183 protein-coding genes and 2 pseudogenes (2 of these 185 only partly in view) are annotated in these 230686 nt (G+C 69.9%); 98 read left to right on the top strand and 87 right to left on the bottom strand.

The features are described from left to right. The 3 genes in view from KALB_RS49505 to KALB_RS29065 are tightly spaced (each overlapping or abutting the next) and all read right to left on the bottom strand, a layout consistent with a single transcriptional unit that may run on beyond the window. Positions 1-327 carry the 5' end (the start) of a sensor domain-containing protein gene (locus KALB_RS49505; protein ID WP_025359203.1) on the bottom strand. 411 nt of this gene lie to the left of the window's left edge, so 327 of the gene's 738 nt are visible here — the first part of the coding sequence; the start codon lies at positions 325-327; the stop codon falls past the left edge of the window. Further along, complete coding sequence (locus KALB_RS29070; RefSeq protein WP_236650051.1) at positions 324-578, bottom strand: hypothetical protein; 255 nt, start codon at positions 576-578, stop codon at positions 324-326. Before KALB_RS29070 ends, KALB_RS49505 begins: the two co-directional genes overlap by 4 nt. Further along, positions 575-877 (bottom strand): ArsR/SmtB family transcription factor, encoded by a 303-nt coding sequence (locus KALB_RS29065; RefSeq protein WP_236650050.1) that lies wholly within the window; start codon positions 875-877, stop codon positions 575-577. The genes KALB_RS29070 and KALB_RS29065 overlap by 4 nt, the downstream gene beginning before the upstream one ends. 275 nt (positions 878-1152) lie before the next feature. Between KALB_RS29065 and KALB_RS29060 the strand changes: the two genes are divergently transcribed. Genes KALB_RS29060 through KALB_RS29035 form a run of 6 tightly spaced genes read left to right on the top strand, consistent with a single transcriptional unit; the run spans position 1153 to position 7037 of the window. Next, positions 1153-2109, top strand: coding sequence for a LysR family transcriptional regulator (locus KALB_RS29060; RefSeq protein ID WP_025359200.1), 957 nt, complete (start codon positions 1153-1155; stop codon positions 2107-2109). A gap of 41 nt (positions 2110-2150) precedes the next feature. Further along, the gene (locus tag KALB_RS29055) at positions 2151-3482 is read left to right on the top strand and encodes an amidase family protein (RefSeq protein ID WP_025359199.1); all 1332 of its coding nucleotides are present in this window, start codon (positions 2151-2153) and stop codon (positions 3480-3482) included. A gap of 19 nt (positions 3483-3501) precedes the next feature. Then, the gene (locus KALB_RS29050; protein WP_025359198.1) at positions 3502-4437 is read left to right on the top strand and encodes a TauD/TfdA family dioxygenase; all 936 of its coding nucleotides are present in this window, start codon (positions 3502-3504) and stop codon (positions 4435-4437) included. Between the two features lie 20 nt (positions 4438-4457). Next, positions 4458-5366, top strand: coding sequence for a tryptophan 2,3-dioxygenase (locus KALB_RS29045; protein ID WP_081789583.1), 909 nt, complete (start codon positions 4458-4460; stop codon positions 5364-5366). A gap of 3 nt (positions 5367-5369) precedes the next feature. After that, positions 5370-6200: an alpha/beta hydrolase gene (locus KALB_RS29040; RefSeq protein WP_042220901.1), complete on the top strand. Its 831-nt coding sequence runs from the start codon at positions 5370-5372 to the stop codon at positions 6198-6200. A gap of 9 nt (positions 6201-6209) precedes the next feature. Beyond that, on the top strand, positions 6210-7037 hold the full coding sequence (locus KALB_RS29035) for an FkbM family methyltransferase (protein ID WP_042220899.1): 828 nt from the start codon (positions 6210-6212) through the stop codon (positions 7035-7037). On the opposite strand, the gene KALB_RS29030 is transcribed toward KALB_RS29035, so the two are convergent. Then, a complete protein-coding gene (locus KALB_RS29030; protein WP_081789582.1) occupies positions 6959-7810 on the bottom strand; it encodes an AfsR/SARP family transcriptional regulator in 852 nt (283 codons plus the stop codon). The two genes, KALB_RS29035 and KALB_RS29030, sit on opposite strands and share 79 nt — an antisense overlap. Beyond that, entirely contained in the window at positions 7807-8565 is a 759-nt protein-coding gene (locus tag KALB_RS29025; RefSeq protein ID WP_025359195.1) for an AfsR/SARP family transcriptional regulator, read from the bottom strand. The genes KALB_RS29030 and KALB_RS29025 overlap by 4 nt, the downstream gene beginning before the upstream one ends. 377 nt (positions 8566-8942) lie before the next feature. Between KALB_RS29025 and KALB_RS29020 the strand changes: the two genes are divergently transcribed. The 6 genes from KALB_RS29020 to KALB_RS28995 are packed head-to-tail and all read left to right on the top strand — an operon-like array spanning position 8943 to position 24634. After that, positions 8943-20600, top strand: coding sequence for an amino acid adenylation domain-containing protein (locus KALB_RS29020; RefSeq protein ID WP_025359194.1), 11658 nt, complete (start codon positions 8943-8945; stop codon positions 20598-20600). Continuing rightward, on the top strand, positions 20597-21388 hold the full coding sequence (locus KALB_RS29015; RefSeq protein ID WP_030108598.1) for an ABC transporter permease: 792 nt from the start codon (positions 20597-20599) through the stop codon (positions 21386-21388). Before KALB_RS29020 ends, KALB_RS29015 begins: the two co-directional genes overlap by 4 nt. After that, on the top strand, positions 21385-22608 hold the full coding sequence (locus KALB_RS29010) for a cytochrome P450 (RefSeq protein ID WP_025359192.1): 1224 nt from the start codon (positions 21385-21387) through the stop codon (positions 22606-22608). Before KALB_RS29015 ends, KALB_RS29010 begins: the two co-directional genes overlap by 4 nt. Continuing rightward, entirely contained in the window at positions 22605-22811 is a 207-nt protein-coding gene (locus KALB_RS29005; protein ID WP_025359191.1) for an MbtH family protein, read from the top strand. Before KALB_RS29010 ends, KALB_RS29005 begins: the two co-directional genes overlap by 4 nt. Positions 22812-22816: 5 nt before the next feature. Beyond that, the gene (locus tag KALB_RS29000; RefSeq protein WP_025359190.1) at positions 22817-23755 is read left to right on the top strand and encodes an ATP-binding cassette domain-containing protein; all 939 of its coding nucleotides are present in this window, start codon (positions 22817-22819) and stop codon (positions 23753-23755) included. A gap of 3 nt (positions 23756-23758) precedes the next feature. Continuing rightward, the gene (locus KALB_RS28995) at positions 23759-24634 is read left to right on the top strand and encodes an ArsR/SmtB family transcription factor (protein WP_025359189.1); all 876 of its coding nucleotides are present in this window, start codon (positions 23759-23761) and stop codon (positions 24632-24634) included. Here KALB_RS28995 and KALB_RS28990 read toward each other — a convergent pair. The 4 genes from KALB_RS28990 to KALB_RS28975 all read right to left on the bottom strand — a co-directional run bounded on the left by KALB_RS28990 (position 24604) and on the right by KALB_RS28975 (position 29233). Continuing rightward, a complete protein-coding gene (locus KALB_RS28990; RefSeq protein WP_025359188.1) occupies positions 24604-25122 on the bottom strand; it encodes a flavin reductase family protein in 519 nt (172 codons plus the stop codon). The genes KALB_RS28995 and KALB_RS28990 overlap by 31 nt on opposite strands. Further along, positions 25122-26396, bottom strand: a complete 1275-nt coding sequence (locus KALB_RS28985; protein ID WP_025359187.1) for a cation:proton antiporter — start codon at positions 26394-26396, stop codon at positions 25122-25124. Before KALB_RS28985 ends, KALB_RS28990 begins: the two co-directional genes overlap by 1 nt. Positions 26397-26400: 4 nt before the next feature. Next, positions 26401-27993 carry a tryptophan halogenase family protein gene (locus KALB_RS28980; protein WP_025359186.1) on the bottom strand — a complete coding sequence of 531 codons (1593 nt, stop codon included), beginning with the start codon at positions 27991-27993 and terminating at the stop codon, positions 26401-26403. Positions 27994-28249: 256 nt separating this feature from the next. Next, positions 28250-29233 carry a Fe(II)-2OG oxygenase family protein gene (locus tag KALB_RS28975; protein ID WP_025359185.1) on the bottom strand — a complete coding sequence of 328 codons (984 nt, stop codon included), beginning with the start codon at positions 29231-29233 and terminating at the stop codon, positions 28250-28252. A gap of 257 nt (positions 29234-29490) precedes the next feature. Between KALB_RS28975 and KALB_RS28970 the strand changes: the two genes are divergently transcribed. The 14 genes from KALB_RS28970 (at position 29491) to KALB_RS28905 (ending at position 41841) form a co-directional block, all read left to right on the top strand. Continuing rightward, positions 29491-31683 (top strand): MMPL family transporter, encoded by a 2193-nt coding sequence (locus KALB_RS28970; RefSeq protein ID WP_035967626.1) that lies wholly within the window; start codon positions 29491-29493, stop codon positions 31681-31683. Between the two features lie 171 nt (positions 31684-31854). After that, positions 31855-32130, top strand: a complete 276-nt coding sequence (locus KALB_RS28965) for an acyl carrier protein (RefSeq protein ID WP_025359183.1) — start codon at positions 31855-31857, stop codon at positions 32128-32130. A 28-nt stretch (positions 32131-32158) separates the two neighbouring features. Then, positions 32159-33379, top strand: a complete 1221-nt coding sequence (locus KALB_RS28960) for a beta-ketoacyl-[acyl-carrier-protein] synthase family protein (RefSeq protein ID WP_025359182.1) — start codon at positions 32159-32161, stop codon at positions 33377-33379. Next, positions 33376-34167 (top strand): alpha/beta fold hydrolase, encoded by a 792-nt coding sequence (locus KALB_RS28955; RefSeq protein WP_042220897.1) that lies wholly within the window; start codon positions 33376-33378, stop codon positions 34165-34167. Before KALB_RS28960 ends, KALB_RS28955 begins: the two co-directional genes overlap by 4 nt. Then, the gene (locus KALB_RS28950) at positions 34164-35102 is read left to right on the top strand and encodes a thioesterase family protein (RefSeq protein ID WP_025359180.1); all 939 of its coding nucleotides are present in this window, start codon (positions 34164-34166) and stop codon (positions 35100-35102) included. Before KALB_RS28955 ends, KALB_RS28950 begins: the two co-directional genes overlap by 4 nt. Beyond that, complete coding sequence (locus KALB_RS28945) at positions 35099-36232, top strand: beta-ketoacyl synthase N-terminal-like domain-containing protein (RefSeq protein ID WP_025359179.1); 1134 nt, start codon at positions 35099-35101, stop codon at positions 36230-36232. Before KALB_RS28950 ends, KALB_RS28945 begins: the two co-directional genes overlap by 4 nt. Further along, a complete protein-coding gene (locus tag KALB_RS28940; RefSeq protein WP_042220895.1) occupies positions 36229-36591 on the top strand; it encodes a 3-hydroxyacyl-ACP dehydratase FabZ family protein in 363 nt (120 codons plus the stop codon). The genes KALB_RS28945 and KALB_RS28940 overlap by 4 nt, the downstream gene beginning before the upstream one ends. Beyond that, positions 36588-37064, top strand: coding sequence for a 3-hydroxyacyl-ACP dehydratase FabZ family protein (locus tag KALB_RS28935; protein ID WP_025359177.1), 477 nt, complete (start codon positions 36588-36590; stop codon positions 37062-37064). The genes KALB_RS28940 and KALB_RS28935 overlap by 4 nt, the downstream gene beginning before the upstream one ends. Then, complete coding sequence (fabG, locus tag KALB_RS28930; RefSeq protein ID WP_025359176.1) at positions 37061-37801, top strand: 3-oxoacyl-ACP reductase FabG; 741 nt, start codon at positions 37061-37063, stop codon at positions 37799-37801. Before KALB_RS28935 ends, fabG begins: the two co-directional genes overlap by 4 nt. Positions 37802-37827: 26 nt before the next feature. Continuing rightward, positions 37828-38535 (top strand): 2-hydroxychromene-2-carboxylate isomerase, encoded by a 708-nt coding sequence (locus KALB_RS28925; RefSeq protein WP_025359175.1) that lies wholly within the window; start codon positions 37828-37830, stop codon positions 38533-38535. Then, entirely contained in the window at positions 38532-39668 is a 1137-nt protein-coding gene (locus KALB_RS28920) for an acyl-CoA dehydrogenase family protein (protein ID WP_025359174.1), read from the top strand. The genes KALB_RS28925 and KALB_RS28920 overlap by 4 nt, the downstream gene beginning before the upstream one ends. A 1-nt stretch (position 39669) precedes the next feature. Next, positions 39670-40341: a class I SAM-dependent DNA methyltransferase gene (locus KALB_RS28915; protein WP_025359173.1), complete on the top strand. Its 672-nt coding sequence runs from the start codon at positions 39670-39672 to the stop codon at positions 40339-40341. Next, positions 40338-41012, top strand: coding sequence for a PhzF family phenazine biosynthesis protein (locus KALB_RS28910; RefSeq protein ID WP_025359172.1), 675 nt, complete (start codon positions 40338-40340; stop codon positions 41010-41012). Before KALB_RS28915 ends, KALB_RS28910 begins: the two co-directional genes overlap by 4 nt. A 160-nt stretch (positions 41013-41172) precedes the next feature. Next, complete coding sequence (locus KALB_RS28905) at positions 41173-41841, top strand: DJ-1/PfpI family protein (RefSeq protein ID WP_025359171.1); 669 nt, start codon at positions 41173-41175, stop codon at positions 41839-41841. Here KALB_RS28905 and KALB_RS28900 read toward each other — a convergent pair whose 3' ends face one another. Further along, on the bottom strand, positions 41842-42306 hold the full coding sequence (locus tag KALB_RS28900) for a MarR family winged helix-turn-helix transcriptional regulator (protein WP_025359170.1): 465 nt from the start codon (positions 42304-42306) through the stop codon (positions 41842-41844). Positions 42307-42353: 47 nt separating this feature from the next. Here KALB_RS28900 and KALB_RS28895 point away from each other — a divergent pair, with 47 nt between their 5' ends. Next, entirely contained in the window at positions 42354-43301 is a 948-nt protein-coding gene (locus tag KALB_RS28895) for an amidohydrolase family protein (RefSeq protein WP_025359169.1), read from the top strand. A gap of 133 nt (positions 43302-43434) precedes the next feature. On the opposite strand, the gene KALB_RS28890 is transcribed toward KALB_RS28895, so the two are convergent. The 7 genes from KALB_RS28890 to KALB_RS28860 all read right to left on the bottom strand — a co-directional run bounded on the left by KALB_RS28890 (position 43435) and on the right by KALB_RS28860 (position 50343). Then, positions 43435-44220: a phosphotransferase gene (locus tag KALB_RS28890; RefSeq protein WP_081789581.1), complete on the bottom strand. Its 786-nt coding sequence runs from the start codon at positions 44218-44220 to the stop codon at positions 43435-43437. Between the two features lie 85 nt (positions 44221-44305). Next, positions 44306-44683, bottom strand: coding sequence for an MmcQ/YjbR family DNA-binding protein (locus KALB_RS28885; RefSeq protein ID WP_025359167.1), 378 nt, complete (start codon positions 44681-44683; stop codon positions 44306-44308). 39 nt (positions 44684-44722) lie between these two features. Then, entirely contained in the window at positions 44723-46138 is a 1416-nt protein-coding gene (locus KALB_RS28880) for a sensor histidine kinase (protein WP_025359166.1), read from the bottom strand. Beyond that, complete coding sequence (locus KALB_RS28875; protein WP_025359165.1) at positions 46135-46824, bottom strand: response regulator transcription factor; 690 nt, start codon at positions 46822-46824, stop codon at positions 46135-46137. Before KALB_RS28875 ends, KALB_RS28880 begins: the two co-directional genes overlap by 4 nt. 57 nt (positions 46825-46881) lie before the next feature. After that, complete coding sequence (gene vanY-N / locus KALB_RS28870) at positions 46882-47421, bottom strand: D,D-peptidase/D,D-carboxypeptidase VanY-N (RefSeq protein WP_025359164.1); 540 nt, start codon at positions 47419-47421, stop codon at positions 46882-46884. 134 nt (positions 47422-47555) lie between these two features. Continuing rightward, positions 47556-48770, bottom strand: a complete 1215-nt coding sequence (locus KALB_RS28865) for a glycosyltransferase (RefSeq protein ID WP_025359163.1) — start codon at positions 48768-48770, stop codon at positions 47556-47558. A gap of 40 nt (positions 48771-48810) precedes the next feature. Continuing rightward, positions 48811-50343 carry an AMP-binding protein gene (locus KALB_RS28860; RefSeq protein WP_025359162.1) on the bottom strand — a complete coding sequence of 511 codons (1533 nt, stop codon included), beginning with the start codon at positions 50341-50343 and terminating at the stop codon, positions 48811-48813. A 92-nt stretch (positions 50344-50435) separates the two neighbouring features. Between KALB_RS28860 and KALB_RS28855 the strand changes: the two genes are divergently transcribed. Beyond that, positions 50436-51047, top strand: a complete 612-nt coding sequence (locus tag KALB_RS28855; RefSeq protein WP_025359161.1) for a TetR/AcrR family transcriptional regulator — start codon at positions 50436-50438, stop codon at positions 51045-51047. A 6-nt stretch (positions 51048-51053) separates the two neighbouring features. On the opposite strand, the gene KALB_RS28850 is transcribed toward KALB_RS28855, so the two are convergent. Beyond that, entirely contained in the window at positions 51054-51728 is a 675-nt protein-coding gene (locus KALB_RS28850) for a TetR/AcrR family transcriptional regulator (RefSeq protein ID WP_035968079.1), read from the bottom strand. Positions 51729-51845: 117 nt separating this feature from the next. Here KALB_RS28850 and KALB_RS28845 point away from each other — a divergent pair, with 117 nt between their 5' ends. After that, positions 51846-52751 carry an AurF N-oxygenase family protein gene (locus tag KALB_RS28845; protein WP_025359159.1) on the top strand — a complete coding sequence of 302 codons (906 nt, stop codon included), beginning with the start codon at positions 51846-51848 and terminating at the stop codon, positions 52749-52751. Positions 52752-52773: 22 nt separating this feature from the next. Beyond that, positions 52774-54429 carry an FAD-dependent oxidoreductase gene (locus tag KALB_RS28840; RefSeq protein WP_025359158.1) on the top strand — a complete coding sequence of 552 codons (1656 nt, stop codon included), beginning with the start codon at positions 52774-52776 and terminating at the stop codon, positions 54427-54429. A gap of 19 nt (positions 54430-54448) precedes the next feature. Here the strand turns inward: KALB_RS28840 and KALB_RS28835 are convergent, their stop codons facing one another. Then, complete coding sequence (locus tag KALB_RS28835; RefSeq protein WP_025359157.1) at positions 54449-55192, bottom strand: SDR family oxidoreductase; 744 nt, start codon at positions 55190-55192, stop codon at positions 54449-54451. Positions 55193-55334: 142 nt separating this feature from the next. Here KALB_RS28835 and KALB_RS28830 point away from each other — a divergent pair, with 142 nt between their 5' ends. After that, positions 55335-56186 (top strand): helix-turn-helix transcriptional regulator, encoded by an 852-nt coding sequence (locus tag KALB_RS28830; protein ID WP_025359156.1) that lies wholly within the window; start codon positions 55335-55337, stop codon positions 56184-56186. 141 nt (positions 56187-56327) lie between these two features. Here KALB_RS28830 and KALB_RS28825 read toward each other — a convergent pair whose 3' ends face one another. Then, positions 56328-56882: a TetR/AcrR family transcriptional regulator gene (locus KALB_RS28825; protein ID WP_201771836.1), complete on the bottom strand. Its 555-nt coding sequence runs from the start codon at positions 56880-56882 to the stop codon at positions 56328-56330. 134 nt (positions 56883-57016) lie between these two features. On the opposite strand from KALB_RS28825, the gene KALB_RS28820 reads away from it, so the two are divergent. Next, positions 57017-57754: an SDR family oxidoreductase gene (locus tag KALB_RS28820; RefSeq protein WP_025359154.1), complete on the top strand. Its 738-nt coding sequence runs from the start codon at positions 57017-57019 to the stop codon at positions 57752-57754. Positions 57755-57808: 54 nt separating this feature from the next. Here the strand turns inward: KALB_RS28820 and KALB_RS28815 are convergent, their stop codons facing one another. Continuing rightward, positions 57809-58342, bottom strand: a complete 534-nt coding sequence (locus KALB_RS28815; RefSeq protein WP_025359153.1) for an RICIN domain-containing protein — start codon at positions 58340-58342, stop codon at positions 57809-57811. A 112-nt stretch (positions 58343-58454) separates the two neighbouring features. Between KALB_RS28815 and KALB_RS28810 the strand changes: the two genes are divergently transcribed. Beyond that, positions 58455-59000: an AAA family ATPase gene (locus KALB_RS28810; RefSeq protein ID WP_025359152.1), complete on the top strand. Its 546-nt coding sequence runs from the start codon at positions 58455-58457 to the stop codon at positions 58998-59000. A gap of 326 nt (positions 59001-59326) precedes the next feature. On the opposite strand, the gene KALB_RS28805 is transcribed toward KALB_RS28810, so the two are convergent. Beyond that, on the bottom strand, positions 59327-59698 hold the full coding sequence (locus tag KALB_RS28805) for a hypothetical protein (RefSeq protein ID WP_025359151.1): 372 nt from the start codon (positions 59696-59698) through the stop codon (positions 59327-59329). A gap of 151 nt (positions 59699-59849) precedes the next feature. Next, entirely contained in the window at positions 59850-61052 is a 1203-nt protein-coding gene (locus KALB_RS28800; protein WP_025359150.1) for a helix-turn-helix domain-containing protein, read from the bottom strand. Positions 61053-61391: 339 nt separating this feature from the next. Here KALB_RS28800 and KALB_RS28795 point away from each other — a divergent pair, with 339 nt between their 5' ends. Together KALB_RS28795 and KALB_RS28790 are read left to right on the top strand one after the other, a co-directional pair. Continuing rightward, complete coding sequence (locus KALB_RS28795) at positions 61392-62105, top strand: ANTAR domain-containing protein (protein WP_051913273.1); 714 nt, start codon at positions 61392-61394, stop codon at positions 62103-62105. Positions 62106-62153: 48 nt separating this feature from the next. Beyond that, positions 62154-62885 (top strand): GAF and ANTAR domain-containing protein, encoded by a 732-nt coding sequence (locus KALB_RS28790; protein ID WP_025359148.1) that lies wholly within the window; start codon positions 62154-62156, stop codon positions 62883-62885. 47 nt (positions 62886-62932) lie between these two features. On the opposite strand, the gene KALB_RS28785 is transcribed toward KALB_RS28790, so the two are convergent. After that, positions 62933-63262: a hypothetical protein gene (locus KALB_RS28785; RefSeq protein ID WP_025359147.1), complete on the bottom strand. Its 330-nt coding sequence runs from the start codon at positions 63260-63262 to the stop codon at positions 62933-62935. Between the two features lie 280 nt (positions 63263-63542). Here KALB_RS28785 and KALB_RS28780 point away from each other — a divergent pair, with 280 nt between their 5' ends. Continuing rightward, complete coding sequence (locus KALB_RS28780) at positions 63543-64982, top strand: glycosyltransferase family protein (RefSeq protein ID WP_025359146.1); 1440 nt, start codon at positions 63543-63545, stop codon at positions 64980-64982. Between the two features lie 112 nt (positions 64983-65094). On the opposite strand, the gene KALB_RS28775 is transcribed toward KALB_RS28780, so the two are convergent. Next, positions 65095-65973 (bottom strand): NAD(+)/NADH kinase, encoded by an 879-nt coding sequence (locus tag KALB_RS28775; protein WP_025359145.1) that lies wholly within the window; start codon positions 65971-65973, stop codon positions 65095-65097. 161 nt (positions 65974-66134) lie between these two features. On the opposite strand from KALB_RS28775, the gene KALB_RS28770 reads away from it, so the two are divergent. After that, positions 66135-67961 carry a right-handed parallel beta-helix repeat-containing protein gene (locus KALB_RS28770; protein ID WP_025359144.1) on the top strand — a complete coding sequence of 609 codons (1827 nt, stop codon included), beginning with the start codon at positions 66135-66137 and terminating at the stop codon, positions 67959-67961. 26 nt (positions 67962-67987) lie between these two features. On the opposite strand, the gene KALB_RS28765 is transcribed toward KALB_RS28770, so the two are convergent. Both KALB_RS28765 and KALB_RS28760 read right to left on the bottom strand, forming a co-directional pair. Further along, on the bottom strand, positions 67988-70285 hold the full coding sequence (locus KALB_RS28765) for an ATP-binding cassette domain-containing protein (protein ID WP_042220882.1): 2298 nt from the start codon (positions 70283-70285) through the stop codon (positions 67988-67990). 37 nt (positions 70286-70322) lie between these two features. Continuing rightward, positions 70323-71225, bottom strand: coding sequence for a LysR family transcriptional regulator (locus KALB_RS28760; RefSeq protein ID WP_025359142.1), 903 nt, complete (start codon positions 71223-71225; stop codon positions 70323-70325). Positions 71226-71298: 73 nt separating this feature from the next. On the opposite strand from KALB_RS28760, the gene KALB_RS28755 reads away from it, so the two are divergent. The 7 genes from KALB_RS28755 to KALB_RS28725 all read left to right on the top strand — a co-directional run bounded on the left by KALB_RS28755 (position 71299) and on the right by KALB_RS28725 (position 77512). Beyond that, a complete protein-coding gene (locus KALB_RS28755; RefSeq protein ID WP_081789578.1) occupies positions 71299-72231 on the top strand; it encodes a DMT family transporter in 933 nt (310 codons plus the stop codon). A 39-nt stretch (positions 72232-72270) separates the two neighbouring features. Continuing rightward, on the top strand, positions 72271-73107 hold the full coding sequence (locus KALB_RS28750; protein ID WP_025359140.1) for a 3-methyl-L-tyrosine peroxygenase-related protein: 837 nt from the start codon (positions 72271-72273) through the stop codon (positions 73105-73107). Positions 73108-73112: 5 nt separating this feature from the next. Further along, complete coding sequence (locus KALB_RS28745; protein WP_030110766.1) at positions 73113-73424, top strand: hypothetical protein; 312 nt, start codon at positions 73113-73115, stop codon at positions 73422-73424. Then, the gene (locus KALB_RS28740; protein WP_025359138.1) at positions 73417-74904 is read left to right on the top strand and encodes a pyridoxal phosphate-dependent decarboxylase family protein; all 1488 of its coding nucleotides are present in this window, start codon (positions 73417-73419) and stop codon (positions 74902-74904) included. Before KALB_RS28745 ends, KALB_RS28740 begins: the two co-directional genes overlap by 8 nt. Further along, positions 74870-75901 (top strand): cupin domain-containing protein, encoded by a 1032-nt coding sequence (locus KALB_RS28735; protein WP_025359137.1) that lies wholly within the window; start codon positions 74870-74872, stop codon positions 75899-75901. Before KALB_RS28740 ends, KALB_RS28735 begins: the two co-directional genes overlap by 35 nt. Then, positions 75898-76599, top strand: a complete 702-nt coding sequence (locus KALB_RS28730; RefSeq protein WP_025359136.1) for a type 1 glutamine amidotransferase domain-containing protein — start codon at positions 75898-75900, stop codon at positions 76597-76599. Before KALB_RS28735 ends, KALB_RS28730 begins: the two co-directional genes overlap by 4 nt. A gap of 172 nt (positions 76600-76771) precedes the next feature. Next, entirely contained in the window at positions 76772-77512 is a 741-nt protein-coding gene (locus KALB_RS28725) for a glycoside hydrolase family 16 protein (RefSeq protein WP_025359135.1), read from the top strand. Positions 77513-77717: 205 nt separating this feature from the next. Here KALB_RS28725 and KALB_RS47010 read toward each other — a convergent pair whose 3' ends face one another. The 5 genes from KALB_RS47010 to KALB_RS28700 form a co-directional block, all read right to left on the bottom strand. Further along, entirely contained in the window at positions 77718-77987 is a 270-nt protein-coding gene (locus KALB_RS47010) for a hypothetical protein (RefSeq protein WP_148309705.1), read from the bottom strand. Positions 77988-78546: 559 nt separating this feature from the next. Next, complete coding sequence (locus tag KALB_RS28715) at positions 78547-79614, bottom strand: glycoside hydrolase family 19 protein (protein ID WP_025359133.1); 1068 nt, start codon at positions 79612-79614, stop codon at positions 78547-78549. Between the two features lie 143 nt (positions 79615-79757). After that, complete coding sequence (locus KALB_RS28710; protein WP_025359132.1) at positions 79758-80408, bottom strand: TetR/AcrR family transcriptional regulator; 651 nt, start codon at positions 80406-80408, stop codon at positions 79758-79760. A gap of 25 nt (positions 80409-80433) precedes the next feature. Then, positions 80434-80886: an ester cyclase gene (locus tag KALB_RS28705; RefSeq protein ID WP_025359131.1), complete on the bottom strand. Its 453-nt coding sequence runs from the start codon at positions 80884-80886 to the stop codon at positions 80434-80436. 124 nt (positions 80887-81010) lie between these two features. Continuing rightward, entirely contained in the window at positions 81011-81685 is a 675-nt protein-coding gene (locus tag KALB_RS28700) for a GntR family transcriptional regulator (protein ID WP_025359130.1), read from the bottom strand. A 68-nt stretch (positions 81686-81753) separates the two neighbouring features. On the opposite strand from KALB_RS28700, the gene KALB_RS28695 reads away from it, so the two are divergent. From KALB_RS28695 to KALB_RS28685, 3 genes are all read left to right on the top strand, one after another. Beyond that, positions 81754-82173 carry a VOC family protein gene (locus tag KALB_RS28695; protein WP_025359129.1) on the top strand — a complete coding sequence of 140 codons (420 nt, stop codon included), beginning with the start codon at positions 81754-81756 and terminating at the stop codon, positions 82171-82173. Beyond that, the gene (locus KALB_RS28690; protein WP_025359128.1) at positions 82170-82931 is read left to right on the top strand and encodes an SDR family NAD(P)-dependent oxidoreductase; all 762 of its coding nucleotides are present in this window, start codon (positions 82170-82172) and stop codon (positions 82929-82931) included. Before KALB_RS28695 ends, KALB_RS28690 begins: the two co-directional genes overlap by 4 nt. A gap of 326 nt (positions 82932-83257) precedes the next feature. Then, positions 83258-84298 carry an RICIN domain-containing protein gene (locus tag KALB_RS28685; protein ID WP_025359127.1) on the top strand — a complete coding sequence of 347 codons (1041 nt, stop codon included), beginning with the start codon at positions 83258-83260 and terminating at the stop codon, positions 84296-84298. Here KALB_RS28685 and mptB read toward each other — a convergent pair. Then, positions 84295-85791: a polyprenol phosphomannose-dependent alpha 1,6 mannosyltransferase MptB gene (gene mptB / locus KALB_RS28680; RefSeq protein ID WP_025359126.1), complete on the bottom strand. Its 1497-nt coding sequence runs from the start codon at positions 85789-85791 to the stop codon at positions 84295-84297. The genes KALB_RS28685 and mptB overlap by 4 nt on opposite strands. A 149-nt stretch (positions 85792-85940) precedes the next feature. On the opposite strand from mptB, the gene KALB_RS28675 reads away from it, so the two are divergent. From KALB_RS28675 to KALB_RS28640, 8 genes are all read left to right on the top strand, one after another. Beyond that, positions 85941-86447: a P-loop nucleotide/nucleoside kinase family protein gene (locus tag KALB_RS28675; RefSeq protein ID WP_025359125.1), complete on the top strand. Its 507-nt coding sequence runs from the start codon at positions 85941-85943 to the stop codon at positions 86445-86447. A 160-nt stretch (positions 86448-86607) separates the two neighbouring features. Beyond that, a complete protein-coding gene (locus KALB_RS28670) occupies positions 86608-88125 on the top strand; it encodes a sugar ABC transporter ATP-binding protein (RefSeq protein WP_025359124.1) in 1518 nt (505 codons plus the stop codon). Beyond that, complete coding sequence (locus KALB_RS28665) at positions 88122-89156, top strand: ABC transporter permease (RefSeq protein WP_025359123.1); 1035 nt, start codon at positions 88122-88124, stop codon at positions 89154-89156. The genes KALB_RS28670 and KALB_RS28665 overlap by 4 nt, the downstream gene beginning before the upstream one ends. Continuing rightward, positions 89149-90183 (top strand): ABC transporter permease, encoded by a 1035-nt coding sequence (locus tag KALB_RS28660; RefSeq protein WP_148309703.1) that lies wholly within the window; start codon positions 89149-89151, stop codon positions 90181-90183. Before KALB_RS28665 ends, KALB_RS28660 begins: the two co-directional genes overlap by 8 nt. 5 nt (positions 90184-90188) lie before the next feature. After that, a complete protein-coding gene (gene rhaS / locus KALB_RS28655) occupies positions 90189-91253 on the top strand; it encodes a rhamnose ABC transporter substrate-binding protein (protein ID WP_025359121.1) in 1065 nt (354 codons plus the stop codon). Between the two features lie 66 nt (positions 91254-91319). Beyond that, complete coding sequence (rhaI, locus tag KALB_RS28650) at positions 91320-92495, top strand: L-rhamnose isomerase (RefSeq protein WP_025359120.1); 1176 nt, start codon at positions 91320-91322, stop codon at positions 92493-92495. After that, a complete protein-coding gene (locus KALB_RS28645; protein WP_025359119.1) occupies positions 92492-94522 on the top strand; it encodes a bifunctional rhamnulose-1-phosphate aldolase/short-chain dehydrogenase in 2031 nt (676 codons plus the stop codon). Before rhaI ends, KALB_RS28645 begins: the two co-directional genes overlap by 4 nt. A gap of 122 nt (positions 94523-94644) precedes the next feature. Then, positions 94645-96105, top strand: a complete 1461-nt coding sequence (locus KALB_RS28640) for a rhamnulokinase (protein WP_201771835.1) — start codon at positions 94645-94647, stop codon at positions 96103-96105. A 102-nt stretch (positions 96106-96207) separates the two neighbouring features. Here KALB_RS28640 and KALB_RS28635 read toward each other — a convergent pair whose 3' ends face one another. From KALB_RS28635 to KALB_RS28615, 5 genes are read right to left on the bottom strand one after another with little or no spacing between them, the layout of a single operon-like run. After that, positions 96208-97779 carry an FAD-dependent monooxygenase gene (locus KALB_RS28635; protein WP_025359117.1) on the bottom strand — a complete coding sequence of 524 codons (1572 nt, stop codon included), beginning with the start codon at positions 97777-97779 and terminating at the stop codon, positions 96208-96210. A 15-nt stretch (positions 97780-97794) separates the two neighbouring features. Then, entirely contained in the window at positions 97795-98817 is a 1023-nt protein-coding gene (locus tag KALB_RS28630; RefSeq protein ID WP_236650049.1) for an acetylserotonin O-methyltransferase, read from the bottom strand. Further along, the gene (locus tag KALB_RS28625) at positions 98810-100042 is read right to left on the bottom strand and encodes a cytochrome P450 (protein ID WP_025359115.1); all 1233 of its coding nucleotides are present in this window, start codon (positions 100040-100042) and stop codon (positions 98810-98812) included. Before KALB_RS28625 ends, KALB_RS28630 begins: the two co-directional genes overlap by 8 nt. Positions 100043-100047: 5 nt before the next feature. Continuing rightward, the gene (locus KALB_RS28620) at positions 100048-103305 is read right to left on the bottom strand and encodes a ferritin-like domain-containing protein (RefSeq protein ID WP_025359114.1); all 3258 of its coding nucleotides are present in this window, start codon (positions 103303-103305) and stop codon (positions 100048-100050) included. Further along, entirely contained in the window at positions 103302-104846 is a 1545-nt protein-coding gene (locus KALB_RS28615; protein ID WP_081789576.1) for a flavin monoamine oxidase family protein, read from the bottom strand. Before KALB_RS28615 ends, KALB_RS28620 begins: the two co-directional genes overlap by 4 nt. A gap of 1035 nt (positions 104847-105881) precedes the next feature. Here KALB_RS28615 and ppdK point away from each other — a divergent pair. Next, a complete protein-coding gene (ppdK, locus tag KALB_RS28610; protein ID WP_025359112.1) occupies positions 105882-108566 on the top strand; it encodes a pyruvate, phosphate dikinase in 2685 nt (894 codons plus the stop codon). A gap of 246 nt (positions 108567-108812) precedes the next feature. Beyond that, entirely contained in the window at positions 108813-110777 is a 1965-nt protein-coding gene (locus KALB_RS28605; RefSeq protein WP_236650048.1) for a beta propeller repeat protein, read from the top strand. Positions 110778-111005: 228 nt separating this feature from the next. Here KALB_RS28605 and KALB_RS28600 read toward each other — a convergent pair whose 3' ends face one another. From KALB_RS28600 to KALB_RS28585, 4 genes are all read right to left on the bottom strand, one after another. Continuing rightward, positions 111006-111611 (bottom strand): hypothetical protein, encoded by a 606-nt coding sequence (locus KALB_RS28600; protein ID WP_148309702.1) that lies wholly within the window; start codon positions 111609-111611, stop codon positions 111006-111008. Further along, the gene (locus KALB_RS28595; RefSeq protein WP_025359109.1) at positions 111608-112120 is read right to left on the bottom strand and encodes a SigE family RNA polymerase sigma factor; all 513 of its coding nucleotides are present in this window, start codon (positions 112118-112120) and stop codon (positions 111608-111610) included. Before KALB_RS28595 ends, KALB_RS28600 begins: the two co-directional genes overlap by 4 nt. A gap of 105 nt (positions 112121-112225) precedes the next feature. After that, complete coding sequence (locus tag KALB_RS28590) at positions 112226-114760, bottom strand: FtsX-like permease family protein (protein WP_025359108.1); 2535 nt, start codon at positions 114758-114760, stop codon at positions 112226-112228. Then, entirely contained in the window at positions 114754-115518 is a 765-nt protein-coding gene (locus tag KALB_RS28585; protein ID WP_030111461.1) for an ABC transporter ATP-binding protein, read from the bottom strand. The genes KALB_RS28590 and KALB_RS28585 overlap by 7 nt, the downstream gene beginning before the upstream one ends. 131 nt (positions 115519-115649) lie before the next feature. Here KALB_RS28585 and KALB_RS28580 point away from each other — a divergent pair, with 131 nt between their 5' ends. Further along, positions 115650-116891 carry a sensor histidine kinase gene (locus KALB_RS28580; protein ID WP_025359106.1) on the top strand — a complete coding sequence of 414 codons (1242 nt, stop codon included), beginning with the start codon at positions 115650-115652 and terminating at the stop codon, positions 116889-116891. A gap of 10 nt (positions 116892-116901) precedes the next feature. Further along, positions 116902-117555 (top strand): response regulator transcription factor, encoded by a 654-nt coding sequence (locus tag KALB_RS28575; RefSeq protein WP_025359105.1) that lies wholly within the window; start codon positions 116902-116904, stop codon positions 117553-117555. Between the two features lie 37 nt (positions 117556-117592). Here KALB_RS28575 and KALB_RS28570 read toward each other — a convergent pair whose 3' ends face one another. From KALB_RS28570 to KALB_RS28525, 10 genes are all read right to left on the bottom strand, one after another. Next, positions 117593-119671 carry a tetratricopeptide repeat protein gene (locus tag KALB_RS28570; protein ID WP_025359104.1) on the bottom strand — a complete coding sequence of 693 codons (2079 nt, stop codon included), beginning with the start codon at positions 119669-119671 and terminating at the stop codon, positions 117593-117595. A gap of 383 nt (positions 119672-120054) precedes the next feature. Beyond that, positions 120055-120414 carry a hypothetical protein gene (locus tag KALB_RS47005; RefSeq protein WP_148309701.1) on the bottom strand — a complete coding sequence of 120 codons (360 nt, stop codon included), beginning with the start codon at positions 120412-120414 and terminating at the stop codon, positions 120055-120057. Positions 120415-120444: 30 nt separating this feature from the next. Then, on the bottom strand, positions 120445-121368 hold the full coding sequence (locus KALB_RS28565; protein WP_025359103.1) for a UbiA prenyltransferase family protein: 924 nt from the start codon (positions 121366-121368) through the stop codon (positions 120445-120447). Then, on the bottom strand, positions 121347-121967 hold the full coding sequence (locus KALB_RS28560) for a nitroreductase family protein (RefSeq protein WP_025359102.1): 621 nt from the start codon (positions 121965-121967) through the stop codon (positions 121347-121349). Before KALB_RS28560 ends, KALB_RS28565 begins: the two co-directional genes overlap by 22 nt. Further along, complete coding sequence (locus KALB_RS28555) at positions 121964-122965, bottom strand: ScbA/BarX family gamma-butyrolactone biosynthesis protein (protein WP_025359101.1); 1002 nt, start codon at positions 122963-122965, stop codon at positions 121964-121966. Before KALB_RS28555 ends, KALB_RS28560 begins: the two co-directional genes overlap by 4 nt. Positions 122966-122980: 15 nt before the next feature. After that, entirely contained in the window at positions 122981-123955 is a 975-nt protein-coding gene (locus KALB_RS28550) for a nucleoside-diphosphate kinase (RefSeq protein WP_025359100.1), read from the bottom strand. Continuing rightward, positions 123955-125037 (bottom strand): SDR family oxidoreductase, encoded by a 1083-nt coding sequence (locus KALB_RS28545; RefSeq protein WP_025359099.1) that lies wholly within the window; start codon positions 125035-125037, stop codon positions 123955-123957. Before KALB_RS28545 ends, KALB_RS28550 begins: the two co-directional genes overlap by 1 nt. Then, positions 125034-125294, bottom strand: a complete 261-nt coding sequence (locus tag KALB_RS28540) for an acyl carrier protein (RefSeq protein WP_025359098.1) — start codon at positions 125292-125294, stop codon at positions 125034-125036. The genes KALB_RS28545 and KALB_RS28540 overlap by 4 nt, the downstream gene beginning before the upstream one ends. 11 nt (positions 125295-125305) lie before the next feature. Continuing rightward, positions 125306-128611, bottom strand: coding sequence for an AMP-binding protein (locus KALB_RS48765; protein WP_201771833.1), 3306 nt, complete (start codon positions 128609-128611; stop codon positions 125306-125308). Beyond that, complete coding sequence (locus tag KALB_RS28525; protein WP_025359097.1) at positions 128608-131298, bottom strand: phosphoenolpyruvate synthase; 2691 nt, start codon at positions 131296-131298, stop codon at positions 128608-128610. The genes KALB_RS48765 and KALB_RS28525 overlap by 4 nt, the downstream gene beginning before the upstream one ends. Positions 131299-131489: 191 nt before the next feature. Here KALB_RS28525 and KALB_RS28520 point away from each other — a divergent pair, with 191 nt between their 5' ends. Genes KALB_RS28520 through KALB_RS28500 form a run of 6 tightly spaced genes read left to right on the top strand, consistent with a single transcriptional unit; the run spans position 131490 to position 139507 of the window. Beyond that, complete coding sequence (locus tag KALB_RS28520; RefSeq protein ID WP_025359096.1) at positions 131490-132764, top strand: glycosyltransferase; 1275 nt, start codon at positions 131490-131492, stop codon at positions 132762-132764. Next, positions 132761-133780: a cytochrome P450 family protein gene (locus KALB_RS28515; RefSeq protein ID WP_051912851.1), complete on the top strand. Its 1020-nt coding sequence runs from the start codon at positions 132761-132763 to the stop codon at positions 133778-133780. The genes KALB_RS28520 and KALB_RS28515 overlap by 4 nt, the downstream gene beginning before the upstream one ends. Then, complete coding sequence (locus tag KALB_RS45830) at positions 133771-134064, top strand: cytochrome P450 (RefSeq protein ID WP_051912850.1); 294 nt, start codon at positions 133771-133773, stop codon at positions 134062-134064. Before KALB_RS28515 ends, KALB_RS45830 begins: the two co-directional genes overlap by 10 nt. A 10-nt stretch (positions 134065-134074) precedes the next feature. Beyond that, entirely contained in the window at positions 134075-137089 is a 3015-nt protein-coding gene (locus tag KALB_RS28510) for a non-ribosomal peptide synthetase (protein WP_025359095.1), read from the top strand. Further along, on the top strand, positions 137076-138290 hold the full coding sequence (locus KALB_RS28505; RefSeq protein ID WP_025359094.1) for an amidohydrolase family protein: 1215 nt from the start codon (positions 137076-137078) through the stop codon (positions 138288-138290). The genes KALB_RS28510 and KALB_RS28505 overlap by 14 nt, the downstream gene beginning before the upstream one ends. A 2-nt stretch (positions 138291-138292) precedes the next feature. Then, positions 138293-139507, top strand: a complete 1215-nt coding sequence (locus tag KALB_RS28500) for a cytochrome P450 (protein ID WP_025359093.1) — start codon at positions 138293-138295, stop codon at positions 139505-139507. A 56-nt stretch (positions 139508-139563) separates the two neighbouring features. On the opposite strand, the gene KALB_RS48760 is transcribed toward KALB_RS28500, so the two are convergent. The 3 genes from KALB_RS48760 to KALB_RS28485 all read right to left on the bottom strand — a co-directional run bounded on the left by KALB_RS48760 (position 139564) and on the right by KALB_RS28485 (position 149067). After that, complete coding sequence (locus KALB_RS48760; protein ID WP_201771832.1) at positions 139564-141612, bottom strand: macrolide family glycosyltransferase; 2049 nt, start codon at positions 141610-141612, stop codon at positions 139564-139566. Positions 141613-141831: 219 nt separating this feature from the next. Beyond that, a complete protein-coding gene (locus KALB_RS44365) occupies positions 141832-147834 on the bottom strand; it encodes a non-ribosomal peptide synthetase (RefSeq protein ID WP_025359091.1) in 6003 nt (2000 codons plus the stop codon). Positions 147835-148107: 273 nt separating this feature from the next. Next, positions 148108-149067, bottom strand: a complete 960-nt coding sequence (locus KALB_RS28485) for an alpha/beta hydrolase family protein (RefSeq protein WP_025359090.1) — start codon at positions 149065-149067, stop codon at positions 148108-148110. 230 nt (positions 149068-149297) lie between these two features. Between KALB_RS28485 and KALB_RS28480 the strand changes: the two genes are divergently transcribed. From KALB_RS28480 to KALB_RS28460, 5 genes are all read left to right on the top strand, one after another. Further along, positions 149298-150425: a DUF418 domain-containing protein gene (locus KALB_RS28480; RefSeq protein WP_030107720.1), complete on the top strand. Its 1128-nt coding sequence runs from the start codon at positions 149298-149300 to the stop codon at positions 150423-150425. Positions 150426-150856: 431 nt separating this feature from the next. Next, the gene (locus KALB_RS28475) at positions 150857-152353 is read left to right on the top strand and encodes an HAL/PAL/TAL family ammonia-lyase (RefSeq protein ID WP_030107719.1); all 1497 of its coding nucleotides are present in this window, start codon (positions 150857-150859) and stop codon (positions 152351-152353) included. Then, positions 152350-153219 carry a 3-methyl-L-tyrosine peroxygenase-related protein gene (locus KALB_RS44360; RefSeq protein ID WP_025359087.1) on the top strand — a complete coding sequence of 290 codons (870 nt, stop codon included), beginning with the start codon at positions 152350-152352 and terminating at the stop codon, positions 153217-153219. Before KALB_RS28475 ends, KALB_RS44360 begins: the two co-directional genes overlap by 4 nt. Beyond that, positions 153192-153854 carry an O-methyltransferase gene (locus KALB_RS28465; protein ID WP_025359086.1) on the top strand — a complete coding sequence of 221 codons (663 nt, stop codon included), beginning with the start codon at positions 153192-153194 and terminating at the stop codon, positions 153852-153854. The genes KALB_RS44360 and KALB_RS28465 overlap by 28 nt, the downstream gene beginning before the upstream one ends. 99 nt (positions 153855-153953) lie before the next feature. After that, a complete protein-coding gene (locus KALB_RS28460) occupies positions 153954-155117 on the top strand; it encodes a cytochrome P450 (RefSeq protein ID WP_052360491.1) in 1164 nt (387 codons plus the stop codon). Here KALB_RS28460 and KALB_RS28455 read toward each other — a convergent pair. The 4 genes from KALB_RS28455 to KALB_RS28440 form a co-directional block, all read right to left on the bottom strand. Further along, positions 155104-156087, bottom strand: coding sequence for an aldo/keto reductase (locus tag KALB_RS28455; protein WP_025359084.1), 984 nt, complete (start codon positions 156085-156087; stop codon positions 155104-155106). The genes KALB_RS28460 and KALB_RS28455 overlap by 14 nt on opposite strands. A gap of 3 nt (positions 156088-156090) precedes the next feature. After that, entirely contained in the window at positions 156091-157614 is a 1524-nt protein-coding gene (locus tag KALB_RS28450; protein ID WP_081789574.1) for a class I adenylate-forming enzyme family protein, read from the bottom strand. Between the two features lie 285 nt (positions 157615-157899). Next, positions 157900-159555 (bottom strand): methyltransferase, encoded by a 1656-nt coding sequence (locus tag KALB_RS28445; protein WP_025359082.1) that lies wholly within the window; start codon positions 159553-159555, stop codon positions 157900-157902. 15 nt (positions 159556-159570) lie between these two features. After that, entirely contained in the window at positions 159571-160743 is a 1173-nt protein-coding gene (locus KALB_RS28440) for a 4-hydroxybenzoate 3-monooxygenase (protein ID WP_030107715.1), read from the bottom strand. A 648-nt stretch (positions 160744-161391) separates the two neighbouring features. Here KALB_RS28440 and KALB_RS48755 point away from each other — a divergent pair. Continuing rightward, a complete protein-coding gene (locus KALB_RS48755) occupies positions 161392-162372 on the top strand; it encodes a helix-turn-helix transcriptional regulator (protein ID WP_025359080.1) in 981 nt (326 codons plus the stop codon). A gap of 18 nt (positions 162373-162390) precedes the next feature. Next, the gene (locus tag KALB_RS28430; protein ID WP_025359079.1) at positions 162391-163353 is read left to right on the top strand and encodes a helix-turn-helix domain-containing protein; all 963 of its coding nucleotides are present in this window, start codon (positions 162391-162393) and stop codon (positions 163351-163353) included. Between the two features lie 420 nt (positions 163354-163773). Here the strand turns inward: KALB_RS28430 and KALB_RS28425 are convergent, their stop codons facing one another. Beyond that, positions 163774-166443 carry an AfsR/SARP family transcriptional regulator gene (locus tag KALB_RS28425; RefSeq protein WP_052360490.1) on the bottom strand — a complete coding sequence of 890 codons (2670 nt, stop codon included), beginning with the start codon at positions 166441-166443 and terminating at the stop codon, positions 163774-163776. A 625-nt stretch (positions 166444-167068) separates the two neighbouring features. Between KALB_RS28425 and KALB_RS28420 the strand changes: the two genes are divergently transcribed. From KALB_RS28420 to KALB_RS28405, 4 genes are all read left to right on the top strand, one after another. After that, entirely contained in the window at positions 167069-167596 is a 528-nt protein-coding gene (locus KALB_RS28420) for a YbaB/EbfC family nucleoid-associated protein (RefSeq protein WP_025359077.1), read from the top strand. A 2-nt stretch (positions 167597-167598) separates the two neighbouring features. Then, entirely contained in the window at positions 167599-170274 is a 2676-nt protein-coding gene (locus tag KALB_RS28415) for a WXG100 family type VII secretion target (RefSeq protein WP_030108005.1), read from the top strand. A gap of 131 nt (positions 170275-170405) precedes the next feature. Beyond that, on the top strand, positions 170406-171422 hold the full coding sequence (locus KALB_RS47810; protein WP_158510838.1) for a hypothetical protein: 1017 nt from the start codon (positions 170406-170408) through the stop codon (positions 171420-171422). 4 nt (positions 171423-171426) lie between these two features. Continuing rightward, on the top strand, positions 171427-172047 hold the full coding sequence (locus KALB_RS28405; protein WP_025359074.1) for a hypothetical protein: 621 nt from the start codon (positions 171427-171429) through the stop codon (positions 172045-172047). Positions 172048-172298: 251 nt separating this feature from the next. On the opposite strand, the gene KALB_RS28400 is transcribed toward KALB_RS28405, so the two are convergent. Further along, complete coding sequence (locus tag KALB_RS28400; protein ID WP_025359073.1) at positions 172299-172922, bottom strand: DUF4232 domain-containing protein; 624 nt, start codon at positions 172920-172922, stop codon at positions 172299-172301. Between the two features lie 310 nt (positions 172923-173232). Beyond that, a complete protein-coding gene (locus KALB_RS28395) occupies positions 173233-174135 on the bottom strand; it encodes a polysaccharide deacetylase family protein (RefSeq protein WP_025359072.1) in 903 nt (300 codons plus the stop codon). A gap of 555 nt (positions 174136-174690) precedes the next feature. Between KALB_RS28395 and KALB_RS28390 the strand changes: the two genes are divergently transcribed. Beyond that, complete coding sequence (locus tag KALB_RS28390; protein ID WP_025359071.1) at positions 174691-175116, top strand: hypothetical protein; 426 nt, start codon at positions 174691-174693, stop codon at positions 175114-175116. A gap of 3 nt (positions 175117-175119) precedes the next feature. Beyond that, positions 175120-175455, top strand: a complete 336-nt coding sequence (locus KALB_RS28385) for a winged helix-turn-helix domain-containing protein (RefSeq protein WP_025359070.1) — start codon at positions 175120-175122, stop codon at positions 175453-175455. 376 nt (positions 175456-175831) lie between these two features. On the opposite strand, the gene cynS is transcribed toward KALB_RS28385, so the two are convergent. Both cynS and KALB_RS28375 read right to left on the bottom strand, forming a co-directional pair. Further along, entirely contained in the window at positions 175832-176116 is a 285-nt protein-coding gene (gene cynS, locus KALB_RS28380; RefSeq protein ID WP_025359069.1) for a cyanase, read from the bottom strand. Between the two features lie 223 nt (positions 176117-176339). Beyond that, positions 176340-177899 carry an MFS transporter gene (locus KALB_RS28375; protein ID WP_081789572.1) on the bottom strand — a complete coding sequence of 520 codons (1560 nt, stop codon included), beginning with the start codon at positions 177897-177899 and terminating at the stop codon, positions 176340-176342. 475 nt (positions 177900-178374) lie between these two features. On the opposite strand from KALB_RS28375, the gene KALB_RS28370 reads away from it, so the two are divergent. Both KALB_RS28370 and KALB_RS28365 read left to right on the top strand, forming a co-directional pair. Further along, positions 178375-180003 (top strand): purple acid phosphatase family protein, encoded by a 1629-nt coding sequence (locus KALB_RS28370; protein ID WP_025359067.1) that lies wholly within the window; start codon positions 178375-178377, stop codon positions 180001-180003. Between the two features lie 87 nt (positions 180004-180090). After that, the gene (locus KALB_RS28365) at positions 180091-181644 is read left to right on the top strand and encodes a purple acid phosphatase family protein (protein WP_025359066.1); all 1554 of its coding nucleotides are present in this window, start codon (positions 180091-180093) and stop codon (positions 181642-181644) included. 400 nt (positions 181645-182044) lie between these two features. On the opposite strand, the pseudogene KALB_RS28360 reads toward KALB_RS28365, so the two are convergent. Next, positions 182045-182883: pseudogene (locus KALB_RS28360) on the bottom strand (IS5 family transposase). 130 nt (positions 182884-183013) lie between these two features. Here KALB_RS28360 and KALB_RS28355 point away from each other — a divergent pair. Next, positions 183014-183217: a LapA family protein gene (locus KALB_RS28355; protein WP_025359065.1), complete on the top strand. Its 204-nt coding sequence runs from the start codon at positions 183014-183016 to the stop codon at positions 183215-183217. A gap of 6 nt (positions 183218-183223) precedes the next feature. Here KALB_RS28355 and KALB_RS28350 read toward each other — a convergent pair whose 3' ends face one another. Further along, entirely contained in the window at positions 183224-184234 is a 1011-nt protein-coding gene (locus KALB_RS28350; protein WP_025359064.1) for an aldo/keto reductase, read from the bottom strand. A gap of 159 nt (positions 184235-184393) precedes the next feature. Continuing rightward, positions 184394-185437, bottom strand: a complete 1044-nt coding sequence (locus KALB_RS28345; RefSeq protein WP_025357638.1) for an IS630 family transposase — start codon at positions 185435-185437, stop codon at positions 184394-184396. A gap of 267 nt (positions 185438-185704) precedes the next feature. Between KALB_RS28345 and KALB_RS28340 the strand changes: the two genes are divergently transcribed. Beyond that, a complete protein-coding gene (locus tag KALB_RS28340; RefSeq protein ID WP_025355155.1) occupies positions 185705-186577 on the top strand; it encodes an IS5 family transposase in 873 nt (290 codons plus the stop codon). 295 nt (positions 186578-186872) lie between these two features. Here KALB_RS28340 and KALB_RS28335 read toward each other — a convergent pair whose 3' ends face one another. Then, complete coding sequence (locus KALB_RS28335; RefSeq protein ID WP_236650047.1) at positions 186873-188816, bottom strand: S9 family peptidase; 1944 nt, start codon at positions 188814-188816, stop codon at positions 186873-186875. A gap of 520 nt (positions 188817-189336) precedes the next feature. On the opposite strand from KALB_RS28335, the gene KALB_RS28330 reads away from it, so the two are divergent. After that, on the top strand, positions 189337-189852 hold the full coding sequence (locus KALB_RS28330; RefSeq protein ID WP_148309698.1) for a hypothetical protein: 516 nt from the start codon (positions 189337-189339) through the stop codon (positions 189850-189852). Positions 189853-189978: 126 nt separating this feature from the next. Here the strand turns inward: KALB_RS28330 and KALB_RS28325 are convergent, their stop codons facing one another. Then, positions 189979-190659 (bottom strand): nitroreductase, encoded by a 681-nt coding sequence (locus KALB_RS28325; protein ID WP_025359061.1) that lies wholly within the window; start codon positions 190657-190659, stop codon positions 189979-189981. A gap of 108 nt (positions 190660-190767) precedes the next feature. On the opposite strand from KALB_RS28325, the gene KALB_RS28320 reads away from it, so the two are divergent. Then, on the top strand, positions 190768-191355 hold the full coding sequence (locus KALB_RS28320; RefSeq protein WP_025359060.1) for a TetR/AcrR family transcriptional regulator: 588 nt from the start codon (positions 190768-190770) through the stop codon (positions 191353-191355). 20 nt (positions 191356-191375) lie between these two features. Here the strand turns inward: KALB_RS28320 and KALB_RS28315 are convergent, their stop codons facing one another. The 9 genes from KALB_RS28315 to KALB_RS28275 all read right to left on the bottom strand — a co-directional run bounded on the left by KALB_RS28315 (position 191376) and on the right by KALB_RS28275 (position 202622). Continuing rightward, positions 191376-192488 (bottom strand): inositol-3-phosphate synthase, encoded by a 1113-nt coding sequence (locus tag KALB_RS28315; protein ID WP_042220867.1) that lies wholly within the window; start codon positions 192486-192488, stop codon positions 191376-191378. After that, positions 192485-194410 carry an ABC transporter ATP-binding protein gene (locus tag KALB_RS28310; RefSeq protein WP_025359058.1) on the bottom strand — a complete coding sequence of 642 codons (1926 nt, stop codon included), beginning with the start codon at positions 194408-194410 and terminating at the stop codon, positions 192485-192487. The genes KALB_RS28315 and KALB_RS28310 overlap by 4 nt, the downstream gene beginning before the upstream one ends. Beyond that, positions 194407-196539 carry a phosphotransferase gene (locus KALB_RS44350; RefSeq protein ID WP_025359057.1) on the bottom strand — a complete coding sequence of 711 codons (2133 nt, stop codon included), beginning with the start codon at positions 196537-196539 and terminating at the stop codon, positions 194407-194409. Before KALB_RS44350 ends, KALB_RS28310 begins: the two co-directional genes overlap by 4 nt. A 1-nt stretch (position 196540) precedes the next feature. Beyond that, complete coding sequence (locus KALB_RS28300) at positions 196541-197371, bottom strand: ATP-grasp domain-containing protein (protein ID WP_063750756.1); 831 nt, start codon at positions 197369-197371, stop codon at positions 196541-196543. A 438-nt stretch (positions 197372-197809) separates the two neighbouring features. Next, positions 197810-198385 (bottom strand): hypothetical protein, encoded by a 576-nt coding sequence (locus tag KALB_RS28295; RefSeq protein WP_025359055.1) that lies wholly within the window; start codon positions 198383-198385, stop codon positions 197810-197812. A gap of 15 nt (positions 198386-198400) precedes the next feature. Continuing rightward, on the bottom strand, positions 198401-199357 hold the full coding sequence (locus KALB_RS28290) for a tetratricopeptide repeat protein (protein WP_025359054.1): 957 nt from the start codon (positions 199355-199357) through the stop codon (positions 198401-198403). A gap of 194 nt (positions 199358-199551) precedes the next feature. After that, complete coding sequence (gene glf, locus KALB_RS28285; protein WP_025359053.1) at positions 199552-200745, bottom strand: UDP-galactopyranose mutase; 1194 nt, start codon at positions 200743-200745, stop codon at positions 199552-199554. Positions 200746-200877: 132 nt separating this feature from the next. Then, complete coding sequence (locus KALB_RS28280; protein ID WP_025359052.1) at positions 200878-201480, bottom strand: response regulator transcription factor; 603 nt, start codon at positions 201478-201480, stop codon at positions 200878-200880. Beyond that, positions 201477-202622: a sensor histidine kinase gene (locus tag KALB_RS28275; RefSeq protein ID WP_025359051.1), complete on the bottom strand. Its 1146-nt coding sequence runs from the start codon at positions 202620-202622 to the stop codon at positions 201477-201479. Before KALB_RS28275 ends, KALB_RS28280 begins: the two co-directional genes overlap by 4 nt. A gap of 158 nt (positions 202623-202780) precedes the next feature. Between KALB_RS28275 and KALB_RS28270 the strand changes: the two genes are divergently transcribed. The 7 genes from KALB_RS28270 (at position 202781) to KALB_RS50110 (ending at position 210893) form a co-directional block, all read left to right on the top strand. Next, complete coding sequence (locus tag KALB_RS28270; RefSeq protein ID WP_025359050.1) at positions 202781-203665, top strand: ABC transporter ATP-binding protein; 885 nt, start codon at positions 202781-202783, stop codon at positions 203663-203665. A 25-nt stretch (positions 203666-203690) separates the two neighbouring features. After that, on the top strand, positions 203691-204410 hold the full coding sequence (locus tag KALB_RS28265) for an ABC transporter permease (protein WP_025359049.1): 720 nt from the start codon (positions 203691-203693) through the stop codon (positions 204408-204410). 86 nt (positions 204411-204496) lie between these two features. Then, positions 204497-205957: an alpha/beta hydrolase gene (locus tag KALB_RS28260; protein ID WP_025359048.1), complete on the top strand. Its 1461-nt coding sequence runs from the start codon at positions 204497-204499 to the stop codon at positions 205955-205957. 807 nt (positions 205958-206764) lie between these two features. Further along, positions 206765-207694, top strand: a complete 930-nt coding sequence (locus tag KALB_RS28255) for an amidohydrolase family protein (protein ID WP_025359047.1) — start codon at positions 206765-206767, stop codon at positions 207692-207694. A 17-nt stretch (positions 207695-207711) separates the two neighbouring features. Beyond that, positions 207712-208926 carry an MFS transporter gene (locus KALB_RS28250; RefSeq protein WP_148309697.1) on the top strand — a complete coding sequence of 405 codons (1215 nt, stop codon included), beginning with the start codon at positions 207712-207714 and terminating at the stop codon, positions 208924-208926. A 16-nt stretch (positions 208927-208942) separates the two neighbouring features. Further along, positions 208943-209578, top strand: a complete 636-nt coding sequence (locus KALB_RS28245; RefSeq protein ID WP_042220863.1) for an HAD family hydrolase — start codon at positions 208943-208945, stop codon at positions 209576-209578. Positions 209579-209771: 193 nt separating this feature from the next. After that, positions 209772-210893, top strand: a complete 1122-nt coding sequence (locus KALB_RS50110) for a GyrI-like domain-containing protein (protein ID WP_338033821.1) — start codon at positions 209772-209774, stop codon at positions 210891-210893. A 63-nt stretch (positions 210894-210956) separates the two neighbouring features. On the opposite strand, the gene KALB_RS28235 is transcribed toward KALB_RS50110, so the two are convergent. Beyond that, positions 210957-211409 (bottom strand): winged helix-turn-helix transcriptional regulator, encoded by a 453-nt coding sequence (locus tag KALB_RS28235; RefSeq protein WP_025359043.1) that lies wholly within the window; start codon positions 211407-211409, stop codon positions 210957-210959. Positions 211410-211500: 91 nt separating this feature from the next. On the opposite strand from KALB_RS28235, the gene KALB_RS28230 reads away from it, so the two are divergent. Both KALB_RS28230 and KALB_RS28225 read left to right on the top strand, forming a co-directional pair. Further along, positions 211501-212094, top strand: coding sequence for a dihydrofolate reductase family protein (locus KALB_RS28230; protein WP_025359042.1), 594 nt, complete (start codon positions 211501-211503; stop codon positions 212092-212094). Then, on the top strand, positions 212091-212543 hold the full coding sequence (locus KALB_RS28225; protein WP_476703247.1) for a PPOX class F420-dependent oxidoreductase: 453 nt from the start codon (positions 212091-212093) through the stop codon (positions 212541-212543). The genes KALB_RS28230 and KALB_RS28225 overlap by 4 nt, the downstream gene beginning before the upstream one ends. A gap of 49 nt (positions 212544-212592) precedes the next feature. On the opposite strand, the gene KALB_RS28220 is transcribed toward KALB_RS28225, so the two are convergent. Continuing rightward, on the bottom strand, positions 212593-213477 hold the full coding sequence (locus KALB_RS28220; protein WP_025359040.1) for an RNA polymerase sigma-70 factor: 885 nt from the start codon (positions 213475-213477) through the stop codon (positions 212593-212595). A 442-nt stretch (positions 213478-213919) separates the two neighbouring features. Here KALB_RS28220 and KALB_RS28215 point away from each other — a divergent pair, with 442 nt between their 5' ends. Further along, the gene (locus KALB_RS28215; RefSeq protein ID WP_025359039.1) at positions 213920-214660 is read left to right on the top strand and encodes an SDR family oxidoreductase; all 741 of its coding nucleotides are present in this window, start codon (positions 213920-213922) and stop codon (positions 214658-214660) included. An 878-nt stretch (positions 214661-215538) separates the two neighbouring features. Here the strand turns inward: KALB_RS28215 and KALB_RS28210 are convergent. Then, a pseudogene (locus tag KALB_RS28210) lies at positions 215539-215742 on the bottom strand (transposase); the annotation flags it as partial. A 267-nt stretch (positions 215743-216009) separates the two neighbouring features. On the opposite strand from KALB_RS28210, the gene KALB_RS28205 reads away from it, so the two are divergent. Then, the gene (locus tag KALB_RS28205; protein WP_025359038.1) at positions 216010-218814 is read left to right on the top strand and encodes an NACHT domain-containing protein; all 2805 of its coding nucleotides are present in this window, start codon (positions 216010-216012) and stop codon (positions 218812-218814) included. On the opposite strand, the gene KALB_RS28200 is transcribed toward KALB_RS28205, so the two are convergent. The 3 genes from KALB_RS28200 to KALB_RS44345 are packed head-to-tail and all read right to left on the bottom strand — an operon-like array spanning position 218811 to position 221826. Then, positions 218811-219893, bottom strand: a complete 1083-nt coding sequence (locus KALB_RS28200; RefSeq protein WP_035967414.1) for a M20/M25/M40 family metallo-hydrolase — start codon at positions 219891-219893, stop codon at positions 218811-218813. The two genes, KALB_RS28205 and KALB_RS28200, sit on opposite strands and share 4 nt — an antisense overlap. Before the next feature lie 50 nt (positions 219894-219943). Continuing rightward, positions 219944-221050, bottom strand: a complete 1107-nt coding sequence (menC, locus tag KALB_RS28195) for an o-succinylbenzoate synthase (RefSeq protein ID WP_025359036.1) — start codon at positions 221048-221050, stop codon at positions 219944-219946. Continuing rightward, entirely contained in the window at positions 221047-221826 is a 780-nt protein-coding gene (locus KALB_RS44345) for a GNAT family N-acetyltransferase (RefSeq protein ID WP_025359035.1), read from the bottom strand. The genes menC and KALB_RS44345 overlap by 4 nt, the downstream gene beginning before the upstream one ends. A gap of 385 nt (positions 221827-222211) precedes the next feature. Here KALB_RS44345 and KALB_RS28185 point away from each other — a divergent pair, with 385 nt between their 5' ends. Next, the gene (locus KALB_RS28185) at positions 222212-223705 is read left to right on the top strand and encodes an APC family permease (protein ID WP_081789566.1); all 1494 of its coding nucleotides are present in this window, start codon (positions 222212-222214) and stop codon (positions 223703-223705) included. A 5-nt stretch (positions 223706-223710) separates the two neighbouring features. Next, positions 223711-225300 carry a serine hydrolase domain-containing protein gene (locus tag KALB_RS44340; protein WP_158510837.1) on the top strand — a complete coding sequence of 530 codons (1590 nt, stop codon included), beginning with the start codon at positions 223711-223713 and terminating at the stop codon, positions 225298-225300. A 9-nt stretch (positions 225301-225309) separates the two neighbouring features. Here KALB_RS44340 and KALB_RS28175 read toward each other — a convergent pair whose 3' ends face one another. Further along, entirely contained in the window at positions 225310-226944 is a 1635-nt protein-coding gene (locus KALB_RS28175; protein ID WP_030108037.1) for a PucR family transcriptional regulator, read from the bottom strand. 205 nt (positions 226945-227149) lie between these two features. On the opposite strand from KALB_RS28175, the gene KALB_RS28170 reads away from it, so the two are divergent. Continuing rightward, the gene (locus KALB_RS28170; protein WP_025359031.1) at positions 227150-228637 is read left to right on the top strand and encodes an alpha/beta hydrolase; all 1488 of its coding nucleotides are present in this window, start codon (positions 227150-227152) and stop codon (positions 228635-228637) included. Positions 228638-228828: 191 nt separating this feature from the next. On the opposite strand, the gene KALB_RS28165 is transcribed toward KALB_RS28170, so the two are convergent. Together KALB_RS28165 and KALB_RS28160 are read right to left on the bottom strand one after the other, a co-directional pair. Beyond that, complete coding sequence (locus KALB_RS28165; protein ID WP_420811808.1) at positions 228829-230034, bottom strand: ABC transporter permease; 1206 nt, start codon at positions 230032-230034, stop codon at positions 228829-228831. Next, positions 230031-230686, bottom strand: the 3' portion of a protein-coding gene (locus KALB_RS28160) for an ABC transporter ATP-binding protein (RefSeq protein WP_025359029.1). 28 nt of this gene lie beyond the right edge of the window; only the last 656 of its 684 coding nucleotides appear in the window; its start codon lies beyond the right edge, outside the window; the stop codon is at positions 230031-230033. The genes KALB_RS28165 and KALB_RS28160 overlap by 4 nt, the downstream gene beginning before the upstream one ends.

Here is a 230686-nt window from a genome sequence, read left to right as displayed (position 1 = left end):
CACGGCGGGATCGGTCCACCGGGCCTTGATCATGGCGAGCAGGCCGTGTTCGGGGGAGGGCAGGTAGGAGCTGTCGATGCGCTGGCCGAACAGCCGGGTGCGGTGGCGTTCGACCTCGGCACAGCCGCGCACGACGAGGGCGGCGCCGATGAGCAGGGGCACGCCGAGCGAAAGCAGGCTCAGGGCCCAGCAGACGAGCACGACGGTGGCGACAACGGCGAACAGCGCGGTGTCGAGCACGAGGTAGCTCAGCAGGTAACCGCAGGCAATCCACGGGGCGGCCGAGAACGGCAGCGTCAGCGGACTGCGGCGGTGCCGCAGGATCACCCGACGCTCCGCAGCAGCGATTCGACAGCGCTGAGCCGGGCGTTCACCTCGCTGAGTTCGGCGCGCAGGGCCTGCTGGTTGGCCACGGCCTCCTCGGCCAGCTTGCGGTAGCTGGCCATGGCGACGGCGTCGGCCCGGTGCCGCTGCAACCGGAAGTAGGCGACCAGGCTGGCCGAGATCCCGCCAATGACGATCAGCACGACGGCGATGGTGATGATGGCCCCGGTCATCGGGAGGTCGATCTCCTTCATGTTCTCGTCTGCTTCCCACCAGCCACGCCATCCTCGTCCTCGCGCAGCGCCCCGAGCACGACATCGAGGTTGATCACGAGTTCGAATGGCATGAGTTCGAAGTACTTCATCGCTTTGCCGTCCGGCGAGAGTTCGAGCGTACCGGTGACCAGACCGGCTTTCTCCAGGCGCCCCAGGTGCATGTACAGCAGTGGCCGGGACAGTTCCAGCCGACGGGCCAGCTCGCTGACGTGCACACGCCCCTCGGCCAGCTCGCCGATGATCCGCAGTCGCTGGGTGTGGCCCACCGCCGCGAGCAACTCCAGCAGTTCCTCGCTGGTCAGAGGATCTCCCTCGGTTCGCGGGTCCTGAAGGTTTGAATTTACATATGAAAGACTGAGGCGGTCAAGCGGGCACGCCCCAGTTTCACCAGGTCCGCCGGAATGTTCCGGCCGAGCTGGTAGCCTCGTTCACACCTTCGTAGTTGAGGGCGCAACAGATCTGTGCATGCGATGCAGCAGGGGGGCTGGGATCATGCGATTCACAGACGTGTCCAGAACCGGTCGGAAACGGCACTGCGTGCCGGGCTGCTGACATGCAGTTGGAGATCAGGCACGCCAGGGTGGTGGTGACCCTCGCCGAGGCCGGAAGCATCTCCAAGGCGGCGGCCCGGCTGAAGCTGCCACAGCCGAGCCTGACGGCGCAGTTGCGGCGGATCGAGCAGGTGACCGGGGGAGAGCTGTTCATTCGCTCCAGCACGGGCATCACCCCGACCAGGCTGGGCAGGCGGCTGGTGCCCATGTTGGCGGAACTGGTGGCCAAGGCGGACGCGGTGCTGGCCGAGGCCACCTCCGAGGCGGCGACGCTGCGCTTCGGCGTGGCCGAGTGGACGCCGACCACGCTGCCCGCGGCGGTGCAGGGCAGCATGCCCGGCCGCGAGGTCCGCACGGTGACGCTGACCAGCGCGGCGGCACTGGCCGAGGTCATCGGCGGGCAGCTCGACCTGGTGCTGGTGTCCGGACCGGCGGAGGTGCCCGCACTGGGCATGGACGCGGGGCTGGCCACGGAGGTCGTGGTGACCGAGCCGATCTGGGTTGCGGTGCCCCAGGAATCACCGGTGAGCGGCCAGAGCCGGGCGCACTACGCTGAGTTGACCGAACTGCCCTGGGTACGGCACGTGCCGGAGCACTGGGTGCACGAGGTCGAGCGCTGGCTGACCGCGGGCGGCGGGTTCGAACCCGAGGTGCTGCACGAGGTGGCGGGGCACGCCGAGGCGATGATCTGGGTGCGGGACGCGGGAACGGCCACGCTGGTCACGCCCAGCGGCTGGAGCCGCGGCGCCGGGCTGGTGACAATCGACGAGCCGCTGCACAGCGAGTTGAAGCTGGTCTGGCGGCCAGGTGCGGTAGAGGAGGAGACCGTGCGCACGCTGACCGCGGCGCTGCGGAGCTACTACGCGGACTACGCGAGGACGGTGCCGGGGCTGGTGTCCTGGGCGCGGGAACATCCCGGTGAGTTCCCGCAACTGGAGGGATTCGCCGAGCCGGGCTGAGGTGTCAGCGTGCTGTCAGCGCCCCGGGGGACGCTGGCGGCATGGAGAGCGCCGACCTGACCGACCGCTGCCTGGCGCGCATCGCCGAGCTCGACCCGGCGGTCAACGCGGTGCTCGCGGTGGACCCGACCGCGCGGGCCCAGGCCGAGGCCGCGGACCGGCGTCGTGCCGCCGGGCGGCGGTTGAGTCCGCTGGACGGCATCCCGGTGCTGGTCAAGGACAACATCGACACCGAGGGGCTGGGCGGCAGCTGTGGTTCCCGCCTGCTGACGGCCCCGCCGGTGCGCGATGCCGGGGTGGTGCGGGCGCTGCGCGCGGCAGGCGCCGTGCTGCTGGGCAAGACGAACCTGTCGGAGTGGGCGAACTTCCGCGCCGCCGTGGTCACCGAGGGCTGGTCCGGGGCGGGCGGTCAGACCCGCAACCCGCACGTGCTGTCCCACAGTCCGTGGGGGTCCTCCTCCGGGTCGGCCGCCGCCGTGGCCGCGGGCATGGCCCCGCTGGCGCTGGGCACCGAGACCGACGGCTCGATCGTCGGTCCCGCGGGCGCCTGCGGGGTGGTCGGGTGCAAGCCGGAGCCAGGTCTGTTGCCGGGAAACGGGATCTGCCCGGTCTCCCCGGCGCAGGACAGCGTCGGGGTGTTCGCCGCGCACGTGCGGGACGCGCTGTCGGCAGTGGCTGTGCTCAGCGGCGGGCAGTGGCCGCCTGCCGAGCCGGGCCCGATCAGGTTCGGCTGCTGGCACCCGTCCGGTATGCCGGAGGAATCCGTCGAGCTCGTCGCGTCGGCGGCCGACCGGTTGCGGGCCGCGGGCAACGAGGTCGTGCCGGTGCGGCTGGAGCTGCCCAGGTCGTTGCGGGCCGACGGGTTGCGCGCGCTGTTCGCGGAGTTCCGGCCCGCGCTGGAGGACTACCTCGCGCGGCGGCCGGGCAACCCGGGCACCCTGCGCGAGCTGATCAGGTTCAACCGCACCGATCCCGTGGAGCTCGCGCTGTTCGAGCAGGACCTGTTCGAGCAGTGCGCGGACATTGACGAGCGCGAGCGACTGGCCGCGGTGCGGGCCGGGGTCCTGGCACGGGCCGCCGCGCGGCAGGTGATCGACACCGTGCTGCGCGAGCACGGTGTGGACGCGGTGCTCGCGCCGTCCAACCCGCCCGCCTGGCCGATCGACCACGAGGTGGGCGATCCGTTCCCCAGTTCGAGTTCGACCCCCGCGGCGCTGGCCGGGTACCCGGTCGTCTCGGTGCCGGTCGGCTGCCACGGCGACCTGCCGGTGGGCATGTCGGTGTTCGGCCCGGCCACGCTGGCCGGGTTGCTGCCCGCCGCACTCGCCGCGGCGGCGGTCGGCGTGCTGCCCGCGCCGCGTTTCCTGCCCTGACCACGCCAAGGAGCGCACCATGCAGTTGGAGAAGGCCACCGAGGGCGGCACCACCGCGATCATCGTCCACATCGGACCCGAGGAGGACCCCGCCGAGGCGCGCGCCCAGGCGGAGGACCTGCTGCCGGTGCACGGAGCCGTGCTGCTGCGCGGCCTGGGCATCAGCGACCCGGACTCGTTCCACGAGGCGGTGCGCGGTTTCGGCAGCCCGACCATCGACAGCTACCGCGGCGGCAACACCCCGCGCAGCACCGTGTCCGAGGGGGTGTTCACCTCCACGGAGTACCCGGCGCGCTACGAGATCACCCTGCACAACGAGCTGTCCTACGCCCACCAGTGGCCGTCCCGGCTGTTCTTCTGCTGCCTGGTGGCCGCCGAGACCGGTGGCGCCACCCCGGTCTGCGACGGCCGTGCGCTGCTGGCCGATCTCGACCCGGCGGTGCGCGAGCGCTTCGAGTCCCGGCAGGTGGCCTACCACCAGCACCTGCACGGCGGGCATGGGCTGGGCAAGTCCTGGCAACAGACCTTCGAGACGCGGTCGCGTGCGCGGGCCGAGGAGTACCTCACTGCGGCGGGCGCCCGGTTCGCCTGGACGACCGAGGGCGGGCTGCGGGTGACGCAGGTCCGCGCGGCCGTGCGGCAGCACCCCGCCACCGGCGAGCCGGTGTGGTTCAACCAGGCCACCCAGTGGCATCCGTCCAACCTGCCTTACGACGAGGCCGACCTGCTGCTGTCCGTTGTGGACAGTGAGCTCGACCTGCCGCATTCGGCGAGCTACGGGGACGGCGGGGCGATCGGCGCGGACGACCTGGCGCAGGTGCGCCGGGCGGAGCGGCGCAACAAGCTGTCGGTGCCCTGGCGGCCCGGCGACCTGATGATGATCGACAACATGCTGGTGCTGCACGGGCGTGAGCCGTTCACCGGCAGCCGCAAGGTGATCGTGTCGATGACCTGAGACCTGAGGAGCACCGGGACATGCGCGAATCCGAAGGAGCCAACGTGGGTGGCCGTGCCTACCGGCCCCTGTCCGAGCGGGAGCGGAGGGAGCGGGCCGAGCGCACCGGCGGCGAGCCCGAGTTCGACTTCGGCGCCAGCGCCGAGAGCACCCCCTACATCGACTACCACCACGTGGACGTCCTGCTGAGCTTGCAGCACCCGCGCACCCAGGAGCCCGCGGAGCTGTCGTTCTACATCTGCGGGCAGGTCCAGGAGTTGCTGTTCAAGCTGCTGTTCACCGAGGTGAACCTGGCCAGGGACCTGCTGTTCGCGCGGCGGCTGGACCCGGCGCTGGCCGTTCTGCGCCGCACCGAGCGGACCCTGCGCGTGCTGGTCACCACCTGGGAGCCGCTGAGCACGATCACCGTGTCGGAGTTCCACAACTTCCGCGACGAGCTGGGCGAGGCCTCCGGGTTCCAGTCCTACATGTACCGGCAGCTGGAGTTCGCGCTGGGCAACAAGTCCCCGCGCATGGCCGAGGCGCACCGCGGGGTGGACTGGGTCTACAAGCAGGTGGACGCGGCCCTGCGGGCGCCGAGCCTGTACGACGCGGCGCTGAGCTACCTGCACTCGCAGGGGGTGGAGCTGCCCGCCGGGTGCTTCACCCGCGACCCCGCCGAGCCCGCACCGCACGACCCCGCCGTGCAGGCCGCCTGGGCGCGGGTCTACCGCGAGCCCGAGCGGCACCACGGTCCGTACCTGCTCGCGGAGGCCCTGTCGGACCTGAACTACCAGTACGCCCGGTGGCGCAGCACGCACCTGCTGACCGTCGAGCGGGTGATCGGCGGCAGACCCGGCAGCGGGGGCACCGACGGGGTCGGCTGGCTGCGGCGCATCGCCGAGCACCGGTTCTTCCCCGAGCTGTCCGCCGCCCGCTGCACGGGCTGAGCCGTGGCGGTGTACCGGGGGTTCGACCAGGCCACCCTGGACCGCGAGTACTCGCCCAGCTCGCGGGTGGCGGACATGGGCGTGTACCTGCGCGAGTACGCCAGCGCCAGCCTGGCCGCCAGGCGGGCGCTGGCCTTCCGGGAGTACCGGTACGGCCCGCTGGACTGCGAGCGGCTGGACTTCTTCCCCGCCGGGCGCGCGCGGGCGCCGTTGGTGGTGTTCGTGCACGGCGGCTACTGGCAGGAGCTGGACAAGTCGGATTCCTCTTTCCCCGCAACGGGTTTCCTGTCCGCTGGCGCCGCGTTCGCCGCGATCGGGTACGGCCTGGCGCCCGCGTTCTCGCTGCCGGAGATCGTCGACCAGGTCCGCAGGGCGCTGCGCTGGCTGCTGGCGCACGCCGGGGAACTGGGCGTGGACCGGATCCACCTCGTGGGCCACTGCGCCGGGGCACAACTGGTGCTGGCGGCACTGCTGGCCGACGAGGCCCTGGCCGCGGTCTCGGGCGTCACGGCGCTGAGCGGGGTCTACGACCTGGAGCCCGTGCGGCTGAGCTACGTCAACGGCCCGCTGGGGCTCGACCGGCGGACGGCCGCCGAGCTGAGCCCGATCCGGCAGTTGTGCCGACCCCTGCCGCCGCTGCTGGTGGCCGTGGGCGGCATCGAGACCGCGGAGTTCGCGCGCCAGCACGAGGAGTTCGTGCTGGCTGCCCGGCGCTGGGCCCCGGTGCGGGACCTCGTGCTGCCCGCCCGCAACCACTTCGACATCCCGTTCGACCTGGCCGATCCGGCGAGCCCGCTGGGCGCCGCGCAGTCGCGCGCGCTGGGTCTGCAGTGAGGAGCACCGATGACCATCGACCCCGCGCGGATCGAGGGGATCAACCGGCACGAGACGGAGTTCCTCTACGAGGAGATCTTCCGCAGGCGGACCTACCTGCCCGAGGGGCTGAGCCTGCCGCCGGGCGCGGTGGTGTTCGACGTGGGCGCGAACATCGGCGTGTACTCGCTGTTCGTGCACACAGTCAGCCCCGGTGCGCGGGTCTACGCCTTCGAGCCGCTGCCCCCGGTCTTCGCCAAGCTGGCGGCCAACCTGGCCCGGCACGGGGTGGACGGCACGGCGCTGCCGCACGGTCTGTCCGATGTGGATGGTGAGTGCGAGTTCACCTACTACCCGGGCTACACCACCATGTCCGCCCGCGCCGACTACGCGGACACGGTGGCGGAGAAGGAGTTCGTCAAGCAGCAGGTGCTCGTCGACGGGGCGCCGGAGGTCCGCGAGTACGTGGACGAACTGCTCGACGTGCGCTTCCGCGAGACCGCGCACCGGTGCCGCCTGCGCAGGCTCTCCTCGGTGCTCGACGAACTCGACGTGCCCCGCATCGACATGCTCAAGATCGACGTGCAGCGCGCCGAACTGGACGTGCTGCGCGGCATCGAGGACCGGCACTGGCCGCTGGTCGGCCAGGTGGTGCTGGAGGTGCACGACCAGCCCGGCACCGCCACGGAGGGCAGGGTGGCCCTGGTCGGCGGACTGCTCGCCGACCAGGGCCTGACCGTGACCGTGCAGCAGGAGGACCGGCTCACCGGCACCGACCGCTACACGCTGTTCGCCGTGCGCACCACGGATCGGCCCGGGGGCCAGTCCAGCTCCGGGGCCCCGGTGAGGATGGCGTGATGCACCCGGCGCAGCAGCTCGCCGGGGTGCACGCCGAACTCGTCGGCCAGCGTGCGGCGGCCCTCGTCGAACAGGGCCAGCGCGTCGGCCTGCCGGTCACTGCGGTAGAGCGCGGTCATCAGCTGTGCCCGCAACCGGTCCCGCAGCGGGTGCTCGGCGACCAGCCCGGCCAACTCCGGCAACAACTCGGCGTGCCCGCCCAGGGCCAGGTCCGCCTCGATCCGCCGTTCCAGCACCGAGATCCTGGCCTCCTCCAGGCCCGGTGCCGCCGAGCTGACCAGGCGCTCGGAGACCCCGGCCAGCGCGGGACCGTGCCACCGGTCCAGCGCTGAGCGCAGTTTCCTGCTCGCCTGTTCGTACCGGCCCAGCGCGAGCGCGGACCGGCCCAGTTCGGCGTCGGACTCGAACCGCGCCAGGTCCAGGTTGCCCTGGCCGATGTGCAGCACGTAGCCGGGGGAACGGCGCTCGATGACCGCCCCGCGCCCCAGTGCCTTGCGCAACCGGGACACGTAGGTGCAGATCTGCGCGTGCGAGGTGGCCGGCGGGTCCTGTCCCCACAGCAGGTCGCTGAGCTGGCTGTCGGACACCAACCGCTGCCCGGACAGCAGCAGCGCCGCCAGGACCGTACGCGGTTTCGACCCGTCCACCGGCAACTCGCGCAGTCCGTCGCTGACCCCGACCGGGCCGAGCACCCGGTAGTCCAGCCCGTCGGCCGGGCGCAGCGTGCCGCGCCTGCGCGCGTCCCCGGCACGCCCCGCGATTCTCCGGATCATCCGAGCACCTTGTCCTGGACCAGAATCGCCTGGTACAGGTTCCGCATTCCGCGACCCGGTTCCAGCCCCATTTCCGTCGCCAGCCGCCTGCGGGCGTGATGGAATACGTCGAGTGCCTCCTCCTGTCGTCCGTTGCGGTAGAGCGCGAGCATCAATTGCTCGCTGAACCGCTCCCGTTCCGGGTATTCCGCGGCCAGTTCGTTGAGTTCCGACACCACGCCCCTGCCGTCACCCACGGCCAGTTTCGCGGTGATCAGGTCCTCCCGTGCGCCCAGCCGCCGCTCCTCCAGCCGGGTGGCCGCCAGCCGGCACCGCATGCCGTCGCCGACATCGGGCAGCGCCGGCCCGCGCCACAGCCGCAGCGCCCGGTCCAGCAGCGCCATCGCCCGCCTCGGGTCCTGCGCCAGGCAGGCCGAGCCGCGCGCTGCCAGGTCGGTGAACTCGTGCGCGTCCACCCACTCGGTGGGCAGGTCCAGCAGGTAGCCCCCGCTGACCGTGCGCACCACCTCGTCGCCCCGGCAGCCGGTGACCGACTCCAGCAGCTTGCGCAGCCGGGTGACCGTGGCCTGCAACGCGTTGCGCGCGTTGCCCATCTGCTTGTCCGCCCACAACTCGTCGACCAGCCGCTCGGCCGACAGCGGAACCCCCGGTGCGAGGGCCAACATCGCCAGCACGGTGCGCCCCTTCACCGAGGCCACGTCGAACCTCTTCGCACCGTGCGCGATGACGACCGAACCGAGAACCAGTATCCGCATCCGCGACAACCCCCCTCTGAGTCGTCGGGGGACGGCCTCACACGCGCGAGGACCAGACCAACTCGCCTGTTCCGAGATAAGCCACCCCCCAGGTACAACCGAACACCCGGTGTAGTGCCCCCATGTCCACCGGAACCGGAAGAATTCAGACCGAATGAAAACTTCCTGCACGCATCCTAGACAGGGCGATTCGGTGGGGGAAATACCACGAGAGGTGTACGCACATACCGCCGTGGTATGCCGCCAGAAAGGTGACCCGCACTCGAAGTGTACCGGAATGCCTGGTTCCGCGCACCGCCCGTTCGCGGTGTCAGGACCGTGTCAGCGGGCCCGGACAGGATTGTCCGCAGCGGCTACGACGCTTCCGGGAGACAGTCATGACTACAGTTCGGGCGGCCAGCCTTCCGCTTTCCTCCGCGCAGAAGGACATCTGGTTCGACGAGAAGGTCAGCGGGGGCGGTGCCAGCTACAACATCGCCTGCTACTGGGACATCCGCGGCCCGCTGGACGTGGCGGTGCTGCGCGCCGCGCTCGCGCTGCTGGTGGACGAGGCGGAGTGCCTGCGCGCCCGGTTCGTCGAGGAGGTCGGGCAGCCCCGGCAGCTCGTCGAGCCGCTGATCGAGGTCCCGCTGCGCGAGGTCGACCTGGCGCAGTGCCCCGACCCGCTGGCCGCCGCGCTGGGCTGGATCGACGAGGACCTCGCGCGGCCGTTCACCGCCGAGGAGTTCCCGCTGTTCCGCATGGCCCTGCTGCGGCTGGCCCCGGACCGGGTGCTGTTCAGCATCTGCAACCACCACCTGATCTCCGACGGCTTCAGCTACCCGGTGTACTGGAACCGGCTCACCGCGCTCTACACGGCGTTGCGCGAGGGCACCTCCGTAGCCGAGGGCAGGCTCGCCTCGCTGAGCAGCCTGCTGGAGGCGGAGGCGGGCTACGCCGACTCGGCCCGCGCGGACAAGGACGCGCAGTACTGGCTCACCCGCTTCCCCGAGGAGCCGGAACTGCTCAGCCTGGCGGCCCGCGAGGCCGAGCCGGGGCCGGGCTTCTGGCGTGCCGAGCGGGAACTCGGCGAGCAGGTGCTGCGGCAGCTGCACGAGGTGTCCTGGCAGGCGCGGGTGAACTGGCAGAGCACGGTCACCGCCGCCGCGGCCGTCTACACAGGACGGTTGGCGGGCGGTGGAACCGAGGTGCTGCTGTCGATGCCGGTGCACGCCAGGGTCGGTGCCGCCATGCTCGGGATCCCCGGGATGATCAACAACTGCCTGCCGGTGGCCGTGCCGCTGAGCCAGGCGATGACCCGGCCGCGGCTGTTGCGCTCGGCGGCCGGCGAGTTGTCCCGCGCGCTCAAGCACCAGCGGTACCGGATGAGCCGGATCCGCGCCGGCATGGGGCTGCGCAGCGACGACCGCAGGCCGTTCGGGCCGTTCGTCAACTTCCTGCCGCACGTGACCCGACTGTCCATAGGGGACTGTGAGGTCACCACGCACACCCCGTCCACCGGGCTGATCGACGACTTCGAGATCGCCTTCGTGGACTCCGAGGAGGGGCTGCGCCTGATCGTCAGCGGCAACAGCGGGCGCTACACCGAGGGTGAGGTCTACGGGCACCTGAACCGGTTCGCCGGGTTCCTCGCGCGGTTCGTCGCGGCCGAGGCGGACCTGCCCGTGGGCCGGATCGGCCTGCTGGAGGCCCCCGAGCGCGCGGCCCTGCTCGCCGTGGGCGTCGGACCCGAGCGCCCGCTGGACGAGGAGGGCGTGGTCGAACGGTTCGTGGCGCACGCCCTGCGCGGGCCGAACGCCCTGGCGCTGACCGAGAACGGGAGTTCGACCAGCTACGGCACGCTCGCGCGGCGGGCCAGCGCCCTGTCCCGGCGGCTGGACCAGGACGGGCTGACCGCCGTGCTCGCCCCACGTGGCAGCGGGTTCGTCACCGGCGTGCTGGCCGCGCTGTGGCGTGGCGGCGCGTACGTGCCGCTGGACGCGACCATGCCGGTGGCCAGGATCGCCAGGACGCTGGCCGACAGCGGGGCCGGGGTGCTGCTCGTGGACGCCTCGCAGCGCGCCCTGGCGGCCGAGGTGCTCGCCACGGCTGGAGTGCCCACACGACTCGTTGTCATGGACGGGGTCGAGGACCCGTTGGACGGGCTCGCCCCGGTGTCCGGGGACCCCGCCGCGCTGGCCTACATCCTGTTCACCTCCGGCTCCACCGGTACGCCCAAGGGCGCGCTGGTGCACCGCGGCGGGCTGCTCAACCACCTGCTGGCGATGATCGAGGAACTGGACCTGTCCGCGGCCACCACGCTGGTGCACAACGCCCCGGTGACCTTCGACATCTCGGTCTGGCAGATGCTCACCCCGCTGCTGGTTGGCGGGCGGGTGCTGGTCGCCGACCGGGACACCGCCGCCGACCCCGGGCTGCTGTTCGGCTTGCTGGCGGCCGAGTCCGCCACGGTGCTGCAACTGGTGCCCTCCCTGCTGCGCGCCTCGCTGGACGCCTGGGACCTCGGCGCCGCGCAGCCGGACCTGGCCTCGCTGCGCCAGGTCGTGGTCACCGGGGAGGCGCTGCCCGCGCAACTGTGCGCCAGGTGGTTCGACCGCTTCCCGGCGGCCCCGCTGGTCAACGCCTACGGCCCCGCCGAGTGCGCCGACGACGTGACCCTGGCCAAGCTCACCTCGGCCGAGGGCTTCGCCGGGCCCGGTGCCCCGCTGGGCGAGCCGATCCGCAACCTCGCCGTGCACCTGCTCGACGACGCCATGGAGCCGGTGCTCGGCGGGGCCGTTGGCGAGATCTACGTCAGCGGGGCCGGGGTCGGCCACGGCTACCTCGGCGACCCGGTGAAGACCGCCGCCACCTTCGTGGCCGACCCGTTCGGCCCGCCGGGGACCCGCATGTACCGCACGGGCGACCTCGCGGTGCGGCGGCCCGGCAACGTGCTGGAGTTCGTGCAGCGCCGCGACCACCAGGTGAAGATCCGCGGCCACCGGGTCGAACCGGGTGAGGTCGAGGCGGCACTGCGCGCCCTGCCCTCGGTGGCCGACGCGGTGGTGGTCGCCGGTGCCGACGGCAACGGGGGCACCAGGTTGCTGGGCTATTTCGTGCCGCGGGCGGGCGGCACCGCCGAGCAGGTCCGCGGGGCGCTGAGCGCGGTGCTGCCCGGCTACCTGGTGCCCGCGGTGCTCACCCCGCTGGCGGCCCTGCCGCTGAACACCGCGGGCAAGGTCGACCGGCGCGCGCTGCCCGAGCCGGTGTCGCGCCCGGTCGCGGCCCGCACCCAGGTGCCGACCGAGGAGATCCTGTGCGCGGTCTTCGCCGAGGTGCTGAACCTGCCCTCGGTCGGGGCCGGTGCGGACTTCTTCGCCGCTGGCGGGGACAGCGTGGGCGCGATCCAGGTGGTCAGCCGCGCGCGGGCGGCCGGTCTGCTGCTGACCCCGCGCGAGGTCTTCCTGCACAAGACCCCGGCGGCACTGGCCGCGGCGGCCAGCCCGGTGGACTCGGCGCGGGCCCCGGTGCTGGCCGACGGGGTCGGCGAGGTGGACCTGACCCCGGCGGTGCACCAGTTGCGCGAGGACACCCGGGGGCTGGCCGGTCCGGTGGCCGCCTACAGCCAGCACGTGGTGTTCGAGGTGCCGGACGGGTTGGACGCCACTGGCCTGGTCACCGCGCTGGCCGGTGCCCTGGACCACCACGACGTGCTGCGGACCCGGTTGCTCGTGCCGGTGGAGAACGTGTGGCAGCTGGAGATCACCCCGCCCGGCACGGTGGACGCGGCCCAGTTGGTGCGCACCGAGGAGCTGACCGGTGCCGTGGACGAGGTGCTCGACCAGGCAAGGCGGCGGCTGGACCCCGAGCGGGGCGTCACCGTGCAGGCGGTGCTGCTCGACGGGCTCGGGCAGCGTCCGAACCGGCTGCTGCTGGTGCTGCACCACCTGGTCGTCGACGGGGTGTCCTGGCGCATCCTGTTGCCCGAACTGATGAACGCCTGGCAGGGCAGGGCGAGCTGGTCGCCGCGGGGCACCTCGGTGCGCCGGTGGGCGCGGCGGCTCACCGAGCAGGCCGCCTCGGCCCGCCTGGTCGCGGACCTGCCGCGCTGGCTGGACCAGCTGCGCGGGCAGGACCCGGCGCTGGGCAGTCGCGGGCTGGACCCCGAGCGGGACACGACCGCCACCGCGCGCGGCCTGCGCACGGAGCTGAGCCCGGAGCTGACCGAGCAGTTGCTCACCGGAGTGCCCGCGGCCTTCCACGCGGAGGTCGAGCAGGTGCTGGTGGCCGGGCTCGCGCTGGCGGTCGCGCAGTGGCGGCGCGCCAACCGGACCGCCAGCGGCGAGCTGCTGCTGGAACTGGAGGGGCACGGCCGCGACCAGTTCGGCGAGGAGCTGGACCTGTCCGGCACGGTGGGCTGGTTCACCAGCGTCTACCCGGTGCGGGTGGACGTGGGCGAACTCGGGCCGCACCAGGCGGGTGCCGCGGTCAAGCGGGTCAAGGAACAGCTGCGCGCGCTGCCCGCCGACCGCGCCGGGTTCGGCGTGCTGCGCTACCTCAACCCGCAGACCCAGCAGGCGCTCGCGCGGTTCCCCGTGCCACAGGTGGGTTTCAACTACCTGGGTCGGTTCGGCGAACAGGGCGACACCGGCGGCCTGGGCACGGCGCCGGACATGCCGCTGCGGCACGTGGTGGAGCTCGACGCCGTCGCGGTCGACCGCGCAGAGGGGCCGGTGCTGGTGGCGAACTGGCTCTGGGCGGGCGAACTGCTCACCGAGTCGGAGGCCACTGACCTGGCCGCCGCGTGGACCAGCGCGCTGGCCGCGATCGTGCGCGCCGCCGAGACCGCGGGCGGCCACACGCCCTCGGACTTCCCGCTGGTGACGCTGGAGCAGTCGGAGATCGAGGAGTACGAGCGCGACGCCGACCTGGCGGACGTGCTGCCGCTGACCCCGTTGCAGAAGGGGCTGCTGTTCCAGACCCAGTTCGACCAGCAGGGCGTGGACGCGGACACCGTGCAGGTCACCCTGGACTGCCAGGGGCCGCTGGACGTGGCCGCGCTCCAGGCGGCGGCCACCGCCCTGCTGCGCCGCCACCCCGGGCTGCGGGCCTGTTTCCGCTACCGCAGCTCCGGCGAGGCCGTGCAACTGGTCCGCACCGAGGCCGAGATCGAGATCGCCGAGGTGGACCTGAGCGGGCGGCCCGAGCAGTTGTCCGCGCTGACCGACGAGGAGTGGACCCGGCGCTTCGAGGTCACGACCGCCCCGCTGGTCCGTTTCACCGTGGTGCGCCTGGGCGGGGAGCGGTTCCGCCTGCTGGTGACCGCGCACCACATCCTCGCCGACGGCTGGTCCCTGTCGGCGGTGTTCGCCCGCGAGCTGCTCACCCTGTGGGGCAACGGGGCCGACACCTCCGCCCTGCCCGCGCTGGTGCCGCACCGGGGCTACCTGGCGTGGCTGGCCGAGCAGGACGAGCAGGCGGCCCGCGCGGCCTGGCAGGAGGAACTGGCCGGGATCGAGGAGCCGACCCGGCTGGGTCCCGACGACCGGCAGCGGATCTCCGCGCTGCCCGCGACCCTGGTGCGCAGGCTGCCCGAGCCGCTGTTCGCCGAGCTGACCGCCTGGGCCCGGGCCCGCGGCCTGACGCTCAACACGGTGTTGCAGGGCTGCTGGGCGGTGCTGCTGGGTAGGCTCACCGGCCGCGAGGACGTGGTGTTCGGCGCGGTCAACTCGGGGCGTCCCGCGGAACTGCCCGGCGCGGAGTCGATGGTGGGCGTGTTCATGCACACCCTGCCGGTCCGGGTACGGCTGGACCCGGCCCGCGGTTTCGGCGAGCTGCTGGCCGATCTCCAGCGGCGCCAGGCGGAACTGGCCGCGCACCAGCACCTGGGGCTGGGCGAGGTGCAGGCCCTGGCCGGGCTGGGCGAGCTGTTCGACACCGTGGTGACCTACCACAACTACCCGATGGACGAGCCCTCCGCGCTGAGCGGGATCGTGCCCGGCACACGGGTGCTGGACTACCAGTCCCGGGTGATCACCGACTTCCCGTTCGCGCTGGCCGCGTTCCCCGTCGACGGCCTGCGCCTGGAGGCGGAGTACCGCCCCGACGTGTTCGGCCCGGAGCAGATCTCCACGCTGCTCGACCGGTTCGAGCTGGTGCTGACCAGGGTGCTCGCCGCGCCCGACGCGCCGGTGGGGCGGCTGGACGTGCTCGGTGCCGCGGAGCGCGAGCTGATCCTCGGCACCTGGGCGGGCTCGATCCGGCAGCACCCGGACACGGTGGTCGGCGCGCGGTTCGAGGACTGGGTGCGCCGCGGCCCGGACGTGGTCGCGGCCGTGGACGCCGCGGGGGAGCACAGCTACCGGGACCTCAACGCGAGGGTGAACCGCTTGGCGCGCCTGCTGATCGGGCGCGGTGTCGGCCCGGAGCGCGTGGTGGGCCTGGCCCTGCCGCGCTCGGCGGACACGATCGTCGCGGCCATGGCCGTGCTCAAGGCCGGCGGCGCCTACCTGCCCGTGGACCCCGGCTATCCGGCCGAGCGCATCGCCCACATGGTGCGCGACGCCGCCCCGGTGCTCGTGCTGACCACCCGCGAGGTGGCCGCCTCGTTGCCCGAGCTGCCCTCGCCGACCCTCGCGCTGGATGATCAGTCCACAGTGGACTCACTGGCGGGGTTGCCGGCACAGGACGTGACGGCGGCCGAGCGGCTCGGTCCGCTGCTGCCCGCGCACGCCGCGTACGTGATCTACACCTCCGGCTCCACCGGCACGCCCCGGGGTGTTGTCGTTGACCACGGCGGTTTCCTGGCCATGATCGACAGCCTGGCCGAGTGCTTCGGCGTCACCCCGGGCACCCGCGTGCTCCAGTTCGCCTCGTACAGCTTCGACTTCTCCGTCTGGGAGATGGGCGTCGCCCTGCTGCGCGGCGGCACCGCCGTGGTCGCCGACCAGCGGCACCGCTCCGGCGGGCGGCCGCTGGCCGAGCTGATCGCCGAGCAGCGGGTGGACCTGGCCGGGCTGCCGCCCGCCGTGGTCGCCGCCTTCGACCAGGACCTCCGGCTGCCCGAGGGCATGTCCCTGGTGGTGGCCGGGGAGGCGTGCCCGCCCGAGGTGGCCCGCCGCTGGTCGGCGCGGCACCGCATGTTCAACGGCTACGGCCCCACCGAGACCGTGGTCGGCGCGACCGTCAGCGCCCCGTTGACCGGGCAGGGTCGCCCACCCATCGGGCCGCCCACCTCCGCGCACCGGGTCTACGTGCTGGACCGCACCCTGCTGCCGGTGCCCGAAGGCGTGGTCGGCGAGCTGTACGTCAACGGCTGGCTCGCCCGCTGCTACCTGGGGCGGCCGGACACGACGGCGGCCCGCTTCGTGGCCGACCCGTTCGCGCCCGGTGAGCGCATGTACCGCACCGGCGACCTGGTCCGCTGGCTGCCCGGCGGGGACCTGGACTACGTGGGCCGCAGCGACGACCAGGTGCAGCTGCGCGGGTTCCGGATCGAGCCCGCGGAGATCGAGGCCGCGCTGGAACGGCACCCCGGTGTGCTGCGGGCCGTGGTGGTGCTGCGCGAGGACGGGGCCGAGGCCGGTCTGGTGGCCTACGTGGTCACCGCCGAGGGCGTGCGCACCGAGCAGGTGCGCGAGCACCTCGCCGGGACCCTGCCCGCGCACATGGTGCCCGCGGCCTTCGTCCGGCTCGACGAGCTGCCGCTGACCCCGCAGGGCAAGGTGGACCGCGCGGCCCTGCCCGCGCCCGGCAGGGCGACCGCGGGGCGCGGCCCGCGCACCCCCGTGGAGGAGATCCTGTGCGGGATCTTCGCCGAGGTGCTCGGCCTGCCCTCGGTGGGCGTGGACGAGGACTTCTTCGACTCCGGCGGGCACTCGCTGCTGGCCACCCGCGCGGTCAGCCGGATCCGCTCCGCGCTGGCCGTGGACCTGCCCATCCGCGCGCTGTTCGAGGCCCGCACGGTCGCCGAGCTGGCCGGGCGCGTCGGCCTCGGCGGTGGCACCCGCCGCCCGCCGCTCAAGCCGGTGCCGCGCACCGAACGCGGTGGCGACCGCACGGCCCCGCTCTCGGCGGGCCAGCGGCGGCTGTGGTTCCTCAACCGCCTCGACGGGGACAAGGGCGCCTACAACGTGCCGCTGGCACTGCGCATGACCGGCCGGTTGGACACCGACGCGTTGCAGGCGGCGCTGCGGGACCTGGTGGCACGGCACGAGGTGCTGCGCTCGATCTTCCCCGACGAGGACGGGGACCCGTACCAGCGCGTGCTCGCCGAGTCCGCGGGCCACCCGCTGTTGCAGGTGACCAGGATCGGTGAGGCCGCGCTGGCCGCCGCGATGACGGCGGAGGGCAGGCGCGGGTTCGACCTCGCCGCGGCCCCGCCGCTGCGGGTCGGGTTGTTCGCGCTGGCCGAGGGCGAGCACGTGCTGCTGCTGGTGCTGCACCACATCGTGTTCGACGGCTGGTCCATCGCCCCGCTGACCCGCGACCTGCTGACCGCCTACGAGGCCCGCGCACAGGGTCGGCGTCCACAGTGGACTCCGCTGCCCGTGCAGTACGCGGACTACGCGGTGTGGCAACGGGAACTGCTCGGCAGCCCCGATCAGGAGGACAGTCTGCACCGCGAGCAGCTGGCGCACTGGACCAGCACGCTGGCCGGTCTGCCCCAGGAGGTCACCCTGCCCAGGGACTTCGACCGGCCCGAGGTGAGCAGCCGACTGGGCGGGCAGCTCACCTTCACCCTGGGCGCGGAGGTCCACCGCGGGCTCACCGAGCTGGCCACCCGCACCGGGGCGAGCCTGTTCATGGTGGTGCAGGCCGCCGTGGCCGCCGTGCTGACCAGTCTCGGCGTGGGCACCGACATCCCGTTGGGCAGCCCCGTCGCCGGTCGCACCGACTCCGCGCTGGACGAGCTGGTCGGCTTCTTCGTCAACACCGTGGTGCTGCGCACCGACACCAGCGGGGACCCCGGCTTCACCGAGTTGGTCCGCCGGGTGCGCGACACCAACCTGGCCGCCTACGGCCACCAGGACCTGCCGTTCGAGGAGGTCGTGGAGGCGCTCAACCCGGTGCGTTCGCTGTCCACCCAGCCGTTGTTCCAGGTGATGGTCGCGCTCACCGAGGGCCCTTCCGCCCCCGCCACGGCCGCGGACCTGGCCGTGCGGGCGGAGTTCGTGGCCGCGGAGACCACCAAGTTCGACGTCACCGTGGAGCTGATGGCGCCCGCCGGTGAGTCCGAGCTGAGCGGGCTGGTCAGCTACAGCCTCGACCTGTACAGCCCGGCCACCGTCGAGGAGTTCGTGAACCGGCTGCGGCGGTTCCTGCTCGCGGTGGTGCGCGAGCCCGAGCAGCGCATCGGCCAGATCGACCTGCTCACCCCGCGGGAGCGCGAGGACGTGCTGGTCACCTGGAACGACACCGCACACGCCGTGCCGGAGGCCACCCTGGTCGAGCTGTTCGAGGCACAGGTCGCGCGGACCCCGGACCGGGACGCGGTGCGCGCGGGCAGCACCGTGCTGTCCTACCGCGAGCTCAACGAGTGGGCCAACCGGCTCGCCCGGCTGCTCGTGGCCCGTGGTGCCGGTCCGGAACGGGTCGTGGCCGTGGCACTGGACCGCTCGTGGGAGCTGGTCGTCGCCCTGCTCGCGGTGCTCAAGTCCGGTGCTGCCTACCTGCCGGTCGAGCCCGATCACCCGGCGGACCGCCTGCGCGAGATGTTCGCCGGTGCGGACCCGGTGTGCCTGCTCAGCGACGCCGACATCGCCCCGCGCATGCCCGAGCTGGCGCGGCGGGTGCTGTTCGGCGAGCCGGTGCCCGAGGACGGGCGGGACCTCACCGACGCCGAGCGCACCAGCCCGCTGTGCCGGTCCAACGCGGCCTACGTGATCTACACCTCGGGGTCGACCGGCCGCCCCAAGGGCACGGTCGTGGAGCACCGGTCGGTGGTCAACTACCTGAGCTGGGCGGTGCACGAGCTGCCCTCGCTGGCGCACAGCGCGCTGCTGCACTCCCCGGTCTCCTTCGACCTCACCGTGACCGCGCTGTACGGTCCACTGCTGTCCGGCGGCTGCGTGCAGGTGGGCGAGCTGGCCGAGGGTGCGCTGCCCGCTGAGCTGGAGGTGGCCTTCGGCAAGGCCACGCCGAGCCACCTGGCGCTGCTCAACCTGTTGCCACGGCAGTACTCCCCGCGCGCCGAGCTGATGCTGGGCGGCGAGGCGCTGCCCGCTGACCAGCTCGCGGCCTGGCGGCAGGCCAATCCCGGCGCGCGCGTGATCAACGAGTACGGCCCCACCGAGACCACCGTGGGCTGCACCGCCCTGGCCATCGAGCCGGGTGCGGTCCTGCCCGAAGGCGTGATCTCGATCGGCCGTCCACTGTGGAACACGCGGATCCACGTGCTGGACGCGCGACTGCGGCCGGTCCCGCCCGGGGTGGTCGGCGGGCTGTACGTGGCCGGGGCCAACCTGGCGCGCGGCTACGCCGGTCAGCCCGGGCGCACGGCGGAGCGGTTCGTGGCCAACCCGTTCGGCGGCCCGGGCAGCCGGATGTACTGGACCGGTGACCTGGCCCGCTGGGAGCCCGACGGCACGCTGAGCTTCGCGGGGCGGGCCGACGAGCAGGTCAAGATCCGCGGCTACCGGATCGAGCCCGGCGAGGTGGCGGCCGTGCTGGCCAAGCACCCGGAGGTGGGCCAGGTCGCCGTGGTGGCCAGGGAGGACCGTCCCGGTGACCGCCAGCTGGTCGGCTACGTGGTGCCCGCCGACGGCCGCGCGCCCGACCTGGCCGCGCTGGCGGCCTTCGCCGCGGCCGGGCTGCCGGAGTACATGGTGCCCGCGGCCTTCCTCGTGCTGGACGCGCTTCCGTTGACGCCCAACGGGAAGCTGGACCGTCGCGCGCTGCCCGCTCCGCGGTTGCGGGTGGGCGAGGCGGGTGCGCCCTCGGGCTCGGTCGTGGAGCGCACGCTGTGCGAGATCATGGCCGAGGCCGTCAACCTGCCCGCGATCGGCGCCGAGGACAACTTCTTCGACGCCGGTGGCGACAGCGTGCGGGTGGTGCGGGTGGTCAGCAAGGCGCGCAAGGCCGGGCTGAAGATCACCATCGCCGACCTGTTCGCGCACCAGAGCGCCCGCGCGCTGACGGCCATGATCGAGCAGCGGGACGCACCGGCCGCGCCCGCCAGCGGCTCGGCCGCGACGGCCATGGCCGAGGCGCTGTCCGAGCAGGGCGGGGTGGACGCGGACGACCCGTTCGCCACCGTGCTGGCGATGCGCGCCGCCGGCTCGCGGGCCCCGTTGTTCTGCGTGCACAGCGGTGTGGGCTTCGCCCTGCCGTACCTGGGACTGGCCAAGCACCTGGGCCCGGACCAGCCGCTGTACGGGGTGCAGGATCCGATGATCACCGAGCTCGCCCCGCAGCCGGGCACGCTGGCCGAGGTGGCCGCCGACTACGTGCGGCGGATCAGGCGGGTCCGCCCGGTGGGGCCGTACCACCTGCTGGGCTGGTCCTTCGGCGGGCTGGTGGCCCAGGAGATGGCGGCACAGCTGGCGGCGGCGGGGGAGGAGGTCGGCGTGCTGGCCAACCTGGACGCCTACCCCAGGCTGGGGGCGGATCCCCGGGAGGACGAGCAGGCCATGTTCGGCTGGCTGCTGGAGCTCATCGGGCACGAGCGCGGCGAGTTCGGCGGGGCCGAGGTGAGCGCGCAGGACCTGCTCGCGGCGCTGCGCGCGGACAACAACCCCATGGCGGCGCTCGGTCCCGAGCGGATCGCCGCGATGATCGAGTCGATGCGCGGGCACGACCGCCTGGTGCGCGAGGCCCGACCGTCCCACTTCGGCGGGCGCATGCTGCTGTTCGCCGCGACCGGCGGGGTCGGCGAGGAGGAGCTTGAGTCCAAAGTGGACCGCTGGTGGGATCACGTCGAGGACCTGGAGGTCTACCGGGTCACCGCCGCGCACGACGACCTGATGAGCGCCGAACCCCTTGCCCAGGTGGGGGTCGTGCTCGCGGCGCAGCTCGACCGCGCGCACCGCAGGGCCAACCGGGGCGGGCGGCGGTGACCGCGCTCGTGGTGGGCGCGGCCTGGGTGGAGGTGCTGGCCATCGCGGGCAGGCGGCTGCGCCAGCTGCGCAGGGCCCCGGCCAGGCTGATCGGCATCACGGTGAACCCGCTGATCTCCATGGTGGTGCTGGGCTACCTGTTCCGCGAGGCCATCGCGGTGCCCGGGGCGGGCAGCTACCAGGAGTACCTGTTCGCCGGGGCCGTGGTGCAGGTCGGCCTGGCCGGGATCGGCCCCACCGCGCTGGCGGTGGCCACCGACCTGCGTGGCGGGCTGGTGGACCGGCTGCGGTCGATGCCGGTCAGCCGGGCCGCGGTCCCGTTCGGGCACACCGCGGCGGACCTGCTGGCGAGCCTGGTCTCGCTGGCCGTGGTGCTGGCGGTCGGCCTGCTGCTGGGCTGGCGCCCCCATGGCGGCCCGCTGGCCACCCTGGCCGGGTTCGGGCTCGCCGTGCTGTTCGCCCACCTGTCGCTGTGGGTGGGCGTGCTGATCGGCACCCGGCTGCGCAACGTGGAGTCGATCAGCTCACTGACCCAGTTCCTGGTGGTGGTGCTGCCCTTCCTGTCCACGGCCTTCCTGTCCGCGGCCAGCTTCCCGGCGGCGATCCGCCCGCTGGCCGAGTGGAACCCGATCAGCGCGGTGATGTCCTGCCTGCGCGTGCTGTGGGGCAACGACAAGTCCGCCTCGACCCCGGCCTGGCTGGTGGCCGTGGTGCTGGCCCTGCTCACCGCGCTGGTGGTCGGGTTGTGCGTACGGCGGTTCACCCTGCGAGGAGGAGACAAGCCATGACCGGCACCGTGCCCACCGAGCTGGTGGGCTGCGACCTGACCGATCCCCAGACCTACCTCGGCACCGACGTCACGGCCCTGTGGCGGGCGTTCCGGCGGCACAGCCCGGTGCACCGGCACCCGCCCAGTGGCGGCCTGCCCGGCTTCTGGGCGGTGACCCGCTACGCCGACGTGCTCGCGGTCTACCGCGACGACGAGCGGTTCACCTCCGAGCGCGGCAACGTGCTGAGCACCCTGTTGCAGGGCGAGGACTCCGCGGCGGGCAAGATGCTCGCGGTCACCGACGGGCATCGGCACCGGGAGATCCGCAAGCTGATGCTCAGGTCGTTCTCCCCGCGTGTGCTGGCCCGCCACCGCGAGTCCGTGCGTGCCAGGACCGCCGCGCTGCTGGCGGCGGCGGTGCGCGAGGAGCGGTTCGACTTCGCCACGCGGGTCGCCGACCACATCCCGATCAACACCATGGGCGACCTGATGGACGTGCCCGAGGCCGACCGGGCGAAGTTGGTCGAGTGGAACACCGAGACCCTGGGCAGCAGGCACGCCGACGGCACCCAGCTGGACGAGGTGCTGGCCCGCAACGAGATCCTGCTCTACTTCTCCGAGCTGGCCGAGCACCGCCGCCGCCACCCCGGCGAGGACGTGATCAGCGCGCTGGCCAACGGATCGGTGGACGGCGAGCCGCTCAGCGACGAGGAGGTCGTGCTCAACTGCTACAGCCTGATCCTGGGCGGGGACGAGTCCAGCAGGCTGTCCGCCACCGGCGCGGTGGTCGCGCTGGCCGAGCACCCCGAGCAGTGGCGCGCGCTCAAGGACGGGTCGGTGGGGCTGGCCGAGGCCAGTGAGGAGGTGCTGCGCTGGACCACCCCGGCCATGCACTTCGGGCGGCGCGCCCGCACCGAGGTCCAGGTCGGCGACCAGCTGATCACCGCGGGGGACATCGTCACCCTGTGGAACAGCTCGGCGAACTTCGACGAGGAGGTCTTTGCCGAGCCCGAGCGGTTCGACCTGGCCCGTACCCCGAACAAGCACCTGACCTTCGGCTACGGCCCGCACTTCTGCCTGGGCGCCTACCTGGGCCGCGCCCACGTGGAGGCCGTGCTGGAGGCCCTGCGCGAGCAGGTCGCCGAGCTCGCGCTGGCCGGGCCCGGCCACCAGATCCGCTCCAACTTCGTCTACGGCTACCTGAACCTGCCCGTCAGCTTCCGAGGAGAAAAGCGATGAGCAATCCCTTCGACGACCAGGACGGCACCTTCCTGGTGCTGGTCAACGAGGAGTTCCAGCACAGCCTGTGGCCCGCCTTCGCCGAGGTGCCCGCGGGCTGGACCGTGGCCCTTGGCGAGAGCAGCCGCGCGGAGGCCCTGTCCTACGTGGAGCGGCACTGGACCGACCTGCGCCCGCGCAGCCTGGTCGAACGGGCCGGCTGAGCGGGATGGACCTGGCGATCGAGGCGGTGGGCCTGCGCAAGACCTACCGGGACACCGAGGCGCTGGCCGGGGTGGACCTGGCGGTGCGGGCAGGCACCGTGCTCGGCCTGCTCGGCCCCAACGGCGCGGGCAAGACCACCGTGGTCCGCACGCTCACCACCCTGTCGCGGCCCGACGGCGGCACCGCCTCGGTCGCCGGGTTCGACGTACTGCGCCAGCCCACCGAGGTGCGCAGGCGCATCGGACTGGCCGGGCAGTACGTGGCGCTGGACGAGTTGCTGACCGGTACGGAGAACCTCGTGCTGCTGGGCAGGTTGCTGCACCTGGGCAGGCGCGGGGCACGGCGGCGGGCCGCACAGCTGCTGGACCGGTTCGGGCTGGCCGAGGCCGCCGACCGCCCGGTCGGCGGCTACTCCGGTGGGATGCGGCGCAGGCTGGACATCGCCGCCTGCCTGCTCGGTGAGCCCTCGGTGCTGTTCCTGGACGAGCCGACCACCGGGCTGGACCCGGCGAGCAGGCACGCGCTGTGGGCCACCGTGCGGGAGATGGTCGCCGCCGGGGTGACCGTGCTGCTGACCACGCAGTACCTGGAGGAGGCCGACCAACTCGCCGACCAGGTCGTGGTGATCGACGGCGGCCGGGTGATCGCCGAGGGCTCACCGGAGCAGCTCAAGCGCAAGGTCGGCGCGCAGTGGCTGGAGGTCGTCCTGGCCGATCCCGCCGCCCTGCCCATCGCCCGCGCCGCACTGGAGCCGGTGGCCGCCGAGATCACCGAGGCGGGGGCCTGCGTGCTGTCGGTGCGCCCGAGGGAGGGCATGGACGGGGTCGCCGACGCGGCGCTGGCCCTGCGCGGCGCGGGCGTGCGGCTGACCGGGTTCGCCGTGCGCGCACCCACCCTGGACGACGTCTTCTTCGACCTCGTCGGGCAGCGGACCGCGGGGTAGCCGGTGGTCCGGATCCACTTCACCGCCGAGGACCTCGGCCGGATCACGCTGCGGGTCACCCTCGGCCCGCTGGCGCAGTCGGTGCTGGCACTGGGCGCGCTGGGCAGGTCGGGGGTGGCGCCGCACGGCCCGTGGCGCAGCAGGGTCACCGCCCAGCTGCGCGGGCAGCCCGCGTTGGCGGGCCTGCTCACCGCCGGTCCGGTGGACGGTTTGTCGGTACTGCTTGAGGATCCCGCCCGGAGCGCGGCGCTGCTTGGCCTGTGGCGGGTGGCCGTCGCGCCCTACTGGGACCGCATGGCCGGTCAGCTCACCGCCGAGTGCGCGGTGCGCGGGCGGGCCGCGATGTCCGAGGGGGTCCCGGCGCTGCTGTCCACCCTGCACACCAGGATCGAGTGGTCCGCGCCCGTGCTCGAACTGCCCGGCCAGGACCTGACCGTGCGGCTGCGCGGTCGCGGGCTCGTGCTGTGCCCCTCGCTGTTCCCGCTGCCCAGCGGCGGGCTGTTCCTGGACGGGGACCGCCCCGCCCTGCTGTTCGCCGCCCCGCCCGACCGGGCCACCGCGGAGTGGATCTTCGGTGCCGCGGCGGAGGGGCCGGGGGCACTGGGCTCGCTGGTCGGCCACACCAGGGCCGCCGTGCTGCGCGAGCTGACCGCCACCCGCAGTACCGGGGAACTCGCCGAGCGGCTGGGCATCTCCCCGGCGGGGGCCAGCCAGCACACCACCGTGCTGCGGCACAGCGGGCTGATCGCCACCCGCCGGGTGCGCAACCGCGTGCTGCACTCGCTCACCCCGCTCGGACAGGCCCTGCTGCGCGGGCGCAGTTGGACGACCGCGCCCGCGCACCGGGCTCACACCGCGTCCGCCGACCAGCCCCGGTAGGACCGCCTGCCGTACAGCAGCGGGCCGGGGCCGTGCCGGGTCGCGGTCGCGCGGACCTCGCCGAAGACGATCAGGTGGCTGCCCACGTCCTCGGTCCGTACGACCCGGCAGTCGGCGATCGCGTGGGCCTGCCGCACCAGGTGCGGTCCGGCGGCGCCCTCGGGCAGTTCCCAGTCCACCAGCTCGAACCGGTCCGCGGCCCCGGAGGCGAACAGCTCCGCGGTGCGCCTGGCCCGCTCGTGCAGCAGGTTCACGGTGAACGCCCCCTGCCGCAGCACCTCGGCCAGCGTGGGGCTCTGCGCGCGCAGGCACACCAGCAGGGTGGGCGGGTCCAGGCTGAGGCTGCACAGGGAGGTGCAGGTCATGCCCCTCGGCTCACCCAGCTCCCCGAGCGTGGTCACCACCGCGACCCCGGTCGGGAACTCCGCCATCAGCGAGCGGAACCCGTTGGGGTCCACCGTCTTGCTCAGCGAGGTCGACTCGGTCATCACACGCCTTCCTCCTGTCGGACGGCGATCGGCCGCCCGCGTGCCTGCACCCGGTCGAGCAAGGTCAGCAGCGGACCGGTCATCCCGGTGCTCACCAGCGCCATCACCACCAGCGCGAGGAACAGCGGCGGGGTCAGCAGGTGCGCCTGCAACCCGACCTGGAGCACGATCAGCTCGGTCAGGCCGCGGGTGTTCACCAGCACGCCGACGCGCAGGCCGTCCCAGTGCGTGCACCCGCCCAGCCGCGCGCCGAGGTGACCGCCCGCCACCTTGGCCGCCACGCCCAGCAGCACGGTCAGCGCGACCAGTGCCCAGGGCGCCGTCGTGAACGCCTTGCTCACCACGGTGATCCCGGTGAGCACGAAGAAGACCGGCACCAGCACCCGGCCGATCCGCGACACCGAGGACACGGCCCTGGCCCAGTGCGGCTCGGCGCTGGCGGGTGTGCTGAGCCCGGCCAGCACCGCGCCGACCACCGCCGTGAGGCCGAAGCTCTCCGTGGTGAAGGCGAACGCGAGTGCGACCGCGCCCAGCAGCACCGCCACCGCCACCGGCCGCCTCGCGCACAGGGCCGAGACGGCCCCGGTGCGCAGCACACGCCGCAGCAGCAGGGCCGCGAGCGCGGCGCCGCCGAGCACCGCCAGTGCGCGCAGGAACCCAGCTGTGGAGCCGGATCCGAGCGCGACGGCGAGCGCGAGCAGCAGCCAGCAGGCCGCGTCGATGGCGATCGAGGAGGACAGGGCGAGCCTGCCCACCGCGGTGCCGTCGATGCCCCGATCGGTCAGGATCCTGGCCAGCACCGGCACGGCCGTGATCGCCAGCGTGACCGCGACCATCAGCACGAAGGCCCCCGTTGGCGCCGTGCCCAGCAGCACGGGGTCGCCGGTGCCCAGTACGAGCAGGGCCAGCAGCCCGCCCGCGGCCAGCGCGGGCAGGAAGGCCCCGGCCGTCACCCAGCCGATCGCCCCGGCGCGGGGCCGGTCCGAGCCCAGTCGCAGTTCGCGCGCCAGCCCGAACAGGAACAGCGCCAGCCCGGCCTGGGTGAGCAGGCCCAGGTCCTCGAGCACCCGCTGGGGCAGCACCTGGGCGAAGGCCCCGGGCCCGAGCAGCGCGAGCAGTGCGGGCCCGGCGGCCAGCCCGGCGAGGATCTCGCCGATGACCTCCGGCTGGCGGGCCCGCCTGGCCCCGAACCGTCCGATGAGGACGATCGGGACCACGGCGGCGAGCACCGCCAGCGCGTGGCCGGTGCGCAGCAGCACCTCGGTCACGGTCATCGGTCTACTTCCCGTGCAGCTGGCGCAGGTAGTCGTAGGTGGAGGGCAGGGTGGCCAGCAACCGCTCCTGCTCGCGCCTGATCTCGGCGAAGACCGAGTCCACCGACTCGCTCGCCTCCTGCCGGTAGGCCAGCGAGGGCAGTGGGTGCTCGGGCAGGAAGTCCATGCCCGCGAACATGCAGTAGTAGTTGGCGTTGCTCCAGAAGTTGCGGAACTCCGCCTCGAAGTTGCCGTAGTAGCCGGACTCGTCGGTGGCGGGCAGGCTCACCGGCAGGCCCGCCCTGTAGGTGGCCACCTTCTGCCGGTAGGCCGGGGCCAGCTCCAGTTCCTTGCAGGCCCGCCAGTACGGGGTGTCCTCGCGCGGGGCGAAGCTGAAGTGCCCCTGGATGAAGTCCCTGGTGTCGTCGAACATCGTCTCGATCTCGTGGTTGAACTGCTCGGTGAGCACCGGCTCGAACCGCTTGTCCGGGAAGTGCTTCACCAGGTGGTGCAGTGCCGCGTAGACGAAGTAGATGCCGGTGGACTCCAGCGGTTCCAGGAAGCAGGAGGCCAGCCCGATGCTCACGCAGTTCTTCACCCAGGCCCTGCGGTTGCGGCCCACCCGGAACCGCACGTGGTTGAGCGGCTGGGTCTCCGGGTCCAGCCCCCACATCCGGCAGAACTCCTCGGTGGCCTCGTCCTGGGTGCTGAACCGGCTGGAGTAGACGTAGCCGGTGCCGAACCGGCCCAGCATGGGGATCTTCCAGGTCCAGCCCGAGGACATGGCGATGGCCGAGGTGAACGGCTCCACCCCGTTCGCGGCGTCGTCGTGCGGCACGGCGGTGGCCACGGCGCGGTCGTTGAGCAGGTGGTCGCCCATGTCCAGGAAGGGCTCGCGCAGCAACTGGTTGATCAGCAGCCCGCGGAAGCCGGAGCAGTCGATGAACAGGTCGCCCTCGATGGTGCGGCCGTCCTCGGTGTGCAGCCTGGTGATGTGCCCGCGCTGGTCCACCTCCGCGGAGGTCATCGTGCCCTGCAGGTGCACCGCGCCCTGCTTCTCGGTGGCGAACCTGCGCAGGAAGTCGGCCACCAGGTGGGCGTCGAAGTGCCAGGCGTAGCTCGCCCAGCGCGTGCCGTCGCTGTGCCTTGGCGAGAGCTTGGCGTCGAACACCGGCGGCTGCCGGTAGCAGGCGTAGTCGAAGGGCACGTCGGTCTGCCCCGCCAGCTTGCGCTGCACCCAGTACTGGGACAGCGGCAGCCCGGCGTGGTCGGGCAGCAGCCCGAAGAGGTGGTCGAAGTGGTCGCGCCCGCCCTCGTGCGGCCGGGGCTCGGCCTGGCCGGGGCCGGGGGTGCGCCAGTTGACGAAGCGGATGCCCATCTTGAAGCTGGCGTTGCACTCCCGCATCCACTCCTCCTCGGGGATGCCGAGGAAGTCGAAGAACACCTTGTGCAGGTTCGGGATGGTGGCCTCGCCGACGCCGATCTTCGGGATCGCGGGCGCCTCCAGCACGGTGATCCTGGCGGAGGGCCCCAGCGCGCGGCCCAGGTAGGCGGCGGCCATCCAGCCCGCCGTCCCACCGCCGAGCACCACGACGTCATTGATGCGGTGGTCGTTCATCAGCACACTCCAGATCGGTGATTGTTTACCCGGAAACGGGCACACCGGTTCTCGGCGACACGGCACGAGAACGGGGCGGTGACAATTCGAGTCGCTGTCGACGGTACCCGCGGTGGCGGTATGGATTCAACGCGTGCACGGTATGTTCGCCGGGCTCGCGGCCAGGGTTTATATATTTCTGCTCTACTTCCTCGATGCCCGCACAAAGAAGCGCGACCGTGGTCACGGTCGCGCTCGGGGCAGGGCTGGTCCGGGTTCAGCGCACGAGCACCGGCCCGTCGCCCGGCCGGTGGTCCCGGGAACGGCGCAGGTCGCGCAGCGAGAAGCTGCGCTGCAACCAGCGGTCCCGGCCGTCGTAGCGCGGGGTGAACGCGGTCCTGCCGTGCAGGGCCACGTGGTTGTCCACGATCGCCAGGTCGCCGGGGGCCGGGTAGTAGGTGTCGGCCGTGTTCGACAGCGCGGCGTGCAGCTCCAGCAGCGCCTCGCCCGCGGACTCGGTCAGCGGCCGGGTCGCGGCGAAGTCGACCACGATGTCAGGGTCCTCGGGGTCCCCGCCGAGCACGGCGTGCGCGGGGGCGTCCTGGCCCGAGCCGAAGGAGGGCGGCGGGGAGGTGACGAACTCCGCGCGGTGCAGTGCCCGCAGGCAGGAGGCCGACAGCTGGGGCCTGGCGCGGCGGATGCAGGCCACCCGCAGGCCCGCCACCCGCTCGTGGTCGGCGCGCAGGCACAGCAGCAGCACGTAGTCCGGGCGGTGCCGATGGAACGCGTTCTCGTTGTGCAGGGAGAGCAGCACCGAGCCCTCGTTGCCCTGGAAGTTCTCGTTGCCGGGCACCGGGACCACGTCCTGTACCAGCGCGCCCGACTTCTCGGCCAGGAAGGCCGCCGGGTCGCCAAGCCCGCAGGCGAACATGGTCAGCAGCGCGGCGGGCACCGTGGGCGCCAGCTGCACCGAGCCGCTGGCCGAGGGCGTGTCCGGCAGCAGGGACTCGTCCACCGGCAGCCCACGCACCAGCAGTGCGCCCTCGGCCCCGGAATCGCGCCGGAATCGCGCGAGTCGTCTGCGGGCGGCGGCCGGGAGGTCCTGCCAGCCCGCGCTCGCCGCCTCCGTCCACTCGGGTGAGTTCAGCCCGTTCCGGCCCGAGGGGAGCAGTTTTCGTGCTACTTCTCCGACGGTATTCCGTTCTGCCTCGGACAGGACGAGAATGGGCGTGGAAAAGCCGATGTCATCGGTGATGGACACGGTGTCTCCTGGATGACCGGGATGAAGAGCTGGCTTTCGAGGGTAGTTTCGCGCGACCGCGTGCCGCCAGGAGATTAAGCCGGGGACGAAAGACCCAGGCCGGTCGGCCGGTCGCGGGATGTCAGTTGACAGCTCGACCAGGCACCTGTCAGTCTCGTCTTACACGTGAAGCGCCCCGCGGCGGGCGCTCGGGGGACGGGCGGCCGGCGCGGGGATCCGCCGGGGACGCGCCCGAGGGGTGAGAAGGGGTGGGGTACGTGCAGAACAAGTCAGTCACGGTGCGCGCGGCGAGGTGGAGCGCGCGCCACCCGTGGACCGCGATCATCGGCTGGGTGGTCTTCGTCGCGCTGTGCCTGGTCGCGGGCAGCGCGATCGGCAGCCACGCGGCGACCAACCGGGACTTCGGCGTCGGCGAGGCCGGTCGCATGGAGGCGATGGCCGAGGACAACGGGCTGACCCTGGCCGCCGTCGAACAGATCCTGATCACCGCACCGAGCGGATCACTGGACCGGGCCCAGGCACAGGCCGTGGCCGCCGAGATCAGCCAGCGCATGGGTGCCCTGCCCGCGGTGGCCTCGGTGGACCCGCCGGTGGTTTCCGCCGATGGCTCCGCGATCTCCGTGCCGGTCACCATGAAGGGCGACGCCCGCGAGGCCGCCAGCCACGTGGACACCCTGCTCAGGCAGACCGCCGAGGTGCAGAAGGCCCACCCTGGCCTGCGCGTGGAGGAGACCGGCCGCGGCTCCACTGGCAAGGGGCTCAACGAGCAGCGCGCCAGCGACCTGGCCCTGTCGGAGAAGATCACGCTGCCCATCACGCTGGTGATCCTGTTGCTGGTGTTCGGTTCCCTGCTCACCGCGGGCGTACCGGTGCTGCTGGCCATCACCGCCATCGCCGGCACCATGGGCCTGTACTCGATCGCCTCGCACGTCTTCCCGGACGCCGGTGTGGCCAACCAGGTCATCCTGCTGCTGGGCATGGCGGTGGGCGTGGACTACGCGCTGTTCTACGTCAAGCGGGTCCGCGAGGAGCGGGAGCGCGCGGGCGGGCAGATCAGCTCCCAGGCGGCGGTCGAGCTGGCCGCGGCCACCTCGGGTCGGGTCGTGGTGATGTCCGGGCTCGCCGTGATCGCCTCCACCGCCTGCCTGTTCCTGGCCGACGACGTGATCTTCTCCTCGCTGGCGGCTGGCACGATCATCGTGGTGCTGGTCGCCATGATCAGCTCGCTGACCGTGCTGCCCGCCCTGCTCACCAAGCTGGGCAAGCGCATGGACTCGCAGCTGCCCTTCCTGCGCCGCAAGCGCTCCGCGGGTGGCGGCCGGCGCTGGAACGCGCTGCTGCGCCCCGCGATGACGCACCCGGTCGCCACCCTGGTGATCGCCACCCTGGCCATGCTGCTGCTGGCGCTGCCCGGGCTGGGCATGAAGCTGGGCACGCCCGGTGAGGACACCTACTCCCGCGAGATCCCGGCGTTGCAGGTGGCCGACCGGCTCGACGCGGCCTTCCCGGCCCAGAAGGTCACCAACACGATCGGCCTGCACTCCACCGAGCTCGACGGCCAGCAGATCCGCGCCGCGTTGCAGGGCCTGGTCCGCACCACCTCGACCGACCCGTTGTTCGCGGGCAACACCGCACCGCGCATCCGCATCGCCAGCGACGGCCACACCGGGACCCTCGACCTGGGCACCCCGTTCACGGCCAGCACCCGGCAGGCCAGCGACGCACTGCACGTGCTGCGCCAGCGCTACGTGCCGCAGGCCTTCGGCGCGCTGCCCGGCGCGCGGTACGCGGTCTCCGGTGACGTGGCCCGCGACCAGGACTACACCCAGCACCAGAACGAGCAGCTGCCCTGGGTGCTGCTGGTCGTCCTGCTGGTCACCTTCCTGGTCACCGCCTTCGTGTTCCGCTCAGTGGTGATCGCCTTCTTCGGCACCCTGCTGACCATGCTGTCCACCGCGGGCGCCCTGGGCGGGCTGGTGCTGCTGTTCCAGAGCTCCTTCTCCACCGCACTGTTCGGCGCCGACTCCGCGGGCTTCATCGGGTCCCGGGTCCCGCTGTTCCTGATCGTGATCCTGTTCGGACTGTCCATGGACTACCAGATCTTCGTGGTCAGCCGGATCCGCGAGGCGGTGCTGCGCGGGGTGCCCACCCGCCGCGCGGTGGCCGAGGGCATCGCCAGTTCGGCCAGCGTGGTCACCGGCGCCGCGGTCGTGATGGTCTCGGTGTTCGCCAGCTTCACCTTCCTGCACCTGCTTGAGGTCAAGCAGACCGGCTACGCGCTGGTGCTGGGTGTGCTGCTGGACGCGGTGGTGGTGCGCATCCTCATCCTGCCCGCGCTGCTGGCCCTGCTGGGCCGCGCCAGCTGGTGGCCCTCCCGCGCCGCGCGCAGGGCGGCCACCGCGCCTGCGCCCGCCGAGACCACCGCCAGGCTGAGCCAGCCGATCCGGTAGTGCACAACCGATCGGCTCTCCAGCGCGATGTCCCGGGATCCCCCTTCTCCGGGACATCGCGCGCCGCCGTCGCCCCCTATGGGAAAAATATAGGAGCCCGTATAGGTCCCGGTGCGAGTCTCCTCCCGCGGGCCACCGGACCGGCCCGCCAATCACGCGGGAGAGACGAACATGACCACTGCGAATGCCAACGCGTCCACCGGTGTCGGCGACGAGCTGCGGGCCAAGGTGAAGGAGATCGTCTGCGAGATCCTGGAGATCGACTCCGAGGAGATGACCGGGGAGAGCCTGTTCAAGGAGGACCACGGCGCTGACTCGATGGGTGCCATCGAGATCCTGTCCTCCCTGGAGCGCACCCTCGGCGTGGACATCGACCAGAGCGAGCTCGCCCGCATGGTCAACCTCGACGGGGTCATCGCCGTCGTCGCCGAGGCCATGGCCGCCTGAGCCGACACCGAGCAGGGGGGAGGACCGCATGGACAGCGCGCGCGAGCCGAGGCGGGTGGTCGTCACCGGACTCGGTGTGGTGACCAGCATCGGCACCGGGGTCGGGGAGTTCCTGACCGGGCTGAGATCGGGCCGCAGCGGGGTCAAGCCGATCACCTCGTTCGAGACGGCGGGCTACGCGCACGCCAACGGGTGCGAGATCACCGACTTCGATCCGGCGCGGCGGCTGCACGAGGCCGGTGCGGAGGAACTGGGCCGTGCGGGCCAGTTCTCGGCGGCGGCGGCGCGCATGGCCGTGGCCGACGGGGCGATGCCCGTGCGGGCGCTGCGGGAGGAGCGCGTGCTGGTCTCCGTGGGGACCACCGACGGCGAGTCCCGCGACCTGGACCGGCTGGCGATCCTGGACTACCAGGACGGGCCCGCCCACCTGGCGCGGCGCTCGCCAGCGGGCAGGCTGTCCAGTGCCATCGTGCGCGAGCTCGGACTGTCCGATGTGGAGGCCGTGACCATCCCGACCGCCTGCGCCGCGGGCAACTACGCCATCGGGCACGGCATGGACGCCATCCGCGCCGGTGACGTGGACGTGGCCCTGTGCGGCGGGGTGGACGCCCTGTGCCGCAAGACCTACGCCGGGTTCTACCGGCTCGGCGCGATGGCGCCGGAGGTCTGCCAGCCCTTCGACCGGGACCGCAAGGGCATCCTGGTCGGCGAGGGCGCGGGCATCCTGCTGATGGAGAGTCTGGAGCACGCCCTGGCACGAGGGGCGCGCATCTACGCCGAACTGCTCGGCTACGGGCTGACCTGCGACGCGCTCAGCCCGGTCGCACCGGACCAGGACAGCCTGGCCCGCTGCATGCGGCTGGCCCACGAGAACGCCGGGGTGAAGCCGACCGACATCGACTTCATCTCCGCGCACGGCACCGGTACCAAGGCCAACGACATGACCGAGGTGGCGGCCATCCGGCAGGCGTTCACCGACGCGCCGCCGCCCACGGTGTCCATCAAGGGCATGCTGGGCCACGCCATGGGTGCCGCGAGCGCGCTGGGTGCCGCCGCCTGCGCGCTGGCGATCACGGAGGGCTTCATCCCGCCGACGATCAACCACCGGGAGACCGACCCCGAGTGCCAGGTGGACTGCGTGCCCAACCAGGCGCGGCCCGCCGAGGTCAGGGTGGTGCAGAACAACGCGCTGGCCTTCGGCGGCAACAACGCGGTGCTGATCCTGGGACGGTACGGGACCGCGGCATGACGGCCTTCCCAGTGCTCCGCAGGAAGTCCACATCTGACAGTCCTGTTCGGACATTGCTGCTGCACGGCCTCGGCTGCACGAACGCGATGTGGGACGAGTTCGTGGTGCACGCGGACGGGCGGCTGGAGCTGTGGGACGTCACCCTGCCCTGGCACGGGGTGGACGACCCGCGGTGGAGCCACGGCGAGGACCAGGCCACGGCGCTGGCCGAGGTGCTCGCCGGGTTCGACGCGGTCCTCGCGCACTCCTACACCGCGGGGCTGCTGCTGGAGGTCTTCGCCGAGGGACTGTCGCCAGCCGTGCCCTCGGTGCTGACCAACGCCTTCTACCGGGCCGGTGCCGAGCAGTTCGACTGGTCCACGATCACCTACTACCTCAACGACTTCCACCTGATCTTCGCGGAGGCGCTGCGCTGGGGCCCCGCCGCCCGGCTGACCGAGCAGCAGCGGTCCAAGCTCGCGCTGCGGTTGCGCGACCAGATCGGCCCGCACGGCTGGGTGCGCTTCTTCGCGACCTACCTTCGTTCGTCCACACTGGACCTGAGCGAGGTCCGCGCCCCGCAGCTGGTGCTGTCCGCCGCGTGCGACATCGCCGCCCGCGCCGAGGACGGCCGCGCGCTGGCCCAGGCCCTGCCCGAGGGCCGGTTCGCCGAGCTCGCCGACTGCGGGCACTTCCCGATGCTGGAGCGGCCCGAGCGGTTCGCCCGCCTGGTGTCGGACTTCCTCAGCGACGCGGCCGGTTCCTGGTCGCCGCACACCACCGACGTTGCCTGTCTGGAGTTGACGTGAATCCTGTCGTCACCACCGCGCCCGCCCCCGCAGTCACGCGGGTGGAGCTGCGGCCCCGCTACGAGGGCTCGAACATCTGCACCTGGATCGGGTTCAAGCACGTCAACTACCTCGTGGAGGAGGCGGTGCTGGACCACCTGCGTCAGCGCGGCCTGCCCGCGGGCCGGTTGTACGAGCGCCACGGCATCTGCGTGGACCTCAGCTCGATCGACACCCGGATGTGGACCGCCTACCACATCGACGACCTGGCCGTGGCCACCGTGCGCCAGCTGGAATCCGAGGACCACCGGCTGCGTTTCCTGGTCGAGATGACCGCCGAGCGGGAGACCTCGGTGAAGACGGTGACCGCGCGCGTGGCGGTGACCCTGCGGCAGGACCCGCGTGGCTTCCCCGCGGAGCCCGCCCCGGTCGAGGTGGCCGCGAACCTGGTGCCCAGGCTCGGGCCCTCGGCGGAGCCGACCCTGCCAGCGGGCGCCGACCCGGTCGCCCAGCTCACCAAGGGGCACAACGCCTTCGCGTGGAGCTGGCGCATCCCCTACCCGTACTGCCACTTCACCGAGCGCCTGCAGATGTCGGGCTACCTGCGGCTGATGGAGGAGGCGGTGGACCTGTTCCTGGCCGACCGCGGGGTGTCCATCCACACCCTGCTCTCGGAGCAGAACTGGATCCCGGTGGTGCCCAGCTCCTCGGTGGAGATGCTGGCGGAGGTGGGCATGGAGGAGGAGCTGATCACCGTGTTCACCGTGGAGACGGTGTTCAAGCGGCTCACCTACACCGCCCGCATGGACTGCTACGTGCGGCGCGATGGCGTGCTGGTGAAGACCGCGACCGGGCGGATCACCCACGGCTACGCGGTGATCGAGAACCGGCGCGACTGGCGCCAGGTGGACTTCGACGACCGCCTGCTGACCGCGTTGCGGGGGAACCAGCGGTGAGCGCGCCGACCGCGATCGCCACCGGCGAACTGGTGCTGTCGGCCTGGTCGGCGGTCTCGCCCTTCGGGGTGGGCCGCGAGCCCTTCCGCGAGGGCCTGCGCTCGGGCCGCTCCGGCATAGCCGCGCTGGACGCCGAGGCCTTTCCCGGCCCGTACACCACCGCCGGGCTGGTGCCGGACTTCAGCGCCGCGAAGTACCTGGGCCGCAAGGGAACCCGGTTGATGGACCGGCTCACCGCGCTGGCCGTCACCGCCGTGGGCGGCCTGGTCGAGCAGTGCCGGGACGACCTGTCCGCGGCCCCGGAGCGGGCCGGGCTGGTGCTGGGTACCGGCTGGGCCAGTGTGCAGAGCATCATGGACACCACCAGGGACTCGGTCAACGGGGAGAAGCCCTACCACGTGGACCCGGCCAAGTTCCCGAACACGGTGATGAACAAGGCGGCCGGGCAGAGCGCGATCTGGCACACCATCAAGGGCCCCAACACCACCATCTCCGGGGACTGGCTGACCGGGCTGCTCGCGCTGAGCTACGCGACCCGGCTCTACCGGGGCGGGCACTGCGATCTCGTGCTGTGCGGGGCGGTGGAGGAGTACTCCACGCAGCGGGCCTGGCTGGACTGGCACAGCGGCGAGGCCGGTGGGGACGGGTCAGCGGCCCTGGGCGAGGGCGGGGCCTTCGTCCTGCTGGAGTCCGCGGAGTCCGCGCGCCGGTCCGGACGTGGCCCGCTGGTGCGGCTGGCGGGCACGGGGTTCCGCTCCTGCCAGGACGGTGCCGGGGTCCGGGACACGCTGGAGACCTGCGTGCGCGGCACCCTGCGGCGCGCGGGCGTCAGCCCCGAGCAGGTCAGGTTGATCGCGCCCGCCGACCTGCCCGGCCCGGCCGGTGTGGCCGAGGACGAGGCGCTGACCGCGGTCTTCGGCGCCGACAACGCCTCGTGCCGCCGCATCCACTGCCGTGCGCAGCTCGGCGACACCACCGCTGCGGCAACGGTCTTCCAGCTGGCGGCCGCGCTGGCCGAGGTGGAACGGGGAGCGGTGCACGACACGGGCGAGTACGCGCTGGTGACCGGGATCGGCCGGGACGGCATGGTGGGCTGTGCGCTGCTCGGCGGCTGCGGGGACCCGGCATGAGGGGCTGGCCGGTGCGCGTCACCGAGGACGCGGGCGATCGCATCAGGTCGGTGGTCGAGATCGCGGCGAACGACCCGGTGTTCGAGGGCCACTACCCGGGTTTCCCCATCCTGCCCGGGCTCTACCTGGTGCAGTACGTGGACTCCACCGTGCGCGCCGTGCGCTGTGTGCCGGGCCTGCGCATGGTCGCGGTGGAGCGGGTCCGCTTCCTGCGACCGGTCCGGCCCGGGGACGCGGTGTCGGTCGAGATCGGCGTGCGGGACGAGGAAGCGGACGGGTTCCGTTGCAGCGCAACGGTGTCCACTGGAACCGAGGCGGTCTGTGAGATGCGGCTGCGCTACCGGCAGGAGGCGGCATGACCGGGGTGGACCGGATCAAGGCGCTCATCCCGCACCGGTACCCGATCCTGCTGGTGGACCGGGTGTCCGAAGTGGACCCAGGGCGGACCTTGGTGGCGCACAAGGCGGTCACGGTGGCCGAGCCGTGCTACGCGCACCTGCCCGAGGACGCGCCCGCACAGGCCTACGCCTACCCGGTGAGCCTGCTGCTGGAGTCCTGGGCGCAGTCGGCCGTGATCCTCGCCTGCTGGCTCAAGCCCAACCCGGACGTGTTGGCGGGCAAGGTGGAGCTGGCCGCGGGCCTGCGCGGTGCCGAGCTGCTGGCCCCGGTGTACCCGGGTGTGGTGCTGGAGCACCGGGTGCAGGTGCTGCGCGAGGTGGACGAGGCGGCCGTGGTCGCGGGCAGCACCCTGGTGGACGGCGAGACCGTGCTGCGGGTCGCCCAGTTCACGGTGGCGCTGCGCGACTCCTCGGTGCTGGGGGTGGGGGTGTGACCGCGCGGCCGGTGGCGCTGGTGACCGGCGGTTCCCGCGGGATCGGCCGCGCCGTGGTGACCCGGCTCGCCGAGGACGGCTACGACCTCGCCTTCTGCTACCGGTCCAACGCCGAGGCGGCGGCACTGGTGGCCAAGCTGGCCGCCGACGCCGGTGCGGCGGTGTTCTGCGAGCAGGTCGACGTCGCCGAACACGGCGCGGCCAAGAAGTTCGTGCGTGCCGCCGAACGCGAGCTCGGCCCGATCCGGGCAGTGGTGGCCAACGCGGGCCTCGTGCGGGACAACCCGTTGGTGCTGCTGGGACAGCAGGACTGGCAGGACGTGCTGCGGGTGAACCTGGACGGGGTCTACAACATCTGCTCGGCCGCGGTGTTCGGCATGGTCAAGCGGCGCGCGGGCACGGTGATCACCATGTCCTCGGTCGCCGGGGTGCACGGCCACGCCACCCAGACCAACTACTCCGCGGCCAAGGCCGGGGTCATCGGTTTCACCAAGGCCCTGGCCAAGGAGGTCGGCCCGTACGGGATCCGGGCCAACGTGGTGTCGCCCGGCTTCATCGAGACGGACATGACCGCCGCGCTGTCCCAGGAACGGACCGAGGGGCTGGCCGCGAGCATCCCGCTGCGCCGGTTCGGCGGCCCCGGCGAGGTGGCCGACCTGGTGTCCTTCCTGGTCTCCGACCGGGCCTCCTACATCACCGGGCAGGTGCTCGGGGTCGACGGCGGCCTCGTGCTCTGAGCCGCACCACGAAAGCGAGGTACGCCATGGCCAAGCCCAGAACACCGAGGTTCTACTTCTCCCTGCGCAGCCCGTACTCCTGGCTGGCCTACCGGGACCTGCTGGCCAGGCACCCGGACCTGGTGCCGCTGCTGGACTGGCGGCCCTACTACGAACCCGACGAGCACAGCACCCGGCTGATCACCGAGCTCGGCGGGGACCTGCCCTACACCGACATGTCCCGGGCCAAGCACCTGTACATCCTCCAGGACGTGGGCAGGCTCGCGGCCGAGCGTGGGCTGGAGCTGAGCTGGCCCGTGGACAAGCAGCCGGTCTGGGAGGTCCCGCACCTGGGTTACCTCCACGCGCACCGGCACGGCCTGGGCGCGCGGTACGTCGACCTGGTCTACCGGGCCCGGTGGGAGCAGGGCCGCGACATCTGCTCGCGGGAGACCATCGGCGAGATCGGCGCCGAACTCGGCCTGGACCCCGCGGCGATCGCCGCCGCCAGCGAGGACGAGCAACTGCGGGCCGAAGGCGCCGCGGTGATGGTGCAGGCGGGCCGGGACGGCGCCTTCGGCGTGCCGTTCTTCGTGCACGGCTTCACCCGGTTCTGGGGCGTGGACCGGCTGGACGCCTTCGCCGCGCACGTGCGGTCGGCGGCGGCACCGGCCCAGCGGCTGCCCGAGCCGGTGGCCGGTGCGGTCGGGCTGGGCCGCTCGCCCGACGACGGGCACGCCGGGGGCTGCGGGTGAGCGAGGACCTGGGCCTGCCCGAACTGCGCGAGCTCGCCAAGTCGTTCTGGGCCAAGGAGGTCACCCCGCACCAGCCCCGCTGGCGGTCCGCCCACCAGGTGGACCGCGAGCTGTGGACCACCGCGGGCGGTGCGGGCCTGCTCTGCGTGGGCGTGCCCGAGCCGTACGGCGGCGGCGGGGGGGCCTTCGCGCACGAGGTGGTGCTGGCCGAGGAGCAGGCCAGGGCCGGTGACACCTCGTGGGGCCGCACCGCGCACGACATCGTGGCGCGGTACCTGCTGCTGCACGGCACCGAGCGGCAGAAGACCCGCTGGCTGCCCAGGATGGCCGCGGGCGAACTGGTCGGCGCGCTCGCGATCACCGAGCCGGACGCGGGCTCCGACGTGCAGGCGATCACCACCAGGGCGCGGCGCGTCGCGGGCGGCTACCTGCTGCACGGGGCGAAGACCTTCGTCACCAACGGGATCCACTCCGGGCTGGTGCTCGTGCTGGCCAAGGTCGCCGACCCGGAGCGGCGCACGCCGCCGCTGTCGCTGTTCGTGCTGGAGACCGCCGGGCTGCCCGGCCTGCACCGGGGGCCCGCGCTGGAGAAGATCGGCCTGCACGGCCAGGACACCGCCGAGCTGTTCCTGGACGGGGTCGAACTCACCGCGGAGCACCTGCTCGGCGAGGTGGAGGGGCGCGGGCTCGCCCAGTTGCTGCCGCTGATCTCCCGCGAGCGCCTGCTCATCGCGGTGACCTCGGTGGCCGTGATGGAGACCGCGCTGGCCGAGACGGTGCGCTACTGCAAGCAGCGCCGCGCCTTCTCCCGGCCGCTGATGCGCTTCCAGAACACCCAGTTCGTGCTCGCCGGGGCGGCGGCCCAGGTCGCCGCGAGCCGGGCGCTGCTGGACTCGACAGTGGCCGCGGAACTGGTCCGGGGCGCTAGCATGGCGGAGGTCGCACTGGCGAAGCTGTGGTGCACCGAACGGTTGGGCGAGGTGCTCGACAGCTGCCTGCAACTGTTCGGCGGCTACGGCTATATGAGCGAGTATCCGGTCGCACGAGCCTGGGCGGACGCCAGGGTCGCGCGGATCTTCGGCGGTACCAACGAAATCATGCGCGAGATCGTCGCGGCCTCACTGGGGGAGTGAGATGGTCAGATGGTTCGCCCCGAGCGGCTCGGGTTGGTCCCCGAGGCTGTTCGAGCTGTACTTCACCCGTTTCCGGTCTGGCGTGGGCTTCCGCCAACAGGAGCAGCGCGCCGTGCTCGACGCGCTGGAACCCCGCCTGGCGCCCGGCCAGCGCGTGCTCGAACTGGGCAGCGGGACCGGGCACTACACGCTGGCCCTGCACGAGCGGGGCGCCCGCGTGCACGCCCGCGACGCCTCGCCCGCCATGGTCGACTACCTGGTGCGGCGGGTCGCGCGGGAGGCCCCCGCCGGGATCGACGCCGGGTTCGGCCGGTTCCCCGACGACCTGCGCGTGCGGGGCACCTTCGACGGGGTGCTCACCGTGGGCATGGTCAACTACGTGCAGGACCTGCCCGCCGCCTTCACCGCGCTGGCCGCCCTGCTTGTCCCGGGCGGCTGGCTCGTGTTCAACGTGCCCCGTGCCGACCGGTCCGGTCGGCGCTACGCCCGCCTCGAACTGCTCACCCGCAGGCGTGCCCACCTGCGGGCCCCCGGCGAGGTCGAACACGCGGTGACCGCGGCGGGCCTGCGGCTGGCGCACGGCCCGGTGGATGCGGGCATCACTTCGGTGTACCGCTGCGAGGCGCCGTTGCGGCATCGGCCGTCAACTGATCGGCGTAATCTGCGGGTGTGACGGATCTTCACGTGCTTCGGGTGTTCTGCGGTCCGGATGGCCGGTACGGCAACCCGCTCGGTGTTGTGCTGGACGGCGCGACCGTTCGGGGTGAGCGGGCCCGGCAGGACCTGGCCGCGCGGCTCGGCTTCAGCGAGACCGTCTTCGTCGACGACGCCGCGGAGGGCCTGGTCGACATCTACACGCCCAGCGTGCGGCTGCTCTTCGCCGGGCACCCCCTCGTCGGCTGCTCCTGGCTGCTGGGACAGGTGGGCGCCGCGCCCACCGTGTTCCGGCCACCGGCAGGCCCGGTGCCGACCTGGCAGGACGGCGAGTTCACCTGGATCGCGGGCCGACCGGAGTGGGCTGCGGGACGGCGCACCGAGCGGCACGGGTCGGTGCGGGCGGTCGAGGCGCTGCCCAGCCCGCCCGCGGGACAGGGCTGGCTGTACGCCTGGGCCTGGGCGGACGAGGGCGCCGGCCGGGTGCGGGCCAGGGCGTTCCCGCGCAGGGGCGACGCGATCGTGGAGGACGAGGCCACCGGTGCGGCGGCGATCGTGCTCACCTCGGAACTGGGCCGGGCACTGGACATCCGGCAGGGTGCCGGATCGCAGATCCTGACCGAGGTGCGTCCCGAGGGCACGATCGGGGTCGGCGGCCGGGTCGTCCTGGCGGAGGTCCGCGCCCTGTGACCCGGGGCGCCAGAACTGTTGCCAGGAGTCACATCCCGGCGTCGCCCCATTGCGCCGACTTGGCGAGAACCTGGCGCTGAGTGGCAATCCGGCCAGTTCCGGCCTCGGTGCACCGTGACTAGCGTCGTGCGCACCGAAACCGAGGAGGACTGAGCCGGTGATGCTTGCGCAGATCGTGTTGTTCGACGGGTTCGACCCACTGGACGCCCTGGCCCCGTACGAGGTGCTCAGCGCCGGTGGCATGTTCACCGGTGGGGCGGTCGAGGTCGAACTCGTCTCGGCCGAGGGCGCGCGCCAGGTGCCCAGCGGGCTGGGGTCGCTGTCCCTGGCCGCCACGGCCCGGCTGGAGCCGCGGCGCGCGGACCTGGTCCTCGTGCCGGGCGCGGTGGGGCGCCTGCCCGATGGTGAGGAGCCCACCGAGGACAGCATCCCCGCCATCCTCGGCCGTACCCTCGGCACCGAATTGCCCTTGCTGCTCAAGCAATCCCTGGACCGCCCGGGGCTGACCGTGGCCACGGTGTGCGGCGGCTCGATGGTGCTGGCGATGGCCGGGCTGATCGAAGGCCGCCCCGCGACGAGCCACCACCTGGGCCTGGACCTGTTGGCGGCCAGCGGGGTGCGGGCGATCGACGCCCGCGTGGTGGACGACGGGGACCTGGTGACCGCCTCCAGCGTGACCTCCGGCCTGGACCTGGGGCTCTACCTGCTGGAGCGCGAGCTGGGGCCCCGGGTCGCGCACGCCGTGGAGCGGTTGTTCGCCCACGAACGACGGGGAACCGTGTGGCGCGACACCGGTGCCGAGACGAAGGTGGGAGCGTTGGCGCGCTGATCACAGGTCGTCGACCAACTCGGTGAGCCTGCCCATCAGGGTCACGATCATCGTGCGCTGCTCGGGGTCGAGTTCGCGGAACGCGCGCAACTGCCGCTCACGCAGGCGGGCTCGGTGCGCGTCGAGCAACTCGGCCCCGAGCGCCGTCAGGGTCACCTCGACCCGGCGCTGGTTGTCCGGCGCCCGGACGCGGTCGACGATCCCGTCGCGCTCCAGCTGTTGCAGCATGCGGGTTGCGGTGGGCGTGGCCACCCCGGCCTGCTCGGCCAGCTCGCCAACGCCCAGTGAACTCCCGTCGGCGATCGCCTCCAGCAGCTGGATCTGGGACAGCGACAGCGCGGGCCTGCCGTGCCCGGCCAGTCGTCCCCGGGACCGCCGCACCGCGACGAGCAGGTCGGCGACCGCCTCGGTGAAGGCGAGGAAGCCCGGGTCCTCGACGGTGGGCTGGACACGACTCGCGCTCATGGGGTAATGGTAGCAACACAACAGTTAGCAAGCTAAGTGAGGTTGCCATGGGCGGTCGCATCGACACCCACCACCACGTCGTGCCCCCGGCGTACCGGGACTGGCTGCGGTCCCAGGGGCTCACCGCGGGCGGCATGCCCGTCCCGAACTGGAGCGCGGCGGCCGACATCGCCCTCCAGGACAGCCAGGGCATCGGCACCGCGATCCTGTCGGTGTCCACCCCGGGCACCCACCTCGGTTCGGACGAGCAGGCCCGCGACTGGGCCCGTGCGGTCAACGAGTTCACCGCCGAGCAGGTCAAGGACCGCCCCGACCGGTTCGGGCACTTCGCCACCCTGCCGCTGCCCGACGTGGACGGCGCGCTGGCCGAGACCGCCCGCGCCTTCGACGAGCTGGGCGCCGACGGGATCGTGCTGCTGAGCAACCACCGCGGCACCTACCTGGGCGAGCCCGCGTTCGAGCCGCTCATGGCCGAGCTGGACAGGCGGTCGGCGGTCGTGTTCGTGCACCCGGGCATCCCGCCCTACCAGCCGGTGCCCGGAGTTCCCTTCTACGCGGCGGACTTCCTGCTCGACAGCGTGCGCGCGGCGATGAGCCTGGTGCTCAGCGGCACCGTGCGCCGCTACCCCGGGATCAGGTTCATCCTCTCCCACGGCGGCGGGTTCCTGCCCTACGCGGCGGACCGCATCGCCGTCACCCTGGAGCACCACCAACGAGTCCAGGGCGCCGACCCGGTCCTCGACCACGCCGCCGTCCTGGCCCAGTTGCGCGAGTTCCACTTCGACACGGCGCTGGCCGCCAACCACGCGACCCTGGCCAACCTGCTCGCCTTCGCCGACCCCGGCCGGATCACCTTCGGCAGCGACTGGCCCTACGCGCCCGAGGCCGGGGTCCGGCACGTCACCGCCGAGTTCGACAGCGCGCCGCTGGACCCCGTGCAGCGTGCGGCGATCAACCGGGACAACGCCCTGAACCTGTTCCCGCGGTTGGCCTGAGCGACGGGGCGTGCCGTGGTGGCCGGAGAAGGCAGCGGGAGAGCCAAGTTCAGCGAGCGTTGCCGCAAGGCATTCATGTCCTGACGTACTCCACCCCTTGAAGGGGAACGGTGCGGGCTGCGGCCGTGAGCGGTCATCGAAGCGCGTCTGTCAGGTACACCTTGTGGTGTGCGATATGCGCCGCATCGGCCTGGTAGAGCTGGTCATGCCCAGCGGCGATGTGCTGGGCGAAGGCGGCGTTCCCGGCGTCGGCCTGCTCGTGCATGTGGCAGACGAGGTGCTCGAGACGGGTCCTCGCCGTGTCGGCAATCACTTCTCGACCAGCTTCGCAAAGCCGGTAGGCGTCGGCCAGGAGCCGAAGTCGCCGGGCCTGCTCTGCGATGGGCAGGTGGAAGTCGTCATTGTCGGGACCGGTGAGTGGAACGAACCGGTATGCGGCATAGGCCAGATCCCAGACGCGGGGCCCGGGATGGGCGGTGTCGAAGTCGATGAACGCGAAGAGCCTGCCATCGCGGAAGACGCAGTTGTAGGGGGCGATGTCGCCATGGCAGATCACTTCGGCCGGTCCTCGTGCGGGCATGTACCAAGCGGTGTCCGGCGGTGGGGTGAAGTCAACGGTGGCGTCGTGGAGGTTTCGCAGGAGCGTCCCGACGGCGAGGAGTGTGCTGTCGGTACGAACGTAGTGGGGAAGCGGGTAGTGCCCGGCCTGGCCGGGGATGAAGTCGAGGATCTCGCGGCCGTCGGGGTCCAGGCCGTGGGCGCGCGGAGCCTGGGTGAAACCGCGCTGGTGGAGGTGATCGAGCAAGGAGTGGATCGCCGGGGTCCACGGACCTGATGGGCGTCGCACTGTCGCTCCCACACGAACGATCCGGTTGACGCCTCCGCCCACCAGTTCTTCTTCCTGCGGATCATCAGCCACGGGTGTGCAAGCTATCGGGGCAGGCCATGGCCGACCACTGGTTTTCAGGGAGACCGCCGAGTCGGCGATGCGGCTGCGTGTCCCCTCAGGCCGCGGAGGTGGGGGAGTGCGGGTTCTGCTGTGCCCAGTCGGGCACGGCCTCGACCAGGTCCTCCGGGGCGGACAGCCGCCAGGCCTCGAAGACCAGTTCGGACAACTCCTCCGCCTCGATGCCCTCCAGGTAGACGACCACCCAGCCGAAACCGCCCGCGGTGAACTGCTCCTCGAAGACCTCGGGCCGCTCGGACACCAGCGCCTGCTGTTCGGTGAGGGTCTGCTTCAGGCCGACGGTCTGCGTCCTGGGCCAGTAGTAGCCGAACCGTTTGCCCCGCACGCTGAAGGAGCTGAACTGCCCGCCCTCCGAGCGCTGCACCTCGACGAGCGCGTCCACGATCCGGAAGAACTCGTCACTGCGCACGGACATCGGGGCTCCCAGGAGGTCAGGACGCCCAGTATAGGAGTCTCACCGGTCCGGCTCACCGCGCGGGAGCACGAGCACGAACACGGCGCCGGGGGAGTTGCTGACCTCGATCCGGCCACCGTGCAGTACGGCGTTCTCGCGCGCGATGGCCAGTCCCAGTCCGCTGCCCGGGGTGTGCCCGCGGGCGCGGTCGCCCCGGGTGAACCGGTCGAAGACGAACGGCGCCAGGTCGGGCCGCAGCCCCGGCCCGGAATCGGCCACGGCCACCCGCACCTCCGCACTGCTGGCGCCGTCGACGCCCACGGAGATCGGCATCGCGCCGTGGTGCACCGCGTTGCTCACCAGGTTGCGCACGATGGTGTGCAGCCGACGCGGATCGCCGTGCACGGTGACGTCCCCGACCGACCGGACCTGGATGCCCGCCTCGGGCGCGCTCAGCCCGACGGCGTCGGCGACCAGTGCCGCCAGGTCCACGGTCTCCGGCCGGAAGTCCGCGACCCCCGCGTCGAACCTGGACATCTCCAGCAGGTCGTCGACCAGCGTGCTCAGCCGCCGCACCTGGGTCCCCAGCAGCTCCGCCGAACGTGAGCGGTCCTCTGCGTCCGTGCTGTGCAGGCTGTCGGTCGCCGCGAGCATGGTGGCCAGCGGTGTGCGCAGGTCGTGTGCGACATCGGCCACGAAGCGCTGTTGCTGCTGCTCCTTGGCGCGCAACTGCTCCATCGACTCGCCGAGGCGCTGCGCCATCGCGTTGAACGAACCGGCCAGGTCGGCGAGCTCGTCCTTGCCCCGCACCGGAAGCCGGGTGTCCAGCGCGCCCGCGCCGAGTTCCCTGGCCGCTGCCGCCGCGGTGCGCACCCGGCGCTGGATCTGCCGTGCGGCGAGCACGCCCAGGCCCGTGCCCACCAGGATCACCAGCCCCGCGACCGCGGCCAGTTGCAGTTGCAGCACGAGCAGTTCCCGGTCCATGACCTTGGTGCTGTAGTACTCGGCCACCAGCAGGTCGGGCTCGACCTCACCGAGCACGACCACCTGCTGGCCCGCGCCGTAGGTCACCGGGGTCCGGGGATCGCGCCTGACCTGCTCCACCGCCGACACCGGTGGCCGGGCACCGGAGAACCCCGGGCTGGCCGCGCTCAGCGAGTACACGTCGTTCTGGACGGTGGCGACGGGCCCGTTGAGGGGCTTGAGGTTCACGATCGCCCAGGACAACCCGATCCGCCCGGTCATGTACTTGGCGACCTGGTCGACCTTGGGCGCACCCGAGTTCGACTGCACCAGGAACTGGTGCGCCTGCTGCGCGTCGGCGCCGAACCCCGCCCGCGCCGACTCGACGAACCGCTCCCTGGTGGCGCCGGACTGCAACTGGTAGGCGACCAGCGCCGTGGCCACGGTGGCGATCAGCGTGACCGCCACGGCGGTGAGCGTGATGCTCGTGCGCAGCCCCGGCTGCCACCTCACGGCTTGACCAGGCGGTAGCCGAGCCCCCGCGCGGTGCGCAGCAAGGTCGGGTTGCCCGGATCGGGCTCGATCTTGGCGCGCAGCCGGGACACGGCGGCGTCCACCAGCCGCGAGTCCCCGGCGTAGCCGTAGTCCCACACCGACCTCAGCAGGGTCTGCCTGCTCAGCACCTGCCCCGCGTGCTCGGCGAACTCCACCAGCAGGCGCAGTTCGGTCGAGGTCAGGTGCAACTCGCTGCCGCCCCTGGTCACCACCATGGCGGCGCTGTCGACCCGCAGGTCCCCGAAGGTGTGCACGCTCGACTGCGGGGCCCGCACCGGAGTGGCCCGCCGCAGGACCGTCTTGACGCGGGCGTCCAGCACCCTCGGCTCCGCGGGCTTGACCACGTAGTCGTCGGCACCGCACTCCAGCCCGACGACGATGTCCACCGCGTCTCCGCGCGCCGTCAGCAGGATCACCGGGACCGTGTCGCGGGCCCGGATGCGGCGGCACACCTCGAAGCCGTCGATCCCCGGCAGCATGACGTCCAGCAGCACCAGGTCGGCGGGCGTGCGCCGGTCGTACAGGCAGGCCAGGGCCTGTTCCCCGGTCGCGGCCACGTCCACCTCGTGGCCCAGTCCGCGCAGGGCGCGGGAGAGCGCCTCGGCCAGCACGGCGTCGTCCTCGACGAGCAGCAGCCTGGGCATCGCGGAGGACTCCTCGCTGGTGGCTTGCACGACTGGGCTCCGACGGTATACCACCGGCTACACCGAATGGCCGACGGTGACGGCGCCCGGGTGCGGCAACCGCGCCGGGGCCCGGCCACCGGCCTCCGGCCGGTGTTCGAAGTGCCACCACTCGTTGTCGTAGATCCGGTAGAGGTCGTGGCGCCACCCGTTGGCCTCCAGCCACCGCGCGCCCTCGGCGGGCCGCACGTCCATCGCGGTCCCCATGACGTGGCTGGACTCCTCGGCGGGCAGCACCTGCCGCCGCGCCGCCTGCACGGAGCCCGATCGCCGGACCTGCTCGCTGAACAGCCGGTGCTGCTCGGCCGCGTCGCGGTGGCCGGAGGTCAGACCGATCAGCTGGCCGTCCCGCCAGAACGCCTCGGTGCGGGCCGCCGCGAACGCCGCGCGCGCCGGCCCGGTGAGCCCGGTGAGGTCCTCGGCGGGGAACCGCAGGCCCAGCGCCCACTGGCAGGCCAGGTGGCGGCCGCGGCCGGGGGAGTGCGCGTAGGCCACCGGCAGCAGCAGCACGGCGAGCAGCTGCGTGGTGGTCTGCAGGAGGAGGTCACGAGTGGTCATGGGTCGACCATCGCGGAGGACTGTGCCGCACTGTCGGCAGCTCGATGACGGGACCTCGACGAAGTGTGACAGTTCCGCACGCCGTGGTTCGGCGGTGCCTCCCGGTCCGGCTGGGAGGCACCGCCCGACGAGCCCTAGCTGGCCGTCACCAGCGTCGCGCCGTCCACGAGTGCTTGCAGGTCCTCGACGAACTGCTCGAGGGGAGGCAGGGCGAGGACGTGGGCCCGGGCCTGGCGTGCGCGCCGGGTGTAGCCGGGCTGGCCGAGGATCTGACCGGCCAGCTGGGCGACCCGCTCCGGGCTGGGCTCGGTGGTCATCTCACCCAGCCCCAGCTCCGTGACGCGAGCGCCGTCGTGGGGCTGGTCGCCGAAGCCGGGGATCACCAGCATCGGCGTGGCCGAGCGCAGCGCCTCGCGGACGCTGTTGTAGCCGCCGTGGGTGATGAACAGGTCCGCCACCTCCAGCACCAGCGGCTGGGGCGCGTGCTCCACTACGTGCACGTGTGCGGGCGGCGGGGTGGCCGGGGTGGGCAGGCCACCGGTGGAGACCAGGGCGACGCAGTCCAGTTCGGACACCGCGGCGATGATCGAGGCCAGGGACCGCACCGGGTCGGTGGTCATCGGCATCGGGATCGAGTCCGACTCGCGCGCGACGACCATCGGCAGCGCCGTGCCCAGGGAGGCGTAGACGAACGGGGACTGCCCGGACAGCTCCGCGATCCACTCGGGCAGCCGCTCGCCCGCGCGGGTGAGCACGGGTTGCCGGTAGCGGCGCACCAGCCCGGTGTCGTGCGCGGCGAAGTCGAAGGCCGCGGGCACGTAGTCGGCGCGGCCGTGGCGGTAGATCGCCTCAGCGGGCAGCGGCTCGGCGTGACCCAGCGCGGCCCAGTGCCCGTTGAGGCCCTCGATCGCGAGCGCGGGGTCCAACAGGTTGGACGCCCCGCCGCACAGGCTGACGTGCGGGATGCCCAGGTGCTCGCCCGCCAGCACGGCGCCGAACTCGGCGTCGTCGCGCACGATCACGTCCGGCCGGACGGTCTCCGCCAGCGCGATGACCGTCCGCGCCGCTTCGAGCACGAACGGGGCCGAGGTGATCCAGCTGATCTGGGTGGTGGTGTCGGTGCTGGCGGCGAGTTCGCGCATCTTCGCGGCGCGCTCGGGGTCGCGCAGCATGTTCTCGAAGCCGGGCAGTACCGCGTGCACCTCGGCGCCGAGGCTGTCGAGCAGGGGCGCGAGCTCCGGCGGCGCGGCGATGGTGACCTGGTGGCCCGCCTCGATCAGCGGGCGCAGTGCGATGGTCAGGGAACGGGTGTGTGAGGCGTTCCCGGTGACGGTGGCCAGGACGTGCATGTCTTGTGCTCCCAGTGCGGAGTGTCGGGGTGAGCGGTGCTCAGTGGCGGGCGCGCAGGACCTTCTTGTCCGGCTTGCCCGCGTCCGTCAGCGGGATCCGGTCGAGGAACTCCACGTGGTGCGGGGTGTAGAGGGCGCCCAGCTGGCTCGCCACGTGTTCGCGGACCTCCTGCTCGGTCAGAGTGTGGCCAGGGCGCGGCACCACGGCGGCGTGGACCAGCTCGGCCGCGTCCTCGGCGCGCACGCCGTACACGGCGGCCTCGGCGATGCCGGGGTGGCCCAGCAGCGCCTCCTCGACCTCGACGGGGTAGACGTGCCCGCCGACCACGATGATCATGTCCTTGAGGCGGCTGGTCAGCCGCAGGTAGCCCTGCTCGTCGAGGTGGCCGACATCGCCCGTGTGCACCCACCCGTCCCGCCACACCTGCGCGGTCAGCTCCGGGTTGCGCCAGTACCCGGCGCTGGTCATGGCCGAGCGGACACAGATCTCACCGGTCTGGCCCACGGGCAGGTCGTTGCCCTGCTCGTCGCGGATGGCGACCTCGACCCCGGGAATGGGCCGCCCCACGGAGTCGAGCAGTTCGGGGCGCTGGTGGTCGGCCTCGGTCAGCATGCTGATCCCGCCCGCCTCGCTCTGGCCGTAGATCTGGAACAGGATCGGCCCGAACCGGTCGAGGGCCTGGCCGATGCGGGTGGGCGAGGCGGCGCAGCCGAAGTAGAGGAACCGCCGCAGGCTGGAGGTGTCGGTGCTCGCCGAGGCCGGGTCGTCCAGGACCCGGTACAGCAGCGGGGGCAGCAGGAACAGGTCGGTCACCCGGTGGCGCTCGATGTCGGCGAGCACCTGGGCCGGGGCGAAGCGCTCGTGCAGCACGATCGTGCCCCCGGCGGCGAACACCCCGTCGGCCAGGTTGCCCGCGCCGTGCGCCAGGGTGGTGCTGATGAGGTACACCACGTCCGCGCCCTGCGCGGTGGCCTGGTGCTCCAGCATGGCCCGGTAGCCGCCCGAGGGCATCAGGATGCCCTTGGGGTGGCCGGTGGTGCCGCCGGTGTGGCGCACGCTCCAGGTGTCGCCGGGCGCGACCGGGTGCGGCGGCACCGGGGAACTGTCGGCAGCCGCCGCGAGGGCGAGCAGGTCGCTGCCCGTGCTCGCGGGCCCGAGCGTGAGCAGGGCCTTGACGGGCACCTCCGCCACGATCTCGGCGGCGCGGGCGGCGAGCCTGTTGTCCGCGACCAGGATGTCGGTGTCCACATCGGACACGATCGCGGACTGGACCTCGACCGCGAGCCCCTCGTAGAGGTACACGATCCGGGCGCCGAGCAGGTTGGCCGCGTAGCGGGTGGCCAGGATCTCCGGCCGGTTGGCCGACAGCAGGGCCACCGTGGAGCCGCTGCGGATTCCGTGGTCGGACAGGGTGTGCGCGATGCGGTGGACGAGCTCGCCGAACTCGCCGTGGCTGATCGTCGAGCCGTCCTCGAGGTGGAAGGCGATGTGGTCGGAGTCGCGGGACAGTCCGCGCAGGATGGTCTCGACGTAGTTGGCCGAGCCGGTGGCCCCGGCCGTGCTTGAAGTCATTGCTTGATCCCCAGGTCATTTTGTCTACACGTGCAGACAAGTTGACTTTAGCAACTATGTGAAGCCAAGTCTACGAGCGTAGAATGGGGTTCGTGGGCGACGATGATCACACACCCCGGTCCTGGCGGGACGCCGCCGCGACCCGGCTCAAGCTGCTGATCGCCGCGCGCACGCTGTTCCTCCAGCACGGCAAGGACGCGGTGGGCCTGCGGGCCATCGCGGCACAGGCCGGGGTGGACGTGATGCTGATCCGCCGCTACTTCGGGGGCAAGCAGCAGCTGTTCGACGAGGCCACCGCGTTCGGCGACCACCTCGCGGGCCAGTGGCAGCGGGACCTGCCCGAGATCGTCGACTGGCTGCTGCGGGTGACCACCACCGACGACCTCGAGCGGCACCCGACCCTGTTCGCCCTGCTGCGCTCCAGCGGCGACCCGGCGGTGACCGAGCGGGTCAACCAGCGCGTGGACGAGGTCGTCACCCGGCCGCTGGCCGCTCGCATCGAGCTGCCCGACGCCGAGCTGCGCGCGGACCTGGTCTGCGCGATGGTCATCGGTCTCGGCGTGATGCGCACCGTGCTGGGCAAGGACCCGTTGTGCGGTGCCACCGCCGAGGAATTGCGCGAGCCGCTGACCGAGGTGCTGACGACCCTCACCGGCGGCGCGCCCGCGCAGTGCCGGTGCGCCTGCTCGCCCGGCGGGGCGTGAGCGGGCTCAGCGCGCGGGCGGCAGCGGCTGGTTCGGGTCGAGGGTGATGCCCTCGGCGCGCAGGGAGTGGTCGAGCATTCCCCAGATCCACTTCGACAGGTGGCCCACGAGCGCCTCCTGGGACAGTGAGCCCGGCTCGTGCAGCCAGCGGCGGGTGGCCGACTCCACGAAGCCCACGAGCCCGAACGCGAGCGGGTCCACGGTGGCCGTGTCCATCTCGAACACCCTGAAGTAGGCGCCGAGCAGGGCGCTGAGCTGGATCGCGATGGTCGCCTTGATGTCGGCGACCACGTCGTGCTGCCCGTCCGGGCTCAGCACGGCCCGCTGGGTGACGTACTCCAGCAGGTTGGTGTGCTCGGCCATCCAGCGGACCAGCGTGTGGACGATCTGCTCGATCATGTGCAGGGGCGAGCCGCTCGCGTTGGTGATCTGCGGGGTCAGCTCGGCGGTGATCATTTTGGCGGCACGCTGGGCGATCGCCTGGTGCAGGTCCTCCGCGGCCCGGAAGTGCCGGTACAGCTGGGGTCGCGCGACCCCGGCCCGCGCGGCTATCTGCTCGGTGGACACCGAGGGCCCGTGTTCGGCGATCGCCGCGATCGCCGCATCCACGAACTCCGACTGTCTCTTGGCGCGCTGGCCCGCCCATCGGGCCGCGCGCCGGTCGGTGACGTTGTTGGACACGGACACCACCCTTCCACGGTCCTGGACTGTGGCCGTGGACACGCTCCACAGGTAACTGCTACGCTCATGTACCTGTTACTCGAAATTACAGTAACTGACGGGTCGGGAGGTCAGGTCGTGACCACAGTGCGGAACCGCTCACTCACCAGCGCCGACGAGGACGTCTCCCAGCGACTGCTGGAGTCCGCGGCCCTGCTGTCCTACGACCCGGCCGTGGAGGTGGACTGGGACGCACCGCTGCCCGCGGACCTGTACGGGCTCAACCCGGAGTGGAGCACGCTGTACGGCACGGCGCTGTGGGCGGAGATGACCCAGCAGCAGCGGGTCACGCTCACCAGGCACGAGGTGTGCTCGATCATGAGCACCGGGATCTGGTTCGAGATGATCCTGCAGCAGATGATCCTGCGCGACCAGTACGTGAAGAACCCGGCGAGGGCCGAGTTCCAGTTCGCGCTCACCGAGATCGCCGACGAGTGCAGGCACTCCATCATGTTCGCGCGGGCCTGCGAGAAGATGGGCGTGCGCTCCTATGTGCCCGACCGGATGTCGGTCGAACTCGGCCGCCTGTTCAAGACCGTGGCCAACGCCGAGGTCGCCTACGGCGGCATCCTGGTGGCTGAAGAGGTCCTCGACGTGATGCAGCGGGACTGGATGCGCGGCGAGGACGTGCTGCCGATCGTGCGGACCACCAGCAAGATCCACGTGCTGGAGGAGTCGCGGCACATGAAGTTCGCCCGCCAGGAGATCCGCGAGCGGATGGACGGGGTGAGCGCCGCGCGCAGGCGCACCAGCAGCGTGATCATCGCCGTGGTGGCCTACGTGATCCTCAAGAACATGGTGAACAAGGGCGTCTACGCCGCGGCGGGGCTGGACGCCGAACGCGCCCAGCGCGAGGCCCGGCACAACGAGCACTACAAGTCCATGCTGCGCTCCAGCTGTGCCCACCTGATGGACTTCCTCGGGCGGTCCGGGCTGCTGACCGCACCCGCGGCAGCGGTGTACAAGCGCATCAACATGCTCTGAGCAGCGAGGAACGACAGCGACCATGCCGTTCGCGATCACCCAGACCTGTTGCAACGACGCGTCCTGCGTGTCGGTGTGCCCGGTCAACTGCATCCACCCGACTCCGGACGAGCCGGGCTTCGGCAGCACGGAGATGCTCTACATCGATCCGCGGACCTGCATCGACTGCGGCGCCTGCGCCGACGCGTGCCCGGCCGACGCGATCTTCCCGGTGGACCGGCTCGCCGGGCCGGACGCGGTCTACGCCACGCTCAACGAGCAGTACTACGAGGACAACCCCAGCGACAACGCCTGGGGCGAACCGCACTTCCCCCGCTCGCTGCCGCCGGAGGCCGGTGCGCTGCGCATCGCGATCGTCGGCACCGGGCCCGCCGCCTCGTACACCGCGCAGTCGCTGCTGCGGCTCACCGGCGCCGAGGTGACCATGATCGACCGGATGCCGGTCCCCGGCGGCCTGATCCGGTTCGGCGTCGCACCCGACCACGTGTCCACGAAGAAGGTCGGCGACAGCTTCGCCGCGCTGTACCAGCACCCCCGGCTGCGCCTGCACATGAACCTCGAGGTCGGCCGGGACGTGACCCACGCCGAGTTGGCCGCGCACCACCACGCGGTGATCTACGCGGTGGGCGCGGCCAACGACCGCGCGCTGGGCGTGCCGGGCGAGGACAAGCCGGGCAGCACCTCGGCCACGGAGTTCGTCGGCTGGTACAACTCCCACCCCGAGGTGCCCGCCGACGCGGTGGACCTGTCCGCGAGCCGGGTCGTGATCATCGGTCAGGGCAACGTGGCGCTGGACGTGGCGCGCATCCTCGTCTCGGACCCCGAGGACCTCGCGGGCACCGACATCGCCGACCACGCCCTGTCCGCGCTGCGCCGCAGCGCCGTGCGCGAGGTCGTGCTGATCGGACGCCGCGGTCCCGAGCAGGCCGCCTACACCCAGCCGGAATTCCGCGCCCTGTGCGAAATTCCCGGTGTGCGGGTGCTCGTCGAGGAGCACCCGGCCGTTCGACAGGCGATCACCGCGGCCGCACCCGGTTCCAAGGCCGCGCTGCTGGCCGATCTGCCCGTCGAGCCGGTGGACTGGTCGGTGCCGCCGCCGCAGGGCCGTCGCATCGTGCTGCGCTACTTCTCCCCGCCGGTGGAACTGGGCGGCGAGGACCGGGTCGAGTCGGTGGTGGTCCGGGACGGCGACGGGACGCGCGAGATCCCGGCGCGGTCGGTGATCCGGGCCGTCGGCTACCGCAGCGCGCCCATCGCGGACCTGCCCTTCGACGCCGCGACCGCGACCGTGCCGCACGACCGCGGCCGCGTGGTCGATCCGGAAACCCGGCAGCCACTGGCCGGGACCTACGTGGTGGGCTGGATCAAGCGCGGCCCCACCGGTGGGATCGGCGCCAACCGGACCTGTGCCGCCGAGACCGTGGACAGCGTGCTGGACGACGGTGCCGCCCGCCTCCTGCCCACCCCGACCGGCACGCTCCGCGAGTTCGCGCGGCTCGTGCGCAGGCGCAAGCCCGAGGTCCTGGGCCGTCGCGAGATGCTGGTGATCGACCAGGCGGAGCGCCGGCGCGGCCTGGAGTCGGGCCGCCCCAGGGTCAAGTTCCCGACCGTGCCCGAGCTGCTGAAGGCGGGACGGCGCGGCGTGATCCGGTTGGCGCTGACCCCGAGGCGGCACTGACCACAGTGGACGGTCACGATCAGTACTGGGCGAGCTGGGCCAGCACCTGGTCGTAGGTGCCGTTGGCCTCGGCGAAGCGCAGGAACCTGACGTTGTCCACGAGGACCTGCCCGGCCTCCGGCTGGGTGTCCAGAATGGACATGACCTCGGTGAGGAACTCCGCCAGCGGCATGGCCCGGTCGTCGTCCTGCTGGCCCATCAACGCGGTGCGCACGGCGGGCGGCACGAGTTCGATGACCTGGATCGAGGTGTCGGCCAACTGGACGCGCAGGCTCTCGGTGTACGAGTGCAGCGCGGCCTTGGTGGCGCTGTAGGTCGGCGTCACGGGCAGCGGCACGAAGGCCAGCCCCGAGGTGACGTTCACGATGGCGGCCTCCCGCTGGCGGGCGAGCAGCGGGATGAACGCGGCCGACATGCGGATCGGGCCGAGCAGGTTGGTGGTGACGGTCGCCTCGGCGACCGGCAGGGCGTCCGGGCCGAGCAGGTCCTCGGCCAGCATGATGCCCGCGTTGTTGACGAGTACGTTGAGCTTGGGGTGCGTGCGGGACAGCGTTTCCTGGGCATTCGTGATCGAGGTGGGATCGGCCACGTCCAGCACCAGGGTGTCGATGCCCTCGTGCTCGGCGGCGATCTGGTCGAGCAGTTCCTCGCGGCGGCCCGCCACGACCACCTTGTTGCCCGCCTGGTGCAGGCGCAGCGCCAGGCCGAGCCCGATCCCCGAGGTGCCGCCGGTGACCAGGATCGTGTTCCGCGTGGTCCTCATGCCTGTTCTCCTCCTTGCTGGGTGCCTGCCACCACTGCACCGCGGACCTCGGGGCACAACAACGGCCGGCTCAGCCACGGATCGGCGATCCCAGGACCAGCACTGCCTTGCTCCCCGCGGCGCCGACCGCGACAGTGGGCGAATGGACCGGGCAGGGCTGGCGGACTTCCTGCGCAAGCGCAGGGAGACACTGCAACCAGAGGACGTGGGGTTGCCGCGTGGCGCCCGCCGCCGCACCGCGGGACTGCGGCGCGAGGAGGTGGCGGCGCTGGCCGGGATGTCCACGGACTACTACAGCCGCATCGAGCGCCAGCGCGGCCCGCAGCCCTCCGAGCAGATGCTCGCCGCGATCGCCAGGGGCCTGCACCTGACCTTCGAGGAGCGCGACCACCTGTTCCTGCTCGGCGGGCACAGCGCACCTCGCCGCAGTGGGGGCGGCGAGCACGTCAGCCCCGGCATGATGCGGGTGCTCGACCGGCTGGCGGACACCCCGGCTCAGGTCATGTCCGGGCTCGGCGAGACCCTGGTGCAGACCCCGCTCGCGGTCGCGCTGCTCGGTGCGGAGACGAACTACACCGGTTTCGCCCGCACCGTGGTCTACCGGTGGTTCACCGATCCTGGCGCGCGGCGGCTCTACCCCGAGCAGGACCACCAACTGCGTGGCCGCGCGTTCACCGCGCAACTGCGCGCGGCGGTCACCCGTGACGGCGCGGGCTCGCGTGCCGCCGCGATCGCCGAGGACCTGCTGGCGTGCAGCCCGGAGTTCGCGCTGGTGTGGAACGAGCACGAGGTCGGCGTCCGGCTCACCGACCAGCGCAAGCGGTTCAACCACCCGGAACTGGGCTTGCTGGAACTGCACTGCCAGGTGCTGCTCGACCCGGACCAGTCCCAGTCACTGCTCGTCTACACGGCGGTTCCCGGCACCGAGAGCCACGAGAAGCTGGGGCTGCTGCGGGTCATCGGCTCGCAACGCTTCACGCCGGGAACCGGCTGAGTGGCCCGCCGCCCAGGGGGGAGAGAGGCGGCGGGCCGATTCTGGTGTACCCCGGAGACCGGGGCCCAAACACGCGGTGCAGATCACGCGGACACGGACGGCCTTGGACGAAGCAGTCGGCTGCCAGCGGGCCGCTGCGGATCAGGAACCCGAGTGCTGGTGCTGTGGTCGCAGCCCGTCCATGACCAGGGTGAGCAGGTGGCGGGACCGCGCGTCCCAGTCCTCGTCGGCCTCGGCGCGCCACAGGAACGAGACCAGCAACAGGAGCTCTTCGGCGTCGACGTCGGTACGCATCTCGCCTGCCTGCTTGCAGGACTCCAGCAGGAGCGTGATCACGGCGATCACCGGGCCGTAGTGCTCGCTCGCGAGGTCGGCTCGGGTGGCGGCCTGAAGGGCGTCAGCCAGGCCGTGCTTGATACGGCCGTACAGGGCGAGCCGGTGCAACCAGTGGCGCAGCGCCTCGAACGGCGGGTGCTGGTCGAGCAGTGCGGGCGCGGCGTCGATCAGCTCGCCGAGGTCGTGGCGGTAGACGGCGAGCAACAGCGCCTCCCGGTTCGGGAAGTGCCGGTAGAGCGTGCCCTGCCCGACCCCGGCCGCCTTCGCGATGGACTGCAGCGAAGCGGCGCTCGAGGCCCTCAGCGCGGTGCGCGCCACTTCCAGGATCCGTGTCCGATTCTGCTCGGCATCGGAACGCATCGGCGATCGTGCCATCTTCTCCCGCCCGTCCTGACCTGATCACCGTAGCACCGGATTGCTAAGCGGACATGTGTCCGTTACTGTCGAGCGAAGCGGACAGGTGTCCGTTTACTTCGCTGAGAGGACCAGCCACCATGTCGGGAATCCAGGACAAGGTCGTTGCCATCACCGGCGCCAGCAGCGGGATCGGGGAGGCGACGGCGGTCCTGCTCGCCCAGCGCGGCGCGAAACTCGTGCTGGGCGCGCGCAGGAAGGACCGGCTGGACGCGCTCGCGGCCAGGCTCGGCGGGGCGGGGGCCGAGGTCGCCTGTGCCGAGACGGATGTGCGGCGGCGCGAGGACCTGGCGAACCTCGTCCGGCTCGCCCGCGAGCGGTTCGGCCGCCTCGACGTGCTGGTCGGCAACGCGGGTGTCGGGCCGATCTCGCCGCTGGACGACCTGCGCGTCGAGGACTGGGACGCGATGGTGGACGTCAACCTCAAGGGAGTCCTATACGGGATCGCCGCAGCCCTGCCGGTGTTCCGCGAGCAGGGCTGCGGGCAGTTCGTCCACACGGCCTCCACCGCCGCGTACAGGACCGTGCCGAGCCAGACCGTGTACTCGGCCACGAAGGCCGCCGTGCGCACGATCTCCGAAGGACTGCGTCAGGAAGCTGGGGACTCGCTGCGAGTTTCGCTCGTCTCGCCCGGGTTCACGCGGACCGACTTCGCCGAGGACGCGCCCAACCCCGAGGTGCGGGCGCGGATCACCGCCACGAAGGAGGCGATCGCCATCCCACCGGAGGCCATCGCCCGCGCGATCGCGTTCGCGATCGAGCAGCCCGCCGAGGTCGACGTGAACGAGATCGTCGTCCGTCCCACCGCCCAGGGCTGAGCGGCGCGGATCCCCGCGCCGCCGAGCCTGCGGGGATCCGCGCGACGCTGTTGATCAGGAGATCATGCCGGTCAGCACCACGGGGGTGCCGTTGTCCTCGCCGCCGTCCAGCGTGTCGAGGCGCCGGCCGCTTTCGGGCCCGAAGTAGCCGTTGCGGAAGAACGTGTCGCCCTGGTGGTTGTCGCGGTACCACAACTGCTCGGGATTGCCCGTGCAGTCCCACAACTGGACCTTGCCGCCTGGCTCGTTGATCTCCTCCAGCGCCGCGTCCAGGCATCGTCCGCTGCGCACGTTGTGGATCACGTAGCCGCCCGGCGTGGTCTCCAGCGTCCAGTTCTGCTCGTCACCGCCGCCACCGCAGTCCCACAACTGCACCTTGGTGCCGTTCTGGTCGATCGAGCCGAGGTCCGCGTCTAGGCACTTGTCGGTGCCCTTCAGCTGGATCTTGCCGTTGGCCAGGACGTACCAGATGGCCAGGACATGATTGGTCGGGGCGGCCGAGGCCGGTGCGGTGGTGACCGTGGCGAGGCACAGCACGGCGGCACCGGCCGCGGCGGCGAGTCTGGTCGAAGTACTGCGAAGTCCCATGTTTCCCCCATAGCTGTGACGACTTTTCCGCGACCGTATCACCGTTCGCGGCCAGCGGGCGCGCGGCGATATCGGATCGCGCGGGCCGGCCGGGAACTGCCAGGCTGCCGCCATGGATCACGCTGAGGCGTTGCTCATCGGCGGGCGGGCCGGGGTCGGCAAGACGACGGTGGCCTGGGAAGTGTCGGCGCGCCTGCGGGCCGCCGAGGTCGCGCACGCGATCATCGAGGGCGACTTCATGGGCCAGGTACACCCGGCGCCCCCAGCGGACCCGGACCGCTCGGAGATCACCGAGCGCAATCTGACCGCCGTCTGGACGAACTTCGCCCGACTCGGCCACCGCCGCCTGATCTACACCAACACCGCGAGCGTGCTGCCCGAGACGACCGGCATGTTCAGGCGTGCCATGGGAGAAGGTGTCCGGCTCACCCGCGTCCTGCTCACCGCATCCGACAGCACCGCTGGCGAACGCCTGACACACAGGGAACTCGGCTCGGAATTGGCGCAGGAGATCGAGCGCAGCGCCCACAAGGCACGGCTGCTGGACGAGCGCGTACCTGCCGACACCGTGCGGGTGGTGACCGACGGGCGATCTGTCCAGGACATCGCCCGCGAGGTGGTGGCCGCGACCAACTGGACTGGTCGGCTCCCCGGCTGACCGGTCGTGGGCTCGCCTGACCGCGAGATCCTCGAACAGTGAATGCCGGTGGAGGCGCGGCGGGACTCGTGTCTCCCGGGCGCCTCCACCGTCTGCCGAGTGTTGTCTCCCCGACACCGCCGCTCATGCGATCGCGACGGCAGGCACCCGGCTGAGCACAGTGCCTCCTCGCGGAGGTCGGCCCCACCGCGGGGAGGCACTGTCGCGCTGGACATGTTCGTCCTCAGCACGGGTCCGGTGCTAGCCGCCGGTCCGGTGCTCGGGTGGCGCCGCCGATCGGACGCCCCGCCCGGGCACCTGGTTGGACCAGCGCCGGTGTGCGGGCTTCAGCGCCGTCGCCGCTGCCGTGTGGTCAGCAGGATGCACCGCGCGCACGGCATTCCCTGTGCCAGCTCCAGTACGTCAACCTCGTCCGGGGCCGCCGTGAACCCGCAGCAGGCGACCACCGTGCCGTACCGGTCGACCACGGCCAGGTGCGTGACGTAGTCCCAACTGCCCAGCGGTCGCGTGTCCCGCATCCGCTGGGTACCCAGCAAAGCGTGCTTGATCCGCACCAGCAGCAGCGGCTGGTCCTCCTCGTGCAACCTCGGCAGGCTGGCCAGGGCCAGTGCGGCTATGGCGTCCTCGGGTGGCGGCGCGATCGGGTCCGGCTCGCGCGTGATCTCGACGGTGCGACTGGCGATGGTGTTGTCGTTCATGGTTTTCCTGTCCCCGGGTCAGGCCACGCGACCCGTTGGGTCCGTGACAGCCGCGGCGTCTGCGGTGCGCGGCGAAGGCGTCACCGTAGGAAGTCGCGGCGCTGTGCGGGTACCACGTTCTGTGGCACTACCCGCACGGGCGAGGACCGGGTTAGGCCAGAACGCCCATCTGCGCGGCCACCGCGGCCAGCGAGCCCGACACCCGCCGCTGCCGCTCGACCAGCTCCGCGGCGATCATGCGGGGCAAACTCTGATGCGACAACCACTCCGGCGCCATCGCGATCATGGCGCGCAGCGTGCCCACCGCGGCCTCGTCCATGCCCAGCCGCGTCTCGCACAGCGCCCGGTCCGTGAGCGCCCTGGCCCGGGTGGTCAGCGTCAGCGGGGCCTCACTCGGCAGTTGGCGGGTCAGCTGGAGACCCCGCTCGTACTGCTCCTGCACCACGTGGCAGTCGGCGGCCAGCATCAGCACCTTCGCCGGGCCGAACGTGGTCTGGTGGTCCGATCGCTCGCAGCCCACCCGGTCGGCCTGTTCGCCCGCAACGGCCAGCAGCTCGTCGGTCTGGGCGGACCGCCCCGCTCGCGCGGTCGCCGTGGCGGCGGCGACCACCAGCAGCCCGTAGGCCGAGATCTGCGACAGGGAACTGGACCCGGTCGGCTCCAGGCCGCTCGCGGTCCGCAGCGCGACCCGGCTGGCGTCCTCGTAGCGCCCGCCGACCAGCAGCTGCCACGACACCGAGGACCGCAGCACGGCGGCGAGCAATTCGTCGCCACCGTCCTCGGCGACCCGGATCGCCTCACGGACAGCGAACCACGCCGCGTCGGGGTGTGCGAGGTGGATCAGGGTGTCGCCCGCGACCTGAAGGCCCCGCGCCAGCGCCTCGGCCGCGGTGGGGCGCTGCGCGGCCGGGACCGCGCGCACGGTCGCGCGCAACTGGGGCAGCACGGTCGGCAGCAGCGCGGCCAGCAGGCTGAAGCGCCCGGACCAGTAGGCGCCCCACAGGTAGGTCACGGTGCGCTTCGCCTCCGCCAGGACCATCGGCGCGGTCAGCTCACTGCCGTCGTCGACCAGGTCGTCGACGGTGGTCAGCGCGGCCCTGATGGCCTGCACGCCCCCGGCCTCGGCGTGGGCGGAGGGCAGGGCGGCGGGCTTGTCCAGCAACCACGCCACGGTCACGTCCAGTGCGGCCGCCACCTTCTGCAAGGTGGCGATGCGGGCCGCGCCCCGGTCCTGCTCCAGTTTGCGGATCACCCCGAGGGACAGCTCGGCGCGGTGGGCGAGCTGCTGCTGGCTCATCCCCGCGCGGCGTCGGCGCTGCCTGATCCGTTCGCCCAGGCTCGTCGATAGGTCCACCGGTCACTCCGTCCAGTTCGTTGCCGGTTCCGTGATCGTCAGGATGCGGCACACCGGTACAACAAACCGTGGCGATCTGTGCCGGTGGCCGGTCCTGTGCTGCGGGAACTGGCGAACGGGACGGAGTAACGATTGCGAATTACCCGGAAGCGGTACGCGAACAATCGAGGCGTCCAGCGGGGTGCCCGCCACGGCGCGGGTGGAGCTCGCCCCGAGGACGGCGGCGGCCAGCGCGGCGGGTTCGTCTGCGCCGCTGTCGCGGCTGCGCGATGATGGTCCCCGGCGGGTGATGACACCGGTCGGTGATCGTTTTCGGTCGAGCGCGGAGGTTAGTTGGCGGTGGACGGGCAGCGCCGTGCCTGGCTGTGGCAGCGTGTCGCTGACGGCGCGGACCACCGCAGCTCCGCAGGTTGGGCCGGTGTGGTGTGCGAGGTCGCGGTGGACGAGATCGACGTGGACGCCGTGGCGATCTCGGTCCGGTCCGGCGCGCGGGTGCAGGAGCTGGTCACGGTCAGTGAAGTGTGGGCGCAGGAGTTGGAGGAGTTGCAGTACACCCTCGGTGAGGGCCCTGGTGTCGAGGCGTTCACCACCGGCGGACCGGTGCTCGTCGCCGAGGTGCACACCGCGCGGGGACGGTGGCCCGGCTTCGCGGACGCGGCCGGTGCGCACGGCCTTGCGGCGGCGTTCTCGTTCCCGCTGCAGAGCGGCGCGATCCGGCTGGGCGTGCTCACCCTCTACCGCGGGCGCGCCGGACCGCTCGCGACCGGGGGGCTCATGGATGCCGCGGTGCTGGCGGAGTTGGCCACCGCCGCGCTGCTGGCCGATGCCACGGGCAGCAAGCGGGAACGGGCCCAGTGGATCCGTGAGGACAGCAGTGGCCACTACGACGCGTTCAACGTGGCCACCGGGATGCTCGCCGCACAGTTGCGGATCAGCATCGAGGAGGCCTCCCTGCGGCTGCGCGCCCATGCGTTCAGCCACAACCGATCGCTGCTGGAGGTCGCGCAGGAAGTGCTGCGCCGCCACCTGTCCTCCGACTTGTTCCGGGAGTAAGCGATCTCTGTTCTGCGTGTGCCGCGAGCACGGCCTTATGCTGACCCGGTGACGTTCGCGCCGGAAGTGTTCAGCGACACCGTCGCCGCAATCACCGCGCGCCTCGCCGCCCGGCACGACGGGCTGAGCGTGGTCAACGCGGTCATCGCGGCGTGCCAGACCTTGTTGACGCCAGCCGTGTCGGGGGTCCTGATCGCCGACCCCCGGGGCGGACTGACCCTGCTCGACGCGTCCGATGAGCGGATGCCTGTCGTCGAGCTGCTGCGGAGTCAGGCCGTCCAGGGCCCGTGCCTGGACTGCACCATGGGCAAGACGGTGATCAGCAGCACCGACCTCGAGGCTGATGGCACGCGGTGGCCACAGTTCGCCCGCGCCGCCTCCGCCGAAGGATTCCGCTCGGTGTACGCGTTCCCACTGCGGTTGGACGGCCGGGCCGTCGGCGGCGTCACCCTGCTGTTCACCCGGTGCGGGGAGTTGGCCGAGTGGCAGGTGCGCCTGGGACAGTCACTGGCCGACCTGGCGATGCTGGGCCTGACTCAGGAACGCGATCCGCGCAGAGTGGAGCGCCTGGCCGAGTTGACCCTCACCGCGGTCAACGACCGGGCGCACATCGCACAGGCCGTCGGCGTGCTCGCCGGGACGCTCGGACTGGAACCGGAGTCCGCTCGGGCCAGGATGTCCGAGTGCAGCTCACGTACCGGCCGCCCGCTGCGCGAACTCGCGCAAGCCATCACCGACGGATCCCTTGCCCCCACAGCGTTGGACGTCGAGAAGGCCTGACCTGCCGCACGTCAGTCCACAGTGGAGTATGCACCCGCGGGCCGCGTTCACGCCTTGCGGCCCACTGCCTCGGCCAGCTCGGACTTGGTCATCTTCGAGCGCCCCCTGATGTTGCGCTGCCTGGCCTCGTTGTACAGCTGGTCACGGGTGGGCCCGCCGGTGCCCTTGCCCGATCGCAGGCCCCCTCGCCGCTGCGGGGACATGTCCTGTGTGGAGGTCCTGCTCGCGGTGGCCGCCTCCCCGGACTGGGCGCGGTTCTTGTTGACCGTGCGTGCCGCTATTTCCTTGGCTCTGGCGGTGCTCGCGCCGCGCTGTTCGGCCGAGTCCTTGACGTGTTCGTACTGACGTTCGCGTTTCTTGCTCCACGCCTGGGGCATCACCGACTCCTGTCGTTCGCGGGAGCACGGGGTACCCCGGGACGACCGGTTCAACCGGCCGTCCCGGAGGTGAACAGGTCGTGTGGTGCCGCCGTTCGGGTGACTTCGACGCCGGAAAACTGGCCGTCTGCCTCTTGACAGGACGTCCGGAAATCGCGGTGAGTCGTTGCTGTTGCGCACGCACTTCTCCCTTGTTAACCTCGAATTGTCGGTTCGGTTCGTATATTCATTCGTTGACGTCGGGGTTTTCGGTGCGCGTTGTTCTGGGGAGCGGGTGGCGATGAAACTGGGGGTTGTCTCCGGTGACGGTTTACCCGTCAGCGGGCTGCTGACGGTCTTCCGCAACGTCGTGGACATCGGGGTCCGGCGCGGGCTGGTGGACACGCCCGTCGCCGCGGACCTGGGGTATTCCTGGCGTCCGGACAAAGGGGCGTTCTACCCCGACGGGGCGCCGGTGGCGGGCTACCCGGACTGGCTGTGGGTGTCGACCGCCCCGCCCGCGGGGGCCGATCCGGAGCGGCTCCGCCCGCTGTGGCGGGAGGTCCGCGACCAGGTGGCCGACCCGTCCCGGCTGGATGGCGGGGAACTGCAAGCCCTGCGCGGGCGCATCGAGGAACTCGCCGAGGTCTACCGCGAGCACTTCAGGACCTGGCTGGACGACCACGAGATCGACTGGGTCGTCGCGATCAACATGACGCTGTCGGACGCCGTGCCGGTCACTGCCGGGTTGCAGGCCGCTGTGCGCGAGCGTTTCGGTGACGGCGGACGCCCGGGCGGCGTGCTGTTCTGGGACCACGACCTGTTCGGATCGTGCGCCATTTTCGAGAACGGGCTCCGCATCTATCCCGAAGTGCCCAACGAGTTGATTCCAGTGCCGCAGAAAAACGCTTACACGGAATGGGCGGTCGTGTCCTCGGAACTGGCTGCCGAGGCGTTGCGCTATCCCACGGACGCGAAGCCGAGCGTGGTGCCGAACGTCCTGCCAGCGGGCGTGCGGGAACCGCTGGGCGAACGGCACCGGGAATTCGCCCGGCACTGGCGGCTGGACCTGTCGCGGCCGGTCGTGCTGTGCCCGGTGCGGGTGTTCCGGGTCAAGGGCGTGGACCTGTCGCTGGAACTGCTGGCGGCGACCAGGCGGGAATGCGCGCGGCTGGGCAGGCCGCTGCCGTACCTGCTGGTGTTCGGCAGCCTGGACGAGGACCCGGACTACGCCGCCGAGATCACCGACCTGGTCGCGCGGCTCGACCTCGCCGAGGACGTGCGCTTCCTGGACGGCGTGCCGCTCGGCAGCTACCAGGACGCGCGGGGGACGTGGGTGCTGGACGAGGTGGACCTGTTGCGGCTGGCCGCCGCGACCGAGGGCATGGTGTTCTTCACGCCGAGCACTCCGGACGTGGAGACCATCGGCCTGGGGCCCGCGCTGGCCTCCCTGGCGCACCTGCCGTGCGCGACCACGTACTACACCGCGTTCGAGCAGGTGTACGGCATGGACTACCGCGTGCTGCGCGCGGGCAGGTCGGCATCGGACATGCGGGCAGCCGGTGCCCAGGTGGCGCGTGTCCTGCACGACCGGCAGGCCCGGTACGAGGCGGGCGGCAACGGCGCGAACGTCGAACTGCTGAGCAGCCTGTTCCCGGAGCAGCCCTGGCTGGAACTGCTGCGGAACCTGCACGCCACGCTCACCCGGGGTGCGGCCCCGACTGACGGTGGCAGCCGGTGAGCCGGACGAACTCGGCGTCTCCCACGCGCCACCCCAGCACGTGGACGGCGCCGTGCCGAGCTTTTCCCGGTCTGCCACAATCCGTCCACAGTGGACTTGACGGTGCGCCGGCTCAACCTCCGGCGCAGTCGGGCCAACTCACCGGGATCTCCGCGGAATCGGTCAGGCGCAGCTTGCGGCGGGCGCGCTGGTAGAAGGTGGTCCTGCCCAGGCGCACGACGCGTGCGGCGTTCGGGCGGGCCCGCAGCTCGATGTGCTCTCCTGGCCCGACATGGCCCGCGACCTCACCGTCGACCTCGACGGCCAGCCGTCCACTGGAAGGCAGGACGTCCAGGGCCACGGTGTCCCGCACGGACAGCACCACGCCTCGGCTGTACGCGGAGTGCGGCGCGGCAGGGGTCACCAGCAGCGCCTCGACCGCCGGGCTGGTGATCGGTCCACCCGCGGAGAAGCTGTACGCGGTCGAACCGGTCGGGGTGGCGACGATGACCGCGTCCGCCGCGTAGCTGACGAAGGGCTGGCCCGCGACGCGCACCGCGACCACCGCGCTGCCGTGCCCCGGCACCCGCACGACGGCCACCTCGTTGAACGCGGTGACAGACCGGTCGCCAAGGGTGGCGTCGACGGCCAGCCGGGGCTCGATGCTGAACTCGTGGTCGTCGATCGCCGAGAGGGCGCCGGGGAGGTCGGGCACGTCCACCTCGGCGAGAAAGCCGAGCTTGCCCAGGTTCACGCCGAGCACCGGGGCGCGCTGCCCGTCGGTCAGCCGCATCGCGCGCAACATGGTTCCGTCCCCGCCGAGGCTGACCACCAGGTCGGCCCCGCGGCCGAGCTCCGCGGGGGTCACCGGGACCGCCGCGCAGTCCAGCCGCTCGATCTCCTCGGCGATGCCGAGTATCTCGATACCCCGGTTCGCCGCCCAGCCGAGCACCGCGGCGACCGCGGTCGCGGAGTCGCGCTGTGGGTGCAGCACCAGGCCGACCGAGCGCATGTCAGCGGGTCCTCGCGGCAACTGGTTCCGTGACCGTCATGGGCTGAGTCTGCACGTGTCGGGCCGCCTCGGCGACCGCTGTCCGGGCCGCCGCGTCCGTACCCGCCACCGGCCGTCCAGCCAGATTCGCGATCGGGAAAGTAGCAGATTCCCGCTTCCGGTTGCTGTCCAATACCGAGGTGATAAACCTGCTCGCAGTCGGCGCGGTCGGCGACGGCACCACCGACAACGCCGCCGCCATCCAGGCGGCCGTGAACACCGCCCCCGTCGGCGCCGTGCTCTACGCCCCTGCGGGGACCTATCTGCTCCGGGCCGGGATCAAGTGGAAGACCGGCGTGTCCCTGGTCGGCGACGGTGCGGGCAAGACCGTGTTCAAGCCCACCAACTCCGGTCCGCTGGCCTCCGGATTCTCCTGCTTCTACAACTACACCGACGGCTCGATCTGGAACACGCTGGACGACATCACGTTCGCGGACTTCGAGATCGACGGCTCCGGCATCACCACCACCTCCTACGACGTGGGCTCCAAGGGCATCAACATCCTGTACATGCGCAGGGCGCGGTTCCTGCGGCTGTACGTGCACGACACCCTGGCCTCGGGCATCGGTTGCGACCAGCTGCTCGAATCGATGATCGACGGGTGTGTGGTCGACCGCGCGGGCAGACAGAACTCCGGCAGCCAGATCGGTGGCGCCGGGTTCGGTATCGGTACCGGGGCGTTCCAGGACATGCAACTGTCCCTCACCAACTGCGTCGCCCGCGACTGCGGTACCCACGGCATCTTCTTCGAGCACCAGTTCTCCGGCACGCCGACCCTGTCCCGCGGCATCAGGGTCGCCAACTGCTACGTCTCGGGCAACCAGTACGGCATCAGCGACTGGGGCGTGGAGGGCCTGGTCGTGTCCGGCTGCCACATGATCGCCAACCGCAGGCACGGCTACTGCGTCTCCGGCGAGGGGGTCGCCAGGATCGCCGGGCACAGCGGCATCGTCACCGGCTGCGTCCTCGACAACAACGTGCTCGACGGCATCTTGATCGGCGACAACGCCACCGGGCGGTACTCGATCCGCGGCAACCGGATCAGCAACAACGGTCGGCACGGCGTGCACCTGGTCAACCTCGCCCAGGCCGGCACCCTCGCCGCGCTCGAACACGCGATCAGCGAGAACGACATCTGGCTCAACGCCCTGGACGGCGTGCGCATCGACGCGCCGCTGACCGATGGGCACGTGTTCCAGAACCGGATCCGCAGCAACGGCGTCCAGTCCGGTGGTGGCGACTCGGGCACCAGCACCGGCATCACGGCCACCACGCTGACCGATTCCACGAAGAGCTGGCTGCTCGATGCGCACAAGGGCAAGACGGTCACGGTCGGCGCGGTCACGGCGACCGTCATCGGTAACGCCGCGACCGTGCTCACCCTCGCGCCCGCGCGCAGCGGATCGGCGTGGTCCGGCAGCACGCCGCCAGCGGGCGCGGCCTACACCCTGCCCGCCGCCGCCTCCCGCAGATGCGGCATCCAGATCACCGCGGCCACCAGCCACCTGCTGGTGCGGTGGAACCGGATCCACGACAACCTGAACAACAACGGCTCGTACGGGTTCGCGCGCCGCCAGCAGTACGCGTTGTCCACCACCAGCACGGGTTCGCTGTCGGCCTGCCAGATCGAGGGCAACGACGTGCTCGGCAACCTGACCGGCACGTTCCTGTTCGACACCGCACCGACTGGCGGCTACTACGTGCGCTGGAACTCGAACTACAACCCGCGCGGCATCGTCACCCCGCCGCCCCTGCCCGCCTCCGGAGTTGCTCAGGCCAACACCTTCGGCGCTGACGCAACGGTGTTCGTGACCGGCGGCGCCGTGACCTCGATCGCGATCAACGGCACCGTGGTCGGCCTCACCAGCGGCGCGATTCCGCTGGGGCCCAACGCATCCATCACGATCACGTACAGCTCGGTGCCCGCATGGCAGTGGTATGTCGGCTGAGAGTTCCCCGGCCAGGCGGTGATGTGCTACGACCTGAGTGCGTCTCGCAGGTGCCTTCCGGTTGGCGTGTCGGCACCGGCGAGCTCGTGGGGTGTTCCCGTGAACAGGATCCGTCCTCCCTGGTCCCCGGCGCCGGGGCCGAGATCCACGATCCAGTCCGCGTTGGCGACGACGTGCAGGGAGTGCTCGACCACGATGATGGTTCGACCGCTGTCGATGAGCTCGTCGACGAGGCCGTTGAGCGGGATGATGTCGTTGATGTGCAAGCCTGCTGTCGGCTCGTCGATGACAAGGTCGCTGTTGGTGTCGTCGATGTGCCTGGCGAGCTTGAGCCGCTGGCGTTCCCCGCCGGACAGCGTGTCCAGCGGCCTGCCGCAGGACAGGTGGCCCAGTCCGAGCGCTGTCAGGCGCGCGCTCAACCGGGCGACGGTCGGGTGCGACACGAACTCGGCAAGGCCGGACAACGGTGTGCGCAGCACGTCGAGCACGGTGCGGCCGTGCAGCGTGGGCCGAAGTGCCTCCGGCCGGAATCCTGTTGCCCCGCAATGCTCACAGGGTGTGTCGACGTCCTCGAGGAAGGCGAGGTCCGTGCGGCGGACACCGGTTCCCCGGCAGTGCGGGCACCCGCCCGCCGAGCGGGGGTTGAACAGTTTTGCTGACTGGCCGCTGACCTCGGCGAAGGCCTGCTGGACGTGGTCGGCGATCGACAGCCAGGTCCCGACGGTGGAACGCGAGGTCGCGAGGATGTGAGTCTGGTCGATCAGCGTGAAGCGGGGGTACTGGTCCAGGATCTCCTGAGCCAGCGTGGACTTGCCCGAACCGGCCACTCCCGTGATCACCGTGAGCACCTCGGTGGGGATGTCCAGGTCGATGTTCTTGAGCGTGTGCCGTGACAGGCCGCGCAGGGCGAGCCAACCGGTGGGCCTTCGGGGTTCCGCCTTCAGGCGAACGCCGTTGCGCAGTGCTCGCGCGGTGATCGTGTCGGCCTTGCGCAGCCGCTCCACGGGCCCCTGGAAGACGACTTGCCCGCCCTCCTCGCCCGCACCCGGGCCGAGGTCGATGACGTGGTCCGCGGCGTTGATCACGGCGGTGTGGTGATCGACGACCAGCACGGTGTTGCCGTGACCGCGCAGGCGGCGCAGGACCTCGATCAGCGAGGCGACATCGCCGGGGTGCAGCCCGTCGGTGGGTTCGTCGAGGACGTAGGTCAGGTCGGTGAGGCTGGAGCCCAGGTGCCGCACGAGCTTGAGGCGCTGGGATTCCCCGCCGGACAGCGTGGGCGTGCTGCGATAGCAGTGCAGGTGCCCCAGCCCCAGGGTGATCATCGACTCCAGGCGCAACCGCAGCTGTTCCACCAGCGGTTGGGCCCAGGGGTGCGTGATGGCGGCGCAGAAGTCGAGCACACCGCTCGCGTCGCGATGTCCGAGTTCGACGATGGAAACACCGTGGACCAGGCTCGCGCGTGCCGCCGCGTTGAGCCTGCTTCCCCCGCACGCCTGGCACGGGCGCTGCGCGGTGACCTCGCGGAGCGCCTGCCGGACGGCGGGGCCGGGCTTGGCCTCACGTTCCACCAGGAGCCGCCGGATGCGCGGCACCATGGCCTGGTAGCGGGCGCTCTTGGGAAACCGGGGGAGCGGGTTGGGCGGTCGCTGGGTCTGGCCGTGCAGCAGGAACTGCACGAGTTCTTCCGGCCACTCGCGCAGCGGCAGGTCGTTGTCGAAGAAGCCGGAGTAGACGTAGCGCTTCCAGATCCAGGTGTCGACCGCGAAGCTGGGGAAGACCATCGCACCCTCGTTGAGGCTGCGGTCGCGGTCGATCATCGCCTCGCCGTCGATGTCGGTGACCTCGCCGAGACCGGCGCAGTCCTCGCACATCCCCGAGGGGTCGTTGAACGAGTAGGCGGGGGAGTACCCGGCCGAGGGCTCACCGAGCCGGGAGTACAGCATGCGCAGCATCGTCCACACCTCGGTGGCGGTGCCGACCGTGGAGCGGGAGTTGCTGCCGAGAGGTCGTTGGTCGACCACGATCACGGTGGTGAGCCCGCTCAGCGAGGTGGCCTCGGGCTGCCGGTCGTGTGGCAGTTTGGTGCGCACGAACGCCGGCATCGTGGCGTAGAGCTGCCTGCGGGACTCCGCGGCGAGCGTGGCGAACGCGAGCGAGGACTTGCCCGAGCCGGAGACCCCGGTGACGGCGACGAGGCGGCGCTTGGGTATGTCGACGTCGACGTCCTTGAGGTTGTGCGTGCGCACCCCGCGCAGCCTGATCAACTCGTGGCTTGCGGAGAGGTCCTCGGGCTGCACGTCTCGATCTTGGGGCGCGGCCATGGCCTCATGGTAGGCAACGCGTCCCGGTGGCGCGCGCTCAGCCCGCTCGGCACGCCTGGCCGAGGTCGGACACGAACTCGTTGACGTGCAGGGGAAGTGGCCCTGTCCGTACGACCACGTCGACCGAGCGGGTCAGCACGGGATCGGTGTCGACCACCCGGACCCCGTTGAGGCACTTGGGCAGCGAGAGCTCGGGGATGCACGCGAAGGCGAGTCCCGCCGCGACGAGGTCGATCTGGGTGGTGTGGTCGGCGACGGTGTACGCCACCTCCAGTTCCACGCCCGCGTGCCGCGCGAACTGGCACAGGGCCGTGTGCGCGTCGGACCCCGGAGGGCAGCACGTCCAGGCCTGGCCGCCGAGTTCGCGGAAGGCGACCTTGTCGCGTTCGGCGAGGACGTGTCCCTCGGGCACGACCAGGCGCGCGCGTTCGGTGAGCAGGCGGGTCGGCTGGACACCGCGGGGCATCGGCGACGGGTGGTTGTGCCACGACTCGGCGATGACCACGTCCAGGTCGTGTTCGTGCAGCCTGCGCAGGTGGTCGACGGCCTCGCCGTCCCGCAGTTGGACGCGCACCTTCGGGTGGCGGCACGTGAACTCGTGCAGCGGTGCGAGCAGTAGGCCGCGGATCGCCGAGGAGATGGCCCCGATCCTGATGGTGCCACGCAGTTCCCGCTCGTGCTCGGCGAGGTCGTGTTCGGCCTGCTGCACGATGGCGGCCAGCGCGCGTGCGTGCTCGGCGAGGACCACGCCCTCGTGGGTCAGCCGGATGCCCCGGCCAACGCGCGCCACCAGCGAGGCGCCCACCTCGGCCTCCAGGCGGTGCAGGTGCTGGGACACCGCGGGGCCCGTCATGTGCAGCGCGCGGGCGGCGGCGGTGACCGAGCCCGTGTGCGCGACGGCGTTGAAGACCCGCAGCCGATCCCAGGTCCAGTTGTTCATGAACCTCTGCTTACCAGTATTCGAAACGAACGCATAATGGACCTCCTGTCACGCGGGGCTGGATACTCCATCCGTGGCAGCAGATGTGCGTCCGACACAATCGGCCCAGCAGGAACACGACACCCTCCCGTGGGGCCCGGCGCTGCTCGTTCTCGGTGGGGCGGGCTGTCTGTCCACATCGGCGGTACTGGTCAAGGTGGCCGCCGTCGATCCGGCCACCTCCGCATTTCTGCGATGTGCCATCGCCGTGCTGGTGCTGGCTCCGCTGGCGTGGCGGGAATCCCGCCGCCGGGGCGCGCTGTCGGCTCGGGGAGTTGTCGTCGCCGTGGTGGCCGGAGCCGCGCTCGGGGCCGACTACGTCATGTGGACCAGGAGCATCTTCGACGTCGGGGCCGGTGTGTCCACCGTGCTGATCAACGTCCAGGTGGTCGTGCTGCCCCTGTTGGCGTGGATCGTGGAAAGGGAGGTGCCCTCGCGCCGGTTCGCGCTGGCCTGCCCCGCCATGCTGGTGGGCATCGTGCTCGTCAGCGGGGCGCTGGAGAAGCACGCGGACACCTCGAACGCCGTCCGCGGCACGCTCTTCGGCGTCCTGGCGGGCACCGCCTACGGCGTTTACCTCTACCTGACCCGGCGTCAGGGCAGGAGGGAGCCGGGGCGGACGGTCACCCCGCTGGCCTGGGCGACGGCATCGGCGGCCGTCACGGCGGCGGTGTTGTCCCCGTTGAGCACTGGTGTTCACCTGGAGTCCCTCTCCTGGACCTCATGGCTGGCCATGATTGGACTGGCGGTGCTGGGGCAGGTGTTCGCCTGGATGCTGATCAATTCGGGATCACCGCGCCTGCCCTCGAACCAGACGGCCGCGCTGCTGCTCACACAACCAGTCGTGACCGTCATTCTGAGTGCGATTCTGTTGGCAGAGGTTCCCTCCCTGTGGCAAATCGCGGGGATGGTTCTCGCTCTCCTGGCTGTCGGCATCGCCAATCGAGTGTGGTCGTACAAGACATAGTAGTGGTGTCACAACCGAACAGAAGCCACGTATGGGGGTGTGGCATTGTTTGCGGGTAACGGCAACCAAGAGCTGGTACGTGCGATTTCGTTACGGGATGACGGCCGAGCGCCGGTCAGAGACGCTGAATCCGCCGGGACTCCCGACTACGACAACTACTTTCGGATCGACCGCGGGGGCACCGACGAGTCGACCTGGTGGGCAGGGGCGCACAGTGTCATCAGGCAGGTCGTCGAGGACCTCGCCATCACCGACCTGACCGCCGAACAGCGCGCCGAACTGTTGTCCGGGATCAACCGCCTCCTGCTGGCGAGCGCGCTGGCACCCGCCGAGACGGGAGCCGCGATCCCCTCGCCGCGTTCGCCCATGAGCCAGCAGCAGGTGGCCGCACGCCGGTGGAAACTCGGCCACCACCTGTTCCACCACGTGCTGTCCCTGATGAACTCGCGCATCGACGCGATCTCCGCCGCACTGCACGGGGAGGACTGGACCGGCATCAAGGTCATGCTCGACGAGCTCACGGTGCTCTACGACGCGGCCACCGCGACGATGCACTACGCGTCGAACTTCCCACCGGACGCCTACGAGAACACCGTGCGCCCGTCGATGGAACCGCCGTGGATGCCGCCCGGCTTCTCCGGTGTGTTCAACCAGGAGCACGCGGTGCTGCTGCGCAGGCTCGGTGATCTCAAACCACGGCTGCGCGGCACCCGGGCCACCGAGCGCATGCCCGAACCCGTGGCGCGATCGGCCAGGGCCCTGTGGAAATCGCAGTCGCGCAATCGCCGCGAGCACAAGCTGATCTGCGAGAAGTTCGTGCCGGGCGGGGAATCCCTGTTGCAACAACACTTCGACGAGACCTCCGGAGAGGATTGATCACCATGTCGCTGACCGCCATCGAGCACTGGTACCTGACGCCCGAGGCCGCCGAGAAGGCGTTCGAGGTGATGCAGGAGATGGACGACATCCTGGAGGGCAACGCCCACAACAGCGCGGGCTGGGACGGCCACGCGCGCTTCTTCCAGAGCCACGAGGACCCCACACACGTCATCATGTACTACTCGTGGAGGAGCAAGGCCGAACACGAGCTGCTGCTGGAGTCGGAGACCGCGCTGCTCAAGGACTTCCTCGCCAAGTACTGCACCCGCGACCGCGAGGTCGAGTACGCGACAGAGTTGCCCGTCGATGTCTGAGCGCGACCGCGGCGACTGGACGCCACAGGAACTGGTCTCCGGGGGCCAGGCCCTCCTGCGGCGCCTGGCCGAGCACTTCGGTTCCCTCGACGCGCAGGCGGTACGACCGTCCGATGTGGACGTGGACCGGATCAGCGAGCCCTTCCTCGGGGCACTGCCGGAGCGGGGCCTCGCGTTCGAGGAACTGCTCACGAGGACCTGGGAGCACGTGGTTCCGGGCCTGACCCAGTGGAACCACCCCCGCCACCACGCCTACTTCAGCAACAGCTCCAGTGCCCCCGCGATGCTCGCGGAGCTGTTCACCGCGGCGTTCAACGTCAACGTCATGGTCTGGGAGTCGGCCCCCTCCGCCGCGGCCGTGGAGCGGCAGACCCTTGCCTGGCTGGCGGAACTCTGCGGCCTCGACTGGCCCGAGGGTGACGCCGTGCTCGTCGACGGCGCCTCCCTGGCGACGTTCTACGCGCTGTGCGCCGCCCGCGAGCGCGCGGGACAGCACGCCTGGCGCGAACACGGTGCGTCCGGGGGCCCGAGGGCGAGGATCTACTGCTCGGACCAGACGCACAGCTCCATCGGCAAGGCCGCGATCGCGCTCGGCGTCGGGCTGGACAACGTAGTCCAGATCCCCGCGCCGGAGGGCGTGCTGCCGCCGACGGAGCTGCGCGAGGCGATCCGGCGGGACCGTGACAGGGGATTGTTCCCGCTGGCGGTCGTGGCCAATCTCGGCACCACCAACGTCGCCGCGATCGACCCCGTCGAGCAGATCGCCGAGGTGTGCCGCGCCGAGGCCGTGTGGCTGCACGTGGACGCGGCCTTCGGCGGGTTCTGGCGGATCGTTCCCGAACTGGACGAGGTGCTGCCCGCGATCAACGGGGCCGACTCGGTCGTGGCGAACCCGCACAAGGTGCTGTACTGCCCCATGGAGGTCAGCGCGCTGTTCTCCAGGCACCCGCGCGGCCTGATGGACACCTTCTCCCTCGTACCGGAATACCTGCGCACCCCGACCGAGGACGACCGGCTCGACCACATGAACTACTCGTTGCAGCTCGGCAGGCAGTTCCGCGCGCTCAAGGTGTGGTGGGTGTTGCAGTCCTTCGGTCGCCGCGGGCTCCGGCAGCGGCTTGACCACACTGTGTCCCTTGCCGGGCAACTGGTCGCCAACATCGAGCGGAGCGAGCACTGGCGCCTGGCACACCGGTCACCGCTGCCGCTCGTGGTGATCACCTATCACGACCCGAGCCGCACCCCGGAGCAGTGCGACCGCATCGCCGAGGCCGTGCACCGGCACGTCAACGACACGGGGGCCTGCGCGATCTCGCACACCCGGTACCAGGGCCGCTACGCGCTGCGGATGTCGATCGGCAACATCCACACCGACAGCCGCCACATCGCCGCGCTGTGGGACGCCGTGGTGCGGGCCGAGGAACTCGTCGTCGAAGGAGTTGGTCATGGAGCCCGTGACACTGTCGCCCACAGTGGTTGACACCGGCGACTACCACCGCCGAGCCGCCGCGGCCGGGGTCGTCGGGCGGTGGTCGACCGCCAACGAGAACCTGCCGTGGAAACCGGAACCGCGGTCGGTCGCCCACCACTGGAGTTACGGCACACTGCGGCCGCTGGCCGTGGAGGCCACGCGCTTCGTGCGCGGTGAGAACGGTGCCCTGCGCGTGCTGACCCTGCTCAACCCCGGGCACCCCGACCACGAGGCCGCAGCGGGAAACCTGTACTCGGGCCTACAGGTCCTCGTGCCCGGTGAGGACATGCACAGCCACCGTCACTCGCCGACCGCCATCCGGTTCGTGCACGAGAGCGAGGGCGGGTGGACGGCCGTGGACGGTGAGAAGAACTACCTCGATGCCGGTGACGTCGTGCTCACCCCGGCGATGCTGTGGCACGAGCACGGCAACGACGGCACCGACGAGGTGGTGTGGCAGGACTGCACCGACGACCCGCTCGTCACCGTGCTCGCGGCCAACCACTTCGAGCTCTTTCCCACCAGGAGCCACCTGGCCGGGGCGCACGACACCGGTGCGGCAGGCGTGCTGCGACCCTCGCACGGCACCCACCCCGCGGGCGCGCTGCACTACCCGTGGGCGAAGACGCGAGCACAGCTCGCACGTGCCGACGTGGCCACACGCGGATGGGCCGAGTTGCGGCTGACCGACGTCACCGGCCGCCATGACGTCAGCCGCACCACCGCGGCTCGGTTCCTGGCCGTGGCGCCCCATGCCCGCACGCCCTCGCACCAGCACACCGGGGCGGTCGTGCTGATCGTCGCCAAGGGAAGCCCCACCGTGCACGTCGAGGACGTGGCACACGCGGCAGCGCAGGGTGACACCGTCGCCGTGCCCTCCTGGTCCCGCTGGCGGATCGACAACCCGGCCGAAGAGGACTGCGTGCTGTTCGCCTACGACGAGACCCCGCTGCTGCGCAACACAGGCCTGTACCGCAACGCCGCACAGGAAGAGGCATCCCCGTGACCACCATCGCGATCCTGCTCGCCTCCGCCGACTCGCTCACGCTCAACGATGGCGAGACCTACTCGTGCGGCTACTGGGCCGAGGAACTCGTCGGCCCGTGGCGCCTGTTCACCGAACAGGGCGCGACGGTCCTCGTCACCACACCCGAAGGCCGCAAGGCCACAGCAGAACCCGCCAGCCTCGTACCGGAAACCGCCTCGCTGAGCCAGCAGGACTGCGATGACATAAGGAGTTTCCTCGACGAGCACGCAACCGAGTTGGACGCTCCAGTTGCCGCGAGCCAGCTGGATCTCTCCGCTGTGGCTGGGATCTACGTTCCGGGCGGGTACGCGCCCTTGGCGCAGCTGCACGACCACCCCGAGGTCGGCACGCTCGTCACGGCGGCACGGGAACGGAGTGTGCCCATCGCCACCGTGTGCCACGGCGCCGCGGCCTTGTTGGCGTGCCGCACGGCTACGTCGCCGTGGCCCTACGCGGGGCAGACGATCACGAGCTTCTCCGACGCCGAGGAGAAGACCGCTGGGATGCTGGGCAAGCTGACGTGGACCCTCGAACAGGCCCTGCGCGAAGCGGGAGCACACCACCAGAGCGCGGAGCCGTGGAGCGAGAACCTCACTGAGGCCCCAGGGCTGATCACCGGGCAGAACCCGGCCTCCTGCATCGGGGTTGCCAAGGCGCTGCTGCGACAGGTCCGATAGCACCAGCTCGCTGCCCGACCGTCCTGGATCACCGGGGTCCATCGGGCCGATCACCGCGAGCGGCCTTCCGAGGTCCGCGCCGCACGAGGACAATTCTGGTCAGAACCAGGAGTCCGCCTGCCGCCAGAAGTGGATTCGCATCCCGTGCAACGAGGCGAGGAGGAGTAAGGACATGCGGATCAACCTCCGATCTGCCGGATCCCGGCTGGTAGCACTCGCGTGCTCGGCGCTGACCGCGTGCGTGGCGGTGGGGCTGGGCGCTGCTCCGGCACACGCCAGCTCGTGGGGCGCGCCGCAGGCCGTCACGGCCTGGAACGTGGTCAACGGCAGGTGGACGGCCAACAACGAACTGGAGACCTACACGCCGGACTGTGTCTGGTACGAGGGGTCCACGCTGATCATCAAGACCTACAACGCGGGCAACGGCAACTACTACTCCGGCCGGGTCGAATCCAGGGACCTGTACGGCTACGGCACCTACAGCTTCACCGCCTCCATGCCCAGCGGGCGCGGCCTGCTCTCGGCCGTGTGGGGCGCCTTCCTGAGCCCGTGGCTGCCGGAGATGGACGCGGCCGAGATCGTGGGCTCCGATCCCAACACCGTGTACCAGACCTTTCACGACTGGAACAACGCCCAGACCCAGTGGAACCGCACCAATCCGGGGGGCTGGGCCAACAACGTCCACAACTACTCGTTCACCTGGTGGCCCGACCACATCGACTTCTCCGTGGACGGGTCCTTCACCGGCACCAAGTGGTACACGATCGGCACCGGGGCGAAGTTCCACTTCATCGTGAACACCGCCGTGGGCGGCGACTGGCCGGGCAACCCCGACTCCTCGACCTGGGCCACCGCCGACGGGGCCAGGTACCTGAAGGTCTCCGCGATCACCTACACCCCGTACTACCCCTGACGGACGGTCCGCACTGAGCTGCCGGGCAGCGCCCCAGGCACTGCCCGGCAGCATCTTCAGAGCGGACCGGGCTTCGACCGGGGCCAGGGACGATTCTGGACGCCCGCGAGGTGCTGACCGCGCTTGCAGCGAGCATGGGATCGCGATCGGCACCGCCCGGCCCGATGGCACTGTCGCCGAGGGGACCGCACCTCGGGACACCGCACTAGCTCACGGTGATGGTCCTGGAATCGGTGACCGGGGGTTGCGGGGACACTCCGACCTGGGTGAGTGTCACGAACACGTCGGCGGTGTCGCCGCGGGCGAAGGAGCCCGTGATCGCGGGAACCCGCACGATGTCCTCGTGGGTGACGTCGTCACAGCGCACCTGCCTGTTCACGGTGCCGACGCCCAGACGCGTGCGGTCGATGACCGTGATGTTGAGGGTGCCCGTGTTGTCCGCGCTGCACGCCGTGACGACATACGCGGCTACCACCTCGGAGCTGATGAAGGTGAGTTGATTGAGGTGGGCGACGGGGGAACTGGCTTGGGCGGAGCTGGCGTGGGCGGAGCTGGCGTGGGCGAGTGGGACGGTCGGACCCAGGAGTCCGGCTGCGACGAGGGTCGGCGCGCCGAGGCAGACCGCGAGTCGGGTTCGTGTCGGCCGTGATCGGTTCATTAGGTGTACCTCTTGCTGACAGAAGTGGATCGACTGTCGAAACTTGTTCCGCTGGTTTTGGTGTCGAAATTCTCGGATGCGGCACAGGTTTGCCGCCAGGCTCGCCTCGGCAGGTCGAGTAGAGGCCACAATTTTTGCGCCAGCCGACACGAGTGGCAATAGTCCGTTTGGGTAACCGCGTTCAATGAGAAACAAGTCCGTGACAGATAAACGCACTGCTGTGTACTCAAAATCGTGGCAGGTACATGTCATTGACGGTTTCGTGCCGTGCGATTGAGTGGGGGCCGTCACCACCGCCGGTACCCGGGTGTGGGTCTGGCCATGTGCGCAACGGGGGCGGCGACCGGTGTGGTCGCCGCCCCCGTTGCGTGTGGGTTCAGCAGTACAGGTTGTTGCCGGGGGCCACGCCCAGCACCGAGGTGATCTGCTGGTAGGCGTTGACCCGGCTCTGCACCTGGCCGGGGTTGCCGCCGTTGCACTCCAGGCTGCCGTTGATGCTGCGGATCGTCTCACCGAAGCCCGCGCCGTTGACCATCGCGTTGTGCGGGGTCATCGTGCCGGGACCGTTCTGGGTGTTCCAGTACCAGAGGCCGGTCTTCCAGGCCACGGCCGCGTCGTTCTGCACCAGGTTCGGGTTGTTGAGCAGGTCGATGCCCAGTGCGTCGCCCGCGGCCTTGTAGTTGAAGTTCCAGCTCAGTTGGATCGGGCCGCGGCCGTAGTACGCGGCCTGTCCCGCCGGGCAGCCGTAGGGCTGGTTGTAGTCGCAGTAGTGCGGGTAGTTCGCGGTGTTCTGCTCCACGATGTAGACCAGGCCGCCGGTCTCGTGGCTGACGTTGGCCAGGAACGCCGCCGCCTCCTGCTTCTTGACCGTGTCGCTGCCGGTGTTGGCGAATCCCGGGTACGCGCTCAGCGCGGCGACCAGACCGCTGTAGGTGTAGAAGGAGTTGCGGCCGGGGAAGATCTGGTTGAACTGGGCCTCGCTGACCACGAACCCGCCCCCGCCAGGCGGGTTGGGGTTGCCGCCGTCGCAGGTGTAGGGCGACCAGTACCAGGTGCTGATCGTCGGGTCGTAGCCCGGGTTGTCGTGGGTGGCCTGGTAGTAGTTGCCGTTGGTGTAGCGCACGATCGCGCCGGTGCTGTAGTTCTGGCCCGCCACCCAGTCGGGGTAGTTGCAACCGCTGCCGGGCTGGGGCGGGGTCGAGCCGCCGCAGGCACCCTGGTCGGCCCAGACCTGGGCGCTGCCCGGTGCCTCGTTCTGGGTCCACCACTTCGCCGACCAGTTGTGCCCGGCGTAGGAGGCGGCGGTGCCGCCGACGTAGACCGCGCCCGAACTCCACGGCGCGGCGCAGGTGGCCGCGCTGGCCTGGGCGGACGGGATGATCACGGCGATGGTGCTCGCGGCGAGCAGGGTGAGCGCGCCGGCGAGGAGTCGTCGTAGGGACACGAGATCACTCCTTTTGTGCTACAGGGGTGCACAAGCCAGGGACGTCGCGGTACCCGGCGGGAGTGGCGGCTGCGCTGGGCCCATCCTCGTGGCTGGGGCCAGTCAACCCGATTGGTCTATACCAGTCAAGGGTGTGAACGGGGCTAGTTGCGCGCGCCCCGGGGGAGTTCCGGGTGGCCGAGGCGGCTGAGGAGCAGGTGCTCGATCTCCGCGCGGCACGCGTCGAGATCGATGTCCTCGTGGAGCATCGACTCGAGCGCGACCCCACGCAGCATGGCGACGATCACGGTCGCCAGGCCGTGCGCGTCGACGGAGGCCGGGAACTCCCCGGTGGCCACGCTGTGTTCGACGCCCTTCGCGACCTCGTCGCGGAACAGGCGGTCGGCGGACACCATGGCCGGGCGCACGTCAGGCGAGGCCGTGGCCACCGCGTCGGCCCACAGTACGAGGCGCGCCCGGTGCAGGGGCGGGAGCGCGGCGGCGATCGTGAAGTACGTGTGGACCAGTCCGCGCAGTTGGTCCATGGCCGATTCGGAGCGGGTCTGCGCCAGGACCGCCTCCCGGAACCGCTCGGTCACGGTGTCGACCAGCCGTTGCATCAGCGCGGCCTTGGAACCGAAGTGGTGGGTCGCCAAACCGCGGCTGTACCCCGCCCGTTCACCGATGTTCGCCAGCGTCACCCGGGACGGGCCGATCTCGCCGATCAGCTCGGCCGCCGCCTCCAGTAGGCGCCGCTCGGCATCGGTTCGCCGATCCTGCTGGGACCGGCGGGAGACGGCCTCGTCCCGGCTCATGAACGCTCCTCCACCGGTGGGTTGATCACTTGATCCCGAAGGCCTTGGCGAGCAGTTCCGCGTGCCCGGTCTGGTTCACCAGGCTGGCGGTGTCGAAGTAGATGCGCTCGTTGGTGATGCGGTCGCCTTCGAAGAAGAACACGGCGATGACCGGGACCCGGAACGCCCTGCCGGTCGGCGGCATGCCGTAGAGCTCGCCGAGGTTGGTGCCCAGCAGGTCGAACTCCGCGATGATCGTCTCGTCGGCGACGTGCAGCCGGACGTTGTCGTGGCGCTGGTCGGGGAACGCCCGCCGGGTGCTGGTGTAGTAGCCCATCACCTCCTCGTCCCCGTCGAAGACCTCGCCGGTGGGCATGATCTCGTAGCGGGGGTGCCCGTTGAACGTGGTCAGGGTGTCGTCGAACCGGTGGGCCACCTCCGTCTCGAAGTGCTCCTCGATGATCTTGAGGCGGCGTTGGCGCAGGTCCTCGTCAATCATGGCCGTCTCCTCCTGGGTACGCGCTCGTGCTCGGGGCGGGGAGTGGCGGCACCCGCTAACTTGCTAGTTGGCCAACAAGTTAGTTGGAGGGGCGGGTGCTGTCAAAGTGGCGGTCGCGTTGGTGTCAGGACGGAAGGTGGGCGAGCAGGCTGCGGCGTGCGGAGTCGACGTGTTCCTCGGCCCGCTGGGCGAGCACCTCGCGCGGGCCGGAGCGCAGGAGCGCCACCAGTTCGCGGTGTTCGTCGACCACCCGGGCGCTGTAGTGCTCGTACCCCAGGGCGACACGGCGGAGTTGGAACAGGTAGAGCTGCGACCGCACGGCGTGCCACGCGCTGGTCAGCCGACGGTTGCCCGCGATGTCGTAGATCTTGTCGTGGAAGGCGATGTCGAGGGCGAGCAGCTGTGGCCCCGAACTCTGCCCGGCGAGCTCCGAGGACATCGCGTCGACCAGCGCGTCGAGCTCACCGAGCTCGTGGGTGCTCGCGTTGGCCCGTGCGGTGGTGCTGGCCAGCCGGTCAAGGGCTGCGCGCAGGCCGTAGACCTCCTCGACGTCCTCCGCCGTGACCTCGATGACCGTGGTGCCGCGGTGCCACGCGCTGTGTATCAGGCCCTCGCGTTCCAGCAGGGCCAAGCCCTCGCGCACCGATCCCCGGCTGACGCCCAGCGAGGCCGCGAGGTCGACCTCGCGCAGCGCTGATCCGGGCGGGAAGTGCCCGGCGAAGATCGCCTCACGGACCAGGGTGGCGGCCTCGTGCGCGAGACCGCGCCGGGGCGCCTTGGGTAGCGGTGCACCAGTCATGTCCTAATGTTGACATTCGGACATGGCCTGCACAAGATGGCAGGACCCCACCCCGAAGGAGCCACCTGATGGCCGTCCGCCCTGCTGTCCACCTGGCCATTCCCGTCGACGACCTGTCCGCCGCCCGCCGCTTCTACGGCGGTGTCCTCGGCCTTGACGAGGGTCGCTCGACGGATCACTGGATCGACTGGAACCTGCACGGTCATCAACTGGTGACCCACCTGGCCGCCGATCGGGGCAGTCGGCAGCTCAGCGAGGTCGACGGGCACCCCGTGCCGATCCCGCACTTCGGGCTGCTGCTGCCGGTCGAGCAGTTCCACGCGCTCGCCGACCGGCTGCGCGCGGCGGGAACCGACTTCGTCCTGCCGCCCTACCGCCGCTACCCCGGCCAGCCAGCGGAGCAGTGGACGATGTTCTTCCACGACCCGGCCGGAAACGCGCTGGAGTTCAAGGCATTCCTGGACCAATCACAGGTGTTCGCGCGATGAGGCGGGTACTGGTCACCGGCGGTTCCCGCGGCATCGGCCGCGCGGTCGCGCTGGCGTTCGCCGAGCGTGGCGACCGCGTGGCAGTGCACTGTGCCACCAACCGCGTCGATGCGGAGAACACCGTGGATCAACTGCCCGGTGCCGGGCACACCGTGCTCGTGGGCGATCTCGGTGATCCCGAGGTTCCCCAGCGGATCGTCGAGGATGCCGTGACCGCGCTGGGCGGGGTCGACGTCTTGATCAACAATGCGGCCGTCGCGCCGACCCCCGACAACGAGCACCGGGTAGCCGTGGTCGACCAGCCCGAGTGGCAGCGGGTCTGGCGCCGCATGGTCGAGGTGAACCTGCTCGGCGCGGTGAACCTCACCTACGGCGTCGCGCGTCACCTGATCGGCCGCGGCGCAGGGGGCAGCATCATCAACATCGGCTCTCGCGGTGCGTTCCGCGGCGAGCCCGAGTTCCCCGCCTACGGGGCCAGCAAAGCCGCTCTGCACGCCTTCGGGCAGTCGATGGCGCTCGCGCTCGCCCCGCACGGGATCTCAGTGGCTTCGGTGGCGCCGGGCTTCATCGGCACCGAGCGCCAGGCCGCCAAACTCGCCGGGCCCAGCGGTGCGGCCCTGCGCGGCCAGAGCCCCTTCGGTCGTGTCGGCACCGCGGAGGAGGTGGCCTCCGCCGTGCTCTACCTGGCCTCACCCGAGGCCCAGTGGGCATCCGGCGCCGTGCTCGACCTCAACGGCGCCTCCCATCTCCGGACCTGAGGCCGAGGTTCCCGCCGCACCTCGAAACGTAATTGACGACAATCGTGAACTGGCCCAAGCTCGAACGGAATCGTGGACTCGGCACGTCGATGCGATTTCATCCGGATTTCATCGGCCCCTGCCAGGCTCTGAACCGTGGCACGACGACCACTGGGGGCTGGGCGCTTCGTCATCAGGAGCTGAGGGGTTCGACGCTGAACGGAGTCGCCGACTGGGGCCAACTGCCGTCCGGTCGTCGGTCGCGCACACGTGACCTATTCACACGATGCGAGAGGATCGCACCTGTGGCAACCACACCAGCGAGACACCCTGTGTCCTCGCGGAGAATGCTCGCCACCGCACTCGCGGTGTTCGGCATGGTCTTCGGAGTCATGGCGTCGCCCGCAAGTGCCGCACCCGCGCCGAACACCGCGGCCGGCGTGCTGGACCAGGTCACGTTGACCTCGGTCAGCAACGGCCGCGGCCTGGACGTGCAGAACGGCAACCCCGGTGACGGCTCGATCATCGTCACCAACTCGGCGCCCGGCCACGACCAGTCCTGGCGGATCAACTCCGGGGCGTCCAACTCCTCGTTCACCATCGTCAACAACACCACCAACAAGTGCATCACGGCGGGCCTTCCACTGCGGCAGCAGCCCTGTGACGGCCGCGCCGGCGAGAAGTGGTACTTCCAGCCGGTCGCCGGCTCCGCGCAGAAGGCGTTCATGATCCGGCAGGAGAGCGGTGACGCCTGCCTGGACGTGGTGCTCAACGCCCAGTACGACGACGCGTGGACCCAGACCTACAGCTGCAACGGCTCGGCGGCCCAGCAGTGGACCCTCCCGTCCGGCGCCTACACGGCGGCGTGGAACATGGCCGTGGACCACGCGGCGGCCCGGTGCGCGAAGGACACCTCGACCTGCTCGTGGAGCAAGGCGGTGCAGGCTCCGGCGGCGCCGCTGCCGAAGGTGTGCGTCTCGCCGGTCTGGTACAACGGCACTTCCGCGCCGGTGCCGTGGACGTTCACCCTGAACACGCACACCGGTTGGTCGAGCACGATCGGTTTCACCCTCTCATCCACGCTCAGCGGCGGTGCCGAACCGGCACTGCAGGCCACGGTCGCCACCACGATCACCGGCTCGGTCACCATGGACATCAGCAAGGACCTGGGCAACAGCCTGACCGTGACGGTGCCGACCAAGGAGTACGGCTGGGTGGCGTTGGCAGAGCTGGCGACCAAGGTCACCGGTAACTGGACGTTCGACGCACAGGGCTTCGCGTGGACCGCCGACGACACGATCACCGTGCCGCTGCGCAACGACGCCAGCGGCGGCGCCAGCATCTACGTCGCGCAGACCAGCCCGAAGTTCACCTCCTGCGACTCCTAGCCGAGTTCCTGATCGTGGTGAGGCATGGCCCCTGGTCGGGATTTTCCGATCAGGGGCACCGCCACGTTGTCCGGGGCCGTTCGTGCCCCGGTCCTCCGCAGCAGGAGAAGCGCCACTCCTGTCAGGACGATCCCGACCGCGTAAGCGGTGACGAGCTGACCAATCCGGTTGGCGAAGTTGCCCGCCGATGGCGGTACGAGGACGGCGAAGATCGTGACGAGCGCGGCGAGCCCGCTCAGCGCACGTCCCGGCGGCAGGCTCGCGGCCAGGGGAATCACCGCCCACAGCAGGTACCACGGCTGCACGACCGGACCGAGCAGGACGACCAGGCCCAGCATCATGCCCAGGGACGCGACCTGGTCGATTCGTCCGCGCAACTGCCTGTGCAGCACGAACGCGATCCCGCACACCATCAGGACGTAGCCGACGAACCTGCCAACACCGATCGCGGTCTGGGTGATCTGCGCACCGAAGACCGCGCCGACCCCACCGGCCAGGAACCCGACCCAGTTCGTGGGGGCCATCCAGCTGTTGACCTGTCCCGGTGTGCCCAGTGCCTGCGACCAGCCGAACCCGAGGCCGGTGAGCAGTGAGATCAGGGTGGACACTCCAGCGAAGACGAGAACCATGCTCGCAGCAGCGAGAAGGAGGTCACTGACCCTGCCGCCACGACGGCGCGCGAGTGCGGTCCCCACCGCGGCCAGTGCGACCAGTGCGGGCAGTTTCACCTGTGTCCCCAAGGCGATGAGCACGACACCGAGTAGGAGGGGCCGCCACTTGATCTGTTGCTCGATCGCCTCGACGGTGATGGCGGTACCGGCAAGCAGGAGGCCCATCATCAGGGAATCGTTGTGGACACCGGCCACGAAGTGACCAAGCACCAGCGGATTGAGCACGCCGAGCCAGAGCGCGGTGCGCCGCGGAACCCCGGCGGCGGTGGCGAGCCTGGGAGTTGCCCACAGCACAAGGAGTAGCCCCAGGACCTCCACGAGGCGGTGCAGGATGATGCCCTGCACGATGTCGCCTGCCGATGCCTGGGCGATCAGCCGCTCGATCGCACCGAACAGTGGGCCGTAGGGCGACGGGGTGTCGCGCCAGTAGACCCCCACCCGTTCAACGATCTCAGAACTCGCACCGAGTCCACTTGCGGGACCGACCAGGTACGGGTCGAGGCCTCGTGCGGCGATCTCCCCCTGTGCCAGGTAACTGAACACGTCATTGCTGAACAGCGGCGGAGCGACCACCAGCGGGGTGCACCAGAGCAGCAGTGTCCACCGCAGCCAGCGACCGTTCGGCGGGGTCCGGCTCGTCAGGACGACGCGGCCGAGCAGTGCCCACGACAGCACCAGCAGTCCGGCCCCGGTGACTGAGGCGGCAAGTGGCAGTGTTGTCGCGTCGGGCATCGAGCGCGCCACGGCCAGACCGGCCCAGGAAGCTCCGGTGAGCAGGAGGGCAGCGCCGAATCCGCTCCAGCGAAGCAGATCGCCCGGCACAAGTGGTCCCGGCCTGCTTCCGTTGGCCTTTCCCGACACGGCGAGGGACGCGAGCGGATTTCGATCCCTCGCCGAAGGCGGCATCTGTTCTCCGACCGACGAAGTGGGCAGTCCAACTTGCGAGACGACGAGCCTATAGGGTCTGCTGGATGAGCGATCCCAAGCCCGTCGTGTGGCTGCTCACCGGGTTGCCTGGTTCGGGGAAGACCACCTTCGCGAAGGCGTTGGAGGCTGCTGGCGGCGTGGTCCGCTTGTCCGTGGACGAGGAGATGACGGCCCGGCACGGGCGGCTCGGCAAGGACCACGCCGAACATGAGCATCTCGCGCTCCAGGCACCAGTGATCCAGGAGGTTCGGCGTCGGCTCGTCGAGCTTGTGCGGGAAGGCCATTCAGTCGTGCTGGATCACGGGCTCGGCACTCGGGCGAGCAGGGATGACTACAAGCAGCTGGTCACTGAGCACGGCGCGGAGTGGCGGCTGGTCCATTTCCAGGTCGCGCACAGCGAGCTGCTGCGGCGCCTGGCGCAGCGCAACACCCAAGCTGAGTACGGGGTGATCTCGCCCGAGACGCTCGCCTGGATCGCCGAGAACTCCGAACCTCCCACAGGCGAGGGCGAGGAGCCACCGAGTGGTCGGCAGCCGCGGCGACGTCCTTGATCCCCGGCGCGCGGGACCCGGCCTCGCCCGCCGTTCTCGTGGTCATCGGGCCTCCTGGCTGAAACGTATCAAACTCAGTGGCCCCTGTCGTTGACTTTGCTTCCAGATGCGGGCTAGCGTCACGGCGCCAGGCTTGAAACCTTTCAATCCGGAGGTCGCGATGATGCGGCAGAACCCGGGTCCCGCGCCCCTGCTGGAGGTGCGGGACGTCTCGAAGTCCTTCGGTGCGGTCGCGGCGGTCGCCGGGGTGTCCTTCCCGCTGTACGCGGGAGAGGCCCACGCCTTGGTCGGCGAGAACGGCGCGGGCAAGTCGACCATCGTGAAGATGCTCGCCGGGGTGCACCGCCCGGACACCGGCACGCTCGTGCTGGACGGCGCGCCCGTGGACTTCGGCAGCCCGGCCGAAGCCAGGGCCGCGGGCATCGCGGTGATCTACCAGGAACCCACGCTCTTCCCGGACCTCTCGGTCGCGGAGAACATCGTGATGGGCCGCCACCCGAGGGGCAGGCTCGGCATGATCGACCGCGCGGCCGTCCGGGCCGAGGCCGAAGGGCTGTTCTCCCGGCTGGGCGTGCGGATCGACATCGAGCGGCCGGCGCGTGGGCTGTCCATCGCGGACCAGCAGATCGTGGAGATCGCCAAGGCCCTCGGCGCGGACGCCCGGCTGCTGATCATGGACGAGCCGACCGCGGCGCTGAGCCTGGTCGAGGTCGAGCGCCTGTTCACCGTGGCCGGGACGCTGCGTGAGGAGGGCGCGGCGATCATGTTCATCTCGCACCGCTTCGAGGAGATCACCGCGCTCTGCCAACGCGTGACGGTCATGCGCGACGGCAGGCACGTCTCCACGGACCCGATCGACGACCTGACGGTCGAGGAGATGGTCCGCCGAATGGTCGGCCGTGACCTGGACGCCCTGTTTCCCAAACAGGAGGTCGAGCCCGGTGCGGTCGTGCTCGAGGTCGAGGGCTTGGCCAGGCAGGGCGTGTTCCGGGACATCTCGTTCTCGGTCCGGGCGGGCGAGATCGTCGCCCTCGCCGGACTGGTCGGATCCGGGCGTTCCGAGGTGGTGCAAGCAGTGTTCGGAGTGGACGAACGAGACGCGGGATCCGTGCGCCTGAACGGGAAACGCCTGCGCGCCGGTTCGCCGAAAGCCGCGATGGCCGCCGGGATGGCGCTCGTGCCGGAAGACCGGCGCCAGCAGGGCCTGCTGATGGACCTGTCGATCGAGCGGAACGTGAACCTGCCCCGCTCCGGCGCGTTGGCCAGGCTCGGATTCCTGTTCGGCGGGGGAGAACGGCGTGAGGCCCGGCGCTGGACCGAGCGGCTGCGCACCAGGTACGGCCGCCTGACCGACGCGGTCGGCACGCTCTCCGGCGGCAACCAGCAGAAGGTCGTGCTGGCCAAGTGGCTGGCCACCGACCCGCGGGTGTTGATCGTGGACGAGCCGACCCGGGGTATCGACGTGGGCACGAAGGCGGAGGTGCACCGGCTGATGTCGGCACTGGCCGCCGAAGGGGTCGCGGTGCTGATGGTCTCCTCGGAGCTGCCCGAGGTGCTGGGCATGGCCGACCGGGTCCTGGTCGTGCGGGAAGGCCGGATCGTCGCGGAGATCCCACGCGCCGAGGCCACCGAGGACTCGGTCATGTTCGCCGCCATGGGGCAGGAGGCCGCCGCGTGAACGCGACCAAAGCGGCCACACCGCGTCGGCGGATGGCCGCGCCCCAGGCCATCTTCAGCACGGTGTTCAAGGCCCGCGAGTCGGGCATCGTGCTCGCGCTCATCCTGTTGATCGCGTTCACCGCGACCCGGAACTCACGATTCCTGTCGGCGCAGAGCATCCGGGACATCCTGCTGGGCACCGCGATCCTGGCCGTGCTCGCGGTCGGGCAGGCGATCGTGATGATCACCCGCAACATCGACCTGTCCGTCGGCTCGGTGCTCGGGCTCTCGGCGTTCGCGGTCGGTTCGCTGCTGCGGGACAACCAGGGCGTGCCGGTGATCGTGGCCCTGCTGGCGGGCCTGGTCCTCGGCGGTGCCTGCGGTGTCCTCAACGGGGTCCTGGTCCGCTTCGGCCAGGTGCCCGCGCTCGTGGTCACGCTCGGCACGCTGTACGCGTTGCGTGGCGTGAACTACCTGTGGGCCGGTGGTCAGCAGATCAACGCGGACAGGCTGCCCGGGTCCTTCCTGGACTTCGGCAACCAGGCGATCCTGGGCGTGCCGTGGCTGGTGCTGATCGGACTGGTCGTGCTGGTCGTGGCCACCATCGTGCTGCGCGGTTACCGGGCGGGCCGGGAGCTGTACGCGATGGGCTCCAGCCCGCAGGCGGCGGAACTGGCCGGCATCAAGGTCAGCCGCAACACCATCGCCGCGTTCCTGGTCAGCGGCGCGCTCGCGGGGCTGGCCGGAGTGTTGTTCGCCGCCAGGTTCGGCACGATCGACGCGGCCGCGGGAACCGGGTACGAACTCAACGTCGTCGCCGCGGCCGTGGTCGGGGGAGTCGCGGTGTTCGGCGGCAGCGGAACGGTGTGGGGAGCGGGCCTGGGGGCCCTGCTGCTGACCGTCATCGGCAGCTGCCTTGCGGTGCTCGACATCAACCAGTTCTGGCAACAGGCCATTGTCGGCGCACTGATCCTGCTGGCCATCGGCGCCGACCGGCTGGTCGCCTCCCGGGTCGCCAGGGCACTGCGGAAGAGGGATTCCCATGTCTGAGGCCGCACTGTCCGAACCGGCACTGACGCGCGGCCGGGCGTCCTGGGCGCAACGCCTGGCGAGTTGGGACACCGCGGTCATCGTGCTGGCCGTCCTGGCCCTGCTGATCGCCTCCGGCGCCGTGCACAACTTCGGCACCAGCCGCAACTTCACGTTCCTGCTGCTGGACCTGCTGCCGGTGGCGCTGGTCGCGCTGCCGATGACCTTCGTCATCGTGACCGGCGAGATCGATCTGTCGGTGGCCAGCACGCTCGGCCTGACCTCGGCGGTGATGGGTCTGCTCTGGGACAGCGGCCTGAGCATTGAGACGATCATGCCGCTGTGTGTCGTGCTCGGCGCGGTTCTCGGTGCTCTCAACGGATTCTTCGTCACCGTGCTGAGACTGCCCTCGCTGGCGGTCACGATCGGCACGATGGCGCTCTACCGCGGCCTGGCGCTCGTCGTGCTCGGCGACCAGGCCGTCGCGGGCTTCCCGCGGTCCTACACCTCCTGGGTCACCGGCACCGTCGGTGGCGGGGTCGTCCCCAACCTGCTGATCCCGCTTGTGGTGCTGGCATTGGCTTTTGGCCTCGTCCTGCACGCGACACCGGTGGGCCGCAAGGTGTACGCGGTAGGGGCGAGCGAACAGGCGGCGCGGTTCGCGGGCATCCGGGTGCGGCAGCTGAAGTTCTGGCTGTACGTGGTCAGCGGCGCGGTCGCCGGCCTGGCTGGCGTGCTGTGGACGCTGCGCTACTCCAGTGCCCGCGCCGACAACGGCTTCGGGATCGAGCTCGCGGTCGTCGCCGCGGTGCTGCTCGGGGGTGTGTCCATCTTCGGTGGCAAGGGGACCCTGCCCGGCGTGCTCGCCGGTGCGGTCCTGCTGGCCACGGTGCAGAACGCACTGCGCCTGCAGGACGTGTCGAGCGAGGCGCTCAACATCGTCACCGGCGCGCTGCTGATCATCTCGGTTCTCCTGCCCAACCTCGTGACCTCGGCCAGGGCCGCCGTGCGCCGACGGCGGGCAATGATCCAGGAGGGTAAAGGGTGACGACAATGACCAGTCGACTCCTCGCCGGTGTTCTCGTGGCCGGGCTGGTGGGCAGCCTCGCGGCATGTGGTGGCACCACCAAGGACTCCGCGGGCGCGAACTCCGGCGGCACGCAGTCCACGGCCACCGCCGACCCGAACGCGGCCGCCAAGCAGGGCGTGAAGATGGCGTTCCTGCCCAAGCAGCTCAACAACCCCTACAGCGACATCGAGGTCAGCGGCGGCAAGACCGCGCTGGCGGAGCTGAAGGGCGAGTACAAGCTGGTCGGCCCGAACGACGCCAGCGCGTCCTCGCAGGTCAGCTACATCAACACGCTGATCCAGCAGCAACAGGACGTGATCGGCATCGCGGCCAACGACTCGAACGCGGTGTGCCCCTCGCTCAACCAGGCCCGCGGCGCCGGGGTCAAGGTCGTCGCGTTCGACTCCGACGCGGCCAAGGACTGCCGGGACGTGTTCGTCAACCAGGCCAGCACGCAGGGCATCGGCGACAAGCTGGTGGAGCTGGCCTCGAAGCTGGCCGGTGGCTCCGGTGAGGTCGCGATCCTGTCCGCGACGCCGAACGCCACCAACCAGAACGCCTGGATCGAGGTGGTCAGGGCCGACCTGGCCAAGCCGGAGCACGCGGGCCTCAAGCTGGTCAAGATCGCGTACGGCAACGACGAGGACCAGAAGTCCTTCCAGGAGGCCCAGGGGCTGTTGCAGTCGTACCCGAACCTGAAGGTGATCATCTCTCCGACCACCGTGGGCATCGCTGCGGCCGCGCGCTACCTCTCCTCCTCCAGCTACAAGGGCAAGGTCGCGCTGACCGGCCTGGGCACGCCGAACCAGCTGCGGGAGTACGTCAAGAACGGCACCGTGACCGAGTTCGCGCTGTGGAAACCGGCCGACGTCGGCTACCTGGCCGCCTACGCGGGGGTCGCGCTGGCCTCCGGCCAGATCACTGGCGCCCAGGGCCAGAAGTTCAAGGCCGGCAGGCTCGGCGAGTACACCATCGGCGCGAACGGTGAGATCGTGCTCGGCCCGCCGACCGTGTTCGACTCCGCGAACATCGACAACTTCACGTTCTAGTGAGCAGGTACTGCTTGTGTCGCCAGGTCAAGCCGGGGCGGATGGCCGGGCCCTCCGCGGAAGGATGTGATCGACTTGCCTGACCTCGCCCAGGTGAAGGCAGCACTGCGGGCGCAGCGGATCGAGACTCCCTCGTGGGGCTACGCCAACTCCGGTACCCGGTTCAAGGTGTTCCCCCAGGCCGGGGTGCCGCGCAGCCCGGAGGAGAAGATCGCGGACGCCGCGACCGTGCACCGGTTCACCGGCGCCGCCCCGAGCGTCGCGTTGCACATCCCTTGGGACAAGGTCGAGGACTACGGCGCGCTCGCTCGGTACGCTCGCGGCCTCGGGGTGGCGATCGGTGCGATCAACACCAACGTGTTCCAGGACAACGACTACAGGCTCGGGTCGGTCACCAACCCGGATCCGGTGATCCGCCGCAAGGCCACCGACCACCTCCTCGAAGCGATCTCGATCATGGACCTGACCGGGTCGCGGGACCTGAAGCTGTGGTTCTCCGACGGGATCAACTACCCCGGCCAGGACGACATCCGCGACCGGCAGGACCGGCTGGCGGCCGCGCTGCGGCAGACCTACGACCGACTCGGCGAGGACCAGCGGATCCTGTTGGAGTACAAGCTGTTCGAGCCCGCGTTCTACGTCACCGACCTGCCCGACTGGGGCACGTCCTACGCGCACTGCGTGGAACTGGGTGAGAGGGCGACGGTGTGCATCGACACCGGGCACCACGCCCAGGGCACCAACATCGAGTTCATCGTGGCGTTCCTGTTGCGGCAGAACAAACTGGGCGCGTTCGACTTCAACTCCCGGTTCTACGCCGACGACGACCTCATGGTGGGCGCGGCCGACCCGTTCCAGCTGTTCCGGATCATGAACGAGATCGTCCGGGCGGACGCGCTGGACCCGGCGTACGGCATCAACTTCATGCTCGACCAGTGCCACAACATCGAGGCCAAGATCCCGGCGATCATTCGGTCGGTGATGAACGTGCAGGAGGCCACGGCCAAGGCCCTGCTGGTCGACCGGGACGCACTGCGCGAGGCCCAGCAGGAGGGCAAGGTCCTGGAGGCCAACGCGGTGCTGATGGACGCCTACAACACCGATGTGCGGCCGTTGCTGGCCGAACTGCGTGCGGAGGACGGCCTCGACCCGGACCCGATCGCGGCCTACCACCGCAGCGGATACCAGCAGCAGATCGAAGCCGAGCGGGCCGAGGGCCGGCAGGCGGGGTGGGGAGCATGAGCATTCCGGCTGAACTCGTCGCACGGAGCAACGCGCTGGGCGCTGATCCGCGCAACACCAACTACGCCGGCGGCAACACCTCGGCCAAGGGGACCGCGGTGGACCCCGTGACCGCGGAGCCGACGGAACTGTTGTGGGTGAAGGGGTCTGGCGGGGACCTGGGCACGCTGACCGAGTCCGGCCTGGCGGTGCTGCGGCTGGACCGGCTGCGTGCCCTCGTCGAGGTCTACCCGGGCGTGGACCGCGAGGACGAGATGGTCGCGGCGTTCGACTACTGCCTGCACGGCCGGGGCGGAGCGGCGCCGTCGATCGACACCGCGATGCACGGCCTGGTCGACGCAGCGCACGTCGACCACCTGCACCCGGACTCGGGGATCGCGTTGGCCACGGCTGCCGACGGCCGGAGGCTGACTGAGCAGTGCTTCGGCGACAGGGTCGCGTGGGTCGACTGGCGGCGGCCAGGTTTCCAGCTGGGCCTGGACATCGCGGCGGTCAGGAGGGCCAACCCGCGGGCGATCGGCGTGATCCTGGGTGGGCACGGGATCACCGCTTGGGGTGACACGTCCGAGGAATGTCGGCGCAACTCCCTGGAGATCATCCGCAGTGCGGAGGAGTTCCTGGCGCAAAGAGGTTCCGCTGAGCCGTTCGGCGCGGTCGTTCCCGGGTTCCAGGCGTTGCCCGAGGTGGAGCGGCACGCGCGCGCTGCCGTGCTGGCGCCGGTCATCCGTGGTCTGGCATCGACGGATCAGCGACAGGTTGGGCACTACGACGACTCCGGTGTCGTGCTGGAGTTCCTGTCCCGCGAGAAGCTGAAGCTCCTGGCCGCGCTGGGTACGTCCTGCCCGGACCACTTCCTGCGCACCAAGGTCCGGCCGCTCGTGGTCGACCTGCCCGCGTCCGCGCCCATCGAAGAGGTCGTCGCCCGGCTGAAGGAGCTGCACTCGGCCTACCGCACGGACTACGCGGCCTACTACCAGCGGCACGCCACGCCCGACAGCCCGGCCATGCGCGGCGCGGACCCGGCCATCGTACTCGTGCCGGGCGTGGGCATGTTCTCGTTCGGCAAGGACAAGCAGACTGCTCGGGTCGCGGGCGAGTTCTACGTCAACGCCATCAACGTCATGCGCGGCGCCGAAGCGGTGTCGACCTACGCTCCGATCCCGGAAAGCGAGAAGTTCCGGATCGAGTACTGGTCCCTGGAAGAGGCCAAACTCCAGCGGATGCCCAAGGCCAAGCCGCTGGCGGGCCGGATCGCGCTGGTGACTGGCGCCGGTTCGGGCATCGGCAGGGCCATCGCCGAACGCCTCGCGGCCGAAGGCGCCTGCGTGGCCGTCGCCGACCTCAACGCCGACACCGCGGCCGAGGTCGCCAAGGGCATCGGCACGACGGACAAGGCCATCTCGGTGATCGCCGACGTCACCGATGCCGCCGCCGTCCAGGCCGCTGTGGACGCGACCGTACTGGCGTTCGGCGGTATCGACCTGGTGGTGAACAACGCCGGGTTGTCGATCTCCAAGCCGCTGCTGGAGACCAGTGAGGAGGACTGGGACGTGCAGCACAACGTCATGGCCAAGGGCTCCTTCCTGGTGTCCCAGGCGGCGGCCAGGGCCATGGTGGCGCAAGGGATCGGCGGCGACATCGTCTACGTTTCGTCGAAGAACTCGGTGTTCGCCGGGCCCAACAACCTCGCCTACGGCGCCGCCAAGGCCGACCAGGCCCACCAGGTCCGGCTGCTGGCCGCCGAACTCGGCGCGCACGGTATCCGCGTCAACGGGGTCAACCCGGACGGCGTCGTGCGCGGCTCGGGGATCTTCGCGGGTGGCTGGGGCGCGCAGCGCGCTGCCGTGTACGGCGTGCCCGAGGAGAAGCTGGGCGAGTTCTACGCCCAGCGCACGATCCTCAAGCGTGAGGTGCTGCCCGAGCACGTCGCCGCGGCGGTGTTCGCACTGACCGGCGGCGATCTGACCCACACGACCGGTCTGCACGTGCCCGTGGACGCGGGTGTCGCAGCCGCTTTCCTTCGCTGACGCAGGAGAGAGAGCATGATCGACACCCCGGAGCCTGGTCTGGAGGGGATCACCCCGCGCAGGGCCCGCATCGGCCTGGTCGCCGACCTGCTCGGGCTGGAGCTAGAGGTGGTGCGGCTCTGATGCGGCTGGCAGCGGTCGATCTTGGTGCTTCCAGCGGGCGCGTCATCGTCGGGTCCGTGGGCCCCGGGCAGTTGGAGATCGAGGAGGTGCGGCGGTTCGCCAACGGTGCCGTCCGGATCGGGCACCGCAACGGTTCCACCCTGCACTGGGACGTCCTGGGGATCTACCGGGAGACCTTGACGGGCTTGCGGGCCGTGGGGGACCTGGACGGGATCGGGATCGACTCGTGGGCGGTGGACTACGGGCTGCTCGACGCCCACGGCGCGCTGCTGGGCAATCCGGTGCACTACCGGGACTCCCGCACGGACGGCGTGCTGGAGAGCCTGATCCGGAGGGTGCCAGCGCGGAAGCTGTTCGACATCACCGGGTTGCAGCAACTCCCGTTCAACACCCTGTACCAGCTGATCTCCGACCGGGAGCGGCTGGACTCGGCCGAGACCATGCTGATGATCCCGGACCTGCTGGCGTACTGGCTGACCGGTCGGATCGGCGCCGAACGCACCAACGCCTCCACGACCCAGCTCTACGACGTGCGCGCTCAGGCCTGGGCGATCGGGCTGGCCGAACAGGTCGGCATCCCGGTCCGGTTGTTGCCACCGCTGCGGGATCCAGGGGAGCGCATCGGCACGCTGCTCCCCGACCTCGCCGCTGAGCTGGGCATGCCGGAGGTTCCTGTGGTGGCCGTGGGTTCGCACGACACCGCATCCGCCGTCGTTGCCGTGCCTGCCGAGTCGGGTGCGAACTTCGCGTACATCTCCTCGGGCACGTGGTCGCTCGTCGGGCTCGAGCTGGACGCGCCCGAGCTCAGTGATGCCGCGATGGCTGCCAACTTCACCAACGAGACCGGGGTCGACGGCACGATCCGCTTCCTGCGCAACGTGATGGGTCTGTGGGTGCTGACCGAGACCCTCCGGACCTGGGATGCGCGAGGCCACCACGTCGACCTGGCCGAGGTTCTCACGGCTGCCGCCGAGGTTCAGCCCTTGCGCGCGGTCGTGGACATCGATGCGCCCGCTTTCCTACCGCCCGGGGACATGCCCGCGCGCATCAGGGCCGCGTGCGAGCAGACAGGACAGCGCCCACCGGAAAGCGCCGCCGAGACGGTTCGATGCGTTGTGGACAGCCTGGCGTTGGCCTACCGGCGGACTGTTCGGCAGGCTGCTGAACTGGCGGGCAAGACCGTGGACTTCGTCCACCTCGTCGGAGGCGGCACACGCAACCAGCTGCTGTGCCAGTTGACCGCCGACGCTTGTGGCGTGCCGGTGCTGGCGGGGCCTGTCGAGGCGGCTGCCCTGGGGAACGTGCTGGTCCAGGCACGGACACTGGGCGCGGATCTGCCCGACCTCGCCGCGATGCGAGCGTTGGTTCGGCAGACCCAGCCGTTGCGGACCTACCAGCCGTCGGGCACGGACGACTGGGCCGCTGCGGAAGCACGGCTGGCACCGGGACGTGTCGGATGAGGGCGCGGTACCGCATAGCCCAGCGAGGACGTGTGCACTGCGTCCGCTGGGCCGTCAAGTAAGCGACGGCCCAGCGGCGCAATTTGGGCGGTGGCCACGGCCTCAGGGCGAGAGGAACCTGGCGAGGTAGGTGCGGAGGGCCTCGACGCGGTCGATCGGGGCGGACAGCCCGACATACCCGTCCGGCCGAATCAGCTTGAGATCGTGCACGCGACCCAGGTGCCGGGTGGGATCCCGATCTGCCGCGAGGACGGGCAGGACGTCGATGGGAGCCGGGGAGTGCGCGCAGTCCTGCCGAAGCCGGTGCAGGGTGCCGGCGTCGGCTCGGGCAGCGGCCACCAGCAGCGTCCAGCGGTCGTACCCGAGGAGCTGGTGCAGGCGAACAGGTGGCCCACCGGCAGCGGGGATGACGAGGACGTCCGGCATCCGATCGCCGGCCTGCGGCCCGCGACCGGGCAGGAGCGGCAGTTGCCACGACAGCGGGCTCCCACGGTGGTTCCTGCCGAAGTCGCTCATCAGCCACTCCACCCGCCGCTGGCAGCCCGGCCACGGCAGCGCGGCCTTCAGCAGGGCGGTTCGCACCCGGTGTAGCGGCTCCGGCAGGAGCGTCTCCATGATGTTGAGCCTCATGTCGCGGATCACCCCCTGAGCGAGTGCTCGCTGCTCGGTGTCGTAGGAGTCCAGCAGGATCTCGGCCGCCTGACCGCAGTGCACCGCGGCGAGTTTCCAGGCGAGGTTGTGGGCGCCGAGCATGCCCACGTTCATCCCGTGCCCGCCGATGGGCGCCCAGGCGTGCGCGGCGTCGCCAGCCAGCAGCACCCGGCCGTGCCGGAACGCGGCGGCGAGGCGGTCGGAGAAGCGCCCTCTGCTCAGCCAGACCGGTTCCACCACGGTGAGCCGCAGCTCCGGGATGTCCGCGGTGGCCGCCACCAGGTCACGCAACTCCGTCAGCGTGGGCGGTTCCGTGTGCGCTGGTTCCGGGTCGTCGCGGACGCAGAAGATGCGGTACCCGGGACCCGGCGTGGGGAAGGCGATCACCGTGCACCGCCCGGCGAGGAAGATGTAGCCGTGGCCCGGCCGGTCGGACAGGGGCCAGGACGGCACGACATTGCCCTGGATCACCTGAAGGTTGGCGCGACGCTTGCCCTCGAAGGGGATGCCGAGCCACTCGCGGACCGCACTGCGGTTGCCGTCGCAGGCGACCACCCACGGCGCGGTGGCCACCTGGCTGCTGCCATCGGGCAGCCGCAACGTCACCTCGACGTGGTCCGCGTCCTGGCGCATCCCCGTCGCCTCGGTCCGCCACTCGACGTTCACCTCGCGCTCTGCCAGCTCCTCGGCGAGCAACCGCTCGATGTCGTTCTGCTCGATGGTCATCGCGCACGGGTAGTCCGAGTCGAACCGCCCGGTCACGAAGGAACCCAGGTGACGCCCGTCGCCGTAGAACTCCGCGCCGCGCATCTGGTAGGAATGCCGCCGGATCGTCTCGCCGACGCCCAGCGCGCCGAGCGCCTCGCCAGCCCGGGGAAAGATCACATCGGCCCGAGGTTCCCGGTTGGTGCCCGGCGCCCTGTCCACGATCCGCACCCGCACGGACAGGCGCCGCAGGGCGTTCGCGAGAGTCAGGCCCACCGGCCCCGCACCGATCACGAGCACGTCAGCGGCGTGTTCCATGTTCGACCTCCCTGCTCAGACGGGAACGACCTCGAGCACGTTCAGCGCTGACTCGGTATCGAGGACACGGGTCAACCGCAGTCCAGCCTCGGCGAGGAGAGTGACGTACTCGTCCTTTGTGCGTTCGCGTCCCCCGTAGACGAAAAGCACGGCGAGATCGACGAACTTGCTCGGGTGGGGCGTGTCCCCGCTGGGCACCACCCAGTCGACGAGCAGGAGCCGACTCCGCGTGTCCAGTGCCCGGCGGCAGTTGCGCAGGATGGTCAGGACCTGCTCGTCGGGCCAGTTGTGCAGGATCCCCTTCAGCAGGTAGACGTCACCGCCTGCGGGGACCGACCAGAGGAAGTCGCCGCCGAGGAAGGTGCAGCGCTCGGCCAGTCCGTTGGCGGCCAGCAGTTCGTTGGCCGCGTCGGCGAGATGCGGCTGGTCGTAGACCACGCCGGTGGTTGCGGGGTTGGCGTGCAGGATCGCGCTGAGGAAGGCACCGTTTCCGCCACCGACATCGACGATCTGGCGCGCTGCGGAGAGGTCGCAGGAACCGGCCAGTGCCTGGCCCATCACACGGCTGTGCTCGCCCATCGCGGCGTTGAAGATCGCACCGTGCTCGGGATGGGTCCGCAGGTGGTCGAACAGCGACTCGCCGAAGACCTGTGGAACGGTCGCGCTGCCCGTTCGCAGGCTGTACCCGGCCTCGGCGTAGACCCCGTTGAACAGCGCCTGGAAGAGCACCCATGACCGCAACGACTGCGAGTGGTCCGCCCGCAGTCGGTCGCCGACCGGTGTCAGTGCGAACCGGGCCGGTTCGACCTCGGTGAACACGCCGACACCGGCGAGCGCCCGCAGCAGCCGGTACAGGGCGTCAGGGTGAGTCGAGGTCGCGCCCGCGAGATCCTTGGTGTCGCGTGGCCCGTCACCGAGCAGGTCCGCGACCCCGATCTCGGCGGCGAGCTGGAGGGCTCGGGCCGGGCCGAACCCCTCGGACAGCCGCAGGAGCTGGAAGGCGTGGTCGGTGCGCTGCTGCTGGTCGATGTCATGCATCAGATCCCCCTGCACAGGTGGTGAGCGTGAGTCGTTCCGGGCCGTGGAAGACCACGTCCGGGGCGAACTGGACCGGTTCGTCGGTCAGGTGGAGCCCGGGAAGCTGCCGGAACAGCTCGTTGAGTCCGATCTCGGTCTCCGCCCGTGCCAGCGCGGAGCCCAGACAGTGGTGGATGCCGATGCCGAAGCCGCAGTGCCGGTTCGGCCGCCGGTCCAGCCGCACGACATCGGGATCGGGACAGAGCAGCGGATCGCGGTTCGCCGAGCCGAGTACGAGCACCAGCTTCTCGCCCCGGTGGATGGACCGTCCACGCAGCACCTGGTCGCGCTGGGCCCAGCGGGTCACCATCTGTACCGGGGGGTCGTAGCGGATGAGTTCGTCCACCGCGACAGGCATGAGTTCGGGGTTGGCGCGCAGCTCCCCGAGTACCTCCGGCGTCCTCAGCAGCGCGAGCACCGACTTGCTGATGAGGTTCGTTGTCGTCTCGTGGCCGGCGGTGAGCAGGTGTACGCAGGTGGCGATGAGTTCGTCATCGGTCAGTGACCCGCCCCGATCCTTGGCCCGCACCAACAAGGCGATCAGATCCTCGCGAGGTTCGCGCCGGCGCCGCTGTACTTCCCGCCGGAAGTAGTCGGAGAGTTCGCAGGCTGCCGTCTCCGCCTCGGCGTAGTTACCGGACCGCCCCGAACTGGCCTGCTGGAGCGACATGGCCTGCTTCCGGAGCCAGATGCGATCCTGCCGGGGCACCCCCAGCAGTTCGCAGATGACGAGGATCGGCAGGGGAGCCGCGAAGTCCGCGACCAGGTCGACCGTCGGGCTGCTCGCCATGGCGGTGACGAGTTCTCGTGCGATCGCCGCCACGCGTGGTCGCAGTGTGGTCACGACCTGGGGCGAGAACTCTCTGGTGAGCAGGGAACGCAGGCGGGTGTGGCGTGGTGGATCCAGGAAGACCAGCCAGTTCGAGACGATCCTGCGCAGGGCGGCGCATTCCGTTGGCACGACCGAGGAGAACTGGGTGTCGCCGCGCCCGAAGCACCGGTTGGACAGCACGCTCGTGACGTCGTCGTAGCGGAAGGCGAACCAGGTGTTGGTTCCGCTGGCGTTCGCCGGACCGAGGTGGACCGGATCGGTTTCGCGATAGTGACGGTAAATCGGGTAGGGGTTGGCGAGGTCCTCGGCCGACCAGCCTCTCAGGTCGAACCGTCGCGGAGCCTGTCTGGTCATGGCGCTCATGTGCCGCTCGTTTCGGAGGTGTGGAAGAAGCTGGTCAGGTAGTCGAGGGTTTCCGCCACGCTGGCGGGGACGATCTCGCACTTGTGGGCGGCCAGCGCGAGGTGCCGGAAGCGCAGTGCGATGGCCCGCCGCGCCACGTCCGGCCGGGACAGGTGCCCGGGCGGGGACTCCAGCTCGAACGATGGCCCGGCGGTCGCTCCCGGTCGCCCGGAGGGCAGGGTCGCCAGCAACTCGCCCAGCGGTCGCATGACCCCGGCCATGACGTCGATGGCCCTGTTCATCAGTGCCGAGCGCCGCAGGCTGGCATCCGGCTGCTGGCCGAAGTGCTGGACCATCAGCTGGAGCGCCATGAAGTAGGACCGGTCGAACAGTCGCACGACCTGTGCCGCCGAGGGGTCGACGACCAGTTGCCGCACCGGGTTTCCCTCCTGCAGGGTGGGGTTGCGCAGCATCGGGTAGGCCGGCCACGGTGTGCGTCGGCCACCCCAGCCCGTGACCTGTTCGGTCACGAGGAGTTCGGCCATGTGCTGGAAGGTGTCGAAGTGGGACCTCTCGGTGGGATCGGGATTGGCCGGGGTGAGCACGTTTCCCTCGCCCTGTTCGGTGATGACGTCGATGGCGAACAGGGCACTGGCGAGGTCGTCGACCTCGAGTTGGTAGTCGGGGTGGACCGTGTTGATCGACTCCCGGAGGAAGAGGTGGTGTTCCCCTCCGCCGCGCCCCTTGCGCACCATGAACAGGTCCGGGACGCGGTGCAGGCCGTCGCGGATGTCCGCGTACAGCTCGCTCAGTGAGCCGTAGCGGTTGTCCGTGCTGGTTCCTGGCCGCGTGAGGGCACTGTGCTCGACTGTGTCGACGAGCCGGTCCGGTTGCTCGATGGCGATGAACCGCTGGACACTGCTGAGGCTGAGGGGTTCCAGCGACAGGTCGAGTGGAATGGCCAGTTGGTGGTTGATGGTGCCGAAATCGACGAGCGGAACGTGGAACGGTTCCCCGATCGCCATGATGATGTTGTTGACGGCCAGGAAGTGGATCATTTCCTCGCGTGCCACGGCCAGCAGGCTGCCTCGTATTCCGCCGTCCTGTGTTTCGCCGCCGTCACCACAGGCCAACCGCGCCTGGTGGATCGACCACTGGCCGCGGCGCACGTACTCGGCCGCGGCACCGTGCGTGGGCACCGAGAACGCCGCGTACAGGTACTGCAACATCACGGCGAGCTCGATCGTCGCGGCATCGCGCAACGCGAGCAGGAGCCCGCCGCGGGTGGTGATCCGCCCAGTGGCCGACCGGGTCGCCGGAACGAACGCGGGCACGCTGCTCACTGCGTTCTGGGCGTGCAGGAATCGCAGTAGCAGGCGCGCCTTCGGCTCGGAGAGGTCCCGTGTGGACGGCATGTAGTAGGTCTTCGTCTTGTTGCGCGGGTCGCACATCTGCCAGATCAGGTCGCGGTAGGTGCGCACCATGAACTGGTCGGCCAGACTGAACACCTCGGCCCTCATGAAGGGGTACAGGAGTTCGTAGTAGGCGAAGACCTCCCGGTACACCAGGTCGAAGGTGACGTCCTCCTGGGCGATCTCGTCCAGTCGCCAGTCGTCCGGGAGCACGCGCACCGACAGCGCCCCCGCACCGGCCCAGTAGCCGAGCAGGTCGTCGTTGTCGTAGCTGGCCGCGGCGGAGCCTGGCTGGGTCCGGTCACACGGCAGGTCCTCGCGGTGCGCGGAGAGCAGGACACGGGCGGTGCCCGCCCGTGCGCCACGCATGCTGAACCAGCCGCGGCCCGCCTCGTCGGTGCGCAGGGTGCAGGTACCGGACCAGTCTCCGGGATCACCCAGTCGCCCGGCCCGCAGGCGTACGATCTCGACGTCCTCTGGTCGTGCCTGGGGTGATTGGGCCACCTCGTCCCGTGGAAGCGCCCGGGGATTGAAGAACTGCCGCACGTGGACCCCTTCGACGGCGTGCGGGCGGCCGCGCACGAAGGACCGGACGGGCACTTCGATGTCGTGCTCGGAGTCCTCGCCGTGTCGAGGGTGTTCCAGGATGAGGCAGGCGTCGTCGACCTGGAGGTTGATCTCCCGCTCCCGGAGCAGCATCATGCGGGCGCCGGTGAAGTCGGTGCCCATCAGGCACAGGGCCTGCTCATCGGCCGCCGAGGGACTCTGAACGGGAACCGTCACGATGCCACTGGTCAGGCTGGCGCCGCGGAGATAGGTCGCGGCGGGCACGTGTGCGACGAGCTGGTCGGTGTCGACGGTGCGCAGCTCCAGGTCGCCCAGATCCAGCAGCGGGCCAGGTTTGCCGCTACCTGCGCGACCTGTCACTGGTATCGCATTGATCATGTTGAGCGTGACCTGGTCGGGCGTGACCTCGACGGTGAGGGTGTGCAGGCCCGGCCGTTGCGGCAGGAGCAGGCGTCCCGCCGGATAGGTGCGTGCCTCGTGCGCCCGCCAGGGAGCGATCGTGCCGCGCAGCTGCCAGCAGCTGGGTGCGTCGGGCGCGCGCGGTGGGGACATGTTGCTGAGTCCGAACTGGACCACCAGGCCGTCCGCCGCACCGGAGTCGAGCAGGGCTCGCATTCGGGTGACCGTCGGCGAGACCGAGGCCTCCTCCAGCCAGGTGAGCCCGGCGCCCGAGGGCACGACGAACTGGTAGAGGGTGGACAGCCTCAGCAGCGGTGCCAGGTGGTGGTCGCCGACCTCCAGGACGTGGTTGAAGTTGTGCCACCGCGGCGGTTGCAGCCCGGTCACCTCCCCGGCGAGCAGGTAGCCCACGTCGTGGGAGCGGCCCGCACGGCCCACGCAGAACCGGCCGACCATCAGGGCGGTGGTCCAGTTCGAGGAGGGATCGACATCGAACACCCTGGCCCGGTTGACCGTGGTGGCCAGGTACGGGTTGTAGTGCCCCCACATGTCGACGCTGCGCCCGACCACCGGGTCCGTGAGGTCGACGGTGTTCTCCTCGACCTCGCCGCTGACGATCTTCGCGTCGATCGAGAAGTGCCCGTTACCGCCGAAGCACCAGCCCCTGGCGGCAGTGAACACGCGGTGCTGGGACGCCTGGCCGGACGCGTCGAAGTGCGGGCCGAGCAGGTCCAGGTACTCGTGGTACTCCCCAGCCGGGCGGTGCACGGGGAACGGTCCGTCCTTGGTCAGTGCGGTGTTGGTGGCCAGGTCGACCAGGCCGTTGCGTGCCCCGGTCGGCAGTTGGGTCGTCGCCGTGCCCGCGAAGTGCAGGCGCGGCAGGTCGAACACGCTCATCGGCACGCCGCCTTCGCGCCGGCGACACCGCTCAACTGCTTCGTCCGGGACTCGTGGAGTTGGATCTCGTGCACGGCGTTGACCGCCGATTCGATCGCCCCCTCGAGCCACGCCGTGGTCGAGGAACAGTGCTCTCCGGCGAAGAACAGGCGGTGCTCGGGGCAGGCCGCCAGGCGGCGTTCCTCCTCGCAGGCCGCAGTGTCCTTCCCCCAGCGCACGCAGGCGGCACCCTCACTCCACCAGCGCCGTCCCCAGGTCAGGCTCACCGCGTCGAGGATCATGCCGGGGCGCAGCACCTCCGGGTGCATCTTGCTCAGTTCCTGGAGAACAACGGCGTGCCGGACGGCCGCCGGCAGGTGGCCGAGCGCGTCGGCATCGGCGCCGATGGTGTAGCTGGCCAGCAACGCCGCACCACTGTCGGGGGCACCCTCGACGGCGGGGTAGTAGGTCTGCCGGAGGCGTCCGCCGCAGAACGAGGCACCCCCGGTGATCCCGTCGCGTTCCCAGAAGGGCTCCCGGCAGAGAAACGCGATCTTCGTCGCCGACCAGTACTGCGCTTCGCGGATCACGGCCATCTTGGCTTCGCTGAGGCCGTTGAGCCACAGCCTGCGCAGCACGGAGAACGGGATGGTGCACAGCACGTAGTCGCAGCGCCGGGCGCGCACGTGATCGCCGTACCGGATGTCCACCGCCACGTGGTCCTCGCGGGCGTCCAGGCCGACCACTTCCTGGCCGCAGGTGATGGGGCCCTGTATCCGCTCGGCGAGTCGTCGGACGATCTGGTCCATCCCGCCCTCGAGCCGGACGAGTTCGGAACTCGTCTCGCTGAGCACGTCGTCCAGGAAACGGGTGAGGCGTCCGTCGCGGCCGGAGCGGACCTCGGGGTGCAGCGCGAAGAAAGCATGCAGGTCTACCTGGTCCCTCGCGCTGCCCCGGAGAAACGGGGCCAGATCGAACCGGTTGACCAGGTCGAGCAGTTCGATGCTGAAGTCGTCGCGAAGGTCCGCGCGGAAGTCGGCTGGCGCGATGGCGTTGCCGATCGCGGTCAGCCAGGCACCGAACAGAACGGCCTCGTCACTGTACTTCCGGGCGGGCAGGGTCTGGCGGAAATCGGCGACGAGGACCTTCGCGGCCTCGTGGACGCGGAGGTGGCCCGCACTGGTGGCACAGTAGGAGGTTGCCTCGGAAAACAGCGTCCTGAAGTCTCGTATCTTGTCTGCCAGTCCGAGTTCGTTGATGTAGTGCATGGTGCGCCGGTGCTTGACCGGAATACGCATGGCTCCGAGTTCGACGAGTGGGGCGCCGGGACCGCAGTGAAAGCGGTGGGTGTGGATCCGGCCACCGATCTGGCTACTTCCCTCGAGAATCTCGACGAGATGTCCACGCCGTTCCAGTTCGTAGGCTGCCACCAGGCCGGCCAGACCGGCACCGAGAATGGTGATCCTCTTGGCGCCTCCTGCCTCGGTGGCCCTCGCCGGCCCCAGCGGGCCGACGGGCGGCTGCGGGGCTCTCGAACAGTCCTCGGCGTATGTGTTCCGCATTGCGATATACCCCCACAATACAACTGCGTTGACAAACGAATGGTCAGTGTGTGCATCAGAAATTCCTCCCCCAGAGGTGTGCAACACAGTGACGTCCCGGTGTGGCGGCGAGCGTGGCCAGAAGCGGTGGGCATTCCAAGTCCGAAAAGCGCTTACCGCTTCGGTGGCAGCCAGGAACCCGGGGATGGGTGAGACGTGCCTGGAAAGAATCAGGTCAACTTCGGATCATTCGTTTCGCCCCCTCTGTTCGCTTCGGCGCAGGTCGCGCTCAAAGTAGCGAAAGCTGGAATGATGAATAGGCAATTACCCTAACTATGCTGCTGGGGAAGTTCAAGTTCAACCGGTGGCGTCTTGGCGTCGCTGTCGTTTTTCGGGCATCTCGCCATGGTGGTGATTTTTGCTAACCCCAAGTCGGGCCTGTGTCAAGCTCGCTCGGTCGTCGATCGTCCTGGAGGGGCGCCTCGGGGGCCTATTTCGGGCTAGCTGCGCTGTTCCTTCAGAGGGGTTTGTGCCTCGTTCGGTTGCACTGCAATCGTGCATTTACGACTTGGCGACGAGAATCGGGCACCGCGCGTGGTGCGGGGTGCCCTTGGAGACGGCGCTGGTTGTGGTGGGACAGATACCACCTTGGCACCGTGCACGGCTGCCGTGCGGCTTCAGTAGTGCCACACCAGGCGAACCGGGGTGTTTTCGACACTGCCATTCCAACGTCGCGCATCGAAAGATCGAAACTTTTGTCCTCTACGGACTGCGCGGACTCACGGTGACTGGCGCAGTTGGCCGAGGCCGGTGCTGTCGACCGGCTCAAGGCATACGACCGCTTGCTGCCGGTCGCATTCGGCGGCGGACTCACCGGGAATGCGGCTGTGTTCGTGGTGCCCGACTTCGGGTACTCGGCCGGGGGTAGCTGTATCGAAACCTGAACCGATGCGGTCGGGTTCACGGTGTCATCGAGGTCACCGAGTGATTGCGGGGGTGGTCCGGCCACTCGACACTGAATGACCTGCCTGGCGCCTACGCAGAGGAGACCTCAGGATGCCCAAGTTCGTCTATGCCTTCGCGGAAGCCAACAAGGACATGAAGGACCTGTTGGGGGGCAAGGGAGCGAATCTGGGGGAGATGACCAGGCTGGGCCTGCCGGTGCCGCCTGGCTTCACGATCACTACTGAGGCGTGCCTGGCCTACCTGGCGACCGGGCGTGAGCCTGACGGGCTGGCCGAGGAGGTGTCCGAGCAGCTGGCCAAGCTGGAACAGGCGATGGGCAAACGGCTCGGCGACACCGAGGACCCGTTGCTGGTGTCGGTGCGCAGCGGGGCCAAGCACTCCATGCCCGGCATGATGGAGACGGTCCTCAACGTCGGTCTCAACGACGAGTCGGTGCACGGCCTGGCCGTACAGGCCGGTGACGAGCGGTTCGCCTACGACTCCTACCGCAGGCTGATCCAGATGTTCGGCAAGACCGTGCTGGGCGTCGACGGCGAGCACTTCGAGGACGTGCTGGAGGCGGCCAAACAGTCCAAGGGCGTCACCAGCGACCTCGACCTGGACGCCAAGGACCTGCGTGAACTCGTACAGGTCTACAAGGACATCGTCGTGGAGCACGCCGGGCAGCCGTTTCCACAGGACCCGCGCGAACAGATGGAGTTGGCGACGCGGGCGGTGTTCGACTCGTGGAACACCCCGCGCGCGGTCATCTACCGCCGCCAGGAACGAATCCCGTCGAATCTGGGAACGGCGGTGAACATCGTCGCGATGGTCTTCGGCAACCTGGGGATGGATTCCGGCACTGGCGTCGCGTTCACCCGAGACCCGGCCAGTGGTGCGCAGGGCATCTACGGCGACTACCTCCAGAACGCGCAGGGCGAGGACGTGGTGGCCGGCATTCGCAACACGGTGCCGCTGCGTGAGCTGGAACGGATCGACAAGCGTTCCTACAACGAGTTGTTGCATATCATGCAAACACTGGAGGAGCACTACCGCGATCTGTGCGACATCGAGTTCACCATTGAGCGCGGCAAGCTGTGGATGCTACAGACCAGGGTCGGTAAGCGCACGGCGGCCGCGGCCTTCCGTATCGCGACCCAGCTGGTGGACCAGGGCCTGATCGACATGACCGAGGCGATGTCTCGGGTCAATGGCGCGCAGTTGGCGCAACTGATGTTCCCGCGTTTCGACGAGAAGGCGGAGCGCCACAAGATCGCCCAGGGGATGAACGCCTCACCCGGCGCGGCCGTGGGCAAGGTCGTGTTCGACTCCTACACCGCCGTCAAGTGGTCCCGTTCCGGTGAGCAGGTGATCCTGGTCCGCCGCGAGACCAACCCGGACGACCTGAACGGAATGATCGCCGCCGCGGGCATTCTGACCAGCCGTGGCGGCAAGACCTCGCACGCGGCGGTGGTCGCCCGCGGCATGGGCAAGACCTGCGTCTGCGGGGCGGAGACCCTCGACGTGGACACCAAGCAGCGCGTGCTGCACGCCCCGCACGGCATCGAGGTGCACGAGGGCGACGTGATCTCCGTCGACGGCGGCACCGGCGAGGTGTTCCTCGGCGAGGTGCCCGTGGTCGACTCGCCGATCGTCCGCTACTTCGAGGGCGAGCTGGATCCCGCGGACGAGGAGGCCGACGACCTGGTCAAGGCCGTTGACCGGATCATGCGGCACGCCGACGGCGTGCGCCGGATGGCCATCCGCACCAACGCGGACACGCCGGAGGACGCGGCGCGGGCACGTCGGTTCGGGGCGCAGGGCATCGGCCTGTGCCGCACTGAGCACATGTTCCTCGGTGAACGCCGCGCGCTTGTCGAACAGCTCATCCTCGCCGACACCGACCAGGCGCGCGAACGGCAGCTGGCCGAGCTGCTTCCGTTGCAGCGCGCGGATTTCATCCAGCTGCTCCGGGAGATGGACGGGCTGCCGGTGACGATTCGGCTGCTCGACCCGCCGCTGCACGAGTTCCTGCCCGACATCACTGAGCTGTCGGTGCGGGTGGCGGTCGCCGAGGCGCGTGGCGAGCAGCGCGAGGGCGATCTGCGGCTGTTGCAGGCCGTGCACCGGCTGCACGAGCAGAACCCGATGCTGGGCCTGCGCGGCGTGCGCCTCGGTGTGGTCATCCCCGGCCTGTTCCAGATGCAGGCCCGCGCGATCCTGGAGGCCGCGGCGGAGCACACGAAGACGGGTGGCGTGCCGCGGGTGGAGATCATGGTGCCGCTGGTGGCGAACGTGCAGGAGTTCGAGACCGTCAAGCAGGACATCATCCAGGTGGCGCGGGAGGTTCGGGCCGCGGAGTCGGTGCACCTGGAGTTCCTGATCGGCACGATGATCGAGTTGCCGCGCGCCGCGCTGACCGCGGACCAGATCGCGGAGGCCGCCGAGTTCTTCTCCTTCGGTACCAACGATCTCACCCAGACCACGTGGGGCTTCTCCCGTGACGACGTGGAGGCCGCGTTCTTCTCGGCGTACCTGGAGAAGGGCATCTTCGGGGTCAGCCCGTTCGAGTCGCTGGACCGGGAGGGCGTCGGCGAGCTCGTGCGGATCGCCGTGGGCAAGGGGCGCTCGCAGCGGCCGGGGCTGAAGCTGGGCGTCTGCGGCGAGCACGGCGGTGACGCCGACAGCGTGCACTTCTTCAACGCGGTCGGCCTGGACTACGTGTCCTGCTCGCCGTTCCGCGTGCCGGTGGCGCGGCTGGAAGCTGGGCGCGCGACCTCAGCCGGGCGGAAGTAGGGGTTCCCGCGGTAGCTGGGATCGGGCCGGCGGCAACAGGCCGCCGGCCCGGCCGTGCCGGTTCGGCGAAGCGGGAAGAGTGACCATGATCACTCGTTTCCCGGCTGGACACGCGGTCTTTGTGCGACCTTGAATTTGCTTCGTCAAGCGCTGTCCTTTGAGCCGCCGCCGCGTCATGAGGGAGAGTGCATGAGGCTGAGAACGTCCAGAACGCGGTTAGTGGTACTGGGACTGCTCGCGTCGTTGATGATCGGAGGCGCATCACAGGCGTACGCCGCCGAGGGGCCGGTCGGTGGCGAGGACGCCGTGCTCGACGCGACCGGGACGCCGGCCGGTGGCTGGGCGGCCGTCGGGCCCAACAGCGTCGGCGGGCTGCTCGGCGTGTCCACCTCGCCGACCAAGCTCGCGTTGATGCAGCCGGCGCCGCCCGCACTGTGGGTGTCCGATGATCGGGGGCGCAACTGGGAGGCGCGCCGCACGCTGCCAGAAGAGGTTGACGGGGGCACGGCGACCGGCTTCTTCGTCAACCCCGCCAACCCGGACCGGATGCTGGTCTCGGTCAACAGCCGGGTGCCCGGTTCGATGACCGACTGGATCGGCCGCCTGCTGAGCACCCGGGACCGGGGCCGCAGCTGGCAGGTCGTACGGGAGTGGCAACCCGGCGGGGCTTTCCAGTTCGTGGCCGACCGCACCGGCCGCACGCTCGCCGTGCTCGGGCTGGACGCGCTCAGCATGAGCACCGACGGCGGCGCGACCTGGCGCGACATCCAGCGGGAGTGGCCGCGCGGCCAGTTCGCGCTGCCGATGGGAGCGCACCGGTTGGCACTGGTGGGCGATGACGTCCTCACCACGACGGTCTCGCCCGAGTTCGCGCTGTGGGCGGTGCGCGGCGCGACCGGTGCCACGCCGCGCTCCGAGCGGGTCTACCAGCCCCAGGACGGCGAGTTGGGGGAGCTGGCCGTCAACGGCCGCCAGCTCGTGGTGACCGTCGGCGATCAGCTGCGCGGCTCGTTCGACGGCGGCCGCAGCTGGCAGCTGCTGCGCACCGACCCGGACGGCAAGCCCCTGCGGGGCCTGACCGTCGTTGGCGGCCGGCTGTACGCGGGCACCTACGACAACCTGGACGTCAGCGCCGACGAGGGGCGCAGCTGGTCGCGGAGCCTGGTTCCGGCGGCGGGCGAGGGCACGAGCGACATCGCTGAGCTGCCAGGGGAGAACGGCGGTCCGGCCACCACCCTGGTCTCCGCCGTCTACCGGGGCGTCTACGCGATCGACGGCGGGAACGGCTACCGGTCGCTCGGCGTGCCTGGCGAGACGATCGCCAGCCTGACCACGGCTGGCGGCAACCGGGGGCAGCAGCTGCTGGCCGCCGGGGTGCAGGACGTCTTCCGCGCCGCGCTGCCACGCGAGCAGGTCACGCCGCGCACCCGGATCTGGGAGCGGCAGACCACGACCAGCCTCCAGGAGAGCCCGGCATTGTCGGTGTCGCCGAAGCGGTCGGAGGTCGTGTGGAAGGCCGCGCGCAACGGGTTCTCCACCGATGTCTCGCGGAGCGCGGACGCGGGCGGGAACTGGCAGCTGGTGGGCGTGCACCTGCCTGGCACCCCGTGGACGGTGCTGGCGCATCCTGCCGACCCTGACCGGATTCTCGTACCGGCCTTCACCGAGAACGGCGAGGCACTCCACCTGAGCACGGATTCGGGGCGGACCTGGCGGACGGTGCCGCTGCCGGTGGGCCTGTCCACGCTGGCTGGCGATCCGCGCGACCCGTTGCGGGTGTGGGGCGGCAACTCGAGCGGGGGCCTGTGGCGCTCCGAGGACGGTGGCCTGACCTGGAAGCAGGTCGCTGAGGACCCCGTCAGCGCGATCGCCGTGGACCCCAGGCATCCGGAGCGGATCGTCGTCGGCGGCGCTGGACTGTTGCGCAGCACGGATGGCGGGCGCACGTTCACCCGGGTGCGCGATGGTGCCGGTCCGCAGGAGGTGCGGCAGGTGCTCGTGAACCCGCGTGACTCGCGGGTCTGGTACGCGGCCAGGAGCACCGGCGACGGCGTCGGGGTGCTGCGGAGCATCGACGCGGGCCGGACCTGGTCGCCGCTGCCCGGCCGGATCGCGGACAGCAGGGTGCTGTCGCTGGCGATCAGCGAGGACGGCCAGTGGCTGTTCGCGGGCACGCTCCAGTCCGGCGTGTACCGCCTGCGGCTGCGGTAGTCCGTCAGGAAATCCCGGCGTGCCCCCGAACTCGGTGGAGTTCGGGGGCACGCCGCTGCCTCCCGACGACCGTTCTAGTGGCTCGCCGGCGACCACCCAGCCACGCCCGCCGACGCGGGCCGTGTCGTGAAAGTGCCGTTCAGGACACTGGATGTCTCGAACGGCACTTTCATGACACCGCAGCCTCGGCCCGGACCGGATACCAGGTCAACGATGCGCGACGCGCCACTAGATCTTCGCCACCGCCATGCCCAGGTTCGCGCAGGTCTGCTCGTCGCCCGGGAACACGCCGACGCTGCCCTCCTCGGCGTCGACGGCGTGGGAGTTCAGCACGCAGGCCACCAGTGCGGGCGCGGAGCGCTGCTGCTGGCCGCTGCTGGCGGGGAACCAGTCGTAGTAGTTCTTCTCCCACGCCTGGCGGCAGATGTTCATGATGTGACCGGTCACCTCGCCCCTGCCGTCGATGTGCCCGTTGATTCCCACGGCGACGTGCTGGTTGGTGGCATCGGTGGGAATCGTGATGTCGGCGGTCCGGTAGCAGTAGGCCATTGTCTTCTGCGAGGGGGCCGCGGTGCTGATCACCGGCTTCGGGACGGTGGTCGAGGTTCCCGGGCTGGCCGGGGTGACCTGCGCGGGTGAGGTGTCGTGGCCGTTCACGACCACCACGCCCCCGGCGACGAGGGCGACCGCGGCCATGGTGGTGGCCAGCGGGATGATCTGGCGACGACGCCGAAGCGCGCGTCGCCCCTGCGCCTCGACCGCCTCGAGGTCGACCGTCATGGGGGGCTCGTCCTCGCCAAGGGCCTGCCGCAGCAGCGACTTCTCCGACATCATCGCCCATCTCCCTGCGTGCCGAGCTGTGCGAACCTCGCGGATTCGGGAAGGAAGGAACGCAGCGTGGTCAGGCCACGGGTGGTCTGCGACTTCACCGTGCCCTCGCTGATCCTCAACGCGGACGCGGTCTGCGCCACGGTGAGATCGCAGTAGAATCGCAGCGCCAGGACCGCCCGTTGACGCGGTGGCACCTTGCTCAAGGCCTCCCGCACGTCCACGTGGTCGTCCACGGGAACACCACCGGCAGGGGCGTCCGGGGGTTCGGAGAGCACCTCCGCCCGTCGATGCGCGCGGCGCGACTCGTCGATGGCCACCCGCACGATGACCTTTCTGGCATAGGCGTCGAGGCCTTCGGGGTCGATGCGGTGCCAGTGCCGGTACAGGCGAAGCAGGCTCATCTGGAGGATGTCGTCGGCGTGCGTCCAATCGCCGCAGATCAGGAACGCGATACGCCGCCAGTCCCGAGCCCGCCGTCGCACTGTTGGCGTGAACGCCTCACGGTCAGCCACTGGCGCCCCTTTCTGTCACGCCTGTCCATACGGGCGCGCCCCTGGCGAAGGTTGCATCCTCCGCTGCGAGATCGTGCGCTGTCCCGGTGCGGACAGTGCGAGCCGCTATTCCTTGATGCCGATCGCCTCCACCGGACGCAGCCGCAGCGCGATCCGCGCGGGTACCTCGGTCGCCAGCAAGGCCATCACCGCGACCACGCCGACCAGCCCGCCGTAGAGCTCGGGTGGCGCGTACGGCATGGGCGAGCCGGTCAGCCCGAGGCTGATCGGGATCAGCGTGGCGGCGGCGACCGCGGTGCCCAGCACCACCGAGGAGACCACCACGAGCGCGCTCTCCCACCTGGTTGTGCGCAGGATCTGGCCACGAGTGGCGCCGACCAGCCGCAGCAGCGCGAACTCCCGGGTCCGCGCGCTGGTCGCCATCACCAGTGTGTTCACCACGGCGATCCCGGTGTAGAGCAGGATCATGCCGACCACCAGCAGGTTGAGCCACGCGTTGGCGCGTAGCTGGTCGGTGCTGGCGGCCCGCACCGCGGCCCCGTCGGCCACCGACAGCGCGGGGAACCGCTGCGTGAGCACACCCAACGCGGACCGGTCCGCGCGTACCAACACCTGGTCGTCGCGTTCGCGAGTGGTGTGGCCGGCCACCAGCGTCCGGTCCAGCACCGCCTTGCCCAGTCCCAGTTCCCGGTCGAAGGTGCACACCAGCCGCAGTTGCACCGGGCTGCCGTCGCCCAGGCGCAACCGGACCTGATCGCCGACGTGGACTCCCATGTCCTCGGCGGTCTGCCGGGACAGCGCGATGTCCTTGCCCCGCACCTGGCTCAGGCTGCCCTGCTGCTGGCCAAGGTCCAGGGTCCGGCCCGGGTCGCCGGGGCTGATCGCGATCGCACTGACCACCTCGGCGCCGACCTCCTCGCCGAACCGCCATTCCCGGATCACCTCGGTCTGCCGCAGCGCCGTGGCCGATGAGACGCCGGGTACCTTGCCGATCTCGCCGACCACCGAGGTCGGCACACCCTCCGGCGCGGTGAGCACGTAGTCGGCGGTGATGCTGGCCTTCGCGTTCTGCTCGGTCGCGTGCAACTGCGTGGTCTGCACGAACACCGCCACGCAGCCGAAGCCGATCGCCAACACCAGCGGCGTGATCGATCCGGCCAGTCGGATCGCGTTGGTCACGCTGTTCGCGCTGGCCAGATAGCCGCCGACGCGGAACCGGCGCATCACCGGAGCGCTCACCAGACCGACCAGCTTGGCCACGACCGGACCGAGTACGGCGACCGCGACGATCAGCAGCAACACCACTCCGCTGGCGGCCCCGGCGCTCGCGGTGCCACGAAGCGAACTGGACACCACGAGCAGTGCGGCGCTGGCGGCCAGCAGCACCAACCCGGTGATCAGCCGGCCCCTGCCGATCAGCGTGCGCTGTACGGCAGCCTCACCCAGCGCCTCGGTGGGCCGCGTCCTGGCCGCCCGGCGAGCCGCGCTCAGACCAGCCACCACGGCGGCGAGCACGAGCGAGGCCACCACGGCCAAGGCCGGCAACGGACCGGTGATCAGCCGAACCTCCGGGGACACGAGGTGGCTGTCGACGAACACCGTCAACAGCCACTGCGCGACCGGGAACCCGGGCAGGCAGCCCAGAACCGAGGCGAGCAGGCCCAGTACGAGCGCCTCACCACCCACCATCCGGCGCAACTGCTGAGGGGTCGTGCCGATCGCTCGCAGCAAAGCCATCTCGCGCTGCCGTTGCTGCACCGACAGGGCTAGCGTGCTGGACACCACGAACAGCGCCACCATCAGCGCGATGCCGCCGAACGAGGCCGACAACCCGATCAACGCCACCAGCGAGTTGCCATCGGAGAGGAACTCCACAGCACCCCGGTCGGTACCGGTGCGCGTGACGATTCCGCGCTCGGGCAACGCCTGGGAGATCCGGTCGGCCAACGAGTCCGGCGCGGTCCCTGGCTCGGCGATCACCCCGAAGGCGTCCACCCGCCCACCGGTACCGGCCAACTCGGTGGCCCGCTGCGGCGTGAAGAACAGCGCGGACTGCTTGGCCAGCTCCCCGCCGACCGGCTCGACAATCCCGGTCACCCGGTACGCCACCGGATCCGCGTTGACCTGCAAGGCAATCCGGTCACCCGCGTGCACGCCCGCACGATCGGCCAGGCTGGCGTCCAGCACCACCTCGTCGGCCTGCTGCGGGGCGTGGCCGGCGCGCAGCGTGAACGGAGTCAGCCGCGCGCTGTCCCAGCCGTGACCCAGCACCGGTGGACCGGCCATGGGCGCGGGCATGGTGACCGGGAACGACACGTCGGGTACGACCGTGCGCACGCCAGGCACGGCGCCGATCCGGCCGGCCAGCCCGGCGTCCAGCCGAACCCGCTCCCGCAGTTGCCTGGTGGGCGGATCCGGCCTGCTGGGCTGGCTCGCCAGCCGTTGCGGGACGTAGGACTGGGCACCGGCGACCACCACGTCCGCCGACCGGTACCGCTCGGCGGGCACTCCGCCCGCGATGCCGGTCTGCAGCAGCACGCCGCACGCGGTGATCAACGTGGCGGCCACCAGCAGCGTGCCGAAGGCCGCGACGAACGCGCCCTTGCGTGCCCGCAGCGTCTTCAACGCCAGGATCAGCATCGCGCGGCCCGCCGATCGTCCAGGTGCGTCATCCGCGCCGCCACCTCGGCCGGGGTCGGCCGGTCGAGGTGGCCGACCAGTTGGCCGTCGGCCAGGAACAGCACCCGGTCGGCGTGCGCGGCGGCGACGGGATCGTGCGTCACCATGATCACGGTCTGCCGGTGCTGGTCGACGACTGCTCGCAGCAGCGCCAGCACCTCCGCGCCGGTCCTGGTGTCGAGCGCGCCGGTGGGCTCGTCGCCGAAGACGACGTCGGGACGGGTCACCAGGGCCCTCGCGATGGCCACCCGCTGCTGCTGGCCACCGGAGAGCTCGCCCGGCCGGTGGTGCAGCCGGTCGGCCAGCCCGACCTCGGCCACGACCTGGTCGAACCAGGCCCGGTCCGCGCGCGTGCCCGCCAGCCTCGGCGGCAGCAGGATGTTGTCCCGCACACTCAGCGACCCGATCAGGTTGAACGCCTGGAACACGAACCCGATCCGCTGCCTGCGCAGCTCGGTGAGCCTGCGTTCGCCCAGGGTCGCGAGATCGACCTCGCCGAGCATGACCGATCCGGAGCCGGGCCGGTCCAGCCCGGCGGCGCAGTGCAGGAAGGTGCTCTTTCCGGAGCCGGACGGTCCCATTACGGCGGTGAATGTTCCCGCAGGGAAGACGTACGACACGTTGCGCAACGCGTGCACCGCGTTGTCGCCCTTCCCGTACGTCTTGCTGACCTGAGCCAAGCGAATCACGCGAATCTCCCGAGGTTTCTCAATTGCCATCGGAAGATTAGGGTGAAATCGGCCCGGGGACATTGAGGGTGCCCTTTGTTTCGGGGGTGGGGCTACCCCCACCCCGGCCGGGCCTGCTGGCCTGATGGCATCGGGGCGCACGACCGGGGATGCTTGGCGCCATGTTGCTCCAGGCGCGCCGTGACCTCGTCTACCTGCTGCCGACACTGGCCATCTCGCTGGCAAGCTTCACCGTGTTGATCGCGTGCGTGATGACCAGTGTGCCGCTGGCCATCGTGTGGGTCGGGGTGCCGCTGCTCGCCGTGGCGCTGGGCCTGGCCAAGTGGTTCGCCGATGTGGAACGGCGCAGGGTGCGCGTGCTGACCGGGCTGGACCTGCCGCCCGTCTACTACCGTCCCACCGGGGGCGGCACCTTGCCCAGCCTGTTGGTCATGCTGCGGGATCCGCAGCGCTGGCGTGATCTCGCGCACGGAATGCTGGTCATGCCGCTTTCCATGATCACCTGGATCCTGGCCATATTCTGGGCCGCGATCGGGCTGACCGGCACGCTGTATCCGCTCTACGGCTGGGCCATGCCCCGGTATCCGGGCAGTATCGGCGTCAATGATCTGATCGGTTTCCACGGATATCCCGCCGCGGCAGTGGCGAACCTCCTGATTGGAATCGTGTTCCTGGCCACCGGCATTCCTGTGTGGCGGGGGTTGGCAGGCGTCCACGCGGCGTTCGCCCGGGTCCTGTTGACCAACGAGAAGGCCGCGCTACGGGCCAGGGCCGAGCACCTGTCCGCCAGCCGTACCGCCGCGGTGCAGGCCGAGGCGCAGACGCTGCGCCGGGTGGAGCGGGACATCCACGACGGGCCGCAGCAGCGACTGGTCCGGTTGACCATGGATCTGGAGTCGGTGCGCAGGCGGCTGGACGACAACCCCGACGCGGCGCGCGGCCTGGTGGACGAGGCGCTGACCCAAAGCCGCGAAGCCCTGTCCGAGCTGCGCGCGGTGTCCAGGGGCATCGCGCCGCCGATCCTGGCCGACCGCGGCCTCGGCCCCGCGCTGGCCGCGGCCGCGGCCCGATGCCCGGTCGACACCACGGTGGAGTGCGAACTGCCCGAGGGCCGGCGGCTGCCCGAGGCGGTGGAGAACGCGGCCTACTTCGTGGTGAGCGAGGCGTTGACCAACGTGGCCAAGCACGCCGGCGCCAGCAGGTGTGCGGTGACGGTGACGGGGGAGGCCAGCACGCTGTGGCTGCGCGTGACCGATGACGGTGTTGGCGGTGCTCACCTGGGCAAGGGACACGGCTTGGCCGGGTTGGTGGACCGGCTCGCCGCGGTGGACGGCCGGCTGGACGTGCACAGCCCGACCGGCGGTCCGACGGTGCTGACCGCCGAGATCCCCGTCAACCAGTAGCATCCGGTGCGTGCGTGTGGTACTTGCCGAGGATTCGATGTTGTTGCGCGAGGGCCTGGTGCGGCTGCTCGACGAGGCCGGTGCCACCGTGGTGGAGGCGGTTGAGGACGGGGAGCAACTGGTCCGCGCTGTGGTCGAGCACCGGCCGGACGTGGCGGTCACCGACGTGCGGATGCCGCCGTCGTTCCGCGACGAGGGGCTGCGCGCGGCGATCGAGGCGCGGCAGCGGGTGCCGGGCACGGCGGTGCTGGTGCTGTCCCAGTACGTGGAGGAGTCCTACGCCTCCGATCTGCTGGCCGAGGCGGGCAATCCGGCCTCCGGTGGGGTCGGCTACCTGCTCAAGGACCGGATCTCCAAGCTGGAGGAGCTGTCCGACGCCCTGCACCGGGTGGCAGCGGGCGGCACGGTGCTCGACCCCGAGGTGGTCGCCGGGCTGTTCGCGCGTCGCCGGCGCGATCCGCTCGACGGGCTGACGCCGAGGGAGCGGGAGGTGCTGGGCACCATGGCCGAGGGCCGCACCAACGGCGCGATCAGCAAGCGGCTGGTGATCAGCGAGGGGGCCGTGGAGAAGCACATCTCCTCGATCTTCGCCAAGCTGAACCTGCCGCCGTCCGAGGACGACCACCGCCGCGTGCTCGCCGTCGTCGCCTGGCTCAAGTCCTGATCGCCAGCCAAGAGGCCGGCTCGCGCCGCCTGACCGGTCATGCCTGCTGGCTCCGCTCGCGCGCGGTCGCCAGGGTCTCCGCGGCGGTGGCGGTCGCCGGGTGCCCGGTGCCGAGCACCCGTTCGCAGTCGGCGAGCACCGCCTCGTGCAGGGCCATCGCGCGGTCCCATTCCCCGACCGAACCACAGGCCACCGCGAGGTTGGTGCGCGACACGATCGTGTCCGGGTGCTCGGCGCCCAGCACCCGCGTGCGGTCGGCGACCAGCAGCTCCAGTTCGTCCAGCGCGCTGGCCCACCCGTGGATCTGCGCCTTGGCGCAGACCAGGTTGTTGCGCGCCAGGAGGGTGAAGTGGTGGTCGGGCCCGAGCAGGCGTGTGCAGTCGGCGAGCACCTGCTCGTACATCCCGAGGGCCTGGTCCAGTCGGCCCGCCGACTCGTAGGCGTAGGCCAGCGCGTTGCGGGAGCCCACCGTGTCCACGTCGTCGGGGCCCAGGACGCGTTCGCAGTCGGCGAGGGTGCTCTCCAGCAACGGGATCGCCCGGTCGAGGTCGCCCAGTGCCTCGTAGACAGCGGCCAGGTTGTTGCGGGAGGTCAGGGTGTCGCGGTGGTCGGGGCCCAGCACCCGCTCGCGGTCGGCCAGCACGTCGGCGAAGATCTCGGCTGCGCGTGCCCCCTCCCCGTTCGCCTCCAGCAGGAACGCCAGGTTGCTCCGGCAGGTCAGGGTGTCGGGGTGGTCGTGCCCCAACAGCCGCTCGGTGGCCGCCAGCGCGCGGCGCGCGTACCGCTCCGGCAGGTCCGGCCTGCCCTGGAAGCCCAGGAACGCCGAGGTGTGGTTGAGCAGGTTCGCGGTGGTGAGGGTGTCCTCGGCGGCCTCGGTGCGGTCGGCCAGCGCCTGGATGTGCGGTAGCAGTGGCTGGAGCACCGGCACCGCTGACGGTGCCCTGGGGTCGGTGGCCTGCACGGTCTCGGACAACAGGCGGGTGGCCTGCTCGCGGGCGGCGTGTATGTCCGCGTGACCGCGGTGGGGGTCGGCCGGGTCCGGGGTGCGGGTCACCGCCTGCACCAGCCGGTGCACGCTCACCGCGGTTCCGGTGGCAGTGATCATGCTGTACGCGTGCAGCCGCCCGACCGCCCGCCGCACGGTGAGGTCCTCGTCCATGCCGTCCAGCAGCGGCCGCGGTACGAGTTCCGGCGCCATCCACGCCAGCACCCGCAGGACCTCCACCGCCAGGGGAGTGCTGGCCAGCCGGTCCATGCTCACCCGCCAGACCCGTGCCATGGTCGGCTCCACCCAGTCCACCGTCGCCTCCTGGTACACGGCGGCCGGTTGCCGGGTCAGCAGGTCCAGGTAGTCCGTCGCGCTGGTCATGGTCTCGGCGAGGTAGGCACCGGCCTGCCTGACAGCCAGTGGCAGGCAGCCCAGTTCGCCGCACAGCGCCCGTGCCCCGGGCAGGTCGGCACTCGGACCGGCTGTGCTGGTCAACAGGTCCACGGCGTCGTCGTGGCCGAGCACGTCCAGGGGCAGCGCGGCCACGCCCTGCCAACCGGTCGCGCGGCGGCTGGTGAGCAGCACCCGCCCGGCGGCGATTCCGCCCAGCACAAGCTCGACATCGCCCCGGTCGTTGACGTTGTCCAGCAACAGCAACCACTTGTCGTGCGTGCTCAGCCACCGCAGCGCCTGGCCGGGCAGCACCTGGTGCGGGAGCGTGGCCAGCTGCGGCTGCAACCTGACCGCGAGCTCCGCCAGGCCCGCGGTGATCTCCGCGGCGCTGTCGGCGGCGATCCACCACACGACCTGGTAGTCCACCAGGTGCTCGCGTGCGTAGTGCGCGGCCAGGGTGCTCTTGCCGACACCGCCCAGGCCGTGCACCACGGCCACGGTCACTGGCCCGCTCCCGCGATCGGTCAGTACCGCGTGCAGCCGGTCCACGTCCTCGTCGCGACCGACGAACAGCGCTGGGGACTCCGGCAGGTTGACCAGGCCCACCGGGGCGTCGACCTGCTCCATCGGCGTGATCGTGGGCGGGAGGTGCTGGTGCTGCTCGTTGTGCGTCTGGTCGCCGATGGACACGATGCCGCTGTTGTTCCCGCCGACCTCGACTTCCGCACCCGTCATGCCCTCGGCACCATCCCTCACCCGCCATCAGCGCGACCGTCGTCCGGTGGTACATCGCTGACGGCGCCGCGGCGTAACCACCCCCGCGCGACAAGTTGACCTCGGTCGGGCAGCTGGTACGCATCGCCGTCCACTTGAGACGACCGTGTGAAGGTCCACGACCTGGCTGGTACTCACACCTGGGGCATGACCTGACGCCCACGCTCGGCCGAATGGCCTAACACCAAAGTTGTCAGCGCGGGCCACCTTAGTTGTCGAGCGGTGTGCGGTTTGACCGTCGACACCTAGCGTCGTCCTCGAACGAGCAGCCACAGTGTCGTGGGCCCTGCGTGCCGGAGGCATTCTCGTGCCAGCGGGCGCTTGGGGTGAGCGAGGTAGGGGCTTCACACATGAGAATCTCCAAGGAACAGCGTCGGCAGATCGAGGATCGGATTCGTGCCGCCATCGACACGTTGTTGGCCGGTGACCTGCCCCCTGGGGGCAAGTGCGACGTCAGCACGCTGGCCACGCTGGCCGGGGTCGGTCGAGGTGCGCTGTACACCACCTATCTGCACCTCAAGGAGGAGTTCGAGCACAGGCGTGTCGCGGAGGGAATTGTTCGCGGCGACCCGACGGAGATGCGCATCGCGAGCCTCGAAGCGCAGTTGACGAGCCTGCGCGAGCTGATGGTGGAGCGGGACAACGAGGTGGTCGCGCTCAAGGAGTTCCGCTCCCGTGCGGTGGCAAGGATGATCGCCATGCACGAGAAGATCGTGCGGCTCCAGCGCGGCGGGCTACCCGACCGTCGCTGCCTGCGCGATCAGGCTGGTGCACAGGACCACCACGAAGCCCACTGCGGTGCCCTTGGGCCAGTTCAGCCGACCAGGGCGCTTTCCCCAGTAGCCCCACGCCCCGGCCAGTGGGAACACCGCGGCAAGGCAGGGCAGCAGCGCCTCGAGGAGCGCGCCGCCATCGCGCAGCCGCGGCACGACCAGCGCGAGGTCCAGCCCGATCGCGACGAGCGCGAGCAGCAGGGTCCACACCCCGCTTCCGTGCACACCGAGCACCTGCGGGTACAGGCGTTCTGACTGCTCACCCTGCCGGGTTTTCCGTGCGAGTTCGAAGTGGACGAACACGCAGGCGTACAACACCAACATCCAGGCCAGGTCACCGTTGAGGCGGATGGCACCTGTGCCGGACAAGGACAGGCACAGGTAGGTGTTGAGCAGTGCCTGGATGGGCAGTGCGGCGACCAGGTTGAGCAGGATGTCCTCGCGTACCAAGGGGAACACGGTCTCCGCGGCCCACAGGAACAGTCCGTACGCCAGCACGACCAGCACGGCGCCCGCCGGGAGCGGGGACACCACGGCGTTGAGCGCCAGCAACACGACGGCGATCACCGCCATGGCCGCCCGCAGCTCCCGTGCGGTGATCGCGCCGGTGACCAGCGGTCGGTCCGGGTTGTGCAGCACGTCGTAGTCGAAGTCCTTCTGCTCGTCCAGCATGCGCATGAACAGCAGTGCCAACACGACGGTCACCACGCGCACCAGGGTCGCCAACGAGGGCGACCACGCGCCGGAGCCGGCCAGCAGCACGGCCATGCCCTCGAAGGAGACAGTCCACAGTAGACCGTAGGTCAGGTGGGTCCCAGGGGGGAACATCACCACGACGAATCGGGCCAGCCTGCTCATCGAGTTCACCAACAATCCCACCGCCACGTGTTGCGGGCGACCACCTCGGCCACCGGGTTGCGAGGTGCCCGCGAGGGCGGCACGGCCAGGTGGCCGACGACGACCAGCGCCACCTGGGTCACGCGCTCGAACGGGATGCCCAGCAGTTGGGCCACTTCGCGTTCGTAGGCCAGGTGCACCGTGGTCATGGCGGTGCCCAGTCCCCGACTCCGGGCGGCCAGCATGAAGCCCCACAGGGCCGGGTACACCGAGCCGTAGAAGCTGGACAGCTTCGCGGGCGGCGCGTCCGCGGCCACCCGCCCCAGCTGGCAGGCCAGCAGCAGAACAGGGGCCTGGTGCAGCCGGTCGGCCAACGCGCTGGCCGACCGGCCCATGGGTCCCTCCGCCGCCCCGCTGCGCGCCAGGTACTCGCGTGAGGCCAGCCGGTAGTACCCGGCGACCTCCGCCTTCACGGCGGGGTCGTCGAGCACCAGGAACCGCCAGTCCTGGCGGTTGGCGCCGTTCGGCGCGTGGCAGGCGAGTTCGAGGCACTGCTCGATCAGCTCGACATCCACCGGCCGGTCGAAGTCGAGGCCGCGCCGCACGGTGCGGGTCGTGGTCAGCACCTGGTCCAGGTACTCGTTCACCGGGAAGCGACCAGCGCCATCGGCGTGATCTCCGAACCAGTGCCGTCGGCGGTGTCGGGAACGCGCACGAGGCCCACCTCGGCCTCCAGCACAGTGCGACCGGCCTGGACCACCCGCACCGGTACCCGCACCCCGTCCTGGTCGCCGTCCTGCGGCTCGGGCAGGTCGGTGACGCAGTGCGTGGGCAGGTCGAACTCGGCGAACTCGCGGAACCGTGCCGACAGCCGGTCCAGCCGCCAGCCCGGGCCCAGCGAGGCCAACGCGAGCTGGCGGCACGCCTCCACCTCCAGCATGCCGGGCAGGTGGTCGAGCGGGTGGTCGAACAGGCTGGGGTGGGTGGTGTCGGCGATCAGCGCCGCGCGATGCCCGCCCCGATCGTCCCGCACTGGCCGGGAGATCACCACGTTCAGCGGCACCCGGCGGTTGACCAGTTCCGCCGGGGCCCGTCGCGCCGCCGGGCACGCGGTGGGCCTCGCGCCGAGCCCAAGATCCTCCCTCGACCTGGTGCGCAGCGCGTCGTGCTCCCGCGCGGTGATCCAGGAGGCGCTGAGCTCGCACTCGACGGCGACACGGCCGTCGATCACCACCTGGTAGCCCACCCGCATCCCGGTCAGCGCCCGGTCGCGGTTGCGGAACTGCCGCTGCACGCGCACGTGCAGCACCGCCTCGGTGGGCGTCTCGCCGATGGCCAGCAGGTCGGAGTCGACCACCCGCACGGCCACGTCGCGCAGGATGAAGTTGCGGTCCAGCGGCACGTCGTGGAACAGGTGCACGACCACGTAGGTCGACTGGCGGCACGCCTCCAGGAAGAACATCGGGTCGTAGCGCCCGGTGGTGTGCAACGCATCGCCGTACATGCCGTGGTGGCGCGGCACCTGCACCCCGATCCGGTACTCGCCCTCAGCCGCCGCCACGGCGCCGGTCACGAACACCTCGGCGACCGCGACCCGGTGCACAAGGGCCTTGTCCATGGTGCGGGAGAAGTCCATCTTCGTCATCGTCCGTCCTTCCGGTCAGTGCCCGGCCACGATCGGGAGCCAGTCCGCCGCCGTCACCGCGGCGATCACCGGCTGGTAGGTCCTGTCCTTCATCGGGAACACGCTCGCCCCCACGACGGTGACGTCCCAGGGGTCCAGCGCCAGCTCGTGCCGCCACGCCGCCGACAGCAGCTCGCGCAGCCCCTCCTCGCCCTGCGCGGCCAACGCGTCGACCAGGTCGGCGCGGGCCGCCTCGTGCAGTCCGCCGCCGCGCGCCAGCCGCTGGGCCTCGGCCCGCAACCGGGTCGCGGCGGGCTCGAACCTCAGATCACGAGCAGGCGCCGCTGCGTACAGCTCACCGGCCAGCGCACGGGCATGCTGGCCACCGTCCTCGCCGCGCAGCGCCCGCCGGAACACCTCGCCCCTGGCCGCGTAGTCCATGTGCACGCCGAGTTCCCTGACGACGTCGGCCGGTTCGTCGGCGGTGTGCACCAGGTTGAGCAGGAACGAGAACCTGCCCAGCTCGTAGCGCAGTTGCCCGGGTTGGCGGCGGTCGGGGTCGGTCGGCCCCTTCAGCTCGGTCAACAGAGTGGACACCGGCAGCGCCGAACCACCGTCCTTGCGGATCACCAGCAGCAGGGAGGACACGGTGGCGGTGAACAGATCGGCGATCCTGCGCCGGTGAGCCGTGGCCAGGTTCCACTGGAAGTACCACAGCGAGCGCACCACCGCCGGGGTCAGCGCCACCTTGCGCGCCGCGACCACGGTGAACCCGCTGCGCTCCAGCCAGTCCACTGTGGTCAGTAGCTGTCGCGCCGCGACGGCGTCCGGCTTGAGCAGCAGCAGCCCGTGCCGGAACGCGAAGTCCGCCGGGTCGGGGGTCAGCTCGGCCAGCTGCGCCCACGACTCCTGGAAGAACGTGTCGGCGCCGAACAACTCGCGCTTGCGTTCGTTGCGGCTCAACGATTCCAGCAGTAGCGGCCCGTACCGGCCGCGAAGCTCCTCGTGCATCAGTTCCCCCTGTTCCGCAGTTCCGCCAGGACCTGGTCCACCCCCGGCAGCGAGGCGCCGAGGTAGCCAGCCCGCAGCGCGTACTCCAGCAGCCTGCGCAGGAAGGCCTGCCCGGTCGCGGGCGGCTTCACCGGCATGAACCGCTCGGTTTCGGTGCGGTCGAAGGTGATCCGCCTGCGGAAGTAGCTCTCGTAGAGCTGGACCACCTTGTCGTAGTAGGCGCGCTCACCCTCGGGCAGCCGTTGCGGGTCGAACGCCGAGGGCACGACGAACCTGGGCACGTGGAAGGAGGGGAACTCGGCGAGCACGTCGGAGAAATCGCGCAGGCTCAGGCCACCGCCCACGGCGTGGAAGGTGCGGCCCTCCGCCTCGGTGAACCGATCGACCGTCTGTGCGACCACGTCCGCGACGTGGTCCACGGGCACCAGGTCCAGCATGGCGTCGAAGTGGCCGGGCACCGAGCGCACCCTGCCCTGGGTGGTCAGCTTGAGCACCACGTAGATGTTCTTGAAGTCGCGCACCACCCCGGTTCGCGCCGCACCGACGACGATGCTCGGGCGCACCACGGCCACCGGGAGCCCGTCGGCGCCCGCCTTGCGCACAAGCGTCTCCGCGCGCAGCTTGCTCTCCTCGTAGTGGTTGCCCATCCGTTGGCCGAGGTCCAGCTCGCTCGCGGCGATGGTGCCCGACCGCTCACCGCAGACGTAGGCGGTGCCCACGTGCACCAGGGGAGTGGACCGCTCGCGCGCCAGCTCGATGACGTGCTGGGTGCCCGCCACGTTCACCTGCTGGTACAGCTGTTCGGTGCGGCCGAAGTCGGTGATCGCCGCGCAGTGCACGATCCGGTCCACGCCACCGGCAAGATTCGTCCACTCAGGACGGTCCAGCCCGAGGTCGGGTCGGGTGACGTCGCCCTTGATCAGGCGCAGCCTGCCCTCGGGCGCGTGCAGCGGACGGCCGTTGTTGCCGATCAGGTTCTCGACACGGTGCACAAGTGCGACCACCTCGTGCCCAGCGGACAGCAGCCGGGCCACCACCTCGGAACCGACCAGTCCGGAGGCTCCAGTCACCAGCACGGTCATCGCGTCTCCCCGAGCAGCGCGGCCACCAGGTCGACGACGTCCCCGACCGTGGTCACCGTGGCCAGTTGGCTCTCCTCCAGCGCGGCCAGCCCGAAGTGCCGCTCCAGTGCGATGGACAGCTCGATCAGGCGGACCGAGTCGTAGGCGAGATCGGCGACCAGCCGGGTGTCCTCGGCCAACTCGTCGGCGGCCGTCGGGCTCGGCGCCATCGCGGCGACCACGGCGTGCACCTCGGCACGGCAGTCGGTGTTGATCATTTCGGCCCCCTTCAGGCCACGTGCGGCTGACGGCCGCCACTGCTCAACAGGTCACGTGCCTCGTCGATGGGCAGGTCCGCGTCCAGGTAGGCGCCCAGCCGCAGCCAGTCGTAGCCGATCGCCAGCGTCTGCTCCCACGCCTGGACGGAGTCGAAGGAGGACGGGAACACCAGCGAGCCGGTTGCCGTGCGAGTCAGCTCGACCAGGCGCTCCAGTTCGGCGAGCACCTGTCGCGCCCGCTGCGCGCTGTCCAGCACCGAGGTGTCGATCGCCGCGGCCAGCGCGCGGATCGGCTCGACCTCCTCGGGCAGCAGCCGCAGCCCGCGCACCACCTCGGAGTCCGGCGGTAGCGGGTTGACCCCGTACGCGCTGAGCAGACCCCGCGCGCAGACCAGCACCACCCGGTGCGCCGAGAGCTGGGCGACCCGCCATTGGCCGCGGGCGACCGCGCCGGACAGGTCCTCGATCACGTTCTCGATCAGCACGTTGGACCACATCAGGTTCATCGCGGCGGCGCCGAACCTGTTCGCGGGCAAGGGAACCAGCTCCACCGCGCGCTCGTCGGCGACCTCGGCGCCCTGTAGGCGTACCGAGGGACGCACCCGGCTGGGCGGCGGGCTGATCGGCCCGGCGGGCGCGCCGAGCGGCAACGCGGGACAGACCGTGCCGCCACCACGCCACGCCAGCCGGATCAGGCCCAGCCGCAGGAAGTCGGCCACCAGCTCACCGGGCTCGTCCACCCCGTGGGCGGCGGCGAGGGTGTCCGGCAGCGTGCGACCGAACACGATCGACCGCCACAGCCGCCCGGCGGCCGAGCCCAACGCGAACACGTCCCGCTTGTCCCGCACCACGTGCACGCGGTCACCGGTCTGCCAGGTGGTGACCCCGGCGACCCGTTCGACGCTGAGCTGACCGACCCCGCCGGTGCAGCCGGAGACGCCGAGGTCGGCGACCAGCCGCACGCAGTCGTCCAGGTACCGCTGGCCACTGCCCGCACTGGCCAGCGCCCAGTACCGGGCCGCCACCTGCTCGTCACCGATCCGCTCCAACTGCATGGACAGCCACTTGGGCTCCAGGTAGGTCTCACCCCGGCCCGCCGCCCACGCCTTGACCGCCTGGACCAGCGCCGACCGCGCCCACGCCGCGGCCTCCTCGTGCTGCCCGAGCGCGCCGAGCGCGACGGCCTGCCGTGCCGACTGCCGCGCGTAGTGCGACCACCAGCGGGTCATCACACCGGCGAACTCCGCGGCAGGCAACATCTCCTTCACCCTGGCCACCAGCTCATCGCCGCGCAGCACGTGGCTGCCGAGCAGGCGCTGGCACCGGTTGAGCAGGTCCTCGTGTAGCGCCGAGACCCTGCGCCCCGCCTTGGCGCGCAGCTGCGCGAACTGGGCCGCGATCTGGCCGGTGGTGCGGGTGCGCACCTCGACCCTGCGGCCGTCGACGAACAGGATCGACGGCATGGTGGGCAGTTCGCCGTCCTCCTCGACGATCAGCAGGAAGTCGATGTCCGACGAGGGGTTTCCGAAGCCCTCGGCGATCGAGCCCTCCAGCACCACCGCCCAGTCGGGCGCGGCCCCCACCTGCTCCAGCGTCTGCTCGGTGATCCGCTGCAACTGGTCCTCGGACAGGATCATCCGCCCGCCTCTCCCTTCTCGTTCCGGTGCCAGCACGCGCGCCCCGTCGGGCAGCCCGCTGCCCAGCAGTGCGCTCAGCAGCGCGCGCCGGGGCTTGCCGCTGGTGGTGCGGGCGATCAGCCCACTGCGCCCGCTGATCACGGTGACCGCGACGTCCTGGCCCAGGCGTGCGGCCAACGCCCTGCGGGCCGTCTCCACCCACGCGCCCGGTGCGGACTCGGCCAGCAGCGCGACCCGAGCCCCGCCCGCGGTCGGCGCGCTGACCACCGCGAACCTGTTGTGCGCCAAGCCCGTCTCCTGGGCGACCGCTGCCTCCAGGTCCTCCACGTACACGCTGCGCCCGCGCACCTTGAGGCTGTCGCCCATGCGGCCGAGCACGAACAGTTCGCCGCCGTACTGGAAACCGGCGTCCCCGGTGCGCAACTCGGCGCCCGCGAACCGGGTGGATCCCCCGGCGCGGCCCGCGTGGTAACCATCCACAACGGACGGTCCGGTCACCGCGATCTCCCCGAGGTGGCCCTCGGGCAGCCGCCTGCCCTCCTCGTCCAGAATCCGCACTGTGAAGCCGTTCCTCGGCTGACCGCACCCGACCACCCAGCCGGCGCGCTCGGTGGGCTGGGCCTCACCGAGGCGGTACCACTGCTTGATGCTCACCGGCTTGCCCGCGCGCAGCGTGGCCACGTCGGGGCGCACCGCGCGGGGTGCCTGCTCACCGCAGTGCGCCGTCACCGCCAAGGTGGCCTCGGCCAGTCCGTACGCGGTGCGGTACGCATTGCGGCGGAACCCGGCCCGTTCGGTCAGCCGCGCGAAGTTCTCCAGCACCACCGGGTCGATCAGCTCGGCGCCCACGATCAGGTTGCGCCAGCCCGACAGGTCCAGCTCCGCCAGCTGCTCGGGGCGCACCCGGCGCGCCAGGTAGTCCAGCGCGAACGGCGGCGCGGCCGTGTGCCGGGCGAAGGCCATGCACTCCAGCCACCGCAACGGTTCGCGGATGAACTGGCTTGGTCGCATCAGCCACAGGTCGCACTGCGCGGTGACCGGCGTGAGCAGGCAGCCGATCAGGCCCATGTCGTGGTACAGCGGCAGCCACGAGGCGGTGACGTCGCCGTCCGACCAGTCCAGCCAGTCCTTGATCAGCGCGATGTTGGCCGCCAGGTTGGCCCAGGTGACCCGGGCGCCGCGTGGCGCGCCGCTGGACCCGGAGGTGAACTGCAACAGGGCCAGTTCCCCCGGCGCGACCTGAGCCGCCTCGGTGTCGGCCTCGCGCAGCGGCCACGGCGCGCCGTCCAGCCCGGCCTCGGCCATGGCCCGCGCGGTCACCGGGGCCAGCTCCGGCGAGGTGACCGTGAGCCGGGGCGCTGCCTGTGCCAGCACGGCGGCGACGTGCGCGGCGTAGTCCTGCTCGGCGGTGAACGCGGGCGGGCTGATCAGGCACGGCGTCGCACCGGCCACCCACACCCCGAAGAAGGCGGCCAGCGCCTCGAACCCGGTCGGCATGAGCACGCACACCACGTCCCCGGCCCGCACACCCTCGGCGATCAGCGCGGCGGCCACGCGTCGCGCCGAGCGGGCGATCCGCGGGTACTCGCGCAGCTCCCACTCCTCGGCGCCACCGGCGATCCGCACACCCCGGCCCGCTCGCGGCGCGCTCAGCCAGCCGAGCAGCTCCTGGGCGGTCACGGAACCGGCTCCTGTTCGCGGTCCTCGCTCAGCACGAGCACTTCCCCGGTGGAGCCGTCGATGCGCACCCGCATCCCGGTGCGCAGTTCCCGGGTGATGTCCTTGATCTGCACCACCGTGGGCACCCGCAGCTCCCTGGCCACGATGGCCACGTGGGTCAGCGGGCTGCCGCGTTCGATGACCAATCCCGCCGCCGAGGCCAGCGAGGCGACCCAGCCGGGATCGGTGCGGTAGGCGACCAGGATGCCGCCGTTGACCTGCTCGGGCCTGGTGGTCACCACGGCATCGCCCTCGGCGACGCCGGGGCAGGACGGCGTGCCCCGGAAGTGCTTGCGGCCCTCGCGGGTGTCGCTGTCGGCGACCCAACCGCCCACCGGGAGATTGCCGTTCCAGTAGGCGGCTCCCCTCGTGGTGAACCGGGATGGTGCGCGAAGCAGTTCGTCGGCCTCGCGGCGCCGCTTGCGCATGGCCACCAGTTCCGGCAACTCGTTGTGCGCGATGGTGCCCTCGAACGCGCCGCGCACCTCCTCGATGCGCAACTGGAACACGTCGCTCCACTCCCGGATCGCGCCCATGGCCGCCAGGTCCCGGCCCATCGCGCGCAACATGCGCTTGGCCGAGCCGAAGGCGCGGGTACGGCAGAACCGCAGCCGTTCCCTGGCCGCCAGGCTGGCGCGCGTCTTGCGGCGCACCACCTCGTAGACCCATCTGCGCGGCCCGCGCAGGTGCGCGTCCAGGTACTCCTGCGCGGTGTCCGGCGACTTGCCCGTGCTCTCCGGCAGCGCGTCGCGCAGCATCGTGAACAGCATGGCCGGGTCCTCGCGCAGGTCGGGCACCTCCAGCTTGAGTTCGTCCGGGCTGCGGTAGCCGTACTTGGCCACGTAGTCGTCCACCGCGGCGAGCAGTCGGTCGTACCCGGCCTCGTGCAGCGCCTGCCTGGTCCGCTCCGCGGGCGTGCTCGTGATCAGCGCGGTCAGCGCGGGGTCGGCGCGCACGGTGTCGGCCAGCGCGGACAGCGCCAGCGCGGGCTCGGCCGACTCGATGCCGGCACCGGGGTTGACCACCGCCCAGTTGAACCACTCCGGCGCGTCGGGCAGCCATTTCCTGGTCAACAGGTACAGCGCGCCGAAGGACAACAGGATGGTGGCGTCCAGCGCCATCATCGGGCCCCACTTCTCCAGCAGGTCCCGTTCCAGCTCGCGGAATCGCCGATACGTCTCCGCGCCCGGCCTGCCGTCGTAGTCCTCGTTGTCGAAAACCTCGTAGGCCCGGTAGAACTCGGCGACGAACCGGTCGACCGAACGGCCCATGGTCAGGAACCTGCGGGCGAATTCCACGTGCCGGACGACGCCTGACAGCCGACGGCCCAAGGTGGTGCGGAACGTGAAGGGGTACAACGTGTCGGCCAACTCGGGGGACAATGTCTCCTCGACCCCGAGTGAGACTTCCAGAACCCGCCGGGTCAACGGGTAGGCCGGTGCCAGCCGGACCATTCGGTACCAGTGCAGCAGGTTGTAGTAGACCCTGCCGTGGAAGTACCCGAGCATCGACGGCAGCCAGTCGTCCATTTGACGCAACTGCGCGTCGGGCACCCGGAGAGCGCGGGCGTAACCGCGGTAGACCTTGGCGTAGGCGTCGGCGGCGAACGAATAGGTCAGTGGTGAGGTGATGCCGCTGAAGCTCTCGATGATGTTGGAGTTGTCCCAGACGCGCAGCTCGCCGGTCGCGGGCGCGGCCTGCTCCTCGACCGGCCCCCGCGCCGTCGCGGTGACCGGCCTGCTCTGCAACAGCCACAGCCGCCGGTCGGCGCCGATGGCCCACTCGATGTCCTGCGCCGCGCCGAACACCTCCTCGACGCGGACGCCCAGTTCGCGCAACCCGGCCAGGTCCCGCGCGTCCAGCGACAGCCGTGCCCGCTGCTCCTCGGGCACCTCGCGGATCGAGTTGCCCGCCTGGCCGTCGGCGTCCATCCGCTGCGCCTTGTCCCCGAGGACGGTGTCCACCACCTCACCGGTGTCCTTGCGCAGCACGACGGTGTCGGCGTCGACCATGCCGGACACCAGCGACTCGCCCAGCCCGTACACCGAACTGACCACGCACTCCCGCTGGTCACCGGTGAGCGGGTTGACCGTGAACAGCACCCCGCTCAGCTCGGCGTCGACCATGCGCTGCACGACGACGGCCATGTCACCGACCTGGGCGACCCCACCGTTGGCCAGCCGGTAGGACAGCGACCTCGGGCTGAACGCCGAGGCCCAGCAGGCCAGCACCGCCTCGCGCACCGCGGCCGATCCGCACACGTTGAGTCTCGTGGTGAACTGGCCGGCGAAGGACAGGGCGGTGCCGTCCTCGTCGAGATTCGAGGAGCGCACCGCGACCCGACCGCCGCCGACCGTGCGGTACGCCCGCTCGATCTCGGCTTCGATCTCGAAATCCAGACACGTACCGAATATGAGTTCGGAAATTGAGTCGGCGATCTGGTCGACCGTGTTATTGGTGACACGGCCGAGCAGTTCGTGTACGTTTTCCCGTAGGCCGCCGATGTCGAGCAGGCGGGCGAACAGGTCCGAACCCAGTACCACCCAGTCCGGCACTGAAAGGCCGTTTCCGGTGAGTACGTGCAGGCTACGGCCCTTGCCGCCGGCCAGGCGTTCGACCTGGTCGGCACTGCTTTGAGGTGTGATCACGGCAGCTCTTTCCGGCCGGGTAAGCAAATTCGTGCCGGGAATCTTCCACGTGGCCCTCTAGGGAAAACACTAGTGCTCATACCGCTGTTTCGACGGTAAGACTGGAAGGGCGTCCGGCCGTGGATTGCCGTCTGGCCGGATCGCAATACCGCCACGACGGCAAATCCATTCCGAGGTCAGGTGGGGTCGCCATGCGGGTTGTGATCGTGGCCGTGGGGACGCGTGGTGACGTCGCCCCCTACACCGGACTGGCCGCGCGGTTCGCCCAGGAGGGGCACGAGGTCGCCATCGCCGCGTACCGGCCCTTCGCCGAGCTGGTCACCTCGGCCGGCGCCGAGTTCGTCGCCCTGCCTGGCGACCCGCGGTCGGCCACCTCGTGGACCCAGGTCCAGCACGGTTCCAAGATCGGCACCGGACCGCTCGGGCTGGCCAGGCTGATGCGGCTGATGACCGAGGAGATGGTGGAGCTGGCCGAGGCGATCCGGCTGGCCGCCTGCGAGCGCGCCGACGTGCTGCTGCTGTCCATGCCCGCGACGCTGGGCTACCACGTCGCCGAGCACCTCGGCCTGCCCAGCATGGGCGTCTTCCTGCAACCGGCGTTCCCGACCGCGGAGCACCCGCCCTCCCTGCTGGGGTTCGGCCGCTCGCTGGGCGGGCTGGGCAACCGGCTGGCAGGCCACCTCGTACTCGGCTCGATGGGCGCGATCTTCGCCCGCGCCATCAAGGCCGTGCGGGCACGGCTCGACCTGCCCGCGCTCAGCCCGGCCGAGCTGACCAGGGCGATGTCGGCGTGGCCGGTGCAGCACGGCTACAGCCCGACCCTGTTGCCGCGCCCCCGCGACTGGCGGCAGGGCCTGGACGTCGCCGGCTTCCTGTGGCCCGCGCCCGACCCCGCGTGGCGGCCACCGCGTGAGCTGCTCGAGTTCCTCGATGACGGGCCGCCCCCGGTGTACGTGGGCTTCGGCAGCCGGGTGTTCGGCGACGCGCCACGCCTGAGCCGACTCGTCGACGAGGCGCTGGCCGCGGCGGGGGTGCGCGGGGTGATCCAGGCCGGTTGGGCGGACCTGCGCGCGAGGTCGACGCGGTCGATCACCATCGGCGAGGCACCGCACTCGTGGCTGTTCCCCAGGATGGGCGCGCTGGTGCACCACGCCGGCGCGGGCACCAGCGCGGCAGGGCTGCTGGCCGGTCGCCCGACGGTGTCGGTGCCCGTGCTGGCCGACCAGCCGTTCTGGGCGTCCCGGCTGACGATGCTCGGGGTGGGCCCCAAACCGGTGCCGCACCGCAAGCTCACCGCCGAGCGGCTGGCCGGGGCGATCCGGGCCGCGATCGGGCACCAGCCCTACCGCGAACGGGCACTGGAGCTGTCGGCCAGGTTGCGCGCCGAGGACGGTGCGGGACAGGTCGTCGCCGCGGTGGAACGGCTCGTGCGGACCGCGGCGGCCGACCCGAGGAGGCAGTCGTGAACCCGTTGCGGGAACTGAAGATCGGCCTCACCACGCTGGCCATGCGCTCGGTGGTGCGCGGACTGGCCCTGACCGGTGACCCGGTGGCCACCGTACTGGGCCGCAGGGCGCTGGCCGACCCGTATCCGCACTACGAGCGGATCAGGGCGCGCGGTGAGGTCAGCAGGCACGTCATCGGGCTGTACCTGACGGCGGGGCACGGCACCGGCAAGGCGGTGCTGCGCGACCCCAGGTTCGGCGTCGAACCCGCCGTCGACCACGGCGGCGTGGACTGGAACCGCGAACCCGGCGACGAGTACCGGCTGGTCCACCCGATGGAGCAGTCCATCCTCACCATGAACCCGCCCGGCCACACCAGGCTGCGGCACCTGGTCTCCCCGTGGTTCACCCCGTCGGCACTGCGCGAGTTCACGCCCCAGGTGCACCGCATCGTCGAGGAGGCGCTGGACGCGGTGTCCGCGCGGGCCCGGTTCGACCTGGTGGCGGAGTTCGCCGCGCGGGTGCCGATCCAGGTGATCAGCGCGCTGTTCGACATCCCCGCCGCCGACCAGGTCCGCTTCGCGCGCTGGGGCAGCGTGCTGACCGGCACCCTGGACGGCATCCGCACGATGGCCGAGCGCAGGGCCGTGCACCGCACGGTGTCGGAGATGACCGAGTTCCTCACCGACCTGCTCGCCCGCCGCCGCACCGGTGCGGGCATCGACATGATCAGCAAGCTGGCCCGCTCCGAGCTGGGTGAGTCCAGCCAGGGCGTGCGCGAGTTGGTCGCGCTGATCGGCCTGCTGCTGGTCGCCGGGTTCGAGACCACGATCAACGTCATCGGCAGCGGGGCGCTGCGGTTGATGCGTGACACCGAGCTGCGCACCGCACTGCTGGACGAGCCCGAACTGGCCGCCCCGATCGTGGAGGAGATCATGCGGCTGGAGCCGCCGGTGCAGTTCACCCTGCGCAAGGCACTCGAGCCGGTGACGGTGGCCGGACAGGACCTGGCCGAGGGCGCCAGCTGGTGGTGCTGATCGCCGGGGCCAACCGCGACCCCTCGGCTTTCCCGGACCCCACGCGCTTCGACCCGTTGCGTGCCAACGTCCGAGACCACCTCGCCTTCTCCAGCGGCGTGCACTACTGCCTCGGTGCCGGTCTGGCCAGGATCACCGCGGCGGCCGCACTGCGCGGGCTGTTCCAGCGCATGCCGGGACTGGGGCAGGCGGGACCCGCCCGCTACAAGCAGACCCGCAACATCCGTGGCTGCTCGACCATTCCCGTTCAGCACACGGGAACCAGGATTTCCCTTGGGGGGTAAGGACACCGCCATGACCACCATCGCCATCGCGGGCGGCGAGGCCACCGACTTCGCGCGGCCGCTCGCCCAGACCGACAAACTGGGCTTCCTCATCCAGCCGCCCAGGATGTCCATCATCGTCACCACCTTCGTGGAGGGTGTCGGCCGGATCGACCCGGAGCGGCTGACCGAGGCCGTGGCGGTCGCGGCGCGGGCCTGCCCCGGGATGCGGCTGGCGCTGACCTCCGAGGAGCCGGTGTGGCGGGACACCGGCCTCGCGCCGAGGGTCCGGGTCGTCGAGGCCGCGCGGTTCGACTTCGAGCAGTTCGCCGACGAGCCCAACATCCGTGAGGGCCTGGTCGAGGAGGGCGGCCCCACCTGCGAGGTGGTCCTGATCGAGGGGACCGACTCCACGGTGCTGTTCCGCGCACACCACGCCGTCACCGACGGCGCCGGGATGCGCACGTGGATCCAGGAGGTCTTCCGCGCCCTGCGCGGGGAACAGCCGCTGGGGGCCACCGATCCCCGCAACATCGACGAGTTGCTGGCCAGCCTGCCCAAGCCCGCGTGCGAGGAGGAGCCCGCACCGGAGACGCCGATCCCGTCCGTGCTGCCCAGGCCGAGCGAACTCACTCCACGGCGCCACTTCTGGTTGCGCCGCACCGTGCCCGGCAACCACCCCGCCGTGGTCGCCAAGATCGCCGCCGCGCTCACCGCCGCCAGTGGACTGGACCAGGGTGGCTTCTGGATCCCCGTGGACCTGCGCAGGCACCTGCCGGAGCTGCGCACGACGGCCGGTCTGGCCAAGGTGATCACCCTGCGGACCGGGCGCGGCGAGGACTGGACTCAGGTGCAGGACCGGCTGCTGGCCCTGCTGGCCGAGAACTACGACCTGGTCGACCACTTCGACTACGGCCCGCTCGCCGAGTACTCGCTGGCCGAGATCAGGGACTTCCTGGACACCAGGGAGGAGGAGTCGATCCAGATCGCCGAGCGCGACTACGGCGGCAGCGCGGCACTGTCGCACCTGGGCAGGTTCGAACTGGCCGAGCTGTCCACCGAGTCCTTCGAGGCGACCACCGTCTACGGCCTGCCCAGCCTCGGCTACGCGTCCATGCCGCTGTTCGACATCGCCGAGTGCGACGGACGTACCGAGATCGTGGCCACCTGGTACGACGGCCCCGGCATGGTCGAGCGCCTCGGTGAACTGCTCGACGACATCGCCGAGTCGTTGGCGCCCGCCGCCCACCAGCGGTGGGTTGGCAACGACACGCACCGCGCGCTGCCGCCGACACCGACGCTGACCGCCCTGTTCGCCGAGCAGGTGGCCAGGACCCCGGACGCGCTGGCACTGGACGGACCGCAGGGGCCGATGACCTACGCGGAACTGGACCGGCGGGCCGAATCGGTGGCCGCGGTGCTGCGCGGGACCGGCGTGCGGCCGGACACCGTGGTCGGCATCCTCGCCGATCGGAGCCCGGCCGCGGTGACCGCGATCTGGGGCGTGCTCAAGGCGGGGGCCGCGTTCCTCGCGCTGGACCCGCGCAACCCCGACAGCAGGCTGGGGGAGTTGCTCGCCGACGCGGGTGCGCGGATCTGCCTCGCCGCGCGCGCCGACGCCCACCGCGTCCCGGGCGTCGAGGTGATCGTGCTGGACTCCGTGCCCACCAGCGACGCGCCCGCACCGGCCGACGCCGTGCGACCGGGTGACCTGGCCTACGTGATCTACACCTCCGGCTCGACCGGGCGCCCCAAGGGCGTGCAGATCGAGCACCACAGCATCGTCAACTACAGCCTGTGGGCGGCAAGGGCCTACGGCTTCGACGACACGACCAGGATCCCGCTGATCGCGCCGATGTCGTTCGACTGGGCGTACAACACGCTGTTCCCGCCGATGCTGGCCGGGTCGACGGTCGTGCTGGTGCCCGAGGAACCCGACCACGTCGTGCTGCGCAGGATGCTCACCGAGTCCGGGGCGAACGCCGCCTCGCTCACCCCGGTCCACCTGGACATTCTGTCCACAATGGACCTCCAGCTGTCGGGGTACCGGTTCGTGGTGTCCTGTGGTGAGCCGCTGCCGACCTCGGTGGCCGAGCGCACGCAGGCGCTGTTCGGGCCGGACTGCCGGGTGGTCAACGCGTACGGGCCCACCGAGGCGGCCATCGCCTGCACCGCGACGGTCTACCGGGGCGAGAGCGGACCTGGCAACCTCAGCATCGGGCTGCCCGGCGACAACACGCGGGTGTTCCTGCTCGACGGCCACCGCCGTGCCGTGCCACCCGGCGAGGTCGGCGAGATCTACCTGGCAGGGGAGCAACTCGCGCGCGGCTACCACGGCCGCGCGGACCTGACCAGGGACCGCTTCGTGCGCCTGGCCGACGGCACCCGTGCCTACCGCACCGGCGACCTCGGCAGGCTGCTGCCCGACGGCTGGCTGGCCTGCCTCGGCAGGGTGGACCGCCAGATCAAGGTCAACGGGTTCCGGGTGGAGCCGGACGAGGTGGCCAGGACGCTGGAACGCCATCCGGCGGTGCGCAGCGCGGTGGTCACCGGGGTGCGTCGCGGTGAGCGGGGCAAGGTGCTGTGCGGCTACGCGGTGACCGAGGCCGATCCCGCCGAACTCCGGGCGTTCCTGGCGGATCTGCTGCCCGCGCACATGGTCCCGGTGAGCATCACGCCACTGGCCGAGCTGCCGGTGAGCCCGAACGGGAAGATCGACGTCAACGCCCTGCCCGACCCCTTCGCCACCGCCGCGCCCGCGGGCGGCGCGCGGGCCACCGACGACACCGAGGCGGCGATCGGCGCCATCTGGGCAAAGGTGCTCGGCGTGGACGGAGCCGCCATCGCCGGTGACTCGGAGTTCACGCAGCTGGGCGGCACCTCGACGGCCATGATCAAGATGGTCGCCGAGGTCTGCGCCGAGGTGGTCGGCGCCGGGGGCGAGCGGGAGTTCATGCGCCGACTGCCCGAGGTCATCGGCAACCCGACCCTGGCGGCGGTGTGCTCGCTGGCCAGGTCCGCGAGGAGGCCCAGTGCGGTTCGATGACGTGCGGATCTTCGACGGCGAACAGGTGATCGAGCGGGGCAGGGTGCTCGTCCGCGACGGGGTGATCGCCGAGGTCGAGCCCCTGCCCGCCGAGGGCCCGGCCACGCACACCCTGCTGCCCGGGTTGATCGACGCGCACACGCACGTCTTCGGGTGGACGGGCAACCTCCAGCTGGCGCTGGCCTTCGGCGTCACCACCGAACTGGACATGTTCTGCTACCCGCCACCGCTGGCCGACCAACTGCGCACCGCTGCCGCCGCGGCGACCGACATGGCCGAGCTGTACAGCGCGGGCACCGTGGTCGGTCCGCCGGGCGGATACGCCAGCACGGTCGTGCCTGAGGCGCCGACCCTGGACGGACCGCGAGAGGCCGACGCGTTCGTGGCCGCACGGGTGGCTGAGGGCTCGCAGTACATCAAGATCGTGCTCGACAACGGCGCCACCCACGGCATGTCCGTGCCCTCGCTGGACCTGGCCACCGTCACGGCGGTCGCCGAGGCCGCGCGGGCACGGGGCCTGCGCACGGTCGCGCACATCTGCGACGCCCAAGGCGTGCGACTGGCACTGGAGGCCGGGGTGGACACCGTGACCCACGTGCCGTTGGCGGAGGTCCTCGACGCCGACATCGCGGACCGGGCGGCGCGCCGGGGGCAGGTGCACATCCCGACACTGGCCATGATGGAGATGACCGCGGGCGCACCGGGCGGGCGGAGCCTGGCAGACGATCCGCGCCTCGCCCCGCGGCTGCCCGAACGGCTGCGTGCCGCGATCACCGAGAGCCGGGAGAGCCTGGCCGGTGATCACCTCGGACCGGACGCGGACTTCGCCAACGCCCTCACCAGCGTGCGCCGCCTGCACGAGGCCGGGGTGCGCGTGCTCGCGGGCACCGACGCCGACGACGTGCCCGGCAAGTCGGCTCCCGTGGTGCACGGGGTGAGCATCCACCGGGAGTTGGCCCTGCTCGTCGAAGCCGGGCTCAGCCCGGTGCAGGCGCTGGTCGCGGCCACCTCGGCGCCCGCCGAGCACTTCGGGCTCGCCGACCGGGGGCGCATCAGGCCGGGGCTGCGCGCGGACCTGCTGCTGGTCGAGGGCGACCCGACCGAGGACATCACCGCGACAAGGGCGATCTCGGGAGTGTGGCGCCAGGGCGTGCGGTGCGACCGCGAGGCCTGCCTTGCCAGTCAACGAGGAGTGGAGTGACCATGACGACTGCGGACGCCGCCACCCAGCAGGCCAACCCGCTGGCCGCGTTGTTCGATCCCGGCGTGCGGGCCGATCCCTATCCGCTCTACCGCGCGCTGCGCGAGCAGGGGCCGCTTGTCAGCCCCGACGGCTCGCTGGCCACCGTCGGCTCGCACCGCGACTGCCTGCGCGTGCTGCACGACCCGAGGATGAGCAACCGGCCGAGCCTGGACCCGCTGCCGCCCGACGCACCGCCTCAGTCGTTCCTGTTCCTCGACCCGCCCGACCACACCAGGCTGCGTTCATTGGTGTCCAAGGCGTTCACCCCGAGGGCCGTGGCCAGGCTGGCGCCCAGGATCACCAAGATCGTCGACGACGCGCTGGACGCCGCTGCCGAGCGGGGCGGCATGGACCTGGTCGAGGACCTGGCGGCCCCGCTGCCGATCACCGTCATCAGCGAGTGGCTCGGGGTGCCGACGCAGGACGGCCCACTGCTGCGGGGCTGGTCGGAGGTGATCACCAGGGCGCTCGACCCGGTCGGCGCCGCCGACGAGCAGACCGTGCTGGCCAGCCAACAGGCCGGTGGCGAGCTGGCGGCCTACTTCGGCGAGCTGATCGCCGTGCGCTCTCGCGAGGAGGGTACCGACCTGCTCTCCCAGTTGGTGCGGGTCGAGGAGCGCGGTGAGAAGCTGACGATCGGCGAACTGCTGGCCACCATCGGGCTGCTGCTGGTCGCCGGGCACGAGACCACGACGAGCCTGATCTCCAACGGGCTGCTGGCCATGCTGCGCAACCAGGCGGAGCTCGACCGGTTGCGCGCCGACCCGTCGCTGGCCGAGCGGGCGGTGGAGGAGACACTGCGCTACGACGCACCGGTGCAGCTGACCCACCGATTGGCCACAAAGGACACTGTGATCGGCTCGGCCGAGGTGCCCAGGGGCAGCATGGTCGCGCTCATGCTGGCCGCCGCGAACCGGGACCCCGAGCTGCACCGAGACCCGGACGTGTTCTCCCTGGAGCGCGAGGACACCACGCACCTGGCGTTCTCGGCAGGCCCGCACTACTGCGTCGGTGCCGGTCTGGCGCGCCTGGAGGCCGCCGTGGTGTTCCGCAGGTTCACCGCCAGGGTGGTGCGCCCCGAGGTCGACGAGAGCTCGCTGGTCTACCGCCCGCACATCAACCTGCGCGGCCCGGCCCGGATGTCGCTGGGGTTCTCGGCGGTGCGCCGGGACTGACCGTCCACTGAGGATCGTGATGAGGGGAGCAGCCCGGGGCTGCTCCCCTCATCACGTCAGCGCTGTCCGAACAGCAGGGCGACGCGGCAGGTGTGCGGGTACTGGGGATCGAAGGTGGGCGGCATGGGGCGTGCGTGCTCGGCGGCCAGGTCGGCGAGCTCGCGGGTGTGTGCCTGCCAGCCGTGGACGGTCAGCCACCGCGTTGGCTCGGTGGTGGATTCGTTGCGCCACAACGACACCAGCATGGCCAACGTGTCGTCCTGCCCGGTTGCCAGCAGCTGCCTGGTCGGCTCGGTCAGCAGCATGTCGCGGGTCAGCGCCTCGATGGCGATCCGGCTGCCGGGCGCGCTGAGCTCGCTGATCCCGGCCAGCAACCGGTCGGTGTCCTGCTCGCTGAGGTACACCACGAGGCCCTCCAGCAGCCAGGCGCTGGGCAGCCGCGGGTCGAACCCGCTGTCCAGCAGGCTGCGTGCCCAGTCCTCGCGCAGGTCGGCGGTCACCACGACACGCTGGCACAACGGGGCGGCCCCCGTCCTGGCCAGTACTGACTCCTTGACCCCCAGCACGTCCGCACGGTCCACTTCGTACACTCGGGTGCCTTCCGGCCACGGCAGCCGGTACGCCCTGCTGTCCAGCCCGGCGGCCACCACGACGACCTGTCGGCAACCGGCCTCGGCGGCGCCGAACAGGTAGTCGTCGAACAGCTTCGTCCGCAGGGCCAGATAGTCGCCCATCGCCGAGGAGACCACTGTGGCGTCCTCCTCGAACCGCTGCGCCTGCCACGCGCCGGAGGCGCGGACGAACTCGGCGGCCAACCGGTCCTCGAACAGCCGATCGGGCCGCAGGCTCTCCTGGGCCCGCGCCATGGCCACCCCCAGCGCCGTCGAACCGATCTCCGACAGCGCCGCCAGCTCACGCAGGCGCTCCTCCACCAGGTCGGCGGCCCGTACCGCGCCGTCCATGGCCACGATCTCCGCCCGCAGCGCGGAAACGGCCGCCCGCATCCGCTCGTCGGCCGCCACGTCCAGCACCGCCTGCCTGAGCTGCGCCGCCGTTGTCCGCGCGAGGTCGATCGTGCGGGCCACCCCGGTGCGCACCGCCTGGGCCGTCGTGGCGTGGTGATCGATCAGCTCCGGTGCCAACAGCATGGGAGTGCCCTGCCGGACCGAGTTCATGATCGCGCCCATGCCGCCGTTGTTCAGGCACACCGAGGCGTGCGCCAGCACCGAGCGCATCGGCACCCAGGACCGCACCTCGAAGTTCGGCGGGTACTCGCGGCCCGCACCCTCGGCCTCGCCGCCAAGGGTGAGCACGACGTGCCAGTCCAGTTCGCCGAAGGCGTCCACGCACAGCCGGGTGAAGTCCTTGTCCTGCTTGACCATGGACCCCAGCGAGATCAGCAACACCGGTTTGCCGTCCGAGGGCGGCTGCCAGTCCCCGACGTAGGACCGCCCCTCGACGGCGGGGCCGACGATCTGGTGGTTGGGGGCGAGCTTCTCCCGGTCCGGATGGAAGCTGGGCGGCAGGAAGCACAGCGCCAGTTCCCGGGTGCTCGCCGACTCGTCCTCGCCGAGCCCGTGTGCGGCCTTCGCCTTGGCCAACCGCCCGCCCAGCTCGATCAGCTCGGGGTCGTCCAGCCCGGGGAACGCCTGTTCCAGTCGTGCCTGCCGCCAGTCCACGTTGTCGTCATAGGCGAAGTGCAGGTGCGTGATGACGACCGGGACCTGCCAGCGCCTGGCCAGCACCATGGCCGCGTCGAACATCATCGGGTCGGCGAGGATCAGCGCCGGTCGGTCACCCTCGAGCGCCTCGCCCAACTCGTCGATCAGCAGCAGGCTCTGCTCGACGAACCGCATCCCCATCAGGGTCGCCTTGGCTGTGGTCACCTCGCCCATGCCGGCGAACGTGGCGTTGTCGGCCATCTCGTCGGGGTAGACCAGCAGGCGCGCGCCACTGCGTTCGACCTCAGCGGAAAAGGACTCGCTGGCGCCGTAGGTGACCCGGTGCCCGCGACGCACGAGTTCCTCGGCGAAGTTGAGCGTCGGGTAGACGTGGCCGTACAGGGGAAGGCTGAGATAGAGGAGGTGCTGCTCGACAGTGGCCATGCACGCCATACTCGCGCCACGAATCGATGTGCCGGTGACCTGGTGTGTGCTCCCAATGAATTCCCTAGTCCTTTGTCGGCAGGGGGAGTTCTCGTCAGCTTGTCGCGTGTGGAATCGAAGTTCCTTATCAGTACAGGGATCCCTCGGTGTACTGATTACGGGCAGCATCGGTTCCCTTGCCGGATGTCCTATGTGGTGGGCTTGCGCAGTCGTTGCTGATCACCGCAACGCCTCCGCCAGTGCCCGCACATCGGGCTCGCGGACCACGGAGTAATGGTCCCCGGGAAGGTCGATGACGCGGGCGTCACCAGTGCACCGGTCGAGCCAGGCCTGAGCGACCTCGGGAGCCGCACCGGCCCGGTGGATGCGCACCTGCCCGCCGTACGAGGGAGCCTCGTAGGCCAGCAGCGCCCGGGTGTTGCGGGCGAACCGCTCGAAGATGGCGGCCAGCGTGTCGAGATCGACGTCCGCGGGCAGCACCTTGGCGGCTCGGGCCTGCGAGTACAGCCCGCGCAGGCTCTCGCAGTGACCGGGCGTCCAGTCCACTCCGGACAGTCCGGCCAGGTCGCGGGCGAACCAGGCATACAACCGCTCGTCGGCCACCGGCTCGGTGCGAGCGCCAGGCGGCTCGATGATGTCGATCAGGTCGACCCGCTCCACCGAGTCGAGCAGGGTGGCCATCTCCAGAGCGATCATGCCGCCCATGGACCAGCCACCGAGCCGGCACCGGCCGCCGGGCAGTGTCTGCACGTAGTGCTTGGCCATCTCGGGAATGGAGCTCAACGCGGAATCGGGTACCTGTAGGGCGTAGACGGGCTGGTCCGGCCCGAGCAGTTCGGCGAGGGCCGAGTAGCAGAGCACGTCCCCACCGACCGGGTGCACGAGCACCAGCGGGGTCAGCGATCCGGTCTCCCGGATGGGCACCAGCGCCTCTCGCGAGCGCACCCGCGAGTCCCGCACCACCTCGGCCAGCGCCGCGATCGTCGGGTGTCCGAAGAGGACGGACAGCGGGAGTGAGCGGTCCAGTTCCGTACTGATCCGCGACATCATCCGCACCGCGAGCAGGGAGTTGCCGCCCAGCGAGAAGAAACTGGTGGACACGCCGAACTCGCGATCGGCGAAGAACTCCCGCCAGATCCCGGTGAGCTGCTGCTCCACCTCGTCGCGCGGGGCCACCAGCTCGACCGGTTCCTCGTCCACCGCGGGCAGCGCGGAGCGGTCCAGCTTCCCGTTGGCGCCCAAGGGAAGTTCGGGCAGCACCATGATGTGCTTGGGTACCAGGTAGTCCGGCAGCTCGTTGCGCAGCGAGGCGGCCAGTTCCTCCGGCGAGGCCTCGGTGGTCAGCACCACGTATCCGGCCAGACGCAGGTTGTGCCGTTCACCGAGCACGGTCACCACCGCCGCGCGAACCCTGGGGTCGCGCAGCAGCGCGGCCTCGATCTCGCCCAGTTCCACCCGGTACCCGTTGACCTTCACCTGGAAGTCCCGTCGGCCGAGGAACTCGATGGTGCCGTCGGGCAGGTACCGGCCGAGGTCCCCGGTCCGGTAGAGCCGTTCCCCTGTCTCCGGGTGCCGCACGAAGCTGGCCCCCGTCTTGTCCGGGTCGCCCAGGTAGCCCCGGGCGAGGCCGGCCCCGGCGATGTACAGCTCACCGGTCACCCAGGTCGGGCAGTGCCGCCACAGCTCGTCGAGCACGTGGAACCGTTGGTTGCGCAGGGGTTTGCCGTACGGGACCGAAGCCCAGTCCGGGTCGGTCTCGGTGATCGGGTAGCAGATCGACCAGATGGCCGCCTCCGTCGCACCGCCGAGGCTGTACACGGAGACGTCCGGGGCGATGGCCTGGATCCGCGCCGGCAGGGTCACCGGGATCCAGTCGCCGCTGAGCATGACCACCCGCAGCGGAACCCGTCGCGGCTGGTGTGCGACGAACATCTCCATCAGGGTCGGCACGCTGTTCCACACCGTCACCCCGTGCTCGGCCACGAGTTCGGCCCAGCGGGCGGGTTCCCGATGCGCCCCGGGCTCGGGCAGCACGAGCGCCGCCCCGGCGGCCAGGGTGCCGAAGATGTCGTACACCGAGAGGTCGAAGTTCAGCGCGGACAGGCCGAGCACCCGGTCGGCCGGGCCGATGCCGAACCGCTCGTTGACGTCCAGCACGGTGTTCAGTGCGGCGGCGTGCTCGATCATCACCCCCTTGGGGGTGCCGGTGGAGCCCGAGGTGAAGATCACGTAGGCCAGGTCGGAGGGCCGCGCCGTGGTCTGCGGCACCGCGCCTTCGGGCAACTCGCCGTCCACGCTGAGCCGGGGCGCCTGGCTGGGCCACTCCGTGCGCTGCTCGATGTGGCGCTGGGTCAGGATCGCCGCCGCCCCGGACTCGGTGAGCAGCACCCGCAGCCGCTCGGTGGGCACCTCGGCGTCGATCGGCACGTAGGCCGCGCCGGCCTTGAGCGTGCCCAGCACGGCGATCACCTGGTGCGGGCTCTTGTCCATGACCACCGCGACCAGTCGCCCGCGGGCCCGTTCGCCCAGCCAGTGGGCAACGCGGTCGGACAGCTCGTCCAACTCGCCGTAGGTGAGGTCCGGGCCGGCGATGGCGATGGCCGCCGGATCCTTCGCGACCTGGCGCAGGAACGGCTCGTGCAGCAGCCCGGGCTCCACCGGCCACTCGGTCGCGTTGGCCTCCTGCCGGGCCGCCAACTCGGCGGGCGGCACCAGGTTGGGCGCGGTGCTCCGCCAGAGATCCGGGTCACCGGCCAGCCCGCGAAGAAGCTCCACATAGGACCGGAACATGGTTTCGACGAGGTGCTCCGGGAACAGGTCGGCGACCACGTCCCAGTTCACCACCAGCTCGCCGGCCTCCTCGATCACCTGGTGGTCCAGCCACACCTGCGGTGTGCGCACGCTGGCCGACACCTCGGTGCCGCCCTCGCCCAGTCCGAGCAGGTGGTGCACCATGCCGGTCATGCCGCCGCCCTGCTCCCTGGCGGCGAAGTTCACCATGCTGGCGAACACCACCGGCATGCTGGCCCCGACGGTGTTGCCGCGCGCCCGGTTGTACTCACGCAGCACCTCCACCCCGGAGACCTCGCTGTGCTCCAGATCGGTCCACAGCCTGCGCTGCACCCGCTCGGCGACCCCGGCGAAGGTCGGCGCGGCCAGGGTGTCGACCTCCAACAGGGTGGTGGTGCTGAAGTTACCGACCACAGCGTCCACCTGCTCGTGCAACGCCATCCGGTTGGAGAACATCACGTTGAGGGTGAACCGGCTGCGCCCGCTCCAGGTGGCCAGCACCCAGGCGTAGGCCGCGCACAGCGCCGCCGAGGGGGTGACCCCGCGGGTCCCGGCCAACCGCTGGAACTCAGACCACTCCACAGTGGACAGCCGGGCGTCGTGGTGCGCGAACTCCGGAATTCCTACCAGGGCAGGGTTCTTGGCCAGCGGCAACTGCGGGGCAGGCGGCATCTCGACAACCCGCTCGCGCCAGTATCGCAGTGCCTTCTCGGGATCCTGCCGGGTGGCGGTCGCCGTCACGTAGTCCCGGAAGGTCAGCGACAGTTCGGGCAGCGCTTCCCTGCCCTCGTGGTAGACCTGCGCCCATTCCCGGAAGAGCAGGGCCGAGCTCCACCCGTCGACGACCAGGGCGTCCAGTCCGATGTGGAGCCTGGTGGTCCGCGTGTCCAGCCGGGTGGCCCTGATCTCGAACAGCGGCCACCGCGCCGGGTCGAACACCCGGGCCTTCATCTCGGCGCCGACCCGCTCGGCCGGTCCGTCCGTGGCACGGATGGTGTAGCCGGGCACCTCGGGCAGCACCCGTTGGGTGCCCTCGGGGCTGATCACGGCGCGCAGCATGTCGTGCCGCTCGATCAGCACGGACAGGGCACTGTTGAGACGGTCCAGGTCCAGCCCGGCCACGTCGACCTCGATGAACGAGTACGTGTTCACCCCGCCCAACTCGAAGGCGGTGGAGCGGCCCATCAGGTAGGCCTGCTGGAGGTCGGTCAGCGGGAACGGCTCGAACCGGGCGTCCACCTCGGCGAGCACCGGTTGCCGCTTCGGCGCGGTGTCCAGCCTGGCTGCCAGTTCGACCACGTCCTGGGCATCGAGGAAGGCCTCCAGCGTCGGCGCCACCCCGAGTTCGGCGCGCAGCGCCTCACAGGCCTCCATCGCCATCCAGGAGTCCAGCCCCAGGTTCCCCAGCGGCTCGTCCACGGCCAACTGCTCGAGCCCGAGCACCCGCGCCACGATCGAGGCCACCACGTCCCGCACTTCGTTGTGCGCGGGCGGAACCCGATCCCGGTGTGCCTCGGCGACCACTCGTCCGGAAGGCTCCGCCAGCACGGCCGAACCCTGCTTGACGTGACAGTACAGCTCGGAACTCGCTGGCAGGCCAAGGAAGGTGAAGTATCCGATCCGGTCCGGCTGGACCTCCGCGAGCTGGAACATCGCGTCGATCAGCTGGGCGACCGTCTCGGGCCGCTTGATCAGCGCCACCGATTCGGCGCCGCGATGCCAGACGCGCTCGATACATCGGGCCGAGGCGCCCAGGTACACACCCCGGCGCCACAGTCGACGGTAGAGCTCCTCCCCGCTGCTCCCCGCCGTGGTCAGAAGTGCCTTGAAGTCCACAGTGGACTCTTGGGCGCCCGTTTCGAGGCGGCCCCGGCAGTGTTGCCGCCACTGGGAGTCCCGCTCCGAGCAGTGCCGAAACCAGCCGTCCGGTTCGACCAGGAACTGTGCCCGCAGCCGCTCTGCCGGATCCACTCGAAGCTCTTGCAGCGCCTCGAAATCCGTGATCGTCACGGCTTCGGAACCGTGTAGCTCCTTCGCCGCCGCCAGCGCCGTCGCCAGGTACAGCCCGAAGCTCGCCGTGGGCACACCGGCCACCACGTGCTCGTCCAGCAATCGCAGGTCGGCCGGTGCCAACTCGGTCTCGAACTGCACGGTGTCCAACGGCGAGGAGAGCCGCCTGCCCAGCAGGGAGCTGTTCCGGTAGCGCTCACGGCCAGCCTGTTCGAGCACCACGTGGGCGTTCGTGCCGCTGGCGCCGAAAGAACTCACCCCCACCACGGCCGGACTGGGCAGCGCCGTGACTTCGGTCGGGATCCGCATCGGCCCGGCTTCCGGGGTGACCTCGGCGAGGTTGGGCTGCGGCGGCACCTCGCCGTGCACCAGACACAGCACCGCCTTGAGGAACCCGGCGATCCCGGCCGCCGACTCCAGGTGGCCGATGTTGGCCTTCACCGACCCCACCAGGAGGTCCCGCTCACCGAACACCTCGCGCAGCCCGCGCAGCTCGGCCGGATCACCGGCCGGGGTGCCGGTTCCGTGCGCCTCCACGTAGCCGACCTGCTCGGGCCGGATGCCGCAACCGCGCAGCGCCTGCCGGATCAGCTCGCTCTGCGCCGCCGGGTTCGGGGCGGTGATGCCGACCGTGCGGCCGTCCTGGTTGACCGCCGAACCGCGGATCACCGCCCAGATGTGGTCGCCGGCGGCCTCGGCGTCGGTGAGTCGCTTCAGCACGACCAGCCCGCAGCCCTCGCCGCGCACGTACCCGTCGGCGCGCACGTCGAACACTCGGCTGCGGCAGGTTGGCGAGAGCATCCGTGCGTTGTCCAGTACCTCGAACCAGTCGGCCGACCGCACCGTGTTCACACCGCCGGCCAACGCCATCGCCGACTCGCCGGTGCGCAGGCTCTGGCAGGCCAGGTGCACGGCGACCAGGGAGGACGAGGTCGCCGTGTCCACCGCGAGGCTCGGCCCGCTCAACCCGAGCTGGTAGGACAGCCGCCCGGCGGCGAACGGGGTCGTACCGGTCAGGTCGTACGCCGACCGCTCGGCCGTGGTGTGTCCGTGACCGGCGATCCCGACGAACACTCCCGTCGGGTGCCCGGCCAGCCGCTGTGGGGCACACCCGGCGTGTTCCAGCGCCTGCCAGCCGACCTCCAGCAGCAGCCGGTGCCGCGGGTCCATCGCGGCGGCCTCCCTCGGTGCGATGCCGAACCTGGCCGCGTCGAACTGGTCCAGTCCATCGATCAGCCCGGCCCGGAACGTGCGCCCGGCCGCCGAACTGTCCGGTGGCACCGGTCCGATGCCGTCCCCGCCGCGACGCAGGAACCGCCAGTAGGAGTCCGGATCGCTGACGCCACCGGGCATGCGGCAAGCCATGCCCACGACCGCGATCGGATCGGCCGAGCCCTTTCGGGCAGTGCAGGGGTCGTTCACCGGCCTGTCCCATCATCAAAGTCCACCCAGGTCGGCGAATGGTCCCAACCGTTCGGAGCACGCACTACCGACGATCGGCGGGAGAAGTTTGATTCACAACTACCAGTCGGAGCCTGGCCTCCCAGGGGCGGCCGCGGGACCGGCCGTGGACGTCGGGCCAACGGCACTATTGCCACGTAAGGGTGTCTTTGCGACATTGAACGCGAGGTGGCCGGAACCGCCGTTCGGCGACAGCCGCACCTGAGCGGATGTGCAGATGGTGCCTCGTTGGGCCTACTTGGATTCGACGCGTCCGAACGGGTTGGGGTCGGCCGCCAACGCGTCACACGCTGCCTGCCAAGCGGAATCCCCGGGGTAGAGCTCGGTGCGGAGGTAGGCCCAGGTGAGCCGCTGGACCGCGGCGACTCGCTCGGGGTTCTCGTCCGTGGTCTCGGCGACGTCATATCCGGAGATCCCGCCGAGCCCGTGCTCCGCGTCAAACAGGGTGAGCAGGGACTTGGGACCAGGGGAGAGGAGGTACGGATCGGTGTGCCAGTCCGCGCCCGCGACCGTCAGGTGGGTGGAGGTGTCCTTGTCACCGGCGACCACGAGCGCGGGCGTTGTCATATGGGAGAAGTCCGTGGTCGAGAAGAAGGAATAGTTCTGGGCCACGGACTCGGTGAGGGCGTCGCCGCCCCTGCCGGGCGCGGCGAGCAGCACGCCCGCCTTGATCCGAGGTTCGGCCAGGTTCACTTCCGTTCCGTCGTAGGGATCGGTGAGCCGCGCGCCCAGCAGCAGGCTCGCGGTGTGCCCGCCCATCGAGTGCCCGGCCACGGCGACCTTGCTTCGGTTCAGGCGCCCGAGGAGCTGTGGGACGGCGGCTTCGATCGCGTCGAGCTGGTCGAGGATGCGTGTCATGTCCTCGGCCCGCGATCGCCAGTACAGCGGCGCCTCGGGGTCGTCGGTGTCCAGGCTCAGCGTCCTCGAGCTCAGATGGGTGGGCTGGATCACGACAAATCCGTGTGCCGCCCAGAAGTTGGCGAGTGGGGCGTAGCCGTTCAGCGAGGAGAGGTTGTTCGAGTAGCCCTGGCCGTGCGAGAGCAGGATGATCGGCAGCTCGGTTCCGGTCACGGGCGCGGAGACCCGCACCTGGAGATCCACGGCGCGGCCGGGAGCTGGCAGCACCACCGGACTGACCGAAAGGACAGCAGTGGGCGCGCTGACGGTGTCGGCTGCGTGAGTCGGTTCACCCATGATGTGCAGTTCCCTTCCATTTGCCGGACTCAAAGCGGAGCGTAGTTCCGGAACTATATGGAGCGACGTTCCGCTTTGTCAACGGCCGCCCGGGAGGAGAGATCGTGGCCAGAGCCAGCGTCGACAGGTAGAGGCGCTGGCCCGCATGTCGATGCCGTCGAGCTGCTCGGCGTGTCGTCGGATGTCCCGGCCGTGGCGTCGTCAATGCTGGGGTTGTGTCGGAGATTCCCGTGCGAGCGCAGCGAGGCGACCCCAGGCCGGGCAGGCTGGTCGGCATCGACCTGGCCCGGGGGCTGGCCGTGTTCGGGATGTACGCCGCCCACGTCGGACCCGACCCGGAGACCGAGGGCGGTGTGCTCGGTGCTGTGTTGCAGCTCGCGCACGGCCGTTCCTCGGCGCTGTTCGCGGTGCTGGCCGGGGTCTCGGTGGCGATCCTCACCGGCCGGACCGAGCCGGTGTCCGGCCGCGACCGCAGGCAGGCCATGACCCGGATCGCCATCCGCGCCGTGATCCTGGTGGTACTGGGCATCGCGCTGGCCCTGCTCGACACCTCGGTGGCTGTGATCATTCCCTACTACGGGGTGTACTTCCTGCTCGCCTTGCCGTTGGTGCGGCTGCGAGCCCGCGCGCTGGCCGTGCTCGCCGCGGTGTTCGCGGTCGTCGGCCCGCAGCTGTCCTTCGCCATCCGCTTCGCGGGCGCCGTGCCGCAGACTGAGACTCCCGACACAGTCGTGGACGGCATCGCGGAACTGCTCGTGTCCGGCACCTACCCGGCGATCACCTGGATGCCGTTCGTCATCGCTGGCATGGCACTGGGCCGGATCGACATCAGCACCGCGCCGGTGCTGCGCAGGATCGCCTGGCTGGGGACCGTGCTGCTGCTCGCCGGGTACGGGGGCTCGTGGCTGGCGCTGAATGTGTTCGGTGGCCGGGCGGCGCTGCTGGCGTCCCCGCACGCGGCGGCCGTGGCCGCCAGCGAACCGGGCGCGGTCAGCACGGACTCCCTCGCGGGGCTGCTGGTCGCCACACCGCACAGCGGGACGACCTTCGAGGTTCTCGGCGCGCTGGGCTGTGCACTGCTGGTGGTGGCCGGTGCGACGTGGCTGACCCGCAAACCGCGTGTGCTGCTGGTTCCGGTGATCGCGGTCGGCAGGATGTCACTGTCGGCCTACGTCGGGCACGTGCTGGCGATGTGGCTGCTCGACCCGGAGACGATGAGCACCCCGCCGCTACTGGTGCTGCTCGGGTTCGTGCTCACCACTGCCGCGCTGGCCACGCTGTGGAGCCGCGCGTTCCGCAGGGGGCCGCTGGAGCACCTGCTGTACCTCGCGACGACACCGGCACGACTGATCCGGTGATCTCGCCGGAACACGTTCGCACCAGCCGGATGTGGCGCTGCCGGACATCCGGTATCGCCAACCGGGCGATCGCCGCGGGTGGCCCCCTTCCCAGCCTCGCCGCCCGTCCCTAACGTGGAATGAGGATTGCTCCCTGGCGAACACGATCCCCGCAGCCAGCCCAAGCGCAATGCACGTGAATGTCCACACCTGTCAGGGAAAGAGGAAGGGCTCAGCAGTTCGCCCAAGAACACCGTACAGCCCGGCAGCCGTGGTTTTCGCCGGCAGTCAGCGCGCTCTCATCGAAGCCAGCTGGATCCGGTTGCCAGGTGCCATGACAAGACCGATGGGTGAGAAGCAACTCGCTTCCGTTGATCATGCAGGCGTGTGCGACAGAGAGGGGCCCGATCGTGTCAGTCAAGCCCGCAGCTCCGGTCGTGAATGCGTCGTCGATGAGTGTCGCCACGCAACTGACACCACACCTGCTGGAACAGGCGGCGGGTCCGGTACAGGTCACCGTGAACTCCGTGGTACGGGAACGCATCGCGGCCTGCCACGAGTTCGCCCTGATTCGCATCGCCGGTGGTACGCCGGTCTACGGTGCCACAACGGGTTTCGGTCCGCTCGTGGCATTTCCCGGTCGCGAGGACTCGGCCGAACAGTGCGACAACGTGCTCGACCACCTGATCGCCGGGCAGGGTCCTGATCTGGAGCCAGCCGTGGCTCGTGCCGCTGTCCTCGCACGGCTCTGGTCACTCGCACAGGGCCTTTCCGGCGTCTCGTTGTCAGTCATCGACGCCCTGATCGCCATGCTGGCTACGGATTTCGCGCCGGCAGTGCCATGTGTGGGGTCGGTCGGCGCCAGCGGGGACCTCATTCCGCTCGCCTACGCGGCGCGCGCACTGCGAGGTGTCGGCAGCGCCTACCTGGCCGGTGAGCGAATGGCGGCCGGAACCGCATTGCGGCTTGCCGGTCTCACTCCCCTGGAGTTGGACGGGCGAGACGCGCTGGCACTGGTCAACGGTACATCGCTGACCGCTGCCGCCACGGGGATCGCGGTCGCCGGGATCCGCAGGTCCCACGTGGTCGCCATGGTGCTGTCGGCGCTGTTGACGGACCTCCTCGGGTCCGACCCGGTGTTCCTGTCGGCGGATCTGCTCGACGCGTTCGGTCACCAGCACGCCACCGACACCGCCCGGCAGTTGCGCGTACTGCTGGCGGGCACCAGCCCGTCGGGAACCCGGCCGTTGCAGGAGCCCTACAGCATCCGCTGTGTACCGCAGCTGCTTGGGGCGGTGGCGTCATCGGTTCACCACGCGGAGCAGGTGGTGTGTGATGACCTCAACGGGGTGAGCGACAACCCGCTGTTCTTCCCCGACCAGAACAAGGTCGTCCATGGCGGCAACTTCTTCGGCCAGCCTTGTGCGTTCGCGGCCGACCTGCTCTCGCTGGCGGCGACACAGCTGGGCAACCTCGCGGAGCGTCAGCTCGACCTGGTGGTCGACCCGCACCGCAACGGTGGGCTGCCACCGATGTTGTCGGCCGAACCCGGCCGTCAGCACGGCATGCAAGGTGTGCAGCTCGCGGCGACCGCGACCCTCGCGGCCATGCGTCGCTGCGCCGTTCCCGCCTCGGTCCAGAGCCTGCCGACGAATCTGCACAACCAGGACGTCGTCCCGCTGGGCACCCAAGCGGCGTTGAACGCGTTGGACACGGCACGTTCTTTGCGATGGCTGCACGGTTCCCTGGCCGTGGCACTGCGCCAGGCCACGCACGTCGGCGCGCGCCGACCGACCGCGCCGGTGTGTGCCTCGGTGCTCGACGCCCTGCGTGAGCTGATTCCGCCCATCGTGGACGACCGGCCGCTCGACGAGGACGTGCGGCGGGCCGCTGACCTGCTCGACGGTTTCGCGAAGAATCCCGGACTGTTCACGGGATCCCGGCCATGACCGCGGCGACCACCGAACGAACGGTCCCCGATGTCGGTTGCGTGACACTTCCGCTGCCGACACAACGGTTCGTCGGGCAGTGCGGTCAGCCAACCCGAACGGCCATCGCCGAAGCCGCCGCGTTCGCGGTGAACGAAGCCGAACACGCGCGCTACCGGTGGCTGCTCGGCCACCAGGCGGCGTTCTGCGTCTGGCGCCTGCTCGCGGACCTGTTGCGCTCGGCACTCGCCCAACCGGACGAGGCACAGCCGCAGGTCGCGGTCGCGGCGCACCTGGTCGACGCGTACTCGGTGCTGCTGCTGTACTCCGGGAGCTGTTCCACCGAGATCTACCACTCCACGATCAGGCCCGAGATGATCGCTGCACACCCGGCGTTCAGCGGCAAATGGTCCAGGGACTACGAACCGCTCCCCGCGTTGATACGCGCCTCGCGGTCCGTTCTGCCAGCGCAGGCCAAAGAGCTCGCCGCAAGCGCGAAGGCCAACCAGCTCGTGCACATGGCCATCGCGGACAAGCTTGTTCCGCAAGGGCAATCGCTGCTGCGCGCGGCCAGCGGTTCCGGTCCGGTCGTGACATCGGAGGTCGAACGCGATCTGTTCGACCAGTTCTTCCTCGTCCAACGCCGCCCCGTCAGCAAGGGGATGCTCATCGGTCAACTCGGTGAGCGGCTCGATCGGATCGCGGCCGACCTCATGGCGAGTCCGCTGCCGGAGCCCCCTTGGCGCGACACCGAGCCGGTCATGTGGTTGCACCGCAACAGTGCTGGAATCTTGGCGGAGGCCACGGGGTGGCTGCGGGAGGTCAGCGTCGGCGATCACGCAGGCACGAAGGGAAGAACATGGGCGAGTTCAAGAACATCGTTGTGAACGGCAAGATCGATGCCTACATCCGCAGCCAGACCGCACCGCAACTGCCCGCCCAGCGCAAGCTGGTCGAGCGGACGCACGCGCTCGGTGACCTCGCCGAGATGCAGATCCCGCACGAGCAGGGCATGTTGCTCACGCTCCTGGTGAAGATCCTGGCTGCCGAACTGGTCGTCGAGGTGGGCACCTTCACCGGGTACTCGGGGCTGTCACTGGCACTCGGTCTGGCGGCGGGCGGCAAGGTGATCACCCTTGACCGGTCCGAGGAGTGGCTGGACCTCGCCAGCGAGGCGTGGCAGGAGGCCGGCGTCGCCGAGCTGATCGAGTTCCGGCTCGGTCCGGCACGGGAAAGCCTGTTCGCACTGCCGGACAGCCCGGAGATCGACCTGGCATTCATCGACGCGGACAAGGTCGGCTACATCGACTACTGGGAGCAGTTGGTGCCGAGGCTGCGTGCCGGCGGCCTGATACTGGCCGACAACGTGCTCTACCGAGGCGAAGCCGCCGATGACAACGCGACCGGCAACGCCAGGGCGATCCGTGAGTTCAACGACCACGTCCTCGCGGACCGCCGCGTCGAGTCGGTGCTGCTCCCAGTCGCGGACGGGTTGACCATCGCCCGCAAGCGCACCCGGTGAACCACGCCCCGATACGTCGGTTCAGCCTGTGAAGAGGAGAACAGTGTGACCGTCAGCGGGATTCCTGAGCACTGCGCTCGTCTGAGCATGCAGTCACTCATGACCGATCCCTATCGGATACTGGCTCGGTTCCGCGAACAGGCGCCCGCTGTCGCTGTCGAGCACACCGGCTATCGCATGTGGCTGGTCACCCGCTACGAGGACGTGCGCAGGATACTCGCGGACACCAGCGTGATCCGTGACTTCGTCGCGAACCAGCATCGGATCAACACCAACAGCCGGGTCCGGCCAGTGTCGCAGGCCCATCTGGTGGACGCCTCACGCCGCAGCTTCTTCGAGCGTGACGGTGCTGACCACCGTCGGCTGCGAGGATTCGTCAACGACGTGTTCACCCCAGATCGGCTCGCACAGCTGCGCGTCGAGGTGGAACAACTGGTCGAGCGACTGCTGGACACGCTCCCGGTTGGTGAACCCGTCGACCTCATGACGGCATACGCCTACCCGATCGCCATGACCGTGATCGGCGACCTCGCCGGGGTACCCAGCCAGCCAAGGAAGAACATCCCCGTCTGGATATGCGAGATGATCACCTCGCCGGTGATCAGCGAGATCGAGCACGGCGCGAACCAGTTGCATGCCTTCTCCGTCGAGATGGCGGCGCTGAAGCGGGCCGAGCCGGGACAGGACCTGTTCACCGACCTCCTCCAGGTGCGCGAGCGGGAACTGATGACCGAGGACGAGCTCACGTCGATCTACCTCCTGTTCCTCGTCGCTGGGACTGAAGCGGCCTCCGCGATCGGTAACGGTCTGCTGACCCTGCTGCGGCACCGCGACCAACTCGACGAACTGCTTGCCACGGGGGACAGTTTCGCCGATGCGGTGGAGGAGATCCTTCGCTTCGAGTCACCCTTCCGGCTGATGGGACCGCGCCTGTCCACCAGGCCGGTGGCGTTGGACGGGCCGACCATCCCCGCGGGCGAGCTCATCCTGCTCTCACCCGGTGCCGCAAACCATGATCCGCTGCGGTTCCCGAACCCGGACGAGTTCGACGTGCGACGCCGCCCGAGCGGACATCTCGGGTTCGGACACGGCCCACACCACTGCCTGGGTTACGCGCTCGGCCGACTGGAGACGACCACGGCGCTGCGGCAGCTGTTCCGGCGCTACCCGAACACCGAACTGGTCCACTCACAGCGGCCGGCGGACTGGCGTCCGGGAAAGTTCATGCGCAGGCTCAACACGCTGGCCGTCATCCTGCGTTAGACCAGGCGCGTTCCGGGTAGCCGAGATGGGGTTCGGACACCTGGTCGAGCCTGGTCCTGATCTCCGGCGGCAGGTCGAGTTCGGCGACCGCGAGCGATTCCCGCAGCTGCTCGGCGGTGCGCGCGCCCACCAAGGGGGCGACGACACCTTCCCGGTCCCGCACCCAGCTCAGCGCGACACCCAGTGGCGGAACCCCCAGCTGCTCCGCCGCCGTCGCGACCTCCTCGACCACGGCGGCGGCCCGCTTGCTCTCCGCGAGGCCGCGGACGTACCACTGGAAGAAGCGGCTGTCGGCCCGCTCCGCGGGAACACCGTTGCGGTACTTCCCGGTCAGCACGCCGCGACCGAGCGGCGCCCATGGCAGGATGCCGAGCCCGAAGTGCCGCGCCGCCGGTAGCACCTCACGCTCGATTCCCCGTTGCAGCAACGAGTACTCGACCTGCACGGAGCTCAGCTGCGGACGTCCGAGTTTGTCCTGCGTGGTCGCCGCCTTCGCGGTCTGCCAGCCGGTGTAGTTGCACAGCCCCGCCGTGCGGGCCCGGCCGCTGGAGATCGCCTGCTGGATGGCGTCGAGGGTGTCGTCGAGTGGGGTGTGGTCGTCCCAGATGTGCATCTGCCAGACATCGACGTGGTCCAGACCCAGCCGGTTCAGCGACTTGGTGAGCTCAGCCAGCAACGTCGCGGCCGAAGCGTCCGTACCGAACGGCGGTTTCTCACCGGTGAGCACGGCTTTGGTGCAGAGCACGATGTCCTCGCGGGGAACCGTGCCGCGCAGCAGTCGGCCGAGGATCTCCTCGCTGCGCCCGCCGCCGTAGATGTTGGCCGTGTCCACGAGATTGCCACCCGCGTCGACGTAGTCGGTCAGCTGTGCGCCACAGTCGTCCTCGGACGTGCCCAATCCCCAAGTCGCTGTACCGAGACCGATCCGTGCGACACTGATACCGCTGTGCCCGAGGGTCCTCCGCAGCACCGCTCACACCCCTTTCCCCTGCGCACGCAACCGTGGTTTGCCCATCGCGTTGCGCGGGATCGAGTCGACTTCCTCGATCAGCCTGAGCTTGTTGTGCGGCGAGACCCTGCCAGCGACATGGGCGATGATCTCGTCGAGGTCGACGGGGTGTCGCAACACCACGTACGCCTTCGGCAGTTCGCCAGCGATGTCGTCGGGATGGCCGACAACGACGGCGTCTTCGACGCCGGGGTACTCCAGCAGCAGCGATTCGAGTTCCTCCGGGCTCACCTGGTACCCCTTGTACTTGATCAGGCGCTTGTGCCGGCCCGTGATCGTGACGTGGCCACGGGGATGCGCCCGCGCGAGATCACCGGTGTGCAGCCAGCCATCGCTGTCCGTCAACGCCACCGAGGACGCGGGATCGCCGAAGTAGCCAGAGGAGACCTGCGGGCCTCGGATGCGAAGTTCGCCTTCGTCCCCAGGGATCACATCCGTGCCCGTTGCCAGGTCCACGATGCGCGTTTCGGTTCCGGGCAGCGCGATGCCGACCGCCCCCGGCGGCCCGGGGTCGCCATCGGGAGTCACATGGGTGCAGCCTGCTTCTGTCATGCCATAGCCCTGTACGACGGCAACCCCGAACCTTCGCGTGCAGTTCTGCGCGAGTGCGGCGGGCAACGGTGCTCCGCCGGAGAAGATCAGTCGCATACCGGCGAGGTCGGTGTCCTCCACATCCTCGCTGCGCACGAGTTCAGCGAGGATGCTCGGCACGAGATAGGGGACGGTGACTCCGTGGCACCGTATGGTCTCAACCAGGTTTCGCGGTGTGACGGGCGTTGGGGCAATGACCAGTTTCGCCCGTGCACGCAGTGCGCGGTTCATCGCCATCTGCATCCCGTAGATGTGCCACAGCGGAGTCACCGCGAGCACGACGTCCTCGGACGTCAACTGGTGCAGCAGGTCGATTTGGGCCAGGTTCACCGCGAGATTGCCGTGGGTCAGCACCACCTGTTTCGGGATTCCCCGCGTCCCGCTCGACGCGGCCAGTACTGCGACGTCGGAGCCACTGGGCTGATCACCGGCCACTCCGCCACCCTCGTCGAGCGATCCGGGTTCGTCGACCGTGAGGACCTTGCCGACCTCGCTGGTCAGTTCACCGAACCCCCGCAGCGTTGACGTCGTCAGAATCGCCGATCGGACTTCGTGTCCGCGCAACGACCGCCGCCATTCCCTGACACCGCCACGCGGATCAAGGGCGAGCACCGTGCCCCCAGCAAGCAGGATGCCGTGAAACGCGCCGATCAGGTCGACACCGTTCGGGCAGCTCAGCACCACCCGATCGGCTCTGCCCACCCCGCTAGCCGACAACCACGAGGCGATCCTGCGTGTCAGGTCGTACAGTTCGCGGTAAGTGGCGCTACGACCGGTGGCACAGTCGACCACCGCGATCCGATTCGCGCACACAGCCCCGGGGCCCGTACCCCACACATGACCCGGAAGGCTTCGTGTCGCCGCTTCGAAGACGTCTTTCCATGCGCTTGCGGTCATGCATGGCCGCCTTTCATCGGCGAGCTTCGGAGGAATCCACCTGCCCGCACCAATGGTAGCGACCACAACTGCCGACTTGGGAGAGACCAGCTGACCGGTAAACGTGGGTGAATCAGGGTCCAGACAATTGGCCTCTTGTTTTCTGCGCTATCTGGACACGTTGACTGGCGCCGACGCGGGAATCGAGCGTCTGGCGTGCCACGTGCTGGAGTGGACGCGAGAGTTCTGGGACATACGCGACGGCACCCCAGCACGGGTCACGGGACCTCTTGCTGCACAGCGCTTTCAGCGTGCCTTGCGAGCGCGCAGGACATACGTGTCCAGCGGGAGCGGACAGGTGGCGGTGAGCTCGAAGCCCGCGTCGGCCAGCAGGGCGCGGTAGTGCGACTCGGTGCGTTCCCGACCGCCTACGTTGCAGAGCATGTGGATGTCCCAGGGGACCGCGAGGGAGTCGGTGTCGGCGGTCTCCGGGAGCAGGCGCTCGATGACCAGCAGTTCAGCGTGCTCGGGCATGTCGGCCGCACACGTGGTGAGGATGGTGCGGCACTGCGCATCGGTCCAGTCGTGCAGGACGCGGGACAGCAGGTAGACGTCCCCGACCGTGGGAACGGCCTCGGTGAAGTCGCCGGGAACCAGGGTGCAGCGAGTGGCCACCGGGGCCAGGGTCGACTTCGCGGTGGCCAAGGCGTGTGGGCGGTCCAGGAGAACGCCGTGCACGGTCGGGTTGGCGGTGAGGACTCGGGCCAGCAGTTCACCGTTGCCGCCAGCGACATCGATCACGGTGCCCGCGGCGGAGAAGTCGACGACACGGGTGAGTTCGGTGAACATGGCGTTGCTGGCGGCCATGGACCGGTGGAACAGCTCCGCCAGTTCGGGGTTGGCGGCCATGTGGGTGAAGTGGTGGGCACCGAACACCTTCGCGTAGGACTCCTCGCCGGTGCGAACGGCGTCGGTGAGCGCGGCGAAGGACTGGTAGAACGGACCGCCGTACATCTGGGCGAGCGGACGCATCGTGCCTTCGAGGTCCGACCGCAGGAGGGAACTCAGGTCGGTCAGCGCGTAGCCCGCCGCTGAGGTGTGGACGAGGCCGAGGGTGGTCAGGTAGCGCAGGAGCCTGCCGAGGCTGTCCTGGTCGGCGCCGGTGGCCGCGGCCAGGCCAGGCAGGTCGGGGATCGTGGCGAGGTGGTCCGGCAGGCGCAGTTCGACGGCGGTCGCGATGGCCTGGGTCGCCCAGGCGCCGGTCATCAGGCGCAGCAGTTGGGTGCCGGGCACGGACTCGCGCTGGTGGGTGGCGAGCAGGTGCGGGAACTGCCCCGCGCAGAGCAGTTCCATGCGGCGGAACGCCGGGAGGGCGTGGTGGGCGTCGCGGAAGTAGAGGACGGTGGCGCCCTCGTGGCTGTTGTAGCCGCCCCCGTCGGGGCGCATCCGGGTGGCGATCGTGGCCCTCAGTCCACTCACGACAATCGGGTCGGCGTCCGCGACGGCCAGCGCGAAGTGGTTCTCCCGGCCGTACAGCCGTTCGTCGGCGGCGATGTGGGCCAGTTCCGGCGGGGTGACCATCGCGAAGATCTCCAGCTCGCACGGCCGGCCCGCGCGGTCGGTCACCGGGGCGCGCAGGATGCGGATCTCCAGCTCGGCGGCTGGCACCGCGTACCGGCGGCTCAGCCGGTCCCGGACGACCACGCTCGGGGTCATCGCACCGACTTCGATGCCGTGGTGCGCCAGTTCCTCACCCAGTCCGTCGAGCGTGCTGGGGAAGACGAGTACGGCGGCATGGGTCAACGGGGCGTGCGCGGCCAGCGCCGCACGTTCGGCCTCGCTCAGCGACGGTATTGCCGTGGCGAGCACCGACTCGGTGTCGTTGGCGGCGATGAGCGCCATCGCCGTGGCGAGGCGGGTGAGGTCCTCCGGGGCGAGGGCGGGGGCGATCGTCGCGGTCATGTTCCACTCCAGCTATCAGATGCCGACGTAGCTCTCGGCGAAGAAATCCTGGTGGGCGCGGCAGTCGCGCAGGCTGTCGAGCCGGGCACGGCGCAGCGCGTGCTCGAAACCCGCGTCCGGCTCGGTGCGGGTCGGCCCGTGCAGGAGGGCGATCATCCAGTGGGAGAACTCCTGCGCCCGCCAGATGCGGGGCAGGCAGGTGCGCGAGTAGCTGGCGAGGGCGTGGTCGTCGTCGCGGGTGAGCGCGTCGGTGAGCGCGCCCGCCAGGATCTCAGCCTCCATGATCGCCAGGTTGGCGCCCTTGGCGGCGGACGGGCTGATCAGGCTCGCGGCGTCGCCCACCAGGAACAGCCGGGCGTGCTGGATGGGATCGATGATGTCCGAGCGCAGGTGCACGATCCGGCGCTCGGTGACCGGTCCCTGGCGCAGCGGGCCGAACTGGTCGACCCGCATGCGGACACCTAACTCGGCCCAGATCCGCTCGTCGGTCCAGGCCGCCGGGTCGTCACCGGGCGGGACCTGGAGGTAGTAGCGGGTCACCTCGGGGCTGCGGGCCATGTGGCCGGCGAACCCGTTGTCGTGCATGGCGTAGGTGACCGCCGCCATGCTCTGCGGAGCCTGCGTGAGGACGGCCAGCCAGGCGATGCCGTGGTCGCGGGCATGGCGGGTCACCCTGGCTGCTGGGATGGCCTGGCGGGTGACGCCGTTGCTGCCGTCGCAGCCCGCTAAGAACCGGCCCCTCGCCTCGCCGGTCCCGCCCGCGTGGCGGAAGCGGACCGTGGCGGTCTCGGCGTCGACATCGGTGACGGTCACGCCGAAGCGCAGTTCACCGCCGCGATCGAGGTATTCGGCGATGAGGTCGGTGACGAGGTCGTGCTGTGGGTAGACCGTGTGCATCTCGCCGCGGCCGAGCTTGCCGTAGTTCAGCTCGAACTCGCCACTGGCATCCCGGAACGCACACGTGTCGTGTAAGCGTCCATTGTGGAGCATTCCGGCGGCGAGCCCGTGCTCGGTCAGCACCCTGGCGCTGTTCGCACCGAGGAACCCCGCCCTGGCCCTGGCCTGCACGTGCTCGCGACTGCCACGTTCCAGGATGAGCGTGTCGATCCCCTTGGCCCGCAGCAGGTTGCCCAGCACCAATCCCGCCGGCCCTGCGCCGATGATGAGCACTGTCGTCTGATCAGCCATGATTCCCCCGGAGTCTCCTTGCCCGTCGGTCACGCTGTCGAACTCCCGCTGGTGCCTCGCGACGGACCCGAGGTCAGCGGGGTGGTGCCGAGCAGTGGATTTGATGAGTACACCGTTTGCCGTGCGTTCACGCGTGAGGCGCCCGGGATTAGCACGTCATGTGATCAGCGTGCTGACCCGTGGTGCGAAACGCCGACGGTATTGACTCGCCCCGTCCAGGAACGGGTCGTCGCAGACAGGCCAGACTCACGTACGGATTCCCTTTTCACGACGACGCCCCACCACCGCGGCAGCGCTCAAGCTGATCTTCCGGAGGAGAGCTAACAGTGTCCGCGTACACCCGTCCAGTCGTTACACACCTTGGAGCGCGCAATCACCCATACGGATCACGTGTTGCACGGTTGAACTGCGGCGATGGCGGGAACCCCACTTCGGTCTCGTGGCCGACTCCGCTCGGCGCCAGCCGCGCCCTGGCCTTCGGGACCCGCCCGCACGGCGTCACCAATGCGAACCTCCTGTTTGAGGACTTACAGCTCTAGTGTCGATCTACGGGGCTGCGGACACTGTGCCCCGGCAATGTGTGTGGGATGCCACCCCACACCTCGGCGGTCGCCGCACCACCGGCGTCGCCGTGGAGGGAGGACGACCTTGCCCGCACGCAGTGGCCTGCTACCTGTCGAACACCTCGATTTCACGACCTCGGATCCCGAGGCCGCGCAGGCGAAGTTCGATGAACTGTACCTGCGGAACCGGCTGCACCGTCCGGACACGGGCAGCTTCTCGATGCGGTTGCGCCGGTACGTGGTCGGCGGGCTGTGCATGGATCAGCTGCGGTTGCGCGGATCACTGTCGCTGGACGGCGATCCCTTCCGGGACTTGGTGTTCGGCTTCCTGCGCGGTGGCCGCTGGTCCGGCGCCACCCGCAGGGAGGAGTTGCGCGGCCGGGCGGGGCTGGCGTTCGCGCATCCGATGCAGGATGCGGCCGTCTACACCGGGTTGGACCTGGACTGCTGCGCCCTGACGCTGCCCGCCGACGCGGTGCGGCGGGCAGCAGCCGAGCAGTTCGGCCACGACCGGGTGCGCTTCGTTGCGATGGCCCCGATCAGCTCCGACATGCGGGACTGCTGGCGGGCCGCCGCGGAGTTCGCCCACCAGCAGTTGCGCACCCCGCCCAGCACGCTGCGCGAGCCATTGGTGCACACCCAGGTGGTGCACCTGCTGGCCGCTGTCGCGCTGGCCGCGTTCCCCAACACCACCATGACCGCCGACTATCTGCGGGGGCCCGGCTGGGTCGCACCGGCCGGGCTGCGCCGGGCGGTCGCGTTCATCGACGCCCACGCCGATCAGCCGCTCACCCTGTCGGGCATCGCGGCCGCCGCGCGGGTGGGCCCGCGCGCGTTGCAGTACGCCTTCCGCCGCCACCACAACACCACCCCCATGGGCTACCTGCGCCGGGTGCGGCTGGACCGCGCCCACCAGGACCTGCTCGCCGCCGTCCGTACCGGTGCGGACAGCGTCGCGGAGATCGCCCGTCGCTGGGGATTCGCCAATCCAGCCCGGTTCGCCGCCCTGTACCGCGAGTCCTACGGCCGCCCGCCCCACGGGGACCTGGTCCACGAACCCCTCTGAGGATCGCGCGGGAACACCATGGGACTAGCCTTCGAAAGCACTGATCTGGACGAGATCCAGGAATTCCTCAGCGTGGGCTACACGGCGATGCGGCTCAGGGCCCGCTGCCAGGAGCGGTACCAGTACCGGCTCATCCGGAATCCGTTGGGGCCGATCAGCCTGGATTTTGCTGACGCCGGCTTCGACGTGGACTACCTGGTCAACCCGCCGGGCAGCCTCTGCTTGGCCGGCGTGGAATCCGGCACCATTCCGTACCTCGAGACCGAGGGCATGCGGGACAGCTACGGCCCGGGTGAGGTGTTCCTGGTCGCGCAGCCCGATCGACCCTTCGCCACCCGGTCATGTCGCACGCGCTACAGCTACACCGTGCTGGAGCCTGCGTTGCTGTCCCAGGTGGCCGCGACCGCTCCCGGCCGCACGGACGCCCCGGTGCGGTTGACCGGCTACCGGCCGATCTCCCCGTCCGCCGGCCAGCAACTGTTGCGCACCATCACCTTCCTGCGCGACCAGGTCATCCCTGCCCCGACGATCCGGGACGCGCCGTTGATCACCTCCACCGCACCCCAGCTGCTGGCGGCGGCGGTGCTGGCCACCTTCCCCAACACCGCGCTGATCGACCCCACCATCGAGGACCGCCACGACGCCCACCCCGCCACTCTGCGGCGCGCCATGGCGTTCATCGACGACCACGCCCACCGCGACATCAGCGTCGCCGACGTCGCCGCCGCCGTGCACGTGACGATTCGTGCGTTGCAGTACGCTTTCCGCCGCCACCGCGGCACCACCCCGATGGGCTACCTCCGCCAGGTCCGCCTGCACCACGCCCACCAGGAACTGTTGGCCAGCGACCCCACCACCGGGGCCACGGTCACCGAGATCGCCGCCCGCTGGGGCTTCTTCCACCCCGGCCGCTTCGCCCACTACTACCGCCACACCTACGGCCACCCACCGGCGCGGACCCTGCTCCGCCGCGCCTGTTGACCGATGCCCTGGTGCAGACTCCGGGGGCAACGGGGGGACCCCGGAGTCTGCACCACAGGGAACTAGGGCGGCGGGTTCTGGGCCGACCTGCCCGTATGGCCTTGATGGCCACGTCCCAGTTTGCCCCCTGGGAACCCACTGCGCAGCAGACCAGACGAACGCTCGTCATCCCAGCTCAGCGGGCACACCATCCCGAAAACGAAACCTGGACCGAATCCGAGCAGGATCCCACCGCTCCGGCTCTCCAGGGAGCGGCGCACATACCGGTGAGCGAGCACCTGGCCCGACGCGGGCTCAGGATCGGCGGGCGGGGGAGCACCGCGCCGATGATCACCACGGTGCCTGCGGGCAACTGCCAATGATGTCGGCGCCTCTGTCGTGCGGGCGAGGAGACCTGTAGCCGGCTCACCAGTGCCTCGCCTATGCGGCAGCGTTGACCAGGGAGCGAAGTTCGACGGTGTGCGAATGGCCGAGTCCAGCGAGCAGTTCACTGGCCTGGTGCCAGCAGGCCCGCGCCAGCTCGCCCTGGTCCAGATCGGCGAGGGCATGCCCGAGCAGGCCGAGCCAGGCGCCCACCCCGGTTTTCGGTTGCGACCAGTCGAAGATGCCGGACGGCATCCAGTTCGTCTCACCGGGCACCGGTTGCTTGGCCGCGAGCCACAACCGTACGACTTCAGCGCGCAGTGCGGCGGCGTGCTCGTCGTCACCACGCAGCTGGGCGATCTGGACGAAGACGTGCATCACGAACGCCTCGGCATGCTGGTCCGCGTGATCGCGGGACAGGGACACTCCCTTCTCTGCCAGCGCATATGCCGCGTCCATGTCGCCGAGCATGGCCGCGGTGCGCCCGAGTCCCGCGGTGGCCAACACCTCGCCCCGGACGTCCCCGGCGTTCCGACTCAGGTCGAAAACCCGCTGATAGCACGCCCGCGCCACGTCCAACTGTTGCCGCATCGTGGCCGCCACGGCGGCGACGAACGCGATCTGCGACAGCGTGCGGCTGTCCTCCTGCGCGCACGACGCCCGAACGCGAGCCAAACCAATGTCGATCCTGGCCAGACGATCCAGCGCGAGCAGCGGTCTGCCGGGCGCCGCCTCGGCGACGGCCGGGTCCCGCGAGGCGCACAGCATCCGACCCACGAGCGCGTCGAACCCGGCGATCGAATCCAGTTCGACGCTCTGCACCAACCGGTACAGCGTGTCGCTGGCCCCGTGCCCCTCGGCGTCGCTGGTCAACCAGGTCCGCGTCGCGGACATGTCGGCCAGCGGCATGAGGGTGTGCGCGTCGGCGGCCAGTGACATCGGTACGGCCCCGGTGCTGAGCCCGCAGGCGGTCGTGGTGATGGCGACGGTCAGGTGGAAGTCGAGCAGCCGCGTCAGCGCCGCCACCCGGTCACCGGACGGTTCGGACTCGCGTGCCCGATCGCAGGCGTACAGCCGGACGAGGTCGTGGTAGCGGTACCGGCCGGGCCCCACCGACTCCAGCAGGCTCAGGTCGACCAGTTGTTCGCACAGCCGCTCGGCGACAGCGGGCGGGCGGTCCAGCATGGCGGCGGCCGAGTACCGCGAAAAACCGTGCAAACCGGAGATCGACAGCAGCCGGAAAGCGTGCGCCGATTCGGAGTCGAGTTGGTCATAGCCGAGGCGGAACGTGTTGGCAACGGCCACGTCGCCCAGCCGCAGTTCGTCCAGTCGACCGCACTGGTCGGACAGCCGTTCGGCGAGCAGCGGCAAGGTCCAGTTCGGCCGGGACGCCAGCCGGGAAGCGCTGATCCGCACGGCCAGCGGCAGGTTGCCACAAGCGTCGACCACGGCTCGCGCGGCCGGTTCCGGGGTCGCGGTCCGTGGGCCGACGACCCGGCGCAACAGCGTCAGCGCCTCGTCCGTGTCGAACACGGGGAGCTCGAACGTGCGCGCACCGGGCAGGCTGGCGATCCGGGACCGGCTGGTGACCAGCACGGCGCAGCTGCCAGTGCCGGGCAGCAGCGGCGCCACCTGCCCTGCGTCGTGCGCATTGTCCAGCACCAGCAGGACTTTGCGGCCGGCCAGCACCGATCGCAGCAGCGCGGCCCGCTCGTCCAGACCGGCGGGGACCGCGTTCTCGCCAATGCCGAGCGCACCCAGGAACGAGTTCAGCACGAGCTGCGGCCGCGCTGGTTCCTCGTCCACGCCATGCAGATCCACGTACAGTTGGCCGTCCGGGAAATGAGCCTTCACCCGGTGCGCCACGTACACCGCGAGCGCGGTCTTGCCGACCCCGCCGAGCCCGCTGATCACCGAGGTCGGCATCGTCGAGCCGTCGCTGGCGAGCACGGACTCGGCGACCTGCTCGACGATCGCGGCCCGCCCGGTGAAGTCCGGGACGGCCGCCGGCAGCTGTGCCGGTCGCGGCAGACGCTGGCCCGAGGTGATCGGTGATCGCCCCGGCGGATACGCGATGTCGTTGCCCGCGAGGATCTGTTGGTGCAGCTCACGCAACAGCGGTCCTGGTTCGACCCCTAGTTCGGCGACCAGGTGGCGACGGCTGGCACCGAACCCGTCGAGCGCCATCGTCGGTTGTCCGCACCGGTACAGCGCGACCATGCGCTGGGCCAACATCCGTTCCCGCAACGGGTGCGCGGTGACCAGCCCGGCAAGTTCGCCGACGATCTGTGCGTGCCGGCCGGACATCAGGTCAAGGTCGAGCCGGTCCTCCAGCACCATGAGCCGCTGCTCGACCAGCCGCGTTCGCTGCGCCTGCGCGTACGGGCCCGGCACACCGGCCAACGGCTCGCCCCGGTACAGGGCGAGCGCACCCGACAGCAGGTCCGCTGCCTCGGCCACGCGTCCTCGCTCGTCGTGCTGCCGCGCGTCGATCACCTGACGCTCGAACACCTTGGCGTCCAGGGCATCGACGGCGATGTCCAAGGCGTAGCCGTCGCCAACCGAGCGGAGCACGTGCGAGCCCACGGGGTTGGGTTCGAGCGCTCGACGCAGCCGGTAAACATACGTGCGCACGGCACTGATCGCACGGGTCGGCGGATTGTCGCCCCACACACCATCGACCAGCTCGGCGGTCGACACGGCCTGGCCCGAGGCGAGCAACAACATGGTGAGGACGGCCTGTTGCTGCGGTGGACCGACATTGAGATCGAGGTCGCCTCGATGAGCAAGAACCGGTCCCAACACCCCGAACCGCAGGTCGTGGTGGAGCACTTCACCCCCGTGTGAGTAGCCGCTCAACGACGCACTGCTCGCCGTTTATACCACCGGGCGGAGTCGGCTGAATCCGCAACGGGAACAGGGGGTTCATCGAACGTTGATCCGATGACGATCACGACCGTCGAGGATGGGGCACCTCGTGCTGACGGCGCATCCGCCACGAGCGTCCAACGGCTACGGAGGGGTCGATTTGGCTTCCCTTCCGTACATGCCGTGGATCGAACGCCTTGCTGGAGCCATCCCTGACTGCTAAGGGGAATCCCACTCTCCAATGAATATGAGTGGTCCTTATTCCTTGCGGAGCATAGAACATCCTGTGCTGGTTCCGTTGAGCCGTACAGGTGTAGCGAGACGTCCGTTCGGACAGCAGGCGTCAAAAGTTGAGCAACAAATGGGAACAACCGGGAACCCAGAGGGCGCCGTGGCCGTCGCAACAGTCCGAATGGGATGACCGATGGGCAAGGCTCGGCCAGGTGCTGGCGATGACGGGCGAGCGCTGAGCGAGGAGGACGACGTGGATACCGGCCAGTGGCTCACGCAGTACAAGGACAAAGTGGAGGGGATCAGGCAGGCGGCCGCTGAGGTGACGGACAACATCACGGCCGCGACTGTGACGACGAGTTCGCCGGACGGGTCGGTGACCGTCACCATCGGGCCCAACGGCAGTCTGCGTGACCTCCGGTTCGGCAACCGCGCGAGCGAGCACAGCCACACCCAGTTGGCGGCATTGGTGATGAAGACCGTCGCCAGGGGCCAACGCGCGGTCGCTGAGAAGGTGGTCGAGGCGTTCGCGCCGATCGGCGCGGGAACCAGCGCGATGGACCTGCTCACCAAGTTCGTACCCGAGGAGGTGCCGGACGAGCGGCCGGTACCCAGCACCTACGACGAACTCGCCGTCGAGACCCCGCCGGCTCCCACACCACCGGTACGGCCGCAACCGGTCCGGTCCGGCCCGGCGCCGACCGCACCCGCTGCCGCTCGGCCGCGACCCGCACGGCCAGTCCTCGACGACGCTGACGACTTCAACGAAAGGCCCTGGTGACCATGGAAGCCTATGCTGACGAAGGCTCCGTGCCCGCCGGTGGTGTGGCCACCGCCGACGCCTCGATCTTCGACGAGCACGACTCGGCGGTCAGCCGGATCGAGAGCGCCGCGGAGGAACTGGGGCACAGCCTCATGGGCCAGTCCGCGAGCGATGCGTTGTCCATGGCTGTCTCCTTCGCCACCGACCCGGTGGGCAGCCTCGTCTCCATGGGCCTGCAGTTCCTGATCGAGGCGGTGGAGCTCGTCGTCGAACCGCTGGCCCACCTGGACGTCGACCAGGGCGGGGTGCACTCGTCGGCGCAGGGCTTCGACCAGCACGCCCAGTCGCTGCACCAGTTGGCGCGGGACCACGCCGATGACGCGAACTCGTTGGGCGAGAACTGGCAGGGCGATGCCGCGGACAGCTACCGGCGCGTGGCGGGCAAGACCGGTAGCCAGTTGCAGTCGATGGGGCGGGTGCTGTCTGGCGCGGGCAGCGTGACCAGGGCCTCTGGTGGTCTGGTCAGCGGTGTGAAGAGCCTGGTGACCAAGCTGATCAGTCAGCTGGTCGAGCGGTTGATCCCGGGTGGGCTGGGTGCGCTCGCCGCCGCCCCGGAGACCTTCGGTGTGTCCCTCGCACTGTTCGTGGCCGAGGCGCTGGTGACCGCGATTCAGGTCGCCACCGAGATCGCCAGCAAGATCAGCGAGCTGATGAGCGCGTTGGGCCAGGTCGGGCAGTTCATGGACGAACTCGGCTCGATGGTGGAGAAGCTGGCCGACGACCTGTTCGGCGACGGCGAGGGCTCGACTGGTTCCGACGGCGAGGGCGCCACCGGTTCCGAGGGCGAGGGCGGCCCGGCCGACTCGGACGGCGGGTCCGAGTTCCCGAGGACGCGCGTCGGCGGCGTCATGGGGACGACGGGCGGCATCGACGCGACGGATGACCCGGACTCGCCCGACGGCATCGGCATGCCTGACGGGTCCGATGTGCCCGAGGGGTACGCCCCGCCGGGGGGCATGGACCTGCCGGCCGGCATCCCGGCCGGGATGCCGCCCACGCCGGAGGGCCTCACCGGACCACCCGGCGGTGCCGCGCCCGAGCCGTTGAGTCACCCGGCAACCAGTCCGGCCGGCTTCAACGCGCCCACCGGTACCACGACATCGGCTTCGCCGAATTCCCCCAGCAGCCCCTCGATGCCCACCTTGCCGCCCCGGCCTGACGGCGGTGCGGGTCCAGGCACCCCGACTTCCTCCTACACGCCGCCGAGCTTGGGCGTCCCGTCGATGCCCACGACCAGTACTGGCGCTCCCCCTTCTGTTCCGTCCGCGAAGCCGGGGTCGGCCGGGGCGCCCGAGCACTCGCCTTCCCCTGTCACGCCGGCAAGTACTCCGAGCACGGCCACCTCCTCCTACACGCCACCCAAGATCGGGGTTCCGTCGATGCCGACCGGCGGCGGTGGGGGTGGGACCTCCACGACCGGTGGCTCCTCGAGCACACCGCCGCCACTGAACATGCCGCCCTTGCCGACGGGCGGATCCTCGCCGGGCGCTGGCGGCTCCTCGTCCACGCGGGACGACAAGAAGACTCCAGCTCCCTACACGCCGCCGAAGATCGACGTGCCGCCGTTGTCGACTGGTGGTCCTGGTGGGGGGATGCCGTCGTCGGCACCGCATGGTGGGCCGACTCCAGCTCCGTATTCGCCGCCGAAGATCGACGTTCCTTCGTCGCCGACTGGTGGTCCTGGTGGGGCTACGCCGCCGTCGGCACCGCATGGTGGGCCGACTCCGGCTCCCTACACGGCGCCGAGGATTGATGTGCCGCCGTTGTCGACTGGTGGTCCTGGTGGGGCTACGCCGCCGTCGGCACCGCATGGTGGGCCGACTCCGGCTCCCTACACGGCGCCGAAGATTGATGTGCCGCCGTTGTCGACTGGTGGTCCTGGTCCGGGGATGCCGTCGTCGACACCGCACGGCGGGGACACCCCGACCCCGTACACGGCGCCGAAGATCGGGACACCGACCCTGCCGAACAGCGGCTCGCCGGAGGTGCACAGGATCTCCGGTGACCTCGGCTCGCCGAACCACGTCGGTAGCACGACCAGCGACACCCTGCACCGCGTGGAGCAGGCCGTGGACAAGGCCATCGAGAGCATGCCGGGCTTCGCCAACGGCCCCAACTCCGCCGTGCTGCACCAGGTCGAGCAGGCGGTCAACCACGCCATCGAATCCACTCCCGGATGGCAGGCGCCCGACACCGGTTCGCCCGATCCCGCAGCCCACCACCCGAGCCCGGTCAGCACTCCCTCGCCGCCGCACAACACCTTCACGGCACCCACGGGCGGAGGCGGCGCGGCACCGGCCGGCTACTCCGGCGGCCACGGCGACGCGGGCGTTGCCGCTTCCGGGGCTGGGGTTGGGGTTGGCACGGTGACCGGGGCGACGAGCGAGTCGTCGACGCCACCGCAGGCCGCTGGCACGCCGAACCCGGCCGCCCAGCCCCAACAGGGTGGTGCGATGGGTGGCATGGGCGCGATGGGCGGCATGTCGGGGGGCCGCGGCGGTGGCGGCGAGGACCAGACCCGCAAGTCGCCCGGGTACATCAGGGGCGACAACTCCCCGTTCCAACCAGTGGGGGAGGAGTTGCCGCCTTCGGTCATCGGTGAGAAGCAGCGCGGTCACCAGGGTGGTGCCAGGTGACCGCTGGCCAGGCACCGGAGAGGAACCAGTAGATGCGGCGCGGAGGTTTCTCGGCGCACACGCCGTCCATCCACGACCACGCGAGGCGGACCGGTCAGCGTGCCGAGGACGTGTCCCAGGTCGGTCGGGGCGTGAGCGGCGCGGGCCTGTCCGGCAACGGGCTCGGTCAGGTGGGTGCTTCGACCGCGGGTGCGCACCAGCAGTTGGTGTCCCGGGTGCAGACCTCGTTGGGGCGTTCCGGCGACCGGTTGCGGGGCCAGTCCGATCGCCTGAACCAGAGCGCGCGGACGCTCACCGATGCCGATGAGGAACACGCCAATCGACTGCACGGTATCCACCGCCGGTCCGGCGGACCGCCCTCCCTGCGGGGCACCGGCGGTGGCCCGAGCCGGACCGGCGGATCCGGCGGCGGGCGCTATCACCCCTACGGCCGCCCAGGTGGTGGTTCCGGAGGCCGGCCTGGTGGCGGGCAAGGAGGCTTCGGTGGTCACCCCGGCGGCGGGCCCGCCCAACCGCCGCGACAACCGGGGCCGGGTCAGCCCGGCTGGCGTCCGTCCAACTACCAGCCGACCATCCCAGACGAGGTCCACACGCATGTCGCCTACGGCGGCTGGAACGGCCAGCAGGGCAGGCCGACCGGCGGCCATGTGCTGCAGAGCGACCTCACGGGGCCGCATCCCGATCCCGCGGGCCTCGCAGGGGGCACTGCTGGTCATGGCTCACTGCCGCCGTCGAACGGGCCGCACAATCCGCAAACCAACGGGGTCTACACCAACCCCAATCCCCACATCGTGTTTGACCCCGCCTACGGGACGCACCCCAAACCATCGACCAACCACACGAACTTCCCGATGGGGATCGACGCCCAAGGCGTGCAGCAGATCAGCCAGAACGCCTGGAACAATCCCTATGCCAAGATGTGGCCACACGAGGACAGGCCTGGTGGCGGCTGGACGGGCACGACGTACATTCCCGACGGCTATCCGCAAGCCGGCCAGCCCATCAAGATCAACGGCCAGTACGACGGGTCCGGCCAGGTGTCCACCTACTACCCGGCGCAGCACCAGCCGCCGCCACCACCTTCGACACCACCACCGCCGCCACCGCCCGGTCCGTGGCCGCCCGCCACCAGAGGGGCGCGGTACTGAGGCGATGTTCACCACCGGCGACGAGATCACCTTCAGCCACGACCAGTGGCGTCGGCTGCGCATCACGATGCTGCCGGCCTACCGGCCGCTCGCGGCCTGGCTGCACACCGACGTGCAGCCGAACCTGGCCGCCCTCGACCAGTTCGCGGAAGTACTCGGACAGGCCGCGACCAACCGCGAAACGGTCAACGGCAACGGCTGCTGGATCGAGTTCCGACCCAACGACGTGGTCATCGGCAGCCTGTACGACCGGTGGGAACCGCTACCGGTACCCACAGGGCTGTTCTGGCCGGTGCTGTCGGGGCTGCGCGGCTTCCTCCTCGGCGCCGCCGCCGAACCCGGACTCACCCGCCCGGACGGGTACCCGGCGGTCAGCCGGATGACCACGCGCCGCCCGCCACCCACCGGTGGCCGCCCGGTGCTCGTCGACCGCACCTACTTCCCGCCCGAGTGGTCGGAACAGCAGGTCCAGCAGGCCGCAGCGGGTGCGTGGGGCAGCGCCGAGGCGCTGTACGACGAGCACACCGGCACCTGGTCCGGCCTGTGGTGCGGTGGTGAACTGGCCGGTTACTACGACCCGGCCACCGGCACCGTGCAGAGCTACTTCCCCGTCCTGGCCCCGTAGTCCACGCAGAGGAACCACAACCAGATACGGACCGACCCCTGCACGGCTTCGGCAGCCGTGCAGGGGTTTCCCTTGGAACGCCGCTACGCGTCGGCGTCAGCTGGTGATCGGACGGACCGGAACGGCTGGCCGCGTGCTGCTCCTCCGGCAGATCGGCGAAACCCTCGTAGGGGAGTCCGGTCGCGGTGACCGCGAACACCGTGCAGGTGCATCCGAAGCTGAGGTGGTGGGGGCGGGTGACGAGCCCTCGATCAGGGGTTGGCGAGGATGCCGTTGACGTAGGTCTCGGGGTGGGTGGCGGCGTCCTGGCGCAGCACGCTGAGCCCCTCAGGCCAGTTCGCGGTCAGCGCGGTGGTCTGGTCTGGTGGGATGGTCTTCAGTGTGGTCGGGACCCATTTCGTGGAGCCGTTGCTGCCGTTGGATCCTGGGGAGTAGGGGAGCACAGAGATGTCCGCGGTCGCGCTGTCGCCGGGGTCGACGCTGTTGCGGGGCGCGCCGTTGTCGATCTGCGGCAGGTGGTAGGTGTCGCCGTTGGGGTCGGCGGGGCCGAGCAGGTCCACCCCGGGCACCCCGTACAGATCGCACGTGCGGGACGAGATGTTCTTGTAGACCAGCGGTACCGTGTATCCTCCGGAGCCGTTCTTGGCCTGGATGGGTTTTCCCACTGACAGCGACAGTTCGCTTGTGGCGCAACGCTTCTGAGTCACTGGCTGGGCTGCGGAGGGCGCCGGGGTGCTGGCGGTGCTGCTGGCCGGAGCCGTCACGGACGCGCCGGGGGTGGCCTGCGTGCTCGGTGTGCCGCAGGCAGCCAGGAGCAGGCCCGCGGAGGCGAGGATGACGCAGGCGCGGACAGCGCCGGTCGTATCCGGTTTCATGGTGTTCCCTCCTGTGATCGCTACGACGACAGTGACGCACCGTCGAGCGGAAGGTTGATCGACTCGGACGACAACCTAGCAACAGTGCCTGTTTGTGCCCCTCGGCGGCTCGCATGGTTTGACGTGGTCGGGTTTGGGGTACAGCACCTGGTCAACGGTGTCGGCTACTGAACGGGCCGAGTACCCGGGCCAGAACGACGAAAAGCGCACGATCGGTGGCGGACATCACTGCGTCGGTGAGGGCCTGGGGCAGCAGGTGCGGCAACAGTGCAGGCTTGGCGGCCTGACCGCGCGTTCGTCCAGCGGCCGACTACTGATCGGTCGGGGCCGCGCCAGCGCGAACCCAAGCCAGCCGGATCGTGTCGTAGTCGATCACAACGATGCCTTCCTGATCGAGAAGCTCCTTGGCTTGCTGAGAGATCAGGAACTCGTAGTCGGTGCTGCGCACCCGCCAGCCGTCGTTGATCATCCTGGACTGCTCGCTGCTCGCGCCGGGATGCACCGCCCACTCGGTGAGTCCGGCGGGTAGGGCATGCAGCAGTTGGGCGTACCGGGCCGTTTTGCCATCGATGTCCAGGGCGAAGCTGTCCAGGAAACCGTTGTCGACCACCGGTAACCCCCGCAGCCGTGCCTTCCGCAGACCTGGTTCCAGCCAGACCCTGGTAGCCAGGCCATACTCGGCAGCCAGCGTCATGGTGAGTTCGAGAATGTCCTCGCGTCCACCGTCGGCCAAGCAGTGGAAGTCCAGATGTGTCGGGGTGAGTCCGGCGTCCACCACGGCGTTGATCTGGGACCGGAACTCCATCTCGACCTCCGGCAGGCGGGCGCGTGCCAGCAGCTCAGCACGCCCGACGGGGGTGAAGGTGTGCAACTGGCCGGTGTCGTCGAGCAGGGACGGCACCGTGTTCTTCGCGCTCAGCGGTTCCCACCGGTCTCGGGGTGAGTCGCGGACCAGCGTGAGATGGATCCCGAACGCAACCTCCGGTCTGTCCCGCAACAGCTGCATGGCCTGAGGTGCCGCGGGGCAGACCACCATCAGACTGCACGAACTGGCGATCCCCCGCTCGACCGAGTCGATCACCGCCGTGTTGATGCCCTCGTGCATCCCGAAGTCGTCGCAGTTGACGATCAGTACTCGTGCGTCGGGCGGATGCCCCAGCAGCTCGCTCGACTTGAGCGAGGGCGCGGTGACATCAGTGGATAGCCGGTCCATCCTCCCAGTGTGGATCAACGACTGGACGGTCGGTAGTGCGGTCGCGGGCGGGCCAGAACCGTTGTCGCATGGGCATTCCTGGTCGTTAGGGGCTATCGGTTGACAGGTGATGGTGATCGCTCGACTCGAATCAGCCTCGCCGAGTGCCGTTCTGGTCCGCTCTCAGCGAGCCCGATCGCTGGACCGCCCCGCCCGCCTGGACCCGGTAGAACACTCAGGTCACCCGCGCCGCCGATCGCCGACATCGGTGGTGTGACGCGTCTGCCCCGGCAGGGTGAGCAGGACGGCTGGTGGGTCTACGAGGGAGAGTGCATCGCCAGGCGTGGAAAGCGGTCGGACGGCATCCTTCCGATCCCGCTGATCATCACGGGTACGGGCCAAGAACCGTGAACGGGTCCAACCATCGTGACCGGTCGGCTGGCCGTCCGTGAGGAGCGAGAGGCAGTGGGCCCGCGGAACGTGCTGTCTGGCCCATCAGCCCCAGGTTGACTTGAATTGCGGTAAAGTACTTCACGGCAGTTCAAGTCTTTGGCTGGACCAGGGGAGGACCAGGCCATGACGGACAACCAGGACCCGCATCTCAGCCCGCACGGGGCCCTCACCGAGATCGACCGCGTCAACGCGCGCGCCCGGCAGGCCGCTCGCTGGACCGGATGGCTCTGGATCGCCGCGGCGGCGACCGTGTTCGCCTTCTACTTGGGAACGGGCTCAGGGATCGAGACGGTCGTCGGGATCGCCGCACCGCTCCCGCTCGTCGTGACACCGGCGCTGTACCTGCTCGAGGCGCGTCGGCGTGTCATCGGCCGGGTCGCCGCGCGCATCGAACGCCCGGTGGCCACCGCCTTCGTCGGTGTGGTCGTGATCGGCACGGTCGTGAAGCTCACCGTGCTGCCCGCCGGGCTGACGGTCTGGCTCGTGGTGTTCGGTCTTGCCATGGCCTTGCCGTGCCTGGTGGGCGCGTGGCGGGTCCTGCGGGCCTGACCGGTGAACGACACCCATCCGCGCTTCGCGTTGGACGACACGATCCATGCCCCGGTCAGGCTGTCGATCATGGCCGCCCTGGCCGCGGTGGATCGCGCCGACTTCACCTTCCTGCGCGACTCCATCGAGGTCAGCGACTCGCTGCTGTCCAAGCACATGACCCACCTCGACAACGCCGGCTACGTCACGACCACCAAGGGCTACCACCACAAACGCCCCCGCACCTGGTTCGCACTCACACCCGCCGGCCGCGAGGCATTCACCCGCTACCGCGAGGTGCTCCGCCAACTCGTCGACCGCCCTCCGATACCAACTCCTGACCGAGACCCCGAAGCCTAGCCACGAGTGAGCAGCGCACCTCACGAGTGCGCTGACAAGCAGGAGCCCCACATCTCGGGGCACCTCGCAGTGCTGTCTGTGCCGTCATGCGGTCACCCCGCCACCCGCAGTTGGACGGCGACCTCCTCGATGTGATCCAGCGTGGCGTCGACGTTCGGATCGGTGGACTGCGTCCACCTGTGGGGGACACGGGCCAGATGGGGACGGTGGGCAGCGTCTCACCAGCGTCTCCCCAGCCCGACCCAGTGCGGCCAACGCAGCCCCATCCTGGCGACCGCGTTGGCCTGCTCCCGCGGGTCGCCTGTCCGGACAGCTCCCGCTGGGGCCTACGACAACCGCTCGATCAACGCGGCGACATCGGCAGCCGCTGCCGGGCTCACCACTGGTAGGGCAGGAACTTGCCGTTCAACGTGATGACCACCCTGTCTCCATCGGGATCTGGCTGCCGCGCCACGTCGAGCCGGAAGTTGATGGCGCTCATGATCCCGTCACCGAAGTTCTCGTGGATCAGTTCCTTGATTGCTGGGCCGTAGACCTGAAGCACCTCGTAGAGGCGGTACACAGTGGGGTCCGTCGGCACACTGGAATCAAGGGTTCCTCGGCTTGGCTGGCGCAGCAGCGGCGCCAGTACCTGGGGGTCGAGCTGGAGCTCCTCGGCCACGACCTCTTAGTACTGCCCTCCAGCAACGTTCGAAGTCCAGCCTCACGACCTCCACTGTTCCAGCGGTGCTGGAGATCCGCTAGCAATCATCGGACATGATCGGCCGACCGGAGGGGAGAACCTGGTGGTCCCCACCGCCGTGGGGACCACCAGGCGGCCCTCGTGAGGGGTTTGCGAAGGCCGGCCGGAAAGTTCGTGGGTATGGCAGAACTTGTCGGAAGTGCTACTCGGCTGGTTCCTCCACCGGCGCACGGTGATGGCGGTCGATGAGCAGAAAACTGAGGATCGCTCCACACAGGGCGACCGCGGCGCCCACCACGTAGGCCGTCCGCATACCTGAGGAGAACGCCATTTCGGCGGCCTGCTGGAATTGCTGGTGCAGGGCGGAGGGCACTGTGCTGGTCGCTCCGCTGATGTCACCCGCCGCGACCGTGACGGCCAGCGCGTCGACGTGCTCGGTCAGCGTGGGGATCGCGCCGACCGCGGCGGACAGGCTGCCGGTGACCGCTGCGGCGAGTACGGCGCCGATGCCACCGAAACCTGCTGTCATGCCGACGATCCGCATCGTGGAGTTGATCCCGGAAGCCATGCCGGAGCGGTCCGCTGGCACGATGCTGATCGCGATGTTGCTCATCTCGCCGTTGACCAGCCCGGTGCCGATGCCGCTGATCAGCCCACCCAGCGCGAATGTCTGCCACCCTGCGCCCAGGGGGACCAGCGCCAACAGGGTCGCACCGACCGCGACGAGGAGCTGGCCCAGCGCCAGCAGCGCCCGTGCGGACAGGATCCTGGCCAGTCGCGCGCCCAGGGGACCGGCGACGAACAGTGGAATCGCGAACGGGAGCATTGCGAGTCCGGCCTGCAACGGGCTGTAGCCGAGTACGGCCTGGTAGTACAACGGGGCGTAGAGGAAGAGGCCCCAGAACGCGAAGGAAAGGACCAGTGGTACCGTTGTCGCGCCAACGAAAGTTCGGTTCCGGAACAGGCGCAGGTCGATCAGCGGGTAGTTCCTGCGAAGTTCGTAGAAGACAAAAATGACGATGAGGACCGCGGCGACCGCCAGTGCCGAGAGAATGACCGGGTTCGTCCACCCGATTTGGGGTGCGGTGACGATCGAGTAGACGAACAGAAGGGTGGCCGCGCTGAACAGGGCCAGCCCGCCGAGGTCGAGGTGAGTCGCGTTGGGGTCCTTCGACTCGCGCGTCCGCAGTATGCCGAGAACGAGTACCGCCACCCCGAACGGCACGTTGAGCAGGAAGGCCCAGCGCCAACCGCCCAGGCCGACGGCGAGGCCGCCGATGAACGGCCCGAGCGCGGCGCCCAGGCCGGAGGCGACACCGAAAACCGCGAAGGCGTGCGCCCGTTTGGGGCCGCTGAACTCCCGCACGAGCAGCGCGAGGGAGGAGCTGAACATCCCGGCGGCGCCCAGTCCCTGTGCGATCCTGCCCAGGTTGAGCAGCAGGATCGACGGGGCGACGCCCGCCATGAGCGAGCCGAGGGTGAACACCGTCAACCCGCTCAGGAAGACCTTTCTGCGGCCGAAGATGTCGGCCATGCCACCGCCTGCCATGAGCAGCGCGGCGAACGCCATGGTATAGCCGTTGATCACCCACTGCTGGTCTGAAAAGCTCGAACCGAGGTCACGCTGGATATCCCGCAGTGCCACGGCGACGACGGTGTAGTCCAGGGGGAGTAGAAATGTGGTCACGCTACTGGCGATGAGTATCGCGGTGGCGTAACTCAGGCGTAGTCGTGAGCTCGTTGAAATGCTGTCGTCGATCACCGTGACTAGCTCCCGTTAGCTGCTGACGTCCTGGCAAGCGGAACGCGTGCGAGGGCAGACCTGTCGGTCCTGGCGAGGTCTCAGTCCCGCTTATCATTGCAGTCGGGGAGGGGTAGTGCTGGCACTCATCGGACTTCACCCATTGGGGACCGGAAACGGCGCGGCTGATCTGCTGGGCTGCGCGGAGCCCGCAAGGTCCTGCGACCTTCCGGTGATACCTGAGCCAGGTCCTGACATTGGTTCCCGTGAAACCAGTTGTGTGCAGAAATATCGCGCTCAAAATTCCACCAGGCTAGCGTACGCCCGGCCCGAGGACATCGACACGTACGAGAAGTCGGGCACCCACCGGCCAACTCCAGTGCCGCCGCGGTGTCCTCGACGGCTGCCTGACCGGTGTGGCCGGGGATTCGGTGCGTGCAACAACGACGTCATGACCACCATTGACTTAGTTAAGAAGGTTTCCTAATCTCAACGCATGTCTGAGACTCCGCGGCGCAGGAGGTCTCGAACCTCCCGCGACCCCGCCAACCAGCCCTGCCTGGCGGAGCAGTACGACGACGCCATGCGGCGGTACTCCCGCCGGAACATCTTCCGGATCGGCGCCATGGGGGGCGCCGCACTCACGGCCGGCGGTGTCCTGGTCCCCAACGCCGCCGCGGCGGCCAGCCCCTTCGCCGTCCCGACCGTGCTTCTCAACGCCGAGACGGTCGCCGGGTCGGCGTTGCGGCCGTTCGGGCGGCACCTCGCCTACGGTGCGGACCCCTCCCGCACCCTCGTGGTCTCCTGGCAGACGCCCGCCAAGGTGAGCGCCCCCTACCTGCGGTTCGGCACCGTCCCGGGGGAGTTCGGCGAGGCCGTGCCCGCCGAGGTGCGCGCGCTGACCAGCGACCTGGCCTGGCAGAAGCCGGACCACACGTTCTCGCCGCACCTCGGCAAAGCCGTGACCCAGTACTACCTGCACGTCCGGCTGGACAACCTGCTGCCCGGCACCACTTATTACTACGTCGTGGGCCACCAGGGCTACGACCCCACCACCAGCGGACGTATCGGCGAGGTCGCCACCTTCCGCACCGCCCCGACCCCGGCGAGCAAGAACGGGTTCTCCTTCACCGCCTTCGGCGACCAGGGCGTCGGCTACAACGCGCTCGCGACCAACAGCCTGATCGCCGATCTCGCGCCCCAGTTCCACCTCGCCATGGGCGACATGAGCTACGCGCTCAACGGCGAGGGCGGGCACCCGGCCGAGGACGTCTACGACGCGCGCAAGTGGGACTCGTTCTTCGCACAGAACGAGCCCATCGCCGCCGAGATCCCGTGGATGGTCGCGCTCGGCAACCACGAGATGGAGGGGTGGTACGACTACCACGGCTACGGCGGCATGCGGGCCCGGTTCACCATGCCCGACAACGCCTGGGACGGTTCCACCTGCATCTACTCCTGGCGGTACCAGAACGTCGGTCTGATCAGCCTGGACGGCAACGACATCTGCTACAACAGCCCGTCCAACCTGAACTACACCGAGGGCAAGCAGCTCAACTGGCTCAAGGCGCAGCTCGGCAAGTTCCGCGGCGATCCCACGATCGACTTCATCATCGTCTACTGCCACCAGTGCACGTACTCCACCTCGTCCTCCAACGGGGCCGAACTCGGCGCGCAGGAGAAGTGGGCCCCGCTGTTCGACCAGTACCAGGTGGACCTGGTGCTCAACGGGCACAACCACGTCTACGAGCGCACCGACCCCATCCGTGCGGGCAAGGGCAGGAAGAAGGCGGCGATCCAGAGCACCGTCAACTCCGCCACGGACGGCACCACGTACATCACCGCCGGGGGCGGCGGCGAGAGCATCAACAAGTGGGTGGACTCGAAGATCGACGACTCCTACTACGGCCACGTCAAGGACGCCACCGCCACGATGCGGTTCGACGAGGAGAACGGGGAGGAACACCAGGTCAAGGTCACCTGGTCCCGCGTGCGATACCGCGGCTACAGCCTGGTCGCGGTCGACGTCACCCCGGCCGCGAACGGCACTCCCGCCCAGCTGAAGGTACGCGCGCTCACTGAGAAGGGCACGCTTGTCGACGAGATCACCGTGCGGCGCAGCTGACGGCCGGCTCCAGGGTCAATCGCAGCGTTCCACGCACCCGGCAACGACAGTCACGTCCCCCCTCGACCTAGTTGAGAAGGCTCCTTCATGTCTGAGACTCCGCAGAACGAAGAACAGTACTCGCGGCGGGCGCTGTTCAGGGTGGGTGCCATGGGCGGCGCGCTCGCCACCGCCGGTGCACTGCTCCCCGGTGTCGCGGCGGCCGCGCCCAGCACCGGGGCGGGCGCCGCCGGCCTGCGACTGCGACCGCTCGGACGGCACCTGGCCTACGGCGAGGACCCGTCCAGGCAGGTCGTGATCTCCTGGCAGGAACTGGGCGCGGTGACCGGGCCGTACGTCCGGATCGCGACCGCCTCGGGGACCTTCGGCCCACCGATCGCCGCCGAGGCGCGCACGCTGAACAGCGAGCTCGCGTGGCAGGACTCCGAACACGACTTCCCGCCGCACGCGCCGGCCACCATGAGCCAGTACTACCTGCACGTGCGGCTCAACGACCTGGCGCCCAACACCACGTACCACTACGTCGTGGGCCACCAGGGCTACGACCCCACCACCAGCGGACGCCCCGGCGAGATCGCCAGCTTCCGCACCGCCCCGGCCGCCGGGAGCACCGGGGCGTTCACCTTCACCGCCTTCGGCGACCAGGGCGTCGGCTACAACGCGCGCCGGGCCAACAGCCTGGTCGCGGATCTCGCTCCGGCCTTCAACCTCGCCCTGGGCAACCTGAGCTACGCCATCACCTCGGGCACCGCCAACGCCGAAGGTGGGCACACCGACACCGACAAGTACGACGCCGGGAGGTGGGACTCCTACTTCTCGCAGAACGAGATCGTTGCCGCCGGGACCCCGTGGATGATCGCACTCGGCAACCGCGAGATGGAGGACTGGTACTCCCCGAACGGCTACGGCGGGACCAAGGCGAGGTTCACCATGCCGGACAACGCGTGGAGCGGCGCCACCGGCATCTACTCGTGGCGGTACCAGAACGTCGGGCTGCTTTGCTTGGACGGCAACGACATCTGCTACCGCAACACCGGCAACTACGACTACACCAAGGGCCAGCAGCTCAAGTGGATGGACACCCAGCTCGGCAAGTTCCGAGGTGATCCCACGATCGACTTCATCGTGGTCTACCTCCACCACGCCCCGTACTCCACCGCCGACGCAGGCGGAGCCGAGAGCATCGCCCAGCAGAAGTGGGCCCCGCTGTTCGACAAGCACAAGGTCGACCTGGTGCTCAATGCGCACAATCGCCTCTACGAACGCACCGACCCGATCCGTGCGGGCAAGGGCACCAAACAGGTGAAGCCCCGGGGATCGGTCACCCCCGCCCTGGACGGCACCACCTACATCACGGTCGGCGGCGGTGGCCAAGGCCTCGACACGTTCTACAAGAACGCCCCGGAGAGCTACCTGGACCACGAGAGCAGCAGCGGTTCCCCGACGATGAAGTGCTTCAAGAAGAACAGCACGAGTCACACGGACACCGCGGTCACCTGGTCCCGAGTGCGCTACCGGGGCTATGGCCTGGTAGCGGTCGACGTCGCTCCGGCGGCGAACGGCTCTGCCGCCCAGATGACGGTGCGCGCGCTCGCCGAGGACGGCACGCTGATCGACGAGATCACCGTGCGCCGCGCCTGAACAGCGTGACTCCGGCCGGATCCGTCTCGAGCTCGGGTGAGGTCACCGACACCGTCACGATGACCTGCCGGTACTTCGGCAGCACCCGACAGGCGTACTACAACTGGCTGCGGCGGTACCGCTCGCACCGGCCTGGTCGCTACTGCGTCGCAGCGGCCAGGCCAACACCGCCTCCACTGATCCTGACTACGTCCTGCGCGATCCAGCACCGCAGCGACTGGACTCACTCTGACTGTAGTAACTCGGGACGATGTTGAGGGTGTGTCGGCTTGAACGTGGGGAGGACCTTCAGACGGAGTGGGTGTGCCTGACACGGTACGCACGCCAAGCCCACGTGTCGTGTCGGAAGCCAGAGCCACTTCACATGAACTTAGAGATTCCGCGGGTAGAGGACGAGGCGTCATGGTCGGCGGGCTGGCCGTGTGTCCCAGCGTTGGCTGGTCCAGGCTTCGCGGATGAGGCGTCGGATCACGATGATCGCGGTCATCAACGCGAGCAGTGCGTTGATGACGACCGCTCGACGTTCCGTGCAGGACAGGGTGAAGTTGAAGCCGCGGCTGTACCAGGAGTTGGTGCGCTCGACGACCCAGCGGCGAGTGTGGTTGATCGGGATAACGACGCCCTTGGGCTGGATCCGCCACTCGCAGCCGAGCTCGGTCAGCAGTTTGCGGGTGACCGTGGAGTCGTAGCCCGCGTCAAGGTGCACCGTGATCTGATCAGGCAACGCGAGCTCGAAACGCCCGAGCTTCGCTAGTGTCGGGCGCAGGAACGGGGAGTCGTGCCGGTTCGCGCCGGTCACGACACAGCCCAGCGGGATCCCGCGTCCGTCGGTCATCCGCGACCACTTGATCCCGAGTTTTCCCCGGTCAATCGGTGATTTCCCGGCGACCTCGCCACCGCAGGGCGCTTTGGTGATCTGCCCGTCGACGGTGATGTCGGCCAGGTCCAGGCCCATGACACGGTCGTAGGTCTCCAACACGATCTGCTCCAGCCCTGCGAAGACACCGGCCGCGATCCACTCGTTGCGTCGGGTTCTCATCGTGGTTGCCGAGCACGATTGATCGGCGTGCTTCTCGTACGAGCCGCCGAAGACGAGTTTCGCGACGAGCTTTCGAACACGATCCGGTCCGGGATCCGTGGGTTGTGACAGCCCCACGGATGTGTCTCGAGATGCGGTGGCAGGAGGGCCTCGAACTGGACCCACAAGGGCTCGATCGCCCATGCTTCGACGGCGGGCACCGGTGCTCCGTTGTCAGATGTAGAGATGTAGGAGTCCCACATCAAACCGGATCCCGGTGCCCGCGTCACATCAGCCTGACGCCCCTACCCGCGAAATCTCTTACCAATTGACCAAACTCAGGAGCAGTCGGTGGACGTCAGCTACTTCGGTGCCCACGGGCACGTTCCACTGCGCGTGGCCCTGCTGCTGGCCGCGGTGGCGGGCATCCTGCTCACCGCGCTGGCGGGCAGCGCGCGGATCATGCAGTTGCGCGCGACCGCCCGCAAGCACCGCCGGGCCGACCGCAGGGCTGTGAAGGCCGAGGCCAAGGACTCGTCGAAGGCCCGGCGGTAGCCCGGACTATCGGGAGCCCGCCACAGGGTGCGGCTTGTAGAAGGACTCCGCCAGGTAGGCGGCCTCGTGCGGCTGGTAGGGCTCCTCCAAGTAGGCGGCCTCGTCTTCGTCGAGTTCGACGTCCACCGCGGCGACCGCGTCGGCCAGCTGGGCCGGCTTGGTGACCCCGACGATGGGCGAGGTCACCGCCGGGTTGCGCATGACCCAGGCCAGGGCGACCTGGGCCGGGGACAGACCCCGCTTGCCCGCGATCTCGTGGACGCGCTCGGCCACTGCCTGGTCCTCGTCGCGGTAGAGGATCTTGCCACCCTCGTCGGTCTCGGCACGCGCCGTGGCGGTGTCCCGGGCCCGCGTCAGCCTGCCCCGCGCCAGCGGGCTCCACGGGATCACGCCGATGCCCTGGTCGGCGCAGAGCGGAAGCATCTCCCGCTCTACTTCTCGGTGGATGAGGTTGTAGTGGTCCTGCATCGACACGAACCGGGTCCAGCCGTTCAGGTCAGCCAGGTACAGGGCCTTGGCGAACTGCCAGGCGTGCATGGAAGAGGCTCCGATGTAGCGGACCTTCCCGGACTTGACCGCGTCGTGCAGCGCCTCGAGGGTTTCCTCGATCGGGGTGTCGTAGTCCCAGCGGTGGATCTGGTACAGGTCGATGTAGTCGGTCCCCAGTCGCTTCAGGGAGGCGTCGAGCTCGGCGAAGATCGCCTTGCGGGACAGCCCGGCGCCGTTCGGGCCGGGGCGCATCCGCATCCAGACCTTGGTGGAGAGAACGACCTCCTCGCGCCGGGTGAAGTCCTTGACCGCCTGGCCGACGATCTCTTCGCTGCTTCCGGCGCTGTACCCATTGGCCGTGTCGAGGAAGTTGACGCCGCCATCGAGGGCCTGCTTGATGATGTCCCGGCTGGCGTCCGCGCCCAGCGACCAGGGCTCGCCGCCCCGGTCCGGCTCGCCGAAGCTCATGCAGCCGAGCGTGATGGCGGAGACTTCCAGTCCGGTCGTTCCGAGTTTGATGTATCGCATGCTTCCGAACCTAGGAGTTGGAGTGCGCTCCAACGCAATACGTCTCGGTCTGGAATTCGGAGGCGTGGGGCATGTGTGCCCTGTCAGGTTTCGACCGTTTCGGCGGGAGTACCAGAGAACCCAGTGGTAGCGAGTATTGAGCCGAAACTGTTTGGTTGCCTACATGATCGCGTAGCGGACGTGGCGTGCCTGGAAGTAGCCACGGACGAGGTGTGGCTGGCGCTGGCGGCGGTGCAGGAAGCGGCGCGTGTCCCGGGCGAGCCGCTCCACAGTGCGAGCACGACCGGCAGGCATGTTGCGTTTGAGGTCGGCGTTGAGCAGCTCGTCGGGGTTCAACTCGGGGCTGTAGCCGGGCATCAGGTGCAACTCGATCCGGTCGGTGTTGGCTTCCAGCCAGGTACGCACCACCCTGCTGCGGTGGACCGGGTGCCGGTCGGCGATCACGTACACCTTCCGCCCGGCCTGCCGGGCCAGCCGGGCCAGGAACGCGGTGAACACCGGCGCGGTGAACCGGCCGGTGAACACGGTGAACCACAACGCACCCCGGGACGCGACTGCGGACATGACGTTGACCCGCAGCCGTTTCCCGGTCACCCGCACCACCGGCGTGTGTCCCTTGGGCGCCCACGACCGCCCCGGCGGGGCCGCATCCGAGCGCAACCCGCACTGGTCAACCCAGGCCACCACCGCGCCCTCGGCCTTGGCTCGCGACGCGATCGCCGGATACTCGGTGTCCAGCCAGGCCCGCACCGCGGCCGGTTGCTGCTCGTAGGCGCGCCGGGCCGGGCGCTGCGGGGTGAACCCGTGACGACGCAACCACAGCCCCACGCCCTGCTCGGTCATCACCACCCCGGTGACCAACCGGATCAACTCGACCACCGCCGCCCGGGTCCACAACGGGCCACCGATCAGCAACTCCTCGGGCGTGTAGTCGGCCATCGCCATGAATAGCGTGCCCCGCTCGGCGGCAGTGATCAGCTCGGCCGGTCCAGGGCGGCGCACCCGCCGCACCGCCAGCGCCTCACGGCCACCATCCCGATACGCCCGCCACCACGCGCCCACCGACCGCTCGGCCACCCTGAACACCTCGGCCGCCTGCCGATAGCCGGTGACGGTGCCGGACTCCAACGCGGCCACTACCCGCAACCGCAGCACCTCCCGCTCAGCGGGCGACAGACGACGCGCGTCCTCGACCTCGATCACAAGTGAGCAACATACAGGCAAACGATCACTTTCGACTCAATAACAAACTGTCAATTCTCGGCCGAGCGCGTGGGGCACTACTCAGCCCCCCGACGGCAAACCGCCCTCGCGGGTCCGTCGCCACGACCGATCATCGCTCGACCACTAAGTGCCCGTTTTCGAACTGAGGGCCGGGTGTGAAGGTGGGTGACGAGACAGGGGAACTCCTGGTAGATCGGACGTTGTCGAAGCGCCGTTCCGCCAGGAGTTCCATTGCTATCGTGCCCGATGCCCGCGGGCGATGCCACCGCGGGTGCCTCGTGCTGCCGGCTGGCCGCAACCCACCAGCCCACACGGCGTGCCAACCGGTATCCCTCGGATGTCACCGACGCGCAGTGGGCGGTGTTGGACCCACTGCTGCCGGATCCGGCCTGGCTGGGTGGCCGGGGTGGCCGTCGAGAGCGGCACTGCCGCCGGGTGATCGTGGACGCGATCTTGTACCTGGTGGACAACGGCATCAAGTGGCGTGCGCTGCCGGCGGACTTCCCGCCCTGGCCGACGGTCTACAAACGGTTCGCCCTGTGGGAGAAATCCGGTGCGACGCAGCGGATCCTGGACGGGCTGCGGGACCGTGCCCGGCTGGCGGAGGGCCGGGTGGCGGCGCCGTCAGCGGCGGTGATCGACTCGCAGTCGGTCCGCGCGGCCGAGACCGTGGGACGGGCCACTCGCGGGTGGGACGCGGGCAAGAAGGTCAACGGCCGCAAGCGCCATATCGTGGTGGACACCGTCGGGTTCGTGCTGGCGGTGCTGGTGACCCCGGCCTCGATCCAGGACCGGGTCGCCGCCCGCGCACTGCTGCTGCGACTGGGTGCCACGGTCGGCGACCGGATCCGGTTGGTATGGGCCGACGGCGGCTACACCGGCACCTTGCTGGACTGGGCGCGACAAGCGCTCGGCGTGGTGGTGGAGATCGTCAAACGCCCCGACCTGCCCCACTTCACGGTGCTGCCCCGCCGCTGGGTGGTGGAGCGGAGCCTGGCGTGGATCACCGGTCACCGCCGCTGTGTCCGTGACTACGAACGACTTCCACACCACCACGAAGCGATGGTCCGCTGGGCCATGATCCGCATCACCAGCCGCCGATTGACACAGACCCTGTAGATCAGAAACGGGCACTAAGAGATTCCGCGGGGCCGGGCGGCGGTATCGCGGCGCTCGCGACGGCGCCCCTACCCGCGGGATCTCTTAGCCACCGGGCCCTCGCCACGAGGCACCTGGTGACGTCCACCGAGGCCGTCGACCGCCTGCGCTTGTGTGGAAGCGCCCCGTACGGAGACCACCTGCGGCCGGACGGATGGACACCCCGTTTGTGGCGGGGGACAACTGCCACGCTGGCGTGGCCTCGTTGCAACGTGACGGACCACCGTTCGCGCGGGGACGACCCACTGAGTAGTGATCATGTCGGGGTCGTGGGCGGCATGAGCCAGCGGTCGAACCAGGCACGGGTGCGGCGGAGCAGGTCGAGCTGGTGGTTGCGTTCCCGGAAGGAGTGGTTCTCCCTGGGGTACACGACGTACTCGTGCTCGACGCTGAACCTGCGCAGTGCGCGGTGGAAGTATTCGGTCTGGGACAGCGGCACGTTGGTGTCCTCCGCCCCATGCACGATCAACACGGGGGTGCGGATCGCTGAGGCGTAGGAGATCGGGCTGAGCTGGTCGTGCCGATGCGGACCGGTGCCCTCCCACCCCGCACTCCCCCCGAGTGCGGTCTCGAACACTCCCCACTCGCCGGTCGCGGCCAGCATGCCCCAGTCACTGATCCCCGCCCCCATCATCGCGGCGGCGAACCGGTCGGTGTGCCCGACGGCCCACGCGGCCAGGAAACCGCCGTGGCTCCAGCCCCCGATGCCCAACCGATCGGGATCGGCGACTCCCTCGGCGACGAGCTGGTCGATCCCGGTCAGGATGTCGGTCCACTCCTGCTGGCCGACCGCGCCCGCGACGCTGGCGGCGAAGTCGTGGCCACGGCCCTGACCGCCGCGGGGATTGGGCAGGAAGACCGCGTACCCGGCGTGGGCCAGCCACTGCCCGGAGGGCGCCCAACGCAGCATGAACTGGTCGGCATACCGGTCGTACGGACCGCCGTGGGCCAGTGTCACCAGCGGAAACGGGCCGTCGCCCCGGGAGCGGCCCGGCGGCAGGACCAGCACTCCATCCAGGGCCAACCCATCAGACGCCCGGTAGGACAGGCGTTGTTGGGTACCCCAGCGGATGGCACGGAGTTCGGGTCGGGCCTCGGTCAGCCGAGTGAACGAGCCGCTGGCCGGGCTTACGCACACATCCTCTGGTTCCTCGGATCTGCTCACGACAGCCGCGACCACCGCGCCGTCCCGATCCGTGGTGAGGTGTTTGACCAGGCCGGTGTGCCGTGAGATCTCCACCAGCCGCAGTTCGTCCGGGGCCAGCCGGTGGATCGTGGTGTCCAGGCCGTCGGCGACCACCGCGAGCGGCGTGCCCCCGTCGACCTGGGCCAGTTCCGCCGGGCACCACGGCATCCCGGCGGTGATGTTGCGGTGTACTCCGGCCTGCCCGCTCTCGGGTACCGCGAGGTCGAACACGGCGGTACCGGCTTGTAGGCCGGGCGGGGTCAGCGCCAGGTACGCCAGGTGCCAGCCCTTGCTGTGCCACCACACCAGGGAGTGTGCGTCCACTGCGGCAGGACCGAGGTCGCGGGCCAGGCCGGTGTCTGGGTCCAGCAGGTGCAGCGCTGTGTCGAGCAGGCCGGGGTCGAGCTCAGGGCTCGACCAGGTGAGTACCGCCAGTGGGCCACCGTCGGGGCGCTGGACCACCTCGGCCACGTGCCGATCGTCGAACAGGGCCGGGGTGCGGATCTGCCGGGTTCGCAGGTCCAGTAGCCGCAGCCGGGCCGGAGGGGTATGACCGCGCACGTGGGCGTCATCGCGGTCATCGCCCCGTTCGACGTCCTGATCGGCCGGTTCGTCGGGGGCGATGACCGCGACCAGCGCGGGATTGGTCAGGGGACGGTGAGCGTGGATCGTGCTCCGCCAGGCGGTCAGGACCCGCGGGGAGCCACCGGTGCGCTCGATCTGGTGCAACTGTGCCGTGCCCGGCGTGGACCAATCCGACAGAAAGAAGATCGACTCGGAGTCGGGGGACCATCGCGGACAGGACAGGTGCGCTGCCGGGATGTCCAGTTGGCGCGGCGACACACTGCCATCGGCAGCGGCCAGCCACAGTTGGCTCGACGGGTGCTCGCCTGCCTGCCCCACCGTCGCCAGCAGGTACACCACCCACCGGCCGTCCGGGGACAACACTGGCGAGTACGGCACACGACCATCGACCACCAATTCGGCCGTCAACTCCGACCCCACTCGGTTCACGCGCATCCCCCGCTCAGCAGAACCCCAGCGTTCCCTCGAACATTTGATCAGATGACGCACCCCGTGACCACCGAACGACCGCTTCTGCTCGTCATCGAACGGGTTTGGGGGACGGGCTTGAACATCGGCGACGGTGGCCAGCGATGTGGGAACCCAGGAGGTGACTCCTGCAAGGCTTCGTTTGCGGACTGCGAAACCGATCTCATACGTTCGGCCTACGCATTCGTCCATCAGTGCTCGTGCCACCGACCCGATTCACGGACTGTAGTCCATGTCGCTGAATGCGCCGAGGAGCTCTCGAACATCCACTACTTGTCGTGATCGCAGGCTAGTGTCGCGGCGCATCTCGTTTCCGCCAGGTGGGTAACCGAGGCCGCCGCACTGGCTGCTCGTCAGCCTTCTTCTTGCCGTGCCATAGTGACTAAGACCCCCATCTCCGCAGCGACGGTGGGTCCTCACTCCGACCGTTCCGGCCATAGCCGGACTTTGGCCATTCCGGTCAACCGACAGGGAGTACGGCATGACAACGCCAATTGTGAAAAAGCCGCCAAGGTACGATCCGGTGGCGTACATCAGGGAAGCACTGAGTCCGATCGCCAAGCAGCTCGCGCAAGACGTAGACGACCTGGTGTGGGTATACATCGAGGCCATCTCCACTGATCCTCAGGTCCACTTCCAGCCACTGGCGGTGGCCGCTGCGAAGGCGGAACTCCACAAGGAATTCAGCCTGACAGTCGTCCCCGGCGTCCTCTCGTTGCGGATCGCGGTGGACATTGACACTGGTGCGAACTGGAAGGCGTCCCTGACCGTGACGCCCACCGTCTTCGGCTTCGGACTGACACCCTCCAGCATTTCGCTCTCGAGCGAACAAAAGGAGATCACGATCCACCCTTCGATTGCGGTGGCTGGCGTGGACCTGACCCTGGGTCTCTACGGCTCCAACCTGTGCTTCGGAGTGTCGGGTAGGGCCTGGTACTGGGCGTTCGGAAAGCACTACAAGAGCTTCGACGCCAAGGACCTTTTCTGCATCCTGTAGCCAGCAAGGTCCAGCTCACTCTCCATGACCGGCGCAACAATTCTGTAAATACGACGAGCTTGGAGAGGTTTGACAGTCCCGCTCTGGCGTGTTGCCGGAGCGGGTCCTGTTGGCTGGCTGGGGTGTTCACGAGTGGAATCGCGTGGTTTCGCCGAGTTCGGCACGTGACACCCTGACGGTGTTGGCCGGAGCGGAGTTGTCGGCATAGCCGAAGGAAATGCCGAGCAAGACCTTCCTGTCCTGGATGCCCAGTTCTGCGCGGATGGTCTCGGCGTAGAAGCTCAGCAATCCCTGTGGGCAGCTGGCTATGCCGTACGCGGTCATCGCCAGCATGAGCGTCTGCGCGTAGATGCCCACGTCGGCGGCGATGCGCACCTCCGCGTTGGGGGCGGTGAACAGCAGTGCGACGTGTGGAGCGCCGTAGAAGCGCAGGCTCTGGGCGTTGTAGGCATCGCGTGCGGCGTGGTCGTCGCGGCCTATCCCCACGGCCGAGTACAACCGTTCACCCGCGTGCTGGCGTCGTCGCTGGTAGGTGCCCTGGTAGAGGTCCTCGCTGTAGGGGAAGTCCAGGGAGAGGTCCTTGCGGGTGTGGGCGGCCACCAGCGCCTCGCCGAGGCGGTCACGGGCCGCGCCGCTGACCACCTCGACATGCCAGGGCTGGGTGTTGGAGTTGGAGGGAGCCGCGCTGGCCAGGGAAAAGACGGCCCGCAGTGTGTCCTCGGGTACGGGGTCGGGACGAAACGCGCGGGTGGCGCGTCGCCCACGGATCAGGTGTTCGGCGTATTCGGGCAGGTAGTCAGTGGTCATGGCCTCGTCCGCACAGTGTCAGGCTTCTTAGGTAAACGGTTCCGTTTACCTAGCGGTGGACTGTAGCGGATGACCGGGCAGAGGTAAACGGTGGCGTATACTCAAGGTGTGGTCGAGCAGCACGAGACCGCCCGTCGTCGCGGGCGCGGGGGACGAGAGCGCATCCTGGCCGCGGCCACGGCGCTGTTCGAGGCGCAGGGGATCACCGCCACGGGCATGGAGCAGGTGGCGGGCCGGGCCCCGGTGTCCAAACGCACCCTCTACCAGCACTTCCCCACCAAGGATCAACTGGTGGTGGCCTACCTGCGCCACCTCGCCGAGACCGGACGCACGATCGACAGCGCGCTGGACCGGCAGGATCTACCCCTCAGGCAACGTCTCCTGGAACTGTTCACCGTGCCCGACCCCGGTGCCGGGCCCATCCGGGGCTGCCCGTTCGTCGATGCCGCCGCCGAGTTCCCGGACCCGGACAGCCCGGTGCACGCCTACACCCGCCAGGAGAAGCAGCGCTTCGCCCAGCGCGTCGTCGATCTGGTGCGCCAACTCGGTGCGGCACACCCCGAGGTCCTCGGTGAGCAGCTCGCGATCCTCGCCGACGGAGTCGCCAGCAGATCGATGGTGCTCAACGACCCCGCGTGCGGTGATCACGCCCGAGCGGCCGCGGAGGCCTTGCTCGACGCCAGCATCGCCTCCTGATCGCCAGGCGGGATGTCCGTTCAGCGCTCGACCTCGCCCCGGATGAACCGCTCCACGGCCTGGTGTGCCTCGGCGTCGGAGTACTGCTCGGGCGGGGACTTCATGAAGTAGGAGGACGCGGACAGGATCGGGCCACCGATACCCCGGTCCAGCGCGATCTTCGCGGCGCGGATCGCGTCGATGATGATGCCCGCGGAGTTGGGGGAGTCCCAGACCTCCAGCTTGTACTCCAGGTTCAGCGGCACGTCCCCGAACGCGCGGCCCTCCAACCGGACATAGGCCCACTTGCGGTCATCCAGCCACGCCACATAGTCCGAGGGCCCGATGTGCACGTTGCGGGCGCCCAGGTCCCGGTCCACCTGGGAGGTCACCGACTGGGTCTTGGAGATCTTCTTGGACTCCAACCGGTCGCGCTCGAGCATGTTCTTGAAGTCCATGTTGCCGCCCACGTTGAGCTGCATGGTGCGGTCCAGCAGCACCCCGCGGTCCTCGAACAGCTTGGCCAGCACCCGGTGGGTGATCGTGGCACCGACCTGGGACTTGATGTCATCACCCACGATGGGCACCCCGGCCTGCGTGAACTTGGCCGCCCATGCGGGGTCGGAGGCGATGAACACCGGCAGGGCGTTGACGAAGGCCACCTTGGCCTCCAGGGCGCACTGGGCGTAGAACCGGTCAGCGTCCTCCGAGCCCACCGGCAGGTAGGACACCAGCACGTCGGCCCCGGTCTCGCGCAGTACCCGCACCACCTCGACCGGGTCCTCGTCGGACTCCTCGATCGTCTCGCGGTAGTAGCGGCCCAGCCCGTCCAGGGTGTGCCCGCGCCGCACCGGCACGCCCAGCGGGGGCACGTCGGCGATGGTCACGGTGTTGTTCTCGCTGGCCACGATCGCCTCGGACAGGTCCCGGCCGACCTTCTTGGCGTCCACGTCGAACGCGGCGACGAACTCGATGTCCCGCACGTGGTAGTCACCGAACTGGACGTGCATCAGCCCGGGCACCCTGCTACCGGGCTCGGCGTCACGGTAGTAGTGCACGCCCTGCACCAGGGACGCCGCACAGTTGCCTACACCGACAACAGCCACCCGCACACTACGGCCGCGCACTACTGGTTCCGTTCGTTGACTCGTCATGTCGTCCTCACCTCGTTCTCCTCGCCCGCACCGGCGTGATCGACCATGCTGAGCTCGACCGGTTCGGTCGCGTAGCGGTTCTGCTCGGCGAGCATTCGCGCGAAGACACCACCGCGGGCCTTCAGTTGCTGGTAGCTGCCCTGTTCGACGATCCGGCCCGCCTGGAGCACGGCGATCTCGTCCACGTGGCCGAGCAGGCTGAGCCGATGCGAGATCATGATCACCGTGCGGCCCTCGGCCAGGCACTCCACCGCGCGCATCACCTCGACCTCCGCCTCGACGTCCAGGCTCGCGGTCGGCTCGTCGAGGATGAGCACGGGTGCGTCGCGCAGGATGGCCCGCGCGATCGCCATGCGTTGCCGCTGCCCGCTGGAGAAGTTCCTGCCGCCCTCGTGTACCACGGTGTCGTACCCGCCGGGCAGCCGGTTGATCGTGTCGTGCACGCAGGCCTGCCGCGCCGCGGTCTCGATCTGCTCCTGGCTGGCCCCCGGCCTGCCGAGCAGCAGGTTGTCCCGCACAGTGCCCTCGAACAGCACCGAGTCCTGTAGGACCATCGCGATGTTGCCGCGCAGGACGTCCAGTGGGTACTCACGGGTGTCGAGTCCGTCGATGGTGACCGCGCCGTGCCAGGGGTCGTGCAGCCGCGGCAGCAGCTTGACCATCGTGGACTTGCCGCCCCCGGACAGGCCGACCAACGCCAGTCGGCTGCCCGCCCGCACCGTGAGGTCGACCCCGCGCAGCACGGGAAGATCGCCCTGGCGGTACCCGAACACCACTCCGCGGAAGGCCACCTCCCCGTGGAGCCTGACCGGCGAGGAGCGCCCGTGCTCGCCGGGCCGCTGCTCGCAGGGCTGTTCGAGGATCTCCCGCACGCGTCCGACGGCGGCGGAGGCCGTGGACACCAGCAGCATCAGCTTGGCCAGATCGCGCATGGGCTGGTAGAGCAGTTTGGAGTAGGCCAGGAACACCGTCAGCGTCCCCACGGTGAGACTGCCCGCCGGGATCGTCAGGAACCACAGGCCGAACTCGTGCCCGTGGCCCGCCGCGATCCACGCGCCGATGGTGACGATCACCGTGTTGCTCAGGGTGAGCAGGACGATGACCAGCGGCCCGAACTCCGCCTGCCGCCGTCCCGCCCGCAATCCCGGTCGGCGCTGTGCCTCGACGCGGTCGGCGAACTTCCCCGAGGCCCAGCGCTGCGCGGTGAACACCTTCACCTCGGTGATCGCGCCGATCGTCGCCGCGGCCGCCTCGGCGACCCGTCCCGCGGCGCGGGCGACCTGCTTGGAGGCCCGCTTCGTCCAGCGCGTGTAGCAGGCGACGATCAGGAACAGCGGCGGCACCACGCACATCGACAGCACGGTGAACTGCCAACTGATCACCAGCATGACGGCGAGCACCCCGAGCAGGGTCAGCACCCCGGACAACAGGTCCACCAGGCCGTCGGTGACCAGCTTGCCGATGTCGGATATGTTGCCGCTGACCCGTTGCGTGAGCTCGCCGACCCGCTGACCGCTGTGCCAGGCCAGTGGGACGTGTTGCAGGTGGTCGAACACGCGGTTGCGCAGTCCGGCCTCCAGGTCCTGCCCGACGCTGGTGGCCACCGACAGCCGGACGAACGTCACGAGGGCCTCGATCAGACCGAGCGCGAGCAGCACCAGACCCGAGGCCAGCAGGACGCCGAACTGGGTGTGCCCGCCCGCGCCGGGCGGTCGGGTGCCGGGGGCGAGGCTGTCGCAGGCGGTGATCAGCGGTTCGAGCAGGGGCAGGCCGGGATCGCGATCATTGACGATCTTGTCGAGTATCCACTTGAGCGGGAACGCCGCGAACACGGTGCCCGCGACCCCGAGCAAGGTCAACCCGATCGCGGCCGTCACCAGCAGTCGGCGCCCGTGCAGTTGCTGGTAGAGGAAACCGATCACACTCCACCCGCCTTCCCGTCGTGTGCCTGCCGCAGGCAGTCCTCGACAGCGGCGAGCGCCGCCCGCGCCGCGGCGGGCCGAGGACTGCTCAGACGGCGAGCCCGCCGCGAGGCGATCTTGAGCAACACGGCCGCCTCGAACAGGCTGGCGCGCCGACGCAGACTGTCGCCGACTGCCGACACCTGGTTGAGGTAGGTGTCGAGGAACGCCTGGCGGGCCGATTCCGACCACGCCTCGTGCTGATGGCGTGCACTGCTGTGCGGGTGTAGGTAGGCCAGGAAGTAGCCGAGGTCGAGTGCCGGGTCACCCACGCATGCGGAGTCGAAGTCGATCACGATCGGCCGCGTCGGCCCGCGAAAGACCACCTGACTCGGTTTGAACGAGCCGTGCACCAGCCCCCGGTGGGCGGGGATGGCGCTGGACAGGCCCGAGACCAGCGGTGCCAGCAGCCCCGCCAGGTCACCGGCGACCTCGGGAACGTGACCGGCGAGCGCCCGCGCCCACTCACGTGCGCGCCCGGCGAAACGAGGGCCCGAGGCCACCTCGAGCAGTGCTGCCGGCGGCGTGCTCAGGTGCAACCGGGACAACACCTCAGCGCAGGCGATCACCGATTCCGCCGAACCACCAGGGCCGCCCGCGTCACCGGCCGCCTCACTGAGCACCAGGTTGAGCTCGCGCACCACCGCCAGCGGCCGCGCCACGAACGGAACAGGCGAGCCCCACAGGGACCTCGCGGTCCGGTGCGCGGTGACGGCCTTGTCGGTGTCGCGGTAGACCTTGCCGAAGAAGACCAGTTCCCGACCGGCGCCGACCCGGACCTGGTAGCGGATGACGCAGCGCGATCCCGGCTTGTACCGCACCGGCGTCGCTCGCACCGATTCCACGTGTGCGCTGGGATCGGCCAGCACGAGCCGGGCCGCCGCGGTCAACTGGCCGCGGAGCCGGTCGTCCGGTGCGAGTGCGGTGCGCAGACCGGGAAGCGCCCGGTCGTGGGGGAACTGCTGCACGGACAGGCCGATCCGGGCAACCGCGACGGCGGCGGGCCAGGCGCCGCTCAGGTCGGGCAGGCACACGTCGGCGAGCAGCGCGGCGGTCCGTGGCGTGGACACGGCCCGCTCGGGCAGTGACGCGGAGATCAGCCGCCCAGCCGGGAGTGCCATGTAGCTGACCGTCAGTCCCTGCTCCGGCTTGCGGCGCAGCCGGGTCACCCGAAGCCGAGCACTCCCGTCGTGGGCCGCGACCAGGTCGCCGACCACGCGGTGCAGGGCAGGCAGGACCTCCGCCGCCACACCGGCGCTCGGCGCTCGCAGAGTGGCCGTCTCGCGATCAGGCCGCCGACCGCGTTCGGCCGCGATGTGCCCGACCAGCGCGGCCAGTGCCTCGGGCACACCGGGCACGCCCCGGCAGCCGGGGAAGGCGTTGACGTCCACCACCACCGGACCACGATCGGTGAGCAGTACGTCCACCCCGTACACCTCGAGCCGAAGTGCCTTGCCGACCGCGCGGGCCATCGCGCGCAACTCCGGCTGCTGTTCGGCGTCAGTCGTGGGGCAGGGCGCGCCGACGGTGTCGGTGGTGAGCGGAGTCCGGCGCTGTGCAAGGAAAACCTCGTCTCCGACCACCCACAGCTTGTGGTCCCAGCCGTCGTTCGCGAGGAAGGGCTGCACCACGACCGGTTCGTGCGCCCAGAGTGCCGCCACGGACCGCAGCTGGCACAGGTCGTCCACTTTGGACACGAGGTCACCGCGTCGGCTCCGGGTGCTCTTGACGATCAGGGGGAACACCGCGGGGCCTGTGGCGAGGTCAAGGAGTTCGGACAGCCGGGCAACCGCGCGGGTGGGCGCGAAGGGTAGCCCCGCCGCGGCGACGCACTCGGCCATGCGGGCCCGGTGCTGGCAGATCGCGGTGGCCACGGGATCGTTGACCACCACCGCGCCGCGTCGGCGCAGGGCGTGTCCGAGCGCCACGGCACGCGCCGAGCGAGACTTGAGTAGGTAGAGGTCGGCGAGCGTGGCGGGGGCACCGTGCTGGGGGTCGAGCAGTTCCACGCTGTGCTCGGAGTACAGCAGCGCGGTCACGGCCGCCAGCGTGGGATGGCCGGGCGTGTCGGTGAGCACGCAGACGTGCATGTCAGATCGCTGTCCCGGCGTGCGCTGGACGTCGGGACACGCTCGGCGGTTGCTCTCGCCCCCGCGAGCGGTCGGCGGCGAGCCGGAGGATGCTGCGCGACACGCGTGCCACCGCGTTGGGTACGCAGCGGAAACTGGGGAAGTCGTTGACGTCCACCACCATCCAGCCGTCCGGGCCTTCGAGGAGATCGACTCCGTACAGGTCGAGCCCGAACGCCTTGCCCACCTTGATGGCCAACTCGGCGACCCCGGGAGGCACGGTGATCAGCTGGTTGCGCACGTGTACTTCCGGGTGCAGCGGGGAACGCTGGACAGTCGCGTACAGGTTCTCGCCTGCCGCGTACACCTTGATGTCCGTACCCGGGTTGGCGATGTAGGGCTGGGCCAGCAGGAAGCCCTCACCGGACACCCTGCCCCGCACCTCGGCGAGCTCGGTGTGGTCGCGGACGAGGTGGACCGAGCGGCAGCAACTGCCGTTGGCCGGCTTGACCACCAGCGGGTAGTGCTCGGCCGGGATCGCGGCCAGCAGGTCCGGGGTGGCCGCGAAGTAGGTCAACGGGAAGGGCAGGTCGTGGCGCCTGGCCACCGCGGCGGCCACCGCCTTGTCCCGCACCTTGCGGATCGCCGAGACCTTGTTGATCGTCCTGCGCCCAGCGACGGCCGCTGCCTCCAGAAGACTCAGGCCGGGACCACCGGAGACCGTCTTGAGCACCCAGGCGTCGTGCCGGGACTCCCGCAGCAGTTCCGTGATGCGCGTCGCCGACCGCTCCGGTTCGAGGACGTCGACCTCGTGCCCCCACTGGCTGATCTGCCTGGCCACCTCGATCGGCATGCTCTCGTTTCGATAGCAATTCTCCACGATGAAACACATCTTCACTCGCGTTCACCCCATCCTGGCCGTCACGAGGGAATTGGGTGGTGAAGTCGAACCAGGAACGAGGCCCCGAAGGCGCTCGCACCCGCCTCAGCAAGTTGAACGGAAAGTTAACCGCCGATGAATAATAGGGGGATCGCCAGGCTGTTTCCATCAAGATGTCGGCGAGAAATCGACAGTGGCGCGGGGCTGCCAGTCGATTCGTTGGGCAGGTCCACATTGCTCGCGCTTAATGCGATTGCATCACCCGTCTGGCCGATCAATTTCTACATAGTTGTAGAGGATATGCGTGACGGAACCGGCACGCCGCGGTCCACGGCCCGGCCCAGGCGGAGTTGGGCCGGGTGCTCGCCGAGCTCGATCGACTGCGTGGGGCGGCCCCCTCGGAAGGACCGATCACAGCCCTGGCGGGGGCGCGACGTCCACGACCACGTCGAAGCCGCCCTCCGCCTCGGGCCCCGCGGAATCGTGGTGTGGCTCGCCGAAGTCCACGCCGGGGGCCAGGTGCGTCGCACCGCCGCCCGGTCCCTCGGGTGACAGCTTCTGCGCAGTCGGCGCCAACACCGGAGCCGGGTCGCTCTCCGGGGTGGAAGGCACTCCAACCAGGCCTTCCGGCGAGATCCCGTAGGTGCTCAGGTCCGTGCCGCCGTGCACATCGGCGTCCGGCGCGGTCCTGCCGTGCGGCTCGATCCGGAAGTCCGCGGCGGTCACCGGGGTGCCCGCGGGGTGGACCGGAGTCGGGCCTGGCGTGAGCGGCGGACTCGGGTGGGGGACACCCGCGTCACGGGTTGCGTGGTGCTCGGGGCTGAGGTCGTGATCACGGGTGACGTGGTGGACAGGTCCCTTGTCGTGACCGGCGATGTCCTTGTGGTGCGGAACAAAATCGTGTCCCGGCAACGGGACCTCGGGGCGGATCTCGTGCACCGGGTGCTTGTGGAAGTCGGCGCCGGGCGGGGACTTCGGATCGGCCATGGTGTCCGTCCTCTCTCAGGTCCAGGGGCCCCGGATCGGCAGCCGCTCAGGCGGGATGCGGGACTCCAGGTAGGAGCGCACCTCGTCGACCCGCTGGGGCGATCCGAACCCGCGCAGCTGCACGGTTGCCGTGGTCGAGGCGGTGTTGTTGTAGCTGACCACCAGCGAGGCCGTGTGGGTCAGGTAGTTGCTCAGCCTGCGCAGGTAGGTGGGCGGCTCGGTGATCTGGTAGTACCAGACGAACTGCCGGGTGCGGCGCAGGATCCCGGAGCTGACGTCCATGCCGTACTCGTAGATCTCGGCGGTGTACATCCGGGCCCTCAGCGCCAGCGAAAGCAGCGCGAGTACCAGGTAGCCCACCAGCAGCCAGTTGACCAGCGCCAACAGGGTCACCGTGCTGTACCCGGTGTAGATGTAGATGATGCGGTTGACGGAGAAGGTGGGCCGCGACAGCCCCTGCGCGAGCAGGATCAGCACCACCGCGGTGGCGGACCGCAGCGGCAGGATGTGCCGGGCCTTGAGCCTCAGGGACATGACCAGTTGGCCGCGGCTGGCCACGTGCGAACTCTCGATCAGTCGGCGCACCGGCGGTGGGCCGGAAGGCGGCTGCGGGACCGACCCGCCGAGTGCGGCCTCGCAGCGCCGCAGGCGGTCCGCGGTGTCCCGCAGATCCGTCACGGCCAGCACCTGCCGGAACGCCGCGGCGGCCTGCTCGTACTGCTCCTCGTCCTGGAGCAGGCACCCCAACTGGTAGGCGGCCTCGTAGTGCTGCGGGTGGTCGGCGAGCACCTGCCTGAGCTGCGCCTGCGCGTCCGGCGTCTCCCCGAGGTCGATCAGGCAGATCGCCAGCGCGTAGCGGGCACCGAGGTCACCGGGCTGTTCCGCCAACAGGTCGAGCAGCACCGCACGTGCCTGCGCGGTGCGCCCGTCCCGGTGCAGTGCCTTGGCCTGCTCGTACCGCGAATCCGCCATCCGGCCTCTCCTCCGCGCTGCTGGGCGTCCCCAGCCGCACATCGCTCGCCGGTCCCGGATCGCAGCGCCCTGGCCGGTCAGATCACCCGTACAGGGCAAGGAACTCCGCCAGTTCGCCCACTCGACCAGTGGTACGACGAGCGCGTTGGAACGGCCGTACGCCCGGCATTCCCAAGAGCCATCGTCGATCCCTGTCAGTCGTCGGCGGATCCGTCGAGCGGCTGGCCCTCGGTGAAATACGGCGCGATCTTGTTGTCGAACATCGACAGCGCCGACCCGATCGCCATGTGCATGTCGAGGTACTTGTAGGTGCCGAGCCGACCGCCGAACAGCACGTTGTTGCTCTTGGCCTCGGCCTTGGCCAGTTCGCGGTAGCTTTCCAGCTTCGCCCTGTCCTCAGGGGTGTTGATCGGGTAGTAGGGCTCGTCGTCCTTGTCCGCCGCCCGCGAGAACTCCCGGACGATGACGGTCTTGTCGCTCGGGTAGTTCGTGCGCTCCGGGTGGAAGTGCCGGAACTCGTGGATGCGCGTGTACGGCACGTCCTGGTCGGCGTAGTTCATCACCGGGGTGCCCTGGAAGTCGCCGGTGGTGTGCAGGACCTCCTGCTCGAAGTCCAGCGTGCGCCAGCCGAGCCAGCCCTGCGAGTAGTCGAAGTAGCGGTCCAGCGGGCCGGTGTAGACCGTTGGCGTGGCGGCCGGGATCTCGTCGCGAACGTCGAAGTAGTCGGTGTTCAGCCGGACCTCGATGTTCGGGTGGTCGGCCATCTTCTCCAGCCACGCGGTGTACCCGTCGACGGGCAGGCCCTCGTAGGTGTCGTTGAAGTACCGGTTGTTGAAGTTGTAGCGAACCGGCAGCCGGCTGAACGTGGCCGTCGGCAGTTCCTTCGGATCGGTCTGCCACTGCTTGGCGGTGTAACCACCGAAGAACGCCTCGTACAGTGGGCGCCCGATCAGCGAGATGCCCTTCTCCTCGAAGTTCTTCGCATCCTGGGAGTCGATTTCACTCGCCTGCTCGGCCACCCAGGCCCGCGCCTCGTCCGGCGTCAGGTAGCTGCCGGTGAACTCGCAGATCGTCGCCATGTTGATCGGCAACGAGTAGACCCGGCCCTGGTAGATCGTGAACACACGGTGCTGGTAGTCGGTGAAGTCGGTGAACTGGTTGACGTAGTCCCACACCCGCTTGTTCGACGTGTGGAACAGGTGGGCGCCGTAGCGGTGCACCTCGATGCCGGTTTCCGGCTCTGCCTCGGAGTAGGCGTTGCCGCCGATGTGGCCGCGACGGTCCAGGACCAGCACGCGCTTGTTCAGCTGAGTGGCGGCGCGCTCGGCCACGGTCAGGCCGAAGAAGCCGGAGCCGACGATCACGAGGTCATAGTCAGTGAAGCTCACGATTGGTGAGGGTACGACACCGCGCGGACACCGACTTCCCGGGTACGCCAACCTTGTGCGAAAAGTGGTTTGACCGCAACGGTTTTGGCTCGGGGACGAGCGGACAGCTCGACTGCACCGGACCCCGCCCGTTCACAGCCAGTCGTGTTCGCGGGCGTAGCGGGCGGCTTCGTGGCGGGTGCGGGTCTGGGTCTTCTGCATCGCGTTCGACAGGTAGTTGCGGACCGTTCCCTCCGCGAGGTGCAGTTGGCCGGCGATGTCGGCGACCGAGAAGCCCTCGCGGGTGGCGCGCAGGACGTCGATCTCACGGTCGGTGAGGGGGCAGTCGTCGACGACGGCGAGGACGGAGACGTCCGGGTCGATCCAGCGCTTGCCCGCGTGCAGGGTCTTGATCACCGAGGTGATGTGCGCCGGTTCGGCCGACTTGCTGACGAAACCCTGGACGCCGAGCTTGAGCGCCTTGCGCAGCACACCGGGGCGGGCGTGCCGGGTCAGCATGAGGATCACCTGCTCCGGACGCGCGCGCCGGATCTCCGCGACCGCGCCGAGACCATCGACGTTCGGCATCTCCAGATCGATCACGAGCACGTCGGGGCGGTGCCGCAGCGTGGCCGCGACCGCGGCGGCACCGTCCTCGGCTTCGGCGAGCACGGTGATCTCGCCCTCGAGGGGCAGCAGCGAAGCCAGCGCTTTGCGGAGCAGGGCTTCGTCGTCGGCGAGCACCACGGTGGTCATCGGCTGTCCTCCCGCGTCCTGAGCGTGGGGAAGGCGGCCGCGGTCAGGAACCGGCCGTCCCGTTGCTCCACCTCCAGCTCGCCCCCGCTGTCGGCCAGGCGTTGCCGGAGCGTGGAAAGCCCGCTGAACTCGGGCCGTCCGGTCTCCTGGGCGCCGTCGTTGAGGATGGCGATCCCGCACTCCGACAGCGTGATCCGCACCTGCCGCGCCTGGGCGTGCCGCAGGATGTTGGTCGTGGTCTCGCGCAGGACCTGGCCGAGCAGTTCGCCCACGCGGCCGTTGACCTCGGCCTCGCGTTCCACACGCACGTGGATGCCCGCGGCCTCGAACAGGTTCTTCGCGTTCTCCAGCTCCGCGGACAGGTTGAGCCGCCGCTGGGCGTAGGCGAGCTCCTTGGTCTGCACGATGGTGTCACCGACCAGCGTGTGCACCTCCCGCAGCTCCTGGCGCACGCGGTCGAGGTCGCTGTCCAGCAGTTTCTCGGCCAGCGCGACCTTCAGCTTCACCACGTGCAGGGTGTGGCCCTGGATGTCGTGCAGGTCGCTGGCGAAGCGCATGCGCTCCCGGACGACGGCCAGCTCCGCCTCGCGCTCCCGCGACTGCTCCAGCTCCGCCACCACGTCGTAGAACCGCTGGCTGACGAACATGAACCCGGTCGACACCATGACGGCGAGGGCGGGGATCGCCGCGTACTGCACCAGCCGGTTGCCGATGTGGTCGTGGAACACGAGCAGGTTCGTCGCGCCCAGCGCGGCGACGAGCGCGGCCAGGCCCAAGAGGGCCGCGAGCCGGTGGCGTGGCAGCGGTGGGATGAGGAACGACCCCACGACGGACAGGCCGTAGAACCCGGCTGTGCTGTCGGTCAGCGCCCCGGCGAGCCACACCGCCGCCGCGACGGCCAGGCAGGGCCGGGCGACGCGGACGAAATCGCCCGCGGTCCAGCGCTCGGCGGTCACCAGGGCGGCCGCCAGCCCCACGAGCTGGATGACGACGTGCCACCACGAGTGGGCGGTGAACACCACCAGCACCACCCCGACGATGGCGAGCGGGGGGACCGTCGTGAACAGGTTGAGCCTACGCAGTCGCGCGTGGACGGCTCCGCCGACCCAGGTCCGGCGGGCCGCCGGACGGATGTCTGTCATGGTTCTCCGAGGTCGGGCGGCGGTTTCGTCCCAGCATGCCGCAGCCGCCAGGACGCCACCAGTGACACTGCGTCATGCCTTCGGGGCCAGCAACGTCACGGTGAGCTGGTGACGCGGCCACACTGTCGGCCGGGCACCGTCCACGCTGGAATCGAGTCATGTCCACGACACCGGTCATCGACGTCGATCGCCTCACCCTCACCTACGGGGATTTCCCCGCCGTCAAGGACCTCTCGTTCCAAGTGGAACGTGGGGAGCTCTACGCGCTGCTCGGCACCAACGGCGCCGGGAAGACCTCGACCCTGGAGACCGTCGAAGGCCACCGCGCGCCGACCTCCGGTGCCGTGCGGGTGTTCGGGAAGGACCCTCGTGACCGCGCCACCGTGCGGCCGCGGATGGGGATCATGTTGCAGGAGAGCGGGTTCTCCCCGGACCTGACCGTGCGGGAGACCGTCCAGCTGATCGGGCGGCTCACCGAGCGGACCGACGACACCGGGCGCGTTCTCGGCCTCGTAGACCTCACTCGCAAGGCCACCACGAAGGTGGGCCAGCTCTCCGGCGGCGAGAAGCGGCGGCTGGACTTCGCCACCGCCGTGTACGGGACACCCGAACTGGTCTTCCTCGACGAGCCCACCACCGGCCTGGACATCCAGTCGCGCGACGCCCTGTGGGCCGCGGTGGACCGGTTGCGCGAGGACGGCACGACCGTCGTGCTCACCACGCACTACCTCGAAGAGGCCCAGCAGCGCGCCGACCGCATCGGGCTCATGCACCGGGGCGCCCTGCACCGGGAGGGAACAGTCGCCGAGCTGACGCGGACCCTGCCCGCCACCATCCACTTCGGACTCCCCTCGCACGCACCCGTGCCGCCGCTGCACGCCAAGCGCGGGACCGACGGCCGGTTCCTCGTCGAGACCTTCGGCCTGCAGAAGGACCTCCACACGCTGCTCGGCTGGGCGCAGGACAACGCGGTGGAACTGCGCGACCTGGAGGCCGGGCCGACCCGGCTCGACGACGTCTTCCGCGCCATCAGCGCCGAATAGGCCATCCCCGAGAGAGGACACCTCCATGCTCCCGATCGCTCGTGGCGAGCTGATCCAGATCTTCCGCAACCGGCTCGTGCTGGTCACCGCCCTGATCCTGCCCGCCGCGCTCAGCGCGTTCTTCATCTACCGGCACGACGTGTTCGCCGCGGTGGGCAGCCTCGGCTACATCGCCTCGCTCGTGCTGTTCTTCGTGGTGGGGATCGGGCTGTACACCACCACGGTCACCACCCTGGCCGCGCGCCGCCAGAACCTCTTCCTCAAGAGGCTGCGCTCCACCGCGGCGCGTGACGTCGGCATCCTCACCGGGCTGCTGCTGCCGATCACCGTGATCTCGGTGGTCCAGATCGCCGTCATCCTCAGCGTGCTGGCCGTGGTCACCGGGACGCCCGCGAACCCGCTGCTGCTGGTGGTGGCCGTCCTCGCGACCGTGGCCATGATGCTCGCGCTGGGCCTGGCCACGGCCGGCCTGACGAACTCGCCCGAGCACGCCCAGGTCACCACCCTGCCGCTCAGCCTCGGCGTGATCGCGGTGGCCGGCTGGGTCGGCATCACCGGCACCGACCAGCTCACCCTGCTCAAGCGGCTGCTGCCCGGCGGATCGGCGACCGAGCTGGTGCTCGACGCCTGGAACGGCGGGGTCTCCGTGACCGACTCGCTGGTCCTGCTCGCACCCACCCTGGCCTGGGTCCTCGTCGCGGTCACCCTGGCCACCCGTCTCTTCCGGTGGGAACCGCGCCGGTGAACCCGGGAAATGCGAAGGAGATCGCCGTGAAGAACTGCGTTCATCCGTCATCCGGTGCCGTTAGGTGCCCCAGGAAAGGGAATCCGATGCGGAAAGCTGTTCTGGTCGCTTTCGCCGCCATCACCGCGGCGCTGGCCGTCGTGCCGGCAGCAGCGGCTGCGCCAGCGCCCTCGAACGACCTGAAATGGGGTCCCTGCCCGGCCGAGGTCAAATATCCAGACCTGGAATGCGCGACCCTGCGGGTTCCGCTGAACTACCAGGACCCGAACGGCCGGAAGATCGACCTGGCGATTTCCCGGCTGGCGAGCAAGAGCCCGGACAAGCGGCGTGGGGTGCTGCTGACCAATCCGGGCGGCCCCGGCGGCGCGGGCCTGGACTACCCGGGCGTGCTGACGCGTTCGGAGCTGCCGATGCCGCTGCCACAGAGCGTGCGGGACGAGTACGACGTGATCGGGTTCGACCCGCGCGGCGTGGGGCACAGCAGCCCGGTGACCTGCGACCTGACTCCGGAGCAGCGGGCGATCGGCAACCTCCCGTACGCGAAGGACTCGGCTGACGTGGTGAAGCAGGCTGAGGTCGCGAAGGCGGAGGCCAAGCAGTGCGCGAGCTCCAAGACCGGGTGGATGCTGCCGTACGTGACCACGGCCAATACCGCGCGGGACATGGACCGGATTCGGCAGGCGCTGGGTGAGTCCACTGTGTCCTACCTCGGCGCCTCGTACGGCACGTACCTGGGCGCGGTGTACACGACGATGTTCCCGCAGCGCACGGACCGCGTCGTCCTGGACAGCAACCTGGGGCCGGGTGGCTACGACATCGATGCGATGCGGGGCTTCGCGCGCGGCATGGAAGATCGGTTTCCGGACTTCGCGAAGTTCGCCGCGGCAAGCCCGAAGTACGGGCTGGGCACGACACCTGTGCAGGTGACCGCGAAGTTCCACGACCTGGCCGCGCGGCTGGACAAGGCGCCTGTCGCGCCGTTCGACGGTTCACTGTTCCGCTCGCTCACGTTCAGCTTCCTTTACGGCGACGAGGGGTTCGGGGCGCTCGCGGGAGCGTGGCAGTCCTTGGACAAGGGCGAGGTGCCGAAGCTGGAAGGGCAGGCGCCGACCACGGACAATCTCTGGGCCGCCCGGTTCTCCGTGATCTGCGGCGACTCCAGCTGGCCGCGATCGGTGCAGAGCTACCAGACGGACGTGGCGGTCAACCGGGTCCGGTACCCGATGATCGGCGCCGGCGCGGCGAACATCGCGGCGTGCGCGTACTGGCCTTCGGCTCCGGCGGAGCCGAAGGTGCGGATCACCGACCAGGGGCAGTCGAACGTGCTGATGGTGCAGAACCTGCGTGACCCGGGCACCCCGTGGGCGAATGCCGTCAAGCTGCGCGGCGCGTTCGGCGACCGCGCCCGGATGGTCACCGTCGACCAGGGCGGCCACGGGGTCTACGTGTTCGCCAAGAACAAGTGCGGCAACAACACCGTGACCGACTTCCTCGTCACGGGCAAGCGCCCCGCGCACGACACCTTCTGCGCCGCGGAAACACGCTGAACAACCCGATCAAGGGCCCGCGCCGCGAGCACCCCGCTCGCGGCGCGGGCCCTCGATCTCCCCGAGCCAGGCCATGCACACGGCGAGCTCGCGTCATGAGAACGCGCTGTCAGCGGCAAAGGGGGCGTTTGCAAGGTACGTCTCCGCGTGCGTCGGGCGGCAGACGGTGTGTGCGCAGGGCGTGGGCGAGGTCCCAACCAGTGGCGCGCTCTCGTTGCGTAGGTCCACTCCCGGTGGAATCGGTGGTTTCACGGATTGGCATCGGCGAGTTGTACCTAAAATCCCCATCTGATTGGCGCGACCAACCTCCGCGCGAGGTATGTGACTGTAGACACATCGCGCCAAATTAACACTTGACAAAGGAAGTCTTTTGGGGTCGAACTCCCTTCGTTGCCGTCACACTTTCGGCGGTATCTACAGCTGGCGAGGCGCCCCTAGCGTGGATCTTGTCGCTCATGGGGGAGCCAAATGGGGGTTGATTTGAGCTGGCGCTTGAAGGATTCAGTCCATTGTGCGCGTCGGCGACTTTCGCCGCCGACAAGTCAAGTCTGCTCTTGAGCCCAAGCCTCAAGGGGACATCGCGCTGCCCCAGGTGACGCGGGATTTTGGTGTGCCACTAGCGCCTGCCAGTGCCACCGCCGTGCGCGCGGGAGGGACTGGCCTCAGAGGGGAGGGTGTGCTGTGAACGGACATGTCCTGATCCATACGCACGGAATCGGGGAAATCGACTACAGCTCGATGGGCTGGAAAGAGCTCGCGACTGTCGAGCGGGCTGCTGCCGAGCAGGATCTGCGTATTCTGCCGAGCGTGTTCCTGGCCCGTGACTACCTCGGCGGGTTCCGTGACGTGCTGCAACACTACGACGACCACCGGGCGGAATATCCGCACATTCTGGGTTTCTCGGTGGAGGGACCGCTGTTGGGCAAGGTGGGCGGGGTTCCGCCCCGGGGAATCTGGTCGCCGGACCCGGAGGAATGGGAGTTCATCGCCGACCTGGGACGACTGGGCCTGAAGTACATCGTCATCGGGCCGGACGGCGGGGACCTGGACGACCGGCTGGTGGGCGGGGTCTCCTTCCGTGACGTCATGGACCTGTTCTGCGCCGCGGACGTACGGCTGGCGCTGGGCCACTTCCGGCACGACCACCCGCAACTGAGCGCGGACCGGACCGTGGCGGTGATCGACTACCTACAGGAGCGGTGCGGCCCCGGCGCCAACGTGGTGCTGACCGACCACCTCTACAACGACATGCCCAGGAACTTCCAGCACGCCTGGCGTACCGGCGAGGAACGGGCCCGGCGGGACGGTCTGCTCGCGGAGTTCCTGTCCGTGGAGTGGACCGACGACATCCTGGACGACCTGCTCGGACCCGTGCCCGCCGCCATCGTGCGTGCGGCCAAGGCCGACCGGATCATGCCGTTCATCAACTTCGACGGTGACCACGTCGACCTGGAGATCTGTCGGCGCACCCTGGACTACCTGGGCCCGCACCGGCTGATCGGCATCACCGACGACACCGAACGGCCGTTCATGGCCGGTGAACACCTTCAGTTGCGTGCGGGAAACGGACTGTGGTACCGGTCGGACGGTATCGTCGCGGCCGGCACCGGGTACATCGCAAAGCAGTGCGAGAACCTCAGGCGAATCGGTTATGGTCACGCGATCGAGTCATTGTTCCGGGACAACCAATTGCGGGCCACAGCGCCCCTGACGACAGGGCTCCGGGTGCGGTCTTGACCGAATGGACCAGGCGGGTGCCAACCGTCCGTGCGACGGCGATGCTGCTGTTCGGTGCCCTCGGCTGGCAGGTCGGGGTCTGGGCCGCGTCGCTGCCGTCGCTGGCCCGGGAGCAGGGGCTCGACCCCGGCGCGCTCGGCGGGCGGTTGGCAGCACTGGCCGCGGCCAGTGTGCTCGGAGTACTGGCCGCGGGACGCATCGCCGACCGGCGCGGTCGGCGGGGCGTCGCCGCCTGTGGCACGGCCCTGCTCGCGTTGAGCTACGCGTTGTTCCTGTTGGGGCCGTTGCCGTTGGCCTTCTCCTTTCCCGCTTTCGCCTGCTACGGCGTGGCCACCGGGCTGGTGGACATCGCGGCCAACGCGGTCGGCAGCGACCTTGAAGCCGCGACCGGCCGGAAGCTGATGGTCGGCCTGCACGCGGGTTTCAGCGGGGGAGCCGCGGTCGGCGCGGCCTGTGCTGTGCTGTTCGGCCTGGCCGGATACGGACACCACCAACTGTTCGCGCTGACCGTGGTGCTGATGCTGGCCGCTTGCGGCTTCGTACTGGTGGCCCGGTTCCCGCCACACCTGCGCACCCCACCGGCGGACGCGGCGGGCGCCGGTCGCCGGGTGTCGTGGCGCGGCCCGGCAGTGCTGCTGATCATCGTGGTGGGCACCGTGTGCTTCTTCGGTGACGGCGTGATGCAGAGCTTCGCCCCGCTGTACCTGAACCAGACGGCGGGCGCGGGCGTGGTGGGCGCGGCCGCGGGCGTCGCGCTGTTCCACTCGGCCTCGCTGTGCGGGCGGGTCGCGGCGACGCCGATGCTGCTGCGTGGCGGCAACGAGGTCGCGGTGCTCGTGGTGTGCGCCACGGCTGCCACGCTCAGCGTTGGGTTGGTGGCCATCGGATCCTCGGTCTGGCTGGCGCTGATCGGCATGGCGCTGGCCGGTCTCATGCTGTCCCCGGTGATCCCGATCGCCTACTCGCTGTTGGGCCGCACCGCCGGGAACTCGGCCGGGGCCGCCCTGTCCGTGCTCACCGCGTGCAGTTACGGCGCGTTCACCGCGGCGCCCGCCATCTCCGGGGTGGTGGCCGAGACCGTTGGCCTGCGCGCGGTTCTCGTGCTGGCCATCGCCTGCTACGGCTGCTGTGCCGTCATCACGTTCTTCGCGCGTCGCCGGATCTCCGCGCGCGCCCATCCGGACCCCAACCTTGATCCGAGCTCGAACCCGAGCCTGAGCCGACCGGCCTGAACTGCGGAGTGACCCGATGCCCAAGCCCGTCCGAGCTGTGATCTTCGACTTCTTCGGGGTCATCGCCTACGACCAGGACCCTGCGACCAGGGAGCGGATCGAGCAGGTCCTCGACGTCCCGGCGCCCACCCTGTGGCAACGCTACTGGCGATACCGGCGTGCCCATGACCTCAACGAGCTGGACGGCCGGGAGTTCTGGCGGGCGGTCGCCGACACCGAACTGGACGCGGCCACCACCGCCCGGCTGATCGAACTGGACGTGGCCAGCGCGTCCCGGGTCGATGACAGCGTGGTCGACATCGTGCGTGAACTGGGTGAGCAGCCGGTGACCGTGTCACTGTTGTCCAACCTGCCGCTGGACACCCTTCGCTGGCACCAGGAGCACACCCCGGTGCTCGCCGAGTTCGCTGACGTCCGGGCGTCCTGTCTGACTGGCCTGGCCAAACCCGACCCGGCGGCCTTCAACTCGGCGATCACCAGGTTGGCCGTATCGCCAGAAGAGGCGGTCTTCATCGATGACCAGGAGGCCAATGTGACCGCTGCGGCCGAATTGGGCCTGCATGCCGTGCGGTACCACCGCGGCATGGACCTCAGGTCCACCCTGGCCGCACTGATGAGCAGTTCGCCGTCCGAGAGTGTGCCGACGGTGTAGGGCGTGCTGCCCAGTCACGGTCGGTGCTACTGACCCAGTCCCTAGCGGCCCGGACTGGTGCCGACGCCGAGGCCGCCGCGGTGGCGGCCTCGGCGTCGGGCAGAGCCGTCTGGATGTACTGCCGTGGCATCGGGCTCTATTCTAGCGCTAGAATAGCGGTATGTCCTCCGCTCTGACCGATGGCGAGTTGACCGTGCTCGGGCTGCTCGTCGAACAGCCCCGCCACGGGTACGAGCTGGAGAGGGTCATCGAGGAACGCGGAGTGCGCGCATGGACGGCGCTCGGTTTCTCCTCCATCTACTACGTGCTCGACAAGTTGGCCAAGCGCGGCTTGATCGAAGCAACCAACGCCCCATCATCGGGAAAGTCGCGCGCCACCTTCCACGCCACGGCCTCGGGCCGTGAACTGTGTGCTGCCGCCTCGCGCGAGGCGCTGACGACGCTGACACCGATGCGCGCACGCGTGCTGATCGCGATGGCCAACAGTCCGGGCTTGCCCGATGCCGAGGTGGTGGCCGGACTGACCCGGCGCCTGGACGCGTTGCGAACCCAGCTCGCGGACGTGCGGGCGGCCCGTTCCCGGCAAGCCCCCTTGCCTGCGGCTGCCTCCGCGATCTTCGACTACAGCGAGGTCATGCTCGCGGCTGATATCGGCTGGACCGAAACCACGCTGGGCACACTGGCAAAGGAGACCGCGGTGGACAAGTACGACATCAAGAAGGCCCACCACGCGCTCTACTCGCCGCCGTCGAAGGAGTTCACCGTCGTCGACGTGCCCGAGCTCCGGTACATCGCAGTCGACGGCCGAGGTGATCCGAACACGGCCCCCGCGTACGCGAACGCGATCGAAGCCCTGTACGGGGTGGCGTACGCGCTGAAGTTCGCCAGCAAGAGGACTCTCGGCCGGGACTTCGTGGTCGGCCCGTTGGAGGGGCTGTGGCGAGCGGAGGACCCCACCGTGTTCGTCGCACGGCGCAAGCAGGCGTGGGAGTGGACCATGATGATCAGCCAGCCGGACTGGATCGCCGAGGAGATGGTCCAGGCCGCAATCGACAATGTCGCGAGGAAGAAGGACAACCCCGCACTCGGAGATCTTCGGCTGCACACCCTCCTCGAAGGGACCTGCGTGCAGATCCTGCACATCGGCTCCTACGAGGACGAAACCCCCACCCTGGACCGCCTCCACAACCACTACCTGCCCGACAACGGTCTCACCTTCAACGGTGACCATCACGAGATCTACCTCAGCGACGCACGTCGAACGGCACCCGCCAAGCTCAAAACGATCCTGAGGCAGCCCGTCAAGACCGCATAGCGAGCCGCCCGTTCGACGCGCGGTCAGCAGGAACACTCACCCGGGACGATGTGCTCGTCTCGGTCACACGGCCGCGCCGGGGCCTGGCAGCAGGTCGACGTCGTTTGCGTGCATCGGCTCGCCGCAGTGGGTGCAGCGCGGGTCGACACCGCTGATCTCGCCGCACGCGTGGTGGCGGTAGAGCACTGGCGGGCCGGCCTCGCCCGCGAGCCATTTGTCTCCCCAGCTGGTCATGACCATGAGCAGGTCGACCAGCTCGGCGCCCTTCTGCGTCAGGACGTACTCGTAGCGCGGTCGCCGGTCGTAGGGACGGCGGTCGAGCACGCCCTGGTCGACGAGGTGGTTCAGCCGCTCGGTCAGGACCTTGCGTGAGATCCCGAGGTCGGCCTGGAGCTGCTCGAACCGGGTGAGCCCGACCCAGACGTCCCGCAGGACCAGCGGCGACCAGGGCTCCCCGATGACGTCGAGCGTTCGCGCGATCGAGCAAGCCATTTTGCTGAAGTCCGTGCGCTGCATGGGACCAGTCTACCAATCGGGGTTCCCTTAGGGAACTTCAGGTGCTACGGTCACAGCGTCTCTTGAAGGAACTCCAGGGAGGATCGCGGAGATGGGCAAGGTCTTCAGCGCTCACGCGGTGTCGGTCGACGGGTACATCACCGGACGCGAGCCCGGTGCCGGGCGTGGGCTCGGCGACGGGACGATGCTCTTCGACTGGTACTTCGACGGCGACACGCCCAGCCAGGTGTTCGACGGGTTCAAGCTGAGCGCGCCCAGCGCCCGGGTCTTCGACGCCTTCGCCGGGCGCGTGGGCGCGATCGTGGCGGGCCGCAACACCTATGAGGACTCCGACCGTTTTGGCGGCGGCAGCCCCCACCCGGCGGCCCGGCTGTTCGTCCTCAGCCACCGGCCGGCACCGGAGTTGACCGAGCGGCAGACCCTCGTCACCACCGGCATCCAGGACGCGATCGCCGCGGCCCGCGAGGCCGCCGGCGGCAAGGATGTCGGTCTCATGGGCGGCGGCGTCGTGACCGAGGCGCTCAAGGCGGGGCTCGTCGACGAGGTGGTCCTCCACCAGGTGCCAGTCCTGCTCGGCGGCGGCCGGCCCTTCTTCCAGGCGCTGCCCGAGCACGTGCGCCTGCGCCTCGTCGAGGCCGTCCCGGCGCCCGGCGTCACCCACCTCCACTACGAGGTCGAGCGATGACCCTCGCCACCGGCCAGGTCACGCCGCTCGCCGACAACCACCGCCAGAACCCACACCAGGAGATGACCACGATGCTCGACCCCGATGTGCGCCGCGTGCTCGACGGCACCCCGATCGCCCACCTCGCCAGCGTCCTGCCCGACGGCGCACCCCACTCCGTCCCGGTCTGGATCGGCACGCACGGCGACCACGTCGTGATCCTCACCGGCCCGGGCTCCCGCAAGGCCCGCAACCTGCGCCGTGACCCGCGGGTCGCGCTCTCCCTGACACCAGCCGACAACCCGTTCCAGCCCGTCATCCTCCGCGGCAGGATCGTCGAGTGGCTCGAGGGCGACGCCGCATGGGAGATCGTCGACCGGATCTCGACGAAGTACATCGGCGGCCCCTACTCGCGCGAGGAGCAGCGGGTCGTCGCACTCATCGAACCCGACCGGCAAAGCGTGGGCTGAGGCGCCTCGGCCCATGGCGCCTCGCCGACCGGGACGGAGCGGGCTCCGGTCAGGCGCAGCCGAACGAGGTGAGTTTGCCCGGGTTCATCATCCAGAAGATCTGGTCGATGCCCTCCGCCGACGCCGCCACCGTGAGCACCGCGAACGTGGTGCCCTCACGTCGCAGCAGCACGGCGCTGTCGCCGTTGACCGTAGCCCAGGAAACCTCGACACCCTCCCAGAACCGTTCGGCGAAAGCGCGGACGTACTTGGCCACGGTGACCGAGCCGCGAACCGGGATGCGCGAGGCCCGCACCACGCCACCGCCGTCGGAGTAGCTCACCACGTCGGCGGCGAACAGTTCCTCCAGGGCGGCCAGGTCACCCTCTCGCGCGGCGGCCACGAACGCGGTCAGCAACCGGCGTTGCTCGGGGCCGGTCACGGGGGTGCGCCGCCCGTCGGCGAGCTGACGGCGCGCGCGGCTGACGAGTTGGCGCGCCGAGGTCTCCGTGACCTGGATGATCTCGGCGATCTGGCGGTAGGGGTAGTCGAACGCCTCACGGAGCACGTACGCCGCTCGTTGGGTCGGCGTGAGCTTCTCGAGCAGGACCAGCACGGCGACTTCGAGCGCGGAGTCCTGCTCGGCCCCCAACTGCGGGTCGGCTGAGGTGTCGACCGGTTCGGGCAGCCAGGGACCGACGTAGGCCTCGTGCCGTGCCCTCGCGGTCTGGCTGGCGTTGATGGCCAGCCGCGTGGTGGCAGTGGCCAGGTAGGCGGCTGGATTCAGCACCACCGACCGGTCACAGGCCTGCCAGCGCAGCCACGTTTCCTGCACGAGGTCCTCGGCGTCGACGGCGCTGCCCAGCATCCGGTAGGCGATGCCGAACAACCGGGGCCGCACCTCGGCGAACACGGCGGTCGCCTGGTCGAGATCCACGCCGGCGATTTCCGCCATGGTCGAGACGTCCTCCCGCTCGCGTGGCCGTACTGCTCATCGTGTCGACAACACGACTCACCTCGATCGTACTCGCGGGTACCGTCCCTGGTGATCACTTGCCCGATGGGGTGACAAGGGCACGGAGCCAGGCGCACAGCCACGACAGGATGGCCCCGTGCCGCTGCCTCACGTGAGTGGAACCACTGTGGTGAAAAGGAAAGCCGAGTCCTCCACTGCCTCGATCAGATGGGGCCGACCGGGCGGCGTCAAGGCGCTGCCCGGCCAGTTCGGCCTTGCTGCGCGACATCGTGTCGCTGTCCCCGTTGGGGGTACCCAGGGCTGCTTTCGTCTCCGGCGACGGTCCTCCGGACAGACCCGCTGTCACGAATCAGACCGTCGCTCGGTCCTAGTTGACCGTAGGGCGTCCCGGACCGGCCGGGCGCCGGTGAAAGGAGTCACCATGAAGGTCGTCGTGATCGGTGGGACCGGTCTGATCGGTTCCAACGTCGTCGCCAGGCTTGGCGAACACGGGCACGAGGCGGTGGCGGCAGCCCCCTCAACCGGGGTGGACACCATCACCGGGGAGGGGCTGAAAGAGGTGGTGCGGGGTGCCGACGTGCTGGTCGACGTGTCGAACTCGCCCTCCTTCGCCGACGAGGACGTGCTGGCGTTCTTCCGCACCGCCACCACCAACCTGATCGAGGCGGCGAAGGATGCCGGGGTCGGCCATTACGTCGCACTGTCCGTGGTCGGCGCCGAGCGGGCGCCGGACTCGGGGTACCTGCGTGCGAAGGTGGCCCAGGAGAAGCTGATCCGTGAGTCCGGGCTGCCCTACTCGCTGGTGCACGCCACACAGTTCTTCGAGTTCGCCGGCGCGATCGCGGACACCGCGACTGCGGACGGCGTCGTGACCCTGCCCAACGGAGGCGTGCAGCCGGTGGCCGCCGCCGACGTGGCCGCGGCCGTGGCCCGGACCTCGGTCGGTTCGCCGCTCAACGGGGTGGTGGAGATCGGTGGTCCCGAGGTGTTCGGCATGGACGGGTGGATCCGCACCGTCCTGGTGGCGAGGAACGACCCGCGTGAGGTGGTCGCCGACCCGAAGTCCCGTTACTTCGGCACGCTGCTGGACGAGAAGACCCTGCTGCCCGGTTCCGGTTCGCTGGTCGGTCAGACCCGGCTGTCGGAGTGGCTCGCCAAGTGACCCGCACCCGCGCGGGGTCACCGCACAGCGCTGAGCCGATCCGTCGCTGACGAAGGCTCAGATTCAGCCGACGGCAGCCAGACGGTGCCGATCAGCCGCTGGCCGAAGCGCAAGTGCCTGGGTAACCGTCACGGTGCGAACGGCGTCGCTGGCGAGGCCGGGCGTGGCCGCACTGGCGGTGTGGTGGGTGGGGAGCGGCGCCCGCGCCGGGATGGAACGGCGCGGGCGCCGCGGTCGGTGCCAACGCCCCGCCGCTGTCGCCCAGAGCTGCGGGTGGCCGCAGGGCTCGGGCGACATCGGGGGAGGCGGGACGTGGCACGGAGATGAGCGGCCCGCGGCAGGTGTGGCCGACGAAGGCCGTCACCGAGGTGGACGCCGGGATAGGCCGTGTGCGTCGGCATTCCCTTCCATTCCCTTCCGGCACCGGACGCATGAGGCACCAAGAGCCGGGGGTGCGGAGACAGTTGTCGACGGCGGCCGGTGTCCAGGGCGAAAAGTGGCCGCGCTCAGCCAGCCGATTTCTCCGCCGTACACACGGATTCCCCGTTGGCACGCCATCCCGGATCAATCCCCCAAAACCGAGCAGGAGACTTGTGCCTCCTGGTGCGTCACACAGCTTGTTACGCCTCCCGAAGATGGTCAAGAGAACTCTGATGGAAAAGACCGTTCGGCGTAACATGTGGATCAGGATATGCCCTGGTCATAGGTTTTTCCCCTGGTGGGCAATGGTAGTTGCAACGCTCACCACATTGACGTGGGTCGGGGTGCGTCAAGGATCTTGGGCGGGCCCGCTGAAGGTTGATCACGCAGCGATCGCTGCACGAACCTGGTTCTGCTTGCGGCAGAAGGAAAACTCGTTCGAGGTGCAGTGGGTGAATTCAACTCAGGACGCATGCCAACTGGAGAAGGCCCAGGTGGATGTCGGCGCGGCACCCGTGGCGTGTGCGCTGGCGTTTGAACTGGTGCAGCCAGGCGAAAGTCTGCTCGACTACCCAGCGGATGGCACCCAACCCGGAACCGTGCTCGGTGTTCTTCCGCGCGATGCGTGGCGTGATCCCCCAGGCGCGCAACGCTCGACGGTGGCCGTCCCGGCCAGCGCCGCACGGTCGTCGGCGGGCCGCCTGCCGGGGTACCGGGTTCGACGCGGCGGTCGGGCAGGCAGCAAGGGCCCGACCCGTTGCCACAACTCATCGGGCACCAGGCCCTCGATCACCGGGCCAGCATCACGAGCGACACGCGGTCACAGCCACCAGACACGCCACTCATTGTGAAACCAGTTGCCAGGAAAGACGCGTTCCCACCACTCGATAACAGGAATGGTCCGTCCAAAAGGTAGTAGGTTGGCGGTCATGGACTCCGACCCCGGCGAGGGAGCCGTCAACAACTCCGTCATCGGCAGTATGCATGGCGTCCAGGCCAGGGACATCCACGGTGACGTGCACATCGGCGCCCCGAAGCGCACGGCGGAGTGGCTGCGCGAGTACCTGAGTTCGCTGGCGCAGGCCGATGAGCGGCACGAATACAGCACGATCCTGGATGACGGTCCGCCGCTGGCGGACGTCTACGTCGAGCGCACCGCCGTACTGCACGGCACCGCCGACGGTGCGCCGATGGCGGCTGAGAAGCTGCTGGACGAGCACGACAGCCTCCAGGTGACCGGCGAACCCGGGGTCGGCAAGTCCAGCCTGTTGCGCCGGATCGCAGCCCTCGCGGCCAGGGACCCCGACCCGGGCTTCGTGCCGGTGCTGATCACGGCCAACGACCTGGCGACCGCGAACTCCGTGCAGGAGGCACTGGTCGCCGGCACGGTCCACAAGACCGACCAGGTACTGGACTCCGGGCAGCTGACCGAGATGTTCCGTGAACCGCCGCTGCCGGGCGGGCGCTGGCTGGTGCTGGTCGACGGCCTGGACGAGGTCGTGGACCGACGTGGCTGGGAGAAGGCACGGCGCCGGATCCGGGAGAGCCGCAAGCGCCCGCAGTACCGGTTCGTGGTGGCCAGCCGGCCGACCGGTGGTGGCGTCAACGAGACGGCCGATGAGCGGGAGCGCTATCCCACCTACACGATCCTGCGATTCACCGACTCGAAGTGGATCGAGTTCGCCACCAGGTGGTTCACCAAGTACGGCCTGCCCGATGCCGGGGCGAGGGCCGCCGAACTGCTCGCCGAGGTGGACCGGACCAAGCTCGGCGACCTGACCCGGATCCCGCTGACCGCGTCGATGATCTGCCTGCTGCACCTGAACAACCCGGAACGGAGGCTGCCGGACAACCAGTCGGAGTTGTACGAGCGGTTTGTCGCGCTGCTGCGGTCGAAGTTTCCGGAAGTCGACATCAGAGCGCAACTGCATGAGGCGCTTTCGCCCCACGGCAACGAGGCAGTCGCGGCGGGGGAGCACCTGTTCGCCCACGTCGCTGAGCTGATGGAGTACCTGGCACACGAGGATCAGACCAAGGGGCACGCCGGCACAAGCGAGGAGTTGGTCACTCGCGCCATGCGCTGGCCGGACGCCGGCCTCCCGCCCCGGGTGGCCGACCCGGACTGGCGATACGTGCTGGAGAAGGTCATCCAGGCCACTGGGCTGATCACCGTGGAGCCCACCGGCAAACTCGTCTACCTGCACCCGACGATCGCCGAGTACCTGGCCGCCCGGCACATGTTCCGCAGCCGACGCGGCGGTGGCCCGCTGGCCGCCTGTTTCGCGTTGCGAGCGCAGACGCAGTGGCCGTGGCCGGACCTCAACGTCAAGGTGTTCCTCGCCGCCAACTGGGGCCGTGATCTGAACCTGGCACTGAGTTGGCTGCTGACGCCGTGGAACCGACAGCACAACGCGGGTTTCGTCGTGGAGTTGGTCCGGCACGGCGTCCCGGTGGACGACAAACTGCTGGCCAAAACCGTGACCGTGCTGTGCTCGATGATCACCGACGTGCGGTTGAAGTCAGAACCATGGCGTAACGCCGTCGAATGGTTGCGCCAGTTGGACCCCGGCGAGCTGCGGACCCGGGTCTCGTCCTTGGTGGCCACTCCGAACCTGCCGACCGACCGCTGGTTCGAGGCGGTCGGTTCCCTGCTCACGTTGGGCTGGGACACCGCCGAGGAGCAGATCGCCCGGTTCCTGACCAATTCCCAGGTTGATCAGCACGCGATCAGCACGCTGGCTCGGCAACTTGACCGCAAGCATGCCAAGGAGGGCTTCGATCTGCTGGCTCGGCTGGTCCGGACGACCACTGGCGAGCCAGGAAACAAGCTCGCCAAGGCGATGCTGGAAGTGTTTCCGGAGCGGGGCGCGCGGGCGCTCGCCGAAGAACTGAGGACCACGGCACCGGACAGCGCTGGCTGGGAGGACAAACTCGTCCTGCTCGACCTGCACGCGCCCCAACTGGCCCTGGACGGATGGCTCGCGTTGCTGCGTGCCTCCACATCAGCGCAGATGCGGCAGGAGGCGCTGGAACGGTTGGCCGAACAGCCTCCCGACCACGTCGCCGAGATGATCCGCGAAGTGGCTGAGGACGAGGGCCTTGCCGGCGATGTCCGGGTTGACGTCGCTGTTTTCGCCGCGGACCGCCTCGGCGACAGTGGCGCTCTGCTCGCTGGACTCGCGATCGGCGATATCAAGCCGGTGCCGAAGGCCAGGGCGTGCGCCGAGTGGGGCGCGCGCACCGGTGAGACGGCCGAGGCGGTCCGCCGAATCCGCGAGATCTACGACGGTCTTGCGAAGAGGTCCGAGAGTCGGTTCGTGGTGGCGACAGCGCTGCGAGTGCTCAGCCCTTCGGACGCGTTCACCTTGCTGCGCGAGGAGATCATCGACGGAAGCCACAAGCCCGACGTCCGTCTTCGGGAGCTGAGCTCGTTGTCCGCGTGGGCCACCGCATCGCAGCTAGTCGAGGTAGCAAACATGGTGATCAACACCTGGCCCCCTGCTGACGCGATCAAGGCGCTGGCGGTGTTCGGGCGGAAGAACCGAGCGGGGGCCGCCCAGCGGCTGCGCACCCTCGCCGGACGGCGCAACCTCAACCCCGACATCCAACTGGCTCTGGCCAAGACGTGGCGGGAGCTCGACCGCTCAGCGGCCGACGAGCTGCTGCGCAAGCTCGCCGACAACCCTCGCGCCTCCTCGAGCGTGCGCTGGCAAGCCAGGGCGCTGCTCGACTAGGGGTCTTGGTCGCTGGCTGCGAGCAGGGCTGTCACGAGTTCCGCGACAAGCGCGGCCCGCCGGGGCATTTCAGCGATGAGCGCGTACTCGCCTTCCGCGTGTGCGCATGCGCCGACCGCGCCCAGCCCATCGAGGGTGGGGATGCCAAGTGCGGCCGTGGTGTTGCCGTCCGAAGCGCCACCGACTGTGGTCGCGGTCAATTCGGCGAGCCCGAGTGTGCGGGCGGCCCGCTGCGCGAGGCGGAACAGTTCGGCGGACTGGCTGGGTTCCATCGGCGGGCAGTCCGGGCCGCCGGACACTCGGACCGACGCGCCGGAGCGGTACGGGATCAGCGCCCGGATACGCGTGTCGACGGCACGCTGTGCGCGCAGAGTCGGGAAGCGCGCGTCGATGTGAACCAGCGCTTCGGCGGGAATGGTGTTGGTGGTCGTGCCAGCGCGGGCCAAGGTCGGCACGACCGTCACCTCGCCCGCGCTGAGCGCCGCGATGTCGCGGACTTGGTCGGCGAGTTCGAGCAGGGCGTTGATCCCGTTCGCGGGATCCAGGCCGGCGTGCGCGGCCCGGCCGGTGACCGCCACCTGATATCTGCTGGCTCCCTTGCGGCCGGTCTTGAGCGCGCCGTCCGCGCTGGGTTCGAGGACCAGTACCGCGCGCGATCCGGCCGCGGCGCGTTCGATGAGCGCGCGCGAGTCCGGTGAGCCGATCTCCTCATCGGTGTTGAGCAGCATGCCGCAGCCACGCGGGGCACCGATGGCGTGCAGCGCGTACCAGCCCTGCACCACTCCTGCCTTCATGTCGAAGACCCCGGGTGCGCTGAGCGCATGCTCGGTGCGTTGCGGCACCGGCCAGTGGGCGAGTGTTCCGGTCGGCCAGACGGTGTCCAGATGACCGAGCAGCAGTACCCCGCCCGGTTCCGGCGCCCACAGCAGCGCGGGTCTGCCGTGCTCGACGATCCGCTCGGGACGCCGTCCAAACAGGACTGACCCGAGTTCCTCCGCCAGATCGGCCACCGCGTGCTGCGCGGTCAGCGAGTCCGATGGCGATTCGATGCGACACAGTGCGAGCACGTCGCGCACCATGTCCTCGGTGCGCCCGGTCAACTCGGCGAGCAGGTCGCTGCTGGCCGGTGTCACGGCTGGATCACCGTCCGGGCCGTGGTGAGTTCGGTGACCACCTCGGGTATCGGGTCGATCCCGATACCTGGGCCGGTCGGTACCGCGACCCGTCCGCCGGTCATGGTGATGGGCTCGGTGAGGTCCTGGGCGTAGTAGCGGTCCGAGGCGGAGATGTCCGAGGGCAGGGTGAAGTTCGACAGCCCGGCGAGCGCGAGGTTCGCCGCGCGCCCGATTCCGGTTTCCAGCATCCCGCCCGCCCAGACCGGGATGCCGGCCGCGGCGCACACATCGTGGATCCGGCGCGATTCGAGGTAACCGCCCACCCGGCCGGGTTTGATGTTCACGATGGCGCAGGCGCCGGTGCGGATCGCCTCGTACGCGGCCTGGGCGGACACGATCGATTCGTCCAGACAGATCGGCGTCCGGATCACCTTGGCGAGTTCGACGTTCCCGGCGAGGTCCTCCTCCGCCAGCGGCTGCTCGATCAGCAGCAGGCCGAAGGTGTCGAGCTGCGCCAGGTGGCGGGCGTCTGCCCTGTGGTACGCCGAATTGGCGTCCACCTGCAGAACGATGTCCTCGCCGAAGCGTTCTCGCACGGCGGCGACCGGTGCGAGGTCCCAGCCGGGTTCGATCTTCAGTTTGATCCGGGCGTAGCCGGCGTCGAGGTACTCCTCGACCGCGTCGAGCAGTTCGGGAACGGTGTCCTGGATGCCCACCGACACACCGGACACGACCTCCGTCGCGGTCGCCCCGAGGTACTGGCTCAGCGGCATGCCCATGGCGCGCAGCTCGGCGTCGAGCACCGCGGTTTCCACCGCCGACTTCGCCATTCGATGCCCGCGTACCGGGGCGAGCAGCCCGCCGACCGCCGCGCCGCTCAGCTCGTCGGCCGCGAACAGCCGGGGCAGCAGGTGGTCACTGATCACCTGCTGGGCCCCGTCGAGGTATTCGCTGGAGTACAGCGGGCTGTCCATCGCGACGCACTCGGCCCAGCCCTGCGCTTCGGCGGTCTCCACCCGGACGAGCAGCACGTCCCGGTTCGTTTCGACCGCGAACGAGGTGCGAAATGGTGCCACCAAAGGCATCGTCACCCGGATCAGCTCAACCGCCCTGATCTTCATCGCGTCTCCGTCCCGCACTGGGTCCGCGGCGGTGCCAGTACGCACCAGCCGTCCTCGGTCATTGCCGTCCAGCGGTAGCCGGCCGCCAGCCGGGGCGCCATGGCCGTGCGCAACGCGACGCGCCAGGCGAGCACGTGCTGGGAAGCGACCACCGCCGGCAGCCGCAACCGGACCGCGCCGTCACCACCACCGCCGGTCTGCCGAGGCTCACCGTGTTCGCCGATGTCGAGGATCCGCTCGGCTTCGGTCGGTACGGGCGGGCGACCACGGTCCAGGTCCCACCGCATCAGGACCCGGTCGGTCGGTACCCCGGCGTTGAGTGCGTCGTCGATTGGCCCGTAGTGGTCGACGAGGTAGGTGTGTCCCACCGCGCCGAGGTGGTTGATGTTGAAGACCGCGTTGCGGCGCTGAAGCGGATCGAAAGTCCAGCTCATCCGGGAGATACCACGCTGGAGGCACCAGTCCCGCTGGTGGTACTTGATCGCGCTGCCCACCCCGCGGCGGCGCCAGTCGGGGTGCACGCCGACCATGTGCGAGTGCAGGCGTACCGGGTCCTCGGCGGAGCGGAAGCCCACCGCGCCGCCGACCAGCGACGGCCCGGCGAACACCCCGAGAACCATGCCGCCCGCGTCGCTCATCGCCCGCAGCAGATCCAGTGGCATCGGGGCGTCGCGGGCGCCCCAGACCAGTTTGAACAGCGCTAGCAGCTGTTCGAGCTGGCCCAGCTCCGTCAGATCCGACACCTCGTGCCGGGCCAGGTCCGTCGTGGTGGTCATGCGATCAGCATGCCCGCGAGGCTCGCCCCGACCTTCGTTGCGATCGTCAATCGCGATGACTGCGTATTGATGTCGGCAACAAGTGAGGGTCGGCTGCGAAGGACTCACGCGGCCGGACTGGCGGTCATCGGGGCGCGTGCGGTCCGACAGCGGAGCGACCCAGTGGAGTCCCGTGTCGGGATTGATGGGGGTAACAATATCTGCGGATAGATTTTGACGTACGCAACAAGAGGCGTCACTGTGGCGCGCCGCACACTGTGCCGATCAGATGCCTGGCCGCTCTCGTCCGTGCCGCAAAGACAAACGGGCGTGACCCAGTTGGCGGGTCCCCCCTGGGGACGGGCGCCCCCAGCTTGGATCGGTTAGTGGAGAACTGGAGACTGCCATGACTGAACTGGCCCCATCCGATATCGCGTCATCGGCACCGAGGCCGGGGAAACGTGCGCTCGGCGTACTGTCATTGGTCGGCATCTTCTTCTTCACGGTATCCGGAGGCCCTTTCGGGCTCGAAGCCTCCGTCTCCAGCGCCGGACCGGGCATGACACTGCTGATGATCGCCTTGGTGCCGATAGTTTTCGGCGTGCCGAACGCGTTGGTGGCCGCGGAACTCAGTGCCGCCATACCGGTCAACGGTGGCTACTACTACTGGACCAAGATCGCGCTCGGAAGTTTTCCGGCATTTCTGTTCGGAATATGGAACGCAATCGGCGCGGTGTTGAACCTCACGCTCTACCCGATTCTCCTTGCCGACTACCTGGCGACCTGGCTGCCCGACATCGCCCGCGGCAAGGGTTGGGTCATCTTGTCGTTGTTCAATGGCGGCTTCGTTGTGGACCTGCACTGGATCGTCACTGTCGCGTTTGTGCTTCCGCTGGTTTACCTCAACTATCGCGGCTCCAAGGTGGTGAGTGACTACTCGGTCGGGATGATGGTGCTGATTCTCGCCCCGTTCGCGATCCTGGCGGTTATCGGCATCTACCATGCGATCAGCAGTGGGATTGATGTCACTTCACCCTTCACGATTCCCGGTCACAGCATTCACTCGTCGGTGGCCGGCGCGCTCAGTGTGATCGTGTGGCTGTACCTCGGCTTCGACGGCCCGAGTACCGTGCTGGGCGAGGTCGCCGACGCGCGTCGGACCTACACCCGAGCCCTGGTCATCTCGGTTCCGCTTATCATCGCCGCCTACCTGCTGCCCACGATTGCCGCGCTCGGCAGCGGTCTGCATCAGGGTTCGCCCGGCGACTGGGTTCAGGGCGACTTCATCGTTGTCGGCGATATCCTGGGCGGAAGCTGGCTCAAGGTGCTGATTTCCGTAGGCTCGGCACTGTCTCTGATCGGCCTGTTCGCGGCGATCCTCATGGTGAGTACCCGGATCCCGCGTGCGCTTGCCGCGGATTCATACCTCCCTCGTTGGTTGGCGCGCGACAGTAAACGATTCAACACGCCGGTTGGCGCTCTCCTGACGAGTGGCACTATTGTCGTGGTTCTCTCCGCGGCCGATTTCGGTTCGATTTTGCGAGCCACGGTGCTGCTCACGCTGTCATCGATCTTGCTCGAATTCGCGGCTTTCCTTGTCCTTCGCTGGCGGTACCCGTGGATGCGTCGGCCGGTTCGGGTCCCCGGTGGCTGGCCCGGCGCTGTTCTGGTAGTCGCGCTCCCCACCGCGATGGCCGTGTATCTCGCGTGGAGTACGGCCGTCAATGAGACTGCTACGTTCGTCACGAGTCTCGCGGTGGCACTCCTGGGCGTGGCGCTGTACCCACTGTGTCGCCGATTTGTCAAGGCTGGTCGGCCGGACGCGGAAATCGACCACTCCAATGTCGACCTGGGGCCGGACAGGTACGCGAAACCCAGCTCGCCGGAGGCGGGAGTTTGATGGACATGCATTCGGTGGTCTCCCAGCTGGCGAGGCAGGTACGTACCTGGTGGCCCGTGACAGGTGTCGCGATCAGCATTGTCACCGAAGCCGGCGAATCCGCGCTCATCACTGAGGGATGTGCCGACGCGGGAACTGGGGTACCGGTCACTGATCGCACGCGGTTCGAGATCGGTTCGATCAGCAAGACCTTCACCGCGTTCTTGCTCGGGCAGTTGGCAGATGAGGGGAAGCTGGCTTTCGAGGCACCGGTCGCCAACTATCTACCGTGGTTCACGCCGAACAACGGGTCGCAGACGATCAGGGTGCGCCACCTCATGCAGCACACCTCAGGCTTGTTGGCCGGGGCCGACGCGCTTCCTGATGCCGCCGCACGCGGTTACGCGCTGCGCAACGCGAGGACGTATGCGGAACCAGGCGAGATGTTCCACTACTCCAACGAGGGCTACAACCTGTTGGGGCTGATAGTCGAACACGTCACGGGAAAACCACTCGCGAACGCCATGGCCGAGCGCCTGCTAGGTCCGCTGGGCATGCACGACTCGACAGCGCGCATCACTCACGATGACAAGGCCTTGCTCGCTACCGGATACCAGTTCCTGCACGACGACCGGCCGCCGCTACCGTCGGCTCCGCTCACCCCGGCCACCTGGTTCGAGTATTCGGCGGCCGATGCGAACGTGACGGCAACCGCATCCGATCTGGGCAAATTCGCCCGGATGCTGCTGGGGCGCGGTGCCCTGGACGGCACAAGGATCGTCACCCCGGAGCGGTTCGAGCAGATCATCACCGACCGCGCCGACCTGGGCGGTACGGCGGAGTGCCCACGCGGCTACGGACTCGGCGTCGAGGTGGAACACGTCGATGGCCATACCTGGCTGCTGCATTCTGGTGGCATGGTCGGGTACCGCTCGTTCCTCGCCGTCGATCTCGATGGTGGACACGGTGTCGCGGTGCTGACCAATGCTCCCGGCGAATGCCGGGCGATCGAACTCTTCGGCCGACATGTGCTTTCCGTCGTACAGGGTGCCGCGCCAGATCCGGCGATGTTCGACCGGGAGAGCATCCCGGATGCTCAGCGCTACGTCGGAACCTACGGAACGGGCTCGCGCCAGATCCGCGTCAACGCCACCGCGGACAACGGTCTGTTGCTTACCTCGGACGGGATAACGGGCAAGCTGTACGACACCGGCGAGGGGCGGCTCGCCTGCGACCACCCACACTGGTCCACCTACCACCATTCGGTGAGCACTATCGCCGGGAAGCCGCAGTGGCTCTGCGGACCAGACTCACTTGGCGGCGACTCCGCGCCGGCTTCAACCCCCCATCCGCTCGCCGGCTGTTACCGGAGCTACACCCCTTGGTATCCCAGCTTCAGGATCGTGCAGCGAGCCGGCCGGCTGCACATGATCGCCGCGACCGGTGTCGAAGCGCCCTCCGATGAACCGGAACTCATCGAACTCGATGACGGAACGTTCCGTGTCGGAGCTGACCCGCGACTGCCGGAGCGGTTGACGGCTGGCCCCGCACTCGACGGCGCGGTGCTGTGGGTCGATCTGGACGGATGTCACTACACGCGCTCATTCCGGGAATAGCTGGAGCAACTAGGCCTGAGCCCTCCGCAGCGCGCGCACCCTGAGCTGGAGGTGCGCGAGCAGCATGGCATCGGCATTGGTGAAATCCAGCCCGGAGACCTCGCGGATCCGGCGCAACCGATAGCGCATCGTGTTGGCGTGGATGTGCAGGGCGGCCGCCGCGATGTCAGTGGCTCCCGCGGCGTCGAGATACGTGGCCAGGGTCGCGGTCAACAGGCCGTCCTGGCCGTCGTGCTGGCACAGCCGGTGCAAGGCGCCGGTGCTGTCCGGGAGGCCGAGCGACTCGGTGACGTCGGCGAGATGCAGCAACAACACCGACAGCGCCATATCCGCCACGGTGCGCACGGCCGGCCCGTGCGCGGTCGGGTGCCGTAGCGCCCGCAGCGCGGCATCCGCCTGTGCCCGCACTTCGGCGATCTGCCCCAGCGAGTCGGCCGGGCCGCCAACGGCGACCACGTAGTTGCCGGCCAGCGGTGTGCGGGCGAGGAAATCACGTGCCAGGTTGACGGTCGCCTCCAGCGCGGTGGTGTGTTCCGGAGGCCAGGCGACGAGTGCGTACACCGCGCCGGTACCCGCCACCGAGGCGGAACGAGGGTGCACGGCCGCGAGGAAGTACTCCAGTGTTTCGGCGAACCGGCGTAGCTCGCCGGCGGTCACCGCATCGGTTGCGGCGTCGGAGTCCTCGGTCTCGAACAGCCGAGGTGCCGCGGCCAGCACACAGACCGGGCCGGAGCCCAACTGCAACCGGCTGGCCTCCACTCGGTCGGCCGAACCGCCGAGTACCGCCGCAGCCAGCTCGCCGCGCTGCTGGCGGGCATAACTGGTCTCGGTTCGCAGGCCGACCAGGCGCAGCGCGACGATCGACGCGAACTCGCGCAGCCGCGCCGTGCTCGCCTCGTCGAGCGGCTTGGTCACCACCGCCCAGATGTAGCCGAGGACATCCGAACCGGCCCGGACCGCGATCGCCACCCTCGGCAGCTGGTCCGGCTCAGTCGCCTCCAGATAGACCGGGTCGCCGCTGGCGTGCAGGCGCACGAACTCGCCACGCTCGCGCTGTTCGGCCAGCGTCCGCTGGTGCACCGCACGGCCCAGGATGGTCTCGATCCGTTCGGCGTCGGTCCGGTCTTGGCCCTCCGACCAGGCGACCAGCGCGGAGAAGCGGTCTTCGATGGTCACCGGGGCGCCGAGGGCCGTGTAGATCGCGTTCGCCAGGGTGAACAGCTCCGAGCCGCTGTCGTCGGAGCGGACGCGTGCCCTGGCGTATTCGAGCAACTGCTCGCGGACGGTCGTCGCGACGTGCATCCAGGACGCGTTCTGGTTGACCTCGATGATCGTCAGCTTGCCGCCGCCCACTGACGGTGGTAGCGGGGCCTTCACCGCCAGTACCCTCGCGTCGGCGCGGTCCATCGCCGCCGCCAGTTCGAGCAGCTCGGCTTCGGTGGTCACGCCGATGCCCAGCACCACACACCCCGGCCCGAGCTGTGTCGGCGCGCCTGGGGCGTAGATGGCGATCTCGGTCAGCGGCTCGTCGAAGCCGGCCCCTTCCTGGACCAGGCGCAGCAGTGCGGGGCCGACGTCGCGCACCAGCTGCTGGACGGGCAGGTACCGCTCGGCCAGGTGCCGCCGCACGCCAGACTCACTCATCCGCCGACTCCCTGACTCGTGACTTGTTACAAGCATCAAGTCTGGGCGTCATTTCTTGGTGCTGTCAACGAAGCAGACGTGGCGTGCACCGGCGAGCATGGTGCTCCGTTCGGCCAGACCGTGGTGTCCAGCGTGGTCGGTTTCCTGGGCAAGCACGTGCCGGTCAGCGCACAACTGGAGACCGCTCATCCACTGGGAGGATTCAATGCGCTCCCGCGCCCTGACAGCGGTACTTTCCGCCGTGCTACTGCTACCCCTTGCCGGTACCGCCGTCGCCACCCCCACGTCGCCCCGGATCGCCTGGCATGCATGTGGCGATGTCGGTGGCGAGTGCGCCACGATCGCGGTGCCGATCGACTGGGCGAACCCGTCCGGCCCGAAGTTCGACCTCGCGATCGGGCGGCGGCGGGCGACCGACCCCGCACACCGGATCGGGGTGCTGTTCTCCGCACCCGGCGGTCCCGGCGGCTCGGGCATCGACGAGTACACGCTCAAGAACGAGATCCCCGCGGACAGCGTGCTGTACCAACGGTTCGACATCGTCACCTGGGACCCGCGCGGGGTGAAGCGCAGCCACGAGGTCCAGTGCGATTCGGCGCTGCTGGAGCAGGCGCCGACGACCTTCCCCGACAACGAGGAGCAGTACCGGAAACTGCTCGCCCACAACGCGAAGCTGGGCGCGGACTGCCGCGCGCACACCGGCCCGCTGTTCGACCACGTCGACACCGTCAGCGCGGTACGGGACCTCGAGGCGATCAGGGCCGCGCTCGGCGAGCAGACGCTGAGCTTCTACGGGGTTTCCTACGGCACCCAGGTCGGCCAGCAGTACGCCGAACTGTTCGGCGACCGGGTCCGCGCGATGGCCATCGATTCCAACATGGACCACAGCATGGTGTCGGGGGCGAAGTACATCGAGACGGCTTCGGCGGACCTGGAGGGCTCGTTCACCGCGTTCGCGGACTGGTGTGCGCGCACCGCGAACTGCCCGCTGTACGGCACGGACGTTCGGAAGGTCTGGGACGGGCTGCTCGCGAAGGCCGAGGCCGGGACCTTGACCGACCCGAAGGACGGCGAGGAGATCAGCTCCGAGGCACTGCAGTCCGAGCTGATGAACGCCATGTACGAACCGCGGAAGCAGTGGTACGGCGAGGCGGACCGGCTCAAGAGCCTCAACGCCGGTACGCCCGACAAGACGACCGCTGCGGCCAAAGCCAAGCTGACCGGCAACTCGTACCAGGCGATCTGGTGCGAGGACTGGAATTGGCGCGTCAGTGGGTTCTCGGAGCTGAAGGCCTACCGTGACAACGCGGCGAAGCACGCACCACGCACCAAGCTGTCGGCGCTCTGGAGCGACGTGACGACCTGTCTCGGCTGGCCGGCGAAGGTGGTCAACCCGCAGCACCGGCTGGACGTGCACGGCGACCCGTCGATCCTGATCGTCAAGGGCAAGTACGACGTCGCGACCCCGCGCGCGTGGAACTACGCCGTCGCGGAGCAGCTCGACGGCGCCGCACTGCTGGAGTACGACGGCATCGGCCACGGCCAGTTCTTCAACAGCAGCTGCGTCCGCGCGAAGGTGGAGGAGTACCTGGTCACCGAGCAGGCACCGGCACGCGGCACGCGCTGCGCCGCGGTCTGGCCGACCACTCCGCCATCGGCCCCGGCCCCGATCAAGCCGATCCACTCCGCCTGAGCGAGTTCGTCCGGAGGTGTGGGTGACGCGCGGGCGCGTCAGCGAACGAACCGTCGCGACGGCCCGCGCCGTACCCGGAGGCTGACCGCCCCCGTCCCTGCCTGAGCTGCGGGCGGGGGCGTGTCGCTCGACCGGACCATCCCAGCAGGCAAGCCCCCGGTGCCGCCCCCGACAGCGGCACCGGGGACGCCTCAGCCCGCCACCAGTGCCGCGTTCGGCGGCAGGCGGGCCGCGCGGGAGGCGGGGAACCAGCCCGCCACCGTGCCGATCAGCATCGAGGCGCCGACCCCAGCCGCGATCGCGGGCAGCGGCAGCACGGCTGGCCAGTCGTTGCTCAGCGCGTACCCGATGCTGACGGCCAGTCCGAGCAGGACCCCAAACAGCCCGCCCAGCCCGGACAACAACACCGCCTCGGTGAGGAACTGCAGGCGCACCTGGCCCCGGCCCGCTCCCAGCGCCCTGCGCAGGCCGATCTCCGAACGACGCTCCAACACGGAGATCACCATCGTGTTGGCCACACCGACCCCGCCGACCAGCAGGGCCACCGCGCCGAGGCCCAGGAACATCGTCAGGAAGGTGGACTTGGCGGCGAGTTGGGCCTGCAACGCGTCCGAGGGCCTGCTGACCGCGACCTCCTCGGGGTGTTCGGGGTTGACGCTCTGCCCCAGCACCGCGCGCACCGCGTCCACCGACTTCTCGGTCGAACGTTCGTACACCGTGGTCGGATGACCGTCGAAGCCCAGCCGCGCACCGGCCACGTCCCAGCCCACCAGTGCGGCCCGGTCCAACTCGGGCGCCAGCGGCACCTCGGCCAGGATGCCGACCACGATGAACCACTGCTTGCCCAGGTACACCTGCGCGCCAGGGTGGTCGATGCCAAGCTGTTGCGCGCTCTTTGCACCGAGCACCGCCGCTGGGTACTTGCTCGTGGCCGCGTTGAGCCACTGGCCCGCGGCCAGTGACGCGCCAACGGTTCCCGGCAGATCCACCTTGGCCGCCAGCACGGTGATGCCGCCGGTCGCGCGCGGATCGGCCAGATCGCTGCGGTACACCGCGCAGTCGGGTACCTCACCCGTGCCGCTGGCCACCTGCACGGGGCCGATCCGCTTGGCCATGTCCACGGCGTTGACTGGCAGCTTCGACTTGGCACCGAACAAGGTGTTGCCCGCACGGACCTTCAACAGGTTGGTGCCCAACGCGTTGAGCTGGTCGGCCAACTTGGCCTGGCTGGCCGCGCTGATGCCGAGTACCGCCACCATCGCGGCCACGCCGATCCCGATGCCCAGCGCGGACAACACCGCCCGCGCGGGCCGGCCGACCACCCCGGTCAGCCCGGCGCGCACCAGATCCATCGGGTTGAGCCGGGCCGGTCGTGGCAGTGCCACGCTCGCGCTCACGCCAGAACCCCTGTGTCGTGTCGGATCCGACCGTCCAGCAGTTCGACGCGACGCGGTAGTGCGGCGGCGATCGCGGTGTCGTGGGTGATCACCGCGATGGTGGTGCCCTCCTCGTGCAGTTCGCGCAACAGCGCCATCACCTCGCTGCCCGACCGCGAGTCCAGCGCGCCCGTGGGTTCGTCGGCGAGCAGGATCGTGGGCTTGCCGACCAGTGCGCGGGCGATGGCCACCCGCTGGCACTCGCCCCCGGACAGCTCCTTGGGCAGGTGGTCGATCCGGTGCCCGAGCCCCACCCTGCGCAAGGTCAACTGCGCCCTGCGCACCCGTTCGGACCGGCCGATCCCGTGGTAGAAAAGTCCGTTCGCCACGTTGTCCAGCGCACTGAGGTACGGGGTCAGGTAGAACTGCTGGAACACGAAGCCGATCCAGCGCGCCCGCACGGCCGCCAGGTTCCGTTCACGCAGCCCGATCACCGGGTGCCCGTTGATCCGGACCACCCCGCTGGTCGGCCGGTCCAGCGTGCCCATCAGTTGCAGAAGCGTGGATTTGCCTGACCCGGACGGTCCGACCACTGCGATCAGCTCACCGGGGTCGATACGCAGCGAGACCGAGCGCAGCGCGTGCACGTCCTCGCCGTAGCTGCGGCTGACAT

The sequence above is a fragment of the Kutzneria viridogrisea DSM 43870 genome (assembly GCF_000525635.1).
GTDB lineage: Bacteria > Actinomycetota > Actinomycetes > Mycobacteriales > Pseudonocardiaceae > Kutzneria > Kutzneria viridogrisea.
The sequence above is the reverse complement of the archived record's forward strand: the minus strand, read 5'-3'. Positions and strand labels throughout refer to the sequence as shown.

Excerpts from the sequence above, each read along its gene's own strand:
- KALB_RS28175 (WP_030108037.1), bottom strand. The coding sequence starts at position 226,944 with ATGAGTGAGTCTGGCGTGCGGCGGCACCTGGCCGAGCGGTACCTGCCC.
- KALB_RS28830 (WP_025359156.1), top strand. The coding sequence starts at position 55,335 with ATGGACCGGGCAGGGCTGGCGGACTTCCTGCGCAAGCGCAGGGAGACA.
- KALB_RS28325 (WP_025359061.1), bottom strand. The coding sequence starts at position 190,659 with ATGACCACTGACTACCTGCCCGAATACGCCGAACACCTGATCCGTGGG.
- KALB_RS28860 (WP_025359162.1), bottom strand. The coding sequence starts at position 50,343 with ATGACTTCAAGCACGGCCGGGGCCACCGGCTCGGCCAACTACGTCGAG.
- KALB_RS29025 (WP_025359195.1), bottom strand. The coding sequence starts at position 8,565 with ATGCGGATACTGGTTCTCGGTTCGGTCGTCATCGCGCACGGTGCGAAG.
- KALB_RS28260 (WP_025359048.1), top strand. The coding sequence starts at position 204,497 with ATGCGGAAAGCTGTTCTGGTCGCTTTCGCCGCCATCACCGCGGCGCTG.
- KALB_RS28865 (WP_025359163.1), bottom strand. The coding sequence starts at position 48,770 with ATGCACGTCCTGGCCACCGTCACCGGGAACGCCTCACACACCCGTTCC.
- KALB_RS48760 (WP_201771832.1), bottom strand. The coding sequence starts at position 141,612 with ATGGCCACTGTCGAGCAGCACCTCCTCTATCTCAGCCTTCCCCTGTAC.
- KALB_RS28235 (WP_025359043.1), bottom strand. The coding sequence starts at position 211,409 with ATGCAGCGCACGGACTTCAGCAAAATGGCTTGCTCGATCGCGCGAACG.
- KALB_RS28445 (WP_025359082.1), bottom strand. The coding sequence starts at position 159,555 with ATGACCGCGACGATCGCCCCCGCCCTCGCCCCGGAGGACCTCACCCGC.
- KALB_RS28200 (WP_035967414.1), bottom strand. The coding sequence starts at position 219,893 with ATGGTGCGCGACGTGCTCGCACTGTGTCGCATCGAATCGCCATCGGAC.
- rhaS (WP_025359121.1), top strand. The coding sequence starts at position 90,189 with ATGACCAGTCGACTCCTCGCCGGTGTTCTCGTGGCCGGGCTGGTGGGC.
- KALB_RS28170 (WP_025359031.1), top strand. The coding sequence starts at position 227,150 with ATGCGCTCCCGCGCCCTGACAGCGGTACTTTCCGCCGTGCTACTGCTA.
- KALB_RS28485 (WP_025359090.1), bottom strand. The coding sequence starts at position 149,067 with ATGGGTGAACCGACTCACGCAGCCGACACCGTCAGCGCGCCCACTGCT.
- KALB_RS28615 (WP_081789576.1), bottom strand. The coding sequence starts at position 104,846 with ATGCGGAACACATACGCCGAGGACTGTTCGAGAGCCCCGCAGCCGCCC.
- KALB_RS28620 (WP_025359114.1), bottom strand. The coding sequence starts at position 103,305 with ATGAGCGTGTTCGACCTGCCGCGCCTGCACTTCGCGGGCACGGCGACG.
- KALB_RS28765 (WP_042220882.1), bottom strand. The coding sequence starts at position 70,285 with ATGGCCGCGCCCCAAGATCGAGACGTGCAGCCCGAGGACCTCTCCGCA.
- KALB_RS28645 (WP_025359119.1), top strand. The coding sequence starts at position 92,492 with ATGAGCATTCCGGCTGAACTCGTCGCACGGAGCAACGCGCTGGGCGCT.
- KALB_RS28690 (WP_025359128.1), top strand. The coding sequence starts at position 82,170 with ATGAGGCGGGTACTGGTCACCGGCGGTTCCCGCGGCATCGGCCGCGCG.
- KALB_RS28955 (WP_042220897.1), top strand. The coding sequence starts at position 33,376 with ATGACGGCCTTCCCAGTGCTCCGCAGGAAGTCCACATCTGACAGTCCT.
- KALB_RS44345 (WP_025359035.1), bottom strand. The coding sequence starts at position 221,826 with ATGACCACCACGACGGACCTGGCCCGGCACGAGGTGTCGGATCTGACG.
- KALB_RS28225 (WP_476703247.1), top strand. The coding sequence starts at position 212,091 with ATGACCCTCGCCACCGGCCAGGTCACGCCGCTCGCCGACAACCACCGC.
- KALB_RS28740 (WP_025359138.1), top strand. The coding sequence starts at position 73,417 with ATGTCTGAGCGCGACCGCGGCGACTGGACGCCACAGGAACTGGTCTCC.
- KALB_RS29020 (WP_025359194.1), top strand. The coding sequence starts at position 8,943 with ATGACTACAGTTCGGGCGGCCAGCCTTCCGCTTTCCTCCGCGCAGAAG.
- KALB_RS28670 (WP_025359124.1), top strand. The coding sequence starts at position 86,608 with ATGATGCGGCAGAACCCGGGTCCCGCGCCCCTGCTGGAGGTGCGGGAC.
- KALB_RS28915 (WP_025359173.1), top strand. The coding sequence starts at position 39,670 with ATGGTCAGATGGTTCGCCCCGAGCGGCTCGGGTTGGTCCCCGAGGCTG.
- KALB_RS28395 (WP_025359072.1), bottom strand. The coding sequence starts at position 174,135 with ATGGACCGGCTATCCACTGATGTCACCGCGCCCTCGCTCAAGTCGAGC.
- KALB_RS28415 (WP_030108005.1), top strand. The coding sequence starts at position 167,599 with ATGGAAGCCTATGCTGACGAAGGCTCCGTGCCCGCCGGTGGTGTGGCC.
- KALB_RS28590 (WP_025359108.1), bottom strand. The coding sequence starts at position 114,760 with ATGCTGATCCTGGCGTTGAAGACGCTGCGGGCACGCAAGGGCGCGTTC.
- KALB_RS28205 (WP_025359038.1), top strand. The coding sequence starts at position 216,010 with ATGGACTCCGACCCCGGCGAGGGAGCCGTCAACAACTCCGTCATCGGC.
- KALB_RS28660 (WP_148309703.1), top strand. The coding sequence starts at position 89,149 with ATGTCTGAGGCCGCACTGTCCGAACCGGCACTGACGCGCGGCCGGGCG.
- KALB_RS28390 (WP_025359071.1), top strand. The coding sequence starts at position 174,691 with ATGACGGACAACCAGGACCCGCATCTCAGCCCGCACGGGGCCCTCACC.
- KALB_RS28745 (WP_030110766.1), top strand. The coding sequence starts at position 73,113 with ATGTCGCTGACCGCCATCGAGCACTGGTACCTGACGCCCGAGGCCGCC.
- KALB_RS29010 (WP_025359192.1), top strand. The coding sequence starts at position 21,385 with ATGACCGGCACCGTGCCCACCGAGCTGGTGGGCTGCGACCTGACCGAT.
- KALB_RS28735 (WP_025359137.1), top strand. The coding sequence starts at position 74,870 with ATGGAGCCCGTGACACTGTCGCCCACAGTGGTTGACACCGGCGACTAC.
- KALB_RS28280 (WP_025359052.1), bottom strand. The coding sequence starts at position 201,480 with ATGACCACCGTGGTGCTCGCCGACGACGAAGCCCTGCTCCGCAAAGCG.
- menC (WP_025359036.1), bottom strand. The coding sequence starts at position 221,050 with ATGAAGATCAGGGCGGTTGAGCTGATCCGGGTGACGATGCCTTTGGTG.
- KALB_RS28990 (WP_025359188.1), bottom strand. The coding sequence starts at position 25,122 with ATGACCGAGTCGACCTCGCTGAGCAAGACGGTGGACCCCAACGGGTTC.
- KALB_RS28400 (WP_025359073.1), bottom strand. The coding sequence starts at position 172,922 with ATGAAACCGGATACGACCGGCGCTGTCCGCGCCTGCGTCATCCTCGCC.
- KALB_RS28775 (WP_025359145.1), bottom strand. The coding sequence starts at position 65,973 with ATGCGCTCGGTCGGCCTGGTGCTGCACCCACAGCGCGACTCCGCGACC.
- KALB_RS28960 (WP_025359182.1), top strand. The coding sequence starts at position 32,159 with ATGGACAGCGCGCGCGAGCCGAGGCGGGTGGTCGTCACCGGACTCGGT.
- KALB_RS29045 (WP_081789583.1), top strand. The coding sequence starts at position 4,458 with ATGCGCGAATCCGAAGGAGCCAACGTGGGTGGCCGTGCCTACCGGCCC.
- KALB_RS29000 (WP_025359190.1), top strand. The coding sequence starts at position 22,817 with ATGGACCTGGCGATCGAGGCGGTGGGCCTGCGCAAGACCTACCGGGAC.
- KALB_RS28185 (WP_081789566.1), top strand. The coding sequence starts at position 222,212 with ATGACTGAACTGGCCCCATCCGATATCGCGTCATCGGCACCGAGGCCG.
- KALB_RS28290 (WP_025359054.1), bottom strand. The coding sequence starts at position 199,357 with ATGGCGGATTCGCGGTACGAGCAGGCCAAGGCACTGCACCGGGACGGG.
- KALB_RS29070 (WP_236650051.1), bottom strand. The coding sequence starts at position 578 with ATGAAGGAGATCGACCTCCCGATGACCGGGGCCATCATCACCATCGCC.
- KALB_RS44340 (WP_158510837.1), top strand. The coding sequence starts at position 223,711 with ATGCATTCGGTGGTCTCCCAGCTGGCGAGGCAGGTACGTACCTGGTGG.
- KALB_RS28295 (WP_025359055.1), bottom strand. The coding sequence starts at position 198,385 with ATGGCCGATCCGAAGTCCCCGCCCGGCGCCGACTTCCACAAGCACCCG.
- KALB_RS28635 (WP_025359117.1), bottom strand. The coding sequence starts at position 97,779 with ATGGAACACGCCGCTGACGTGCTCGTGATCGGTGCGGGGCCGGTGGGC.
- KALB_RS28555 (WP_025359101.1), bottom strand. The coding sequence starts at position 122,965 with ATGACGAAGATGGACTTCTCCCGCACCATGGACAAGGCCCTTGTGCAC.
- KALB_RS28895 (WP_025359169.1), top strand. The coding sequence starts at position 42,354 with ATGGGCGGTCGCATCGACACCCACCACCACGTCGTGCCCCCGGCGTAC.
- KALB_RS28500 (WP_025359093.1), top strand. The coding sequence starts at position 138,293 with ATGACGACTGCGGACGCCGCCACCCAGCAGGCCAACCCGCTGGCCGCG.
- KALB_RS28785 (WP_025359147.1), bottom strand. The coding sequence starts at position 63,262 with ATGCCCCAGGCGTGGAGCAAGAAACGCGAACGTCAGTACGAACACGTC.
- KALB_RS28805 (WP_025359151.1), bottom strand. The coding sequence starts at position 59,698 with ATGAACGACAACACCATCGCCAGTCGCACCGTCGAGATCACGCGCGAG.
- KALB_RS28275 (WP_025359051.1), bottom strand. The coding sequence starts at position 202,622 with ATGACAGACATCCGTCCGGCGGCCCGCCGGACCTGGGTCGGCGGAGCC.
- KALB_RS28520 (WP_025359096.1), top strand. The coding sequence starts at position 131,490 with ATGCGGGTTGTGATCGTGGCCGTGGGGACGCGTGGTGACGTCGCCCCC.
- KALB_RS28905 (WP_025359171.1), top strand. The coding sequence starts at position 41,173 with ATGCTTGCGCAGATCGTGTTGTTCGACGGGTTCGACCCACTGGACGCC.
- KALB_RS28820 (WP_025359154.1), top strand. The coding sequence starts at position 57,017 with ATGTCGGGAATCCAGGACAAGGTCGTTGCCATCACCGGCGCCAGCAGC.
- KALB_RS28935 (WP_025359177.1), top strand. The coding sequence starts at position 36,588 with ATGACCGGGGTGGACCGGATCAAGGCGCTCATCCCGCACCGGTACCCG.
- KALB_RS29035 (WP_042220899.1), top strand. The coding sequence starts at position 6,210 with ATGACCATCGACCCCGCGCGGATCGAGGGGATCAACCGGCACGAGACG.
- KALB_RS28780 (WP_025359146.1), top strand. The coding sequence starts at position 63,543 with ATGAAACTGGGGGTTGTCTCCGGTGACGGTTTACCCGTCAGCGGGCTG.
- KALB_RS29055 (WP_025359199.1), top strand. The coding sequence starts at position 2,151 with ATGGAGAGCGCCGACCTGACCGACCGCTGCCTGGCGCGCATCGCCGAG.
- KALB_RS28705 (WP_025359131.1), bottom strand. The coding sequence starts at position 80,886 with ATGATTGACGAGGACCTGCGCCAACGCCGCCTCAAGATCATCGAGGAG.
- KALB_RS28460 (WP_052360491.1), top strand. The coding sequence starts at position 153,954 with ATGACCGATCCCTATCGGATACTGGCTCGGTTCCGCGAACAGGCGCCC.
- KALB_RS29050 (WP_025359198.1), top strand. The coding sequence starts at position 3,502 with ATGCAGTTGGAGAAGGCCACCGAGGGCGGCACCACCGCGATCATCGTC.
- KALB_RS28350 (WP_025359064.1), bottom strand. The coding sequence starts at position 184,234 with ATGCGATACATCAAACTCGGAACGACCGGACTGGAAGTCTCCGCCATC.
- KALB_RS28570 (WP_025359104.1), bottom strand. The coding sequence starts at position 119,671 with ATGACGGGTGCGGAAGTCGAGGTCGGCGGGAACAACAGCGGCATCGTG.
- KALB_RS28425 (WP_052360490.1), bottom strand. The coding sequence starts at position 166,443 with ATGTTGTTGCTCGCCTCGGGCCAGGCCGTGTCGACCGCCGAGCTGGTC.
- KALB_RS28585 (WP_030111461.1), bottom strand. The coding sequence starts at position 115,518 with ATGGCAATTGAGAAACCTCGGGAGATTCGCGTGATTCGCTTGGCTCAG.
- KALB_RS28215 (WP_025359039.1), top strand. The coding sequence starts at position 213,920 with ATGAAGGTCGTCGTGATCGGTGGGACCGGTCTGATCGGTTCCAACGTC.
- KALB_RS44350 (WP_025359057.1), bottom strand. The coding sequence starts at position 196,539 with ATGCACGTCTGCGTGCTCACCGACACGCCCGGCCATCCCACGCTGGCG.
- KALB_RS28940 (WP_042220895.1), top strand. The coding sequence starts at position 36,229 with ATGAGGGGCTGGCCGGTGCGCGTCACCGAGGACGCGGGCGATCGCATC.
- KALB_RS28405 (WP_025359074.1), top strand. The coding sequence starts at position 171,427 with ATGTTCACCACCGGCGACGAGATCACCTTCAGCCACGACCAGTGGCGT.
- KALB_RS29005 (WP_025359191.1), top strand. The coding sequence starts at position 22,605 with ATGAGCAATCCCTTCGACGACCAGGACGGCACCTTCCTGGTGCTGGTC.
- KALB_RS28980 (WP_025359186.1), bottom strand. The coding sequence starts at position 27,993 with ATGAACGACCACCGCATCAATGACGTCGTGGTGCTCGGCGGTGGGACG.
- KALB_RS28370 (WP_025359067.1), top strand. The coding sequence starts at position 178,375 with ATGTCTGAGACTCCGCGGCGCAGGAGGTCTCGAACCTCCCGCGACCCC.
- KALB_RS28270 (WP_025359050.1), top strand. The coding sequence starts at position 202,781 with ATGTCCACGACACCGGTCATCGACGTCGATCGCCTCACCCTCACCTAC.
- KALB_RS29060 (WP_025359200.1), top strand. The coding sequence starts at position 1,153 with ATGCAGTTGGAGATCAGGCACGCCAGGGTGGTGGTGACCCTCGCCGAG.
- KALB_RS28430 (WP_025359079.1), top strand. The coding sequence starts at position 162,391 with ATGGGACTAGCCTTCGAAAGCACTGATCTGGACGAGATCCAGGAATTC.
- KALB_RS28315 (WP_042220867.1), bottom strand. The coding sequence starts at position 192,488 with ATGACGAGTCAACGAACGGAACCAGTAGTGCGCGGCCGTAGTGTGCGG.
- KALB_RS28875 (WP_025359165.1), bottom strand. The coding sequence starts at position 46,824 with ATGCCCAGGCTGCTGCTCGTCGAGGACGACGCCGTGCTGGCCGAGGCG.
- KALB_RS28625 (WP_025359115.1), bottom strand. The coding sequence starts at position 100,042 with ATGACCAGACAGGCTCCGCGACGGTTCGACCTGAGAGGCTGGTCGGCC.
- KALB_RS28985 (WP_025359187.1), bottom strand. The coding sequence starts at position 26,396 with ATGACCGTGACCGAGGTGCTGCTGCGCACCGGCCACGCGCTGGCGGTG.
- KALB_RS28545 (WP_025359099.1), bottom strand. The coding sequence starts at position 125,037 with ATGACCGTGCTGGTGACTGGAGCCTCCGGACTGGTCGGTTCCGAGGTG.
- ppdK (WP_025359112.1), top strand. The coding sequence starts at position 105,882 with ATGCCCAAGTTCGTCTATGCCTTCGCGGAAGCCAACAAGGACATGAAG.
- KALB_RS28925 (WP_025359175.1), top strand. The coding sequence starts at position 37,828 with ATGGCCAAGCCCAGAACACCGAGGTTCTACTTCTCCCTGCGCAGCCCG.
- KALB_RS28710 (WP_025359132.1), bottom strand. The coding sequence starts at position 80,408 with ATGAGCCGGGACGAGGCCGTCTCCCGCCGGTCCCAGCAGGATCGGCGA.
- KALB_RS28675 (WP_025359125.1), top strand. The coding sequence starts at position 85,941 with ATGAGCGATCCCAAGCCCGTCGTGTGGCTGCTCACCGGGTTGCCTGGT.
- KALB_RS28265 (WP_025359049.1), top strand. The coding sequence starts at position 203,691 with ATGCTCCCGATCGCTCGTGGCGAGCTGATCCAGATCTTCCGCAACCGG.
- KALB_RS28695 (WP_025359129.1), top strand. The coding sequence starts at position 81,754 with ATGGCCGTCCGCCCTGCTGTCCACCTGGCCATTCCCGTCGACGACCTG.
- KALB_RS28835 (WP_025359157.1), bottom strand. The coding sequence starts at position 55,192 with ATGAGGACCACGCGGAACACGATCCTGGTCACCGGCGGCACCTCGGGG.
- KALB_RS28725 (WP_025359135.1), top strand. The coding sequence starts at position 76,772 with ATGCGGATCAACCTCCGATCTGCCGGATCCCGGCTGGTAGCACTCGCG.
- KALB_RS28550 (WP_025359100.1), bottom strand. The coding sequence starts at position 123,955 with ATGCACGAGGAGCTTCGCGGCCGGTACGGGCCGCTACTGCTGGAATCG.
- KALB_RS28475 (WP_030107719.1), top strand. The coding sequence starts at position 150,857 with ATGAGTGTCGCCACGCAACTGACACCACACCTGCTGGAACAGGCGGCG.
- KALB_RS28245 (WP_042220863.1), top strand. The coding sequence starts at position 208,943 with ATGCCCAAGCCCGTCCGAGCTGTGATCTTCGACTTCTTCGGGGTCATC.
- KALB_RS28600 (WP_148309702.1), bottom strand. The coding sequence starts at position 111,611 with ATGATGTCGGAGAAGTCGCTGCTGCGGCAGGCCCTTGGCGAGGACGAG.
- KALB_RS28825 (WP_201771836.1), bottom strand. The coding sequence starts at position 56,882 with ATGCGTTCCGATGCCGAGCAGAATCGGACACGGATCCTGGAAGTGGCG.
- KALB_RS28760 (WP_025359142.1), bottom strand. The coding sequence starts at position 71,225 with ATGAACAACTGGACCTGGGATCGGCTGCGGGTCTTCAACGCCGTCGCG.
- KALB_RS28220 (WP_025359040.1), bottom strand. The coding sequence starts at position 213,477 with ATGGCGGAAATCGCCGGCGTGGATCTCGACCAGGCGACCGCCGTGTTC.
- KALB_RS28230 (WP_025359042.1), top strand. The coding sequence starts at position 211,501 with ATGGGCAAGGTCTTCAGCGCTCACGCGGTGTCGGTCGACGGGTACATC.
- KALB_RS28365 (WP_025359066.1), top strand. The coding sequence starts at position 180,091 with ATGTCTGAGACTCCGCAGAACGAAGAACAGTACTCGCGGCGGGCGCTG.
- KALB_RS28510 (WP_025359095.1), top strand. The coding sequence starts at position 134,075 with ATGACCACCATCGCCATCGCGGGCGGCGAGGCCACCGACTTCGCGCGG.
- KALB_RS28300 (WP_063750756.1), bottom strand. The coding sequence starts at position 197,371 with ATGCCGATCGAGGTGGCCAGGCAGATCAGCCAGTGGGGGCACGAGGTC.
- KALB_RS28580 (WP_025359106.1), top strand. The coding sequence starts at position 115,650 with ATGTTGCTCCAGGCGCGCCGTGACCTCGTCTACCTGCTGCCGACACTG.
- KALB_RS28465 (WP_025359086.1), top strand. The coding sequence starts at position 153,192 with ATGGGCGAGTTCAAGAACATCGTTGTGAACGGCAAGATCGATGCCTAC.
- KALB_RS28900 (WP_025359170.1), bottom strand. The coding sequence starts at position 42,306 with ATGAGCGCGAGTCGTGTCCAGCCCACCGTCGAGGACCCGGGCTTCCTC.
- KALB_RS28630 (WP_236650049.1), bottom strand. The coding sequence starts at position 98,817 with ATGCATGACATCGACCAGCAGCAGCGCACCGACCACGCCTTCCAGCTC.
- KALB_RS28815 (WP_025359153.1), bottom strand. The coding sequence starts at position 58,342 with ATGGGACTTCGCAGTACTTCGACCAGACTCGCCGCCGCGGCCGGTGCC.
- KALB_RS28840 (WP_025359158.1), top strand. The coding sequence starts at position 52,774 with ATGCCGTTCGCGATCACCCAGACCTGTTGCAACGACGCGTCCTGCGTG.
- KALB_RS28440 (WP_030107715.1), bottom strand. The coding sequence starts at position 160,743 with ATGGCTGATCAGACGACAGTGCTCATCATCGGCGCAGGGCCGGCGGGA.
- KALB_RS28340 (WP_025355155.1), top strand. The coding sequence starts at position 185,705 with ATGCCCGCGGGCGATGCCACCGCGGGTGCCTCGTGCTGCCGGCTGGCC.
- KALB_RS28685 (WP_025359127.1), top strand. The coding sequence starts at position 83,258 with ATGCTCGCCACCGCACTCGCGGTGTTCGGCATGGTCTTCGGAGTCATG.
- vanY-N (WP_025359164.1), bottom strand. The coding sequence starts at position 47,421 with ATGACCACTCGTGACCTCCTCCTGCAGACCACCACGCAGCTGCTCGCC.
- KALB_RS28965 (WP_025359183.1), top strand. The coding sequence starts at position 31,855 with ATGACCACTGCGAATGCCAACGCGTCCACCGGTGTCGGCGACGAGCTG.
- KALB_RS28330 (WP_148309698.1), top strand. The coding sequence starts at position 189,337 with ATGACAACGCCAATTGTGAAAAAGCCGCCAAGGTACGATCCGGTGGCG.
- KALB_RS28810 (WP_025359152.1), top strand. The coding sequence starts at position 58,455 with ATGGATCACGCTGAGGCGTTGCTCATCGGCGGGCGGGCCGGGGTCGGC.
- KALB_RS29030 (WP_081789582.1), bottom strand. The coding sequence starts at position 7,810 with ATGATCCGGAGAATCGCGGGGCGTGCCGGGGACGCGCGCAGGCGCGGC.
- KALB_RS28605 (WP_236650048.1), top strand. The coding sequence starts at position 108,813 with ATGATCGGAGGCGCATCACAGGCGTACGCCGCCGAGGGGCCGGTCGGT.
- KALB_RS28540 (WP_025359098.1), bottom strand. The coding sequence starts at position 125,294 with ATGATCAACACCGACTGCCGTGCCGAGGTGCACGCCGTGGTCGCCGCG.
- KALB_RS28640 (WP_201771835.1), top strand. The coding sequence starts at position 94,645 with ATGCGGCTGGCAGCGGTCGATCTTGGTGCTTCCAGCGGGCGCGTCATC.
- KALB_RS44360 (WP_025359087.1), top strand. The coding sequence starts at position 152,350 with ATGACCGCGGCGACCACCGAACGAACGGTCCCCGATGTCGGTTGCGTG.
- KALB_RS28450 (WP_081789574.1), bottom strand. The coding sequence starts at position 157,614 with ATGACCGCAAGCGCATGGAAAGACGTCTTCGAAGCGGCGACACGAAGC.
- KALB_RS28700 (WP_025359130.1), bottom strand. The coding sequence starts at position 81,685 with ATGACTGGTGCACCGCTACCCAAGGCGCCCCGGCGCGGTCTCGCGCAC.
- KALB_RS28885 (WP_025359167.1), bottom strand. The coding sequence starts at position 44,683 with ATGTCCGTGCGCAGTGACGAGTTCTTCCGGATCGTGGACGCGCTCGTC.